This is a genomic window from Aromatoleum tolulyticum, assembly GCF_900156155.1.
Taxonomy (GTDB): Bacteria; Pseudomonadota; Gammaproteobacteria; order Burkholderiales; family Rhodocyclaceae; genus Aromatoleum; species Aromatoleum tolulyticum.
This window is the reverse complement of record NZ_FTMD01000002.1, coordinates 304257-523135: the sequence shown is the minus strand read 5'-3', so window position 1 is coordinate 523135 and position 218879 is coordinate 304257. Positions and strand designations below refer to the sequence as shown.

Below are 218879 nucleotides of genomic sequence, written 5' to 3'. Positions count from 1 at the left end.
GGCAATGACCGCCTCGACGGTGGCGCCGGTGCCGACACCTACGTGCTCGCCGCCGGCGGCGGCTCCGACTCCATCATGGACGGTGGCGCCTACTGGATGGAACAGAACCGCATCGTCACCGCCCCGACCGTCGACCCGGGCCAGGTGATGCTCGTGCGCGAGCCCGGCGGCTACGACCAGTACGGCCAGTGGACGGGCGAGCAGTACGTGCTGCGCCTGCTCGGCTCGCACGACGAGCTGCGCTTCAACCCGGGCACGATCCAGGAGATCCAGTTCGGCGACGGCACGGTGTGGGACCAGTTCGCCATCGACCAGGCGGCGATGCAGACGCAGCTGCAGCAAGGCAGCTCGGGCAACGACTGGCTGTGGGGCACGGACGGGCAGGACGTGCTGCTGGGTGGCGCGGGCGACGACCAGCTGCAGGGCAACGGCGGCAACGACGTGCTCGACGGCGGAGCGGGCAATGACCGCCTCGACGGCGGCGCCGGTGCCGACACCTACGTGCTCGCCGCCGGCGGCGGCTCCGACATCATCCTGGACGGGCCCGCTACTTGGTCGGTACAGAGCCGCATCATCACCGCGCCCACCATCGACCCGGGTCAGGTGACGTTGCTGTATCGACCCGGTACCTTCGACCCCTTCCTCAGCAGCCCGCAGTCCGAACAATATATTCTGCGTATTGTCGGAACGAACGACGAACTGCGCTTTGCGCCCGACACGATCCAGGAGATCCAGTTCGGTGACGGCACGGTGTGGAACGCACAAATGATCTCGATGATGGCCGTGACGGACGTCAATGATCCGCCCACCGGAGAGGTCACGATCAGCGGTGCGCCGGTGCAGGGTGAAACGCTCGTTGCATCCAATACCCTGACGGATGCGGACGGTATGAGCGAGATCCACTACCAGTGGCATGCCGACGGTGTCGCGATCGACGGTGCGGTCGAAAATACCTACACCCTGTCGCAGGTTGATGTGGGCAAGACCATCACCGTCACCGCCTCGTACATGGATAGTTTCGGAACGCAGGTGAGCGTGATCGGCTTCGCGATGTCGCCGGTCGCGAACCTCAACGATTTGCCGAGCGGTGAGGTTATTGTCATGGGCGAGGCGGTGCAGGGGCAGACCCTGACCGCATTCCACAACCTCGCGGACGCCGACGGCCTGGGCGCACTCGGCTACCAGTGGAGTGTGGACGGCGCGGCGATTGCAGGTGCCAACGAGAGCAGCTACACCCTCAAGCAGGGTGACGTGGGCAAGAACGTCGCGGTCACCGTGAGTTATGTGGATGGCTTCGGCGCTGCGGAAAGCATCGCGAGCGCGCCAACGGTTCCGGTTGCGAACATCAACGACCTGCCGACCGGAGAGGTCACGATCGATGGAATCGCCATGCAGGGCCAGACCCTGACGGCGACCAGCAACTTGGCCGATGAAGACGGAATCGGACTGCTTCGCTACCAGTGGAGCGTGGACGGTGCCGCAATCGCCGGCGCGACGGAAAGCAGTTACACGCTTGCCGCAAGTGACGTGGGCAGGAGCATTTCCGTCACGGCCAGCTATGTCGATAGTTTCGGTACGACGGAAAGCGTCAATAGTCTCGCCACGGCCCCCGTGCTGCCCATCCCGAATCTCACCCTGACCGGTTCCAGCGGCAACGACGCGATCTACGGCGATGGCGGCCACGACAGCCTCACCGGTCTTGGCGGGAGCGACACGCTGTACGGGCTCGACGGCAACGACATGCTGGATGGCGGAGTGGGAACGGACAATCTGCTGGGCGGGGAGGGCTCCGACCTGTATGTGATCAACCTCGCGTCGGATCATCCCGCAGCGGAAATCTCCGACACGGGCACGACGGGTACGGACGAAGTCCGCTTCACGTCGGCTTCCGCGAGCACATTGAAGCTCTATGCGTCGGACACCGGCATCGAGAAGGTCGTCGCAGGTACCGGCAGCGAGGCCACGGCAAACACCTCGGGCACGACGGCCCTGAATGTCGATGCATCGGCAGTCCTGAACGGCCTGACGCTGGTCGGCAATGCGGGCGCCAATACCCTGACCGGTACCGCCTACAACGACATGCTCGACGGGGGCGCCGGTGCGGACAGGTTGACCGGCGGATACGGCGATGACACTTACATCGTGGACACAATCAAGGATGCGGTTTCCGAGGGCAGCGTTTCGGGCGGATCGGACACGGTGGTGTCGAGCATCGGCTACACCCTGGGTACGAACGTCGAAGACCTCGTGCTGACGGGACAGGCCGGCTTGAGCGGAACGGGCAACTCGCTGGCGAACCGTCTGTCGGGCAGCGACGGTGCGGACACCCTGAAAGGGCTTGCCGGAAATGACGTGCTCCAGGGCGGCGCCGGGAATGACATGCTGGTCGGTGGCCTTGGGCTCGACGAGCTGACAGGTGGGGCGGGCGCGGATGTCTTCCGCTTCGAAAGCACCCTGGGCTCGACCAACATCGACACGCTGACGGACTTCGACGGCACGAGCGACGCGATCCAGCTGGAGAACCTGATCTTCAAGAAGCTTGCTGCGACCGGCAGCCTTGCGGCTGCGAACTTCGTCGCCAGCGCCGCGGGCGAGGCCGCCGATGCCAACGACTACGTGCTTTACAACGCGAGCACGGGCGGCCTGTACTACGATGCCGACGGCAACGGAGCAGGCGCAGCCGTTCAGGTCGCGACGCTGACCGGCGCCCCGACCCTTGACGCAGGGGACTTCATCGTCACGTGATGAGCGGGAAACGGCTCGCCGGCAGAAACCGGTCGGCGAGCCGCCATTCAGGCGTCTTACAAATCCACACAACGGCCAGTAACCTGCCGCCGCAGGGCGCGCGTTGATGAACTCATCGGCAGCGCTTTCATGTGGAGGTTACGATGGTCAAGTACTGGATCCCGGTTCTGATTGCCACGACGGTGATCAGCACCAATGCACTGGCTGGTCACGACTGGGACGACGACGAAAACTGCGACCGACGTCACCGCGTCGAGCGGATCGTCGAGCGGGATGTCTACGACGAGCCGCGAGTGGTCTACCGTGAGCGGCGGATCGTTTACCGCGAGCCGCGCGTGATCTATAGGGATCCTCCGCCCGTCTATCGCGAGCGCGTCGAGTATCGGGGCCGCACCGAGTATTACCCGCCCGAGCCTTACTATGAGGAGCGCTCCGATTCGTACCGCCGATACGACGACCAGCGGCGCGATCGCGTCGTGGGTCAGGCCGTCGGCGCCGTAGCCGGCGGGCTCATCGGCAACCAGATCGGCCGGGGCAGCGGCCGCGTCGCGGCGACCGCCGTGGGGGCCGTCGTCGGCGGCATCATCGGCGGGCAAGTCGCCGACTACGGCTACTGAACCCGGTCGGCCGGACCTTACCCACGTCCGGCCGGTTCCGTCCGCTCAGAGCACCTGCAACGCGGCGGCGATGGCCCTTCCTGCCTCCATCGTCGCGGGGCGCCACCATGTCCGGCGTCCGTAGGCCGTCCACGGGAACCGTCTCGATGGCCTTCAGGATGCCATGAGGGCTTATCTTTAACGCCATGACTACAACCATCCGGCCCGAAGCACCCTCCGACGAAGAGGCAATCGAGCAAGTCACTCGACGTGCTTTCCTCTCGCATCCATACAGCCATCAAACCGAGCAGTTCATCATCCGCGCCCTGCGGGCCGATCACGCGCTTTCAGTCTCGCTCGTCGCCGAAGAGGCCGGCCGCGTCGTGGGGCACATCGCGCTCTCGCCGGTAAGCATCAGTGATGGAGCTGTCGGCTGGTATGGACTCGGCCCGATTTCGGTCGAGCCGGAGTGGCAAGGCCGTGGTATCGGGCGGGCGCTGATGGAAAGAGGGCTTGCCGAGCTCAGCAGGATCGGCGCGAACGGCTGTGTGCTCGTCGGTGATCCGGCGTTCTATACCCGTTTCGGCTTTGCGAACAGTCCCGCGCTCGTGTTGGAGGGCGTCCCGCCCGAGTTCTTTCTTGCGCTATCGCTTGACACTGCTGCCGCTCACGGCAGCGTCCAATTCCATCCCGCATTTCAGGCAACGCGCTGACCTATAAGTCCGCCGGACTGTGCGAGGACGGCGCTGGGTCGCGCCACGCGACCGAGCCGGTTCGCGTGCAAGCCGGATCCGGTGGAACAGAGGCCGGAAGCGCAGGCCGCATGAGCGCGGCCGGCCCGGACTTTGGCGGATCAACCGTTCCTGATGTGCAAATTTATCGTGTGACAGTATTGACGAAGGTCCGGAGGAAATTGTATCGTTTGTAAAAGAAACTGTTTGATATCAACCAATGAGCCAAGGCTATCACTCTCCTGCGGAAAACTACGACCGGGGACTTCGACTTGTCGAAGCCGAGGCGCGTGTGGTCGCCATCGAAGGGCAGGTCGCCTGGCTTCAGCCCGAGCACCGTAGCGGATGCGGCGCGTGTGCGTCGGCCTCGCTGTGCGGGGCTGCGACGCTCGCGCGCGCGGCGGGGGGCGGCAGGGCGGGGCGCCTCGCGGCGCGCTGTGTTCCGGTCGCGGCCGACCGCCTTGCCGTCGGTGACAGGATCGTTGTCGGTCTGCGCGACGACGCGCTGGCGCGGGCAGCGCTGACGGCGTACGCGCTGCCGCTGGCGGTGATGCTCGGTGCCGCGCTCCTGGCGGAAATGGCGGGCGCCGGTGAGTCGATGACCGCCGTGGCGATGGCGGGCGGTCTGGCTGCGGGCCTCGCGCTTGCGCGGTGGGCCGGTGCGCGGGCGGCGGAGGGGCCGCGGGTGCTGCGCCACGCGAGCGCGCTTTCGGGCAGTACCGGCAACCAGGAGCGCGTGGCATGAACGAATATCTGCTGCTGCTCCTCTCGACCGCGCTCATCAACAACGTGGTCCTCGTGAAGTTTCTCGGCCTGTGTCCGACGATGGGTGTGTCGAAGAGCGTCGATGCCGCGCTGGGGATGGGGCTCGCGACCACCTTCGTGATCACGCTTGCCGCTGCGGCGAGCTGGATGCTCGAACACTGGCTGCTGGCGCCGTTCGACCTCGGCTTCCTGCGCATCCTGAGCTTCATCCTCGTCATCGCCGCCGCGGTGCAATTCACCGAGATGGCGATTCGCAAGACGAGCCCGGCGCTGTACGAGAGCCTCGGCATCTACCTGCCGCTGATCACGACGAACTGCGCGGTGCTGGGCGTGGCGCTGCTGAACGTGCAGCAGGGCTACGGCTTCGTGAAGAGCGTGCTGTTCGGCTTCGGCTCCGCGCTCGGTTTCACGATCGTCCTGCTCATCTTCGCGGGCCTGCGCGAACGCCTCGCGCTCGCCGGCGTGCCGGCCGCCTTCTCCGGGGCCCCCGCGGCCTTCATCACGATCAGTCTATTGAGCCTCGCCTTCATGGGCTTTTCCGGTCTCATCCCCGCCTGAGGAGATCACATCATGCTTGCCGCCATCCTCAGTCTCACGATCCTCGGCGCGGTGCTGGGAACGGTACTCGGATTCGCCAACCGCTTCTTCCAGGTGGAGGGCAATCCGCTCGTCGAGGAGATCGAGGCACTGATGCCCGGCTCGAACTGCGGCCAGTGCGGCTTTCCCGGCTGCGCCGGCGCCGCGGCGGCGATCGCGGCGGGCCAGGCGTCGCCGGCATGCTGCCCGCCCGGCGGGCGTTCGCTCGCGGTGACCATCGCGCAGCGCCTGGGCGTGAGCGTCGATCTGGGCGGGGCGGACGATCCGGGACCGCTGGTCGCCGAGATCGACGAATCGATCTGCATCGGCTGCACGCGCTGCATCCGCGCGTGTCCGACCGACGCGATTTTGGGCGGGCCCAAGCAGATCCACAACGTGATGCGCGATTCCTGCAGCGGCTGCGCGCAATGCATCGATCAATGCCCGACCGAGGCGATGGTGATGCAGCCGCTGCCGGTCACGCTGCAGCAGTGGTTCTGGCCGAAACCGGCGTTGCGGGGCTGAGGAGGAGCAGGACATGGGTATTCTCGATCGATTCCTGCGCACGGCGCGTTTCAGCGGCGGCGTGCATCCCGACGACCACAAGCGTCCCGCCGCGGACGCACCCTTGCGCGTGATGCCGCCGCCGGCCCGTCTTTACGTGCCACTGGTGCAGCACATCGGCAGCCCGGCGCGCGCCGTCGTCGCGGTGGGCGATCACGTCAGGAAGGGCCAGCGCATCGGCGAGCCGCAGGGCGCGGTGTCCGCGGCGATCCACGCGCCGACCTCCGGCCGCGTGATCGCGATCGGCGACATCGTCGCGCCGCATCCGTCCGGATTGCCGGTGCGGGGGATCACGATCGAGAGCGACGGGCGCGACGAATGGTGCGAGCTGGAAGCCTGCGACGATCCGTTCGCGCTCGATCCGGCGGAGATCGGCCGGCGCGTGGCGCGCGCGGGCGTTGTCGGACTCGGCGGCGCTGCGTTTCCGTCGGCGGTGAAGCTCTCGGGCGGACTCGGCGCGCGCGTCGAGCTGCTGATCATCAACGCGAGCGAGTGCGAGCCCTTCCTCTCCTGCGACGATCGCCTGATGCGCGACCGCGCGGCGGAGGCCGTCGACGGCATCGCGATCATGCTGCACGCGACCGGTGCGCGCGAGGCGCGGATCGGTATCGAAGACAACAAGCCGGAAGCGATCGCGGTGATGCGGGCGGCCGTTGCCGGGCACGCGCGCATCCGCGTCGAGGTGATCCCGACGCGCTATCCGATGGGTTCGGAGAAGCATCTCATCCTGGTCCTGACCGGGCGCGAGGTGCCGGCCGAAGGGCGTCCGTCCGATATCGGCGTCGTCGTGCATAACGTCGGTACCGCGGTGGCGGTGCGCAACGCAGTCCGGTTCGGGCGTCCGCTGGTGTCGCGCCTCGTCACCGTAAATGGCGCCTGCGTACGCGAACCGGGGAACGTCGAAGTGCCGATCGGCACGCTCGCCGGGGAGGTGCTCGCGTTCTGCGGCGGGCTGCGCGTCGATCATGGCGGCCCCGCGCGCCTGCTGCTGGGCGGGCCGATGACCGGGATGCAGGTACCCACGCTGGAAGTGCCGGTGATCAAGGGCACGGGCGGAATTCTGGTGCTCGATGCGGCGGAGGTGGGCGAGGGCGACGGCGGTCCGTGCATCCGCTGCGGTGATTGCATGCGGGCGTGCCCGGTCGGTCTCCTGCCGCTGGAGATCGCCGCACGGGTCCGTGTCGGCGAGGTCGATAAGGCCGCGGGCTTCGGCCTCGCGGACTGCATCGCCTGCGGATGCTGCGCCTACGTGTGTCCGTCGCGCATCCCGCTGGTGCAGTACTTCCACCATGCGAAGGGCGAACTCGCTGCGCGGACACGCGGCACGCAGCGCAATGAAACGATCCGCACCCTCACGCGGGCGAAAGCCGAGCGGCTCGAACGCGAGGAGCGCGACAAGGCCGAGGCGCTTGCCCGGCGCGCGGCCGCGTCCCTGGCAGCCGCAGCGGCTGCCAAGCAGTCGGCGCCGGTCACGGAGAAGGTTGCCGAGGACGCGAACGAGGAATCCGGAGTGTGCGCATGAGCGGTCGCGATCAATTCATGCCGGCGCCGGCTCCCCATGCCCATGCGGGAACGGACGTCGGGCGCACGATGCGTCGCGTGCAACTGGCGCTGCTGCCGGCGACCCTGTTCGGCTTCTGGCTCTTTGGTTGGCCAGCGGTACATCTGTTCGTGATCACGGTCGGGGCGTGCCTGCTCACGGAAGCGTTTTGCCAGCGTTTGCGCGGCTGCGAGAGCCGACTGTGGGACGGTTCGGCGCTGCTCACCGGCTGGCTGCTCGCACTCTCGCTGCCGCCGTGGGCGCCGGGCTGGATCGGTGCGCTCGGGGGTGTCATCGCAATTGCGATCGGCAAGCAGGTGTACGGCGGGCTTGGCCAGAACCTGTTCAATCCGGCGATGGTGGCGCGCGTTGCGCTGCTGGTGTCCTTCCCGGTGGCGATGACCCATTGGGTGGCGCCGCTGCCGCTCGGGTCGGCGGGTGCGCCTGGTTTCATGGAAGGCCTGCACATCACGCTGGGGACGCTGCCGGTGCCCGATGCGGTGACCTCGGCCTCGCTCCTCGGCCATGCCAAGACCGAGCTGTCGCGCGGCATCGACCTCGCGCAGGCGCTCGATGCGGCCGGCGGGGCGCTTGCGGCGTGGCATGGTGTCCGCGCGGGCAGCCTCGGCGAGACCGGTGCGTTGCTGCTGCTTCTGGGCGGACTCTACCTGCTGGCGCGCGGCGTGATCCGCTGGCACATCCCGGTCTGCGTATTGGCCGGCGTTGCGCTGCCCGCCGTGGTGGCGCACGCGATCGATCCCGGCCACTACCTTTCCGCGACGACGCATCTCGCCTCCGGCGCGGTCGTGCTGGGCGCGTTCTTCATCGCGACCGACTACGTCACCTCGCCGAACACGGCGTCCGGGCAACTGCTCTACGGCATCGGCATCGGCCTGTTGACCTGGATCATCCGCAGCTGGGGCGGCTATCCCGAAGGGATCGCCTTCGCGGTGCTGCTGTTCAATGCGCTGACGCCGGTCATCGACCGCTATTGCCGCCCGCGGATCCTGGGGCGGACGCGGCGCGGTGCGCCGATCCGGGCGACGCAAGGGAGTGCCGAATGAGTGTTCCAGAGACCCCGGGCGGCATCGCCGCGATCCGCGAGCGGCTCGGCTACCAGCCCGTCCTGCTTGCCGTGTCGGCCCTGCTGGCCGGCGCTGCGCTGACGTGGGCGCATGGTGCGACGAAGGCGCCCATTGCCGCCGCCGAAGCGACTGATCTGCGTAACACCCTCGCGCAGGTCATGCCCGAAGGTTTCGCCGACAACGACCTGTTGGCGGATGTGGTGGAGGTCGACGGCGCGCGCGGGGCGGTGCGGGTGCACGTCGCCCGTCGCGCGGGCGCTGCCGTGGGCGCCGTCTTCCGTATGGCGGAGCGTGGCTACGCCGGCGAGGTGGCGCTGCTGATGGCTGTCGATGCGGACGGCCGCGTTCTCGGCGTGCGCGTGCTGAAACACGCAGAGACACCCGGGCTGGGCGACAAGATCGACCGCGCGAAGTCGCCGTGGATCGACGGCTTCGCCGGCAAGTCGCTCGCCGAACCGGTGCCTGCGCAATGGGCCGTGAAGAAGGACGGCGGCGTGTTCGACGCCTTCGCGGGGGCGACGATCACGCCGCGTGCGGTGGTGAAGGCGGTCCGTTCCGGGCTGGAATTCTTCTCGGCGCAGCGCGCCGAAATCCTGGGAGGTCGCTCATGAGCCACGCACGCATCCTGCGCGAGGGGCTGTGGGGGAACAACGTCGTGTTCTCGCAGATGCTCGCGCTGTGCCCGACTATGGCGGTGACGACCTCCGGCACCAACGCGCTCGCGATGGGCCTGGCGACTACCGCGGTACTGGTCGTGTCGAACATGCTCGTATCGCTCATCCGCGACGTGGTCAGCACCCAGGTCCGCATCCCCGTCTTCGTCGTGCTGATCGCGACGCTGGTGACGATCGTCGATCTCGCGCTGAATGCGTGGGCGCACGAGCTGTACAAGGTGCTGGGGCTCTTCATCGCACTCATCGTGGTCAATTGCGCGATCCTCGGGCGCGCGGAAGCGTTCGCGAGCAAGAACGGCGTCGCGGCCTCCGCCGTCGACGGCTTGGCGACCGGACTCGGCTTCACGCTGGCGCTGACCGTGATCGGGCTGATCCGCGAGGTTTTCGGTGCGGGGACGCTGTTCGCGCAGGCGAGCCTGTTGCTCGGCCCGAGCTTCGCGTTCCTCGAAATGCGCGTGCCGGCCTACGAGGGCGCCTTGCTGATGATCCTGCCGCCCGGAGGTTTCGCCGTGCTCGGGCTGCTCCTCGCTGCGAAGCGCGTGTTCGAGGGCCGGCGGCGTGCGGACGCAGTGGCGTCCGTGCCCGCGGCGGCAAGCTGAAGGAGGTCGTCGATGCAGATCGTGGTGGCTTATTCGGAACCGGGGCAGCAGGTGTCGCTGAAGCTCGAACTGCCCGAAGGCAGCAACGTGAAGGCTGCCATCGAGCGTTCGGGCATTCTCGGACTTTTCCCGCACATCGACCTCGCAGTGCAGAAGGTCGGCGTCTACGCGCGTGTCGTCAAACTGGACGCCGCCCTCAAGGACGGCGACCGGGTCGAGATCTATCGTCCGATCACCTGCGATCCCAAGGCGGTGCCGGTGCGAAGGACGCGCAACAACTCGGAAACGTCCGACGCCGTGGCCTGAGCGGGCGTCGCCGGCGGTCGGCGGTGTCGGGCAATGTGCCGGATCGGCGCGGCGCGGACGGAGCCGTCCCTCAGCCGTCTTCGCCCGTCGCGAGCTTGTCCTGCGTGCGGTACTCGAAGTCGCTCGCGTCGTGCCGCTCGTGCAGCTGCTCGCCCGGCTCGCCCCAGGTGCGATTGACCTTGCGGCCGCGCTGCACGGCCGGCCGTTGGGCAATCTCCTGTGCCCAGCGCAGGACATGCATGTAGGTGCTTGCGTCGAGGAACTCCGCCGCCTCGTACACGTGATTCAGCACCAGCCCGCCGTACCACGGCCAGATCGCGATGTCGGCGATGGTGTAGTCGTCGCCGGCGATGTAGCGCCGCTCGGCCAGCTGGCGGTTCAGTACGTCGAGCTGGCGTTTCGCCTCCATCGCATAGCGGTTGATCGGGTACTCGTATTTCTCCGGCGCATAGGCATAGAAATGGCCGAAGCCGCCGCCGAGGAGGGGCGCGCTGCCCATCTGCCAGAACAGCCACGACAGGCACTCGGTGCGCGCAGCCAGGCCCTTGGGGAGGAAGGCGTCGAACTTCTCCGCGAGGTAAAGCAGGATCGAGCCGGACTCGAACACGCGGATCGGCGGGGTGACGCTGCGGTCGAGCAGGGCGGGGATCTTGGAGTTGGGATTCACCGCGACGAAGCCGCTGCCGAACTGCTCGCCCTCGGTGATGCGGATCAGGTGGGCGTCGTACTCGGCCCCGGCGATACCGCGCTCGAGCAGCTCCTCCAACATGATCGTGACCTTCACGCCGTTCGGCGTTGCCAGCGAGTAGAGCTGCAGCGGGTGCTTGCCGACAGGAAGCGCCTTTTCGTGCGTCGGGCCCGCGATCGGGCGGTTGATGTTGGCGAACTTGCCGCCGCTGGGTGCTTCCCATTTCCAGACTTTCGGCGGTGTGTAGGTGTTGTCGCTCATCGGAATGTCCTCAAACCTTCAGCTCGGATGCGGAAGTCCTGCAGCGCTTCGCATTTAGAATATCGAATCTTCATCGACACCGTGCTCCAATGAAAATTCCGTCGTCCGCATTTCTCGTGCTCATGCTGTGCTCGGCCCCCGCGCTGGCGCAGGAGACGTCCGCCGCGAAGCCCGCCTCGAGGCGCATGGCGCCCGTGCCGTTCAAGGGGGTGGATTACAGCGGCGTCTATGACTGCCGCGGCATGGACAGCCGCGAAGGGCCGTACAACGGCGTCGTGACGCTGGAACTGGTGCCGTCCCAGAGCCACGGCGAGTACGGGGCTTATCGCTTCAAGCTCGAGGTGTCCGGATACGGCGAGTACCCCGGCCAGGCTGCGACGAAGGGCCGGGAGATGGGCATCTACTTCGCGAACACCGACCCGGCGCCCAAGGATTACGGTACCGGGATCGCGTCGTTCGCGAAGGGCAAGAACGGCAAGTGGACCTTCACCAAGTACTACTACGAGCCCGAATTCAAGGGCGGAAACTTCGGAACGGAGACCTGCTTCCAGCGCTAGGCGTGGTCTGCGGTGGCGCGACGGGTTTCCGATCCTTCTCTTCGCCCCGTCACACCCCGCATCCCGCTTCGACCGGCGTCGATTGCCCGGACTTGCCCGTATCGACGCGGGCCTGCGCCGGCAGCGCGACGCCGTTCTTCACCGCGACCACTTCCGCCATGATCGACAGCGCGATTTCGGCCGGGGTCTTGCTGCCGATGTAGAGTCCCGCCGGGCCGTGCAGGGACGCCAGTTCCGCCTCGGTCAGGCCGAAATGGGTGCCCAGCCGCTCGCGCCGCAATGACGTATTCCGTCGCGAACCGATGGCAGCAACATAGAAGGCGTCGGACCGCAGCGCATCGATCAGCGCGAGGTCGTCGAGCTTCGGGTCGTGCGTCAGCGCCACCACTGCGGTGCGCGCGTCGGGCTTGAGGCGCAGGATCAGGTCATCCGGCATCTCGCGGCTGATCCCGACGCCCGGCAGGGACCAGGCCGCGTGGCGTTCGATGCGCGGGTCGCAGACGATCACCTCGAATCCCAGGCCGAGCGCAATCTGGCACAGGAAACGCGACAGGTCGCCGGCGCCGATGACGATGATGCGGAACTGCGGCCCGAGATAGGTCGTGAGACGCCGTTCGTCCAGATGCGGCACGCCATCGCGGCGCCCGTCGCGCAACTCGACCCCGCCGGTGGCGAGATCGAGGATGCGTTCGACGCTGCGGCGCTGCTCGCACGCTGCCAGCAGTTCGTCCAGCCGGCTGTGCGGCGACACCGGTTCCAGCACCAGTTCGATGGTGCCGCCGCACGGCAGGCCGAAGCGGTGCGCCTCGTCGGCGGTGATGCCGTAGCGCTGCACGGTCGGCGCGAGGGCAGGGCAGGCCGCGTGGATGCCGCCGGCCCGGATGCGCTCGATCAGGTCGTCCTCGATGCAGCCGCCCGACACCGAACCGACGGTTGCCCCGTCGGCTTTGATCGCCATCAGCGAGCCGGGCGGGCGCGGCGACGAACCCCAGGTGCGGGCGACGGTGACCAGCACGACCGGCAGGCCGTCCGCCTGCCACGCGCACGCGGTGCGCAGAACCAGGGTGTCGAGATCTTCCATCGTGTTCCTCCGATGATGTCCGCGTACCGTCCGGGCGCGTTCAGGCGAGCTGGAAGGGCAGTTCGCGAATCGGCTGTCCCGTCAGCCGCGCGATCGCATTGGCGAAGGCCGGCGCCAGGGGCGGCAGGCCCGGCTCCCCCATGCCCGTGGGCGGTTCGGCGCTGGGGACGATGTGCACGTCGAACTCGGGCGCTTCGGTGATGCGTGCGACCGTGTAGGCGTCGAAGTTGCGTTGCTCGACCTCACCGTCCTTGAATGTGATCGCCGCACCCGGCAGGCACATCGACAGCGCCATCATCGCAGCCCCCTGCACCTGCGCTTCCACGCCGCGCGGATTCACGGCGAGATTGCAGTGTACGCCGGCGGTCACGCGGTGGAGCACCGGCCGGCCCTGCTGCAGCGAGGCTTCGACCACGTAAGCGACCACCGAGCTGAAGGACTCATGCACCGCCACGCCCCAGGCACGGCCTGCGGGCAGGCGCCGTTTGCCGTAGCCGCTCTTGTCCACCGCCAGTTGCAACGCGGCACGGTGGCGCGGGTGCTGGTCGCCGAAGAGCGCCAGGCGATAGGCGACCGGATCCTGCTGCGTCGCACGCGCGATCTCGTCGAGCAGCGTCTCCATCACGAAGGCAGTGTGGGTGGAGCCGACGCTGCGCCACCACAGTACCGGGACGTTGAGTTTCGGATGGTGGACGGTGAGGCGCATCGGCAGCGGATAGGGTTCGCGCATGCCTTCCACCGCGCTGCGGTCGACGCCGTTCTTGATCATGCCGCCCTCGAACGGCGTGCCCGCGGCGATCGACTGGCCGACCAGGACATGATCCCAGGCGAGGACGCGGCCGCGCCCGTCGAAGCCGATGCGTGCGCGGTGCAGATGCATGGGACGGTAATAGCCGCCGCGGATGTCGTCCTCGCGGCTCCATACCATGCGCACCGGCGCATCGAATCCGGCGGCGCGGGCCGCCTTGGCGATTTCGCAGGCCTCGACCACGTAGTCGCTCGAGCCGACCGCGCGGCGGCCGAAACCGCCGCCGGCCATCTGCACATGCACCTTGACCTGCTCGGGCTTCAGCCCGAACACGCGCGCCGCGGCCTGTCCGTCGATGCCGGGAAACTGGGTGCCGACCCACAGCTCGGCCCCGTCCGCGCCGATCCGCACGGTGCAGTTGAGCGGCTCCATCGGCGCGTGCGCGAGGTAGGGAAAGACGAACTCCGCTTCAATCCTGTGCGGCGCGTTATCGAGCGGCGTCATGTCCGCATCGAAATGGCGCGGACCGGGTTGCGCGGCGAGCTCGCGGTATTGTGCCAATTGGCGCGCGCTGTCGACGCGTTCGACGCCGGCCGTATCCCACTCCAGCGCCAGCGCCTCGCGACCCTGCTTCGCCGGCCAGTAGCCGTCGGCCAGCACCGCGACACCTTCGCCCCCGCGTTCAAGCGGGACGCGCAGCACCGCCTTCACCCCTTTGACGCGGCGCGCAGCCTTGTCGTCCACGGTGCGCAGCCTTGCGCCGAACACCGGCGGGTGTGCGATCACCGCGGTGAGCTGGCCCGGCAGGTGCACGTCGATGCCGAAGTCCTGCCGGCCGCTGCTCTTCGCTCCGCCATCGAGGCGGGGCGTCGCCCGTCCGATGAGGCGGAAATTCTTCGGGTCCTTGAGCGCGACGCGTGCGGGAACGGGCTGCGCCATCGCGGCTTCGGCCAGCTCGCCGTAACCAAGGCTGCGCCCGCCCGGGCCGAGCACCTTGCCCGATTCGGTGCGCAGCGCCGCCACGTCGACGTTCCAGCGCGCCGCGGCGGCGGAAAGGAGCATCGCGCGGGCGCGGGCGCCGAGCTCGCGGTACTGGACGAAGCTGTTCTTCACCGAATTGGAGCCGCCGGTGATGTGCATGCCGTAGGCCGGATCGGCATAGGCGGGGGAACTGTCGCCAAAGCGCGTCCGCACCTTGCTCCAGTCCGCGTCCAGCTCCTCGGCCAGGATCATCGGCAGGGCCGTCTGCACGCCCTGGCCGAACTCGAGGCGGTTGATCGCCACGGTCACCACCCCGTCGGCATCGATGTGAAGGAAGGCGGACGGCTGCTGCGTGGGCTTGAGGGATTCGGTCTTCGCGGCAGTACCTTGTGCTGCGGCTATCAGCGGAAAGGCGCCCAGCGCCAGGCCCCCCAGTCCGGTCAGTTTCAGGAAACTGCGGCGGGACATTGCGGCGTGCGGAGCGGGATCGTCACGCTGCAGCAGGTCGCGCAGGGCGGGCGGCAGTGGGTCGGGAAAGGTATCGGGCAGCATGTCGGTCTCTGTCAGGCAATCGTGCGGGCCGCGTCGGCGATGGCGGCGCGGATGCGGGCGTAGGTACCGCAGCGGCAGAGGTTGCCCGCCATCGCTGCGTCGATTTCTTCGGGCGTGGGCTGCTTGCCCTGCGGCAGCGACTTCAGGAACGCGGTGGCGCTCATGATCTGTCCGCTCTGGCAGTAGCCGCACTGGGCCACGTCGTGCTTGACCCAGGCGTCGCGCACGGCGGCGCCGATGCGGTCGCCGCCGTCGGTGGCCGCTTCGATGGTGGTGACCTTCTTGCCAGCCGCGGCGGAGATCGGGGTGATGCACGATCGGACGGCCTGACCGTCGAGATGCACCGTACAGGCGCCGCACAGCGCGGCGCCGCAGCCGAACTTGGTGCCGGTGAGACCCAGGGTGTCCCGCAGTGCCCACAGCAAGGGCGTGTCGGGCGCGACGTCGAGCGTGTGCTCGTGGCCGTTGATATCGAGAGTGATCATGGCGGTTCGATCCTGCATCAGTCGGATGTTGGGCGCGGCGGCACGGGTATTTACGGAGGCCAAAGCGGGGACGGGCGCGAGTCGGAGCTTCTTTTCTTGCCTGCCGTGAAGCTTATGGCGTGTATTGTTCATCGAATAGCGAGCAACATCTTGAACCACTAGCAAGCGAAACTTGCTAATCTCCCGTCGCCCGTTTCTGCTAACACCTTGGAGAGGTCGGATGCCGATCAACGAGATGCGCGCCATCAGCACCTTCACGAAGGCAGTGGAGCTGGGCAGCCTGCGCAAGGCCGCCGCAGCGCTGGGCGTGAGTCCGCAGGCCGCCAGCCAGGCCGTGGCGCAGCTCGAACAGCACCTCGGCGTGCGTCTGCTGCACCGTACCACCCGGCACATTGCGCTGACCGAGGAGGGGCGACAATTTCTGGAATCGGCCCAGCCCGCGATGGCGATGCTCGAACGCGCGCTGCGGCGGGTAACGGTTGCCAAGGATGAAATCGCCGGGCCCCTGCGCATCATCGCACCGCGATCGAGTTTCGCGTCGCTTCTGTGGCCGGTGATCAACGCGTTTTGCCAGCAACATCCGGACGTGCAGCCCGACCTCCATCTGGACGACCAGATCGCGAACTGGGTGCAGGAGCGCGCGGACGTGGGATTCCGGATCGGCTCGCCGCCGGAGGAGGGCCTGATCGCGCGCAAGCTCTTCGTGGTGCCGCTGATTATCTGCGCCGCCCCGGCATATCTCGAGCGCTACGGGGTTCCGAAGAGCCTGGACGAACTCTCGGCCCATCGGTGCAGCGTGTTTCGCCATCCGGCGACCGGCCTGGTCTATCCGTGGTTCCTGAAGATCGGCAACGAAGTGGTCCAGCGCGATTTTCCGCCGGCCCTGTCGACCAACGATGCCGAAACGGAACTGCAGGCGGTGCTCGACGGAATGGTGATCGGCCAACTCGCGGGTTTTTCCGCCGTGCCGCATTTGCGTGCCGGCCGTCTTGTGCCGCTGCTCACGCAGTACATGACCGACCACATGAGCGTCCACCTCTTTTACGGAAGCCGGCGCGCGCAACCAGCGCGGGTGCGCAAGTTCATCGACTTCGCGGTGGAGCGCCTGACGGACAGTCCGGACCATGTCCTCGGTGACAGCGAAATCCGCGACATGGCAGGAACGACGATCGGCCTCTCTTCGTAGGCGCGAATCGCGACCGCCCGGTCCGTAGCGCTTCCGAAGTGCCGTGCCAGGCGGGGCTGAATCGACCGAAGAGGGCAGTGCGTAGTCAATCGGTCTATCCGTGCGTCCTTACGTGTGGAGATGGACGCATTCGACTTCGCCTCGCTACACTGAAGCGGCACTCGACGGGCGCCGGGTCGAGACAATTTCCAGTACCTCGGAATGAATGCGGCAGGCACCGCGTTTACCGACCTGCCGGCATGACATCGATGAGACGCCCGGATGATGCATTCACGACGCTGGAACAGGCAGTTGAACGTATCCGATCGATAGATGAGGAGTTGTCATGGCCAAGGTTCTCGTTCTGTACTATTCATCCTACGGGCATATCGAAAAGATGGCCGCCGCGGTTGCCGAAGGCGTGCGCGACGCGGGCGCCGAAGTGACTATCAAGCGGGTTCCGGAGCTGGTTCCGGAAGAGATCGCGCGCAAGTCGGGCATGAAAGTCGATCAGGCCGCGCCGATCGCCACCGTCGCCGAACTTCCGGACTACGACGCGATCATCTTCGGTACGCCGACGCGCTTCGGCAACATGGCCTCGCAGATGCGCAACTTCCTCGATCAGACCGGGGGCCTGTGGATGTCCGGGGCGCTGATCGGCAAGGTCGGCAGCGTATTCGCCAGCACCGCCACGCAGCACGGCGGGCAGGAAACCACCATCACCAGCTTCCACACCACGCTGCTGCACCAGGGCATGGTGATCGTCGGTTGCCCGTATTCGGAAACGCGGCAGATGACCATGGACGAGATTACCGGCGGTAGCCCCTACGGCGCGACGACGCTGGCCGCGGGCGACGGTTCGCGCCAGCCGAGCGAGAACGAACTGGCGATCGCCCGCTTCCAGGGCAAGCACGTCGCCCAGATCGCCGCCAAGCTGGCTGCACGCTGATCGCGTAACACAAGCTTGCGCTGCTCGTGCAGCCGGAACCCCTTGCCGGTTTCGGTCGCACGGCCCACACCCGCAGTGTGCGGGCGCTCTTCGGAAGGGAGCAACGCGGGCGGGTTCTGAAAGGTTTCATGACAATTCCGCTGCAATCTTCACGGGCCAAGGGTGTCGAATGAGCACTTGTCCAGCTGGAGAAGGAGAAGATCATGAAGAAGAATTCCGCCCGACTCGCTCCGATCGCGCTACTCGCGCTTGCTGTCGGCTTCCATACACCGGCCCTGCGCGCCGAATTGGTGGCCACCCCGGACGTCGCCAGCCACGAATCCGCAGATGCCGACCGCGCCAAGGTTCAACGCTTCCTCGAACAGGCGACCGTCAAGGAACGGCTCCAGACCATGGGCGTGGACGGGATCGTCGCCGCCGACCGCGTTGCGGCCCTGGACCAGCAGGAAATCCATGCCCTCGCGCAACGCATCGACTCGATGCCGGCAGGGGGCAACATCACGACGATGGAGTGGATCCTCATCGTCCTCGTCGCGATCCTCGTGGTGATTGCGCTCTGATGTGAAACTTCCCGCATCTTGCCTGAGCGTTGCCGCAGCCCTGCTGCTGGCCGCCTGTGCGAGCCTTCCGCCGGGAGACTGGGGCAACCCGCCGGGTGACCCGTTCCCGGCGTGGGCCGAAAGGACGGATGCCCCGTTCCACCCGCAGGAGGAGTACCTGTGCGGCCCTGCCGCGCTGGCTACGGCCTTGGGTAGTGCCGGCATCCGGCGGGCGCCCGAGGATCTCGTAAATGAGGTCTACATTCCCGCCCGCCAGGGAAGCCTGCAGCCCGAGATGCTGGCCGCGGCGCGCCGCTCCGGTGCCGTGGCCTATCCTCTCGCCGCGGAACCGCAGGCGCTCCTGAAGGAACTGGCCGCGGGCCATCCGGTGGTGGTGCTGCAGAACCTCCGCCTCGATTGGGCGCCTCAGTGGCACTACGCGGTGGTGGTGGGCTACGACCTGCGCAGCCGCGAGGTGGTGCTGCGCTCGGGACGCGAGAAGCGCCTCGTCATGGACATCGACGCCTTCGACCGCAGCTGGGCGAAATCCGGGCGGTGGGCGTTCGTCGCGCTGCCGCCCGACCGGCTTCCCGCCACGGCCGCCGAAGCCGATTATGTGAACGCGGCGGTGGCGCTGGAACGGGTCGCCCCGGCTGCCGCCGAGGAGGCATACCGCACGGCACTCGGGCGGTGGCCGAACAATCTCGTCGCCCGCATGGGCCTCGGCAACATCGCATACGGCCGCGGCGACACCGAGTCGGCCGAATCCGCCTTCCGGCGGGCGGCGGCCGATCACCCGGATTCCGGCGATGCCTGGAACAACCTCGCCCAGATCCTGCATGAGCGGGGCCAGGCGCAGGCAGCGCGGGACGCGGCGGAACGTGCCGTGGCAACCGGCGGACCCCGGCTTCCGACGTATCGGCGCACCCTCCAATCAATCGCCGGCGGTTGACGGTCTGGTGCCCCGCCGTCTATCCAAGGATGTGCCTTTGAAAACGCTCATACGTGTGTTCTCGATCATTCACGGGCTAATGGCGCTGCTGTTCGCGTGCGCCGCGCTCGTGCTCATTGTTATTGCTGCACACATCGGCGGTACGGCCGTCGCCACGGGGCTGGACAGAATCGCAGCGCAAGGGGTCATCGAAGCGGTCGGCTTGTTGGCTGCTGCGGTCGTGGCGCTGCAGATCGCGCAGACCATTTCCGAGGAGGAGGTCATCCGTGACGCCCATATCAGCGGACCGACACGCGTACGGCGGTTCCTGTCGCGATTCATGGTGGTCGTGGTCGTCGCACTCGCAATCGAAGGACTCGTTGCGACGTTCAAGGGCGCGAACGAGGACCCGGTGCATCTGCTCTATGCGGCCGGCATAATTTTCGCCGTCGCGCTTCTCCTTGCCGGCTGGGGAGTATTCGTCCACTTCAACTGCCGTGCCGAAGCGCTGGAGCCGGAGGCAATGGCGGCAGCCAAGCGCGAGGACCGGAAACTCGAATAATCTGCGTCCCGACATGAAACGCGACGAAGTTGCGGTAATAATCGCGTTGTCCGCCCGATCGCTTGCCCGGCGGAGCATCTCGCCAATCAGAGCCGGTGCCGGCAAGGGGACCCGCCCGCAGGCCCATGGCTATTCATGCCGGACCGACAAACTGCGCCAATCGCCATGACAGCCAACAAACTCTCCTGCGGTCTGCTGGTCATCAATGAGCGGGCCGAACTGCTTCTCGGTCACTCGACGGGGAGCGGCCACTGGGATCTCCCCAAGGGGCTCATCGATGAAGGCGAAGATCCCGCGACTTGCGCACTCAGAGAGGCGCGGGAGGAATTCGGCCTCGAATTCACGCCCGATCGCCTCGTCGATCTCGGCCGCTGCGCGTACTACCGGGGCAAGGACTTGCACCTCTTCGCAGTCGGCACCACCTCAACCGAGACCCGTCCCGAGCTTTGCCGATGCACCAGCTACTTCGCACACTACTCGACCGGCCGGCAAGTGCCCGAAGTCGACGGCTTCGCGTGGATTGGCGATGCGCAGTTGCCGTCGGTGCTGGCACACAGCATGCGGAGACTGCTTCTGGACAAGGGGCTGCTCGCTCATGCACGAACGCTGGCCACGAGCCATGAGGTAAGCTCGCCCACATGTTGAACCTGCGAACAATCCGGGCCATTTCGCTCGATCTGGATGACACCCTGTGGCCCATCTGGCCCACCATCGAGCGCGCGGAGACGGTGCTCCATGAATGGCTCGCGCTCAACGCACCGATGACGGCGGCGCGGTTCGCCACTCCGCAGGCGTTGCGCGAGATCCGCAACGCGATGGAGCTGCAGCGGCCGGACCTTGCGCATGACCTTGCCGCATTGCGCCGCGAGTCGATCCGCGTCGCACTGTGCAGCGCGGGAGACGATCCTGCACTGGCGGAGCCCGCCTTCGAGCTCTTCTTCGCCGAGCGCCACAACGTGACCCTCTTTCCCGACGCGCTGCCCGCCCTGGAATTCCTGGCTGCGCGCTATCCGCTGGTGAGCCTCACCAACGGAAACGCCGAGCTCGGGCGTATCGGACTGGAGCCGTTCTTCGTCGCCAGCGTCGCCGCGATCAAGGTCGGGTTGTCCAAGCCCGATCCCCGGATCTTCCATGCCGCCGCCCAGGCGGCGGGAGTGCAGCCGGAGGAGGTGCTGCACGTGGGCGACGACGCGCTGCTGGACGTCCTCGGTGCGCGCAATTCCGGGATGCAGGCGGCCTGGCTCAACCGGACACAGGCGCTGTGGCCGCACGAAGAGCGGCCGGACCTGGAATTGTCGAGCCTGGGCGAGTTGTGCAATGCGCTGACATAAGGCGTTCCCCCCGGCATTTCCTGGTCGCCCCGGCTACTCGGCCGCAGCACTCGCGGCGAGCGCCTCGCGGAGGTCCGCGATCAGGTCCTGCGGGTGCTCGATCCCCACGCTGAGGCGGATCAGCCCCTCGCCGATCCCGCTGCGCGCCCGCGCTTCGGGCGAGATGAAACTGTGCGTGGTGCTGGCAGGATGGCAGGCGAGGCTGTCGACATCGCCCAGCGACACGGCCTGCGTGAACAGCTTCAGATTGTCCAGCAGTGCCGCGGCCGCCCGTCGGCTGCCCCGCGCCAGGTCGAAGGAAACGATGCCGCCGTATCCGCCTTCCATCTGCCGCCGCGCCAGCGTGTGCTGGGGGTGGCTCGCAAGCCCGGGGTAGTGTGTCGCGGCGACCGCGGGGTGTGTCGACAGGAAGGCCGCGACTTCGGCCGCACCCTCGCAATGCGCCGCCATGCGAAGGGGCAGGGTCTTGACGCCGCGCAGGATCAGGAAGGCCTCGTGCGGGGCGAGATTGCCGCCGACGTGCCCCATCCCGGTCGCGCGTACCGGGGCGATCAGCCGCTCCGCGCCGGCCAGCACGCCGCCGGTGCTGTCGCCGTGCCCGCCGAGGTATTTCGTCATCGAATGCATCACCAGATCGATGCCGTGTTCGAGCGGCCGGGTCAGGCACGGCGAGCAGAAGGTGTTGTCGGCGACTGTCGTGATGCCGCGCGCCCGCGCAAGCGCGGCGACGGCCGCCAGGTCGTGCAGGTGCAGCGTGGGGTTGGTCAGCGTCTCGACCCAGATCAGGCGCGTGGCAGGGGAGAGGCTCGCTTCGAGTCCGCGCTCGGCCGCGTCGACGACGCGGATGCCGAAGCGATCGCCGAAGGCGTTGAACAGGCTTTCCGTTCCGCCGTAAAGCGGCCCGAGGAACACGATCTCGTCGCCGGGCGAGAGCCGCGACAGCACCACCGACGACACCGCCGCCGTGCCGCTGCTGAAGGCGACTGCCGCCTCGGCGCCTTCCAGATCGGCAATCTTGTCCTCGAGCGCCTTGACCGTGGGGTTGGCGAACCTGCTGTAGCGGTACCCGTCGGCCTCGCCGGCAAAGATCGCCGCGCCGTTCTCCAGCGTGCCGTACGCGAAGGCTGAGGTCTGGCTGATCGGCGTGGCAATCGCGCCGCTCGCCGGATCGGGCTCTTGCCCGGCATGCACTGCGCGGGTGCGTAGATGATTCATGGGTGGGGCACGTCCTATGGGAAAGAAGCGGTTCCGCATGAGCGGTCTGCTGTGCAGTCTATAGCCGGAACCAATCCAAAGGCGGTTGCAACGATTTTATCCACACACTCTGTGGGAAAACCTGTGCATAACCTGTGTGCAGTGATCGCAAGTCCGCGACGTAACGATGCCGCGTGTGTGTGCCCGCCGATTGAGCATGTTGCAAGATGTTTCATTCACATGAACGTCATCGGTCGAGGCCTTCGTGCACATTTATGATCAGGCGCGTGCCTGCTCGACTGTCCTGGAGGTGCCGCGGCCGGCGTGGCCAGTTCGTCCGGCAGTGCCCCGCCGGGCATGCAGTGCGCGGGGCTCGCCTTGTTCTGGCGGTCAATCCCGCATAATGTGTTTATACGGTTTTAACGGTTGCGAGTGAGGTGTCTGATGAAAGGTTCTTCCAGCGCACGCGGCCGCGCCCCCGCGGATCCGGTGGCCGCACCGCGCGCGCGGTCGGGTGGGAAGGGCATCGACGGGGCTCCGGCAGCCGCCGCGGCGAACCGGACGCCGACTGCAGCCGTCGCGGACGACGCTGCGGCAAAGGACGGGAAGGGCAGGAGGAACGGTCTCAGGAAACCGAAGCTCGTGCGCGACAGCTTCACGTTTCCGGCGGCGGATCACGCCCGGCTCGGCGAACTCAAGCAGCGCGCGCTGAAGTCCGGGCGCGAAATCAAGAAGAGCGAGCTGTTGCGGGCGGGGCTGGCGGCCCTGGTGGCGATGCCGGACGCGGCCTTCCTCGCGACGCTCGATGGCGTGGAGCGGATCAAGACGGGGCGCCCGGCCAAGTAGCGCGCGTGTCGCCGGCCTGTCCGGCTGGCGGCGACGCCGGGCAGGCGCTACGGTGCGAGCACCCGCACGACGATGTCTTCGCCCAAGCCGTTGCGGAACATCCGCTCGGTGACGAATGCCCGCTCTATCGGCGTGAGCGCCTTCGCCAGGGTTTGCCCGATGCTGAAATGCCCCGCGCGAACATGTCGTTCGATGTGGCGGGCGGTTTCGAGGATCTTCTTGTGGCGGTTGGAAGGGCGCGCGCCTGCGCCGTCGCCGTCGATGACCGTGAGCATTCTTCGTGTGTGGAACCGCGGCCGGCCGGCCGGGGAGGTCGGGCCGCGACGGCAAGCCGCCGGAGCCTTTGCAGACGCCTCGTCACACCCTCCTTTCCCGTCTGCGTCTGGTTGCAGAGATCAACCCTGTCCTGCGCCCGCTTCATCTTTCCGCACGTATCGTCCGGTTGATGACGGTTTATATCGTTAAAACAGTTTATACGCTTTTATCGGGAGATCAAGGGCGGCCGTTGCGGTACTGCGGCTCAAGCGTTTTCCGGCGATTGCCTGAGTTCGGCGGCAAAAAAAATCCCTGCGCACCACCATCGGGTGCGCAGGGATCGGTGTGAGTACGGTCAGCGATGACCCGGAAACGTGCGGGTGGCTACCGCCTCAGACGGTGGAGATGGATGGAGCGATGCTTCAGGCCGATTTCCGCGTCCGACGGGAGGTTTCCTCATGCGATTCGGTCAGGCTTTCGCTGGCCGCTTCGCCGGTGCCGGTGCCGGTGGCGCGCTTGGCGAGCTGGAGGGCGGACATCACGGCGGCAAGTGCGAGATCCGTGCCGGCGGGCGCCGAGCGGGCTGCGTTGTCGATGTTGGCCGTGAGCTCGCGGTTGAATTCGGCGATGCGCGGCTCCATGAGTTGCAGGATCGCCTGCTGTCCGTCGCTGACGATCTCGTAGGCGCCGCGGACGCACGCGGTCGCATTGTCGATCACCGACTGGCCCAGCGCCATGTCGTGCGTGAGGCGCTCGCCCGTCTTCTGCGGATCCAGCAACGAGGTGGCACGGCTGGCTCCGTCCTGCAGCAGGGTGCGCGACGTGCCGAGGTTCAGCGCCATCAGACGTGCGCTGGTGTCGAAGGCGATGTTGAACACGGCGGTCATCGTGTCGAGGCCGGCCTTGCCGGAATCGACGAATTTTTCTGCGGTGGCGATCATTGCTTACTCCAGTGGCTATCGGTGGGCAGCGGGGGGACTTCGGTGCGAGCCTGCGGTGCAGGCTCACGTCCGTCTACATAACAGGCAGATGTTATGGATTTGTTGTCGTTGGTCGGGCCGATACGTTTCCGGGGCCGTGATCAAGGCCCCCGGGTTCAAGGCAATAATCGCCTATCCTGCATGGAGAGGAATTGCCGTTTCGCTTTCTGGCGCGCAAGATCTCGATTGATTTGCGATTGCTGCCTGCCGAACGCGTCACGTTCGGCGATGCTGCCCTGCGCGGCTTCGATCGAGCGCCGGCAACGCCAGCGGTAACCGTGTCGGGTGAGATGGCGGTCCATCTCATCGCGGGGGTGGTGAACGCGGCAGCAGTGGCAGAACAGCATCTCCGGCATCGAATTCAGGCTTTTCATGCGTTCGAATGGGTATCCGCGATCATTGCGAGGCTCCGGTGCTGACGGCGTCCGGTTGCCACGGATAGAGCCAGTCGTCCACGAACATCTCGTCGATGATTCGTTGCAGATCGAAGAATCTCCACCTCATTGGCGCTCCCGGGTGTCTGCGATGACTGACTCTGCTCACCCTATCAAGGGAACATGGCAATCTCGTTTCAGCAGGACGACGCGTGCGCGATCAGGACGGGAAGGCAATGCCTGTCGCTTCCGGGGCTACGCCCTGCCCACGCTCCCATTCCAGCTTTTCTGACGGTTCGATCGTGGCGAATTCTGCGATTTCCGAGCTGAGCGAACTGGAAAACGTCATCGAGGCGGGGAGGGGGTACCTCGAGACGCGTGTCGTGGCCGAAATCGATGGTGGATCCGGCACCCGATTCCCGCTCTACGCGATCGCATTGGGTAATCCGGATCGTGCGGTGCCCGCAATCGGTTTCTTCGGCGGCGTGCACGGGCTGGAAAGGATCGGTGCCGACGTCGTGATCGCCTACCTGAGGCACCTCGTCATGCGCCTGCGGTGGGACTCCACCCTGCATCGGCAGCTGGAATCCGTTCGTCTGGTTTTCATGCCCCTCGTGAATCCCGGCGGCATGTGGCGCGGCACGCGTGCCAATCCGAACGGCGTCGATCTGATGCGCAACGCGCCGCTCGACGCGCACGAGCGTGTGCCGCCGCTGATCGGCGGACAGCGTCTCAGCTCCCGCTTGCCGTGGTATCGCGGTCATCGCAACGGCGCAATGGAAACCGAGAGTCGCGCGCTGTGCGAAGCCGTCGGCGAGGAACTGCTGACGCGGGACTTCAGCATCGCCCTCGACTGCCATTCGGGATTCGGGCTGGTCGACCGCGTCTGGTTTCCGTACGCCCACACGCGCATACCGTTGCGCCACCTCGCGGAAATTCACGCCTTGAAGGAGATCTTTCGCCAGACGCATACGCATCATCCGTACATCTTCGAACCGCAAAGCCGCCAATATCTGACGCATGGCGACCTGTGGGATTTCCTGCACCTGCGTGCCTGCGAGACGGCCGGGCGCGTCTTCCTGCCGCTGACGCTGGAGATGGGGGCCTGGTTGTGGATCAAGAAGAATCCGCGTCAGCTGTTCTCGCGACAGGGAATCTTCAATCCCCAGGTCGCACACCGGCAGCAGCGCGTGCTCCGCCACCACCTGTCGCTGCTGGATTTCCTGGCGCGGGCGACGTGCAGCTACCGGCTATGGCTGCCGGAGGGGGAGGCGCGTGCCAGACACCACGAGCTTGCCGTCTCTCACTGGTACCGATGAGCCGATGACGACCTGGATCTTGCTCCGCGGTCTCACGCGGGAAAGTCGTCACTGGGGCGACTTCGTGGACACGTTCCGCCGAACCATGCCGGATTCGCGTGTCGTGACGATCGATCTTCCCGGGAACGGCGCGCTGCATCACCTGACCAGCCCGACCGACGTGCGCGAGATCGCCGCCTACTGCCAAAAGGCGTTGTCACGGCTCGGCATCGCGCCCCCCTACAACCTGCTGGCGATGTCGCTCGGTGCGATGGTCGCAGTGGCGTGGGCGCACGCGTGCCCGGGCGAGATTGCCCGCTGTGTCCTGATCAACACCAGCTTGCGCCCGTTCAGCCCGTTCTATCGGCGTCTGCGCCCGCGCAGCTACCTGCCGTTGCTGAAGCTGGCGCTGTTCGGGGGGAGCAGGCGCGAATGGGAGGAAAGGATCCTCTCGCTGACGAGCCGGCTGCGCGTCGGTGCGGCAGACGTGCTGGACTCCTGGGTCACCTTCCGTGCGGAATATCCGGTCACGAGGAAGAATGCGTGGCGCCAGCTGTGCGCGGCCGCGCGATACCGTGCGGGGAAGGAAAATCCGGGGACGGCACTGCTGATTCTTGCCAGCCGCAATGACGGGCTGGTTCATGTGGATTGTTCCGTGGCCCTTGCGCGCGCATGGAACTGTCCAATCAGTATTCATCCACGGGCGGGCCACGACATTCCGCTGGATGACGGCCCGTGGGTTGCAGCCCAGGTGCAGCAATGGGCGGAAAGTCGGGACCTTGATCGGAGTCAGGGGGCCTGAAAGCCCCGGCGCGGCCGGTTTGGGGACCGCGCCAGGACGTTCATCGGCGTTCCGGAAGCCGGCGTGACCATCTTGCCGCGAGCCCCCCGGAACGCCTTCCCCGGATCACTTCACGTCGAAGCGGTCGAGGTTCATCACCTTGTTCCAGGCCGCAACGAAGTCGCGCACGAACTTCGCCTGCGCGTCGTCCTGCGCATACACCTCGGCCAATGCGCGCAGCTGCGAGTTGGAGCCGAAGATCAGGTCCACGCGCGTGCCGGTCCACCTGGCTTCGCCGGTCTTGCGGTCACGCCCTTCGAAGCGGTCCCCCGCATCCGTGACCGGGTTCCAGACCGTTCGCATGTCGAGGAGATTGACGAAGAAGTCGTTGGTCAGCGTCTGAGGCCGCTGCGTGAACACGCCGTGCGGCGAGTTCCCGACGTTGGCGCCCAATACACGCAGGCCACCGACCAGCACCGTCATTTCGGGCGCGCTCAGGGTCAGGAGCTGCGCCCTGTCCACCAGCATCTGCTCGGCTGGCACGGTGCACGCCTGCTTCTGGTAGTTGCGGAAACCGTCGGCCAGCGGTTCCAGCACGGCGAACGACTCCACGTCGGTCTGCGCCTGCAGGGCGTCCCCGCGGCCCGGGGTGAAGGGCACATCCACCGGGTGCCCGCCTGCCCTGGCGGCAGCTTCGACTGCCGCGCCGCCGCCGAGCACGATCAGGTCGGCCATCGAGACTTTCTTGCCGCCCGTCTGGGCGCCGTTGAACGCTTGCCGGATGCCCTCGAGCGTCGCCAGCACCTTGGCCAGTTGTTCCGGCTGGTTCGCTTCCCAGTCCTTTTGCGGCGCGAGGCGGATGCGCGCACCGTTGGCTCCGCCACGCTTGTCCGAGCCGCGGAAGGTGGAAGCCGAGGCCCAGGCGGTGGAAACCAGCGCGGCCACCGACAGGCCCGAACCCATGATCCTGGCCTTCAGGTCGGCGATGTCCCTGGCGTCGATCAGGGGGTGATCGACGGCGGGAATCGGATCCTGCCAGATCAGGTCTTCGGCCGGCACCTCGGGGCCGAGGTAGCGGACCTTGGGCCCCATGTCGCGATGGGTCAGCTTGAACCACGCGCGCGCAAAGGCATCGGCCAGGGCCTGCGGGTCCTTATGGAAGCGGCGTGAAATGGGTTCGTAGATCGGATCGAAACGCAGCGACAGATCGGCCGTGGTCATCATCGGCGGATGCTTCTTCGACGGGTCGTGCGCGTCCGGAATCATGTCTTCCGGCTTGACGTCCATTGCCACCCACTGGTGGGCGCCGGCCGGACTCTTGGTCAGCGCCCATTCGTAGCCGAAGAGCATGTCGAAGTAGCCGTTGTCCCACGTCGTGGGATTGGGCTTCCACGCGCCCTCGATGCCGCTGGTGGTGGTGTCGCCGCCCTTGCCGGATCCGAAGCGGTTGATCCAGCCCAGCCCTTGCGCCTCGATGGGGGCGCCTTCGGGTTCGGGCCCGACGAGTGCCGGGTCACCGGCGCCGTGGGTCTTGCCGAAGGTGTGACCGCCGGCAACGAGCGCCACGGTCTCTTCGTCGTTCATCGCCATGCGCGCGAAGGTCTCGCGCACGTCACGGCCCGAGGCCACCGGATCCGGGTTGCCGTTCGGGCCTTCGGGGTTCACGTAGATCAGGCCCATCTGCACGGCGGCCAGCGGATTGGCCAGTTCGCGGTCGCCGCTGTAGCGCTTGTCGCCGAGCCAGGTGTCTTCGTTGCCCCAGTAGATATCCTCTTCCGGCTGCCAGATGTCGGCGCGGCCGCCACCGAAGCCGAAGGTCTTGAAGCCCATCGATTCCAGCGCGCAGTTCCCCGCCAGGATCATCAGGTCGGCCCAGGAAATCCTGTTGCCGTACTTCTGCTTGATCGGCCAGAGCAGGCGGCGTGCCTTGTCCAGGTTGCCGTTGTCCGGCCAGCTGTTGACCGGCGCAAAACGCTGGTTCCCCGTGCCGCCGCCGCCACGGCCGTCGCCCGTGCGGTAGGTGCCGGCGCTGTGCCAGGCCATGCGGATGAACAGGCCGCCGTAGTGCCCCCAGTCGGCGGGCCACCAGTCCTGCGAATCCGTCATCAGCGCATACAGATCCTGCTTCAGCGCGGCCAGGTCGAGCTTCCGGAATTCCGCGGCATAGTCGAAGTCGGCGCCCATCGGGCTGGAGGCCGGAGCGTGCTGGTGCAGGATGTTCAGGTTCAACTGGTTCGGCCACCAGTCCCGATTCGACCGAACGCCGACCGTTGCGCGCGCACCATGCATGCCGGCAAACGGACACTTGTTCTCGTTGCTCATGTTGACCTCTCCTTGCAAGGGTGAATGCAGCAGAAGCGATACTCACCTTAGCCGCGTTGCATTGCTGTTTCTATCGATTTCTATGCATGGGTGCGATAGCCCGGGTTCATCTGCGATGGGTATGTGCCTTGCAGGCGTCACCTTGCGGCCCGGCCCGGTGCACGCCGCGTAAGTAAGTGTTGCAGATGTCCCGCAGCGAAGACGGTGACGGGAACGCCCACCCCGCCGATGCGTCGAAAATCTGGTCGATGACAGCATCAGGAAGGGACGCGATGGCACACTCAACGACACAGGACCGCGCCGCGGGCGCCATACTCGGCGCCTTCATCGGCGACGCGCTCGGGCTCGGCCCCCACTGGTACTACGACCTCGACGAACTGCGTCGCGACTACGGCGACTGGATCACCGACTATACGAGCCCGCGGCCCGGGCGCTACCACGAAGGGATGGCAGCGGGGCAACTGTCGCAAGCCGGCCTGATCATGAAGATGCTGCTGCAGTCCGTCGTCGAGCGTGGCGATTACGAAGAGGCGGATTTCTGCCGTCGTATGGACGAGGAGCTCTTTCCCCGGCTCGATGGCACGCCGATGTCCGGGCCCGGCGGCTACACCAGTCAGTCGATCCGTGAAGCATGGCGCCGGCGGGTAGGGCAGGGCCTGCCATGGTCGCTAACCGGCGGACACGCGGATACCACCGAAGCGATCGAGCGCTCGCTGGTGCTCGCCGTGCGCTACGCCGGGGAGCCGCATCGGCTGGCCGACGCGATCGCCCGCAACACGCTCCTCACCCAGACCGACGAACTGATCGTATCGCTGACCGTGGCGTATGGAGCCGTCCTCGGCCTGCTGGTACAGGGGGAGAAACTGGACGCCCACCTCTCAGGGAAGCTCATGCGCCTGGTCAAGTCCGGTGACCTGCCTTTCCATGCGGTCACGACCCGACAACTCGAGGCCCCGCGCCGCGGCGAAGCCGAACCCTCGCACACCGGACGCTTTGCGTCACCCGACGCGCTGCTCACCCCGTCATACATTGCCCGCGCCGCCGCCGATCCCGACATCCGCATCGAACCCGCGTGGAAGGTCTCGCTCGTCTACGGGATGCCCTGCGCGGCCTACCACGTGTTGCCGGCCGTCTACTATCTTGCGGCGCGCTTCCACGACGATTTCGAGTCGGCCGTGCTGCACGCCATTAACGGTGGTGGTCAGAACGAGGCCCGCGCGATGCTCGCCGGCGCACTGGTCGGCGCCCAGTGCGGACTGTCGGGCATCCCCGGCCGCTTCCTCGACGGTCTCGAGGATGCAGTCGAACTCCAGCAGCTCGCACGAAGCCTCGCTGCGCAGCTCGCATAGGGGAGCATCGGCTGCTGTAGATGGAATTGCCGGCTGGAATTTCTGGGCGTGCAAGGGCTTGCTTGCGCACACTGCCCCATTCTCGAATCCGCTTGGTGGGAGCAGGCGGGCTTTGCGCGAGATTGCGCCAAAGCCGGAAACGACAAGGGCCTGCACGAAGTGCAGGCCCTTGGCTTGTTTGGTTGCGGGGGCAGGATTTGAACCTGCGACCTTCGGGTTATGAGCCCGACGAGCTGCCAGACTGCTCCACCCCGCGTCGGAGAAACAGAACTATAGCGAACTTCTAGCAGGGGGGCAAGAACTATTTTCGAAAATCTTCTCGCCGACCCTCGCAGGTTGTCTTGCCACCGCATTTATCGGATAGTGCCGGGTTTTCGTGCGGACCACGAATCGTCTTCAATTTCAGTGGCTTCGCGTTCTTGAGAGAGGAGGTTTGATGCTGGCGCGGCTGTTGTTGCGTCTGGCTGGCTGGCGCCTGGTGATTGTGCCGCCGCCCGGCCCGAAAGGGGTCGTGATGGTGTATCCGCATACGTCGAACTGGGATTTCCCGCTCGGCGTGCTGGCACGATCGGCATCGGGGTTGAGGATTTCCTACGTGGCGAAGGATTCGCTCTTTCGTCCGCCGCTCGGGGGGCTGTTCCGCTGGCTGGGCGGCATTCCGGTGAATCGGCGCGTCAGCACGGGATTCGTCGGGCAGCTGGTGCGTCGCTTTGCGGAGTCGGAGCGCCTGCTGATCGCGATCGCGCCCGAGGGAACTCGCGGCCATGTGCCGCACCTCAGGTCCGGCTTCTATCACCTTGCAGTCCAGGCGGGGGTTCCGCTCGGACTCGCGTTTATCGACTACGGTCGCCGCGAGGTGGGCATCGGGGCGTGGGTGACGCTCAGCGGCGATGCAGAGTGCGACCTGGTGACGATCCGCGACTTCTATGCGGGCCGACGGGGCAGGCACCCCGACAAGGCGGGCGAGATCAGGTTCGGTGACGGGCGTGGTTGAGCCGCAACGCGAATGAAAAAGGGCGACCGGCTTGCGGCCGGTCGCCCTTTGCTCTCTCTGGTGGGCAGGGGGTTTTAGTTCAGCTGCTGGATGCCCGCGACCTGCCAGCCCTGGTTGCCGTCGACCGGCTTGGTCAGGTGCCAGAACTCGTCGAAGTCGACCGGAGCGGCGCCGGCTTCTTCGCGGATCAGGCCGCGGAAGCGGACTGCGACACGGTAGCGGCGGTTTTCCTCGACGCATTCGACGACTTCGGCGTTGAGCTCCATCACTTCGGTCTGCTGCGGGGCCGTACCGCGCTCGCGGATCTGCATCTGCAGTTCGCCGAAGACCTCGGGGGTCACGAACTCGCGCAGGTCATCGAGGTTGCCGGCGTCGTTGGCGGCCTGCAGGCGGATGAAATTCACCTTGGCCTGGCGGGCAAAGCCTTCTGCATCGAAACCTGCCGGCAGGGCGTTGTTCGCCGGAGCTGCGACCGGTGCGGCGCTACCATAGGCCGGTTGCGCTTGCGACTGCATCGGGATGCTGCCGCCACCGGCGCCCATGCCTGCGTACTGCATCGCGGGCTGCTGCGTGCGCTTGCGCATCACCAGGCGGAAGACGGCGATTGCGGCGAACACGAGCAGGCCGATCATGAGCATGTTGGCAAACTCTTCGCCCATGCCGAGGTGCGAGGCGAGGGCGGCCAGGCCCAGGCCGGCGGCCAGGCCGGCGACGGGGCCGAGCCACGAGTTCTTGCGCGGGGCCTGGGCGGGCGCGGCAGCGGCCGTCGGTGCGGTCGGGGTGTCTGCCGTGCGGGCGGTGGTCGTGGACGATTGCGCAGTGCTGCTCTGCGTGCCGAACGACTTTCCGCTGCCGAGGCGCTTGGCTTCGGCATCGGTCGCCGTCAGGCCGACGCTCACGACGAGCGCGCAGACCGTGAGCAGGAGTCGGGTGAGTTTCATAAGGGCAGGGTCTCCTTCGAGCGTTTGAGTTCCGTGTCCCGCGCACCCTTGCCGGGGGCACGCGATCCGGTGCACCGATCGGTGCACACGACGTTTGGAGGATACGGAGCCTTGGACTTCTGTGGAAGATGAATTTAAAGTATGTTAACTCAGGAAAAAGGGAAGTTAACATGCAGCCGCTCAACTACCGTCACCTATATTACTTCTGGGTCGTCGCGAAGGAGGGCGGTATCGCGCGGGCCGCGGAGCGGCTCGAGATGGCGGTGCAGACCGTCAGCACCCAGGTGCGCGAACTCGAACGCTCGCTGGGTTACTCGCTGTTCAAGTCGGTGGGGAGAGGGATCGAGCTCACCGATGCGGGTGCGACGGCGGTGCGCTACGCGGAGCAGATCTTCCAGCTCGGTGAGGCCTTGCCGGCGGCCGTGCAGGAGGCGGCGAATGCGCAGGGCGTGCGCCTCGCGGTCGGGATCTCCGATGCATTGCCGAAGCTGGCGGTGCGGCATCTGCTGCAACCCGCGGTGCAGACGCCGAACCTGCGCCTGCAATGCCAGGAGGGCGATTTCGACGACCTGCTCGCCGACCTAGCCCTGCATCGGCTGGACGTGGTGCTGGCCGACCGGCCCGCGCCGGCGAATCCGAACCTGCGGGTGTTCAGCCACCGGCTGGGGAAATCGCCAATCGCGTGGTACGTGCGGGCGGACATCGCCGCGAAGGTCGAGCTGGACTTCCCTGCCTGCCTCGCCGAACTTCCCTTGCTGTTGCCGACGACGGATTCGGCGGTGCGCAGCCGCCTCGACGACTGGCTCGCGCGTCATGGCATTCGTCCGCGCATCGTCGGCGAGTTCGAGGACAGCGCGCTACTGGCGACCTTCGGCGAAAGCGGGCTTGGTGCCTTTCCGGCCCCCGAGTTGTCGTCGGAGGAGTTCACCCGCACGCGCGGTCTGGCGCTGCTGGGGCGCTGCCCGGACGTGGTCGAGCACTTCTATGCGATCTCGGCGCAGCGCAAGGTCGATCATCCGGTGATCCGCAGCCTGCTTGCGGGGGCAGAGCACGCCAGCACGTGAGCGCGGTGGTCCGTCAGCTTGTCGTCCTTATCCGGATGGGCTAAAAGGGATCATCGGATGGGAGCGGCGGCGATGAACAGTTGGGCGCGTTACTGGATGGTGGTGCTGCAGAAGACGGTGCGCCTGTGGCTGGACGCCCAGGTGTTTGTGCACGCCGCGGCGCTCGCCTTCTTTACGGTGTTTTCGGTGGCGCCGGTCGTGATCGTCGCGGTGACGATCGTCGGTCTGGTGCTCGGCGAGTCCGCGGCACAGGGGCAGATGGCGCAGCAGCTGGAGGCGGCGATCGGCGCGCAGGCAGCACAGGCGGTGCAGACCGCGGTGAAGGCCAGTCGCATCGAGCAGAGCGGCATTCTGCCGACGCTGGCGGGCTTCGGCGCGATGCTGTTCGGCGCGACGACGGTGTTCGCGCAGATGCAGGCCGCGCTCAATGCGATCTGGTGCGTCGCGCCGCGGCCGACGCGCAGCAGCATCTTCATCTACCTGAAGGGTCGTCTGTTGTCGATGACGATCGTGCTGGCGATCGGCTTCGTGCTCCTGGTATCGCTGCTGTTGAGCGTGGCAGTGCAGGCGGTGGTCGCGTTCGCCAGCGACTGGGTGCCGATTCCGCCACCGCTCCTGCTGCTGCTGGACTGGGGGGTGTCGCTGTTCGTCGTGACGCTGTTGTTCGCGACGATCTTCCGCGTGTTGCCGGACGTCGTGCTGCGCTGGCGCGACGTGTGGCTCGGGGCGCTGGTCACCGCGCTGTTGTTCGCGGTGGGGCGCAGTCTGATCGCCCTCTACCTGTCGACGACCGCGACCGCGTCGACCTACGGAGCGGCGGGTTCGCTGGTCCTGTTGCTGATGTGGGTGAATTACTCGTCGCTGATCCTGCTGCTGGGCGCAGCTTTCACGCGCGCGAACGTGGAAGCGCGCGGGCGGGTCATCCGGCCGCGGGTCACCGCCGTGCGCGTGCATCGCGAGCTGATGAAGGACGATTGAAGCGGACCGGGCAAACTTTGCAGGGATCAATTCCCTTGCCGGCGGGCCGCGCTAATATCGCCAAATGGCCCCCGACCGCCCACCTGTTCCCTTTCTTCGTGAGTCTCTCCGCGACCGTCTCGTCAGCCTCATCGCGACGCTGGAGCGCGGCCTCGTCGAGCGTTCCCATGTCGTGCGCCTCGCGCTGCTCGCGGCGCTCGCGGGCGAACACACGCTATTGGTCGGTCCGCCGGGCACCGCGAAGAGCGAGCTCGCACGCCGGCTGCATCTCGCTTTTCGCGACGCGCGCTACTTCGAGCGGCTGCTGACGCGCTTTTCGGTACCGGAGGAGTTGTTCGGGCCGCTGTCGATCCAGGCGCTCGAGCAGGATCGCTATGAGCGCCACACCGCGGGCTTTCTGCCCGACGCGTCGATCGCTTTCATCGACGAGGTTTTCAAGGCGAACAGCGCGATCCTCAATGCGCTGTTGACCTTGCTCAACGAGCGCGAATTCGACAACGGCGCGGGGCGGCAGCGCTGCCCGCTGATCAGTGCGATCGGCGCGACGAACGAGGTGCCCGAGGACGAGGTCGCGGAGGCTTTCTTCGACCGCTTCCTGCTGCGGGTGACGGTGGTGCCGGTGAGTGCGGAGGGTTTCGCCGAGCTGCTGGGGGGCGATCCGTCGCGGGCCTGGCGGGCGCCGGACGAAAGAGACGCGCTCGACGCCGCGGACCTCGCCGCACTCGATGCCGCGGCGGGACGGGTGAGCTTGCCGGCCGCGGTGACTGCGATGTTCGCCGAGCTGCGCGCGCATCTTGCCGCGGCGGAGGTGTACGTGTCGGACCGCCGCTGGGTGAAGGCGGCGCGCCTGTTGCGCATCGCCGCCGCGAGCGAGGGACGGGGCGCCGTGTCGTTGTGGGATTTGCTGTTGCTGCCGTGGTGCACCGCGCCCGACGCGCCGCGCCAGGCCGCGCTCGGCGACTGGCTGTGCGTGCGCCTCGGGGTGCGCGAGGCGTTCGCGCCGCCGCGCGTCACGCGCATCGTCGAGGCCTTCGAGGCGCAACTGCAGGCCGAGCGCAACGCGAACGACCTCGACTACGACGAAAGCGGCCGGCTGCGCTTCTCCGCCGGCGATCTCGCCGACGAGATCGGCGATGCGAAGGGCGGGGCGCAGGCGCTGCGCCTGACGCACACGCGGCAGCGCCGCTACGGTCCGGCGCACATCGGCGCACGTACGCGGCAGATCGACGAGCTGGTCGCGCGTCTCGATGGATATGCCGCGGAGCTCGACGCGCGGCGCCGCGACCTGACCGAGTATTGTGTGCGCAGCCTGTGGCTGGATTTCGGGCTCGCGGGACGCGCGGACGAGAGTCTCGCGGGGACCGCGCGCGTGCTGGCGGATCTGCGCGAGCGGATTGTCGCGGCGCGCGCCGGGTTCGAGGGGCTGCCGCGCCTGCCGGCGGACGAGGGCGGCGAGGTGCCGGCACCCGTCGCCCACGAACCGCTTTCCGCCGCCTGAACCGCATGAGCACCGCTGCTGCGGGTCCTGCGTCGTTGCTTTTCGAGCAGCAGGAAGGCCGGCTGGCGGTGCTGGACGGACTCGTGCGTGGCCTGTGGCTGGGCGGGCTGACGAACGCGCAGGGCAGCGTGGAGCCGCGGCTTGCGGCCCTTGCGGCGTTGCGTGCGGCGCTCGTCGCCGGCACGCTGCCGCCGTTCGCGGCGTGGAGTTGGCCGCCGCCGTTCGTCGCGTGCGGATTGGCGCAGGCGATGCAAGGGCTCGACCTCGCGCGCTACTGCCGGGATGAGGGTGAGCTCGCGGACACGGTGCTGATGAGCATCCTCTTCCATATCGATTTCATCGTCGATTACGTCGACCGCGGCGCGGACGAGGTGCAGGCGGTCGGGATGGCCGTCGATGCGTTTGCGGCCGACTGGCAGGACCGCTGCGGCGACATGGACGAGCTGGCGGACGTTTTCGGCATGATCCCCGACGACGCCAAGAGCACGCGCTGGGATCGCATCCGCGGATTGCTGCGTAGCGAGGGCTGGCAGGAGGTCGTGCGCATCCGCCGGTTGCTCGAACGTTTGCCCGAACTGGCGGAGCTGATCCGCCGCCTCGGGCGCGCAGCGGAGACGGACGAGCCGGACGAAGCCGGGTGCGTCACGGTGCAGGTGATCGAGGAGGCGACGGCCCATCGCGCGGAACGCAATACCGTGCGCGTGCCCGACATGCCCGGCGAGACGCGCGGGATTCACCGCGCCGATCGCATCGCCCGCATGTTGCCGGCCGAGGCGATGCTGCTCGGCCACCCGCGCCTGCGGCTGGTGTGGCATGCCCGCCGCGCCGAACGGACGCTGCTGTGTTACGAGGACGACGATCGCATGCAGGAGATCCGTCGTCACGAGGAGACGGTGCAGCGTCCGACGCCGCGCCCGCAGCCGGCGAAGCGCTTCGAGATGGGACCGATGCTGGTATGCGTCGATACCTCGGGCTCGATGCGCGGTGGCGCCGAGGCGGTCGCGAAGGCGGCGGTGCTGGAGGCGGTGCGCACGGCCCACGCGCAGAAACGGGCGTGTCACGTATTCAGCTTCGGCGGTCCGGGCGAAATCGTCGACATGGCGCTGCCGGTCGATGCCGAGGGCATCGGGCGGCTCGCGCGCTTCCTCGGTCAGGCCTTTCGCGGCGGCACCGACGTGTGCGGGCCGATCGAGGCCGCGCTGGCGAAGCTGGAGGAAGCGCGCTGGCAGCGGGCCGATCTGGTGATCGTGTCCGATGGCGAATTCGGGGCGACGTCCGACGTTGCCGAGCGCTTGCGGACGATGCGCCGCGAGCGCGGGCTGCGCGTGCAGGGCGTGCTGGTGGGCGACCGCGAGACGATCGGTTTTCTCGAAGTGGCGGACGACATCTTCTGGGTGCGCGACTGGCGCCGTTACGGCGGCGTCGACACCGATTCGCCGCTCGAATCGAACAGCCTTACCGCCCGGTTCTTCCCCGGCGCGCTGCGCACGCAGGCGAACCGCGATTCCACGACCTCCGGGGCGACGGCCTCCGCCGCAGTGCGCGCGGGGCGGCGCCGGGGCGACCCACAGCCGGAGCATTCCGCATGAACTTTGCCGAGACCTACCTCGCACAACTCGAACGGTTTGCGGCACGTGGTTCCCTGCCGCGGGTGCGCGCGCTGCATTTGCCGCCGGCAGCGGACACTCCGTTGCCCGGCGACCGTGGCGAGTTCTGCGCGCTGGAGCTCGACGACGGTTCGCTGGGGCTCTCCTACGTGCTCCTCGACGACACGCTGGCGCGCATGCGCGAGGGGGAGGGCGGCTTTTCGCTCGTCGGTGCCGATGCGCTCGATCTCGCCCGCGCCTACGTGAGCGGCAGCGGCATCCTGCGCACGCTGGGCTTCGCGGCGGCGAACGCCCTGACGCGCTGCTTCTTCGACCGCGCGGGATATCGGCCGGACACCAGCGCCGATTCGATCGGCGGGCTCGATCCGCAGCCGGGCGAGCGCATCGGCATGATCGGCTTGTTCACGCCGCTCATCGGCCGCATCCTGAAATCCGGCGCGCAGCTCACGGTGGTGGAGCTGAAGGCGGATCTCGCGGGCGACAAGGACGGCTATCGCGTGACGCTCGATCCCGCCGAGCTGGCCGGGTGCGGCAAGGTGCTGTCGACCAGCACGCTGCTGCTCAACGACACCCTCGACCACATGCTGGGTTTCTGTCGCGATGCGCGCTGGTTCGCGATGATCGGGCCGAGCGCGGGCTGCCTGCCGGATGCGCTGTTCGCGCGCGGCGTGACCTTGGTGGGCGGGACCTGGGTGCATGATCGCGAGGGTTTCGTCGATGCGTTGCGCAGCGGGCGCGAGCGTGGTGACCATGCGCGCAAGTGCGCGATCGCCGCGGACGCCTATCCGGGCTTCGAGACCTTGCTCGCAAGGGTTTAACGGCCCTCGCTTTCGGTTGCCCGCGGGCCGGATTCGGACATCAGGTTCGCGATCAGGCCGCGCAGCCAGCGATTGCCCGGATCGTGGTGGAAGCGCGCGTGCCAGTGCTGCTTGATCGTGTATTCCGGTAGCGGGAAGGGGACGGGCAGGACGCTGAAGTCGCCGCGCCCGCGCAGCAGTTCGCCCAGCCGGCGCGGCACGGTCATCAGCAGGTCGGTGTGCTCGACGACGAAGGCCGCGCCGAGGAAGTTCGGGATGTCGAGCACGATGCGGCGCTTGATGCCCTGGCGGGCGATTTCCTGCTCGATCACGTGGTGGCCCGTGCCCGTGGTGCGGAATACCGCGTGATCTTCCGCCTCGAACTGTTCGCGCGTCAGGCCGCCGTGGATGCGGGGGTGGTCGGCGCTCGCGAGGCACACGTAGTGCTGGCGGAACAAGGCCTGCTGGTAGAAGCCGGCTTCCAGGATGGGGATGAAGCCGACGGCGAGGTCGGCTTCGCCCGATTCGAGCTTGCGGCCGGTGTCGTCGTCCAGCGGGGCGATCTGGATGCGGATGCCCGGCGCAGTCGCGCGCAGCTCGCCCCACAGGCGCGGCAGCAGCACCAGGTGCGTGATGTCCGTCATGCAGATGCGGAAGCTGCGCTCCGACGTGGCGGGGTCGAAGCTGCTGCGGTGGCCCAGGGCGGCGTCGAGCGCATCGAGTGCAGTGCGGATCGGCTGCACCAGCTCGTCGGCAAGCGGGGTCGGTTCCATGCCGCTGGAGGTGCGCACGAACAGGGGATCCGAGAAATGTTCGCGCAGCTTGCCCAGCGCGATGCTGACGGCGGGTTGCCCGAGTTCCAGCAGATCGGCGGCACGGCTCACGCTGCGGGTCTTATGGACGGCATCGAAGACTTGCAGCAGGCGTAGGTCGGGGGTGCTCATTGCGTGACGAGTATTCGAAATTCGAATTAACATTATTTCACGCATTGCATCGACGGAATATTTATACCTCGATAAATTGCGCTCCATCACAACGAATCGCTGCGCGTCTTGATCTGGCGCAAAGGTTTTTAACTTTACCGGCAGCGATATCCCGATGGAGGAGTCAGGAATGCAGGAACTTGGTCGTCTCGATGATCTGCCGCTCGCCTACCGCGAGTCGCTCGGCGCGCAAAACCTGGTGCCGCTGTGGCCCAGCCTGCGCGCGGTGTTGCCCCCCGGTACGCCGTCCCGCCGTACCAAGCCCGTGATGTGGTCCTACGAGGCGCTCCGCCCGCTGCTGATGCAGGCCGGCGAGCTGACCCCGATCGAGAAGGCGGAGCGCCGCGTGCTGGTGCTGGCGAACCCCGGTCACGGCCTCGAGAAGATGCAGGCGAGCTCGGCGATCTACCTCGGCATGCAGCTGCTGCTGCCGGGCGAATGGGCGCCGTCGCACAAGCATACCCCGAACGCGGTGCGCATGATCGTCGAAGGCGAGGGGGCCTACACGACCGTCGATGGCGAGAAGTGCCCGATGAGCCGCGGCGACCTGATCCTGACGCCGACCGGCCTGTGGCACGAGCACGGCCACGACGGCAAGGAGCCGGTGGTGTGGCTCGACGTGCTGGATCTGCCGCTGGTGTATTACACGGAGACGTCCTACGCCGTCGAAGGCAAGGAGCAGGAGGTGACCGGCACCCGTCTCGAGCGCAATTACGTCCGCGGCGGCGTCGTGCCTTCGCCGGTGTTCTCGCGCGGCAGCGCCCGCCGTTACCCGATGCTGCGTTACCCCTGGGCCGATGCGCGCGCCGCGCTGCTGAGTCTGGCCGAGACGCAGCCCGGCATCGAGGCGGTGCAGGTCGCCTATGTCAATCCCGAGAACGGTGGCGACTGCCAGAACATCCTCGGCTTCTCCGCGCTGATGCTGCGCCCGGGCGAGACGCTGAATCTGCCCGCGCGTTCGCCGGCGATGGTGTTCCACCTGATCGAGGGGGGCGCCGAGGTGGCGGTGGAGGAGAACCGGTTCGCGCTGTCGCCGGCCGATACCTGCTGCGCGCCCGGCTATACGCCCGTGACGCTGAAGAACCGCTCGGCGAGCGAGCCGGCCTTCATCTTCATCGCCGACGAGAGCCCGCTGCACAAGAAGCTGGGCGTCTACGAAGTCCGCGCCTGACACCCCGATTCCAACGATTCAGAGAGAAGACGACATGTCCGAAACCCAATACCTGTTCCCGCCGTCGCCGGTGTATTCGCTGCCGGTGCGCGGCATCGAGTCCCGCTACCCGGTCAAGCGCATCTTCTGCGTCGGCCGCAACTACCACGCCCACGCCGTGGAGATGGGGCGCCCGGTCGACAAGGCAACCGCCCAGCCTTTCTACTTCACGAAGGCGGCGTCGACCTTGGTCGAGTCCGGCGCGACCGTGCCGTACCCGACTGGCACCTCGAACTACCACTACGAGATGGAACTGGTCGTCGCGATCGGCGCGCCGGGCTTCCGCGTGACCGAATCGGATGCGCAAAGCCTGATCTACGGCTACGCCGCCGGCCTCGACATGACCCGCCGCGACCTGCAGCTGGTGGCCCGCGAGCAGGGCCGTCCCTGGGATCTGGGCAAGGACTTCGAACTGTCCGCCGTGTGCACCGAGATCGTGCCGATCGGCGACCTGGGCGTGCTGACCACGGGCGCGATCAACCTGCAGGTGAATGGCGAGACCCGCCAGACCGCCGACCTGTCGCAGCTGATCTGGAGCATCCCCGAACTGATCGCCGACCTGTCGAAGTTCTATCACCTCGAGCCGGGCGACCTGATCTTCACCGGCACGCCCGAGGGCGTGGGCGCCGTGAAGAGCGGCGATCGCATCACCGGCCACGTCGACAAGGTCGGCGACATCGAACTGACGATCGGCGCTGCCGAATAAGACCCGCGGACGGAGCGCATGGCCGCTCCGCCGAACCTGATCGAGATGGAGGAGACACACATGACCGAGCAGCTTCCCGTAATCGTCGCCGGCGGCGGCATCGGCGGCCTTGCAGCCGCACTCGCGCTGGTGCGCCAGGGTTTCCACGTGCTGGTGCTGGAGCAGGCCGACCAGATCGGCGAGATTGGCGCCGGCATCCAGCTGGGCCCCAATGCCTTCCACGCCTTCGACGCGCTGGGCGTCGGCGAGAAGGCGCGCGGCCGCGCCGTGTATACGGATGAGATGGTGATGCACGACGCGCTCGACGAGACCCTCGTCGGCCGCATCCCGACCGGCGAAGCGTTCCGCAAGCGTTTCGGCAACCCGTACGCGGTGATCCACCGTGTCGACGTGCACCTGTCGCTGCTCGAAGGCGCACAGGAGACCGGTCGCGTCGAATTCCGCACCTCGACCCGCGTCGAGCGCATCGAGCAGGATGCCGACGGCGTCACGGTGTACGACCAGCACGGCAACGCCTTCCGCGGCGTCGCCCTGATCGGCGCGGACGGCGTGAAGTCGGTCGTGCGCGCGCAGTTCGTCAATGACCCGGCCCGCGTGACCGGCCACGTCGTCTATCGCGCGGTGATCGACAAGAAGGACTTCCCCGAGAACCTGCAGTGGAACGCCGCGAGCATCTGGGTCGGCCCGAACTGCCACCTCGTGCATTACCCGCTGCGCGGCGGCGAGCAGTACAACGTCGTGGTGACTTTCCACAGCCGCGAGAAGGAAGAGTGGGGCGTCACCGAAGGCAGCCGCGAGGAAGTGCAGAGCTACTTCCAGGGCATCTGCCCGAAGGCACGCCAGCTGATCGACCTGCCGAAGAGCTGGAAGCGCTGGGCGACCGCCGACCGCGAGCCGATCGGCCAGTGGTCCTTCGGCCGCGTGACGCTGCTGGGCGACGCCGCGCATCCGACGACGCAGTACATGGCGCAGGGCGCGTGCATGGCGCTGGAAGACGCCGTGACCCTCGGCGAAGCGCTGCGCGTCAAGGGCAACGACTTCGAGAAGGCCTTCGACCTCTACCAGCGTTCGCGCATCGCCCGTACCGCGCGCATCGTGCTGTCCTCGCGCGAAATGGGCCGCATCTACCACGCCAAGGGCGTCGAGCGCCTGGTGCGCAACGACCTGTGGAAGGGCCGCACGCCGGAGCGCTTCTACGACGCGATGGAGTGGTTGTACGGCTGGAACGTCGACAACTGCCTCGCGAAGGACTGAGCGGGAAAATGCCCATGAAGCTGTACAACTTCTTCCGCAGCGGCACCTCGCACCGCCTGCGCATCGCGCTGAACCTGAAGGGGATCGACTACGAGTACGTGCCGGTCGATCTGCGCACCGAGGAGCACCTCGGTGCCGCCTTCAAGGCGGTGAATCCGCAGGCGCTGGTGCCGGCACTCGTGGAGGGCGACCTCACGCTGATCCAGTCGCCGGCGATCATCGAGTGGCTTGAAGAGCGCTACCCGACCCCGGCGCTGCTGCCCGCCAACGCCGAGGACAGGGCCCGCGTGCGCGCGCTGGCGGCGATCGTCGGCTGCGACATCCACCCGATCAACAACCGCCGCGTCCTCGAGTATCTGCGGAAGACGCTGGGTTGCGACGAGGCGGCGGTGCTGGCGTGGTGCGACACCTGGATCACGGCCGGTTTCGACGCGCTGGAGGCGCTGCTCGCGGCCGACACGTCGCGCGGGCCGTTCTGCTTCGGCAACGCACCGACGCTCGCCGACGTGTATCTGATTCCGCAGGTCGAGAGCGCCCGCCGCTTCAACGTCGATCTGACGCCGTATCCGAACATCGTCGCGATCGACCGCGCCTGTGGCGAACTCGACGCCTTCCGCCGTGCGGCACCCGCCGTGCAGCCGGATGCGCCGAAAGCGTAATCACAAGATTCATAAAGAGCCGGGGGCGAACGTCCCCGGCCCCCCGAAGAGAGAGATGAGGAGATCCATCATGGCATTCAGGAAAACCGTCGCCGCAATCGTCGTTGCCCTCGGCGCAGCCGCCCCGGCGTTCGCCGCCGAACCGCTGAAGATCGGCATGGTGCTGCCGATGTCCGGCCCCTTCGCCGCCTACGGCAAGCAGATCGAGAACGGTGCGCGCCTGTACCTGAAGCAGAACGGCGACACCTTCGCCGGCCGCAAGGTCGAGCTGATCATCAAGGACGACACCGGCATTGCGCCCGAGATCAGCAAGCGCGCCGCGCAGGAGCTGGTCGTCAAGGACAAGGTCGACATCCTCGCCGGCTTCGGCCTGACGCCGTCGGCGTTCGCCGCCGCACCGGTGTCGAAGGAGGCGAAGAAGCCCATGATCGTCATGAACGCCGCCGCCTCCGCGGTGACGACGAAGTCCGACTACATCCTGCGCGTCTCGCACACGCTGCCGCAGATCACCGCGCCGGTCGCCGACTGGGCCGCAAAGAACAAGATCCGCAAGGTGTATACGCTGGTCGCGGATTTCGGCCCCGGCCATGACGCAGAAGCACAGTTCAAGAAGACCTTTACCGCGGCCGGCGGCGAGATCGTCGGCGAAGTGCGCACGCCGGTGAAGAACCCCGACTTCGCGCCCTTCCTGCAGAAGATCAAGGACGTGAAGCCCGACGCCGTCTTCCTCTTCGTGCCGCCGGGCGAGCAGACCGTCGCCTTCATGAAGGGCTTCGCGGAGCGCGACCTCGCGAAGGCCGGCATCCGCGTGATCGCGACCGGCGACCTTACCGAGGAGGACATTCTCGACGCGGTCGGCGATAACGCGCTGGGCATCATCAACTCGCTGCAGTACTCCGAGGTGCATGATTCGCCGGAGAACAAGGCCTACGTCCAGGCGTACTACAAGGCCTACCCGAAGGACCGCCCGAACTACATGTCGGTGAGCGGCTACGACGGCATGCAGCTGATCGCCAAGACGCTGGAGAAGACCGGCGGCGACGCGACTGGCGACAAGTTCGTCGCGGCGGCCAAGGGCATGAGCTGGGTCAGCCCGCGGGGCAAGATCGCGATTGATCCTGCGACCCGCGACATCGTGCAGACGATCTACATCCGCAAGGTCGAGAAGGTTGCCGGCAAGCTGCAGAACGTCGAATTCGACAAGGTCGCGGACCTGCGCGATCCGGGCAAGCAGTAAGCCTGCAGCGGGGAAGGGCCGGCGGCCTTTCCCCGCGACTCCACGAAACCGCAACAGGAGAATCCCATGACCGTCATTTTCGACGGCATCGCCTCGGGGATGTTGCTGTTCCTGATCAGTGTCGGCCTCTCGGTCACGCTCGGTCTGATGAACTTCGTCAACCTCGCCCACGGTGCCTTCGCGATGCTCGGCGGCTACGTCTGCGTGACGCTGCTCAATCGCGCCGGCGTGCCCTTCCTCGCCACGCTGCCTATCGCGGCCCTCGCGACCGCGCTCGTCGGCGTCGTGCTCGAGCGCACGCTGTATCGCCGCCTTTACGCCGCTTCCCACCTCGACCAGGTGCTGTTCTCGATCGGCCTCGTCTTCATGTCGATCGCCGGCGCGCATTACTTCTTCGGCGCGCAGCAGCAGCCCATGGTGCTGCCCGAATTCCTCCAGGGGCAGATCAACCTCCCCGGGCTGGATATCGGCGTGTATCGCCTCTTCCTGATCGTGCTGAGCCTCGCGATCGCCTACGGCCTCAATCGCCTCGTCCGCGGCACCCGCTTCGGCGCGCAGCTGCGGGCGTCGGTGGACAATCCCCGCGCCGCGCGCGGCGTCGGTATCAACGTCGAGCGCATCTTCACGCTGACCTTCGCGCTCGGTACCGCGCTGGCGGGCCTGGGCGGAGCGCTCGGCGTCGAGATGCTGGGCCTCGATCCGAGCTTCCCGGTCAAGTACATCGTGTACTTCCTGATCGTCGTCGCCGTCGGTGGCAGCGGCAACATCATGGGCTCGCTCGTCGCGTCGCTGATCCTCGGCGTCGTGGATGTCGCCGGCAAGTACTACGTGCCGCAGATCGGCGCCTTCGTCATCTACGCGGTGATGGTCGTGATGCTGATCTTCCGTCCGCAAGGCCTCTTCGGCCGTCGCGCCGCCCGCTAAGGAGACTTCCATGCAAGCAGCTCTCACCCTGGACCTCGCGCCGATCGCGCGCGCGGACCGCTGGCGGCCGGCCGAACTCGCGTTCTGGCTGATCCCGGTTGCCGCCTATTTCATCTTCCCCGACAACCTCGTGCTGCTGACGCAGATCGCGATTACCGCGCTGTTCTGCCTGTCGCTCGACCTGATCCTCGGTTATGCGGGCATCGTGTCGCTCGGCCACGCCGCCTTCTTCGGCTTGGGCGCCTATGCGGCGGGGCTGCTCGCGGCGCACGGCTACGGCGATCCGCTGTTCGGACTCGTCGCTGCCGCGATCGTGACCGCAGTGCTGGGCTACGTCACGAGTTTCCTCGTGCTGCGCGGCGCCGACCTCACGCGGCTGATGGTGACGCTGGGCGTCGCGATGATGCTGTACGAGGTCGCGAACAAGCTCACAAGCATCACCGGCGGCGTCGACGGCCTGCAGGGCATGGAAGTCCTGCCGGTGCTCGGCCAGTTCGAGTTCGACCTCTACGGCAAGACCGCCTACTGGTACGCGATCGCGGTGCTCTTCGTGCTGTTCTGCGTCGCCCGCAAGCTCGTGCATAGCCCGTTCGGCCTGAGCCTGAAAGGCATCCGCCTCAACGTCGGCCGCATGCCGGCGATCGGCGCGCCGGTCAATGCGCGGCTGTCGGCGGTCTATACGATCGGTGCGGCCTACGCAGGCATCGCCGGCGCGCTCCTCGCGCAGACGACGCAGTTCGTCGCCCTCGACGTGCTCTCCTTCAACCGCTCGGCCGAGTTGCTGCTGATCCTCGTGCTCGGCGGCTCGGGCAGCCTCTACGGCGCGCTGCTGGGCACCATCGTGTTCATGTCCGCGCACCACCTGCTGTCCGACCTCAATCCCCAGTACTGGCAGTTCTGGCTCGGCGCGCTGCTCGTCGTCATCGTGCTCTTCGCCCGCGACGGCGTGATGGGGGGCCTGCGTCGCCTCGGCGCGGCCCTCGGGAGGAACAAGTGATGACCACCTACGCCCTGCAAACCCGTAATCTCGTCAAGAAGTTCGGCGGCTTCGTTGCGACCAACGACGTCAGCCTCAACGTCGAAGCCGGTGCGCGCCATGCGCTGATCGGCCCCAACGGCGCGGGCAAGACGACGCTGATCAACCTGCTCACCGGCTTCCTCGAACCCACGAGCGGCGAGGTGATCCTCAACGGTGACACCGTCACGCACCTCGCCCAGCACCAGCGCGTGAAACGCGGCCTCGCCCGCACCTTCCAGATCAACCGCCTGTTCGCGGAGCTGACGGTGCTCGAATCGGTGACGATGGCGGTCAACGAACGCATCGGCATCGGCGCGCGCTTCTGGCGCCCGGTCGGCGCCTACGCCGAAGCGGTCGACGAGGCGGCAAGCCTCCTTTCGACGCTGCGCCTGCTGGATCTCGCGCACGAAAAGACGCGCAACCTCGCCTACGGCAAGCAGCGCCTGATCGAGATCGCGCTCGCCTTGGCGATGAAGCCGCGCGTGCTCCTCCTCGACGAACCCGCGGCCGGCGTGCCGACCTCCGAGAGCCGCGAGCTCTTCGAAACGATCGCTGCGCTGCCGCGCGACGTCACGATCCTGCTCATCGAGCACGACATGGATCTCGTGTTCCGCTTCGCGGACTGCATCTCGGTGCTCGTGAGCGGCGCGCTGCTCACCGGCGGCACGCCCGACGAGATCGCCAACAATCCGAAGGTCAAGGAAGTCTATCTGGGGGAGGCGATCAGTGTCTGAGCTGCTGAAACTCGAAAACGTGCGTGCCGGCTACGGCGACGCCGTGGTGCTGGAGGACATCTCCTTCAGCCTGGGCGAAGGCGACAGCCTCGCGCTGCTGGGCCGCAACGGCATGGGCAAGACGACCCTGCTGTCCACCCTGATGGGCGCCGCGCGCCAGCATTCCGGTGCGCTGCGCTTTGCGGGCGAAGACCTCGCCATCGTCCCCGCGCACGCCCGCGCGCATCGCGGCCTCGGCTGGGTGCCGCAGGAACGCGACATCTTTCCGTCGCTCACGGTCGAGGAAAACCTCAGCGTCGTCGCGACCGCCGGCCACTGGAACCTGCAGCGCGTCTACGAGATGTTCCCGCGTCTCAAGGAGCGGCGCGCGAACATGGGCAACGAGCTCTCCGGCGGCGAGCAGCAGATGCTTGCGATGGGGCGGGCGCTGATGCTCAACCCGAAGCTGCTGCTCCTCGACGAGCCGCTCGAGGGCCTCGCACCGCTGATCGTGCAGGAACTGCTGTCGATCATCCGGCGGCTCACCGAGGAAGGCGGCATGGCCGTGATCCTCGTCGAGCAACACGCCCGCCAGATCCTGCCGCTGACCCGCCAGGCGCTGGTGCTCGAACGCGGTCGCGCCGTCTACCAGGGCGACAGCGCCACGCTGCGCAATGACCGCGAATTGCTCGACAGCTGGCTCGGCGTCGCCGCGCACTGACTATCAAGGCGGCAATCAAATACCCCGTTCGCCCTGAGCTTGTCGAAGGGCAGTGGCAGGGGCTTCGACAGGCTCAGCCCGAACGGTATTAATAGAAGGACGAATCCATGAAAGCGCTGGACATCATCCACGACGAACACCGCGCCCTCGGCGCGGTGCTGCAGGCCTTCGGCTTCGTGCTCGACGGCATCCGCGACGGCCATTTCGAACCCGACTTCGCGCTGCTGGCGGCGATGATCGAGTACATCACGGAGGTGCCCGACAAGCTGCACCACCCGAAGGAGGACGACTACCTGTTCGTGAAGATGCGCGAACGCATCCCCGCGGCGGCTGGACTGCTCGACCAGCTCGAAGCCGATCACGCCGAAGGCGCGCGCCGCACGGCCGCACTTCGCGGAGCGCTCGTCCATTACCAGGGGGTGGGCGCCGCAGCCTTTCCCGAATTCGAAGCGACTGCTCGCACCTACCTCGCCGCCTCGTGGCGCCACGTCAGTCGTGAGGAAACCGAGCTTCTCCCGATGGCTCGCACCGGGCTTGCGGCGGAAGACTGGGCCGACATCGATGCCGCCTTCGAGGCCAACAAGGACCCCTGGTCAGGGCCGACCGGTCAGTTCCGGGCCTTGTTCTCGCGCATCGTCAACCTGGTGCCGGCCCCCTATGGCGTCGGCGCGAGTCCGACCAAGGTGTGAAACACGCGGGGCCGGCTGTGTGCATGGCCCGGCCCCGCGTGATTCAGCCGTCTCGGTCCGGCGATTCGCTCCGAAAGCGCCCCTTTTCTTCGATGCGATCGAGGGCGAGGGCTTGGAGGTCCCTGCGCGTGACGCTCGGCATCACTGCGCTGCTCTCCCCGCGGGCGAGGTGGCGAAAAGAGGGCTGCCACGCCGACCCGTAGCGACTCGACCCTGGGCCGCAAGTCGCATCACATTTCCAACCCACGGACTCGCGGCGGGCATCCAATCCGCGCCGCTGCGTTTGCCCCGTGCACACGCTTGCAATAGAGTGAATGTTCATTCAGGTTGCAGCCTGAGCCGGTTCCGAGGAATCCGAGGCTCGGGAGGGGGCATCGCGTCCCTGTTTTGCCCATTTGGTCATACGAACCATCCATAAAAAGTTGAGGAGACAACCCCCGTGTCACGATTGTTCGCAAAAGCATCCCGCGTTTGCCTTGCCGTTGCCGCCGCCACCTCTTTGAGCTCGCTTGCCGCGTCGCCTGCGCAGGACGGGGCATCCCGCCCGAATATCCTGCTGGTCGTGGTGGACGATCTCGGCTTCAACGATCTCGGCGCCACGGGCGGCGAGATCGCCACTCCCAACCTCGACGCGCTTGCCCAGTCCAGCGTGCTGATGACCGACTTCCACGCGGCGCCGACCTGCTCGCTCACGCGCTCGATGCTGATGACCGGCGCGGACAATCACCAGGCAGGCCTCGGCACGATGGCCGAGCGCCCGAAGGCGCCGAACCAGCGCGACCAGCCCGGCTATCAGGGCCGCCTCGACGAGCGCCTCGTGACGATCGCCGAGCGGCTGCAGGGCCGTGGCTACGCCACCTTCATGGCTGGAAAATGGCATCTTGGCAGCCGTCCCGAGGACGACCCGTCGCGCAAGGGGTTCGAGGATTCGTTCACGATGCTGCAGGGCGGTGCCAGCCATTTCGCGGACCGGCTCGGAATCACGCCGGGAGCGCCGCAGTCGCAGTGGCGCGACAATGGCCGGGAGGTGACGCAACTGCCGGAGAATTTCTTTTCGTCGACAGCGATCACCGATCGTGCGCTTGCAGCGATCGACCGCCACCGCAGCGACGCCAGGCCGTTCTTCGGCTATGTCGCCTACACCGCGCCCCATTGGCCCCTCCAGGTGCCCGAAGAGTGGCTCGACCGCTACCGCGGCCGTTACGATGCCGGCTACGAAGCGCTTTGGCGCGAACGCCATGAGCGGATGAAGCGTCTTGGCTTCATCCCGGCAGACGCGACGCTCCCGCCGTTCCCGTCCTACCTCCGGAAGTGGGACGAGCTCACGCCTGAGCAGCGTCGCGTCGCGGCGCGCTCGATGGAGCTCTACGCGGCGATGGTCGAGCAGATGGATCAGCAGATCGGCCGACTGTTCGCGGGAATGAAGGCCGCCGGCAAGTACGACGACACGCTCATCGTGTTCCTGTCCGACAACGGTGCCGACTCCGAGAACGTCCGCGCGATCTGGGCCCGTGCGGGAGAGGACAAGGCCAGGGAATTCGAGGCGAAATTCGATTTCAGCCTGGAAAACATGGGTCGGCCTCGTTCGTTCGTGAGCGTTGCCGACGGCTGGGCGCCGGCGCGCACCCTGCCGGCTCGCCTCTACAAGGGGATGACAACCGAGGGTGGCGTTCGCGTGCCGGCGATCATCAAGTATCCCGGCCGCGACGGTCTGACCGGGCGTACCCGCGCCTTCGCGTCCGTACTTGATCTGCCGCCGACCTTCCTCGAACTCGCCGGTGAGGCCCAGCGCGAGCAGCCGCGTCCGGGGCGTGTCGTGCCCGAACAGCTGGGCCGCTCGATGGTCGGCCTCCTGACCAGGTCCACGCCGCGCGTCCACGGCGATGATTATGCGATGGGCTGGGAGCTGTGGCCGAACAAGGCGCTGCGCAAGGGCGACTGGAAGCTGGTTCGCCTGGGGCCCCCGCACAAGACGGCCGACTGGCAACTCTTCGACCTGTCGAAGGATCCGGCCGAAGCGAAAGACCTGGCAGCCGCAGAGCCCGAAAAACTGCGCGAGATGATCTCCGCGTATGACCAGTACGCGGCCCGTGTCGGCGTCATCGAACCGGAGTGGGAGACCCCTCCCGCGCCGCGCGCCGCTGGCGGCGCCAACTGAGTGTCGCGGGCGATGGCCGGAGCACCGAGCGGGGATATCCGCGGAATCAGGTCGATCTCCGGCCGCGCCCTGCGGTCCATGCTGGGGTGGGTACTCGGGGTCTTGGCCGTCGCGTTGTGGTCAGTAGCCGCGACCGCCTCTCTTGGCGTGACGCGCGAGGGGCTTTCCGGCTGGGTCGACGAGACAGGGTGCGCCGACTGCCACGCTGATGTCGTGCGGCAGTGGAGGGGGTCGCAGCATGCGCGGGCGTTGCAGCCCGCAGCCCCCGACACCGTGATCGGGGACTTCGCCGGCGGCGCAGTCCCCGAGGATCCGGAAATGCGCTTTGAGCGACGCGGCGACCGGTTCCGGGTCGTCGCACGCGACGCGGACGGACAAGCGCGGCGCCTGGACGTCACTCACACCTTTGGTGTCCATCCTCTGCAGCAATACCTCGTGGGCGGTCCGCGCGGCCGCCTGCAAGCGCTGACCGTGGCATGGGACACGGTGCGCAACCGCTGGTTTTCGCTGTACCCCGACTTGCCGCCGGCGCCGGGCGATGCCAGGCACTGGGCCGGTCCCGGCGCGAACTGGAACACGATGTGTGCCGCCTGCCATTCAAGCGGCGTGCGCAAACGCTATGACGCAACTGCCGACCGCTACGACACGCTGGTTGCGACCCTCGGCGTCGGCTGCCAGGGCTGCCACGGCCCCGCAAAGCGCCATCTCGATATCGTGCGTTCCGGGCGGGGAAACGTCACGGCAAAGAACAACGGTTTCGATGCCACGCTCGCCCGCACCGGCCCGGGTCAACTCGACGCCTGCGCGCAGTGTCATGCCTTCCGTACGGCATTGCTGGCTCAGCACGATCATGGCAAACGTTTTCTCGACCAGTACCTTCCGGTGCTGCTCACCGAATCGAACTACTTTGCCGATGGTAGTCAGCAAGGCGAAGTCTTCGTGTGGGGCTCCTGGCTGCAAAGCCGCATGCATCAGCAGGGGCTGGTGTGCGGCGACTGTCATGAACCGCACGCGGGTGCGTTGCGCGCCGGAGGCGACGCATTGTGCGTGAGTTGCCATTCGCCGACCGGGCCCGACTCCGCGCGGGTGCGTGCCGGCATCGATTTTTCCGGCCTCGTCCGCAAGGACTACGCGTCGGTCGCTCACCATCGCCATTCCGGCAAGGTGCCCAGCTGCGTCGACTGTCACGCCGGCCACCGCGAGTACATGGTGGTCGACGCTCGCCTCGACCACGCTTTCAGAATTCCGCGCCCGGATGTCGCGTTGCGCACCGGCTCGCCCGATCCCTGTACTGCGTGCCATCGCGATCGCGATGCAGCCTGGGCGGCGGCAGCGATCACGGGCTGGACCGGGGCCGCTCCCACGCGGGCGCCGCATTACGGTGAGGCATTCGCCGCCGCCCGCCGTCCGGCTGCAGGAGCCGTTGAGGGGCTTCTCGCCGTGGCCCGCGACGCGGCACAACCGGCCATCGTGCGAGCGACCGCGTTGCAGGCGCTTGCCACATTTCCGGGTGCGCGCGCCGCACGCACGTTGAAGGAGGGCGCGCGCGACGCGGACCCGCTCGTGCGCCTGGGCGCGTTGTACGGCGCGGCAGCGCTGCCGCAGGAGGCAGCCGCCGCGTTCGCAGGGTCGCTACTCGCCGATCCGGTCCGAGCGGTGCGCGTTGCCGCAGCCGGTGCGCTGCTCGGGTCCTCCGTGCGATCCGATCCGCAACTGGATTCGCGGCTGCAACGGGCGCTCGGCGAATATGAAGCAGCGCAACGCGAGAACGCCGACCGACCCGAAGGGCTGGTCAACCTTGCCCGTGTCGCGCTCCATCGCGGCAACCACGGCGAAGCCGAAGGCCTGCTGAGGCTTGCTGTGGCGCGGCATCCGCACTTCGTTCCGGCCCGTCGTGCGCTCGCCGAGCTGCTCGCCTCGAGCGCCGGGGAAGCGGTCGCCGAGCGGCTGCTGCGCGAAGGCCTGGAGCGCTTTCCCAACGAGCCCGCACTGTATGAAGCGCTCGGCCAGTCGCTCGTGCGTCAGCGGCGCTATAGCGACGCCGAGGCGGTTCTTGAGGTCGCGGCCGCACATGGCGAGGGCTCGCCGTCTGCGACGTTGCTGCACGCGATGCTCGTAGCCGAGCGTGCCGACATCGCGCGCGCCGTCGCGCTGCTCCGGCAGGCGACGCGCCGTCACGGAGAGCGCAGAGAACTCCTCGTTGCGCTCGCCGCCCTGCAGCGGCGTGCGGGCGCCCCCGAAGAGGCGCACGTGACCCTGCAGGGGCTCGCAGCAGTCAATCCCGACGATCCGGCGCTTTCTCCGCGGTGATAATCACTTGGCAACGAGCTGCTCCATGACTTCTCGCACTGCCATGCCGGCATCCTGAAGAAACCGGACATGCTGGGCGAACTGCCAACACTGCTCGATTCCGCGGCCCGCGCCTCAAGCGCACCGACCGGAATTCAGGCGATCCGCTCCCATAGCGCCTTTTCCTCCTCGAAGCGATCCAGTTCGAGCCCCTCGAAATCCGAGCGTGCGACGATCGCTTTCACCTCGCCGCTCTCCACGATGGGAAGGTGCCGGAAGCCCCCGTCGCTCATCAGGCGCAATGCGTCGATCGCATGGGCGTCGGGCGCTATCGTGACCGGCCCGGGCGTCATCACGGCGTCCAGCCGTGTTCGGGTAGCATCGCCGCCTTGCCCCAGCATGCGCACGGCGTCGCGTCCGGTAAAAATGCCGAGCAGGTGATGCGAGCGGTCGGCGACCAACACTGCTCCGACGTGTCGCTCGCACATGCGCTCGCAGGCCTGTGCCACCGAAGCATCGGGTGGCATCATCAACGGGTCCTGATTCTGGACGATGTCCGCAATGTAGCGATTGGTCATGGCGATTCCCTCACGGCTGGCCAGTGCAAGCTCCCTCTCATTCAATCTAGCAGGTGAAGCGGCGGTCGGCCTGCTGGGGTGGCCCGTGGCGGGCAAATGCTCCGGGCGGTTCATTCGAGCGATCGTCCGAGCCCCGGAAATGGCCCGTTTCCGATTTCATTCAGATTTTGTTCATCAATAGAGGCATAGCGTAAGGGCCTGGTGACCCATTCAGGAAATCGTCCCATGCGCCCGCACCTTCCCGCGACGGCCTTCGCCGCAGCACTCGCTCTTGCCTCGACGGCGGCGTCCGCCACGCCGGCCGCCGCATTCGTTCCCGCAAACCCCGCTCCCGTCACTGCCGAGGCTGCCCGCAACTGGCGCCCCGACGAGCGGGTGCGCAGTGGCATCGACGACATGCGCGCAGCGATCGTCGCGAGCACGTTACTGCGCACCCGTGCGACCGCGGACGCAGCGCCACTCGCCGAACTGGGCCGCACGTTGGAATCGCGCGTCGCCGCGATGATCGCGTGCTGCACGCACGACGGTGTCGCTTCCCGCCACCTGCACATGCTGCTCGTCGAAATGGCCGACGGCATCGCGCTGATGCAGGGGGCCGCCCACGCCGATGCACGCCGCATGGGACTGCTGAAGGTTGTCCAGGCGCTCAACCTGTACGGGACGATGTTCTACCACTCAGGCTGGCGCGCACTGGACGAAACGTTGGAGGTCTCGGTGCGGTGATGTTTTCATCGCGCCATTTCGCGGACGCCGTCAGGATCATGCCGGCGCTCGCAGTATCTGGGCGGTAGTACGCCGCGCAGCTCAATCTGGCAAGTTCGACGAGGAATAGGTTATGAAGACTGTATCGGCAAGAGGATTGTTCATCGCCTGCGCGATCGCCGCAGCGGCACTGGCCGGCGCACCGCAAGCGTTTGCAGCAGACGCCCACAACCATGGTGCGCAAACGCCGGCGCTCAAGCTCAATGCGGGCAGCAAATGGCAGACCGATGCGCCGTTGCGCGAGGGGATGCTGAAGATCCGCGCGAACGTCGAGCCCAAGCTCCCCGCGATTCACGGCGGCCGATTTACCACGGCGCAGTACGAGGCGATGGGCAAGGTGGTCGACGAGCAGCTCGCGTACATCGTCGGCAACTGCAAGCTCGCGCCCGAGGCCGACGCGGTGCTGCACAACGTGATCGCCGAGCTGTCCGGTGGTGCCGAAGTCGTCGCCGGCAAGCAGCCCGTCGATGACCGCAGCAAGGGCGTCGTGCATATCGTGAATGCCCTCAACAGCTACGGCCAGTACTTCGACCATCCGGGCTGGAAGCCCGTGAACGCCGGGCACTGAGCGCTGGAGCCGCCCGATTGCACCGGGCGGAATCCTGAACCTCCCTCCGTCGCGGCGATCGAAAACGATGGCCGCGACGTACTATTTGCTGCGCACAACAAGACCCATGGGGAGGAAACGGGATGCTGATCTTCAGGCAACTCTTCGACGCGTCGTCGTCCACCTACACCTACCTGCTGGGCGACAGCCTGAGCGGCGACGCAGTCCTCGTCGACCCGGTCTTCGAGCAGGTGCGACGCGACGCCGCACTGCTGCACGAGCTGCGCCTGCAATTGCGCTGGACGCTCGAGACGCATGTGCATGCGGATCACGTGACCGGCGCGTGGCTGCTGCGGGAACGGACCGGGAGCCGCATCGCACTGTCGCGCCATAGCGGCGCGAACGGCGCCGATCTGTTGCTCGATCACGGCGATCGCGTCGCGTTCGGCGGACGCTACCTGGAGGTGCGTGCGACGCCCGGACACACCAACGGGTGCCTGACGTTCGTGCTCGACGACCAGGCCATGGCCTTCACCGGCGACTGCGTGCTGATCCGCGGCTGCGGCCGCACCGATTTCCAGCAGGGCGATGCCCCGACGATGTACCGTTCGGTACACGAACAGATCTTCTCGCTTCCCGCCGACTGCCTGCTGTACCCCGCGCACGACTACCGCGGGCTCACCGTCACGAGCGTGGAAGAGGAGCGCGACTGGAACCCCCGTCTCGGCGGGGACAGCAACGTGGACGACTTCTCCGGCTACATGAAGAACCTCGGCCTGCCGCACCCGAAGAAGATCGACGTCGCCGTGCCGGCCAACCTGAACTGCGGACGTCCGGAGGCAGGGGTCGTCGACGCGGGCGACCCTGCGTGGGCGCCGCTCACCTTCACCTTCGGCGGTATCTGGGAAATCCAGGCGCATGCGCTGGAAGAGGCGGGGGAGCGGGTGCAGGTGATCGACGTCCGCCAGCCCGACGAGTTCGACGGGTCGCTGGGCCACATCCGCGGCGCGAAGCTCATTCCGCTCGATCAGCTAGCCGCACGCAGCGGCGAGATCGACGCGGGGCGGCCCGTGGTGGCCGTGTGCCGTTCGGGTGCGCGTTCGGCGCAGGCGGTCGTGATGCTGCAGCGGGCGGGATTCGGCGAGGTAGCGAACCTCGCCGGCGGGATGCTGCGCTGGCGGGCCGAGGGCTGCGCCGTCGAGGGTGGGGCAGCGTGACGCGATTGCCCGCGCCGCCCCGCTTCGCGGGCCTCAGCTTTTCTTCGTCTCGGTCTTGACGTTGGTGCCGTCGGCCGGGTTGAGGTAGATCTCGACGCGGTCGCCGACCGTGTTGGTCCCTTTCAGCTCGTAGCAGTCGTCCTTGGTGACCTTGGCCTTCTGGAACTTGAAGCCCGCGTCGACCAGTGTGCGCAGCGTGCTTGCCACGGGCTGGGTGTTCTGCGGAGCGGCCGTGCACTTCGGGCCGGCGAAGGCGCTGGTCCCGATCAGAAGGGCGGCTGCGGCGAGGGTAAAGTGGCGGATGTTCATGGCTGTCTCCTGTTTCTTTGCATGCCGGGGTGGCATGGGAGACATTCTGCGAGAGCGAAGGTGAACCGCTCCTGAAGTACTCCGTCCAACGCGTCACCGCGCTGCGACGTGTCCATAAATGCGACAAGAGACGCGGGCGTGTTACGGCGATTGTCGGGAAAATGTACGATCGCGTACCGTGCCTGAAGCCGGATGAATCATGTTGCATCGCAGCGTGCATTTGAGTGCAGTTAGTGCACAATGATGCATGTAGCGATTGGCGCGTTCATACGCACGCTTTTCCCGAGACAGGAAGTACGCACTTGAAACCGACCGACATCAGTAATCCAGACTACCTGCACAAGGTCGTCGACTGTCAGTGGGCCTGTCCGGCCCATACCCCGGTGCCCGAATACATCCGGCAGATCGCTGCGGGTGACTTCTCCACCGCCTACATGATCAACTGGAACTCGAACGTCTTTCCGGGGATTCTCGGACGGGTGTGCGACCGTCCGTGCGAACCGGCCTGCCGGCGCGGGCGTGTCGACGCGGAGCCGGTTGCAATCTGCCGCCTCAAGCGTGTCGCGGCCGACTTCAAGGATGACATCCGCGATCGCCTGCCGCGGCCGCCCGAGAAGAAGAACGGCAAGCGCATCGCCTGCATCGGCGGCGGGCCGGCTTCGCTGACGGTCGCCCGCGACCTGGCGGTGCAGGGCTATCAGGTCACGGTGTTCGACAGCGGATCGTCGCCCGGCGGCATGATGCGCAGCCAGATCCCGAAATTCCGCCTGCCCGACAGCGTCATCGACGAGGAATGCGGCTACGTCGAGCACCTCGGCGTCGAACTGCGCCAGAACCACTGGATCGGCAGCCTGCGCGAGGTGCTGGCGAGCGACTGGGACGCCGTCTTCGTCGGCACCGGCGCCCCCCGCGGACGCGACGCCGACCTGCCGGGGCGCAATCAGGCCGCGGCGCATATCCACGTCGGCATCGACTGGCTCGCGAACGTCGCCTTCGGCCACGTCACCGCGATCGGCAAGCGCGTGATCGTGCTCGGCGGCGGCAATACCGCGATGGACTGCTGTCGCTCGGCGCGCCGCCTCGGTGGCGAGGACGTGCGCGTGGTGGTGCGTAGCGGCTTCGAGGAGATGAAGGCTTCGCCGTGGGAGAAGGAGGATGCGCTGCACGAAGGCATCCCCATCCACAACTTCCTCGTGCAGAAGGCGTTCACGCACGACCACGGCCGCCTCACCGGCGTGCTGTTCGAGAAGGTGCGCGCCGAATACGACGACAAGGGCCGCCGTTCGCTCGTGCCGACCGGCGAGCCGGACGTGCATATGGAATGCGACGACGTCCTGATCGCCATCGGCCAGGAAAACGCCTTCCCGTGGATCGAACGCGACATCGGACTCGAGTTCGACCGCTGGGGCCTGCCGGTGCTGGATGCGCAGACGCTGCAATCGACGCTGCCGCGCGTGTTCTTCGGCGGCGACGCGGCGCTCGGGCCGAAGAACATCATCACCGCGGTCGCGCAGGGCCACGAGGCGGCGATCTCGATCGACCTGTTCTGCCGCGGACTGCCGCTGACGCAGCGCCCCGCGCCGACGATGAACCTCGTGAGCCAGAAGATGGGCATCCACGAGTGGAGCTACGACAACCAGGTGTCGGAAGAGGCGCGCCGCAAGGTGCCGGTGAAGTCGATCGAGGAGGCGTTGAAGGACATCAAGTCCGAGTTCGAACTCGGCTACGACTTCAAGCTCGCCTGCGCGGAGACGGCCCGCTGCCTCAACTGCGATGTCGCCACCGTGTTCAAGCCCAAGCTGTGCATCGAGTGCGACGCCTGCGTCGATATCTGTCCGACCGAATGCATCACCTTCACGCGCAACGGCGAGGAAGACGAGCTGCGCGGCCGCCTCAAGGCGCCGTCGCACAACACGGAGCAGGCGCTGTACGTCGCCGAGGGGCTCAAGACCGCGCGCGTGATGGTCAAGGACGAGAATGTCTGCCTGCACTGCGGCATGTGCGCCGAGCGCTGCCCGACCGGCGCATGGGACATGCAGAAATTCCAAGTGAACATCGCGCAAGCCGGCGCGGAGGCCTGAGATGAGTACCCCAGCGATCCAACACTGCAACGACTTCGTGATCAAGTTCGCGAACGTCAACGGCTCGGGCTCCGCCTCGGCCAACGAACTGTTCGCGCGCGCGATCATCCGCATGGGCGTGCCGGTCGCCCCGCGCAACATCTTCCCGTCCAACATCCAGGGCCTGCCCACCTGGTACGAGGTGCGCGTCTCCGAAGCCGGCTGGCTCGGCGCACGCGGCGGCTGCGACATGATGGTCGCGATGAACCCGCAGACCTGGGACCGCGACGTCGCCGCGATCGAACCGGGCGGCTATCTCTTCTACGACTCGACGAAACCGCTCCCGCCGTCGAAGTTCCGCGAGGACATCACCGTGCTGGGCATCCCGCTCACCGCGATGTGCAACGAGGAATACGAGGACGCGCGCCAGCGCCAGCTGTTCAAGAACATCATGTACGTGGGTGCGCTGATCGCGCTGCTCGACATGGAGTTCGCCGCGGCCGAGCAGCTCATCGTCGACCGCTACCGCGGCAAGGACCAGCTCATCAAGGCCAACGTCAATGCGCTGCGCCTGGGCTACGACTACGCGAAGCAGCACCTGCCGTGTCCGATCGGGCTCAGGGTGAAGCGCGCCGACGCCGTGGGCGAGCGGATCATGATCGACGGCAACAGCGCCTGCGGCCTCGGTGCCGTGTATGGCGGCGCCACCGTCGCGGGCTGGTATCCGATCACCCCCTCGACCTCGGTCATCGAAGCCTTCTCGAGCTACTGCCGCAAGTTCCGCACCGACCCGGACAACGGCCGCGCGCGCTATGCGATCGTGCAGGCCGAGGACGAGCTCGCGTCGATCGGCATGGTCATCGGCGCCGGCTGGAACGGCGCGCGCGCCTTCACCGCGACCTCGGGGCCGGGCATCTCGCTGATGCAGGAGTTCTTCGGCCTCGCGTATTTCGCCGAGATCCCCGCGGTGATCGTGGACGTGCAGCGCGGCAGCCCCTCGACCGGCATGCCCACGCGCACGCAGCAGTCGGACCTGCTCTCGTGCGCCTATGCCTCGCATGGCGACACGCGCCACGTGCTGCTGTTCCCGCAGGACGCGCACGAGTGCTTCAGCCTCACCGCGCAGGCCTTCGACCTCGCCGAGCGGCTGCAGACGCCGGTGTTCGTGCTCTCCGACCTCGACATCGGCATGAACGAGCAGCTGTGCGCGCCCTTCGAGTGGGACGACAGCCGGCGCTACGACCGCGGCAAGCTCATGACCTACGCCGAGCTCGAGGCCGGCAAGGACTTCGGCCGCTACCTCGATGTCGATGGCGACGGCATCCCGTACCGCACGATTCCGGGCACCCATCCGACCAAGGGTGCGTACTTCACGCGCGGCACGACGCGCAATCCGTATGCGAAGTACAGCGAGGTCGGCACCGACTACGTGTACAACATGGAGCGACTGCGCCGGAAGTTCAACACGGCCAAGGATCTCGTGCCCGCGCCGATCCTGACGAAGGCGGCGCAGCCCACGCACGTGGGCGTCATCTACTACGGCTCCACGGCGCACGCGATGGCCGAGGCCGGCGCGAAGCTCGCGGCTGACGGCATCCACGTCGATACGCTGCGCGTGCGCGGCTTCCCCTTCAGCGACGAGGTGATGCAGTTCATCGCCGAGCGCGACGCGGTGTTCGTCGTCGAACAGAACGAGAGCGCGCAGCTGCGCAGTCTGCTGATCAACGAAGGCGAAATCGATCCGAAGAAGCTCGTGCGCGTGCTGCACTACGACGGCTCGCCGATCACGGCGCGCTTCATCGCCGGCAAGATCGCCGACGCCCTGACCGACCGCAAGATCAGTCCCATCGGACAACCCCAGCGCAAGGTGGCCTCATGACCTATCTCGCCAAACCCAAACTCCACAGCGCCGATGCGCCGCGCAACGCGCTCGGCTACACCCGCCGCGACTACGAGGGCGCGATCTCGACGCTGTGTGCCGGCTGCGGCCACGACTCGATCAGCGCCTCCATCGTGCAGGCCTGCTTCGATCTCGACATCGAGCCGCACAAGGTCGCCAAGCTGTCGGGCATCGGCTGCTCGTCGAAGACGCCGGACTACTTCCTCGGCAACTCGCACGGCTTCAACTCGGTGCACGGGCGCATGCCTTCGGTGCTCACCGGTGCGGCGCTGGCGAACCGCAACCTGCTGTACCTGGGCGTATCGGGCGACGGCGACTCGGCCTCGATCGGCATCGGCCAGTTCGCGCACGCGATGCGCCGCGGCGTGAACATGACCTACATCGTCGAGAACAACGGCGTGTACGGCCTCACCAAGGGACAGTTCTCCGCGACCGCGGACAAGGGCTCGAAGAGCAAGAAGGGCGTCATCAACAGCGACAGCCCGATCGACCTCGCCTCGCTCGCGCTGCAACTCGGTGCCACCTATGTCGCGCGCAGCTTCTCCGGCGACAAGGAGCAGCTCGTGCCGCTCATCAAGGGTGCGTTGCGCCACGGCGGGCCGGCCTTCATCGATGTCATCAGCCCGTGCGTGACCTTCAACAACCACAACGGTTCGACGAAGAGCTACGACTACGTGCGCGAGCACAATGCGGCGGTGAACCGGCTCGACGTGATCCTGCCCAAGGCGCAGATCGAGGCCTCCTACCCGCCGGGCAGCCTGCGCCGCGTCGTGCAGCACGACGGCTCGATCCTGCACCTGCGCAAGGTGGGCGTCGACTACGACCCCTCGGACCGCATCGGCGCGATGAACCACCTGCAGGAGCGTCAGGCGCTCGGTGAGATCGTCACCGGGCTGCTGTACGTCGACAGCAGCGGGCAGGACATGCACACCCACCTCAACACCGTGGAGAAGCCGCTGAACCAGCTCGGCGATGCCTACCTGTGCCCGGGCAGCAAGGCACTCGAGGCGCTCAACGCGACGCTGCGCTGAAACGGCGGCAGCAAAAAGATCCCCGCCGGATGTGCATCCGGCGGGGTGAATTTCCACAAAGGAAGCGGAAAGGGGTAAGCGCTCAGTCGGCGACGACGGCGTGCTGCTGTTCGCCCAGGCCGGCAATCGCCGCGTCGATGCGGTCGCCGGCGCGCAGGTAGCGCGGCGGCTGCATGCCCATGCCGACGCCCGCGGGCGTGCCGGTGAAGATCAGGTCGCCGGGCTGCAGCGTCATCAGGCCGCTGACGTAACTGACGATCTGCGCGGGGCTGAAGATCATGTTGGCGCTGTGGCTGTCCTGCATGCGCTCGCCGTTCACCGCGAGCCGCATCGCCAGTTCGCCGGGGCTGGCGAGTTCGTCCGCGGTCGCGAGCCACGGGCCGATCGGCGCGAAAGTGTCGAAGCTCTTGCCCTTGGTCCATTGGCCGCCGCGTTCGAGCTGCCAGTAGCGCTCGGACAGGTCCAGGCCCGTCATGTAGCCGGCGACGTGGCTCAGGGCCTCGCCGACCGCGACGCGACGCGCCGTCGTGCCGATCGCGATCACGAGTTCGAGCTCCCAGTCGGTCTTCTCCGAGCCGGGCGGCAGGACGATCGCGTCGTTCGGACCGCAGATCGCCGTCTGCGCCTTCATGAACACGATCGGCTCTTCCGGGATCGGCAGGCTGGCTTCACGCGCATGGTCGGCGTAGTTCAGGCCGATGCACACGATCTTGCCGATGCCGGCGAGCGGCGCACCGAGGCGGGTGCCGGCAGGCACGACGGGGAGGCTGCGCGGATCCAGTCCGCGCAGCCGCGCGAGACTGGACGGGGCGAGGGCTGCGCCGTTGAGTTCGGGCAGCACGCCCGACAGGTCGCGGATCTTGCCCTCGGCGTCGATCAGTCCGGGGAGTTCCTTCCCCGGATCTCCGAAGCGAACGAATTTCACAGCCGTTCTCCTTGAAGGGCGAGGAGGCTGCGCACGCCCGCGCGGCGAGCCTCACTCATGGTTGATCCAGCGCGCCAAGGGCTCGGCGATGCCGATGCAGGGCTTCGCCCCGGGGCGCGCAAAGGTGCCTTGCACGGCCTTGCGCGGGTTCAGCGCGACCAGCGTCTCGGCCTGCTTGACCGCGGCTTCGACGCAGTCGACGACGGGTACCGGGATGCGGTCGCGCACGCGGCGTGCGAGACCCGCGAGCGGTGCCCCGGCGAGCACGACGACGTCGGCGCCATCCTCGCTCACGGCCTGCTGCGCGAGTTCGACGAGCAGCGCTTCCTTCTCGTCCTGCACGTCGGAGATCGAGCGGAAGTTGCCGCCCAGCGCGCGCACGCCCGCGCAGCGCTCGCGCAGGCCGTGCCACGCGATGCACTCGTGATACCAGGGTTCGAGCGACTGCGAGAAGGTCACGATTGCGAAGCGCTTGCCCAGCATGCACGCGGTGAGCATGCCGGCTTCGGCCAGGCCGATCACCGGGATCGGGAACAGTTCGCGCGCGCCGCCGAGGCCGGGGTCGCCGAAGGCGGCGATCACCGCCGCGTCGACGCCGGTGTGCATCTCGGCGAGCATTTCGAGCGCCACGGCGCCGCCGATCACCGCTTCGGCGCGGGTCGCGATGTAGGGTACGCCGCGCGGGGCGGTCGCGGTGACGAGTTCCGTGTGCGCGCCCGCCACGCCCATCGCCGCGTTGGCGATGCGGTCGGTGACGCTCTGCGAGGTGTTGGGATTCAGCAGCAGGATTTTCATCTTCGATCCATCCTTTTTCACTTTAGGCCACTTCGCGGAACAGGCGACCCCAGCCCTTGATCGCACGCGTGTCGATGCCGGCCATGCGCAACTGCTTCCAGACGACGGTCGACACCGTGTCGTACAGCGGGATGCCGGTCTCGGCTTCGAGTTCGTCGGCGAGCTGGGCGGCGCGCAGGTTGGTGCAGAAGGTCGTGATCGCTTCGGGGCGGGACTTCGCCACGTCGCGCACCATCGTGCGCAGCGTGTCCTCGGTGACTTCGGCAAAGTCGAAATTGACGCTGATGCCGAGGTGCTGCTCGGACGGCACTTCGATGCCGAGTGTCGCGTAGTTGGCGACGATGCGCGCCTGTACGTCGGGCACGTAGGGGGTGGCGAGGCCGAGCTTCTTGGTGCCGGTCTTGGCGAGGATCTCGTTCAGCGCGAGCACGGAGGTCGTCGCGGGGATGCCGGTGACTTCGGTGATGCGGCGGCACAGCTGCACGTCGCGCTCGAAACCGAGCCAGCCGGAGGAGGTGCCGCTCCAGCCGATCGAGTCGACGTGGGCATCCGCGAGCAGCTTCGCGGCTTCGAGGATCTTGGTGTCGTCGAACTGGCCGAGGGCCTGGTCCCTGAGCGAGATCTCGGTGACGGTGAAGCGGGAGAAGTGCGCGGACACGCCCGGCACTTCGGCGACGATGGCGCTGGTGAGCGGTTCGAGGGAGGTGTTGGAGGAGGGCGTCAGCACGCCCAGGCGGATGCGTTTGCTCATGGGAATCCTCGTTGGAATCCGATCGGGGGAGGGGGTCGGGGGTGGGGACCCGCGGCAGGCAATCACCGCGGGCCCCCGGGGGAGATCAGACCGGAATCTTCTTGTCGTAATCGATCAGCATCGTGGAGCAGATGAACAGGCCCGCGCCGGCGCCAGCGAACAGCATCAGCGCCATGTAGTACGAGCCGGTCGCCTGGACGATGAGGCCGACGAGGATGGGTACGCCGATGCCCGCGCAGTTGCCGCCGAGGTTCATCACGCCGCCGAGGAAGCCGACGCGGTTGCGGGTGCCGAGGATCGACGGGACGCACCAGAACAGGCCGCACCAGCGCAGGAAGAACAGCGTGACCGACAGCATCACGACGACGGTGACCGGATCGGTGATCTTCGCGACGCTGTAGATCGACACGGTGGCGATGATCGACGAGATGCCGAACAGCGTGCGCAGCACCTTGCCCTGCGAGGCGCCCGATTCCTTCCACTTGTCGGCGATCCAGCCGCCGATCAGCTCGCCGACGAAGCCGGCGAAGAACATGATGAACACCGCGCCGCCCATCTGCTTGATGTCGAAACCGTGCTGCTTCGACAGGTAGTTGGGCATCCAGGTCAGCAGGCCGTAGAACAGCGCGTTGAAGCACATCCAGCCGAAGAACATGCCCCACACCGAGCGGTAGCGGAAGAATTCCATGATCTTGCCGCTCGTCACCTTCGGCGACGCGGCCAGTTCCTTGGCATGCGCTTCCTCGATGAACTCGGCTTCGGCGTCATTGACCCCCGGATGTTCGCGCGGATGGTTGCGGATGTAGGACCAGGCCCAGAAACCCGCGAGCACGGTGCCGACACCGGCGATGACGAAGGCCGCGCGCCACGAGCCCATCACGGCGATCAGGCCCGAGATCAGGATCGCGCCGAGTGCCGCACCCAGCGGGGCGCCGCCGTCGAGCAGCGTCGCGCCGCGGCCGCGCTCGTTCTGCGTCATCCAGATCGCGTTGAGCTTGCCGCCCGCCGGGTAGATCGGCGCTTCGGCCGCGCCCAGTCCGAGACGCGTGATCAGCAGGCTGACCCAGCCGGTGCACATGCCCGCGATGGCCTGGAAGAAGCCCCAGCCGAGCGTGGCTCCGGCGATGACATGACGCGGGCCGTATTTGTCCGCGAGCATGCCGCCGGGGATCTGCATGAAGGCATAGGTCCAGAAGAAGGAACTCAGCAGCAGGCCCTGCGTTGCGGGGCCGATGTCGAATTCCTTGGCGATCATCGGCATCGCGACCGACAGCGAGGCCCGGTCGATGTAGTTGATCGAGATGAGGAACAGCATCATCAGGAAGATCCGCCAGCGGACCTTCGTCTGCGTTTCCGGTACCGCTGCCGCCCGGTCGAGGGCTATTTCGGCTTTCATGTGGTGTCTCCTTTCCACAGCTTGGATGAGTTTTGGCCACTTCGCCACGGCCTTGCGACCGTGGCGGCGCCTCCAAAAGGCTTGACGCTGCCTGTGCGGAGCGGGTGCCGGATCACGGCCTCGCGCCATTTCTACTTTTTCGGTTGCCGGGTCGTGCCCGAAGTGTCGACCGGATAGGTCGCCGCCCGGAGATGACTCGTCACCGCTGTGAGACGAACTATAGAAGTGATGCCGACACGTAGTCAAGAAATTGTCGACAAAAAAGTTTATAGTTCGCTAACAATGAAATTGCATCGAACGAGAGAGCAGCATGAGGACAAGACAGATACTTCAGGATGGCTCTGGCACACCGGAACGGCCGCAGGAGATCCGGGGCGCGAAGGTGGTGCGCCTCGGGCAGCAGAGCCGCGCAAAAGCGGCGGTGGGGGCCGACGCCGAGGCGATCTATCGCAGGATTCTTTCGGCGATCATCGAGCATCGCCTCGCACCGGGCCGCAAGCTCGTCGAGGAGCGGCTGGCGGCGGTGTTCGGCGCCAGCCGCGCGATGATCCGGCAGGTGCTCACGCGCCTGTCGCACGAGATGGTCGTGACGCTGGTGCCGAACCGCGGAGCGTTTGTCGCCGAGCCCACGGTGGAGGAGGCGCGCGAGGTGTTCGAGGCGCGGCGCCTGATCGAACCGGCGCTGGCGCGCAAGCTGGCGCTGTCGGCGACGCCGGCGCAGCTCGCGCGGCTGCGTGAGCTGGTGGCGGCGGAGGAGAAAGCGCGGGCGCAGCGCGACCGCCAGCAGGTGATCCGGCTGTCGGGGGAGTTCCACCTCGAGATCGCGGAGATGGCGGGCAACGCGATACTCGCGCGGCAGATGCGCGAACTCACGCTGCTGACCTGCCTGATCATCATCCTGTACGACTCGCCGGTGGGGCGGGCCTGCCCGGAAGACGAGCACCGGCGCCTGCTGGAGGCCTTTGCGCAGCGCGATCAGGACACCGCGGCGGCGTTGATGCTGCATCACCTCGATCACGTCGAGCAGTCGCTCGACATCAGCCTCGCGGCGCAGGACGACGACGATCTGGAGCGGATCTTCTCCTGAGCGGCGACGCGGTACGGGCGGGGTTCAGCCCGCCAGCGCGGCTTCCAGGTCGAGTTCCTCGGGGCGGCCGCGCGAGAGGTCGAGGCAGGCTTCGACGTGTTCCAGGTGTTCGGCCATCAGGCGGATCGCGGTGGTCTCGTCGCCATCGGCGAGGGCCTGCGTGATCTCGGCATGCTCCTGGTCGCGGCAGGCGGGCACCGTGGGGGCGTCGTAGAGGAAGATGATGAGACAGGTGAGGGACGCCAGCTCGTGCATCAGGCGCGCAGCGAGGGTGCTGCCGGAGAGCTCCGCGAGCAGCACGTGGTATTCGCCGGACAGGCGGATGATGGCGCGGCGGTCGCGCGCGGCGCGGGCGGCCTCCTCGGCTGCGACGTGGGCGCGCAGGCGGGCGATGATCGCCGGGTCCTTCTTCGCGACGATGCGGTGCACGACCAGCGCTTCGAGCGGCCGGCGGACTTCGAAGACCTCGCGCGCTTCCTCCACGGTGGGCTCGGCGACAAAGGCGCCGCGGTTCGGATGCAGCACGACCACGCGCTCCAGCGCCAGGCGTGCCAGTACCTGGCGCACGCGCGCGCGGCTCACGCCGAAGATCTTCGCCAGCTTGTCCTCGCCGAGCTTGGTGCCCGGCGGCAGGCGGTGCTCCATGATCGACGTGATGACCCGCTCGTAGATCTCCTGGTCCGACGCGCCGCCTTCGCCATCGTTCGCCGGGCGCTCGTCCTGCAAGGGGGCCGGCGCCGATGCGCCTGCGCCACTTCGTTTGACCGTCTTCTTCTGCATGCTGGAGTCCTGCGCCGGAGGGGCCCGCAAGGTCGGGCCGAGGCGGAAATTCTACGGTTCGTGCCGATGCGCTAGCAAGAAATGCCGCTGGCTGTCGGCATTCGGACAGCCTTTTTGCCGCAGTGCGGCGGGGCGCGAACGCAGGGGTCGAAATCCTCCGCACGTTTTGGGTTGAGTTTTTGGTAATAACGCCGCTATTGCATGTTGAAAAAAATATCGATAAATTGTCGACAAAAGATATATTGATATTCGACATGCGTGGCGACTCCATGTGCGGAGTCCGGGCGCGTCGAACAAGACCCCAATAAACATGGAGACAACAATGGACGGTTTCGACCTGGTGGTGCGCAACGCCCACGTCGTGACGGCAGCCGACGAGTTCGACTGCGACATCGGGATCCGCGACGGCGTGATCGCTGCGCTGGGCAGGGACCTGCCGGCGGGCCGCAAGGAGATCGACGCTGCCGGCCGTTACGTGATGCCGGGCGGCATCGACGGCCACTGCCACCTCGACCAGCCGATGAACGACGGCACGAAGATGGCCGACGACTTCTACAGCGGCACGCTGTCGGCCGCCTGCGGCGGCACGACGACGGTGCTGCCGTTCGCGTGCCAGTTCAAGGGCCAGTCGCTGCGCGCCGCGGTGGACGACTACCACGCGCGTGCGGGGGGCAAGGCGGTGATCGACTACGCCTTCCACCTCATCGTCAGCGACCCGACGCCGGACGTGCTCAAGCGCGAACTGCCCGAACTGATCGCCGAAGGCTACACGTCGTTCAAGATCTACATGACCTACGACGACCTCAAGCTCAACGACCGCCAGATCCTCGAGACGCTCGCGGTCGCGCGGCGTGAGGGGGCGATGGTGATGATCCACGCCGAGAACACCGACTGCATCGCGTGGCTCACCGAGCAGCTGCTCGCGGCGGGTCACACCGCGCCGCGCTTCCATGCGGCGTCCCGTCCGATGCTGGTCGAGCGCGAGGCGACGCATCGGGCGATCTCGCTCTCCGAACTCGTCGATGTGCCGGTGCTGATCGTGCATGTATCGGGCCGCGAGGCGGTCGAGCAGATCCGCTGGGCGCAGGGACGCGGCCTGCAGGTGTATGGCGAAACCTGCCCGCAATACCTGTTCCTGACCAGCGAGCATCTCGAAGGCGAGGACCTGCACGGCGCGAAGTGCGTGTGCAGCCCGCCGCCGCGCGACAAGGCGAACCAGAAGGTGGTGTGGGACGGCCTGGAGAACGGCGTGTTCCAGATCTTCTCGTCGGACCACGCGCCGTTCCGCTTCGACGACCCGCAGGGCAAGAAGGCGGCGGGCGAGAACGCCTCCTTCGACCAGATTCCGAACGGCATTCCGGGGTTGGAGACGCGCATGGCGCTGCTGTTCTCGGAGGGCGTGCTCACCGGCCGCATCGACCCGCAGAGCTTCGTCGCGCTGACCTCGACCAACGTCGCGCGCCTCTACGGCCTGTACCCGCGCAAGGGCAGCATCGCGGTGGGTTGCGATGCGGACATCGTGATCTGGGACACCGATGTCAACGTGACGATCCGCAACGAGATGCTGCACCACAACGTCGATTACACGCCGTACGAGGGCATGCATCTGAAGGCGTGGCCGGGGGTGACGATCTCGCGCGGCGAGGTCGTGTGGGCCGACGGCAGGGCGCAGGCGCAGAAGGGGCGCGGGCGCTTCCTGGAATGCACGAAGCCGCTGCCGGCGCGGCCGAAGAGCGAGCGCAAGCTGGTGCGGGAAGGCTAGGGTACAAAGTCGCGCCCGATTCACCGGTGCGCGATGCGCACGCTGTGATGCGTATCATGATGCGCGGCTAGCAAGCGAAGTCCGCCTCCGGTATCGTGGGGCGGACTTTTTTCTTCGGGGCCGGCCACTCGATGCCGATGCGCAAACTCTACCGGGGCGGCGATCCGCGTCGCGCCCAGAACATTGCCGAACTGCGCGCGATGGCCGCCGCGCGCATCCCGAACTTCTGCTTCGAGTACCTCGAAGGCGGCGCCGACGACGAGCTCACGCTGCGGCAGAACCGCGCGGGCTTCGACGCGATCAATTTCCAGCCGCGCACGCTGGTCGATGTGTCGGAGCGCGACCTTGGCTGCGAGCTGTTCGGCGAGCGCATCGCGATGCCTGCGATCATCGCGCCGACCGGCTTCAACGGCCTGCTCTCGCACGAGGGCGACCTGATGCTCGCCGAGGCGGCGCGAGATGCCGGCATTCCGATGTGCCAGAGCATGGTGTCGACGGTTTCGCTGGAGCGCATCGTCGAATGCGGCGTTCGCCACTGGATGCAGATCTACCCGTTCAAGGATCGCGAGAACCTCGCCGGCGTCGTCAAGCGCGCCGAAATTGCGGGCTCCGAGGCGATCGTGCTGACGACCGACGTCGCCGCCTTCGGCAACCGCGAATGGGACCGGCGCAACTACCGAGCGCCGATGAAGCTCAACCTCGACAACATGGTGGATGTCGCGACGCGCTGGCGCTGGCTGTTCGACGTGCTGATCCCGCACGGCATGCCGCGCTTCCGCAACCTGGGCGACTTCCTGCCACCGGGGCAGGACAGCGCGCGCAACGCGGCGACTTTCCTGTCGAGCCAGATGGACCCGTCGCTGAACTGGGACGACGTCGCGTGGCTGCGCGACCTGTGGCCGCGCAAGCTGATCGTGAAGGGCATCCTGCGGCCGGACGACGCCGAGCGCGCCAAGCAGTTGGGCGTGGACGGGCTGGTCATCACCAACCACGGCGGGCGGCAGCTCGATACCTGTGTGGCGCCGATCGACGTGCTGCCGGAGATCCGCGAGGCGGTCGGGCCGGACATGACGCTGATCATCGACAGCGGCCTGCGGCGCGGCAGCGACTTCGTGAAGGCGCGCGTATTGGGGGCGGATGCGGCGATGTCGGGCCGCGCGACGCTGTATGGCCTTGCGGCGGCGGGCAAGCCCGGCGTGGCGCGGGCGCTGGAGATCCTGCGCTCGGAGATCGACCGCACGCTGGCGCTCCTCGGTTGCCCGGTGCTGACACGTCTCGGGCCGGATTGCGTGCGCCTGCCGCTGCGCTGAGGGAAGGTATGCTGCGGCGCACGCCGCGCAGTGCAACTTATTGACGTCGCGGGCGTTCCGAACGCTTACACTCTCGCCCTTGGCGGATATTTCCGGCGTCTGCCGCGGGCCTTGCGCATCCCTTGCGGGCCGCGGCCGTTGCGCGATGCGCCTCTCGCCGATTCATTTTCCTGCAGCTTCTGAAAGGTATTCGATGCACCCGCTTCACGATATTGACGCACTCCTCCTGCTCGCCCTGGCGCTCGCTTCGAAGCGGCGCCCGGCCGAGCTTGCCGAAGTCATCGCGGCAGTCGATCTGCTGCAAGGCGCGATCCCGTCCGAGGCGAAGCTGGCCGAGTCGTTCCTGCGCCTGGCGACGAACGGGCTCGTCTGTGCGGAGGAGGGGCGCGTCTCGCTGAGCACGGCCTCGCAGGCGATCGTGACCGGCCTGCCGAAGAAGGCGGATACGGCCGAGCGGATCTTCGAAGTCCGGCAGCGACTCGCCGCCCACGTCGCACAGGACGTGCAGGAAGCGGCCATGCCCACGATCGAGCAACTGAGCGCCGCGATTCTTGCGCACCGCGCCTCGGGGCAAGGGACGGGCAAGAACCTGCTGATGCCCAAGCCTAAGACCCCCGAAACCGAGAGGAAGCGCGCGGGCCACTGGCGCAAGCCGCTCGGCGCGGCGCGTCGGCGCAAGGGCTGAGGCGCAAGGTGAGCATGAGCGAATCGATTCCGGTGCAGGTGGCCCCGGCCGCTGCGGATGCGACCGAGGCGGCGCCGGGTCCGACCCCGGCTGCGCTGGGGCCAACCCTCGCCGGGCAGTCGTTCCGCGAGCTGCCGCTGTCGCCCGCGCTGCTCGCTACGCTGGAGCAGCTCGAATACCGCACGATGACGCCGATCCAGGCGGCCAGCCTGCCGCTGGCGCTCGCCGGCCACGACTTGATCGCGCAGGCGAAGACCGGCAGCGGCAAGACCGCGGCCTTCGCGCTGACACTGCTCACCAACCTGAACCCGCGCCGCTTTGCGGTGCAGGCGATGGTGTTGTGTCCGACGCGCGAGCTGGCCGACCAGGTGACGCAGGAGATCCGCCGTCTCGCGCGCGCCGAAGACAACATCAAGATCCTGGCGCTGTGCGGGGGTACGACCATGCGCCCGCAGCGGGCGAGCCTGGAACACGGCGCGCACATCGTCGTCGGCACGCCGGGACGCATCATGGATCACCTCGATCGCGGCAGCCTGCGGCTGGATGCGCTCAACACGCTGGTGCTCGACGAAGCCGATCGCATGCTGGACATGGGCTTCTACGACGACATCGCGTTCGTCGCGAGCCAATGTCCGACGCGCCGCCAGACCCTGCTGTTCTCCGCCACCTATCCCGAGGGAATCGACCGGCTCGCGCAGCAGTTCCTGCGCAACCCGCAGCAGGTGAAGCTGACCGAACAGCACGAGGGTAGCAAGATCCGTCAGCGCTTCTACGAGATCAAGCACGAGGAGCGCCTGCAGGCCGTCGGTACGCTGCTCAAGCACTACCGCCCGGTCAGCACGCTGGCGTTCTGCAACACCCGGCAGCAGTGTCGCGATCTGGTGAAGGTGCTGCACGACCAGGGCTTCCATGCGCTGACGCTGCACGGCGAGCTCGAGCAGCGCGAACGCGACCAGGTGCTGATCCAGTTCGCCAACCGCAGCTGCTCGGTGCTGGTGGCCACCGACGTGGCGGCGCGCGGGCTCGACATCGCGCAACTCGAAGCGGTCATCAACGTCGACGTCACGCCCGATCCCGAAGTCCACATCCACCGCATCGGCCGCACTGGCCGTGCCGACGAGGATGGCTGGGCGCTGACGCTGTGCAGCCCGGCCGACAAGCGCCGCGTGGCCACCATCGCGCAGATGATGGGCAGCGAACCGGAGTGGCACGGCCTGGGTTCCCTGCAGGGCGGGGACGAATCGCCGCTGGTGCCGCCGATGGTGACCCTGCAGATTCTCGGCGGGCGCAAGGACAAGATCCGCCCCGGCGACGTGCTCGGCGCGCTCACCGGGGAGGCGGGCTTCACGCGCGAGCAGGTCGGCAAGATCACCGTGACCGACCAGACGACCTATGTCGCTGTCGTGCGCGAGATCGCACGCGAAGCCGTGCGCCGGCTGTCCGCGGGCAGGCTCAAGGGCAAGCCGGTGAAGGTGCGCGCGCTGGCCGACTGATCCCTGTCAGGCGGCGGCCGACCACAAGGGGTGACCGGTGGCGTCGAGGTGGCAGAGGTAGGCGCGCACGTCGAACTCCAGCTGGTGGTAGTCCGGCTCCATGTGGCAGCACAGCTGGTAGAAGGCCTTGTCGTGCTCGCGCTCGCGGATGTGCGCGAGCTCATGCACGACGATCATGCGCAGGAAGGCTTCCGGCATGTCGCGGAAGACGGTCGCGACACGGATCTCGCACTTCGCCTTGAGCTTACCCCCCTGCACGCGTGATACGCGGGTGTGCGTGCCGAGGGCATGCTGGATGACCTGCAGCTTGCTGTCGAAGGCGACCTTGCTCAACTGCCCGGCATTGCGCAGGTATCCGCCCTTGATGTCCTGCACGTAGTCGTACAGCGCCTTGTCGGTGCGCACGCCGTGGGCCTGCGGGTACTTGCGCAGCAGCAGTTCGGCGAGCCGGTCCTGCCCGATCAGGTCGCGGACCTGGGCGGCGAGGGCGGGCGGGTAGCCCGCGAGGTAGTCGGGAGCGGTTCGGGGGCGCATGGGCGGTCGAGTGTTGCGAAGGCCGCGATTGTAGCGGTGAGCGGTACAGGGCCGCAGGTTTCGTAGGGCGGGAGGAGCCGAAGGCGTATCCCGCCACGCGGCCGTCGGGCGGGAACTCCGGTCGGAATGGCGGGATACGCTGCGCTACTCCTGCCCTACGAGGTCGGTGGATTCGTACAACTCCAGCGGCAGGCCGTCCGGGTCGGCGAAGAAGGTGAAGCGCCGGGCGGTGAGCTCGTCCGTGCGGATCGGTTCGACGGCCACGTTGCGGGCTTCGAGTGCGCGCACGGCGGCGTCGAGGTCGGCGACCGCGAAGGCGAGGTGGCGCAGGCCGCAGGCTTCGGGGCGGGAGGGGCGCGCCGGCGGTTCGGGAAAGGAGAAGAGTTCGAGCTGCGTGCCGTCGGGCAGCGCGAGGTCGAGCTTGTACGAATCGCGCGCGGCGCGGTAGGTCTCGGCGACGACGCGCAGGCCGAGCACTTCGGTGTAGAAGTGTTTCGAGCGCGCGTAGTCGCTGCAGATGATCGCGACGTGGTGAACGCCGGCGAGGGCGACGGCGAGGTCGCTCATTTCCGCCGCTCCCGGCGTTCCCGGTCGTAACGGATCTTCATGCACAGGATGCTGAGCGCGAAGAACAGCGTGACGACGTTCGCGAGGGTCACCGGCCACGAACCGACCAGGACGCCGTAGGCCAGCCACAGCGCGACGCCGGTGGAAAACACGCTGTACATCCCCAGCGAGATCGCACGAGCGTCGCGCGTGCGCCAGATATGCAGCGCCTGGGGCACGAAGGAAGCGGTCGTGAGGATGGCGGCGAGGTAGCCGATGGCGTCGGTCGGGTTCATGGCGGGGTGTGGTTCGCTCGGGGGGCGGATTATCCGCTGTTGCGCAGGCCGGCGGCGATGCCGTTGATCGACAGGTGGATGCCGCGGCGGATGCGCTCGTCGTCGGCCCCGTCGCGGTGACGGCGCAGCAGCTCGACCTGCACGTGGTTGAGCGGGTCGAGGTAGGGGAAGCGGTTGCGGATCGAGCGCTTGAGCAGCGGGTTCGCGTCCAGCAGCTCGCGCTGGCCGGTGATCTTCAGCAGCGCGGCGACGGTCGCTTCGTGCTCGGCGCGGATGCGCGGGAAGATCGCGTCGCGCAATGCGGCGTCGCGCACGAGGCCGGCGTAACGGCTCGCGATCCCGATGTCGCTCTTCGCCAGCACCATGTCCATGTTGGAGAGCAGCGTCGCGAAGAAGGGCCAGTCGCGATGCATCGCCCGCAGGCGCTCGAGGCCGGCGGCGCCGTGGCGTTCCAGGTAGGCGTCGATGGCGGCGCCGAAGCCGAACCAGCCGGGCAGCATCAGGCGACATTGCGACCAGCTGAACACCCAGGGGATCGCGCGCAGGTCCTCGATCGCGAAGGTCTTCTTGCGGGCGGCCGGACGCGAGCCGATGTTGAGCTGGGCGATCTCGTCGACGATGGTCGATTCGCGGAAGTACTGCTCGAAGCCGTCGGTCTCGTAGACCAGCGCGCGATAGGCGCGGAAGGCGGCTTCGGAGAGTTCGTCCATCGCTTCGAGGAAGTCTGCGCGCGGCGCCGGCTCGTCACCCGACAGGAGCGTCGCTTCGAGCGTCGCCGCGACCAGCACTTCGAGGTTGCGTCGGCCGACTTCGGGGTTGCCATACTTGGCGCCGATGACTTCGCCCTGTTCGGTGAGGCGGATCTGCCCCTGCACCGCGCCGCCGGGCTGGGCGAGGATGGCCTGGTAGCTCGGCCCGCCGCCGCGGCCGACCGAGCCGCCGCGGCCGTGGAAGAGGCGCAGGCGGACATCGTGGCGGCGGAAGACTTCGACCAGCGCGATCTCGGCCTTGTAGAGTTCCCAGCCGGAGGTGAGGAAGCCGCCGTCCTTGTTCGAATCCGAGTAGCCGAGCATGACCTCCTGCGTGCGGTCGCGAGAGGGGAGGAGGCGCTTCCACGTCGGCAGCGAGAGCAGGCGGTCCATGACCGGGCCGCTCGCCTGCAGGTCGGCAATGGTCTCGAAGAGCGGGATCACGTTTACCGCGAGGGTGTTGCTGCGCGGATCGAGCAGGCCGGCCTCCTTCAACAGCACGGCGAGTTCGAGCATGTCGGACACGCCGTCGGTCTTCGAGATGATCGCGTTCGGCACCGCTGCGGGGCCGTAGCGGCGGTGCGCCTCGCGCGCCATGCGGAAGATCGCGAGTTCGGAGGTGGTCTCGTCCGAGTAGGTGTAGTGCGGCGAGTGCAGCGGCCGTGCGCTGGCAAGCTCGGCCACCAGCAGCGAGATGCGTTGTTCCTCGTTGAGTTTGCCGTAGCGGGTGCCGGGCTGGGCGACTTCCAGCAGTTCGGCAACGACGCGCTCGTGCACGTCGGAATTCTGGCGCAGGTCGATCGGCGCGAGGTGGAAGCCGAACACGGACACCGCGCGGCGGATGTGGCGCAGGCGGCCGCGGGCGAGATCGGCCGAGCCGTTGGCGATGAGCGAGCGGTGCACGATGCCGAGGTCGACGGTGAGCGCCTCGGGACTCGGGTAGGCGTCGACCTGTGCGGCGGGGGGCTGTCCGCCGAGCAGGGCGTGACGGGTGACGGCGAGGCGCGCGCGGATGCCGACGACGGCGCGGCGATAGGGCTCGTCGCTGCGATGCGGCGAGCGGTCGGGCGAGGCGTCGGCGAGCGCCGTCAGTTCGTCGGAAGCGGGGACGAGGAGCGACGCGAGCGAGAGCTGCGAGGCGAGGATCTCGAGTTCGTCGAGGTAGTAGTCGAGCACGCGCGCGCATTGCATCGCCAGCGCCTGTTCGAGCATCGCCGCGGTGACGAAGGGGTTGCCGTCGCGGTCGCCGCCGATCCAGCTGCCGACTTGCAGGAAGGCGGGCAACTCCTGCCCGGCGAGATGCTGGTCGCGCTCGGTCAGGTGATCTGCGAGCCGGTCCTCGATGTTCGCGTAGAGTCGCGGCACTTCGCGCAGGAAGGTGGTGTCGTGGTAGCCGAGCCCGTTGGTGACTTCGTCGATGACGGTGAGCTTGGCCGGGCGCAGCATGCGCGTCTGCCACAGCGTCAGCACGCCGCGGCGCAGCGCGTCGTCGCTCTCGCGGCGCTCTTCGGGCGTGAGCACCATGCGGTCGCGCTGGTCGAGCAGGCGCGCGATCGCGGTCTGGCAGTTGAGGATGCTCTTGCGCTGCACCTCGGTCGGGTGCGCGGTCAGCACGGGCACGACCTGTGCGGTGGCGAAGAAGCCGGCGAGGGCCGCTGCGTCGAGGCCGGCGTCGAAGGCGCGGTTCATCGCGTGTGCGAGGCTGCCTTCGCGCGGCGCCGAGCCGGCGATCAGGTGCGCGCGCGAGCGGCGGATGTGGTGCTGGTCCTCGGCGAGGTTCGCGAGGTGGGAGAAGTAGCTGAAGGCGCGCACGACGTGCAGGGTATCGTCGCGCGAAAGGCGGTCGAGCGCGAATTCGAGCTCCGCGCGGGCGCCGTGGTCGGCGTCGCGGCGGAAGCGGATCGAGTCGCGGCGGATGCGTTCGATGAGCTCATACACCGCCTCGCCCTCGCGGGCGCGCACGGTATCGCCGAGCAGCCGGCCGAGCAGCCGGATGTCGTCGCGCAGGGCCTGGTCCTTGTCCGGATGCAGGTCGGAGGGGAGAGCAGCGTTCACGGCGGAGCTCCGCAAGGCGAACGGCCCGCCGCTCGGCGGGGCCGTATGGAATAAAAAGGACCGGCATCACCGCCAGGGAGTGAGCGTTAATGCGATGCCGGTTGGAGAGCAATCGTTGTGTTTCTGCGCGACGTGCAACGCGAGGTTCAGCGCGCGCCGAACGCCTTCGAGCCGGCGAAGCGCGCGGCGGTGCCGAGTTCGCGTTCGATCGCGAGCAGGCGGTTGTACTTTTCGACGCGGTCGGAGCGGCTGGCCGAGCCGGTCTTGATCTGGCCGCAGGCGGTCGCCACCGCGAGGTCGGCGATCGTCGTGTCGCCGGTCTCGCCCGAGCGGTGCGAGACGATCGACGCGTAGCCCGCGCGGCGCGCCATCTCCATCGCGGCGAGCGTCTCGGTCAGGGTGCCGATCTGGTTGGGCTTGATCAGGATCGCGTTGGCGATGCCCTTCTCGATGCCGGCCGCGAGGATCTCGGTGTTGGTGACGAAGAGGTCGTCGCCGACGAGCTGCACACGGCGGCCGAGGCGATCGGTCAGCACGCCCCAGCCCGCCCAGTCGTCCTCGGCCATGCCGTCCTCGATGCTGACGATCGGGTAGTCGCCGACGAGGTCCGCGAGGTAGCCGCAGAACTCGGCGCGCGAGAAACGCTTGCCTTCGCCTTCGAGGTGATAGGACTCGTCGCGATGGAATTCGGAGGCGGCGCAGTCGAGTGCCAGCGCGATCTGCGATCCGGGCTTGTAGCCGGCGCGTTCGATCGCTTCGAGGATCAGGTCGAGCGCTTCGCGCGTGCCGCTGACATTGGGCGCGAAGCCGCCTTCGTCGCCGACCGAGGTCGGGAAGCCCTTCTTGTCGAGCAGCGTGCGCAGTGCATGGAACACGCCGACGCCGGCGCGCAGCGCGTCGCCGAAGCGCTCGAAGCCGTGCGGCACGATCATGCATTCCTGAATGTCGAGGCTGTTGTTCGCGTGCGCCCCGCCGTTCATCACGTTCATCAGCGGCATCGGCAGCGTGAAGCCGCGCGAGGCGTCGCCGAGATGGCGGTAGAGCGGGATGCCCTGCGCGTGCGCGGCGGCGTGGGCGGTGGCAAGGGACACCGCGAGCAGCGCGTTGGCGCCGAGCTTCGATTTGTCGGTGCTGCCGTCGAGCTCGCACAGCAGCGCGTCGATCGCGCCCTGGTCACGGGCGTCACGGCCCTTGAGCGCCGCGGCGATCAGGCCTTCGACGTTGGCGAGTGCCTTCGTCACGCCCTTGCCGCCGAAGCGGGCTGCGTCGCCGTCGCGCAGTTCAAGCGCTTCACGCGCGCCGGTCGAGGCGCCCGAGGGGACGGCGGCGGTTCCGGCATGGCCGGAGTCGAGGCGCACGGTCGCCTGCAGGGTGGGGTTGCCGCGGGAGTCGAGGATTTCGAGGGCTTCGATCGAGGTGATGTTCGTCATGGTTGTGTGTCTGATAAGGGAGCAGTTAATCGCACAGAAGGCTCGGTCGGCATGGACTGCTCCCTCCCCTTCAAGGGGAAGGAACCTTCTAATCGTGCCTTGCGAAGTCCGGTCGTCGCCATTCCTCCCCTTGAGGGGGAGGGAGAGGCTGTGCGAACGCGACGAAAGTTCCGTTACAGGATGAAGCGCGTGTTCACGAAGTTCGACTTGTTGCCGAGCACGATGCTGTCGAGGAGCTTCTTCGACGCCTCGGTCTGCTTGGCGGCGACCATCGTGCGGATCGAGAACGAGCGCAGCGCGTCATGCACCGACAGCGTGCCTTCGGCCGAATCCTTGCGGCCGGCGAAGGGGAACACGTCCGGGCTGCGCTGGCACTGCGCGTTGAGGTTCACGCGGCACACCTGATTGACGAGCGGATCGACGAGGTGTGCGATCTGGTCCGGGTCGGTGCCGAAGATCGACACCTGCTGGCCGTGGTCGGAGCTGATCACGTAGTCGAGCGCGGTCTCGATGTCTTCGAAAGGCGCGACCGGGATCACCGGGCCGAACTGCTCCTCGCGGTAGAGCTTCATGCCGTCCTTCACCGGGAACACCACCGCCGGGTAGAACAGTGTCTCGACCGAGGCGCCGCCGTTCTCGTTGAGCACCTTCGCGCCCTTGGCGACCGCGTCGTCGATGCACTCGTTCATGTACGACACCTTCGCCATCTCGGGCAGCGGCGTGATCGTCACGCCCTTTTCCCACGGCATGCCGATCTTCAGCTTGCCGATCTCCTCACTGAAGCGGCGCAGGAACTGGTCGGCGATCGCCTGGTGCACGAGGATCATCTTGATCGCCGTGCAGCGCTGGCCGTTGAACGAGAGCGAGCCGGCGATGCATTCCTTCACCGTGAGCTCGATGTCGGCATCCGGCAGGATGATTGCGGCGTTCTTCGCCTCCAGGCCCAGCACCGCGCGCAGGCGGTTGGTCTTCGGGTGTGCCTTCTTCAGCTGGTCGGCGACCTTGCTGGTGCCGATCAGCGCCAGCACGTTGACCTTGCCTGAGCTCATGATGTGCGGCACGACGACGCTGCCCTGGCCATACACGATGTTGATCGCGCCCGCCGGGAACGCGCTGCGGAAGGCTTCCAGCATCGGGTAGTACAGCAGCACGCCGAAGCGCGGCGGCTTGAACAGCACGACGTTGCCCATGATCAGCGCCGGGATCAGGGTCGTGAAGGTCTCGTTCATCGGGTAGTTGTATGGGCCCATGCACAGCACGATGCCTAGCGGCGAACGGCGGATCTGCGCGATCGTGCCGTCGACGATCTGGAAGCGCGAGTTCGCGTTGTCGAGGTTCTTCAGTTCGGCGATGGTCGCCTTGATGTAGTCGATCGTGCGGTCGAATTCCTTCTCCGAGTCGGCAAGGCTCTTGCCGATCTCCCACATGATCAGGTTCACGATCTCGCGCCGGCGCGTGACGATCTGGTTGGTGAAGTTCTCGACGCAGGCGATGCGGTCGGCGACCGACATCGTCGGCCATTGGCCGCGACCGTTGTCGTAGGCGGCGACCGCGGCGGCGATGGCGGCGTCCGCCTCGGCGGTGCCGGTGACCGGGAAGCTGCCGAGCTCGACGTGCGTCAGGCTGCCGTCGGCAGCGCGCAGCGCGACCGGGGAATGCACCGGGCGGGTCTCGCCCTTCCAGATCTGCATCTCGCCGTTGAGCAGGATGGCGCGCTGGTGCAGCGGCGCGAGGATGCGGCACTCGGCGGGAATGTCGGCTTCGGTTGGGAACAGGGAATGCAGGCGGGCTTGGATGGCGTTGGCGTTCATGTCTGTCTCGTTTTCGCTTGAATGCGTCTCTCGCAGGGAGGATGAGCCGAAGGCGTTATCCGCCGTTTGGGGTGTGAATTGGCGTATGCGGCGGTGTCAGGGAGCGCGTTCGGCGGAAGGCGCTTCGCTTTTCCGCCCTACGTCGCTGGCGTCTCCCCTGCCGGCCACGCGAGACGCAGCAGGTTGGTGCTGCCGGGGGTGCCGAAGGGCACGCCGGCGGTGACGATGACTGCCTGGCCCGGCGCGGTGAGTCCTTCGGCGCGGCAGTGTTCCAGGGCGACGTTGACGATCTCCTCGACCGCGCAGGCCGCGACCGAGCGGCGCGAGCGCACGCCCCACACGACGCACAGGCGGCGTGCGACCGATTGCGACGGCGTCAGGCCCAGGATCGGCGAGCGCGGGCGCTGGTGCGCGATGCGCAATGCCGTCGAACCGGACGCGGTGAAGGCGATCGTGGCCGACACCGGCAGGGTCGCCGCGACGGCGCGGATCGCAGTGCCGATGGCATCGGTCGTATTGCCCTTGGGATCGGTGGCGACCGCCTCCATCAGCTGGCGCTGCAGCGGATCGGCTTCGGTGCGGGCGATGATGCGGGTCATCATCGCGAGCGCGTCGACCGGATACTTCCCCGACGCCGTCTCGGCGGACAGCATCACCGCGTCGGCGCCGTCGAACACTGCGGTCGCGACGTCGGACGCTTCGGCGCGCGTCGGCGCGGGGGCGGAGATCATCGATTCGAGCATCTGCGTGGCGACGACGACCGGCTTGCCGGCGTGGCGGCACAAGCGCACGATGCGCTTTTGCAGCCCCGGCACGTCCTCGGGCGGCAGCTCCACGCCGAGGTCGCCGCGCGCAACCATGATGCCGTCGGCCTGGGCGATGATCTCTTCGAGCTCGACGAGCGCCGCAGGCTTCTCGATCTTCGCCATCAGCAAGGCCTTGTCGCCGATCAGCTCGCGCGCCTCGACGATGTCCTCGGCGCGCTGCACGAAGGACAGCGCGACCCAGTCGATGCCCAGTTCGAGGCCGAAGGCGAGGTCGCGGCGGTCCTTCGCGGTCAGTGCCGACAGCGGCAGCGCGACGTCGGGGACGTTCACGCCCTTGCGGTCCGACAAGCGTCCGTCGGTAAGGGCCTCCATTTCGAGCACGCCTTCGCTCTTGGCGACCACCTGCAGGCGCATCTTGCCGTCGTCGATCAGCAGTATGTGGCCCGGGCCGACTGCGGCGATGATCTCCGGGTGCGGGATGGCCACGCGGCTCGCGTTGCCCGGCGTCGGGTCAAGGTCGAAGCGGATGCGGTCGCCGCGGGCGAGTGTCACGCCGCCTTCGGCGAAGGTGCCGAGGCGCAGCTTGGGTCCCTGCAGGTCGATCAGCACGCCGATCGGGCGGCCGAGGCTTTCCTCGAGCGCGCGGATGCGGTCATATACGGCACGGTGGTCGTCGTGCGTGCCGTGGCTGAAGTTGAGGCGGAAAACATCGGCGCCGGATTCGGCGAGGGCTCGCAGCGTCTTCTCGTCGGCGCTCGCGGGGCCGACGGTTGCAATGATCTTGGTGTTCTTGCCTGGCATCTGGGGACTCACGCGGTTGCGGACAAAGCGGGGTTGAGGGGAGCGATTTCGGAATCGGAGGAAAACTCGACCCCGCAGGTGAAACTGGTCGTCGCACCCGCGGGCAGACGGAGGTCGCGGGCGCATTCGGGGCGATTGAAGGCGTTGGTCATCGCTTCCACCGGTTCGATCGCGATCGAACGGCGCGGTTCGCGTGCGAGCGTGTCGCCGGTGAAGAGGTGGGTGAGACCGCCGCGCTGCCAGATCGTGAGCGTTCGGCCGGTTGCCGGGTCGCGCAGGCGGCTGCGGATCAGGCCGTCGGCATCCGGCGCCGCGTTCGCATAGCAGGCGTCGAGCACTGCGTCGCCGATCGGGCGGGGGCGGCGGAAATCCGGCACCGGTGCGGCCTCTACGGGCACGAAGGCGTCGTCGCCCTCCAGGGGCAGGAGCTTCGCGTCGGTCAGCACGCAGCGGGTCGCCGGCACCGTCAGTTCAAGGCGCTCGATCGGCGCATCGCCGAGGCGGAAATAGGGGTGCCAGCCGGCTGCATAGGGTGCGGCATGCTCGCCGACGTTGGTTGCCGTCACGCCGAGCGCGAGGCCGCGCGCGGTAAAGCTCACGCGCACGTTGAGCTTCAGCGAGAACGGGTAACCGGGGAAGGCTGCGGGGCGGATCGTGCCGGTGAAGAGCACGCTGGCCCCGGCTGCGGCCTCCTGCACGTTCGCAATGGTCAGATCCAGCTCGCGCAGGAAGCCGTGGTAGATCAGCCGCTCGGCGGCGGGGACGCCGGGGAGCAGATCGTGATCGCGGCCGTCGAAGCGGTAGCGTCCACCGGCGATGCGGTTCGGGAAGGGCGCCATGATTCCGTTGCGCACGCCGTTCTGGCCGGCGAGTTCGTCCGCCGATTGGTAGCCGTCCGTCAGAGCCACGAGTTCGCCACCGTGGGGCACGTGCCAGTCGAGCAAGGTCGCGCCGCGGCAAGCGAAAACTGCATACGCGCCGCTGCGTTCGTCGCGCAATTCGACCGCCGCCATGCCCGCGAGCTGCACCTTCCTGACGCGGAAGGCGTGCGTGCCACGGTTCTCGACGCGCGCGGACAGCACCTCCATCACGCGGCTCCGGCCGGGCGCAGCGCCGCAGCGGCACGCGCGAGTTCGGTGATCGCCGCCCAGTCGCCGGCACGCACGCGGTCAGTCGGCGTGAGCCACGATCCGCCGACGCAGGCGACGTTGGGCAGCGCGAGGAAGTTGGGCGCGCTCGCAACGTCGATGCCGCCGGTGGGGCAGAAGCGCACCTGCGGGAAAGGGCCGCCCAGCGCCTTGAGCATGCCGATGCCGCCGGCCTGTGCCGCGGGGAAGAGCTTCATCGCGGTGTAGCCGGCCGCGAGCGCGTTGATCACGTCCGACGGCGTCATCACGCCGGGCAGCAGCGGGATCGCCGACTCGCGCCCGGCGCGCAGCAGCTCGGGCGAGGCGCCGGGACTCACGGCGAACACGGCGCCGGCTTCGGCCGCGGCGGCGAGATCGGCCGGCGTCACGACGGTGCCGACACCGACGATCGCGTCGGGGACTTCGGCGCGGATCGCGCGCACGCTCTCGAGTGCCGCGGCGGTGCGCAGCGTCACCTCCAGCACGCGGATGCCGCCGGCGACCAGCGCGCGGGCCAGCGGCACCGCATCGGCGACCTTGTCGAGGACGATCACCGGCATCACGGGGCTGGCGGCGAGCAGGGCATTGATTTCCATTGAAATGTTCTCCGAATTCTGGGGTCAGGCGACCGGCAGCGGGCCGGGCAGGGTCGAGCCGAAGGTGCTGGCACCCTGTTCGGCGCCGCTCGCGTTCGCTCGAGCATTGAAGAAGAGCTCGCGACCGACGCCGTGCTGGTTGGCGTCGAGGTTCGCAGTGGCCGTCTCGCGGGCGGCCCACTCGGTCGCATCGACCAGCGCTTCCAGCGTGCCGGCCTCGGTGTCGAGACGGATCACGTCGCCATCGCGCACCTTGGCGAGCGGGCCGCCGGCCAGGCACTCGGGCGTCACGTGGATCGCCGCGGGTACCTTGCCGGAGGCGCCGGACATGCGCCCGTCGGTGACGAGCGCGACGTGGTAACCCTGGTCCTGCAGCACCCCCAGGGCGGGCGTGAGCTTGTGCAATTCGGGCATGCCGTTCGCGCGCGGGCCCTGGAAGCGCACCACCGCGACGAAGTCGCGCGTCAGCTCGCCCCGCTTGAAGGCGGCCATCATGTCGTCCTGGCCGTTGAACACGATTGCAGGCGCTTCGACGAAGCGGTGTTCCGGCTTGACGGCGGAGATCTTGATCACGGCGCGGCCCAGGTTGCCTTTGAGGAGCTTCAGGCCGCCGTCGGCGCTGAACGGTTCGGCGGCCGGACGCAGCACCGCTGAATCGAGGCTCTTCTCTACGGATGCACGCCACGCGACGCGTTCACCGTCGAGCCAGGGCTCCTGCGTGTAGCGCGCAAGCCCTTCTCCCATCACGGTCGTCACGTCGCCGTGCAGCAGGCCGGCGCCGAGCAGTTCGCGGATCAGGAAGCCCATGCCGCCGGCGGCGTGGAAGTGGTTCACGTCGGCGCTGCCGTTCGGGTAGATGCGCGTCAGCAGCGGCACCGCGGCGGAAAGATCGTCGAAGTCGTTCCAGTCGATGTAGATGCCGGCCGCCGCCGCGATCGCCACGAGGTGGATCGTGTGGTTGGTCGAGCCGCCGGTCGCGAGCAGGCCGACGATCGCGTTGGCGATCGTGCGCTCGTCCACCACCTTCGCAATCGGGATGTATTCATTGCCGAGGCGCGTGATCGCCGCGAGTCGCTGGGCGGCCGCACGCGTCAGGCCGTCGCGCAGCTCGGTGCCCGGATTCACGAAGGCCGCGCCGGGCAGGTGCAGGCCCATCACCTCCATCAGCATCTGGTTGCTGTTCGCGGTGCCGTAGAAGGTGCAGGTGCCGGGGCCGTGATAGGCCGCCATCTCGGATTCCAGCAGCTCCTCGCGCGTCGCAAGACCCTGCGCGAAGTTCTGGCGCACGCGCGCCTTTTGGTCGTTGCCGATGCCGGTGGTCATCGGGCCGGCCGGAACGAAGATGGTCGGCAGGTGGCCGAACTGCAGCGCGCCGATCAGCAGGCCCGGGACGATCTTGTCGCACACGCCCAGGCACAGCGTGCCGTCGAAGACGTTGTGCGACAGCGCCACCGCCGTCGACATCGCGATCACGTCGCGCGAGAAGAGGGACAGCTCCATGCCGGCTTCACCCTGCGTGACGCCATCGCACATCGCCGGCACGCCGCCGGCGAATTGCGCGACCGCGCCCGCGCCGCGTGCGGCGTCCTTGATCAGCGCCGGCATGCGCTCGAAGGGCTGGTGGGCCGAGAGCATGTCGTTGTAGGCGGAGACGATCCCGAGGTTCGGCAGGCGTGCCTGACGCAGCACGAGCTTGTCGTTCGGCTCGAACGCCGCGTAGGCATGCGCCTGGTTGGCGCAGGACACGTGCTTGCGTGCCGTCCCGGCTGCGCGGGTCGCGGCATCCACGCGCAACAGGTAGGCAGCGCGCGAGGCGGCACTGCGGGCGCGGATGCGGTCGGTGACGCGGGCGAGGATGGGGTTGAGCGACATGTAGACTCCTTTGTGTCGTGGCGCCGCCTTTGTTTCCCTGAGTGAGGGTCTGGGCGACTTGCTTTGACACAAGTGTAGATTTGCTACATGTAGAAATGCAAGCCCCTTTTTGCAGAAAAAGCACTTTCATGTAGACGCGGTGATCGATCCGGTAAGCAAGTGAAAGCGCTTTGAAGTCATAGAATACGGGTGCATGCCTTGGTGTATGCGGAACTCGGCCCGGATCCGGGGTGATTCCTGGGGGGTGAAGATTCTGTTGACTTGCTACATTTTTCCGCCTTTAATTGTACGTAGATTTACTACCGTCGCCTTTCGGCAGGTCTGAAGCGGTGGCGTCCCGACAAGAACACATGGACGAGGCAAAAAAATTGATCCCTCTTGAAGCGTTCGACCTGATCCTGTTTGGTGGCAGCGGCGATCTCGCGATGCGCAAGCTGCTCCCCGCGCTGTACTACCGTCATCGCGACAGCGTCACCGGCGGCGACACCACGCGCTGGCGCATCGTCGGCCTCGGGCGCGAGGACCTCTCGCGCGAGGCCTATGTCGCGAAGGTCGAGGCCGCGGCGCGCAAGTTCGTCGCCGCGCGCGATTTCGACGATGCGGCCTGGGCGGCCTTTGCGGCGACGCTCGATTACGTGCGCGTCGATGCCCGCGAGGCGGGCGACTTCGTGCGCCTGGGGGCCGCGCTCGGCGACGCCCCCGCGCGCGTGCGCGTGTTCTATCTGGCGACCGCGCCCAGCCTCTTCGCATCGATCTGCGAAAACCTCGGCGCTGCCGGCCTCGTCACGCCCGACAGCCGCGTCGTGCTGGAAAAGCCGCTCGGCCGCGACCTCGCCTCGGCGCGCCAGATCAACGAGCACGTCGGCGCGATCTTCAAGGAAGAACAGATCTACCGCATCGACCACTACCTCGGTAAGGAGACGGTGCAGAACCTGATCGCGCTGCGCTTCGGCAACACGCTGTTCGAGCCGCTGTGGAGCCGTGCTTGCGTGCGCGACGTGCAGATCACGCTGGCCGAGACCGTCGGTGTCGAAGGGCGTGGCGAGTTCTACGACAACACCGGCGCGCTGCGCGACATGGTGCAGAACCATCTGCTGCAGCTGCTGTGCATCGTCGCGATGGAGCCGCCCGCGAGCATCGACCCCGACGCGATGCGCGACGAGAAGCTCAAGGTGCTGCGCTCGCTGCGCCCGATGACGCCCGAGGACGTTGCCACCCGCACCGTGCGCGGCCAGTACCGCGCGGGCGCGGTCGACGGCCGCCCGGTGCCGGCCTACCTCGAGGAGCCGGGCATCCCGCCGGGGAGCCGCACCGAGACCTTCGTCGCGCTGAAAGCCGAGCTCAACAACTGGCGCTGGGCCGGCGTGCCGTTCTATCTGCGCACCGGCAAGCGCATGCAGGAGCGCCTCGCCGAGATCGTCGTGAACTTCCGCGACGTACCCCACGCGTTGTTCCCGTCGCTGTCCGGCGAACGCGCGCCGAACCGGCTCGTGATCCGCCTGCAGCCCGACGAGGGCCTCGAACTGCATCTGATGGCGAAGGTGCCGGGCGACGAGATGCGCCTGCGTCCGGTCGCGCTGAACCTCGACTTTGCCGACACCTACCACGGCCGCCAGTGGGACGCCTACGAACGCCTGCTGATGGACGTCATCCGCGGCAAGCTGACGCTCTTCATGCGCCGCGACGAGCTCGATGCCGCGTGGCGCTGGGTCGAACCCATCCTCGAAGGCTGGGAGCAGGACTCCACGCCGCCGCGGCCCTACACCGCGGGCACCTGGGGCCCGGCCGCGTCCAGTGCGCTGGTCGGGCGCGACGGTCTCGCGTGGTTGCAGGACTCCTGACGATGGAACTCGCAATGGAAAACACGATGGAGCGGGATCACGCACTCGATCTCCCGCGCCACGTCGCGCAGGATCTGTTTCCCGATGCGGCTACGATGTCCGCGGCGCTGGCCGACCGTGTCGCCGCGATGCTGCGCCACGCGATCGGCCAGCGCGGTCGTGCGAGCCTCGTCGTCTCCGGCGGCCGCAGCCCGGTACCGTTCCTGCGCGCCCTCGGTCAGCGCAAGCTCGACTGGGCGCGCGTCACCGTCACGCTCGCCGACGAGCGCTGGGTGCCGGCGGACCACCCCGACAGCAACGCCGGCCTCGTGATCGCGAACCTGCTGCAGGGGCCGGCGGCGGAAGCGCGCTTCGTGCCGCTGTATGGCGGCGAGAACTCGCCCGGGGACGGGCTCGCCGCATGCGCGGCACGGCTCGGCGAGATGCAGCGCCCCTTCGACGTCGTCGTGCTGGGCATGGGGGACGACGGGCATTTCGCGTCGATCTTCCCCGGCATCCCGCGGCTGGGCGAACTGCTGTCGGAATCCGGCCCCGCTCTCGCGGCGACCGTCCCGCCCGCCGCGCCGCACGCGCGCATCACGCTGGGACTCTCCGCGCTGCTCGATGCGCGCCGTATCCTGCTGCCGATCGCCGGCGCGGCGAAGCGCAGCGTGATCGAGGCCGCGGCCGGTGGACACGAAAGTTTTCCGATCGCCACACTTCTGCGACAACGACGCGCGCCGATGCATGTATTCTTCTGCCCCTCCACGTGACATGCGGATGGGCTAGGCTTCCGAACCGAGGCAGCGGCGCACGAAACCGCGCAACACTGGAACCAGGCTACTGAAATGGAAAACCAACCGATCATCAATTCGCAAGGCGATGGGCCGGACGAGACCGGCGCCCGGCGGGGGAGTCCGTTGCTCGCCCGCATCGAGGCGTCTTTCGACGAGCTGCGCAAGTCCGAACGCGCCGTTGCGCAGTTCGTGCTCGCCCATCCGAACGAGGTGCTCAACATCTCGATCGCCGAACTCGCCTACCGCGTGGGCGTAAGCCAGCCCACCGTGGCGCGCTTCGTCAATGCGCTCGGCTTCACCGGCTTCAAGGAATTCAAGCTGCGCCTGGCGCAAAGCCTCGCGAGCGGCGTGCCCTACGTGCATCGCGACGTCGGCCCTGACGACTCGCTCGACGAAGTCGCGCCCAAAGTCTTCAACCGCACGATCGGCGCGCTGATGAGCGTGCGCAACCAGCTCGACGCCACGCGCCTCGAACGCGCGGTCGAACTCATCACGCGCGCCGCGCGCATGGAGTTCTACGGCATCGGCAATTCCGGTATCGTCGCCACCGATGCGCAGCACAAGTTCTTCCGCTTCGGCATACCGTCCGTGGCCTACAGCGATCCGCATACCCAGGGCATGGCCGCGACGCTGCTGGAGGAGGGCGACGTGGTCGTCGCGATCTCCGCGAGCGGGCGCACCCCCGAGCTCATCCGCGCCTGCGAACTGGCGCGCGAAGCGGGTGCCGAGGTGATCGCGATCACCGCCAGCGGCTCGCCGCTCGCCCGCACGGCGACGGTGCTGCTCGCCGCCGATGTGCCCGAAGACCCCGATGTCTACGCTCCGATGACCTCGCGCATCGCGCATCTGGCGCTCATCGACGTGCTGTCGGTGAGCGTCGCGCTCGCGAGCGGCCCCGAACTCATCAAGCGCCTCGAGCGCACCAAGCAGACTCTGCGCGACAAGCGCATTCGCGGATTCGAAGCCTGAAGATGAAACAACCCCCACGCTCACTTCATTTGTTGCCCCCCGGGGGGGCGGAGGCCTCCTTTGGGGCGGCCCGGCGGGAGACCATGACCTCACTGACGAATTCCAACGCCTGGCGTGCGCTTGCGGCGCATCGTGACGAACTCGGCGAGCAGCACCTGCGCAATCTATTCGCTGCGGACGAAGGCCGCTTCGAGCGCTTCTCGCTGCGCGCTGCAGATCTGTTCCTCGACTACTCGAAGAACCGCGTCGTGCCGCGCACGCTGGAACTGCTCACTGCGCTCGCACGCGACCGCGGCCTCGAAGCGGCGCGCGCGGCAATGTTCTCCGGCAAGCGCATCAACACCACCGAAGACCGTGCCGTCCTGCACGTCGCGCTGCGCAACCGCAGCGATGCGCCGGTCGAACTCGACGGTCGCGACGTGATGCCCGCCGTGCGCGAAGTCCTCGCGCGCATGGGCGACTTCGCCGAGGGCGTGCGCGAAGGCCGCTGGCGCGGGTTCACGCGCGAAACGATCACCGACATCGTCAACATCGGCATCGGCGGCTCCGACCTCGGCCCGGCGATGGCCTGCCAGGCGCTTGCCGCCTGCGGCCATGAACGCCTGACGATGCACTTCGTGTCGAACATCGACGGCGACCACCTCGCCGGCGTGCTCGCCAAGGTGAAGCCGTCGCGCACGCTCTTCGTCATCGCCTCCAAGACCTTCACGACCGTCGAGACGATGACCAACGCCGCCAGCGCGCGCGCGTGGTTCCTCGCCAACGGCGGCAGCGAGGCCGACATCGCGAAGCACTTCGTCGCCGTGTCGACCAACGCCGAGCGCGTCGCCGCCTTCGGCATCGACACCGCCAACATGTTCGGCTTCTGGGACTGGGTCGGCGGGCGCTACTCGATGTGGTCGGCGGTCGGGCTGCCGATCGCGCTCTACGTCGGCCGCGACAACTTCGAGGCGATGCTCGATGGCGCGCACGCGATGGACCGCCACTTCGCCGAGGCCCCGCTCGAAGCGAACATGCCGGTCATCATGGGGCTGCTGGGGGTGTGGTACCGCGGCTTCTTCGGCGCATCGAGCCTCTCGATCGCGCCCTATGCACAGGCGCTCGCGCGGGTGCCGGCCTACCTGCAGCAGCTCGAAATGGAGAGCAACGGCAAGTCGGTCACACGCGACGGCAAGCCGGTCGAAACCGCGACCTGCCCGGTGATCTGGGGCGAGCCCGGCACCAACGGCCAGCACGCCTTCTTCCAGCTGCTGCACCAGGGCACGGACCTGATCCCGGTCGACTTCATCGCGCCGCTTGCGGCGAGCCACGATCTGGCCGAGCACCACCGCCTGCTGCTGGCGAACTGCATCGCGCAGAGCAAGGCCCTGATGGTCGGCAAGACGGCCGACGAGGTGCGCGCGGAGCTCGCTGCCGGTGGCCTGTCGGGCGAGGCGCTGGAGGCGCTGGTGCCGCATCGTGTTTTCCCCGGCAACCGCCCGAGCAACACGCTGCTGCTGCCCGACCTCTCGCCGCGCTCGCTCGGCGCGCTGATCGCCCTCTACGAGCACAAGGTGTTCGTGCAGAGCGTCATCTGGGGCATCAACGCCTTCGACCAGTGGGGCGTGGAACTGGGCAAGCAGATCGCGACCCGCATCGCCGGCGAGCTTGCCGGTGGAACTCGCGGCGAGCATGACGCATCGACGGCAGGGCTGATCGGCGCCGTGCGCGCGGCGCGCTGAGCTCCAGCGCTTTCGCTTGGCGGGCCCCAACGGCGTGACGCCGTGACGATCCCGTCAGGCGGGGTCGGCGTGAAACTGCGCCGCCGCGTCGACCAGCGCCTGGTGCATCGACGCCACGAAGGGATTGTGCCCGGCGTCCGCAACGATCCGTAGCCGGCTGCCCGGCACGGCGCGATGCAGGCGCCTGGCATTGTCGGCCCGGCAGACGAGATCCTTCTCCCCGTGAAGGATCGTGACCGGCACGGAACCGAGCGTCGCGGCCAGCTCGAGGAGGCGCGTCTCGCCGAGGAAACAGTGATGACGCAGGTAATGCGCCTGCACCCGATACTTCGCGAGCAGCGCGTCGCGCGTTCCGGCGTCGGCGAACTCCGGCAGCGGGGCAGGGGAGCCGCCGTCCAGCGTCGCTTCCCACTGCACCCAGTGGCGCACCGCTTCGGCTGCGACCATCGCATCGTCTCCCAACACGGCAGAGAACAGGCAATCCGCGAGCGTCCGCTGCCGATCGCCGGGCGCCGCCCGGTCGAATTCCTGCCATGTCTGAGGGAACAGTCCGCCGGCGCCGCCAAAAAACCACTCCAGGTCTGCCGGTCCCGTCAGGAAGATGCCGCGCAGGATCGCGCCGAGACAGGCTTCCCGATGCGCCGCCGCATACGCGACGGCGAGCGCAGCGCCCCACGAGCCACCCGTGACCAGCCAGCGCTCCACCCCCAGGTGCCGACGCAGCCGCTCGATGTCGGCGACGAGATCGGCCGTGGTGTTGTGCGCGCATTCCCCGCGGGGCGTGCTGCGTTCACAGCCGCGCTGGTCGAAGAGCACGATGTGAAAGCGCGCAGGGTCGAACAGCTGCCGCATGCGCGGAGAGCACCCGCTCCCCGGTCCGCCGTGCAGCACGACCAAGGGAAGGCCATACGGATTCCCGCACTGCTCGAAGTAGATTGAATGCCCTTCACCCACCGGGAGCCACCCGCGCTGCCACGGCTCGATGGCCGGGTAGGGCGGCGATGGTGCGGGGTCGAGGGGCGTATCGGCGGCTTGCATGCACTCGATCCTAACGCAATCCCCGAGGCGGGCAGACGGCGTGCCGCGCATCTCATGAAAATCGCTAGGTGAACTTCCCCACTTTTGTGATGTGCGTTCTGTGACGACGGTGCATCCTGTGCTCCGGCTCGGCAATAAGGCCGCGGTCGCTTCACCACGACAGACGACACAGGAGACACATCATGAAATGGGAAACCCCCTCGGCTTGCGATTTCCGCTTCGGCTTTGAAATCACGATGTACATCGCGACGCGTTGAGCGTCCCCGGCACGGCCTGCGGATGCGGGTTCGTGCCTTCGCATGAGGAGGTGAGGGCGTGAAGATCAGGGTGCTCGGTTCGGCGGCCGGTGGCGGATTCCCGCAGTGGAACTGCAACTGCCGCAACTGCGAGGGCCTGCGGCGCGGAACGGTGCGCGCCCACGCACGCACGCAGTCGTCCATCGCGGTGAGCGGCGACGACGAGAACTGGGTGCTGTTCAACGCCTCGCCCGACGTGCTGCAGCAGATCCGTGCTTTTCCCGGGCTGCAGCCGGCTCGCGCGTTGCGCGACACCGCGATCCGCGCGATCGTGCTGATCGACGCACAGATCGACCACACGACGGGCTTGCTGATGCTGCGCGAGCACCGCGCTGCGCATCAGCTGTGGTGCACCGCTGCGGTGAGGGAAGATCTCTCGGCCGGCAATCCGCTTTTCAATGTCCTGTCGCATTACTGTGGCCTCGACTGGCGGGAGGTGCCGCTTTTCGGCGCCTTCGCGATGCATGGCGCGCCCGGCCTCGGATTCGAGGCACTGCCGCTCACGAGCAACGCGCCGCCGTATTCGCCGCACCGCGACCGCCCGCGGCCCGGCGACAACATCGGCGTGACGCTCGTCGATGCCAAGAGCGGGCGGCGGGTGTTCTACGCGCCCGGCCTCGGCGAGATGGAGCCCCACGTGTGGGCATCGATGCAGATGGCCGACTGCGTGCTCGTCGATGGCACCTTGTGGACCGACGACGAGATGATCCGTCTCGGTGCGTCGCAGAAGACCTCGCGCGCGATGGGCCACCTGCCGCAGTCCGGTCCCGGCGGGATGATCGAATGGCTCGACCGCCTGCCCGCGAGCACCCGTAAGGTGCTGATCCACATCAACAACACGAACCCCATCCTCGACGAGGACAGCGCCGAACGCGCGGAGCTTGCGGCGCACGGCATCGAGGTGGCCTATGACGGCATGGAGCTGTCGTTCTGAGGGGCGGTCCCCGCCGAACGTTGCACTGGAAGGAGAGAGCAAGATGGATTTCGACGTCGCGATCGAGGATGCCGCCGCAAGAGCCCTGCAAGCCTGTGCGGGCGATGCGCCGCCGCTGAGCCGCGAGGAATTCGAGGCCCGCCTGCGCGGCAAGAGCACGAGCTACCACATCCATCACCCCTTCCACGTGATGATGGCGGAGGGGCGGCTTACCCGCGCCCAGCTGCAGGGCTGGGTCGCCAACCGCTTCTACTACCAGATCGCGATTCCGGTGAAGGACGCCGCGATCATGTCGCACTGCCCGGATCGCGAGATCCGTCGCGAGTGGATCCAGCGCATCCTCGATCACGACGGCTACGAGATTGGCGGCGTGAAGGACCCGGGAGGCATCGAGGCGTGGATCCGTCTCGGTGAGGCAGTCGGCCTCACGCGCGACGACGTCACTTCGCTGCGCTTTGTGGTGCCTGCGGCGCGCTTCGCGGTCGACGCCTACGTCAATTTCGCGCGCCAGCGGCCGTGGCAGGAGGCGATCGCGTCCAGCCTGACCGAGCTCTTCGCGCCGCACATCCACCAGCAGCGCATCGACACCTGGCCGCAGCAGTATCCGTGGGTCGATGCCGCGGGGCTGCAGTATTTCCGCAACCGCCTCACCCAGGCGCGACGCGACGTCGCCCACGGCCTGCGCTTCACGCTCGACTACTTCAGCCGCAGCCGCGCGCTGCAGGAGCGGGCGCTGGAGATCCTGCAGTTCAAGCTCGACGTGCTGTGGGCGCTGGCCGACGCGATCATGTTGAGCCAGTGCGAGATTGAAATCCGCGGGGAGAAAGCAGGAGCGCGGGCATGAGCGCGGCGACCGCAACGGACGCCTGCCCGCGCGTGTCGCGCCGCTTCCGCCTGCAGTGGGAGGAGGCGCAGAATGCCTGGGTGCTGCTCTACCCGGAAGGGATGGTGAAGCTCAACCAGAGCGCGGGCGAGATCATGCGCCGCTGCGACGGCAGCCGCACGGTGTCGCAAATCGTCGCGGATCTGGAGCAGGCCTTCGGGGCGAGCGGGCTCGCGGACGACGTCGCGAAGTTCCTCGAACTCGCGCGCGCCCAGCAATGGATCGAGACGTAGCAGAGGGAATCGAGATGTCCGCAGCGAACCTTGCACCGCAACCCGGCCCGCCGCTGTGGCTGCTCGCCGAACTCACCTACCGCTGTCCGCTGCACTGCGCCTTCTGCTACAACCCGGTCGATTTCGCGACCAGCGGGCCCGAACTCTCGACCGACGACTGGCTGCGGGTGCTGCGCGAGGCGCGCGCCGCGGGCAGCGTGCAGTGCGGTTTCTCGGGCGGTGAGCCGCTGGTGCGCGACGACCTCGAGATCCTCGTCGCCGAAGCGCACCGGCTGGGCTTCTATACAAACCTGCTGACCTCGGGTGTCGGCCTCACGGCCGAGCGCGCCGCGGCGCTGAAGGCCGCGGGCCTCGACCACATCCAGCTGTCGTTCCAGGACTCGACGCGCGAGCTCAACGATTTCCTGTCGCACACCCGCACCTTCGACCTCAAGCAGCGCGTCGCCGCGCTGATCAAGGACAACGGCTGGCCGATGGTGATGAACTGCGTGATCCATCGCCTGAACATCGACTACATCGACCGCATCATCGAGATGGCGGTCGAACTCGGCGCGGAATACCTCGAGCTCGCCAACAGCCAGTACTACTCGTGGGCGCTGCTGAATCGCGACCAGCTCCTGCCCACGCGCGACCAACTAGAGCGTGCTGAGCGCATCACCAACGAATACCGGGAAAAGTACGGCGACCGCATCCGCATCTTCTTCGTCGTACCCGACTATCACGAGAAGCGCCCCAAGAAGTGCATGAACGGCTGGGGCAACGTCTTCCTCACCGTGACGCCGGACGGCACCGCGCTGCCGTGTCACACCGCGAAGATGCTCCCCGGCCTCGCATTTCCGAACGTGCGCGAGATGGGGGTGCGGGATATCTGGTACGAGTCCGAAGGCTTCAACCGCTACCGCGGCGACAGCTGGATGAAGGATCCGTGCCGCACTTGTCCGGACAAGGAAAAGGATCTCGGTGGCTGCCGCTGCCAGGCCTACATGCTGGCGGGCGATCCGGCCGCAGCCGACCCCGTGTGCGACAAGTCGCCCGCGCACGGGTTGGTCGTCGAGGCCGTGGCCCGCGCCGAGGCGGGCGCCGGCCGGAGCGCACCGCTGGTGTTCCGCGATCCGGCCGCGTCACGCCGGATCGCCGCCGAAGGGGGGTGAAGGGATCAGCGGCGGTCGCGGTAACGCCAGTATCCGTCGCGGTCGTTCCAGTAGCGGTATCCGCCGTCGTGGCGTTCGCCCCAGTGGCGGTGGTGGCCGTAGCCGTAGCCGTCGTGGCCCACGGGCAGCACGATACAGCCGCCGAGCAGGCCGGCAACGAGGACGGTGATGATGAATGTGGTGAATGAGCGAGCCATGATTGACCTCCTTGTGAGTGGTCAACGCACTGGTGGCGGGCACCGTGCACCGCTGAGCCGGACTGCTTTGTAAGACTGTGTACGGCGAGCCGCCACCCCGGCGGGCGGCTCCCGGTCATGCCGCCCTCAAGCGGCGGTGCGGCCGAGGCAATCGCCACGGGCGGTGCGCAGCGGCTCCAGGTAATCGAGTTCAGGGCCGACGGGGACGATGCCCGAGGGGTTCAGCGCGGCGATGGAGTAGTAGCCCGCCTTGATGTGCTCGGGACGGACGCTCGCGGCGAAGGCGGGGATCGCCAGCAGGCGCACGAGGTAGGCGCGCACCGCCGGGTAGGCCGAGAGCGGCCGCAGATTGCACTTGAACAGGCCGTAGTAGGCGAGATCGAAGCGCACCAGCGTGACGAAGGCGCGGATGTCGGTTTCGGTCAGCCTGTCGCCCACCAGCCAGTCCGCCCGCGCGAGCCGGCTTTCCATCCAGCCCAGCGTCGCGAACACGTCCGCAACCGCTTCGTCGTAGGCTCTCTGCGTGCCCGCGAAACCCGCCCGATACACGCCATTGTTGAATTGCGTGTACAGGCGCTCGTTGACCGCATCGATCTCCGCATCCAGCCCGGCCGGGCGAAGGTCGATGTTTCCGGTCGCAAGGGCGCCGAAGTCCTTGTCGAAGATGCGGACGATGTCCGACGACTCGTTATTCACGATCGATCGCGTTTTCCTGTCCCACAGCACCGGCACCGTCGCGCGGCCGGTGTGCGTCGGGTCGGCCAGCGTGTAGATCTCGTGCATGTAGGTCGCGCCATTGACGCGGTCGAAGTCACTGCCGTCGCGCCCCGTGAAGGCCCAGCCCTGATCGCCCAGGCGCGGATCGACCGCGCACACGTCGATCGCGTTCTCGAGGCCCTTCAGGTGCAGCGCGATCAGCGTCCGCGAAGCCCACGGGCAGATGTAGGCGACGTAGAGCTGATAGCGGCCCGCTTCGGCGGAGAAGCTCTTCGCGCTGTCCGGGCCGATCCGGTCACGGAAGCCCGAGTGCTGGCGGATGAAGCGCCCGTCGGCGTCGCTCTGCTGCACGGGGTGCCATTTTTCCGCCCATTTGCCGTTCACAAGCATGTTCCTGTCCTCTCTCTGTTGTGGGCTTTGCCCTATCGAAGAAAAGGTATTGGAAGCACTGCGGAAGATAAACAGCCACGAAAGTGCATGACTGTTGCCCGAACGGGAACAAAGCGGTGGCCATCCTGACCGCCGCGGGCGCTGCTCCGGCTTCTATGTGCAGGGAAATTGTTGCGAATTTCAGAACAGAAATTCGCAATTAGAACTGTTTAACTCAATCGTCCGGCCGCGTACAGTCCGTCCCATGGTCAGCACGCGGAACGAAGACATGCGGCCAGCCACAACTCAATCAATGGAGAAAGATCATGAGCAACGGTATCGTCAATCGCCTTCTCGCCACCAAGTCCGGCTGGGGTCCCCTCGCGCTGCGCATTCCGGTTGGCATCATCTTCGCGGCGCACGGCGCACAGAAGCTTTTCGGCTGGTTCGGCGGCTACGGCCTGCAGGGCACGGGGCAGTGGATGGATTCGATCGGCCTGGCGCCGGGGCAGCTGATGGCCCTGCTGGCAGGCGGCGCGGAATTCTTCGGCGGCCTCGCCCTGATCGTCGGTCTGCTGGTGCGTCCCGCGTCGGCCGTGCTGGCTTTCGCGATGCTGGTCGCGATCTTCAGCGTGCATGCGGCCAACGGCCTGTTCATGAAGAACAACGGCTACGAATTCGGTCTCGCGCTGCTCGCCGTCTCGATCTCGCTCGCGTTCAGCGGTGCCGGCCGGGCATCCCTCGACGCGGTGCTGGCGCCGTCGGACGAAAAGCGCTGATCGCATCGCGCCGACCGCCCCGGGAACCTTCATGACCGACGATACCGTCCTCGTCCGGCAACCGGCCGCCGCAAGGCGGCTGGTGCTGCTCTTCCACGGCGTCGGCGCGACGCCGCAGAACCTCCTGCCGCTCGCCGACGCTATCGCGCAGGCAGACCCTACCGCTTGGGTCGTCAGCGTGCGATCGCCCGATCCCTGTGATTTCGGTATCGGCTGGCAGTGGTTCCCCGTGCGCGGCGTCACCGAGGAAAACCGCCTCGAACGCGTCGCCGCGGCGATGCCGCAATTCGTCGATACCGTGCGGGACTGGCAGCGGCAGTCCGGCGTCGGCCCGGAAGCGACGACGCTGGTCGGCTTCTCGCAGGGCGCGATCATGGCCCTCGAATCCACACAACTCGCCGACCGGTTGGCCGCCCAGGTGATCGCCATCGCGGGACGCTTCGCGCAGCCGCCCAGGATCCGACCGTCCGCGACCGCGGTGCATCTCATCCACGGCAAGGACGACTCGGTGATCGATCCGCGCTACAGCATCGCCGCGGCGGACCGCCTCGCGTCGATGGGCGCCGACGTCGTGCTGAATCTGCTGGCGGACGTGGGGCACACGATCGACGAGGGTGTCGTCGATCTGGTGTGTGCGCAACTGCGCAAGGGGTGACGGGCAGGGGGGCGCGAATCGCGCTCCCCCGTCTTCCCGGCTAAGATAACGTTCGCATATATCGATGATGTGCGGTTGGGGCTGGCGGCGCTCCCGATCGGGTCGTCGACCGAACGATTCATCGCAGGGAGACGCGAATCGATGCAGCACGACGCACTGGCGAGCTTGATCGGTCACTGGAAGGCCGATCCGCACAGCACCTACAACACCTGGTTTCTGTGGGACGAACGGCTGAAGAACTTTCGCTCCATTCGCCGGGGGATCGGTCAGGTGGTTCGCGAGATCGAGGCCGACGAATTCGGCAATGTCTACCGCGGCTCTTCACTCCAGACGGTTGTCGGTTCGGTGGCCGAGCAGCGGCAGATCTTCAAGGGCGCCGATCACGCCTTCCTTTGGAAGCCCAAGCTGCGCATTCCCGATATCTACGAGAACACCGAAAACCAGCGCGCCTTCGCCCGGCTGCTTCACACCTGCGACTGCTGCGACAGCGCCGACGCCATCGTCGAAGCCATACGCCGCATCGATGCGCTTCGCATCAAAGGCCTGGGGCCGGCGGTTGCGAACCTCCTGTATTTCATCCACCCCACGCTGGTGGTTCCGTTCAATACCGCGATCGTCAAGGGATTCAACGCGCTTACCGGCGGCAAGGTAAAGCTCGGCCGCTGGGACCACTACCTGTCGATGCGCGATGGCCTGATACGTCTCAATGAGCGCCATCGCAGCCAGTTGTCCAACGATCTGGGCGCCATTGCCGGCCTCATGTTCGACGTCGGAACGGGCCGTTACGGAGTGCCTCCCGCGTCGTCGGACGCCACCGCCTTGCAGGCGTGGGAGGCCGATCTGCAACGTGTCCGCGAGGAATCAGCGGTCGCGCAACGGCAGTGGCTGCTGGAGCGCGAAGGCGATGCGAGCCATACCGAGATCCAGGCGTGCTTGAGGGACCTGGGGCTCGCGCTCGGCTACGACGTGTGGATTGCAGCGAACGACCGCGGGCGCGCCTTTGGCGAGGGACGGCTCGGCGATGGCTGCCTTGCCGCACTGCCCGACGGGGTGGCAGGCGGCCTCGATTCCGTTCGCCTGATCGATGTCCTGTGGATATCGAAAGAGGTGCGGACGGTTGCCGCAGCGTTCGAAGTGGAGCACTCCACTTCGATCTATTCGGGCATTGTGCGCATGCTCGATCTGGCGCTCGGAACCGAACTCGCGGTGCGCGCCCCGTTGTTTCTGGTCGCACCGGATAACCGGCGGCAGGAAGTACGGCAGCAACTGCAGAGACCCGCGTTTTCGCGCGTGGCCGAACTGGGAATCCGGTATCTCCCCTACAGCGAATTGCAGGAGCACCGGGGCGCGATCGCGCGCTTCGGGTCGGGCATCAAGCCGCTCATGGAGATTTCACTGCTCTTGTGAATCCACGCAGGTTGGAAAGAAGACCGCAACCGACAGCGTTCAAGGGGCTCCCAGGTTCGACAAGTCGGCGCCGGTGCTGCATTTGAGGTTCACCATGCGCGCCAATGCTTCGCGCTCCCTCGTCAACGGGGGAATCAGGGCTGGATCGAACTGCGTGCCGGCACAGGCGACAATTTGGTTCATGGCGGCCTCGAACGACATTCCCGTGCGATAAGGACGATCGGAGGTCATCGCGTCAAGCGTGTCGATGATGCTGAAGATCCGGGCGCCGAGTGGAATGTCCTCACCGCGCAGGCCGTGCGGATAGCCGCGGCCGTCAAAGCGCTCCTCATGGCAGAGCACGATCTGCGCTGCCTCCTCCATCGAGGCCAGGCGGCTGATGATCCGGAATCCGTCCTCCGGGTGTCGTTGCATGATTTGCCACTCCGCCGGATCGAGCTCCCCCTGTTTGAGCAGGATGCCGTCGGGAACGCCGATCTTCCCGAGGTCGTGCAGCAGTGCTCCCCAGTAGATCTGGCGCAGTCGCTGCTCGTCGTCGGTGAAGTGACGCGCCAGCACGAGCGTATGGCAGGCCACCCGGCGCGAGTGCAGGCCCGTCTCGTGTTCCCGCAGATCGAGCGTATCCACGAGGGCCTCGGCAAATCCGGACAGGACTCCTTCGCAACAGGGGTCGTCGCCAACTATTGACTGCAGGAAGCAGCGTTCGCAAAGCTGGCTGCCATCGCCCCGCTCGGGATCAGCCAGCAAGATCTCGACGCCGCAGTGCGAGCAACGACAAGGCGTGGGCGGATAGCCGCCAGCAGGTACCGGCATGTCGATACTCCTCTTTCTCTCGTGAATCGCGCCGCGTCGTCACGCGCAGCCGATGCGCACCCATCTTGCCCGCGCGCTTCCGCCGCCGTGGCGGGTGGGGCCGTCATGTCGCGAGTCCATGATCGATCTCGCGCTCAACGCCGCACGTTGTCGAAAACAGCTTCGATCGGCCGTGCGGCGCCGGGAAGCTGCGCCTGGACGGTGATCCGGTACGGGCCTTCGGCCGATAACACGAAATAGGCGCCGTAACTCACGGTGCCGTCGATCTGCATGGCCTCGAGTTTTCGGCTGCTTCCCGCCATGCCCAGTTCAGCCACGTTCGCGTGGACTTCGGCCGAGCTGATTCGCGTGCCGTTGGCGTCGAAGAGCGCAACGACGAGATGATAGGCATCCTTGGCGCCTTTCACGCCGCCGTGCATGGATCGCTCCTCATGCGACAGCGGATGCTTGGCGGCGATCTGCGCCGGCATCAGGCCGTAGTAGATGTCGACGCCCGACACCGTCATCCGCTGGCCTGCGCCGGCGGCGAACACGGAAGCCATGGCTCCGGACAGGAGCAGGGCCCCGAGAAACTGGCGGAGTGACCGTGTGTGTGTGCGTTTCATGGCTGTTCCCCTTCGTCGGCGGTCGGGCGCGCGACCCAGAATGTCAGCAGGTTCATCCAGCGTCCGCGGACCTCTATGGATTGAAAACCGCTGCGCCGCAGGAAGGCCGGGATCTCGCCGCGCAGGTTGGCTGCCGTCATCGGCATGGCGAGCAGCGGCCAGGTCAGTAACCACCACAGCGGGTTCGCCGGCCGGTCGAGGTCGGCGATGACAAGGCGTCCGGCGGGCTTGAGCACGCGGCGCACGCTCGTCAGCCCGGCCGGCCCAAGTCAGCCCCCACAGCCATAGCGTCGCGGCCGCGAGCAGCACCGCTGTCGTCGGGCATGCCCATAGCCAAATGTCCAGACGAGGTTTCATGACGCACTCCAGGGAGCGCAACGCTCTCGCACTACCCGCCTTGCGGCGCTTGAGCTGGGCCGAACTGACAATCTGCGACAGCGAGGACAAAGCCGTCGCCGTGCCAGAAATGATCGGATTCAGGTGTTCAGCATAGACGAACGGCACTGACCGGGCGTTTGCCGGTTGATTACATTTCTGTCAGCGTTCGGTCATCTTGCCGGGACAATGTTCGGCTTCCAGCTCCGCCCGCCGCGGCATGTCCGCACCGCGGCGCGAGCACGTGATCGCCGCGGCGCGGGCCGCGAAGTCGAGCAGGCGGGCGAGGGTGTGGACGTCCATCGCCGCGAGCGCAGCGGGATCGAGCCGTCCCGTTTCCGCGAGGTGCGACAGCATCGCCGCCTGGAAGGTGTCGCCGGCACCCACCGTGTCGACGGTGGCCACGCGCGGGGCGGGCACGTCGGCCCGTCCCTGCGCATTCCACGCGCTCGCCCCGTCGGCGCCGCGCGTCACGACGACCAGCCTCGCCCCCGTCGCGAGCCAGCGCGCTGCGAGTGCCGCGTCGTCCGTTTCGCCGTACAACAGGCGCACGTCCTCGTCGCTGATCTTCACCAGATGCGCGAGGCCCGCGAGCGTGTCGGCGCGCTCGCGCCAGCGTTCCAGCGAAGGCTCCACGTTGAGCCGCACGTTGGGGTCGTAGGCGATCAGGCGCCGGTCGCGTTCGCGGCGCACCAGCGTTTCAAGTGCGGTCGCGACCGGCTCGACGACCGTCGCGTACGAGCCGAGGTGGATCGCCCGCACCTCGTCCCCCAGCTCCGGCAGCTGCGCCGCCGACAGCAGGCGGTCCGCCGCGCCGTTGCCGTAGAAGGCGTAGCGCGGCACGCCGGCCGCGTCGAGCTCGATCATCCCGAGCGTCGTCGGCGCGTCGAAGCGCGGGCAGGGCGTCGTATCCACCCCCTCGCGGGCGAGCACCCGCGCGAGACGATCACCGAGCATGTCCTTCGCCAGGCCGCTCAGGAAGGCCACCGGCTGGCCAAGCCGCGCGAGCCCGATAGCGACGTTGAAGGGCGAGCCACCGGGGCGCGCGTCGAGATGCAGGGCGTTGTCGGTTTCGGCGCCGATGAAGACATCGAACAGGGCTTCGCCGCAGACTAGAAACATGATGGGGAACCGTTTGGTTGGGGTTGGGGGGCCGGCAGGGGCACGCGTAGCGATGACTCGGACGTAGGGCGGGAGTAGCGCAGCGTATCCCGCCACACGGCGTTCGGGCGGCCTCCGGCGCTAAGGTTGGCGGGATGCGCTGCGCTGCGCTCCTCCCGCCCTACGTGTGCGCGACTGACGCCCGAAACTGTCAGCGCGGCGACGACCAGCCCTTGTAGCTGCCGACGTTGTCGCGCGTGACCAGCGTCGACGGGATCAGCACCATCGGGTTGGCGGGCTTCTTGCCGTTGAGGATGTCGTTGCCGATCACGACGGCCTGCTGCGCCATCAGCCACGGATCCTGGCTCGCCGAGGCTTCGACCTGGGTTTCGCTCTTGAGCGCGTTCTCGATGTCCGGCGCGCCGTCGACCGACGAGATCACGAGGCCCTTGCGCTTGAGCTGACGGGCGGCGAGATCGGTGCCGATGGCTTGCGGATCGTTGATCGTGAACACCGCGTCGAGCTTCTGGAAGCGCGTCAGGTGGCCGAGCATCACGTTCATGCCTCCTTCGCGCGAACCCTTGCCGTCCTGGTCGTCGGAGAGCACCTTGATGCCGGGCGCGGCGGCGAACACTTCCTTGCAGCCCTTCACGCGGTCGACCACCGCCGAGACCTGCGGCCCGTTCTGGATGATCACGTTGCCCTTGCCGGAGAGGCGCTTGACGATGTGCTCGCACGCGATGCGGCCCGCCTGCACGTTGTCGGTCTGCACCGTCGCATCCGCGCCGGCCGCAGCGACGTCGACCGCGACGACCGCGATACCGGCCTTCTGCGCCTTCTTCACCGCGGGTTCGATCGCCTTCGCGTCGGCGGCGTTGAGCAGGATCAGGTCCACACCGGCGGAGATGAAATTGTCGATCTGCGTGAACTGCTTGTTCAGGTCGTAATCGGCCGACGCGGTGATTACCTTGGCGTTCGGGTACATCTCCTTCACCTTCGCCTCCGCGCCCTTGGCGATCGTGACGAAGAAGGGGTTGCCCAGCGAGCCTACCGTGACCCCGACCGACTTGATTTCGCGCGCCTGGGCGAAGCCGGTGACGCAGGCCAGCGCGATGCCGGCGACGAGTGCGTTGCGAACGAACATGGATGTCTCCTGAACCGGTCTTATTTTGAGCCGCGACCCGGGACCGGATTCCGGGGCCGCGGCGAGATGGAAAACGGGAAAGGCGGGGACGGCGTGGATCAGGTCCGAGCGCCGCTCTGGCGGTAACGGTCCAGCGCCACGGCGCCGATGATCACGAGGCCCTTGATGATGTATTGCCAGATGTCCGAGACCCCGAGCAGCACGAGGCCGTTGGTCAGCACTGCGATGATCAGCGCGCCGATCAGCGTGCCGAGGATGGAGCCGACGCCGCCGACGAAGCTCGTGCCGCCCAAAATCACCGCGGCGATCGCGTCCAGTTCGTAGGACTGGCCGAGCTGCAGGCCGTTGGCGGCGAGCAGGCGGGCGGAGGTCATTACCGCGCCGAGGCCGGCGAGCAGCCCCGACATCGCATACACGAAGAGCAGCACCTTCCACACCTTGATGCCCGACAGGCGCGCCGCCTCCGGGTTGCTGCCGACCGAGTAGATGTGCAGGCCCAGCACGGTGCGGCGCAGGATGAACCACGAGGCAGCGATCACCGCGCCCGCGATCCACACCAGCCAGGGCACGCCCAGCAGGTTGTCGTTGCCGATGAAGGCGAAGGGCAGGTCGGGGTTGAACACCGTCTGGTCGTCGCCGAGCAGGCGCGCCATGCCGCGCACCGCGGTCAGGGCGCCGAGCGTGACGATGAAGGGCGGCAGCTTCGCGAACGCGACGAGGCTGCCGTTCACCAGCCCGAATGCGAGGCCCACCGCGAGGCCGGCGACGATGCCGAGGATGCCGCCGCCGGGCAGCGTCGAGCTCATCACCGACACGACCGCCGCCGCGGCGAGGATGGCGCCCACCGACAGGTCGATGCCGGCGGTCAGGATCACGAAGGTCATGCCGGCTGCGAGCACGATGTTGATCGAGGCCTGCTGCGCGACGATCGACAGGTTCTGCGCCGTGAAGAAGCCTTCCGCGAGGATCCCGAATCCCGCGGCCAGCAGGATCAGCACCGGCAGCATGCCGACGGTGCGCATCAGCGACTGGAAGCGCTCGCGCGGCGTGGGTTGAACGGCGGCGCGCGGCGAAGCGGCGAGGGTGCTGGGGGCGGGGGGGGCGGCAGTGGCGGGGGCGTTGCTCATTGTCTTCTCCATGGTGTGTCTCTCCTGCTCTTGTGTGGAGGCGCGCCGTTCAGGCGGCCCGCGGCAGGGTCTGGGGATTGGCGCCGGTGGCCAGTTCGATGATGGCTTCCTGCGTGATCGGGGCTCCGGAGTAGCCGCCAAGCTCGCCGACCAGCTCGCCTTCGCGCATCACCAGCACGCGGTCGGCGGTGCCGACGACCTCGGGCAGCTCGCTCGAGATCACGATCACGCCGACGCCGCGGTTCGCGAGGTCGTTGATGATCCGGTAGATCTCCGCCTTCGCCCCGATATCGACGCCGCGCGTCGGCTCGTCGAGGATCAGCACGCGCGGCTTGATCTCCAGCAGGCGCGACAGCAGCACCTTCTGCTGGTTTCCGCCCGAGAGCGCACCGACATTCACACGCGAGTTCGGCACGCGGATCGCCAGATCGCGGATCGCCGCGGCGGCCCGGTCACGCGCCTTCGCGAGGTTCAGCACGCCGCCGGTGCGGGCGTCGTCCGAGCAGGCGCACACGTTGATGTTGTCGCGCACGCTCATGTCGAGGAACAGGCCGCGGCCCTTGCGGTCCTCGGTCAGATACACGACGCCCGCGCGGATCGCGTCGAGCGGCGTCTTCAGCCGCACCGGCGCGCCATCGACGACCAGCTCGCCGCCTGCGCGCTCGTCGGCGCCGAAGATCAGGCGCGCGAGTTCCGTGCGGCCCGCGCCCACGAGGCCCGCGATGCCCAGCACCTCGCCCGCGTGCAGGTCGAAGCTGCAGCCGCGCACGCGCCTGCCGTCGTTCATGTCGCGCACCGCCATCACCACCGCGCCCGGCTCGTAGGGCTTGTGGTCCTTCTTGTAGAAACCGGAGAGGTCGCGGCCCACCATCATCTGCACCAGCGCCTCGGCCGACAGCGCGTCGCGGTCCAGCGTGCCGACGTAGCTGCCGTCGCGCAGCACCGACACGCGGTCGGATAGCTCGTAGATCTCGGCCATGCGGTGACTCACATAGACGATCGCGAGGCCGTCGGCGCGCAGCTGGCGGATCAGCTCGAAGAGACGGTCCGTCTCGCGCGACGACAACGGCGTCGTCGGCTCGTCCATCACCAGGATGCGCGCGTCGGCGTGGATCGCGCGGGCGATCTCGACCAGCTGGCGCTCGGCGATCGACAGGTCGCTCACCAGCGTGCGTGGCCCGAAGGAGGCGCCGAGCCGTTCGAGGATGCCGGCGCAGCCCGCTTCCATGCCGTGGCGGTCGATGCGGCCGCCGCTGCGCAGCTCGCGTCCGAGGTAGATGTTCTCGGCCACCGTCAGGCTCGCGCACAGCGTGAGCTCCTGGTAGATCACCGCGACGCCCAGCGCCTTTGAAGACAGCGGCCCGTCGATGACGACCGGCTGGCCGTCGATGCGGATCTCGCCGCCTTCGTCGGCGGTGTAGGCGCCCGAAAGAATCTTCATCAGCGTCGACTTGCCCGCGCCGTTCTCGCCCATCAGCGAATGCACCTCGCCGGGATAGAGCGTCAGCGACACGTCGCGCAGCGCCCGCACGCCGGGGAAGGTCTTCGAGATGCCGCGCATCTCGAGCACGGGGCGGCGAGTGTGGTCAGTAGCGAGGTCAGTCGGCATCGCGCATTTCCTCCATGGAACGCGTCACGCTGCCGAGGATCTCGGCGCGCGGGGAGAAGCTGAAGAACATCGGCAGGCTCGCCGCGCCCACTGCGCCGGCGTCCGAGCCGAAGGAACCGCGCACCAGCTCGGGCGCTCCGCGCGCCTCGGGCGCGTTGTCGGCCAGCGCCTGCGCGAGGCGGCGCTGCAGCAGGTCGATGAGCCCGCCATCGACATCGGCGTCGAACACCACCACCGGCACGTCCAGCATGCACAGCGCCGAACGCACGGCCGGCGCAAGCGCATCGATGCAGTCTTCGACCCACTCCTCGACGGCCGGATGATGGGCGCGGATGTGGCGCTCGAGGTCCGCATGACTCGTCACGATCGCGCCGGCATGCCGCAGGTGGCGGCCCAGCGCGTTGAGCGAGGCGCGCGACAGCAGCATGTCCCACTTGTGCGCGGGCGCTTGCGCCGACGCGAGGCGGCTGGGCGGCACCGGCATCACCGCGATGTCGCCGGCGTTGCCGGTGACGCCGCGCAGGCAGTCGCCGTTCAGCGCGACGCCGCAGCCGATCACCGGCCCCATGAACAGATACAGGAAGTCGTCGAACTCGCGCCCGCAGCCGTAGAACAGCTCCGCGATCGCCGCCGCGTTGCCGTCGTTCTCGCTGAACACCGGCAGGCCGCTCGCTTCGCCGAGCTCGAAGGCGAAATCGACCTCGTCCCACGCGCGAAAGTCCTCGTTCGGCAGGTTCAGCTCGCGCAGCCACGCGCCGAGGTTGAAGGGTTGGGCGACGCCGATTCCGGTCAGGCGCTCGCGCTCCTCGGCGCTCAGCACGTCGAGCACCGCCTCGATGTCGGCGAGCACGAGCTGCAGCGTCTCGTCGGGGGAGGGCAGGATGCGGTCATGCACGCGGCGGGCGAGGATCTGGCCGCCGAAATCCAGCAAGGCGGTCTCGATCGTGTCGCGGTCGAGCCGCACGCCGATGCCGAAGGCGCCCTTCGGGTTCAGGTCGATCAGCGTCGCCGGCTGGCCGCGCTGGCCCTCGGTGCGACGGCCCGTATAGACGATCAGCTCGCTCGCCTCGAGCGACTGGATGATGCTGCCGATCGCCGTGCTGGTCAGGTGGGTGCGGCGCGCGAGGTCGGCCTTCGAGGCCTCCCCGGAACGGCGCAGCACCTGCAGCAGCAGGCGTTCGTTGTAGCGCCGCAGCCGCACGGAGTTGCGGCCGCGCCCGATCTGGGCTGTTGCCATGCTCGTCTCCTTCGACCCCGCTCATGGGCGGTGTTTGTTTATTAATAAATCAACTTGGTTTATTAAATGTCGTGGGGCGCCGGCTGTCAAGGAGAAATTGTTGCCCGAGCGAGGGGAGCAGGCTGGGGCGGGAACGCCACCGCGGCGAACCGATCGGCCCCCCGGCGAACTCCGTCGCAGGCAGCCACGAACGACGCGAATTTCTGTGCTATGCCAAATCAACGGCGGTTGCGCGGCGCGCAGGCCGCCGCCCGTCGCGAGGAGAGCACGCATGTCGCATCCATTCGACCCTGGCTATGTCGCCGAACCGTTCCTGACGCTCTGTTCCGAATACCCCGGGGCAGATGTCTATCCGCCCGACCAGTTCCGTACCGAGTGGGGGCCGATCTTCCATCGCGGGCGACTCGACGGTTCGGCACGCATCCTCGTCATCGGGCAGGACCCCGCCCAGCATGAGAGCGTCATCCGCCGCTGCCTCGTTGGCGAGGCCGGGCGGCGCGCACAGGGCCTGCTGCGCAAGCTCGGCGTGACGCGAAGCTACGTAGTCATCAACACCTACCTCTACAGCGTCTATGGCAGCGTGAAGGCGCGTACGCGCAAGGATCCGCGGCTGGTCGATTACCGCGACCGCTGGATCCACGCCCTGCTGGCTGGCGGCCGCATCGAGGTCGTGCTGGCGTTCGGTCGCGTAGCCGACGAGGCGTGGCGTTTCTGGAAGGCGACCCCGGCGGGCGAGTCGATCGACGTCGGCTATGCGGCACTGACCCACCCCACCCAGCCGGAAAGCGCCTCGAACGGCGACAAGGTCAAGCTCGCGGAAGCGACCACGGCGTTGCTGCGCAACTGGAACAAGGCCTTGCAGGCGGTCGCGCCGCGCGTGCAGCACCCGGACGTGCCGACTCCGTTCATTGCGTACGGTGACGCCTGGGCGGACGACGACCGCATCGGCATCCCCGAATTCGATTTCCCTGCCGGACTGCCGGCGTGGATGCGCGAACAGGACGGCTGGGCGCGGCGCGTCGGCCCCGACGATCTCGCCAAGCGGCGCAACATCACGATCAGGATCCCCAAGGGAGTCCTCACATGACCGGCATCCCGCGCCGCTGGTATCCGCTCGCCGGCACCGAGCCGCCCCCCGCCGCCCGCGCACCGGTGCCGGTCGCAAGGGAAGCGGGGCGGATCGACCTGCCGACCGGCCCGAAAGTCGCGCTCGCCGGTCGGGTCGTCACGATGGACGACGCGTTTGCGGTCAGGACGAATGCGGTCGTCTACATCGATCGCGGCGTCATCGTCGCCGTGCAGGATCATACCCAGCCGGCACCGGACGGTTTCGAGGGGGTCATTCCAGTAGCCACGCGCGGCACGCTCTATCCGGGTCTGATCGAGCTGCACAACCACCTCGCCTACAACGCGCTGCCGCTGTGGGCGCCGGTGCCCAGGCGCTTCCAGCATCGTGGCCAGTGGCCCGATCACTCCGACTATCGCCGGCTGATCAGCGGACCGATGACCGTCGTCGGCAGCTACCGCGATGCCGAAGGCAAGGCCGCGCTGCTCGCGCCGCTCGTCCGCTACGTCGAGTGCAAATGCCTGCTCGGTGGCGTCACCACCAGCCAGGGGATCATGCTCAACAGCAACGCCGGCATAAGGCGCTACTACCGCGGCATGCTGCGCAACGTCGAAGATACTGACGACCCCGAGCTGCCCGAAGCGCAGGCGCGCATCCCCGACATCGATGCCCGCGACGCGGCCTGGTTCCTGGCGCGGCTCGACAAGGAAGACAGCTGCTTCCTCCTGCATGTCAGCGAAGGCGTGACCGCGCCGGACACCCCGGACTCGATCGCGCGTCGCCATTTCCTCGCGCTGCAGGTTGCGCCCGACCGTTGGGCCATCAACGACCGCCTCGCCGCCATCCACGCCGCCGGCCTGCAGGCGGAAGACTTCGAGGTGCTGGGGCGCCACGGCGGTGCGATGGTGTGGTCGCCTTTCAGCAACCTCCTGCTGTACGGCGCGACCGCCGACGTGAAGGCGGCCCGGCAGGCCGGTGTGCGCATCGGCCTCGGCAGCGACTGGTCCCCCTCGGGCAGCAAGAACCTGCTGGGCGAACTGAAAGTCGCGTGGCTCTATTCCGCACATATGCTCGACGGACTCTTCAGCGCACGCGACCTCGTCGCGATGGCGACGCGCGAAGCCGCCGCGATCCTGAAGTGGGACAAGGCGCTCGGCACGCTGGAGCCCGGCAAGCGCGCCGACCTCCTCGTCATCGACGGCACGGCCGGCGACCCCTACGAAGCGCTCGTGAAGGCGAAGGAGACATCGATCCGGCTCGTCATGATCAACGGCCTCGCGTGCTACGGCACGCCCGCAATGATGAGCGCACTCGGTGCCGAGGGCGAAACGCTGCGCGTCGGCGGCCGGCTCCGCTGCCTGAACCTGGCGCAGCACACAGCCGATCCCGACGTCGCCGCCGTATCCCTGAAACAGGCCCGCCGCACCCTGCGAGCCGCCTTCCGCAATCTGCCCGCCCTCGCGCGCGAAGTCGAAGCGCCGCGGCCGAGGAACGCCCTGCGAAGCGCACCCGAACCCGTTGTCTGGTCGCTCGCCCTCGACGAGATCGAGGCCACGGGCACCGACCTGCGCCCACGCCTGCCTTTCAGCGGCCCCGACGATTTCACCGGCCCCGACCGCATGTCCCCGCGCGCCGCGGCGCCCCTGTCGACGATCCTCCAGTCCATCGCCCTCGATCCCCTCACCGTTGCGGACGATCCGAAATTCCTCGCGGACATCGCAAATCAGCCGAACGTGCCGGAGGCAGTCCGTACGGGGCTGGCGGCTCTCTATTGATGGGGGAGGCGAGCCGAGATCTGTTGCCCAGCGTACAGACTCATTCCATCACCGCGAATATGCTCGCGGTCGTAGTGACAGACAACCGTTCAATGGAGCTATCCATGGCGAAATGCGACGCGTGCGGCAATGACTACGACAAGTCTTTTCAGGTGGTGGCGCAGGGGAAGACCCATACCTTCGACAGCTTTGAATGCGCGATTCATACCCTCGCACCGAAATGCGCGCATTGTGGCGTGCGCATCATTGGGCACGGCCTGGAGAAGGGCGACCGGATGTTCTGCTGCGATCACTGCGCCGAAGGCGCTGGTGTGACCGAACTACGCGACCGCGCCTGATCATCACGCAAGTGAGGCGCTTTCATCGAAAGACTAGATGCCAGGAGAATGAATATGCACCAGTTACGAGACCTCATGAGTCGCGACGTCAAGGTCATCAATCCCGACATGACCATCAGGCAGGCCGCAGCAACGATGCGCGATGAGGGCTTCGGCATGATGCCGGTTGGGGAGAACGATCGCATGATTGGCACGATCTCGGATCGGGACATCGCGATACGCGCCGTCGCCGAGGGTAAGGACTCCAGCACCAAGGTTCGCGATGTAATGTCCGACGGTGTTGCGTGGGCCTTCGAGGACGAGTCGGTCGACGAGGCCGTCAAGATCATGAGCGAGCGCCAAGTCAGGCGCCTGCCGGTCGTTGACCGGGAAAAGCGATTGGTGGGAATCGTTTCGCTGGGCGACTTTGCTGTCCAACGTACCGAAATCCAGCCCGCTGCCGAAGCGCTTGCCGAAATTTCCAAACCATAACGCGACCAGGCCATAGCACGACGCGGAACGGAAACAGGGGGCAGGGACGGAAACTGGGGCCACTCATCGTGGCGGACGATCGGGATTTCCTCGCGGACTGGCGGATCTCTATTGATGGGGAGGCGAGCCGAATACACACTTAGTCCCGATGAGACCTGACTGCAATTCAGCCATGGAACGCATGAATCCCTATCCCCTCCGGCTGCTCCCCGGCAGCGACCTGCGCAAGGCACTGGAGTCGGCCGTCAGCGAGCAACCCGGCGGCCCGGCCTTCGTCCTCTCCGGCATCGGCAGCCTGATCGACGCAAAACTCCGCTTCGCCGGCCACGACACCGCTACGACCATCCCCGGCCCGTCCGAAATCCTCACGCTTGCCGGCAGCCTCGCGGAAAACGGCGCGCATCTGCACATGTCCATCTCGACGCCCGACGGGCGGGTCGTCGGCGGTCACGTCGTCTATGGGAATACGGTGCGAACGACTGCCGAAATCTTGCTGGCCCCACTGCCGGGATGGGTGCTCCGGCGCGAACCGGACGCTTCGACGGGGTATGACGAACTGGTGGTTCGCCGGCGCGTCGCGGAGTGACGCGTGGTGGAGCTGTCAATCGGTCGACTGCGAGGTGACCATGGCTCTGCCCGTCTTCCGTGATCCTTGCGTCGAGGACTGAAGGCAGCCGCGACCAGTCCTTGCTCGTTTGCTCAAGCCGTTCACCGGGCGGCGGCTCCGACGATCTTGCTGCCGCTCGTGAAAGCGCAGCCTCCGTCGAGTCATCGGCCTTTGCCGACGGCCAGCCTGCGTCGATTGATCGGCGGCAGTGTTGTGGAAAGCCGCCGCACGGCGCTCAACGCAGTCGAACGGCGGGTGTCTGGTTCATCGAACGGGTCTTGCCGACCCACAACGGCCAGATGACGCTCGCAAGCTCCATGGCAGCTTCCAGATCCTGAACCAGCCTGTCGAGTTTTGCGGCCGACAGTTTCCGGTTCGGTCAGAGCGGACGACCGGAATTGTCTATTGACATTAGACTGATTCAGTCAAATATATAATCCATTATTCATTGCGACGTGGTGACACATTCTCAAGCACTTCAACCCCAAGCATATGCTTCATTGGAATCAGGGCGTCAGGCAGAGAGCACTCAAGGACCAGCACAGCACGAACCTTGGTGTCACGTTGCTCAGTTACAATCATTGCGTTGAGCACAGCATCATATTTCACGCATTGAAATAAACCCCGTACGATATCCACCTCATTCGAGCGAGTGGATTTCACTTCCACCGCCACCCATTCATCGCCGCTATCAAAAAATACATCAAGCCGGTCACCGGACGGAAGGCCTTTCTCGACCAAACCTGGACCAGTCTTCTTCCCGAGAGCGAACAATTCTGGACGACATCGCACATATTCCTTTAGCGCCTTATGGTCGTTGCTTTCACCGCCACCCTGAAATTCGGATGCCTTTTTGACCACATCTGAGAAATCGTGGTCCGCTATATCCAATCCAAGTGACTTCAGGACTGTCCGCCATTTCGGATAAGCAAAAATCTGGTGCATAACAGCATTGATCATTTCGTTCTTCTTTCGCTTGCTCAAACTCTTCCAATCAGATTTTTTCATGAACCAGCCAAACCCGTCGCCCGGCAGCTCCTCTGACCGATTGATCACCAGACACTGAATCGGCGGGATTTTTTCGCTCCACTTCTGGCCCAAATCGATCAGTGACTTGCCAACGCTTCCAAGTACAAAATTCAGGTTGCGGGGATTCTGCATTCCCAGTTCATCGGCTAACTGTTTGTAAAATATTGGTTTACCCGAGAATGCCTGACGCACCAGAACCGGCAGAGCTTCACGTGCACGCTGTTGATAAAGTTTCTCACCGTGAATGTCTGCAGAAATCGCAGCCGTTTCGTTTTTCATACCAAGTCCTTGGTCTTTCGAAAACTTGCATTATGGGATCGGAATTTTCCAAGCGTACCTCGGGCGACTGTATTGCCCCGCCTGTGTCACTACAAAGTGTCGCCAGCGGCCGACGAAACGAGGGCCTGCCGGTAGAGTCGAGTGCCGGTTCCGGATTAGTTACCTGCTGTTCATGCCTCCTGAGTTTCCGGGGGGCGACCGTCCTTTCTTGGCCGTATGTACGAGTTCGTCTGCCTTCCCTGAAGCCGCCGGCTGGGTCGCGGCCAACAATCAGACTCCGATCAACAGCCGAGGAGTCTGGCATGGAATCCAACGAACATCGAGAGCCTTGGACAAGGGAAAGCTGGTGGGACAGAAGGCGCCGCTTAATCCCAAGGACATCTGGGCGATCCGCATCTATCTTCAGAACATCCATCATGTTCGCGACTTGGCGATGTTCAACCTCGCCATCGACAGCAAGCTGCGCGGGTGCGATCTCGTCAGTCTCCGGATTCGCGATGTGACCCACGGTAACCAAGTGCTGTCGCGCGCAATGGTCATCCGGCGGAAGACGCAGCTGCCGGTTCAGTTCGAACTGACCGAGCCCACGCGAACGACGGTGGCGGCATGGATCGAGAAGGCGAAGCTGAAGCGGAAGACTTTCTTTTTCCAACCCAGTTGCACGACGCGCCGCACCTCTCCACCCGCCAGTACGCGAGGATCGTTGAACAATGGGTGACGGCGGCCGGTCTGGATCCTTCCGCCTACGGCACGCATTCGATGCGCCGAACGAAGGTGACGCTGATCTACAAGCGGACGAAGAATCTGAGGGCCGTCCAACTCCTGCGTGGCCATTCCAAGCTTGAGTCCACAGTCCGGTACCTTGGCATCGAGGTCGACGACGAGATCTGACCGTGGCTTGGCCGCCCGCCGAAAGCCTTCGACAAGACCGGCGGCCCCTTACGGACGCGATGCTGGAAGGGTAGTATTGGCCAGGAACGGCCGATCATTCCCGCTCTCAAGCTGACATCCGAGGGCCCGCGTTACTCCGGAAGCTGACCGACGACCTACGGAAGACCTTGGGCCCAAGCAACCGTCCACTTACCCATGCTGATAACATCGACCACTAGTCAGAAGAGTCCATCAAACGACCTCCAAGTAGCGGACGTTCGACAACGCTGTCTGGTGCTCACTGCTTAACATCAGCCACTCTTAGGACAAAAGGTTGCACCATTCTTCAGCGCGACATCTCCGATGAAGACTCCGTCCGCGAAAAATTTAATGTCGATAAATAGACTTACAACGGAAGATGCGCTCTGTTTCTCCCGGCGCCATTTGACCGCATACTACGATACTGATTTCTTTCCCAAACCTTTTGAGTTCGGAGCCCTCTGGTACAAATGGGAAGACGTAGTCCGGGTCCTGAGCAGTCCGGGTTGGCAGCCTTTCGGCAATCCGATAGCTATCCCCTGGAGGAAACCAAGAGGGGGCTATCGGATAGTTCATCAATTAGACCCTGTTGACTCAATTGTCTACGCTGCTGCGGTTCACTCGGTTTCCGACAGTATTGAGGCGTCGCGCCAATCTCGATACAAAAAAGTCGCCTGCTCTTATCGAATAAAAACAGATCCTTATAGCTTTTTTGTTGCAGGATCTGGTTTTTCAGACTACAGAGCGCGATGCGAGGAACTGGCTGCCCAGTACAGATATGTCCTCGCAACAGATATTTCTGATTTTTACAATCGAATTTATCTCCATAGACTGGAGAACGCCGTTTCTATTGCAGCAGGAGATGGTCAGGGGAAAGCTCTTGAGAATTTTTTGCTTTCTATAAATAACAATACATCTCAAGGGATTCCTGTTGGACCTGCAGCGAGCATCGTGCTTAGTGAAGCTGTCCTCGTTGATGTGGACCAATACATCATAGACAGGGGAATGCGGCACGTTAGATACGTCGACGATATTAGGGTTTTCTCTGATTCCAAGCATGCACTTGATGTCCTGCTTCAGGAATTTACTCATTATCTACATCAGAATCATAGGCTTGGCTTGGTTGGAGAGAAAACCAGAATTGTAGAATCGCAATTATTTTTACAGGAAGAGCTTCAAAATCAGTACCAAATCGAAAAGTTAGAAATTCTTAGCGAAATCGAGGTCGGAAATCCGTACGGTTGCGAATCAAAAATCGCACCTATGGAATTAGATGAGGAGGCGGGCGCGACGCTACTGAAGTCTCTAGAGCGAATTGAGAGGCACGAGTACCTTGACCTTGCAGTCGCTCGAGCGATTATGCGACGCGCAAAAGCAAACAAAGTCAAAGAGTTAGCTATTCACCTTATTCGAAAATCGAATTTCTACAGGCCAGTAATAAACGACTTGGTTTTGTATCTTGATGCTGTAACAGGTCCAGATAATATTCATGATATTTGCGCTGCGATACAAGAAATGTTGTTCGACCAGTCATTCGATGATAAGGCGACAGCAGAATGGTTTTCATGGTACGTATCCAAGCATCGAGGACTTGTTTCAGATGATGAGGCTAGGCAGGTCCTTAGTTATTCTGATGGATTAAGATATCGTGCGGCGGCTGCGGTTACTCTCGGGAATGTATCTTGGGTTAGGACACATAAGGACAAGGTATTAAACCTTGGTCCATGGGATCGACGCGCAGTAATTTTCGCTGCGCAAATCCTGGCTAGAGACGAGAGGGATAAGTGGCTTAAGTCATTGTCGAGAAACGGATCTTTGTCGCTGCTCGATAAGTGGATGATCGAATGGGTGATCGCCGGTGCTCCGGAGGTTCCACCTTTGGCGGCTCCACCTGTGGCGTCTCCGGTAATTGGAAATGAGTTTTTGGTTGATTTCGACGACGATATCCCGTTCTAGGACTGTGCGATCTAAAGCGGAGTGAGGCTGCTGGGTGATGGACTTACGTAGAGTTTTGAGCGCTCGATTGCTCATGGCGCATTAGCTGTCTTGATTTTTCGGCGGTCGAATCTACTTTGCCGACCGAATATCCGTTCTGCCCTAAGAGATTTCATTCGGCCTCCGCACGGGCGACCGCTCCGCTCAGAAATCTGTCAGCCGAAGACCTAAATGTCGAATATCTCTTGTGGGTCGAAACGGTGAGTTCAAGGAAAGCACGACCTGCCGTTCAGCCCGCATGAGCGCTGAACGGCAGGTCGAGGCACCATTGCCGTCCCTCATCTGGGGCAAGCTGGCCGTCAGCAAAGGCCGATGACTCGACGGACGCTGCGCATTCACGAGCGGCAGCAACACGGTCGGACCCGCCGGCCGGATGACCGGCTTGAGCAAACGAGCAAGGACTGGTCGTGGCCGTTATGGACAGCTGTGCATAACGGCCAGAACCGGTCTTGCAGCACCGTTCCGAAGAAGACATTTGAAGTGCCCGCTTCACTCAGACAATCGACGGACGGGCTGCGATACTTCAGTGAAACGCAGGTTGCGGACAGCCGTCGAAGTACGTTTAGCGCTGTCAAGCGACGGCGCTCTGCTCATTGTCTGCACTGGTATCGATCCACGCCGTAACGGTGAAGGACGGGCCCGCACTTACCCAATGCTTGTAGTCGCGTGAGGCGCCGACCGGCCGCGTTGTCGGCCTCGACCCACGCTATCCACTACGGCTTTAACCCGCAGGTGTAACACACGAGCGCCTGCGCAGGCGGAGGGTGATTCATTATTTCGCTAGCAAACGACGGCGTAAGGTCTACGTTAGAGGAGGCGAAGGTCAGTGGGCACCGAACCCAGGGCGACGCCAAACCCCGCACAGAGGAGAAAGAAAATGGCCACCTTTGTTACGCTCGTAAATTTCACTGACCAAGGCATCCGGGCAGTCAAGCAATCTCCTGATCGCTTTGAGGCTTTTAAGGGCTTGATGGAGAAGATGGGAGGCAGCGTCAAAGCAGCATGGTGGACAGTCGGAAGCTACGACATGGTGGTGGTCTGCGAGGGCAGCGAGGAGATGGCCACGGCAGCGCTTCTTACAGTGGGCTCGCTCGGAAACGTTCGCACGCAGACGCTTCGCGCATTTGACGAGACGGAGATTCGCAACATCATCGGCCAGATGCCGTAACCCCCAATTTCGCTGGGGGAAGCCGCTAGCGAGCCGAGACGACGAATGTCTCTTGAGGGTCGGGTCCGGCTGTAGCCCGATTTGACAAGCGGTCAATGAGCTCCCTCAGCGCCTGAACGGCAGGTGACCGTCGGCGGATTCCGAAAAATAGCGGGTCTGTTTGATAGCCTCGGACCATGACATGATTCGCTTGCAGATCCCGCTGGATCTAGCGTATCACACGACGTGATTCAGCCGTTCTTCCATGACACTCGACGGAGATCCCTTGAATACTTGCGTACCAAATGCGAGCCGAAAGTCGCAAATCGATGAAGTTCTTCTAAAGCTTCCTGGCGTCAGAGCGAAGAAAATCAGTGGACTTGACGCCTACTTTGTCGACGACAAGATGTTCGCCTGCATAAGCGGCAACGGCGTCGGACTACGCGTGCCTGCCGGCACTGCGATCGAGTTGCAGTTCTCAAGGGGCGACGTCGTCCCATTTCAACCCGGAGGCATGGCAAGTTCGAGGGAATGGATTCAAATCGACCGGGCCGACGCGGCAGACTACGGGCAGGATATTGAACTGTTCCGCGCCTCACTTGAGTTCGTGAAGGGCGCGCGGACGCGGTAACTTCCCGGCCCCGCAGGGGGAGTAGCAGCGTTCGACAGCTGCCGCTGAACTCCGCTGGACTCGACCCCCGGAACGCGCGCACCGTCTCACACGGTAGCCGGGCATGCGTCCAGAAATGGGGTGATGTTTTGCATCGCAGCGCGAGCCGCCTCGATGCCTTCGAGCCGGGCAATGACCCAGCTGGCCAGGTACTTGGCGGCCGGCCGTACGGTTCTTCAGGGCTTCCCTAAGGGCTATTTCTTCTTCGGAACGAGATCCACGACCCAGATCTCGGCGGCTTCGGTGGTGCTCGGATTCCGGAACCAGTGTGTCGTGTCGGCGTTTTCGTACCACGTGTCGCCGACGGCAAGCGTGCGCTTGGTTTCGCCCCGATATTCGATGAGGGTCCCCTTCGTGACGCGGACGATGCCCGGACGGCCCGCGTGCGGGTGGTTATGGATGGCGCCTCCCGGCTCGAGCCCGACGACGCGCGCGCGCAAATCGTAGTCGCCGACCGCGCCGGCCAGGTTGTGAGGGGCCAGATCGACCAGCCCGACGGCATCGGCCGCACCGGTCAGGCCGATGGGTTTCTCGGGTGGGGTATCGGCGGCACGGGCCGCTGCCGGTATCAACAAGGCACAAGTCAGCAACGGTGCAACAAACCGCCGGGAAATAGGGAACCTCATGGATGCCTCCGCTTTGTGGGTGTTTGTTCGTCGCGGCGTTACGGGCTGTGGGGTCTGTCCACGATAGACGCGATATGCATCGGCGCCAATTTTTATTGGTATGTCGCTAACCGTTGATCGCAGGAGACATCGATCCGGTGGGTGAGGTGATCAGCGCCACCACCTGTCGCAGCCGGTCGAGCTGTTTTCCTGGCACGCATCAGCCGCCGGATATCCGACCGAGCGCACTCATTTGGCGCCTGATGCCTCGTCGCATCCCGATACTGGTGCAGAGAGCAGCAACCCGAAAGTGCTGAGGTAACGCATGGCGCTGTTTTAATTGGGTTTTCTGGTCCGTGCTACAAAGGTCTGGAACTTGCATGATTTCTGCCGAGCGTCGATTGCCGCAAGGGCCGTTATCAGGTGCTCAAGGAACAACACCTTGCGGTCAGCGCTCGTTCGCGACGTCATTCGGCCTGGGCCGACACCCTGTTCATCGGGTTCGTGTTCCGGACCGGCTCGCAGGAAGGCCCGTTCGTCTTCATCCTTCGATCGAGAGGAGACATGCCATGCCCTACCGCCCCATTCACCAAGTCATTGGTCAACGCCCATTCCCCACGGTCTCACCAGGCAGCACGATTCGAAATTCGTCGATCATCATGCGGGAGATGAAATCCTCGGCAGTTCTGGTGGTGGGAAAGGGAAAGTTGCTCGGCATCCTGACCGAGCGGGACATCGTGTTCCGGGTCGTCGCCATGGGTCTCGATCCGGCGGCGACGTCGGTCGAGACCATCATGACGACGCAGGTGCAGACGATCCACGAGGACAAGCCTTTCGGCCACGCCTTGCATCTGATGTATGAAGGCGGGTTCCGCCACATGCCGGTCGTGGACGACAAGGGGACGCCGGTCGGGTTGCTCGCCGCCCATGACGCGCTCGACATGGATGGTCTGCAGCTGGAGCACGATCTGGTTCGTCGCGAGGAGATCGCGGTCATTCTCTGAAGCTTGGCATGCAGGGGCGCGGATCAAGTACGAGACGCGGCGGACCGATCGGGACAGGCATCCACAGTCAGCAGCTGCGCAAGATCCGGCGTCTGCGCTTCCATTGCTTTCAATTACGCGTGGCCGAAGGTCCTGCCCGCTTTCGTCATCGGGATTGCGCGGAGCGCGCGGCTTCGCCGCGTGGCGCCGATGACGAAAGGGGCGGGTTGGATAGCGTTGAACCTGGTCTTCAGCGAGACAACTCGCCGACGACCGCGCGGCCGACCGGAATACGACGCTCGGCGAAGTAGTCCTGCGTCAGCTTTGCGACGATCGGCGACAGAAGCAGCAGGGAGATCAGGTTCGGGATCGCCATGAAGGCATTCAGCGTGTCGGCGACCAGCCACACGAAGTCGAGCTGCGTCACGGCGCCGACCAGCACGAAGATCGTCCACAGCACGCGGTAGGGCTTTTCGACCGACGTGCCGACCAGGTACTCCCAGCACTTCTCGCCGTAATACGCCCAACCGAGGATGGTGGTGAAGGCGAAGATCGCCAGCGCGATGGCCAGGAACTGGCTGCCAAAGCCCGGGAACGCGGTGACGAAGGCGCTCGAACTCAGCGCCGCGCCCTTGAGGCCGCTGCTCCAGACGCCGGTCACGATCAGCACCAGGCCGGTCATGGTGCACACGATGATGGTATCGATGAAGGTGCCCATCATGCCCACCAGGCCGGACTCGACCGGATTCTTGGTCTGGCCGGCCGCCTGCGCGATGCCCGCGGTGCCGAGGCCGGCTTCGTTCGAGAAGATGCCGCGCGCCACGCCGTAACGCATCGCCATCATCACCGCAGCACCGGCGAAGCCGCCCGTTGCCGCCGCGGGGCTGAAGGCGCTCGAAAGGATCAGCGAAAAGGCCGCGGGAATCTGGTCGGCATAGATGCCGAGCACCGTCAGCGACGCGACGACATAACCGATGCACATGAACGGCACGAGTTTTTCCGCCACCGCGCCGATGCGCTTGACCCCACCGAGCAGAACGCCGCCGGTGATTACCGCCATCACGACACCGGACACCCACGGATCGATGCCGAAACCGGCTTCCAGGGCGCCGGCGATGCTGTTCGACTGGACCATGTTGCCGATGCCGAAGCCGGCGAGGCCGCCGAACAGCGCGAACGCCGCGCCGAGCCAGCGCCAGCGGCGGCCGAGCCCGTTCTTGATCGCGTACATCGGTCCGCCGATCTGCTCGCCGTGGTCGTCGGTTTCGCGGTAATGCACCGCAAGCAGCACTTCGGCATATTTGGTGGCCATGCCGACGAGCGCGGTCATCCACATCCAGAACATGGCGCCCGGCCCACCGACGGCAATGGCGGTGGCGACGCCGGCGATATTGCCGGTCCCGACCGTTGCCGCCAGCGCGGTCATCAGCGCGGCGTAGGGCGTGATTTCGCCGGGCGCGCCGGGCGCCGCCTTGCGTCCGCGCCAGACCATGACGAAGCCGGCGATGATCTTGGTCACCGGCATGAACTTGAGGCGCAACTGCAGGAACAGGCCGGTACCGAGGATCGCGATCAGCATCGGCGGGCCCCACACGAGGTCGTTGATCGCCGTGACGAACTGCGTAAGTGTTTCCATGGGTTGTCTCCGTTGTATGTGTTTAGAGGAACTGCGTGGATCAGGCGTAGCGGGCGACGCCGAGGTCGTCGATGTTGATTTCCGGGCTGCGGCCGCCGACCAGGTCGGCCATGACGCGGCCGGTGCCGGCGGCCATGGTCCAGCCGAGCGTTCCGTGGCCGGTACTGAGGTACAGGTTGGGGCAGGGCGTCTTGCCGATGATCGGCGTGCCGTCGGGCGTCATCGGCCGCAGCCCGGTCCAGAATTCGGCCTGGGCGATATCGCCGCCTTTGGGGAAGAGGTCGCCCACCACGAACTCCAGCGTGCGGCGACGGGGCGCGTCCAGCTGCAGGTCGAAGCCCGACAGTTGCGCCGTTCCGCCGACCCGGATGCGATCGCCCAGGCGCGTCACGGCGACCTTGTGGGTCTCGTCCATGATGGTGGATTCGGGCGCCATCGCGGCATCGCCGATCGGCACCGTGATCGAGTAGCCCTTGACCGGGTAGACCGGGATGTCGATGCCGATCGGCTTGAGCAACTGCGGCGAATAGCTGCCCAGCGCGAGGATGTACTTGTCCGCGGTGAGCAGGCCGGCATCGGTGCGCACGCCGGTGATGCGATCACCCGCGCGCTCGATGCCGCGAATATTCACGCCGAAGCGAAATTTCGCGCCGAGGGATTCGGCCATCGTGGCGAGGTTCCGGGTGAACTTGAAGCAGTCGCCGGTTTCGTCGCCCGGCAGGCGCAGCGCGCCGACGAACTTGTCCTTGACCAGCGCCAGCGCCGGCTCGTACTCGAGATAAGCGTTCCCTTCCAGCACCTGGAACGGCACGCCGTACTGCTTGAGGATCTCGACGTCCTTGCCGACCCCGTCGAGCTGCTTCTGCGTGCGGAACAGCTGCAGCGTGCCGTGGCTGCGCTCGTCGTAGCGTATTCCGGTGTCGGCGCGCAGTTCCTTGAGGCAATCGCGGCTGTACTCGGCGAGCCGTACCATGCGGCTCTTGTTCACGCGGTAGCGCGCCTCCGTGCAGTTGCGCAGCATCGACATGCCCCAGCGCCACATCGCGGGATCGAGCATCGGCTTGATGACCAGCGGGCTGTGATGCATCAGCATCCACTTGATCGCCTTCAGCGGCACGCCGGGGCCTGCCCACGGTGCCGAATAGCCGGGGGAGACTTCGCCGGCATTGGCGTAGCTGGTCTCCAGCGCCGGCCCCGGCTGCCGATCGACCACGCTGACCTCATGCCCGGCTCGGGCGAGGTAGTAGGCGATGGTGGTCCCGATGACACCACTGCCGAGTACGAGGACATGCATGCCACTTCTCCTTGATTTTTGTCCGTGGTCCTGCGCCGCGGAGGCGACGTGACCAGACTGGATTCAAGGCGGGTATAGCAACGCCTGTGCCACTACAGAAAGTACCAATAAAACAGATAGTTATTCTAATAAATGCAGCCCGTTCGGTTTTGTGTGTACGTGAATCAATACATGAAAGGTCGGCCGGTGCGCCGTAATTGATGGAATTGCATTTACGATCAATGGCTTGCACTTAATGTATTATTATCAATACACTGGAACGATATCGATACGGGAGGCCGCATGCGCATTGCCATCGACTTTGACGACCGTGTTGGCATTGCCCACGAAATCCTGGCCGAGCTCGCGCGGCGCTCGCTCAATGTCACGGCCGTCGAGGTCGATCCGCCGTACATCCACATCGAGGCACCGGCGCTGGAGCAAGCCGGACTCATCAAGTTGCGCAGCCAGTTGCTGCAGATTGCCGGCGTCCGCACCGTGGATGTCGTCGCCATGCTCCCCGGCGCGCAACGGCGTCTTTATCTGGAGGCCCTGCTGGCCTCGCAGGCCGACCCGGTATTTGCCGTCGATGCCAGCGGTCGCGTGATCATCGCCAACGGCGCCGCCGTCACGGCAAGCGGAATGTCGGAAGCCGATCTGCGGGCAAGCTCGATGCAGCAACTGATCGGCGATCCGGGACTGCTGGACGCGATGGTCGATGGGGGTTACCACCTGCCGGTACGCGAGATCGAGATCAACGGCGAACCCTATATGCTGGAGACCTTGCCCCTGCACGAAACGAGCGGACGCGTAGCGGGGGCCGTGATGACCCTGCACGCCCCCACGCGCATGGGCGAACGTCTGAGCGCGCTGCAGAATTACGACGCGGGTGGTTTCGAAGCCATCCTCGGCAATTCACCGGAAATCGATCTGCTCAAGCAGCGCGCGGCGCGCATGGCGCTCGTCGATGCGCCGCTGCTGATTACCGGCGAAACCGGCACGGGCAAGGAGCTTCTCGCGCACGCCTGCCATGCCGGCAGCACGCGCAGCGCCGAGCCCTTCTTTGCGCTGAACTGCGCCGCACTGCCCGAGAACCTTGCCGAGAGCGAGCTGTTCGGCTATTCGCCGGGCGCCTTCACCGGTGCGCTGCGCGGCGGCAAACCCGGCCTGCTCGAACTGGCGGACGGGGGCACGGTGTTTCTCGACGAGATCGGCGAGATGTCGCCCTACCTGCAGGCCAAGCTGCTGCGCTTTCTCAATGACGGCAGCTTCCGGCGGGTGGGCGGCGACCGTGAAGTCAAAGTGAATGTGCGCATCATCAGCGCCACCCACCGCGCGCTCGAAGACATGGTGGCCGGCGGTCATTTTCGCCAGGATCTGCTGTTTCGCCTGAATGTGCTGACGCTGCATATGCCGCCGCTGCGCGAGCGACCCGGCGACATCCTCCCGCTGGCCCAGTTCTTCCTCGCACGCGCCTGCGCGCAGGCGGCGCGTCCCCTGATGCGCCTGTCGTCGGCCGCGTGCGCCGCCTTGCTCGCGAGTCCCTGGCCCGGCAACGTAAGACAGCTTCAGAACGTGATCTTCCGCGCCGTGACGATGTCGGAACGGCTCGTGATCGGCGCAGACGAACTGGAACTTGCGCAAGCGGCAAACCCCGCCGGGCGAGACATGACGGGGGAAGTCACGACGCTTGAACAGGCTGTCGCCGACTTCGAGAAGAACCTGTTGCAGCGCCTGTATGGCGATTTTCCGTCCACCCGGCGACTGGCCAAGCGGCTCGGCGCCTCGCACTCGGCGATTGCCACCCGCCTGCGCCGCTACGGCATCTGCTGATGCGGCTGATGCAGACGGGCGAGAGCCGGACAATTCCGATTCGGAATCCGCACCCTTTCCGCGGCCGTGCCGTTATCGCTGCAATGCCCGGGTATCCGTCGTCTCCGCGTCGGCAGTCAGCATCTGCGCAATGTCCGGATCGCGGCTGAACGCTTCCGAAAAGTAATTCACGAAACTGTTCACCTTGAGCGACGGCCGCCGTGCCGGCTGGAAGACGACGTTCAGCGGCAGCGAAGGCGCGCGGTAGCGGGTGAGGATGGGTTTGACGCGCCCGGCGCGCAGGTCGTCGCCGAACACCCAGATCGGCGAGTAGCTGATGCCGAGCCCTTCGCAGACGGCCTGGCGGATGGCTTCGGAGCTGTTGGACTGGAAGTTGCCGTCGACGCGGACGACGTGGGATAGGCCGGCGGCGTCGCGGTAGGACCAGTCGTTGATGGTCGTGAGGCCGGTGTAGATGATGCAGTTGTGGCGGGGCAGGTCGTCGAGGTGTTGCGGTTCGCCGTGCCGCTCCAGGTAGGCGGGCGAGGCGAGTGTCGCGCGGTGGGCGGAGCCGATGCGACGGGCGACGAGGCGGCTGTCCTTGAGTTCGCCGACGCGGAAGGCGACGTCGATGCCGGCGGCGACCAGATCGACGAAGCCGTCGTCGAGCTGCAAATGGACCTTGATCTTCGGATGGCGCGCATAGAAGGCCGCCAGGCGGGGCACGATGTGCAGGCGCCCGAAGGCGACCGGGGCGGCGACGCGCAGGACGCCGGAGATCTCGTGCTCCGCGCGGTGCACCTCGAGCTGCGCTTCCTCCAGCGTGTCGAGCACCTGCCGGCAGCGCTCGTAGTAGAGCTGGCCTGCCTCGGTAAGCGAGTGGCTGCGCGAGGAACGCACGAGGAGGGGCGCGCCGATGAGCTTTTCGAGGGCCTGCACCTGCTTGCTGACGGCCGACTGCGTGGTGTGCGCTTCGCGCGCGACGGCCGAGAAATTGCCGGTTTCGACGACGCGGACGAAGGTTTCCATCAGGCGCATGCGATCCATCGTGGTCCCCGTTATATTCCTGTGTGGAATAGATGCTATCACCGATGCGGGCTACTCCATCGGGGCAGGCATGGACATAATCGCCCCAAGTCGATCAGGTGACTGATCCCATTCCCGATTGCGATTCACGAAGGAAGCCCGACCCATGAACACTACCCGCAAGCTCTTCCAGCCCACCCGCATCGGCGACATCGAGGTCGCCAACCGCGTCGTGATGGCGCCGCTGACGCGCAGCCGCGCCGATGAGGCGGCCGGCGACATTCCCGGCAGCACGATGAACGTCGAGTACTACCGCCAGCGCAGCAATGCGGGCCTCATCATCAGCGAAGGCACCCAGGTGTCGCCGCTGGGCAAGGGCTACATGGCGACGCCGGGCATCTATTCGGATGCCCAGGTCGAGGGCTGGAAGGCGATCACGCAGGCGGTGCATGCGGCCGGCTCGAAGATCGTCGCGCAGATCTGGCATGTCGGTCGCATCACGCACCCGGACCTCACGGGCGGCGCCCAGCCGGTTGCCCCGTCGGCGGTGAAGCCCAAGGTCGTGGCCTATACGCACAACGGCAAGGTCGAGGTGCCGGAGCCGCGTGCATTGAGCGTCGAGGAGATCGCCGAGGTCGTACAGGAGTTCCGGCGTGCCGCCGCGAACGCGATCCGTGCGGGCTTCGACGGGGTAGAGATCCACGGCGCCAACGGCTATCTGGTCGACCAGTTCCTGCGCGATGGCGCGAACCGGCGCACCGACCAGTACGGCGGTTCGGTGGAGAACCGCGTCCGCTTCGCGCTCGAAGTGATCGACGGGGTGATCGCAGAGATCGGCGCGGGCCGCGTCGGTATCCGCCTGTCGCCGGTCACCCCCGCGAACGACCTGTCGGACAGCAACCCGCAGGCGGTTTTCGGCCATCTCGTCGAGGAGCTGAACAAGCGCGGCATCGCGTTCATCCATTTCGTGGAAGGCGCCACCGGCGGTCCGCGCGACGTACCCGGCTTCGACTTCGCCTGGGCGCGCCGGACGTTCAAGGGCACCTACATCGCCAACAACGGCTACGACGGTGCGATGGCGGTCGAGGCCGTGGAATCGGGCCGGGCCGATGCGGTGGCGTTCGGCCGGCTGTTCATCGCGAATCCGGACCTGGTGCCGCGCCTGAAGCGCAATGCGCCGCTCAACGCGCCGAACCCCAAGACCTTCTACGCGCCCGGACCGGAAGGCTATATCGACTACCCGGCGCTGGAGGCGGCTGCGGCGTAGCATCAGTCGCAGCACGAATCCGGCAAGGTTGCCGACGCATGGCGGGAAGACGCAGCACTTCCCGCCATGAACCGTTCGATTGCAGCCGGATTCCCCCGCATTCATGCCGCTGCCGGGGAAACTCGGCGCCCCTGCGGGCCGCACGGTGGTAATCTGCCCGTAGCCTCTGCGGGAATAGCACAACGCGGCACGCACGGCTCGGGTCGTTCGCACCTTCCCCATGCGCGCGAGTGTGAGGACTATCCATTGTCACGGCCGGATTCCGCCCGGTCGCGCATCCCATCACGGTGCGCTGCGAATGATCGAAACCCTTCTCCTGACGACTGTGCGCATCGTCACCTTCGATCGCCAGCGGCAATTGACCAATGCCAGCGGCTTCTTCTTCGGGCAGGATCAGCGCCTCTTCCTCGTCACGAGCCGGCATGTGCTGTTCGACAAGCCCACCGAGCACTTCCCGGACCGGATCGAACTTGAACTGCACAACAACCCGGACAACCTCGCGGAATCGACGGGTTTTTCGATACCCCTTTATCGCGATGGCCAGAGCCTGTGGCGCCAGGGCTTCGATGCGGCCGGCGGCATCGACGTGGCGGTCCTCGAGATCGATCGCGCGGCGCTCCCCGCGCGGACCGTTTATCGTGCCTTCACGCCGGCGCATCTGCCGGGTCGGCTCGATCACATTGAAATCGGCACCTCGCTGCTGGTCGTAGGCTTTCCGCTCGGCTTCCACGACACCTTGCACCACATGCCGGTGGTGCGTCATGCGGTTATCGCGTCGTCGTTCGGATTGCGTTTCCAGGGGGAGGGCTATTTCCTCACCGACGCGCGCACCCACCGCGGCACCAGCGGCGCGCCCGTGGTCATGCGAGCGGCCAATCCGCCGCCCAGCTATGGCGACCTGCCGTGGATGCTGCTCGGCGTGCATTCGGCGCGGCTCGATGTCGGCACGCGCGATCTCCAGCTGGACGAGGCGCTGGGGCTGAACTGCGCCTGGTACCCGGATATTCTGCTAACGTTGGTCGAGTCCTGACTGGTTGCAGGCCCAGGCGGATTGTCCCGCCGGTTCTTGTCGCGCCACGTCACAGGGCAATCACTGAGGGAGGACTGCGATGGCACAGGGAACGGCGGAAAGTTCCGTGGTGCTGCGACGCCTGCTTGCCCTTGCGCGTGATTTTTTGCAGGCTTCCGACCTGGGGGGGATCCTCGCACTGGCGGGGCGGGCCATCCCGGACCTTCTCCATTCGGACGGGAGCCTTTTGGTCGTGCATGACGGCGAGCGTGAGTTCGTCTCGGAGTTCGGCCGTCACCATCGGCCCATGCCGACGCCGGAAGCGTCGGCGTTGCTGCACCATGCACGACGCGCCATGGCCGACCGGACCCCGATCCTGCTGCCCGCGATTGCACCGGATTCGGGCATGCGTGAGGACGAACTCACGGCGCTGGGCATTGCGAGCCTGATTGCATATCCGTTTCCGCCGGTCCGGCCGGTGGGGGCACTGGTGTCGGTGTGGTATCGGCAGGGGTACCGGAAGGAGCTCGCGCGATTGATTCCGACCCTGCGGCTGCTCGGCGAGATCACTGGCGCAGCACTCGGCAATGTCAGCTTCCGGAAGTCGCTCGAAGACCGGATCGTCACAAAGGCGAGCGAGATTGAAGAGGCCGCCCGACTTCACGCGGTCGAGTTGCTCAGGCGGGACTCCGTGGAAGAGGAAATCCACAGGATCTCGGTCACCGACATGATGACCGGCCTCCTGAACCGGCGGGGTTTCTTCCTGCACGCCGAGCGCAGTTTCAAGCTTGCCCGCCGCCTGCAGGTGCCAAGTGTCCTCGTTTTCATCGATATCGACGGCTTGAAGGCGATCAATGACGCATATGGGCACGATGTCGGCGACGACCTCATCGTCGATATGGCGCACATCCTGCAGCAGTGTTTTCGCGACGCCGACGTGATTGCCCGTATCGGTGGCGACGAGTTTGCCGTGTTCACGATCGACACGTCGCAGCCGGACGTGCTCCTGGCCCGGATGCAGCAAAGCCTCGCAGAGTATGCGCTGCGACCGGACTGTCCCTACCGGATCTCGTTCAGCACCGGAATCGTGCAGTGTGATCCGGGGTCGGAACAGAGCCTCTCCGACTACCTTCTTCAGGCAGATCAATTGATGTATGACCAGAAGCGGAAGCGCCTTTCCGACAGCTGAAGTTTCCGCGGCTCCTCGCAAGCGTTACAAAGTAACGGTGGACTCGTGGTCGTGAGAGGCCATACTCGGTTTACTCCCGACTCCGCCGCGGGCATTTGCCGATGAGCGGCACACCCCATGCGACAGGATCAATGGCAAGCCATATGTCAGGGGTTCCTGTTGCATGAAGATTTGCGAAAGGAATCATGATGACAACCAAACCCCACACCAGCATTGAGCGATCCTTCACGAACACCGTAGATGCCTTCATGGCATTGTCCGGCGTCTATCTGGATTGCACCGAGCGTCTGACTCAAAGCACCCTTGCCGTTTCTCGCGAAGCGTTGAAGGAGTGTGTTGCGGCGACGAAAGCCGCAGCGACCGGAAAGCCAGCCGCCGACCCGGCAGCCTTGCCAATGGCGTTAGGGCAGTCGCTGTTCGAGAAGACGCTCGCCTACGCCAAGGATAGCTACGAGGCGGTATCGACCGCACAGGTCGAGTCTGCGCGTGTGCTCGGAAGCCAGCTTGCCGTCCCCGCGGTGGCGTTCCCGATGTCGGAGGACTGGAAGGGGGCGTTCAACCTCTTCGAGCGCACCTTGCGGGACCTTTCCGCAACCGCAGCGGGATCGTTCGCCGAAACCGGTGACTCCTGGGCAGCGTCCGTTGCGAAGAGCCGTCAACAGAACAAGGCTGCGTAAGCCAGACCTCGCACGCGCACGATCCGAACGCGGGTCGTGCCGCCTTCGAGGTCGCGAACCGGCCCCGACATGCTGCTCTATACCTCCCCTCATGCGGACGCGCACGTCGTCGTGCGTGGTCCGCCGCGGTGAGGCTCGTGACTGCATGCAGCGCCAGCGTCTGCAGCCAGTCGGCGAGAGGCGCTCGATCTTCTTTTTCCCAGGTTGCCCTATGCCGCCGATCACTCGGAGAGAGTGATCGGCGTTCGCACGTTCACGGTCGGGCAGTGAGATCTCGAGGCGGCCGCATCTGGTCTTGAAATTCGCAAATAGCGAATCGGTTGCGTATAGACGAATTTATGTCTAGGATTCATATCGTGCATCCATACCAACAGAGACCCCCAAGACCATGACCACCAAGAAATTCGCCTCGCAGGCCGACCTCGAAGAAAAGAAGATCAGCTGGGACAAGCTTTCCGAAAACGCCTACGCCTATACGGCCGAAGGCGACCCGAACACCGGCGTGATCATCGGCGACGACGGCGTGATGATCATCGACGCCACCGCCACGCCCGTCGCGGCACAGGGCGTGATCGCCAAGGTGCGCGAGATCACCGACAAGCCGATCAAATACGTGGTGCTGACGCACTACCACGCGGTGCGTGTGCTGGGCGCCTCGGGTTACAAGGGCGAAGGGCTCGAGCAGATCATCGCCAGCCGCGACACCTGGGACCTCATCGTCGAGCGCGGCCAGCAGGACATGGATTCCGAGATCGGCCGCTTCCCGCGCCTGTTTCAAGCGGTGGAGAGCGTGCCGGGCCTGACCTGGCCGACGATCACCTTCGAAGGCGAGATGACGCTGTGGATGGGCAAGCTCGAAGTGAAGATCAAGCAGATCGGCCGCGGCCACACCAAGGGTGACACCATCGTCTACCTGCCGTCGCAGAACATCTGCTTCTCGGGCGACCTCGTCGAGGCGGACGCGGCCTGCTACACCGGCGACGCCTACCTTGCCGACTGGCCGCAGACCCTCGACAACCTCGCCGCGATGCAATTCGACAAGCTGGTCCCGGGCCGTGGCCCGGCGCTGATCGGCCGCGAGGCGGTCGACTCGGGCCTCGCCTATACCCGCGACTTCGTGTCGACGCTGTACCGCAGCGCGCAGGAGGCGGTGGGGCTGGGCATGGACCTGAAGGCGACGATGGCGCACACGCGCAAGAACATGGACCCGAAGTTCGGGCAGGTCTTCATCTACGAGCACTGCCTGCCCTTCGACGTGACGCGCGCGCACGACGAGGCGAGCGGCATCCGCGACCCGCGCATCTGGACCGCCGAGCGCGACCGGCAGATGTGGCACTCGCTGCAGGAGTGATCCTGCCGGAGCCGTCGCCGGGATGGGTTAAGCAGACGTCGCAGAAACCGTCCCCCTCCTGACCGGGAGTCTCGGCTTCGCCTCGCCGCTCCGCAGGCGGCGAGCAGTGCTCGCCGAAACCCCTGTTCCGCCCCCTTGAAGGGGGAGGGACACGGTGCCCGAGCGCACGGTTCCGAATCATTTTTTCAGGGGCTGAACAATCAGCCGAACAGCGTCGCCCCCGCGTGGGTGGCGAACTCCGGGATCATGCACGCCAAGAGGCAGGCCCGGAGACGTGAAACAAACGGAGGAGACACCCGTGCTGAGCACGTTCCAATACCCGAAGTTCGATTACGTCCGCCCGCCGGAGATCGCCGAAGGGCGTGACGGGCACTGTCCCGTGGTGATTGTCGGTGCCGGCCCGGTCGGCCTGAGTGCCGCGATCGACCTCGCGCAGCAGGGGCTGCGCGTGCTGCTCCTCGACAACGACGACACCGTGTCCATAGGCTCGCGCGGCGTGTGCTACGCCAAGCGCACCCTCGAAGTGCTCGACCGCCTGGGCTGCGCGGAAGAAATGGTGCAGAAGGGCGTGTCGTGGAACGTCGGCCGCACCTTCTTCCGCGAGGAGGAAGTGTTCAACTTCAACCTGTGCCCGGAGCCGGACCATCACCGCCCGGGCATGATCAACCTGCAGCAGTATTACCTCGAAGACGACCTGATCAAGCGTGCGCGTCTGCTGCCGAACCTCGAGATCCGCTTCAGGAACAACGTGATCGGAGTGACCCCTGACGCGGAGCAGGCGACCTTGCGTGTCGAGACGCCGGACGGCGCCTACACGCTGTCCGCCGACTGGCTGATCGTCGCCGACGGTGCGCGCAGTCCGATCCGCACGATGCTGGGCCTCGACATCGACGGCAAGATCTTCATGGACCGCTTCCTGATCGCCGATGTCGTGATGAAGGCGGACTTCCCGACCGAGCGCTGGTTCTGGTTCGACCCGCCTTTCCATCGCAACCAGTCGGTGTTGCTGCATCGCCAGGCCGACAACGTCTTCCGCATCGACTTCCAGCTCGGCTGGAACGCCGATCCGGAGGAAGAGAAGAAGCCCGAGAACGTGATCCCGCGCATCAAGGCGATGCTTGGCGATGATCGGGAATTCGAGCTCGAGTGGGTCAGCGTCTACACTTTCCAGTGTCGCCGCATGAACCGTTTCAATCACGGCCGCGTGCTCTTTGTCGGCGATGCGGCGCATCAGGTCTCGCCCTTCGGCGCGCGGGGCGCCAACTCCGGCATCCAGGACACCGACAACCTGGTGTGGAAGCTGAAGCTGGTGATGGACGGCAAGGCGCCGGCGACGCTGCTCGACACCTACTCGGACGAGCGCTGCTACGCCGCCGACGAGAACATCATGAACTCGACGCGCTCCACCGACTTCATCACGCCGAAAAGTGCCGTCAGCAAGACCTTCCGCAACGCGGTGCTGGGCCTCGCCGAGCAGTTCCCGTTCGCCCGCGCATTGGTCAATTCCGGCCGCCTGTCGGTGCCGAGCTTCCTTGCCGATTCGCGCCTGAACACAGCCGATTCGGACGTGTTCGCCGGCAACATGATTCCCGGTGCGCCGATGGACGACGCGCCGATCGCGACGGCCGACGGCACGCAATGGCTGCTCGGCGCGGTCGGCAACCGCTTCCAGTTGCTGCACTACGTCCCGGACGCGGGCGCGCTGGATGCGGCGAGCGCGCAGGCGCTGCGCGGCCTGATCGACGCGCCGATTGCGGTCGAGGCGATCGTCGTCGCCGAACGCGGCACCGCGCCCGCCGGCCTGACGACCCTGATCGACGCGAAGGGCCGGGTGCGCGAGCGCTACGACCTGCGCGAAGGCACGAGTTACCTCGTCCGCCCCGACCAGCACGTCGCCGCGCGCTGGCGCGCGCTCGACCTCGCCCAGGTGCGTGCCGCCGTGGCGCGCGCCACCTGCAACGCCTGATGGAGACCGCCATGGCCCTCAACACGCAACCGAACCTGCACGAACCCGGCAAGCGCCACTTCCGCGCGTTTTCGCCCGGCGACGACTTCTACGAAGCGCTGATCGAGACGCACCGCGAGCTGACGGACGAGCAGAGCGCGATGGTCAATGCCCGCCTGATCCTGCTGCTCGCGAACCACATCGGCGACATCTCGGTGCTGCGCGAAGCGATGCAGATCGCGCGCGAAGGCGCCTGATAACGAATACGGAGACAAAAGTGAAACAACCCCCACGCTCACTTCATTCGCTGCCCCCCGAGGGGGCGCAGGCCTCCCTTGGGGCGGCCCGGCAGGAGGCCTGACATGCTGATCCAGAAAATCCACCACGTAGCCTACCGCTGCCACGACGCACTCGAAACCGCGCGCTGGTACGAGAAGCACCTCGGCATGAAGCTGATCCTGTCGATCGCCGAGGACGCCGTGCCCTCCACCGGCGAAGCCGACCCCTACATGCACATCTTCCTCGACGCGGGCATGGGCAACGTGCTCGCCTTCTTCGAGCTGCCGACCCGCCCGAAGATGGGCCGCGATGAAAACACCCCGGTGTGGACGCAGCACCTCGCGCTGCAGGTCGAGTCTGTTGACGTGCTGATGGCGGCCAAGGCGCGCCTCGAATCCGAGGGTATCGACGTGATCGGGCCGACCGACCACGCGCTGTTCCAGTCGATCTACTTCTTCGATCCGAACGGCCATCGCCTGGAGCTCGCCGCCAACACCGCGTCGCCGAAGATGCTCGAGGCGCTCGATGACGTAAAGTGGGTGATGCTCGAAGAGTGGGCGCAGACCAAGAAGGCGCCGAAGCACGCGGCATGGATGCACGACGGCAGCTACAAGGAGATGTTCAAGTGAAACTCGCGACCCTCAAGCAAGGCGGCCGCGACGGCACGCTCGTCGTCGTCAGCCGCGACCTGACCCGCTGCCGCGCCGTGCCGGCGATCGCCCGCACGCTGCAGGCCGCGCTCGACAACTGGTCCGACTGCGAGACGCAGCTGCACCAGGTGTACGAGGCGCTCAACAGCGGCGCCGTCGATTCGCAGCCCTTTGATGAATCCGCCTGCCACTCGCCGCTGCCGCGCGCCTACCAGTGGGCGGACGGTTCGGCCTACCTCAATCACGTCGAGCTCGTGCGCAAGGCGCGCAATTCCGAAGTGCCCGAGAGCTTCTACACCGACCCGCTGATGTACCAGGGCGGGTCGGACAGCTTCATCGGCCCGCGCGACAAGGTCGTCGCCGACGAGAGCTGGGGCATCGACTTCGAGGCCGAGGTCACCGTCGTGACCGGCGACGTGCCGATGGGGGCGACGCCCGAACAGGCCGCGAAGGCGATCCGCCTCGTGATGCTGGTGAACGACGTCAGCCTGCGCGGCCTGATCCCGAACGAACTGGCGAAGGGCTTCGGCTTCTTCCAGTCCAAGCCCGCGTCGGCGTTCTCGCCGGTCGCCGTGACGCCCGACGAGTTGGGCGACGCGTGGCGCGACGCCAAGGTGCACCTGCCGCTCGTCGTGCACCTCAACGACCGGCTCTTCGGCAAGCCGAACGCGGGCGTCGACGCGACTTTCAACTTCGGCCAGCTCGTCGCGCACGTCGCGAAGACGCGCGAGCTCGAAGCGGGGTCGATCATCGGTTCCGGCACGGTGTCGAACAAGGCCGGCGACCTGTGGGGCTCGTCGATCGAGCACGGCGGCGTCGGCTACTGCTGCCTCGCCGAGGTGCGTACCTGGGAGACCATCGAGCAGGGCAAGCCCGCAACGCCCTTCATGCGCGACGGCGACACCGTGCGCATCGAGATGTTCGACGCCGATGGCCGCAGCATCTTCGGCCGCATCGAGAATACCGTCGCGGCGCTCGCCGGCTGAACGGCGCAGGGGCAACATGCTCGCGGGAGCGGCTCAAGCCGCGCCCACATATACACCCCCCGGTAGGTCGTGCGACGACCGCTGCTCGCCGCGCTACGCGTGATGCCCAAGGGATAGAATGGGACAACCTGAACAGGGCCGGGCCAATCCCTCCGCCCGGGGCCCCGGCCGAGACGACATGGAGTTCCCTATGACCGACAACATCCCTGTTTCGCTCTGGACGCCCTCCGCCGATCGCATCGCCGCCGCGAACGTCACGGCCTTCCGCCTCGCGGCCGAGAGGCGCTGGGGCGTGTCGTTGCCCGATTACGATGCCCTCTACGACTGGTCGATCGCCGCGCCCGAACAGTTCTGGGTCAGCGTCTGGGAGGGCGGCGAAACCGGTGGAGGCGTGATCGGTCAGCGCGGCGAGCGCGTACTGGTCGACGGCGAGCGCATGCCCGGCGCGAAGTGGTTCCCCGACGCGCGCCTCAATTTCGCACAGAACCTGCTCCGCTCGCGCGATGCGAAGGATGCGCTCGTCTTCTGGGGCGAGGACCGCGTGCAGAACCGCATGACCCACGGCGAGCTGTATCGCGCCGTCGCGCACTTCGTCGCCGCGCTGCGCGAGATGGGCGTGCAGAAGGGCGACCGCGTTGCGGCCTACATGCCGAACATGCCCGAGACGGTGATCGCGATGCTCGCCGCGGCGAGCATCGGCGCGGTGTTCACGTCCGCGTCGCCGGACTTCGGCGTGCAGGGCGTGGTCGACCGCTTCGGCCAGACGGCGCCCAAGGTGCTGGTTGCCTGCGACGGCTATTTCTACGGCGGCAAGACCATCGACGTGCTCGGCAAGCTGGGCGACATCGTGCGCCAGTTGCCATCGGTGAAGCATGTGGTCGTCGTGCCCTATGTCCACGCCGAGCACGATCTGAAGGATATTCCGCACGCGCACATGTGGGCGGAGTTCATCGCGCCGTTCCATTTTGTCGACGACATCGCCTTCGAGCAGCTTCCCTTCGATCATCCGCTTTACATCATGTACTCGTCGGGCACGACGGGCGTGCCGAAGTGCATCGTGCATTGCGCGGGCGGGACACTGCTGCAGCACCTGAAGGAGCATCGCCTGCACGCCGACGTGAAGCCGGGCGACCGCCTGTTCTACTTCACCACATGCGGCTGGATGATGTGGAACTGGCTCGTGTCGGGTCTGGCCGCGGGCGCGACGCTGCTGCTTTATGACGGCTCGCCGTTCGCGTCCGACAACCAGATCCTCTTCGACTACGCCGACGCCGAGCACATGACGCATTTCGGCACCTCGGCGAAGTTCATCGACGCTGCCGCGAAGTTCGGCCTGAAACCGCGCGAGACGCACAGCCTCGCGACGGTGCGCGCGATGATGAGCACCGGCAGTCCGTTGGTGCCCGAAGGCTTCGACTACGTCTATCGCGACATCAAGGCCGACCTGCAGCTGTCGTCGATCTCGGGTGGCACCGACATCATCTCGTGCTTCGTGCTCGGCTCGCCGGTGCTGCCGGTGTGGCGCGGCGAGATCCAGTGCCGCGGGCTTGGCATGGCGGTGGACGTGTGGGACGACGCGGGGCGGCCATTGCGCGGGGAGAAAGGGGAACTCGTGTGCACGAAGCCTTTTCCGGTGATGCCGATCGGCTTCTGGGGCGACGCGGACGGGGCCAAGTACCACGCCGCCTACTTCGACCGTTTTCCGAACGTCTGGTGTCACGGCGACTTCTGCGAGATCACCGAACACGGCGGGCTGGTCATTCACGGCCGTTCGGACGCGACGCTGAACCCCGGCGGGGTGCGCATCGGCACCGCCGAGATCTACCGTCAGGTCGAGCGCCTTGAAGAGGTCGTCGAGTCGCTCGTGATCGGCCAGGACTGGCCGCCGCAGAACCCGAACGACGTGCGCGTGGTGCTGTTCGTGAAGCTGCGCGAGGGTTTGACCCTCGACGACACGCTCGTCGCGCGCATCAAACAGACGATCCGCGACAACACCACGCCGCGCCACGTGCCGGCAAAGGTGCTGCAGGTTGCGGACATTCCGCGCACCAAGAGCGGCAAGATCGTCGAACTCGCAGTGCGCAACGTCGTGCATGGCCGGCCGGTGAAGAACCTGGAGGCGCTGGCGAATCCGGAGGCGCTGGCCTTCTTCCGCGACCGGAGCGAGTTGGCAGAGTAGGCGGTTGGTGGCGGGATTTCATCCCGCCCATGCGGTCTCGTCTAGCTGCCGTGGCGAAGGGCGTCCGCAACGGCCGCGCGTTCGAGCGCACGTGCCGCACCGAGCAGCCCCGGGTAGGGCGAATGGATCACGTAGGTCGGGATCTGCGCGAGATAGTCGCTGAAGCGCCCCTTCTGTTCGAAGCGCTGGCGGAAGCGCGAGCGCGCGAAGTAAGCCCCGAGCTTCGGCACGATGCCGCCGCCGATGTAGATTCCGCCGCGTGCGCCGAGCGTCAGCGCGAGGTCCGCGGCGACGGTGCCGAGCAGCGCGCAGAACGTGTCGACCGTGCTCGCACACAGCGGTGAGCCGCCGTCGAGCGCACGCTGGCTGATCTCGGCTGCGCCGAGCGTTGGCACGGCCTGTCCTGCGACGGCGGCCTCGGCTTCGTACAGCGCGACGAGGCCCGGTCCGGAGAGCACGCGTTCGGCGGAAACGTGCGGATGCCGCTCTGCGAGCCAGGCAATGATCGCGGCCTCGTGCGCGTCGGAAGCCGCGAGCGTCACGTGGCCGCCTTCGCCTTCGAGCGGCACGTAATCCCGGCCGCAGGGCACGAGCCCCGACACGCCGAGTCCCGTGCCGGCGCCGAGCAGCCCGATGGCGCGTCCGGCGAGCGGCGCGCCATCGCCGATCTGTTCGAGTTCGCCCGCGGGCAGCGCCGGCAGCGAGAGCGCCAGCGCCGTGAAGTCGTTGATGACCTGCAGGTGGGCAAGATCGAGCCGGGCCTGCAGCTCGCGGATCGAGAACGCCCAGTGGTGGTTCGTCATCTTCACGAAATCGCCGTCGATCGGGTTCGCGATGCCGAAGGCGCACCAGCGCGGGCGCGGCAGTCCGGTGCTCGCGAGGTAGTGTTCGATCGCCTCGGCCGGGCCGGGGAAATCCGCGCACGGCAGCGTGCGCATCGCCTCGATCTCCAGTCCCGGCGCGCGGATCAGCGCGAAACGCGCGTTGGTGCCGCCAATGTCGCCGACCAGGCGGGGATAAGTGTCGTGGGGGGCGGAAAGCATCGGGTGTTCCTTGATTCGATTCGTTGCAGGTATGGCAGGCGTGAGCCCGTGGCTCAGATCTCCTCGTGCCAGCACAGGCCGTCGCGCGACGGCAGCGCGCTCGACGCGGACGGCCCCCAGGTGCCGGCGGTGTAAGGCTTGGGCCGCTCGCCGGACTGCTCCCAGCCTTCAATAATCGGCTCGACCCAGCGCCAGGCGGCTTCCTGTTCGTCGCGGCGCACGAAGAGCGTCAGGTTGCCGCGCATCACGTCCATGAGCAGGCGTTCGTACGCTTCGAGGCGGCGGCTGCGGAAGGCTTCGGCGAAGTCGAGGTTCAGGCGCACGGGGTGCAGCTGCATGACGTCGCCGGGCTGCTTGGCGAGCAGGTGCAGATCCACGGTTTCCTCCGGCTGCATGCGGATCACCATGCGGTTGGCGTGGATCGGCGAGGACGGCACGCCGAAGATCGAGTGCGGCACCGAGCGGAAGTTGATGACGATCTCGGCGACCTTCTCCTGCATGCGCTTGCCGGTGCGCAGGAAGAAGGGCACGCCGGCCCAGCGCCAGGTGTTGATCTTGGCTTTCAGCGCGACGAAGGTTTCGGTGTGGCTGTCGCGCGCGATCCCGGGCTCTTCGAGATAGCCGGGCACCGGCTGTCCGCTGCTCGCTCCGGCGCGGTACTGGCCGCGCACGCTGCGGGTCGCGACGTCGGCGGTGGTGAAAGGGCGCAGCGCGCGCAGGATCTTGAGCTTCTCGTCGCGCACGGCGTCGGGGTTGATCGAGGCGGGCGGTTCCATCGCGACGATGCACAGCAACTGCAGCAGGTGGTTCTGCACCATGTCGCGCATCGCGCCGACACGGTCGTAGAAGTCGCCACGCGACTCGACCCCGACCTGCTCGGCGACGGTGATCTGAACGTCGCGCACCCATTCACGCCGCCACAGCGGTTCGAACAGCGCGTTGCCGAAGCGCAGCGCCAGCAGGTTCTGCACCGGCTCCTTACCGAGGTAGTGGTCGATGCGGTAGATCTGCTCCTCGCCGAAATGTCGGCCGACTTCGTCGTTGATCTGGCGCGACGAGGCGAGATCGTGTCCGAGCGGCTTTTCCAGCACGACGCGGCTGTCGGGTGCGACGAGCCTGGCGGTTTCGAGGTGGCGGCAGATCGCCGAGAACAGGCTCGGCGCGGTCGACAGGTAGAAGACGCGTTGTCCTTCGGGACGCTGGCCGAGGCGCTCGGCGAGCGTCCCGAAGCTGTCGGCCTGCAGCGCATCGACCTGTGCATAGGCAAGGCGGTCGGCGAAGGTCTGCCAGTCGTCGGCGCGGAAGTCGCGGCCGAGGAAGCGCTGCGCCTGTTCGCGCGAGAACGCGCGATAGCCGTCGTCGTCGAGGCTGTCGCGCGCGACACCGATGATGCGGGCCTCGGGCGTGAGCAGGGCGTCGCAGTGCAGGTGGTACAGCGCCGGCAACAGCTTGCGCATCGCCAGGTCGCCGGTGCCGCCGAAGATGACCAGATCGAGGGGGCGGGGTGTAGCCATGAAGACCTCTTCGCAATGTGCGCTGGAAAGGCGCTTGATGGTTCATATTGTAGTCAAACTACAAAAAACGCAAGTACGAGTTAGGTCCATGTAACGGGTTTTTTGCCCGTGTGCGAAATGTTGCGAATGCGCCGCGACTGGTTTGTAATGAGCGCAGATAGATAATTTAATTGGGATTTAATTGATGCTGCACTGCCGCATCCGAGCGGGTTTTGAAAATGTAACTGTTATCCAGCTACAAAAATGTTTGCGTTCCATGAAGTAGTGCAACTACACTTCGATTCAGCTTCAGCCGACATCCGCTGCCGGTGCCGAGCGCACTTGCGGCGGGCGGATCAAATAAATCGCGCCTCTGGAAGGCGGGAATAGGAAGGAGACAACACATGAAGATTCGTACCAGGATCGTCCACAGCTGCCTGATCGTTGCCTTCGGGGTGGGCATGACCGCCGCGACGGGCGCCCAGGCCGCCGAACTCGAAGTGCTGCACTGGTGGACGGCGGGAGGCGAGGCCAAGTCGGCGGCCGAGCTGAAGAAGATGCTCGAATCGAAAGGCCACAAGTGGAAGGACTTCGCGGTCGCCGGCGGCGGCGGCGAAAACGCGATGACGGTGTTGAAGTCGCGTGTCGTGTCGGGCAACCCGCCGGCGGCCGCCCAGATCAAGGGACCAAGCATCGGGGAGTGGGGCGCGGAGGGGGTGCTGAGCAATCTCGACGAGGTCGCGAAGGCAGGCGGCTGGGACGGATTGCTCCCGCCGGTCGTCTCCAAGGTGATGAAGCACGGCGGGCACTACGTCGCGGTGCCGGTGAACGTGCATCGCGTGAACTGGATGTGGGCGAATCCGGAAGTCTTCAAGAAAGCGGGCGTCGAGATCCCCAGGACCTGGGACGAATTCCCCGCCGCGACCGAGAAGATCCAGAAGGCGGGCTTCGTGCCAGTCGCGCACGGCGGCCAGCCGTGGCAGGACTTCACGGTGTTCGAGTCGATTGCCTTGGGTGTCGGCGGCGCCGACTTCTACCGCAAGGCGCTCGTGGAGCTGGATCAGCCGACGTTGAAGGGCCCGACGATGGAGAAGGTGTTCACGACCTTCGCGACCGTGCGCAAGTACGTCGACAAGGATTCGGCCAACCGCGTCTGGAACCAGGCCACCGGCATGATCATCAACGGCAAGGCGGCGATGCAGTTCATGGGGGACTGGGCGAAGGGCGAGTTCACCAGCGCCGGCAAGGTGCCGGGCAAGGACTACGTGTGCGTCGCCGCACCGGGTACTGCCGAGGCCTTCACCTTCAACATCGACAGCCTCGTCATGTTCGAGCAGTCCTCGGGCGACGTGCGCAAGGGCCAGCAGGACCTCGCCAATGCGGTCATGAGCCCCGCCTTCCAGGAGGTGTTCAACCTCAACAAGGGCTCGATCCCGGCGCGCATGAACATGAACCTCGACAAGTTCGACGACTGCGCGAAGCTGTCGGCGCGCGACTTCGAGGCGGCCTCCAAGCGTGGCTCGCTGGTGCCGAGCATCGCCCACCAGATGGCCGTGTCGGCCGCGACGGCGGGCGCGATGCAGGACGTCGTCACGCAGTTCTTCAACACCCCGGCGATGAAGCCGAAGGAAGCCGCCGACAAGCTCGCCCGCGCGGCGCTGACGAAGTAAGCATCCTCACCGGATACTGAAACTGCCGGCGGCGCCCGCGAGGATGCCGCCGGGGCTTCGCCGCCAAAGGGAGTCTCTGAGGCGGCGGGACCGAGGAGAAGGGAATGGATCTGACTGCTCAAAGAATGACTGCGGCGCCCGAGTCCGGCGCGGGCACGGAGGCGAAACCGCGCCTCGGCGACCGCATCGACGCATGGCTGCCGAAAATCGTGCTGGCGCCGACTTTCGTCTGCGCGCTGGTCTTCATCTACGGCTACATCCTGTGGACGGCGGTGCTCTCTCTGACGCCGTCGCGGATGCTGCCGAAATACGAGTTCGCGGGACTCGCGCAATTCGAGGCGCTGTTCGCGAACGAACGCTGGTGGCTGGCGCTGAAGAACCTGGCGCTGTTCGGCGGCACCTTCGTGCTGGTGTGCCTCGCCGTCGGGCTGCTGCTGGCGATCCTGCTCGACCAGAAGATCCGCGGCGAAGGCCTCATCCGCTCGATCTACCTGTATCCGATGGCGCTGTCCTTCATCGTCACCGGCACCGCGTGGAAATGGATCCTCAACCCCGAGTTGGGGATCGAGCGCCTGCTGCACGACGGGGGTTTCGAGAATGCGCGATTCGACTGGCTGATCGATCCCGAGATGGCGATCTACACCGTCGTCGTCGCCGCGGTGTGGCAGTCGTCGGGCTTCGTGATGGCGCTCTTCCTCGCGGGGCTGCGCGGCATCGACGACTCGATCATCAAGGCGGCGCAGGTCGATGGCGCCTCGATGCCGACGATCTACCGCCGCATCATCATCCCGAGCCTGCGGCCGGTGTTCTTCTCGAGCTTCATGATCCTGACGCACATCGCGGTGAAGAGCTTCGACCTCGTGATGGCGCTGACGAACGGCGGCCCGGGCTTCTCGTCCGACGTGCCGGCGACCTTCATGTACTCCTTCGCCTTCACCCGCAACCAGATCGGCCTCGGCGCCGCCAGCGCGATGATGATGCTGATGATCGTGGTCGCGGTGATCGTGCCCTTCATGTACTCGGAACTCCGGAGGCCGCGCCATGGCTGAGATGACTTCGACCCGCAATACGGGCCAACTCGTCGGTCGCACGATCGTCTACGGCCTGCTGGTGCTGGTCTGCTTCTACTACCTGATGCCGCTCTTCGTGATGGTCACGACCTCGCTGAAGAGCCTCGACGAGATCCGCGCCGGCAACCTGCTGTCGCTGCCGCAGGACCCGAACCTCGACGCCTGGGGCAAGGCCTGGTCCTCCGCGTGCACCGGCGTGCAGTGCGAGGGCCTCGCCGGCTTCTTCTGGAACTCGGTGTCCTTCGTCGTGCCGGCGGTGCTGATGTCGACCCTGATCGGCGCGGTGAACGGCTACGTGCTGACGATGTGGCGCTTCCGCGGCAGCGATCTCTTGTTCGGCCTGCTGATGATCGGCTGCTTCATCCCGTTCCAGGTCGTGTTGCTGCCGATGGCGCGCACCCTCGGGGCGATGGGCATCGCCAACTCGACCACCGGCCTCGTGTTCGTGCATGTGGTGTACGGCCTCGCCTTCACGACGCTGTTCTTCCGCAACTACTACGTCACGATCCCCGACGAGCTGGTGAAGGCGGCGAAGATCGACGGCGCGGGCTTCTGGCTGATCTTCCGCCGCATCATCCTGCCGCTGTCCGCGCCGATCATCGTCGTCAGCATCATCTGGCAATTCACCCAGGTGTGGAACGACTTCCTGTTCGGGGTGGTGTTCTCGTCGGGCGATCGCCAGCCGATCACCGTCGCGCTGAACAACCTCGTGAATACCTCGACCGGGGTCAAGGAATACAACGTCGACATGGCCGCCGCGATCATCGCCGCGCTGCCGACCCTCTTCGTGTACGTCGTCGCCGGCAAGTACTTCGTGCGCGGTCTCACGGCCGGTGCGGTGAAGGGCTGAAGGCCCTGGAAATCAACATAAAGGAGCGAGACAAAATGGGCGCTTTATCCATCCGCGACGTGCGCAAGTCCTACCAGGGCACCGAAATCCTCAAGGGCATCAACCTCGAGATCGAGAAGGGCGAGTTCCTGATCCTCGTGGGCCCCTCCGGCTGCGGCAAATCGACGCTGCTGTCGATGATCGCCGGCCTCGACACCGTGAGCTCGGGCGAGATCCGCATCGGCGACCGCGTCGTCAACAACCTGAGCCCCAAGGACCGGGACATCGCGATGGTGTTCCAGTCCTACGCGCTGTACCCGAGCATGACGGTGCGCGAGAACATCTCCTTCGGGCTGGAGATCCGCAAGGTCGGCAAGGCCGAGCAGCAGAAGATCGTCGAACGCGTCGCGCAGACGCTGCAGATCGGGCACCTGCTGGACCGCAAGCCTTCGCAGCTCTCCGGCGGGCAGCGTCAGCGCGTCGCAATGGGGCGCGCGATCGCCCGCGATCCGTCGCTGTTCCTGTTCGACGAGCCGCTGTCGAACCTCGATGCGAAGCTGCGTGTCGAGATGCGCGTCGAGATCAAGCAGCTGCACCAGCGCATGGGCACCACGATCGTCTATGTCACCCACGACCAGATCGAGGCGATGACGCTCGGCGACAAGATCGCCGTGATGAAGGCGGGCGAAGTGCAGCAGTTCGGCACGCCGCAGCAGATCTACGACAACCCGGCGAACCTCTTCGTCGCGGGCTTCATGGGCTCGCCGTCGATGAACTTCATCCCGGCGCGCGTCGAGCCGATGGGCGGCGGCCACGGCGTGCGGCTGGAGAGCGGGGCGAACAGCTACGTCTTCCCGGCGGTGTCGGCGAACGGCAAGCTGAAAGCGTGGGAAGGCAAGGAGGTCGTGTTCGGCATCCGCCCGGAGCAGATCACGCACAAGGTTGAATCGAGCCTGGGCGCCGAGTACATCCAGACCGCGTCGATGCCGATCAGCCTGACCGAACCGACCGGGCCGGACACGCTGGTGCTGGTGCCGGTGAACGGCCGCGAGGTGACCTGCCGGGTGCATCCCGCGCATGCGCGTGCGCCGGGCGAGAAGATGGATTTGATGTTCGACCTGTCGAAGGCGGTGTTCTTCGATCCCGCGTCGGAGCTGCGGATCGCGTGACATGGCACGGATCGTGGGGCGGATGAGCCGGGGGCCGAATCTGCCAACCGAGCCGCCACACGTTGGTGCCTCGTCGGGCACCGCGTGGCGGGATGCGCTTTGCTTTCCCGCCCTACGATTCGGCTTTCCAGCGAGCCCGTACTTGATCCACGTAGCCGTAGCCGATCAGTGCGACTTCGATCGGAGAGGACATCACGGAATGTCTCCTTCAGGGCAGGCGAGGGCGGGAAGGCGTGTCGCGGGCTCGAAGATAGGCGATATGACGTTGCCGCGATGCGTCAAAATACGAACTCTTGCGATTTGCGGCGGAACGTGCGGGGCGCCGGCCTTCGGTTCGACGGAATCGCCGAAAGTTTCCCGGGCCCGGACGGCGGCATGCCGCGTCGCGACTGGATCGGGGTAATGGAGTCGACATGACGATCGAAGAAGAAAAAGACCTGAATCGCGAATCCGCGCCGGAGTTCGGCGACGGCCCGCGCCTGCTCGCGGACATCGGCGCGACCAATGCCCGTTTTGCGCTCGAGCGCGCGCCCGGCCGCGTCGAGGCGATCGAGGTCCTGCACTGCGGCGACTATGCCGGCATCGTCGACGTCATCCAGGCCTACCTGCGGCAACAGGGCGGCCCGGCTCCGCGCCACGCGGCGATCGCGATCGCGAATCCGATCGATGGCGATCACGTGAAGATGACGAACCGCGATTGGCAGTTCTCCATCGAGGAGACGCGTCGTGCGCTCGGCTTCGACACCTTGCTGGTCGTGAACGACTTCACCGCGCTCGCGATGGCGCTGTCGCGGCTGTCGACGGGCGAGCGCGTGCAGGTGGGTGGAGGCGAGCCTGCCCCCGACGGCGTGATCGGCCTGATCGGCCCGGGTACCGGCCTCGGCGTGTCCGGCCTGATTCCTGCCGAGGACCGCTGGATCACCCTCGGCAGCGAAGGCGGCCACACCACGTTCGCGCCGGCGGACGAGCGCGAACTCTTCATCCTGCAGTACGCATGGCGCGAAATGCCGCACGTGTCGTCGGAACGGTTCGTGTCCGGCCCCGGCCTGGAGCTGATCCACCGTGCGCTCGCCGAGCGCAATGGCGTGGCGGGCGTGCAGCCTCTGAACGCGGCCGACATCGTCACGCGCGCTGTCGCGGGCGGCGATCCGCTGTGCGCCGAAGTCATCGATTGCTTCTGCGCGATGCTGGGCACGGTCGCGTCGGACCTCGCGCTGACGCTCGGGTCGGTCGGCGGTATCTACATCGGCGGTGGTGTCGTGCCGCGGCTGGGGGCGCTCTTCCAGCGCTCGTCCTTCCGGCAGCGTTTCGAAGCCAAGGGGCGCTTTGCGGACTACCTCGCGCGCATCCCGACCTACCTGATCACCGCGCCGTATCCTGCTCTGCAGGGCGTCTCGGCGATCCTCGGCCACCACCTGCAGGCCGGGACCGGCGGCAGCCCGCTGATCGAAAAGGTGCGTGCGGCGCTGCCGAACCTGAGCAAGGCGGAGCAGCGCGTCGCGCGCCTGCTGCTGGAGCAGCCGCGCAGCTTCGTGAACGATCCGGTCGCGGACATCGCGCATCACGCCGACGTGAGCCAGCCGACCGTGATCCGCTTCTGCCGCACGATGGGCTTCACCGGGCTGTCGGACTTCCGCCTGAAGCTGGCATCGGGCCTTACCGGCACGGTGCCGGTGCGCCACAGCCAGGTGAAGGCCGGCGATGCGGCGCCGGACCTGTCGGCGAAGGTGCTGGACAACACGGTGTCGGCGATCCTGAGCCTGCGCGACGGGCTGGACCCCGCGGCCGTGGAGCTGGCGATCGGACTGCTGCAGAAGGCCTCGCGCATCGAGTTCTATGGCGCGGGCAACTCCAGCATCGTCGCGCTCGACGGCCAGTACAAGTTCTTCCGCTTCCGCATCCCCGCCGTCGCCTACGCCGATCCGCGCCTCGAGGCGATGGCGGCGGAACTGCTGGGGCCCGGCGACGTCGTGGTTGCGATCTCGAGTTCCGGGCGGTTGCCCGAACTGCTGCATGCGGTGGATCTCGCCCTTGCGGCCGGCGCCGCAGTGATCTCGATCACCGCCAGCCACTCGCCGCTCGCGAAGAAGGCCACCGTGAATCTCGCCGTCGATCACTCCGAAGACATCTCGACACACGTCTCGATGATCTCGCGCATCCTGCATCTGCTGATGCTTGACGTACTCGCGGTCGGCGTCGCGGTGCGTGGCGGCGTGCGGCGGGCGGGTCTGCCCGGATCGCGGCGCTCGTCCGATGCGGGCGACGTGGGCGCATTGGTATCGCACGCGAGCTGACCGTCAAGGCGGCAAGGGATGCGACCGATCGCCCTGATCCGGAGGGTGTCTGCCTGCCGGGCCGATACCCGCTACGGTGGAGGCAAACCCCCGCCGTTCAGTGCTTGACGAGGGGGCAGCCGCCCTCGGCGAGCGGCTTGAAGGCCTGTTCGGCAGGGATGGTCCGCAGGATGCGCAGGTAGTCCCACGGGATGGTGATCTCCGCGGGCTTTTTCACTTCCATCAGGTAGGTGTCGTGCACCATGCGGCCGTCCTCGCGCAGGCGGGCGTTGCGCACGATCGGGTCGCGGATCGGCAGTTCGCGCATCTTCGCGACCACGGTCGTACCCTTGTCGCTGCCGCTCGCCGCGACGGCCTTGAAATAATGCGTCAGCGCCGAATAGACGCCGGCCTGCATGTCGTTGGGCATCGCCCCGGTGCGCGCGCGAAAACGTTCCGACCAGGCGCGCGCCTCCGGGTCCCGGTTCCAGTAGAAGGCGTGCGCGAGCTTGAGGCCCTGGGCCAGTTGCGGCTTCATCAGATGCACGTCGTTGAGCGTCGTCGCGACCGCCGCGAGCACCGTCTGGCCCTTGCTCACGCTCAGCACGTCGTAGCTCTGGCGCACGGCGCGGATCATGTCGTCGCCGGCGTTGACCAGCGCGATCGCGTCGGCGCCGGACTGCGCAGCCTGCCGGAGCTGGGCGAAGAGCTGCTCCTGGCCGAGCGTGTGGCGCGCGGCGCCGATCACGTTGCCGCCGCTGGCAGCGATGACCTTCGTCAGGTCGGCCTGCACGTTCTGGCCGAAGGCATTATCGACGGTGACGAAGTACCACGAGCGCGCACCCCGTTGCGTGAGCTCACGTCCGATCGCGGTCGTGAACGCGTAGCCGTCGTACATCCAGTGGATGCCGGTGGGGGCGCAGGCGGAGCCGGTGAGGTCCGAGGTCATCACGCCGTTGTAGAAGACCACCGCCCCGCGCGAGCGGTTGAGCTCCTGCACGGCCAGCGCCGCCGGCGAGGCGACGACGTCGGCGATGACGTCCACGCCTTCCTCGTCGAGCCAGCGGCGTGCCGTTTCGACGGCCCGGACGACATCGTTGCCATGATCCGCGATGACGAGCCTGATCGGACGGCCGGCGACCTCGCCTCCGGCGTCCTCGACCGCCATCCGTGCGGCGGCCGCGGATCCGTGTCCCGAAATGTTGGCGTAGACCGAGCTCATGTCGGCGAGGAGCCCGACCCGCACTTCGCCGTCGGATATCGTGGCTGCGGCCGGGCCCGCGCTGCCGCATGCAATCGCGCCGAATGCCGCGGCCACGAACATGCGCATCCGGCGCCGAGGGCGCGGGCGCCCCTGAAGGCGAAAATTGCCGTCGCGCGTATTGTCCATCGGGGTATCCAGAGCGGAAAATGTCCGCGATCATAGAAGGGGTTTTCCGCAGGCACAACCGTCGGCCTGCCCGAAACATAAGGGGATGTTCAGGTTGAAGGAGCAATCGAAGGGGGCGCAGCGCCTGCCCTTCATCATTTACGTCGTTGCGGTGCTGGCGGGCGTGATGCTGATGATCGGTTTCGCGCGATTCAATACGCTGCACGAGGTGTTCCTGGGCGCCAACTTCAACGCCGTGCATGGCGCACGCACACTGCTGAAGGCGCGCTACTTTCTCGGCCACGCGCAGGAGCGCGTCGAACGCGCCGGCGATGACCTCCAGAAGCGCAGCCAGCATCTCGCCCGCGCCGAGGAGGCGCTCGCGCTGGCGGCGAGCTACGGGGCCGAAGGACAGGACGCCGACCCCGCGCTGCGCCGTTCTCTGTTGAGTCGCATCGACCCGATCCGCGAGTCGGTTTCACGCGTGGCGCTGCTGGACGGCGATGCCGCGGACCAACAGCTCGCCGAAGTTGCGGCCGAGGTGCGCCGGCTTGCGAGCGATTTCGAGGCGGCCGAACTCGACCGCTGGGGAGTGCTGTCTTCGCTGAACGCGCAACTCGCCGATCGCATGGACGGCATGCGCCTGCTCATCGCCGCGATCGTCGCGGGTTTCGCGCTCCTGATGTGGATGCTTGGCTGGGCGCTGTTGCAGGCGCGCAGGGCCGAGATCGGTCTGCGGCGCGCCAAGGATGAGCTCGAGGCGATCCAGCAGACCACCCTGGATGCGGCCGCCGTCGGTATCGCGTACGTGGATGCGAGCAATCCCGCGGACCGTCGCATCACGCGGTCCAACCGCCAGATGGCCACGATCTTCGGCTATCCCGAAGGCGGCATGATCGGCCTCAGGACGGTGGAACTGTTTCCCGATGAGTGGACCCACGACCAGGTGGCGAGCCGGGTGCTGCCCGGCCTCGCGACGGGCGATGTACTGCGCATGGAAACGCAGATGCGTCGTCGCGGTGGCGAGGTGTTCTGGTGCGCGCTGTCGGGCAAGGCGATCGATCCCGGCGATCTCGGACGCGGCCTGGTGTGGACCTTCGACGACGTCACCGAGCGCAAGACCGCGGAGACGGAGGTGCGCGATGCGCGCGAGCGTGCCGAGGCGTGCAGCCGCGCAAAGAGCGAGTTCCTCGCCAACATGAGCCACGAGATCCGCACGCCCTTCACGGGCATTCTGGGCGTGCTCGATCTGCTGCGCCAGACGACGCTGACAGAAAAGCAGGACAGGTACGTCCGCCTCGCGCACGACAGCGCGCGGCAGTTGCTGGGCATCGTCAACGACATCATCGACATTTCCCGCGTCGAGGCCGGCAAGCTCGTGATCCGGCCGGAGAGCTTCGACCCGCGTTCGCTGTTCGACGATGCCGCCCTGATCCATGAGGCTGCCGTCGCGCGCAAGAACCTGCGCTTCAAGACTTCGTGGAGCGGAGATATTCCGCCGCTGCTGCAAGGCGACCCGGTGCGTTTGCGCCAGGTGACCGACAACCTGCTCAGCAATGCGGTGAAGTTCACCGCCAGCGGCGGGATAACGTTGAGCGTCGGCTGGCAGCCGACCGACGCGACCACGGGGCGTCTGCGGGTGGAGGTGCGCGACACCGGGATCGGGATCGCACGGCAATTCCAGGAAAAAATTTTCGAGAAGTTTGCGCAGGCCGATTCGTCGACGACACGCATGTTCGGCGGCAGCGGACTGGGACTCGCGATCTGCCGCCAGCTCGTCGGCCTGATGGGCGGCGAGCTGGGCCTCAAGAGCCGCGAAGGCAGGGGCAGCACCTTCTGGTTCGAGCTGCCTCTCGCGCTGGGCGACCCGCTTCCGGCGCCGGTGCCGCACGCCGTCGCGGGGCGTCTTGCGGGCGTTCGCGTCGTGCTCGCGGACGACGTGGAGGTGAGCCAGGAAGTGCTCGGCGAGTACCTGCGTGCAGGCGGATGCGTCGTGCGGTCGGCGCGCAACGGCGACGAGGCCGTCGCGCTGGTGCGCGACTGGAAGCCCGATCTGGTGTTGATGGACTGCCAGATGCCATGCACGGACGGGTATGAGGCAGCGCGCCGCATCCGTCTGCTCGAGGATTCCGCGCGGCACACGCCGATCATTGCGCTGACCGCGTTCGCAATGAGCGGGGATCGCGAGAAGTGCCTCGAGTCGGGGATGGACGACTACCTGTCCAAGCCGGTCGAGCGCGACGTCCTGCTCGGCACGCTCTTGAAGTGGCTGCGGCGCGACGCGGCGGAGCGCTCGGGGCGGGCGGAGTTCGTCGGGCGAGTGCTGCTTGTGGACGACGATCCGGGCATCCGCGAAGCGAGCAGCGGGCTGCTCCAAGCGCTGGGCTGCGAGGTGAAGGTCGCCGCTTCGGGGCGCGAGGCCCTCGAAGTCGCACTCGGCGAACCGAACCTCGATCTCGTGCTGATGGACTGCCGCATGCCCGGCATGGACGGCTGGGAAACGAGTCGTGCGTGGCGCGAGCGCGAGCGCGAACTCGGCCAGACGCCCACAGCGATCGTTGCACTCACTGCCGGCGAACGCGACGAGAGCCTCGAGCGTTGCCGCGAGGCGGGAATGGACGACTTCCTCGGCAAGCCGTTCTCGCCTGCCGAATTGAGCGGTCTGCTGAGGCGCTGGCTCGCCACTGTCTGAACGGCGTCCGGATCGCAGCTCGCAAACCGCAGACGCTGCGAGCTCCTCCCGCCAAGGTGGTTCGGCACGAAGGCCCTTGCAGGTGGAGGACCGCTGATCGACCTCGGCGTGCATCGGCTCGATCGGGCGTTGTGGTTGATGGGTTGAACCTGCACCTGCATCAGCCGGCCGGCGAGGCGCCCTCGGCGACAGCGGCTTCATGATCGGGCCGCCGCTTATCGGCGGCCTTGCGCATGCTGGTTTACTGACGGCGGCGCTGTCGGTGGTCGTGGCCGGCGCCGCGTTGCCGGTATTTGGCGCCCGCCGGATTTCCTGAAAGGAATGATCGACGCGCTGGACGGACGGGAGTCCGTCCGGCATGCGTTCCCAACGTGTTTCGCTGCGAGGCCTGCTTGGTTGGGCGAAAGCGCTTTCGGGAGAAATAATCCACGAATGAATGTGTAGTTGGAACAAATACACTAACCGTGTACGTCAATGTTGACTCCTGATATGGCTTTCTGGAAGAGCGTTAAGTATCAATAAAATCGGACTTTATTGGTCGTTCAAGGATGTTTCGGCCCCCCTCGATGCGTGCTTGACTTGTCAAAAAGATACAAAGTATTTGCGTTCGAAAAGTAGCAATACTACACTTCGCGTCAACACGGATCTGGCGAAGCCGGTCCGCGTGCGGAGAGTAAGTCGACAAACGTTTTCCGTCCGGTGCACGCGCCCGCAGAGGTGTGGTGACGGGCGGCATGGCACGAAGAAATCGAGGAAGAGGAGACAACCAGGATGATCACGAAGAAATCCGCCATCGCTCTCGGCATCGCGCTGGCTTTCTGCGGAAGCGCCGGCGCGGCCGACAAGACAAAGCAGACGCGCGTCGAGGAACTCGAGGCGCGCATCGCAAAGCTCGAGGAGATGCTGCGTCAGGTGACCACGGCCGCCCAGCAGGCGACCACTGCGGCCCAGCAAGCTACGACCGCCGCGCAGCAGGCGAGCAGCAGCGCCCAGCAGGCCGGCGAAGTTGCCCGCAAGGCCGACACCACCGCGTCGGCGGCGAAGGCGGCCAGCGATGCGCAGGCGCCGCTGACCAAGGCGGCGGCCGAAACCGCGTCGTCCTTCGAGTTCCACGGATATGCCCGCGCGGGCACCGTGTCGAACAGCGACATGTTCACTGTGAAGGGGGTAGGCCCCTACATCACGCCGGCAGGCAATCTGGGTGGTGCGGTGGGCCGCCTGGGCCTGGAGACCGATACCTATGCCGAAGCGAAGTTGCTGAAGAACTTCCGCTCGGATGACGGCAGTTGGGCGACCTTCGGCTTCATGCTTGCCGACGGCGTCAATAGCAATAACGACTGGACCGGTGGCGAGAACGGCATCAACGTTCGCTGGGCGTATGCCGAAATGGGCAACCTTCCGACCTTCAAGGGCACGGCGCTGGAGAACGCGACGATCTGGGCGGGCAAACGCTTCGACAAGAAGAACTTCGACATCCATTTCTTTGACAGCGATTTTGTCTTCCTGTCGGGCACCGGTGCGGGGGTCTACGACGCCCAGGTGACGCCGGACTGGAAAACCAACGTGTCGGTGTACGGTCGCGACTTCCTCAATGAGGACGACGAAGGCATCAAGAGCTACGTCTTCACGATGAACAACTATGTCGGCAACTGGCAGTTCATGCTCAACGGCATGCATGCGAAGAACAACGACGTGAACGGCAGCGACCGCGCGACCAGCGGCTTGCACGGCCTGTTTGCCTATCATGCGCCGAGCTTCTACGGGGTCGCCGATGGCTTCTCGAAGACCGGCGTGCTGGCTGGTCGGGGCTTGGGGGCCGAGGTCAAGCGGCTCGGCGCGGTCGGTAATCTGCTGGAAGACGCTCAGGCGTTTCGCGTGATGAGCTTCGGCGTGACCGATCTCGCGCCGAAATGGAAAGTCTCGCCCGCGCTGATGGCCGAAGTCAGCAAGGATCGCTTCAACAAGGGCGACGAGTACAAGTGGGCGTCCGCCAACCTGCGCTTCACCAACGCCATCAACAAGAACTTCGCGATGCAGTACGAAGGCAGCTTCCAGTACATGGATCTGGACAGCACCTTCACCCAGGCGAAGGGCAACTTCTACAAGCTGACCGTCTCACCAACCTTCAAGCTCGACACCGGCGCCGGCTTCTTTGCGCGGCCCGAGCTGCGCCTCTTCGCCACGTGGATGGGTTGGGACAAGGATCTGAACGGTTTTACCTACGACGGCAGCGCGAACGAGGGTTTCGGCAGCACGAAATTCACCGGCGACAGCAAGTGGCTGGTGGGCGCGCAGATGGAAGTGTGGTTCTGAGCCTGAAGGCCTGAACAGGGTGAAACCATGGAGCCCCGCCGCAGCGCGCGGTTCTCATGGGCAGCCTTCCCCGGTTGTGCCCGGGAGGGGCTAGCCGAGCGCCTTCGCGCGCGGGCGTCGGGTAGGGGCGGGCGGCGGGCCGTCCGTCTCGCCCGCGCCGACGCACGGCTGCCCGAGGCGGTGCAGGTCGGCGAGCGGCTTGCCGGCAAGCACGTCGAGCACCAGATCGGCGAGGGCGCGGCCGGTCGACTCGCCGGTCGGCTGCAGCACGGCGGTCACAGTGCAGGTGAGCGGAATCTCGGACGGGATGCCGTCGTACACGATCAGCGACATCCCGCTGCCGGGCTTCCAGCCCTTGTCCCCGAGGGCGCGCAATGCGCCCACGCCCGCGACGTTGTTGTCGACCAGCAGCGCGGTGGGGGGCTTCTTCATCGCCAGCAGCCTGCCGACGGCCTGGTATCCGCCGATGCGGTTGAGCGGGGCCTCGATGACCAGTTCGGGATCGGGTTCGAGGCCGGCTTCGCGCAAGGCCGTGATGAAGCCCTTGTAGCGCTGCGCTGCGAAGGTCAACTCCAGCGGCGCATGGATCAGGGCGATGCGGCGGTGGCCCAGGTCGAGCAGGCGCCGGGCGGCCATGCGGCCGCCGGCTTCGTTGTCGAAATCGAACCACGCATAGGGCAGCGCCGTTTCCGTGCGGCCATAGGCGACGAACGGAAAGTTGCGTTCCTGCAGGAAGCGGATGCGCGGGTCGTCCAGGCGCGTGCGCGCGACGATCAGTGCGTCGACGCGCCGGCCATCGATGAGGCGACGGTAGGTGTCGAGCTCGACGTCGGGGCGCGACGAATGGATCAGCAGGTCGATGCGGTGCTCCGCGAGCCGCTCGGTGAGGCCGGATACGACCTCGCCGAAGCGCATGTCGCCGATGTCGCTCGCGCCGAACGGATACACGATGCCGATCGCGTCGGCGCGGCCGGTGGCGAGCTGCCGCGCCTGGGGATTGGGCTGGTAGCCGAGCTGGCTTGCGGCCTCGATGACGCGCTGGCGCGTGGTCTCGCTGACGTCCGAATAGCCGTTGAGCGCACGGCTCACGGTCGTTTGCGACAGTCCGAGCGACTCGGACAGCATTTTCAGATTGACCTTCATCGGTGTTCCTTCGGCCCGTATCGGGCATTCATGGGCCGTTTGCGGACGGCCCGCGCTATGACCCAAGTCTAGCGAGTTTTCGGGAGCGGGTTCCTCACACAAAAAACAGTTTACATCCAAAGCGCTTCGGATTACGATCCAAACCGCTTTGGAAGATTTTATAGCTTCATCAGACATATTCATCAAGAGCGGGTTTTCGATGTCCCCGGCGCGTATGTCGTGCGGGGCGCTGAGCGAGGAGCAGGGGCTTGGAAACGAAGTGGTGGCACGACGCCGTGGTGTATCAGATCTATCCGCGCAGCTTCTGCGATGCGAACGGCGACGGCATCGGCGATCTCGCCGGGATCATCGCCAGGCTGGACTACCTGCGCACGCTGGGCGTGAATGTGATCTGGCTGTCGCCGGTATACCGCTCGCCGATGGACGACAACGGCTACGACATCTCGGACTACTGCGACATCGCGCCGGAGTTCGGCACGCTTGAAGAGATGGATGCGCTGATCGCCGAGGCCGCCAGGCGCGAGATCCGCATCGTGATGGACCTCGTCGTCAATCACACCTCGGACGAGCACCCGTGGTTCGTCGAGGCGCGGAAGTCGAGGGACAACCCGTACCGCGATTACTACATCTGGCGCGCGCCGCAGGCCGACGGCTCGGTGCCGGACGTGCAGCGTTCCTACTTTGGCGGTAGCGCCTGGGAGTTCGACGCGGCGACCGGCGAGTACTACTTCCACCTGTTCTCGAAGCGCCAGCCGGATCTGAACTGGGCGAACCCCAAGGTCCAGCGCGAAGTGCATCGCATGATGAACTGGTGGCTCGACCGCGGCATCGGCGGCTTCCGCATGGACGTGATCGACCTGATCGGCAAGGACGTCGACGCCGGCGTCACGACCAATGGCCCGCGCCTGCATGCGCTGCTGCGCGAGATGAATGCGGCGACTTTCGGCGAGCGCGACGTGCTGACCGTGGGCGAGGCGTGGAGCGCGACGCCGGAGATCGCGAAGCTCTATTCCGATCCGTTGCGCCGCGAGCTGTCGATGGTGTTCCAGTTCGAACACATCACGATCACCTGGGATCCTGAGCACGGCAAATGGGCGCCGCGCGCGTTCGACCTGCGCGAGTTCAAGCAGGTGATCACGAAATGGCAGACGGCGCTTGCCGACACCGGTTGGAATTCGCTCTTCTGGAACAACCACGACTTGCCGCGTGCGGTGTCGAAGTACGGCGATCCGGGCCGCTACCGCGTCGAGTCCGCGAAGATGCTCGCGACCGCGCTGCATTTCCTGAAGGGCACGCCCTACGTCTATCAGGGCGAGGAGATCGGCATGACCAACGTGCGCTTCGACTCGATCGCCGACTACCAGGACATCGAGTCGCTGAACCTCTACCGCGAGCGCACCGCGGCGGGCGTGCCGCACGCGGCGATGATGGAAGGCATCTACGCCAACGGCCGCGACAACGCCCGCACGCCGATGCAGTGGGATGACACGGTCAATGCCGGCTTCACGGCCAGCACGCCCTGGCTGAAGGTGAATCCCAACTACCGCGAGATCAACGCGGCGGCGGCGCTCGACGACCCGAACTCGATCTTCCATCACTACCGCCGCCTGATCGCGCTGCGCAAGCAGCGCGCGGCGATGGTGCACGGCGATTACCGGCCGCTGTTCGAGGCGCACCCGCAGGTCTTCGCCTACGAACGCAATCTCGGCGACGAGCGCATCGTCGTCATCAGCAACTTCTTCGCGGAGCCGGTCGAGCTGGAACTGCCGGCCGGGCTGCGCGGCGTGCGGGGCGAATGCCTCGTGAGCAACTACGACAGCCGCGGCGAGCTGGGCGACACGCTCGCGCTACGCCCCTACGAATCCTTCGCCCTCGCGCTCGGCGCGCGGGCAGCCTGACGAGAGGAATCCCCCAATGAGTGAACAGCACAACAAGGTCGTGAAGACGCAGTGGTGGAAGGAGGCGGTCGCCTACCAGATCTACCCGCGCAGCTTCATGGACTCCAATGGCGATGGCATCGGCGACCTGAACGGCATCACCGCGCGCCTCGACTACCTGAAGGCGCTCGGCATCGACGTGATCTGGATTTGCCCGATGTACAAGTCGCCCAACGACGACAACGGCTACGACATCGCCGATTACCACGCGATCATGGAGGAGTTCGGCACGATGGCCGACTTCGATCGCCTGCTCGACGCGGTGCATAGCCGCGGCATGCGCCTGATCCTCGACCTGGTGGTGAACCACACCAGCGACGAGCACGCGTGGTTCATCGAGTCGCGCTCGTCGAAGGACAACCCGAAGCGCGACTGGTACGTGTGGCGCGACGGCAAGGATGGCAAGGGGGGTGAAAAAGGCAATGAGCCGAACAACTGGGAAAGCATCTTCAAGGGTTCGGCGTGGAAGTACGACGAGACGACGGGCCAGTACTTCCTGCACCTCTTCTCGACGCGCCAGCCCGACCTGAACTGGGAAAACCCGGAAGTGCGCACGGCGATCAACGACATGGTGCGCTGGTGGCTGGACAAGGGCATCGACGGCTACCGTCTCGACGCCGTGAGCCACATGAAGAAGGTGGCCGGGCTGCCCGACATGCCGAACCCGCAAGGGCTCGACTACGTGTCCTGCCTGGATATGCACATGAATGTCGACGGCGTGCTCGACTACATGGACAACCTGTGCCAGAACAGTTTTGCGGACTACGACATCATGACGGTGGGCGAGGCCAACGGCGTTTCCGCCGAGCAGGCGCGCGACTGGGTGGGGACGGACCGCAATCGCCTCAACATGATCTTCCAGTTCGAGCACCTCCACCTGTGGGCGCAGGACCCGAAGGCGGCGCTGGACGTCGTCGGGTTGAAGAAGATTTTCTCGCGCTGGCAGGGCACGTTGCACGGCGTGGGCTGGAACGCGCTGTTCCTCGAGAACCACGACATCCCGCGCATCGTGTCGAAGTGGGGCGATGTCGAGCACTACTGGCGCGAGAGCGCGACCGCGCTCGCGACGATGTATTTCCTGATGGAAGGCACGCCCTTCATCTATCAGGGGCAGGAGATCGGGATGACCAACACCCGCTTCGACGGCATCGACGACTTCAACGACGTCTTCGCGAAGAACGAGTTCGCGCTGCAGCGCGCGCAGGGTGTGCCGGCCTCCGACATCATCGCCGGGCTGGCGGTGACCTCGCGCGACAACTCGCGCACGCCGATGCAGTGGGACGCCTCGCCCAACGCCGGTTTCACGAGCGGCACGCCCTGGCTGAAGGTGAATCCGAACTACCCCGCGATCAACGTCGCGCAGCAGGAAGCCGACCCCGACTCGATCCTGAATTACCACCGCCGCCTGATTGCGCTGCGCAAGGCCGAACGGGCGCTGGTGCACGGCCGCTACGCGCTGCTGCTGGACAACGATCCGCAGATCTACGCCTACACGCGCACGCTGGGCAGCGCACAGATCGTCGTCATCACGAACCTGTCGGGCAAGGACGCGCGCTGCGGGCATGACGGTTTCGCGCTGCGTCATGAAGACCTGCTGCTCGCGAATTACCCGGTCGCGGCGCACGAAGACACCCGCCGGCTGACGCTGCGCCCGTTTGAAGCCCGCGTGTACCGCGTGAGCTGACCCGGCACCGAACACACACTACCGAAACTGAAGATTACGGAGGAGACACCATCATGAAGAAACTGCTACCGGCTGCCCTGGGCGCCCTGTTGTTCGCGGCATTGCCCGCCGCGCACGCCGACACGCTCAAGATGGCGTGCAACATCTCGGGTGCGATGAAGCCGTTCTGCGAGCACGTCAAGCAGCGCTTCGAGAAGGAAACGCCGCACAAGCTCGAATTCGTCGAGATGCCGGCGGCTTCCGACGAAAAGCTCGCGCTGTTCCAGCAGATCTTCGCCGCGAAGGACGGCAACGCGGTCGACGTGCTGTCGATCGACGTGATCTGGGTCGGCCTGCTGGACAAGCACATGCTCGACCTGACCGACAAGGTGAAGGACCTGGAGCCGGCCTTCTTCCCCAACAACTGGAAGAACAACATCGTCAACGGCCGGATCAAGGCCGTGCCGGGGCAGGTCGATGCCGGGATGATGTACTACCGCAAGGACCTGCTGGAAAAGTACAAGGAGCAACCGCCCAAGACCTGGGAGGACCTGACCCGCATCGCAACGAAAATCCAGAAGGCCGAGCGCGACGCCGGGCAGAAGAATTTCTGGGGCTTCGTCTTCCAGGGCAAGGCCTACGAGGGCCTCTCCTGCGACGTGATGGAGTGGGTTGCGTCCTACAACGGCGGCACTTTCGTCGACCCTGCGGGCAACGTGACGATCAATAATCCCAAGGCGGCGAAGGCGCTCAACACCGCGGCGAGCTGGGTCGGCACGATCGCGCCGAAGGGCGTGATGGGCTATCAGGAGGAGGAGTCGCGCGCGGTGTTCCAGAACGGCGACGCGCTCTTCATGCGCAACTGGCCCTACGCCTACCTGCTGACGCAGGACGCCACCAGCCCGGTCAGGGGCAAGGTCGGCGTGCTGCCGATTCCGAAGGGCGGTGAGGACGGTCTGCATGCGGCGACGCTCGGCGGCTGGCAGTGGGGCGTGAGCACCTACTCGAAGAATCCCGATGCGGCCGTGAAGCTGGTGCGCATCCTGTCCGAGTCGGACACGCAGAAACGCGCCTTCATGCTGCTGGGCATTCCGCCCGCGCGCGTCGATACCTACCAGGATGCGGAAGTGCAGGCCAAGGCGCCGTACCTCGCGGAGTTCAAGGACGTGTTCGCGAACGCCGTGCCGCGTCCCTCGACCCCGACGCGCTCGCAGTTCCCGAAAGTGTCGAAGGCGATGTTCAACGCCGGCTATGACGTGCTGAGCGGCCGCGCGACCGGCGAACAGGCGGTGGCGGACCTCGAGGACAAGTTGAAGCGCATCAAGGGCCGCGAGTGGAAGTGATTGCGATGCCGGCGTGACAGCTTCGGCGCATCGTTCCTCCCCCTTGAAGGGGAGGGGGCTACCGTGCAGCACTCAGCCGGACTTCACGCGATTGCTGGCCGGGTTAATACGAGGTATCAACGATGACTCACAATTCCGAAAGCCTGCTGCCATCGGCCGCGGTCGCACCGCCCCCGACGGCGAGCGCGCCGGGCCGCAAGCGCAGCCTGCAACAGCGCCGCGCCCGCGCGGCATGGGTGCTGGTCGCGCCGGCGCTGATACTGCTGTTCGCGGTGGCGGGCTGGCCGCTGTTGCGCACGCTGTTCTACAGCTTTACCGACGCCGCGATGGATACCCCCGAGGAGTACAACTTCGTCGGGTTGGCCAACTATCTCGACTTCGCCGACGGCGAGCGCTTCGGCGTGCTCGCTGACCCATTGTGGTGGCAGGCGGTTGGCAACACGCTGTGGTTCACGGCGTGCTCGGTGTCGCTGGAACTGTTCTTCGGCATGCTGCTCGCGTTGCTGATGAACGAGAAGTTTCGCGGCCAGGGCCTCGTGCGTGCGGCGATCCTGGTGCCGTGGGCGATCCCGACGATCGTCACGGCGAAGATGTGGGGCTGGATGTTCCACGACCAGTACGGCGTGATCAACGACCTGCTGCTGCGCGTCGGCCTGATCGAGACGCCGCTCGCGTGGATCGCCGAACCGACGCTGTCGATGTGGGCGGTGGTGATCGCCGACGTGTGGAAGACGGTGCCCTTCATGGCGCTGATGCTGCTCGCCGCGCTGCAGATGATCCCCTCCGACCTCTACGAGGCCGCACGCGTCGATGGCGCCACCGCGTGGCAGCGTTTCCGCCGCATCACGTTGCCGCTGATCATGCCGGCGATGATCGTCGCGCTGATCTTCCGCGTGATGGACGCGCTGCGCGTGTTCGACCTGATCTACGTGCTGACTTCGAACAGCGAGGCGACGATCTCGATCTCCGGCTACGCCCGCGAGCAGATGGTGTCCTTCCAGGAGATGGGCGTCGGCTCGGCCGCATCGGTGCTGGTGTTCATGATGGTCGCAGGCATCGCCGCGTGCTTCCTGTGGATCAACCGCTTCAGCCACGAAGGCAAGGAGGCACGGGAATGAAGCTCACACGCCAACAACGAGAGCTGGGCACGAAATTCTGGATCTACCTGGCGGCCCTGGTCGTCAGCGTGATCTGCGTGTTCCCGTTCTACAACGCAATCCTGACCTCGCTGCGCACGGGGCAGGATCTCTTCCTGACGAGCTACCTGCCGACCACCTTCCACTGGGAGAACTACGTCAGCGCGCTGGGCGAGAACGGCGTTGGACGCAGCCTGCTGAACTCCTTCCTCGTCGCGACGATCGCCGTCGGTATCTGCCTGCTGGTGTCGATCACCGCGGCCTTCGCGCTGGCGCGGGTGCGCTTCCGCGGCCGCAAATACATCCTCTTCACGATCCTGTGCGTGTCGATGTTCCCGCAGGTCGCGGTGCTGTCGGGGATGTTCGAGCTGGTGCGCTTCCTCGGCCTGTACGACTCGATCGGCTCGCTGATCCTGTCCTACACCACCTTCTCGCTGCCCTTCACGGTGTGGGTGCTGACGACCTTCATGCGCTCGCTGCCGGTTGAGCTGGAAGAGGCCGCGATCGTCGATGGCGCAAGCCTGTGGGTGATCATCACCAAGATCTTCGCACCGATCATGGGGCCGTCGCTGGTCACCACCGGGCTGCTCGCCTTCATCGGCGCATGGAACGAGTTCATGTTCGCGCTGACCTTCATCATCTCCAACGAGAACCGCACCGTGCCGGTCGCCATCGGCATGTTGCAGGGCACCTCGCAGTACGAATTGCCGTGGGGGCACATCATGGCCGCGTCGGTGGTCGTGACGATCCCGATCATCGTGCTGGTGCTGATCTTCCAGAAGCGCATCGTCAGCGGGCTGACCGCCGGCGCCGTCAAAGGCTAATCACGAACAGAACCCGGCGCGCCCGCGGCGGTCCGCCCCCCGACAAGGAATCACGATCATGGCTCAACTGACTCTCGAGAAACTCAACAAGCGCTACGGCGACGCCGCGCAGGTCATCAAGGCGATCGACCTGCAGGTCAACAGCGGCGAATTCGTCGTCATCGTCGGCCCGTCCGGCTGCGGCAAGTCGACGCTGCTGCGCATGATCGCCGGCCTGGAGGACATCTCCGGCGGCAACATGTACATCGACGGCACCCGCGTGAATGACGACACGCCGTCCGAGCGCGGCATCGGCATGGTGTTCCAGTCGTATGCGCTGTACCCCCATATGAGCGTGTACGAAAACATGGCCTTCGGCCTGCAGCTCGCGAAGCTGCCGAAGGACGAGATCGCGCGCCGCGTGGAGCAGAGCGCCCGCATCCTGCAGCTCGAACCGCTGCTGCAGCGGCGTCCGAAGGATCTTTCCGGCGGCCAGCGCCAGCGCGTCGCGATCGGTCGCGCCATTGCGCGCGAGCCCAAGCTCTTCCTCTTCGACGAGCCGCTATCGAACCTCGACGCGGCGCTGCGCGTGCAGATGCGCATGGAGATCGCCGCGCTGCACCGCCGCCTTAAATCCACGATCATCTACGTCACGCATGATCAGGTCGAGGCGATGACGCTCGCGCAGCGCATCGTCGTCCTGAACCGCGGCAACGTCGAGCAGGTCGGCACGCCGCTGGAACTCTACGACCATCCCGCGAACGAGTTCGTCGCTCAATTCATCGGCTCGCCGAAGATGAACCTGCTCCCCGGCACCTTGGTGAGCTCGGGCGATACCGAAAGCGTCGTCAGGCTGTGGCACGGCAAGCAACTGACGGTGCCGATCGCCACGCCCGCGAGCGCCGAAGGGACCAAGGTCAAGCTGGGCATTCGCCCCGAGCACATCGAGTGGGGCACCGTCGCGGACGCGCCTTACCTCGCCGACGTGCTGTTCGTCGAGCACATGGGCAACGAGACCTACCACTACCTCGATAGCGGCAAGCTCGGCGAACCGTGGGTCGTACGCAATTCGCGCCGCTCGGACATCGCGGCCGGCGAGACGGTCGGCTACTCGCTTCCACCCGAGCACTGCCACCTCTTCGACGAGTCGGGCAAGGCCTTCGCTCGTCGCGCCGTCGGCAACGGCGCGAGCTGCCTGCCGGGCATGGACGCGCCCCCGATCACGTTCGCGGAGCCGGCGCGCACGAACGTGATGCACTGAAAGACCGTAGGGCGGAAGAGCGAAGCGCATATCGCCATATGCCCGGTGTTTGACGCCCATGCGGCGGACAACGCCGCTGCGCGGCTCATCCGCCCTACGCAACCCGTCGTGACCGTTCCCCGCGACAAGGAAAATAAGTGACAGAAGACGGACTCCAGACCTCGGGCGCACTGTTCGAGGCCGTGCAGCTCGCGCGCGTGTTCGAGGATTCGAAGACTTTCCCCGACAGTGTCCCGCTTGCGCCGCCGGAGCGGATCGCGGACGAGTTCAACGCGCTCGTCGGCGATTTCGTGCGCAGGCGTTTCGCGCTGCCGGGCCAGGGCGCGGGCACGTCCGGATCCGTGCGGCCGGCGCCAAGCCTCGCCGCCCACATCGACCAGCTGTGGCCCGCGCTCACGCGCGACGCCGATCGCGCCGACGTTCCGCTCGGCTCGCTGATCCCGCTGCCCCATCCCTATGTCGTGCCCGGCGGGCGCTTCCGCGAGATCTACTACTGGGACAGCTACTTCACGATGCTGGGCCTGCTCGCGTCGAAGCGCTTCGACCTCGTCGAGAACATGATCCGCAACTTCGCGTGGCTCATCGACACGCACGGCCACATCCCCAACGGCAACCGCAGCTATTTTCTCAGCCGCTCGCAGCCGCCGATGTTCGCCTTCATGCTGCGCCTGCTCGAGTGCGAACGGGGCTTTGACGCGGTGCGACCGTATCTGCCGCAAGTGGAGCGCGAATATGGCTATTGGATGTCGCGCACGCCGGCACCGCACAACGGTCGTGCGATGGCCGACCGGCGCACGGTGCGCCTCGCCGACGGCGCGCTGCTCAACCGCTACTGGGACGAGCGCAACACGCCGCGCGAAGAGTCCTTCGCCGAGGACGTCGAACTCCATGCCCACGCGGCCCCGCAGCAGCAGGACGAGCTTTACCGCAACCTGCGCGCCGGTGCGGAGTCGGGCTGGGACTTCAGCAGCCGCTGGTGCAATGAGGGCGGACAGCTGGAGAGCATCCGCACGACCGAATTGATCCCGGTCGACCTCAACTGCCTGCTGTTCCGCATCGAGCGGATGCTTGGCGACTGGCTCGCGCAACTGGGCGAACCCCGTGCCGTCGATTACCGGCTCGCGGCCGAGCGCCGGCGCGTGGCAATCATCAAGCACTGCTGGAACGAAGAGCTGGGCTGGTTCTTCGACGGGGCCTGGCGCGACGGAAAGCAGAGCGGATGCTGGTCACTGGCGGGCGGTTTCCCGCTGTACTGCGGTCTCGTCGACGAGGCGCAGGCCGAACGCGTCGCGCGCAACATCGCCCAGCGTTTCCTGCGACCCGGCGGGGTCGTGACGACCCTGACCGATTCGCATGAACAGTGGGATTCGCCGAACGGCTGGGCGCCGCTGCAGTGGGTGGTGGTGCAGGGGCTGCTCGACTACGGATATGACCAACTTGCGCGCGAGATCGCGACCCGTTTCGTCGAGCTGGCCGACCGGGTGTGGCGCCGCACCGGCAAGCTGATGGAAAAGTATGACGTGTGCGACATGGGGCTCGACGCCGGTGGCGGCGAGTATCCGGTGCAGGACGGCTTCGGCTGGACCAACGGGGTCGTGCGCGCCTTCATCGAACGCTTCGAGCTCGACGCGTATCGGGGCTCCTGAATCCTCGATCGCCTCGCTTCCCCCGTTTTCCCGTCACGAGGACAACATGCTGAAGTTCCCTGCCGGCCCCCTGTGGGCGCTGGTGACCGGCTTTGCCGCGCTGGGCGGCGTCGGCAGCGTCCTGATGACGCGCCAGCCGGAGTTCTACCAGCGCTGGAGCCTCGACAACGCCGAATGGGGCTGGGCGCTGTTCGCCACCGGTCTCGGCGGCGTGCTGGCGTATCCGCTCAACCGCTGGCTGCTGGCGCGCTGGGGCGGTCGCGGGATGTTGCACCGCTTCGGCACGGCCGGTGGCATCGTGCTGGCGGCCATCCCCTGGCTGCCCGGTGTCCCTGGCCTGTATGCGGGGCTCTTCGCGCAGGGCGTGATCTACAACGGCGTCGGCGTCGCGATCAACCAGCAGGCTTCGCAGTGGGAACTGCAGCGCGGTACGCGCATGATGGGACGCCTGCACGCCACCTTCTTCCTCGGCAGCGTGCTGTCGGCCTTCATCAGCAGCCTGCTCGCGGCGCTCGACGTCGGCCTGCCGCTGCACATGGCCGCGGTCGGCCTCGTCGCCGCGCTGATCCATCGCGCCGCTGCGGCGACGCTCGAGGCCGAGGCCGCCCGATCGACCACGCCCGTCGCCATGCATCACGCCCCCGAATCCTGGCTCGGCCTGGGCCTGCTGTTCTGCTGGTGCACCGTGCTCGAAAGCGGCGTCATGGGCTGGGCGTCGGTGTATCTCAACCAGAGCCTGCAGGCGAGCGAGAGCCTGTCCGGCATCGGCCTCGCGCTGTTTTTCGGGGCGATGGCGGTGGGGCGGCTCTTCTCGGACGGTCTCGTCACGCGTCACGGTGCGCTGCGCATCGTCCGCACGGGCGCGATCGCCTGTGCGATCTCTCTCGCGCTCGCGGCCTGGCAGCAGCAGCTGCCGGTCGCCTTGCTCGCCTTCGCCGTCACCGGTCTGGGCCTCGCTGCCGCTGCGCCGGTCATCTTCTCGGTCGCCGGGCGGATGGGCGGGGAGGCGCTTGCCCTGATCGCCGGTCTCGGGGCGCTCGGCGGACTGCTCGGACCCGTGATCCTCGGCTGCATCGCCAGCTATGTGTCGCTCGACTGGGTGCTCGCCACGCTCGCCGCGGTCGCCGTCGCGATCGCCCGGCAGGCGGCCACTCTCGATGCGGGCGGCGAGGACAGGCTGAGGGGGCGGTCGGCAGTAAGCCTTCCCTGAACGCGCCGCCGCGCACGGTCCGGCCGGGTGCTATGGTGAAGGTGACGGTCGCCTGTACGGGTATCGGTTCGGCACGACGCCACGGCGCGGCCCATCACTGGGGAGGCGCGACACCATGAATCTGATTGCTGTCAGGATCGAAAAGCCCGAGCCGATCAACTTCATCCTCGGCCAGACGCACTTCATCAAGTCGGTCGAGGACATCCACGAAGCGCTGGTGAATGCGGTGCCCGGCATCCGCTTCGGGCTGGCGTTCTGCGAAGCATCCGGCGACCGCCTGATCCGCTGGTCGGGCACGGACCACGCGATGGTCCTGATGGCACAGACGAACGCGCAGGCGATTGCTGCGGGTCACAGCTTCATCGTCTTCCTCGGCGAAGGCTTTTATCCGGTCAACGTCCTCAACGCGATCAAGCAGGTACCCGAGGTATGCCGCATCTTCTGTGCGACGTCGAATCCGGTAGATGTCCTGCTGGCGGAGACGGGGCAGGGGCGGGGCATCATCGGCGTCGTCGACGGCGCGCCGCCGCTCGGGATCGAGGATGAGCAGCAGATCGACGCACGCAAGAAGCTGCTGCGGCAGATCGGCTACAAGCTCTGAGTGCGGAACGGGGCTGAGCCGACGCCGCGCGGTCGCCGGCGGCGGGGTATCGCTTGGGCAACTGCACGTCGTTCTGCGGTGGAACCAACCTTGTGGTGCATGAAGTGTCTAAATTCGGCGCTGGCGCGTGGATGAGCGGCCAGCGGTTGATCAGGGGCGTGCCATGACGATGGACGAGCAATTGTCGGGCAGGGAGAGGATGGCGGCGACGCATCCCCATTCGGATGGGCCGGAGCTTGGCTATGCCCTGACCGCGCTGCGCGTGACCCACGCGGCCGTGCGCGCTGCGACGGACGAGCCTGGACTGTTGCGCAACGTCTGCCAGGCGGTCGTCGACACGGCGGCTTTCCGGTTCGCAGCGGTCAGTTTCGCCGATGTGGAATGCCTTACGCTGCAGCGCGTTGCATGCTCCGAACCGACGTTGGACGACTTCGGTGAGGAGTTCCCGGCGTTCGACGATTCGCCGTGGGGACTCGCCGCGCGCGAAGCCTTGCTGGCCGGGCGGCCATTCCTCGCCCCTGCCGGACATGCGTCGATTCTTGCGGTGTTGCCGCTGCGCGACGGAACGCAACTGCTCGGCGCGCTGCAGATCGCAGGCATGCGTGCGGACGGCTTCGCCGCCGGCTCCGTTGATCTCCTCCAGGAGGCGGTCAATGCACTTGCTTATGGCATGATCGTGCTGCGCAAGGCCGAGCGCCACGCCGTGGTCGAGGAGGCTCTGCGCCGGGTGAACCGCGCACGCAAGACCCTTAGCGAGGCGAACCGCGCGCTGGTGCGTGCCACCGAGGAGCAGGGCCTGCTGCAGGACATCTGCCGGATCATCGTCGAGGAAGGCGGATATCGCTTCGCATGGGTAGGCTATGCCCAGCACGACGAAGCGAAGAGCGTGGCGATCATGGCCTTTCACGGTATCGACCGCGAGTTCCTCGACTGGCAGCGCCTTACATGGGGCGAGGGCGAACGGGGACATGGTGCCACCGGCGTGGCGATCCGCACCGGGCAGCCCAGCATCGGCCGCAGCATCCGGAAGGACGAAGCCCTCGCCCCGTGGCGTGACGAAGACCTGCGGCGGGGCATCGCTGCGGTCAGCGCGTTTCCGTTGCGGCAGGGCGACGAGATCCTGGGCAACCTGACGATCGCCGCCACCGAGGAGGATGCCTTCGACGAAGCGGAAGCCAGTCTGCTCGGCGAACTGGCGGACGATCTCTCCTTCGGCATCGCGACGCTGCGCCTGCGCGAACGGAGCCGGGAAGCGCAGGAGACGATCAAGCGCATGGCCGAGGAAGATGCGCTCACGGGCCTCCCGAACCGCTGGCGACTGCGCATGCGCCTGGTTGCCGAGATCGACGCCGCCAAGGTGCACAGCGGTCCTCTGGCGTTGCTGGTGCTCGGCGTGAATCACTTCCAGGAGGTGAATGAAACGCTCGGCTACCAGCAGGGCGACGTGATGCTGTGCGAGGTCGCCACCCGCATCCGGCGTGTCATGCAGGAAGCCTCAGGCATCGCCCGCGTCGGCGAATCGGAGTTCGCGATCCTGCTGCCGCACGCGGACGCCGCGGCTGCGTCGCGCGCGGCGCAGCGCCTGCTGACCGAACTGCTCGAGCCCGTCACGATCGGCGAGATCATGCTCGACGCCGGCGGCAGCATCGGCATCGCCGTGTTCCCCGGTCATGGCACGGAGGCCGACGCGCTGATCCGCCGTGCCAACGTCGCGATGCACCAAGCGCGCCAGCAGGGACACGGGCATGCGCTCTATACCGGCGGGCGCGATCGCGAGTGCGCGGGCCGGCTCGCGCTCATCGGCGATCTGCACCGTGCGATCGACGCCGGCCAGATGCGTCTCTACTGCCAGCCCAAGGCGCGGCTTTCCAGCGGCGAGTTGTGCGGCGTCGAAGCCCTGGTGCGCTGGGAGCATCCGCTGCGCGGCACCCTGTGGCCCAACGAGTTCATCGGCCTCGCCGAGCACAGCGGGCTCATCAGCCCGCTCACCGACTGGGTCATGCAGGCTGCCTTCCGCCAAAGCTATGTCTGGCGGCAGGACGGGCTCAGCGTGCCTGTGGCCGTGAACCTCTCCGCGCGCGACCTGCGCGATCCCAAGCTGATCGAGCGCGTGCGCAATCATTTCGCGACCTGGGGCGCCGACCCGGAGGACATCCAGTTCGAACTCACCGAAAGCGCGCTGATGCAGGATCCACAGGGCAGCCGGGACTGCCTGCAGCGGCTGAAGGACCTCGGCAGTGCCCTGTTCATCGACGATTTCGGCACCGGCTATTCCTCGCTTGCGTACCTGCAGAAGCTGCCCGTCGACGCGATCAAGATCGACAAATCCTTCGTGCAGGACATGCTCGCGAACAGCGATTCGGACGTCATCGTCCGCTCGACCATAGACCTCGCACATGATCTCGACCTCGAGGTCGTCGCGGAGGGCGTCGAGGACCGGGCCGGGTGGGAACACCTGTCGGCGCAAGGGTGCGACGTCGCGCAGGGCTACGTCATCAGCGAACCGATCCGCGCCGAGGCGTTCGCGGCGTGGCGCTCGGTGCGCGTCCAGTCAGTGCAGCAGCACTAAGGCAGCGGCCCGCGCGCGGGCGGAAAGGCGCCGGCCGGAAAGCAAAAAGCCCGGTCGTGCGATCCGGGCCCGTGCGAAGTGCGTTTGGTGCCGACAATCTGACTCGAACAGATGACCTACCGCTTACAAGGCGGGAAAATAGGCGTTTTGACTACCATAGACAGATATCTACAAAATCGCATGAAAGCCGCGCCATTAGTGGATTTGCGTGGAATTTGTGCGTAATCGCTCATAGACAAAAGTAGGCGCGCATCGCTAGAATTTGGCTACACCGTGGCTACACGGATGACCTACCGACCGCGACCCGAGGGCGAGGCGGATGGCTACACGGTGTAGCCAAAGGAGCCAACATCATGCAGCGAGAACGCCTTACCCCGGATCGCATCCGCCGCTTCACGTGCCCCGAGGGAATCAAGCAAGCATTCTTGTGGGATACCGTAGCGCCGCGCCTTGCGGTGCGCGCAACGGCCGGCGCGAAGGCGTTCATCTTCGAGGCCAAGTTGAACCGCCAAACCGTGCGCGTGACGGTCGGTGACGTTCGCGCGTGGAATATCGAGGACGCCCGCACGGAGGCCAACCGCCTGCTAACTCTGGTCGACAAGGGGATAGACCCGCGACAAGACAAAGCGGAGCGCCTCGCCGCTGTGGAGGCCAAGCGGGAGGAGGCCAAGCGGGACGAGGTAACCGTGGGGGAGGCTTGGCGCGCGTATCTCAAGGCCCGCGCCGGCAAGTGGGGCGAGCGCCATCTACTAAATCACCAGAACATGGCGAAGGAGGGCGGCGCACCGCGGACCCGAGGCCGCAGGCACGGGGAGTCCGATAAGACGCAACCGGGGCCCCTGTATCCGCTGCTCGCGATGCGCCTGTCGGAACTAGACGGGGAGGCCGTCAAGGCATGGCTCGAACCGTTGGCGGCCCGCACGCCCACCCAAGCCGCGCAGACTTACCGAGCCCTGCGTGCGTTCATGAGCTGGTGTGGCGATCGGCCCGAGTACCGGGACGTAACGCACGCTGACGCCTGCAATCGGCGCATGGCGCGCGATACGCTGCCCAAGGCCCGTGCTAAGGACGACTGCTTGCAGCGCGAACAGCTCGCGCTGTGGTTCGAGCACGTCGGCAAGATTGGAAACCCGGTCATTGCAGCATACCTACAAGCCCTCTTGCTCACCGGCGCTCGCCGCGAGGAGCTCGCCGGCCTGCGCTGGGATGACTTGGACTTTCAGTGGCGAAGCCTGACCATCCGCGACAAGGTAGAAGGCGAGCGCACCATTCCGCTGACCCCCTTTGTCGCCTCCCTCCTGGCACCGCTACCGCGCCGCAACGGATGGGTATTCAGCAGCCCCAAGGCGGAATCCGGGAGGCTGCAGGAGCCGCGCATTCAGCATGTGAAGGCCCTCGCCGCCGGAGGCCTGCCCGCGCTGTCTCTGCATGGATTGCGGCGCTCGTTTGGCACGCTGGCGGAATGGGTGGAAGTGCCGGCCGGGATCGTCGCGCAGATCATGGGGCACAAGCCCAGCGCCATCGCGGAGAAGCACTACCGGCGGCGCCCGCTCGATCTGCTTCGGATGTGGCACACCAAGGTCGAAGGGTGGATCTTGGAGCAGGCCGGCATTGAGCAACCGAGCGCGGAGCAGGCGCCGGGGCTTCGCGTGGTGGGGGCGTCAGCGTGAGCGCAATTCTCTATCCTTCGGAGCGCGACCGGATCTGTGGCGCGATGAGAAACATTTGGGTTACGGACGACGGTGAACTCCTGCTAGACGCGGGAGCTGCCAGATACGCGGCGCTCGTTGAGTCTGAATTGATCGCGCCGGCGCGAGAGCTTATCAGCGGGCAGGGCGATGGCGAGCGAACCGCCGCAGTTCTTAAATTCGTGGAGTGCGCCGAAGAGGTGCTCTACGCGGTTCGCTACGACCGGACCTTGACGGGGTATCACGTAGACGATCTGTGCGCGGCATGGGGGCGCATGCTGGAGCAGTTCGCGGGAATGGGCGGTGCGGTAGCCACGGGGCAAAAGAAGGGGGGCTCCTCTCGCAAGGGCAAGCTATCGCCGCTGAATCATGCAATAGAGCGAATCTGCGAGAAACTCGGGACGCGGGATTATGCGCAAGTGCTCGATGAGATCCGCTTAGACACAACCGAGGGGTCGGACCTCCTGGATGACCTCCGCGCCGCTCGCGAGAACCCGGTGAGGGTTCGTTTCCAGGAGATCGAGGGCGATTGCGTGCGGTACCTGGATACCGTAACGCAAACCGAACAGAGCAGAAGCCTGAAAACGCTCAAGAATCAACTCGCGCCCAAAAAGTAGTCCCGGAATGCTCCCAATGTCGGGATAGCGGATTGAAAAACTGGCGCCACCTGATAGACGAACGGTGGCAGCCATGCAACAGCAACTCATTACGACCGTCACGCTTGCCAAGGCGGTCGACGTCAAGCCCGCCTCGATCCGCACCGCCTTGTGGCGCCACGGGCATTACTGCGGATTGCGCCCCATACGCCTTGAAAACGGCCGCTTGCGCTGGCCCGCGGATGCTGTCGAGCGCCTGACCGCGGGGGCGTCGCAATGAAGCGCCGCCACGTAAGCGCCGCCGCCGTTGCGGCCGGCCAACGTCTGCAGCGTGCGGGGCTCTTGGCTGCACCGCTGCCCACTCCGACTCGCACCGAGCGCCGCGCCGCTGAACGGGCCGCCCGCAAGGGCCGCTCGCTATATCACCCGCTCACCTGGCGCGGCGAAGGGGGTGAGCGATGAGCCCCGCAAATGAAAGCGCCCTCGGCCTGGCGGGGCAAGAGGGCGCGGAAAATAGCTGTACGGGCATACAGACTGTGCAAAGTGTAGTGCCGCCCCCGCCGCAGGTCAATCGGTCCCCCTTGGTGGTGAGCCTGTTCCCAACGATCACCGCCGATCCCGTCGAGTGCGAGGTTTCAGACTTGGCCGCGCTCGCGCAAATGATCTCCCAGAGTCCCCCGCGGCAATCCAAGAGCGAGCTCCCCCTCCTGAAACTCGCCCGCTTCGGAACGCAGCGAACCGCCAGAGGTAGCTTGCGCCATGACGCCAACGTCATCGAGGTGACGGGCATCGAGGTCGACTATGACGGCGGCCAAGTGCAGCCCGAAGCGGTCGCGCAGCTCCTTTCCGTCTGCGGTGTTGAGGCGTTAATTTACAGCACTGCGAGCAGTACGCCGGGGTATCCCCGCTGGCGCGCGCTCTTCCGTCTGTCGCGCCCGCGCCGCCCCGAAGAGCGCGCGACCTACGTCGGGAAACTTAATACGATCCTCGGGGGCATCTCGGCGCCCGAGTCCTTTACGCTTTCGCAGGCGTATTACTTCGGTCCCGTGGCTGGCGGCCCCGCTCCTCGCATCATCCCCACGACCGGGGCGCCGGTCGACATCGCGCTGGCGGAACTTCCTCCGATGATGCCGCAGAGCACTCCCCGTGCGCGGCCCGCGACCCCGCTCGACTGGGAAAACAAGGCGCCCGAGCAGCAGGCCGCAACGATCGCGGACCTTCGCGATGCGCTCCGGTATCTGGACCCGGACGACCGCGCATCGTGGGTCAAGACGGGTCAGGCGCTTTGCTGTCTCGGCGACATTGGGTGCGAACTCTGGGAGGAGTGGTCCGCGACGTCGACGCGCTTCCCCGGCGGGGACGGTCTCGAGCAATGGGGCACATTCAGCGGCGAGCGTACCGACTACCGCGCGATCTTCACCGCCGCCGAGGCGCGCGGGTGGGCGAATCCCCGGCGCCGGGCGAACCCGTTCACCGGCAACGTGGCCCCGCAGACCACAGACCGCTATCAGCTAATCCCAGCGGATCAGTATGCCATGCGGCCGGCGCTGCCGTGGTGCGTCAAAGGCATCCTGCCCGCTGTCGGGCTCGGGGCATTGTTTGGTCCAAGCGGAAGCGGCAAAACCTTCCTCGGCTACGATCTCAGCGAGGCCCTGGAGCGCGGCGACGATTGGTTCGGACACAAGGTCGCGGCCCCCACCCCGGTAACTTACGTCGTGCAAGAGGGCGCCGCGGGGATGCCGAAGCGGGTGCGCGCCAACCATGCGCGCAACGGGACCGGCGCAACGGCCCCGGCGATCGTCGACGCGCCTTTCTCGCTGCTTGACGTGCGCGACTGGCCCGACCTTGCAAGCGCCATCCGCAACGCCGGTCGGGCCGGCGGCGTCGTGTTCATCGACACTTTGAACGCTGCCGCGCCGGGCGCCGACGAGAACAGCGCCGAGGCGATGGGGCGAATCCTGGCCGCCGTGCGCGCGCTGCAGGCCGAAGTCGGCGGGCTCGTGATGTTGATCCACCATCCCGGCAAGGACGTGTCCAAGGGGATGCGCGGGCACTCCAGCCTGTTCGCCGCGCTCGACGTGGTCATTGAGGTTACACGCGAAGGCGATCAGCGCACGTGGCGCGTCGCCAAGTCCAAGGACGGGCAGGACGGCACCGCGCACCCCTTCCGGCTCGTGACAGTGAATCTCGGAACCGACGCGGACGGCGACCCGGTCACGTCCTGCATCGTCGAGTCGGACGACCGTCCAATGCTGCCCCGCCCCTCGGCGAAGCTCACGCGCGCCCAGCGCATCGCCATGCAGGCGCTACGGGAGGCCGCCAAGACTCCCGAGCAGCTCGCCGGCTCGACGTGCATGACCGCTACCGAGGATCAATGGCGGCAACGCGCCTATCAACTTGGCATTTCATCGGCCGATTCCACGGACGCCAAGCGCAAAGCCTTTATTCGAGCACGGGACGAAATTATCGACCGTGGGCTCGTAATTAACGAAAACGGAAATTACCGGGTCGCGTTTATCGCAAATATCGCCCACCCGGACAGCCGGACAGACACGGACAAAACCGGACATTTGTCCGGCCACGGCCCCCCGTAGACCGGACAGACACGGACACACCCCTATAGGGGGTGTCCGGGTGTCCGGCCGGGGCGTGGTGTCCCGGTGCGGCATTCATAAATTAGCGCAACTGGAGAAATTACCGTGATTACCGACGCATTTATCAGCGAACTCAACCTCGCAAATTACCTCGCCTCCCGTCAGTCCGGGCAGCCGCCGACTTACCTCGCCCGGCCGACGCTCAGTGGCGAGTTGATGACGTTCTACTGCCCCGCGTGCAGGCGACCCCATTGGCACGGGCGCATGACCGGAATCTCGCACTATGTCGCCCACTGCGCAGATAGCCGAGCGCACCCCGCCGGTTACTACGTTGGCCTGGTGCCCGAAGACTCTGCCGCGCCCGCACGGCCCGCACGCGTTACGCCGGTGGGAAGCGTCTATCCGAAATACCCGGCGATGACGGTATGACTACGGGGTAGGGGCGAGGTAAAAAGCCACGGCACGACCGACCTGGCAACCGACGCCCAAATCAAATTTTCATGAACAAACGATTTTCAAAGCACTTTGAGGCCCGACCATGACGATTGCACCGAAACCCCCGCGAGCCCCGGCCGATCTGTCGCCGGCCGCGCGCAAATTGTGGGCGAAGCTCCACGACGATTATGTGATTGACGACGCCGCACGGCTGGCGACCCTCCACGAAGGACTGCGCGCCTACGACCGAGCCGCCGAAGCCGCCGCGATCGTCACCGCTCAGGGAATCACGGTGCTCGACCGCTATGGCGTCCCCAAGGTAAACCCCGCCGTCGACGTCGAGCACCGAAGCAGAACTCTGTTCCTCGCGGCAATGAAGCAGCTCCAGTTCAAGGTCGACGACGCCCCGCCGCCCAAGATCGGCCGTCCGCCGAGGGGGCGGTAATGACCACGCGACGCAGAGACCGCAGCAATTACGGGACTGTCCCCGAGCGCGTCGCCCGGCTGCTGCTCGAGGAGCCTCCCGCCGATGATGCCGAGGCACTGTGGATGCTCATCCAGCACGGGAGCCGCCTGCGCGCACTGTGGGCGGCATACGGGGCGATCCTGCTGCCGATATGGGCGAGGCGTCATCCCGGCACCCGACCGCGCGCCTGGTGGCGTGTGGAGGCTCCGGAGGCCCGCCGCAGGACGGACGAGCGCCTTCCACAGTGGCCCGGCCCACGGGGCACCCACGGCGCCGGCGAATACGAGTCGGAGGCCGCCTACCTGGACCGGCTCGGACTTCTGCAACGGGGCGAGCGCGCCAGGATTCCCGTCGAGGGATGGGCGCCGGAGGTAGTTGCGCGATGACCGCCGCACTGCCAGAGCTCGCCGCGGATCGCGTGCCGGTCCTCGAGGATGCCTACCTGGACGCCCTCGGCGCCTATGCAGACTTGCTCGAGGACCCGCGCGCCGCGTGCCTCTTGTGGATTCCCCGCCAGATCGCCGAGGCGCGCTTATGCCGAATCGAGCAAGCCCACGACGAGGCGATCGTTACCGCAACCAAGCGCCTCGGCGAGCGCGGCACATTGCGCCGGATCCGCGCCGACCTGCTCGCCGAGAACGCCACCTCCACAACCCGCAAGAGGAGAAAAGCACCATGACCACCCAAGCCAAAGAGCTCGCCAGCATCGCCCGCGTTGCGCAGGAGGCCGCCGCCCTGATCGCCGCGGCCGTTGCGGCCGAACTCCCGCCCGAACACCGCCGGACCCTTGACGCCGCTATCACCGCAGGCGCCCGGCCCTTCCTGGTCACGCGCATCGACCCCCGCGCCCCGCGCCTGGAATTGTGGCTGCGCGAGCACGAGGGCGCCGAGCATATCGTCGCCACCATTGACCCCGCCGGCCGCGCTACGGGATCTCTTCGTCATTGACGTTATTGACGCAACCGTCAATAAGGCTTTGATTTGACAATATAAAATGCATGCCGTACGGTCGCGGACATGGCTCCCTCTAGGCACTACGGGACGTAGTGGGAGTGCCCGCCGACACACGGGACGTGTGCAGCGGGGTAAGAGCCAAACGCCTCCCCACGAGGCACACCCAAAAAATGCAATTGGAGTAACTGACAAATGAAAACGAAACTAATCTATGGCGCGCTTGCCGCGGTGGGCGCCCTGGTAATAATGGCCCTCGGCGCGGACCCGGCCGCCGCTGGCGTCCTGGCAATGGCCCTCGGCACGATGGAAGTGAAAGACCTCGAGGCCTTGCAAGAATCGCTGAAGAAAGGTTTGAAGGACCTGAGTGACCGGACGGGCCGCCAGCTTGACGACACCACGGCTGAACTGAAATCGCGCCTCCTCGACGTCGAGCAGGCGCTCGCGCATCGCGGCGGTAGCGGATACAGCGGCCCCCTCGGCGGCAGCCACAAGGCGGTTTCCGACGCGGTGCTCTCGGCGCCGGGCTTCGCCATGGTCGCGAGCCGCGAAGTCCCGGAGCTACGCGTGCGCCTGGACGCGAAGTCCCTGCATATCGGGATGAAAGCGGCCGTCGTTTCGCAAGACGCGCTCGTGCAGTCCGGACGAACCGAGATCATCGGCGCCGCTCAGCGCCGCCGCACACTACGCGACCTGCTCAACGTGCGCTTCACCGACGCCGGCTCGATGGAATTCCCCAAAGCGAGCCTGACGAACAACGCCGGCCCGCAGTACAGCTCGCCGAACCGTGAGAACGTCGCCAAGAACGAGTCGAGCCTATCCTTTACGCTCGGCAAAGCGGACGCCGTGACTGTTGCCCACTGGATCCCCGCCTCGCGTCAAGTGCTGGCCGATGCCGGCATGCTGCGCGCCTTCATCGACGGCCAACTGCTCTACGGGCTCTCGATCGAGGAGGAGGACCAAATTATGCTCGGCGACGGGAGCGGCGGCAGCATGGACGGGCTTGTGAATCAGGCCACGGCCTACAACCGCACCACGAGCGGAGATAATGGCGTGGATGTCTTACGCCGTAGCGTAACCCAGGTGCAGCTCGCCGACGGCAACCCGACCGGCATCCTTCTGAACCCGGCCGACGCCGAGGACCTCGCGCTGCTCAAGGACTCCCAGGGCCGCTACCTCGAGTGGAATGAAAAGCTCGTCCCGATCGTGGTCTCAAACGCCATTACGGCCGGGACGTTCCTCACAGGGGACTTCGCTCAGGCGTGTGATTATTGGGTCCGAGAAGATGCGCTCGTGCGGATCTCCGAGAGCCACAGCGACTTCTTCACCAAGAATATGATCGCGATCCTGGCCGAGCTACGCGCGATGCTGACCGTGTACCGGCCGGCTTTGCTCGTGAAAGGCGCGCTGTAAGGTTACTCCCCCGGCCCGGCGGGCGCCGCGAGGCGATACCGGGATGCGGAGGCCGGCATCCGCACAGGAGCAAACCGGCCGCCCCCTGGCGACGTCCCGCGCGCAGGGCACGCGCCCCGGTCCGGCATCCCACGGACGCGGGGCGCAACCTTTTGTGGACGGCTCTGGGTACTTCGAGATAGTCGAAAGTCAACGCACTGAATCTAGAGATTCACGACCACCACAACCACAGCGGCAATTGCAAATAGGATCTCAAAGATTAGGTAGAGCGACTGGCGAAAGACCGCGCAGACTAACTTTCGTTGAAGGTACGAGGGATCGGCGGTGGCTTTTTTCTGCGCGCGCTGCACGATCCAGCGGAATGGCAGGGGAATGACATCGGAATACGCACCTAGCGGGCGGGTAATGTCGAGTGATGTATTTACTTCAAGGCCGGCATCTTCAGCCATTGCTTGAATCTTCGCCTCTGTCTCAGCGTGCTTGGCAACGACCTCCCTCGCACTCGCCTCGGCCTCGGACTGAACAGAAAGGCCTAGGACGACATAAGCCGCGGCGGCACGCTGCAGTAACCCGAAGGCTAAGGCCCCAATCAAGAAAAGCAACACCGAGCGTAAGCCGGGCGTGCCAATCAGCTCTTGGCTGTCCTTAAGATTGGAAATTACAGCAACAATGGCACCGGCAACCCCAACGGTAGCCCAAGTTGCATAGCGATCGGTTGGCTCAGAGCTTGCAAGGAACGCCCGAATCATCCGAATTCGTAGCTGCTCCTCTGAGTTCCTTACAGTAATGTTCGCCCAGTTCTCGAGAGAACTGCGCAGATTGCCTCTAGCGTCACTCGACACGACATAGCTCCATGACTCGGCCGGCTTTAGGGCAGTGGTGGAGAAGGGTGGTCCACATCCGGCCACGTGATCAGCAGTTCTCGGCTACACCGTGGCTACACGGAGCCAGGAAAGCAAAAAGCCCGATCATTCTGACCGGGCTAAATACTTGATTCTATTGGTGCCGACAATCTGACTCGAACAGATGACCTACCGCTTACAAGGCGGTTGCTCTACCAACTGAGCTATGCCGGCGCGGGCCGGATTATAGCTTAACGATGGCGTCCTGAAAGCGCTGATAGATGGCTTCGACTTCCGCGCGGCAGTCGAGCAGGGCCTGTACTGCAGGGGCATAAAGCTGGGTGCCCGACATGCGCTCGATTTCCTGGAAGGCGTTGTCGAGCGTCCAGGCGGGCTTGTAGCTGCGCGCGCAGGCCAGCGCGTCGAAGACGTCGGCGGTGGCGACGATGCGGGCTTCCAGCGGGATGGCGTCGCCGGCGAGGCCGTGCGGATAGCCGCTGCCGTCCATGCGCTCGTGGTGCGCGATGACGATGTTGCGCAGCATGTCGATGTTCGACAGGGACGCGAGGCCGAAGTCGTTGATCAGGCGCTCGGCCATCTGCAGGCCGACGATGACGTGCTGGCGCATCTCCTCGCGTTCGGCGTCGTCGAGCTTGCCGGGCTTCAACAGGATGCGGTCGGGCACGCCGACCTTGCCGATGTCGTGCAGGGCGGAAAACAGGAAGATGTTCTCCGCGTAGTCGTCCGTCTTGCCGTGCGAAAGACCGATCTCGCGCGCGATGAGGCGGGCATAGCGCGCCATGCGGTCGAGGTGGGCGCCGGTTTCGAGGTCGCGCACGTGGGCGAACTGGCTCGCCAGCCGCAATCCGCCCACGAGCATCTGCACGGTGGCGAGTTCCTGCGTCACGATCATGCCGATGAGATGGCCGTAGAGCAGCAGGTCGGCGACAACGGGATCGGTGAACACGTCGCGTTCCCGCGCATCGAAGAACAGGAAGCCGAGCAGCTGGTCGCTGCGGCGGATCGGCAGTGTGAGGCTGGACAGGAAGCCCTCATGATGCAGCCAGCGCGAGTGCGTGGACTCGCTGACCGGCAGCCTGCTGAGGTCGTTCAGGACGCGTGCCTGTCCGCTGTCGGCGATCGCCAGAAGCGAGGGAACGCTGTCGATCGGGCACTCGTAGCCGTGCAGCGGGGAGATCCCCGGATCATTGCTGGCGACGAAGGTCTTGAGTCGGCGCATTTCGGGGTCGTACAGCGCCACGGCGATACGCGCGATGGTCGGATAGCGCGCGTGGATGCGCTGGTGCAGTTCGTGCACCTTGTCGCTGACCGACGCGACATGCAGGTTGCTGGCCTGCCTTGCGGCCGATGCGGCGAATTCCTGCCAGCTGTCGGTGACGCTCATGATGTTGGTTCGCGCGGGAACGGGAATCAATTATCAATTACGGCCCGAGGCGCCGCCAGTACTTTCGACACGGATCCAACGGGATGCCGCGTTGCGGCCGATGCGTGTCAGTAGCGGGCGCCGGTCGTGCGCAGACGTTCGATGTCCGGGATATGGATCGTGCGCCCCTCGACGACGATCAGGCCGGCCTCGGCCAGTTCGTGCAGGATTCGCGAGAAGTGTTCCTGCGTGAGGTTGAGCCGCGAGGCGATCGTGCCCTTGCTCGTGGGCAGGCGGATCGACACCCGTCCGCATAGCCCCGGTTCGCCGCTGCTTTCTTCCTCGCGCAGCAGGTAGCCGACGATGCGCTCGCGGCCCGAGAGCAGCGAGTAGGTCTCGACGTCGGCGATGAGGTGGTGCAGGCGCTGCGACAGGCCGGCGATGATGCGGCGGCAGAACGTGGGGTCGCGGTCCATCTCCTCGAACACCACGCTTTTGGCGATGTGCAGCAGCCGGCTGTCAGTGAGGGCCTGCGCCATCACGAAGTAGGGCTTTTCCATGAACATCACCGCCTCGCCGAAACTCTGGCCCGGGCGCATGATTTCGATGACCTTCTCCTGGCCTTCGGCGGAGGTGAAGGCGAGCTTGATCTGGCCGCACAGCACGAGGTGGAAGCCGTGGCAGGGGTCGCCGCGGTGGAACAGCACGGCGCCGCGCTCGACATTCTGTTCGCGCACGCCGCGGGCGAAACGGGCCAGTTCGGGCGGTTCGAATCCTTCGAGGAGCGGAACGTGCGCCAGCAGGCGGCACAGGTGTTCCGTGTCGGGCCTTGCGGCAGCGTGCGCTTCGCGTACGGTTGCGGTCACGGGCATCGCATCACCGAGTCAGTTGCGCATAGAACATCGGCAGGCGCGCGGGAAGTTCCTCCGGTTTGCGGATCACCGCGAAACCGGCCGGGCCGAAGAGATGGGGCAGGTAGCCGGCGCCCTCGCGGTCGATCGTCACGCAGAACGGCACGAGGCCCTGCTTGCGTGCCTCGGCGATCGCGACGCGTGTGTCCTCGATGCCGTAGCGGCCTTCGTAGAGATCGAGGTCGTTGGGCTTGCCGTCCGAGAGGATCAGGAGGATGCGGCGCGCGGCCGGCTCGTCGGCGAGGAGGGCGCTCGCGCGGCGGATTGCAGCGCCCAGGCGCGTGTAGTAGCCCGGCTTGATCGCGGTGATGCGGCCGCGGATGCGGTCGTCGAAGCGGTCGCCGAAGTCCTTCAGGCGATGGAAGCGCACCTGGCTGCGCTTCACCGACGAGAAGCCGGCGATCGCGAAGCGGTCCCCCGTCGCGCCCAACGCCTCGCCGAACAGCAGCAGCGCGTCGCGGATCACGTCGATGACGCGCGCCTCGCTCGACACCCAGCTGTCCGTGGACAGCGAGAGGTCGGCGAGCACCATGCAGGCGAGGTCGCGTTCGCGCTTCTCCAGCGACAGCCAGAGCTGGTCCGAGGGGTGGCGACCGACGGCGCGGTCGGTCTGCGCGCGCACGATGGCGTCGACGTCGAGTTCGGAGCCGTCCACCTGCGCCTTGATCCAGCGCCGGCCGGGCTGCAGCGCCGCGAACTGCTGGTGCAGGCGCTTCGCCGTGCGGCGCAGATGCTCGGGCAGGGGGCAGGGCTGGGCGTCGCGCGCGGCGAGTTCGACGAGGCGCACGTGGCCCTCGAGCAGCACGCCCTTGCGGTAGTCCCATTCCGGCAGCGGCAGGCCGTCGCCGAGCACGACGTCGTCCTCGGCAGCGGAGGGCAGGTCGAGGTCGAAGCGCACCTTGGAGGCGACGCGCTCCTTGTCCTGCGTGAGCGAAAGTTGATCCAGGTCGCGCGCCGCATCGGCGGCGTTCGGGTCGGGGTCGTCGTCGGCCGGACGATTGATGCGCAGGAACTCCGCGATCGCGAGCAGGCTTTCGGCGCGGAACATCAGCAGCAGGCCGTTCTTCTCCTTCGGCATGTCGACCTGCTCGGCGCGATGCGCGCGCCGCTCGGACTCCTCGAAGGCGGGCGGGCCGCCGTCGGCGGTCTGCTCCGGATCGGCGCTGCCGCGGCGGGCCGCTCCGCCGGCCGGGGCGAGCGAGCCGGTGAGCCACAGCAGCACGGGGTGCGCGGGCGGCGTGCCCTGCGGCACCGCCGGCAGCGCGAACACCGTTCCCGGCGCTTCGAGCGCGCGGCGGATCGCGCGTTCGCGCTCGGCCTCCTGCGGCGGAAGCTTGTCGGGGCTCGGGCGCTTGGGCAGATAGGCTTCGACGAGCCGCCGATAGCGCGGCTCAAGTCCCGGCCAGGCATGCAGTGCGGCGCAGGTCGCAAACTGGTTGCGGCGGAAGTCCCGGTCGGCTTCGTCTTCGCCTTCAGCCTCGAGGCCCTCATGCGCGGCGGCGAGCGCCGCGAGCCACAGGTAGAGATCGCGGTTCAGCGACTTCTCGGGGAAGGCGTCGATCTCCGGCGGCAGCCGCAGCGTCGACGGATCCATGCGCGCGCGTGCGGCCCGGTCGCCGGCGCCGGCGATGCGGGCGAGCAGGCCGCGCCGCGCACCGTGCTCATCGTTCGTCGCCGCAGCCACGCGCAGCCCCGGATCGCCTCCCAGCGCACGGAAGAACACGCCCGCCGTGCGTTCGATGTCCTTGAGCCGCACGACCGCGTCGGGGTGGTTGCCGACCGCGGCGCGGGTGATCAGACGGTGCCAGATCTTGCCTACGGCTTCTTCCATGTCATTTCCTGGCTAGCGTTCCTTGCCGGAGCGGAATCCGGCCTCGTTCTGGCGTGCGGCCTCGTTGCTCACCCACTGCAGCAGCGGACCCTGCGGGTTGGCGCGCTGGCTCTGTTCGCAGGCCTCGACGCACTGCGCGCATTGCGTGCAGGTGAACATCAGTCGCTTGATGTTGCGCGGCGTGAGCCGCATCGGGCACACGGCGTCGCACGCCGACTGGCGGTCCGGCAGGCAGTTCGCGCAGTCGGCGGCGCGCTTGCGCTGGAAGCCGACGACCATCGCGTTGCGGTTGCTCATCCACGCCAGGCTCTGGAACAGGCCGACGGCGCAGGCGTAGCGGCAGAAGAGATGGCGCGCGAAAAGGAATTCAACCGACAGCGCGCACGTCGCCGCGGTGAGGAAGATCGTCTGGTTGCGCGTGAGCGTGCCGCCGACGAGATTGCCGTACACCTCCGCGGGCGGCAGCAGATAGGTGAGAAACACCACTGCCCACAGGAAGGCGAAGAACGCCGCTGCCGGCACGACGATCAGCCACCAGCGCGCGTCCGCGCGCCACGGCGTGCCGTCCGCCTTCCACGGCGGCAGCGGTTCCCGGATCCACACGCTGGGCTTGCCCGAGGCCTTCTGCATCAGCTTGTTGATCGTTTCGACGACCGAGAAGTGCGGGCACAGCCAGCCGCAGTACAGGCGCCCCCACTTCCAAGACACCCACAGGAAGGCCGCCGCGCCGACGAGGATGGGGACGAACAGCCGCAACATCACGTTCGCGCCCGCTTCGAGCGCGCCGATGCGTCCGGCGACGAAATCGTCCATCCCCAGCCGCCATTCCATGCCGAGCAGCCATGCGTGGCCCGCGTCGAGGTCGTAGCGGAGGATGTCGAACACCGGCGCGAGGATGAACAGCGTGAAGAAGGCAAGCTGGAAGGCGATACGCTTCTTTTGCGTACGGTTGTGGCCCATCGGCTTCGCGGTCGCGATGGGAATCACGCGCCGGGCGGGTTTCGCCTCGAGGTCGGGATTCGCGGACAGCGGAGACGGGAACGGGGCGTTCATGGACTTACTCGTAGAGATCCGGGCCGATGAAGGGGTACTGCCAGCTGCGGCCGAGAATCGCGTGATTCAGTCCGACGACGCCGAAGATCACCAGCGTGGCGTGAAAGGAAACGAAGTAGAGGATCCCGAGTACCCACGACCATGGATCGTCCAATCCCCCGAGCAGGAAGATCCCGATGCTGACCCCGACCAGCATCGCGCCGCCGTAAATGCTCGCGACCACGGTCTGGCGCAGATGGTTGCGCACGACCAGCGGCGCGCTGTCGCGGTGACGGCGCCACAGTACCAGCAACGCGAGGAAGGCCAGCCCGGGCGCGATCAGCAGGTTCGCAAGGAAAAGCGCCTCGGCGAGGATCGCAAGGCGGGGGCCGGGCATCGGCTCCTTGAGGAGATCGGGTTCCTGGGCGGACATGGATATAGGCCGATTGACCCGGGGACGGTGTCAGCGCCCGAAGGTGGCCGACACCACCTCCATCAGCGCATCGGCGATTTCGGGGTCGTCCGTCAGGCTCTCGACGATCGCTGCGCGGCACGCCGTCACCGGGTCCATGCCGTCGCGTACCAGCAGCGCCGCGTACACCAACAGGCGCGTGCTCGCGGCTTCCTCGAGATCCTGGTCCTTCAGCGTGCGCAGCGCATGCGCGATCGACACCAGGCGCTTCGCCAGATCCGGTGCGCAGCGCGACTCGCCGATCAGGATCGCCTCCTCGCGCTCGGTGGCGGGGAAGTCGAAGCGCAGGCTCACGAAGCGCTGCCGCGTCGACGGCTTCATGCCCTTCAGCAGGTTCTGGTAGCCGGGGTTGTACGACACCACCAGCATGAAGGACGGCGGTGCGGCGAGCAGCTCGCCGGTACGGTCGATCGGCAGGATGCGGCGGTCGTCGGCGAGCGGGTGCAGCACGACCGTGGTGTCCTTGCGCGCCTCGACGACCTCGTCGAGGTAGCAGATGCCGCCCTCGCGCACCGCACGGGTCAAGGGGCCATCGCACCACACCGTCTGGCCGTCGCCGATCAGGTGGCGGCCGACGAGATCTGCGGCGGTCAGGTCGTCGTGGCAGGCCACGGTATACAGCGGCAGACCGAGGCGCGCCGCCATGTGCGCGACGAAGCGCGTCTTGCCGCATCCTGTCGGGCCCTTGATGAGCAGCGGCAGGCGGTTCTTCCACGCATGCTCGAAGACGTCGATTTCGTCGCCTGCGGGCTGGTAGAAGGGAACGTCGAGGTGGGGCGTGTCGAGCATCATGCGGCGAGTCCTTTCCAGTAGGCAATGCCGATCAGGGCGCAGACGAGCGTCATCCACCCGAGCGCGAGCATCGGCCACATCAGCGGGGCGCGGCGAAGCGCCATGTAGTCGAGGATGATCAGGGCGCCCTTGCCGAACGCGATCGAAAACAGCAGGCCGACGATCGCGGGGCCGGTCGCGCCGCTCTCGCCGACGCTCCAGGTCACGATGGTCGCCGCGATCAGCACGACCCAGATCACCGTGGCGCGCAGCGGCGTGCCGTGATCGGAGTGGGGCAGGGCGCGGGCGGAGGATCCTTGGGTTTGCATGGTTTTCACACCCCTCAACGCATTACATAGACCAGCGGGAACAGGATCAGCCACACCAGATCAACCATGTGCCAGTACGCCGCACCGGTCTCGATCCCGTTCATGTTGCCCGGGCTGTAGCGCCCCTTGCGCGCCCCGTTCCACAGCGCGGCGAGGATCACGAGTCCCAGGATCACGTGCATGAAGTGGAAGAAGGTCAGCACCAGATAGAACATGTGGAAGGTGCTCGAAGACAGGCTCACCCCCGCCGCGAACTTTGCCGTGTATTCGAACAGCTTCACGACGATGAAGCCCGCGCCGCACGCGAAGCCGCCGGCGATCCAGGTCGCTGCGCGACGCCCCTGGCCGGCTTCGGCCGCCTGCACCGCACGCACCACGAAGTAGCTCGAGGTCAGCAGCAGGATGGTGTTGAGCGCCCCGGCATTGCGGTCCAGCGCCAGCTGCTGCTCGTTGAACAGTTCGACGTTGTTCGCACGCGCGAAAGCGTAGGCGATGAAGAAGGCGCCGAAGGCGAGCAGTTCGGCGAGGATGAAGAACCAGATCGCCAGGTCGCCGGGCAGGCGCCGGGCGGGGCTGTCGGAAGCGACGGCCGGCAGGGCAGGCGGGCTCACGAGTGTTTGGGCGCATGTATTCATGTGTCCCAGTCTACGAAGGGGAGGAGCGCCGGACCTTGATTCTGGTTAACTCACGGATTTGGTGAAACAAATAGACGGGGAATATGCCCCAGTGCCCCGCAGATAAAAAAAGGGGCGGCCGAAGCCGCCCCGCAACCGCTTCACGTGCCCCGCGGAGGGCCGGAAGCGGGAGATCCATCATGCGTGGATCAGGGGTTTGCTGTCACCCTTGACGAAGAAGCTCGCCAGGTAGGTCACGAGGCCCGCGGCGAACACCACGCCGGCCCACAGGCGCATCCAGTAGAACAGCGAGATCTGGTCCTGCACCGCCATGAAGGGCATCGGGGTGTCGGACACGCGCTGCAGCCACACTTGCAGGATGCCGGCCGCGGTGAGGAACAGGGTGATGAAGACCATGGAGATCGTCATCAGCCAGAACGCCCACATCTCGCACACCTGAGCACGCTCGCCGTTCGCCGCACGACCGCGCAGCAGCGGCATCGCGTAGCTGATGATCGTCAGCACCACCAGCACGTAGGCGCCGTAGAAGGCCATGTGGCCGTGCGCCGCGGTGATCTGCGAACCGTGCGTGTAGTAGTTCACCGGAGCCAGGGTGTGCAGGAAGCCCCACACGCCGGCGCCGAGGAAGGCCATCACGCCGGTGCCCAGTGCCCACAGCACGGCAGCCTTGTTCGGATGCTCGCGGCGGCGGCGGTTCACCATGTTGAAGGCGAACACGGTCATTGCGAAGAACGGGATCGGCTCCAGTGCCGAGAAGATCGAACCGAGCCACTGCCAGTACGACGGCGTGCCGATCCAGAAGTAGTGGTGGCCGGTACCGATCAGGCCGGTGACGAGCGCCAGGGTGATGATGACGTACAGCCACTTCTCGATCACTTCGCGGTCGACGCCGGTCACCTTGATCAGCACGAAGGCAAGGATGGCGGCCATGATCAGTTCCCACACGCCTTCCACCCAGAGGTGCACAACCCACCACCAGTAGAACTTGTCCTTGACCAGGTTGCCCGGGTTGTAGAACGAGAACAGGAAGAAGATCGCCAGACCCCACAGGCCCATCAGCAGCACGATGCTGATGACGGTCTTGCGGCCCTTCAGCATGGTCATCGTGATGTTGAACAGGAAGGCCAGCGCCACGATCACGATGCCGATCTTGGTGATCAGCGGCTGTTCCAGGAACTCCCGTCCCATCGTCGCGAGGATGTTGTTGCCCGTCATCTCGGCGAGCGTCGAGTACGGCACCAGCAGGTAGCCGAGGATCGTCGCCGCGCCCGCGATCAGGAAGATCCAGAACATCAGCAGCGCGAGTTTCGGGCTATACAGCTCCGTTTCCGCCTCCTCGGGAATGAGGAAGTAGGTAGCGCCCATGAAGCCGAACAGCAGCCACACGATGAGCAGGTTGGTGTGCACCATCCGCGCTACGTTGAACGGGATTTCCGGGAAGAGGAAATCGCCGACGACGTACTGCAGACCCATGGCGAGACCGAAGATGATCTGTCCCACGAAGAGACCGATTGCCGCTATGAAGTACGGCATCGCGACCGATTGCGATGAATATTTCATGGTTATGAATTCCCTTGAAGTTGTCGATCCGATGCGCTTAGCCTTCGATGTTGGGAGGCCATTTCTGGGTATTGATTTCCGAGGTGTACTTCAGGAAGGCGACGATGTCGTCGAGCTCCTGCTCGGTGAAATTGAAATTCGGCATCTGGCGGCGTCCCGGCGTGCCGGTCGGCTGCGACTTGATCCACGCCTTGATGAACTCGGCGCCGCGACGCGGATAGACGTTGCCCAGCTCCGGAGCGAAGTAAGCGCCTTCGCCCAGCAGCGTGTGGCAACCGATGCAGTTGCGTGTTTCCCAGATGTGCTTGCCACGCAGGACCGACTCCGTCAGGTTCGCACGGTTGTCGGATTTCGGCAGTCCGCCCATGGTGTCGAACGTCAATGCCACCAGTAGCAGAAAAAAGAACACCGCCCCACCGTAGAAGATGTTGCGGGCCATCGCCTTGGTGAATGTACCGCTCATGGTTTGTCCCTCATTGTTTTGTCATGCATCCGAGTGATTGAGAAATAACCCGAAGGTTGCACGCATTCTCGGCAGCGAGGCCCCGTCGCTCCATGATTTGAATCAATTTCGGGAATTCAGCGCATTGATCGTCTCGAAGATGGAAAACGGGGCCGGGCTCGCGGGAGGATTGCCTCCACCCGCGAGCCCGGCCCCGTCGGACCGGCGCAAACCGGAAAACGATCAGTACGTGTAACCGACCATCATGCCGCCGCCCCAGTCCGGGCTGTTGTCGGAAAATCCTTTCACGCCATACACCTGCAGCTTCCACTGGGCACTCAGCTTCTGGCTCAGGAACAGCGAGGCCTCGCGGATCGGGTCGCTCGACGATCGCAGCCGCGCGCGCCAGTCATAGGCCGCGCCGACGGTGGTCGCCGGGGCAAGCTTGAAGCCGAATCCGAGGGATGCATAGAAGGGATTGCGCAGGTCCGAATCACCCATGTCCTTCCAGCCGGCGGTGCCGAACGCCGTCACGGCACCGAAGGACCTGGCAGCGTCGAACTGCAGCGCGTAATCGGTCTTGTTGTTGCCCAGGCACTTGCTTTCCGCGGTCGGCAACTTCACCTTCGCCACCGCGTCGAGCAGCAGGCCGTTCGCACTGCCGTCGAGCAGGTTGTAGCCCGCGCTTGCCGTGATGTCACCGAGCCCGGTCTTGGTGCCCGAGCAGTCGATGCCCTGGATCGGATCGCCGTCCGGGCTGACCACCGCGTTCGTCACGCGCAGGTACGGAATGGTCATCTTGTAGGTCATGCGGCCGGTCTCGTACTTTGCCGCGATCGGCACGTACCACATTTCGCTGGTCGTGTTCGTGCCGTAGTCGCCGGTCGAATAATCCAGCCCGGTCGTCAGGCTCAATTCGTTGGTACCGGCGTCCGTGCCGGCGGCCAGTGCGCTGCCGGACAGCAGCAGGGCCAGCAGGATGCGCTTGTGTTTCATTCGGCTCTCCTCAACATTGGGGTGTCTTGTCCCGGTGGTGCTTCAGTCGTGTTCGGGGCGTTCGATGCGTTCCGGCCGTTCCAGCTTCTCCGGCCGCTCCACGCGCTCGATGCGTTCCGGCCGGTCGATACGTTCGGTGCGTTCGATGCGCTCGATCCGGCCGCTGCCGTCGAAGCGCTCGATGCGCTGGCGGGTCTCGACGCGGTCGCCCGAAGTGCGTGTCTCGATGCGTTCGCGCAACAGCAGGTCGCCGCTCGGGCTCACCTCCGTGCGTTCGATCCGCTCGCGTTCGACCTCGCCGGAGGGGGACAGCTCGCGCTCGATGCGTTCGCGTCCCGATGCGCTTTCGGTCTCGATGCGTATCCGCTTGTCGTCGATCTCCGTCCGCGTCTTGCCCGAGCCGTGGTCCTTGCCGTTCTCGCCGGTGCCGGATTTCCTTCCGGACCGGGAGCTCTCGCGGGCCTCGCCGGCCCCGAAGCCGTCGCGCACGACCTCGATGCGGGTGGCCTTGACCTTGCGTTCGCCGGTGAACGTGCCTTGCACCCGGACACGCGTGTCCTTGTCGAGCGTGCCTGCCGCGCTGTCCGCGAATTTGGTGCCTTCCGCCAGTTCCACTTCGAAACCGCTGATATCCATCCGGTTGTCGGCGCGCTCGAGCACCAGGCCTTCGACGATAGCGTCGCGCACGCGCCCGGCGAAGGGAATCGTCGGATTCGCGCTCGTCTGCGTCACCGCCAGCGCACGTCCCGTCCATGTGCCGCGTACCAGCGACTCCGCATTGCCCCGGGCGTCGCCGCTCAGCGCCAGTCCGTGCAGCGTGCCGTCGCCGCCGCGCGTTCCGACCGCGCTCGCCTCGCGCAACTGCGGTGCCCGCTCGACGCGGGTTGCGAGCACCTCGCCGGACGCATTGCGGAATCCGCTCACCCGCACCATCTCGCCGGCGCGCAGGCCTGCGTCGACCTTCGCTCCTGACGCCAGCTGCACCGCCTGACCCATCACGCGCAGCGGCGCGGAGCCCTTGCGTGCTGCGGTCACGGGACCCTCGTAGGCGTGGACGATCGCGATGCTGCGTGCTTCCAGTCCCCGCGGCGAAGTGCCGGCCTCCACCGCGACGACCTGTCCCACGGCAAGGCGCGACACGGTGCCGCCGATACCGTTTTCGGACACCGGAACGGCCTCGTCGTAATGCACCTCCACCCCGTTCACGCAAATCGATGCGAAGCCGGTGATCGTGCCGACGATGCCCGTGCCGCCGGTTCCGCCTTCGCGGGCGGGGGCTCCGGTGCCGCCGATCCCGCCCTGCGCGAGCGGCGCGCCCGTGCCTCCGATTCCCGACGCCACCGGCGCTCCGGTGCCGCCGATGCCCGATGCGGCAGGTGCGCCGGTACCGCCGATGCCGGACGCCGGCGACCCCGTGCCGCCGATTCCGCCTTCGCGCCGGGGGGCGCCGGTACCACCGATGCCGCCCGGGTCTACGCACACCGGCGCGGCAACCGCCGGGACAACGCCGCACAGCGCGAACGCGAGGCCCGCGACAAGCCGGCGCAGTGGGTGGAAGCGATCACTCATGACGGGGATTTCGGCGAGGCGTCGCCGGACGCGCTCGTGCCCGAAGTCGACTCGCTGTAGAAGTAGAGGCCGATCGTGACGCGCTGTCGCGCATCGGGGGCTTGAGCGTCCTGCGCTTCGAGATCCGAGGCCAGCGTGTTGAAGGCGATCAGCGCCTGCATGCCTTCGTTTGCGACGGCGTCGCGCAGGCGCGCGATGCTGGCCGGCGACAAGGCGTCGTAATGCACGCTGCGCTCGAAATACGGTGGCCCTTCGGTCGTCAGGTTGTGCACCGCCGCGCAGGCATGGTCATGCACGTTGTGGCCGAAATAGGCCGCCTTCTCGTCGAAGCCTTTCTGTGGAATGAAGGCCGCAGTCTCCAGATGCACGCGGTCGTGTTCATCCACGCGCGCGATCCCGAGCCGCAGCCATTCGTCGAGCACTACGCGCGCCCGGATGTCCTTGCTGACGCGGGCGACCAGTGCATCGAAGGAGCGTTCTCCGCCCGTGCTGGCGAGCCGTGCCAAGGGCGTGGGCTCGCCCGGGTGCGTGCAGAACGGCGCGGTGGTCTGCCAGGTGCTCACGAGGTGGGCTCCCAGGGATATGGCTGCGGGCAGATCATCCGCCACATCCGGCGGCTGGTTGCGCAGACGTTTGACGTCCTTGCGATGCACGCCGGTCAGGAGGCTGATCCTGCTGTCGGTCGGCGCATTGGCGTCGAGGCGGAACTCCTGCTCCGCGACCTCCACGAAGACGCCCTTGAGCATGTCCGAGACATAAGTATAGGTCACCCCCTTGCGCAGCATCAGCCGCACGAGCGGCCGCATGACGCGCCGGAGCGCGCGCAGCAGCGAAGTCGGCGGAGTGGGGGAATGCATGGGGTGCTTCTTCCGGGGTCAGTTGCTCACATCTTAACTGTGCGTGGGAAAAAATTCCATGCAATCCGCCGGGGCCTCCTCAGTCGCGCTCGCGACGTTCGACCCGCTCCACCCGTTCGGGTTTCTCGGGGCGATCCACGCGTTCGAGCCGCTCCATCCGCTCGAGCTTCTCGGGACGCTCGGCGCGGGCGACGCGCTCGGCGTTGTCGGGCCGTTCGACCGCGGCCCGACGCGAGTCGCTGCGCGCGAGTTCGCCGCCGGCAGTGGTACGGGTCGAACTGCGCTCGCTCAGCACCGTGCCGTCGGTTGCCGTGCGAACCTCGGTCGTCGTCTGGCTGGCCAGCCCGCCCTCGGCGTTGAAGGTCATTTCCTTGGTGCGGACGCGTGCAGGCGCGGCGCCGGTGGCGCTCAGGGTACGCGTGCGGGTCACCGTCGTCGTGCCATCCGCGTTGATGACGGTCTCCACGCTCTGCACCGGCATGGCGCCCTGCGAGCGCGAAACGCCGGCGGCAGCGGTACCGTCCGTCGTCACGGTCGCGTCGGAGGGAGCGGGTTCGGCTGCGGTCGTTGCGGTGGTCGTTGCCTCCTGAGCAGGTGCCAGACTCGAATGCAGTCCGAAGGCGAGGGCGGCCGCGGCATAAAACGAAACGGAAATCCCGGGGTGAAGTTTCATCTGATTCTCCTCAAGTATTGCGAGTGGGAAAAAATCCCACATAGGCCGACTTTAGGCGTCGGCACGCTTGAAGGTCAAGCGCGTGAGGGCGTGCAGATGTTTCGGGATGTGTGTCGCACGGATCCGGAGGGCGAAAAAAAGCCCGGCCGGGTAAGCGGCCGGGCTTGCGATGCCTCTGTCTGCGCGCGGATCAGGCGGTCGCGAGCGGAATCTTGCCGATCTTCACCTGCCACTCCTTCGGGCCGGTGTTGTGCACGCTGGTGCCGTTCGAATCGACCGCGACCGTCACCGGCATGTCCTGCACGTCGAACTCGTAGATCGCTTCCATGCCCAGGTCGGCAAAACCGACCACCTTCGCGCTCTTGATCGCCTTGGCGACGAGGTAAGCGGCGCCGCCGACTGCCATCAGGTAGGCCGACTTGTTGTCGCGGATCGCGTCGATCGCCGTGGGGCCGCGCTCGGCCTTGCCGACCATGGAGATCAGCCCGGTCTGCTCGAGCATCATGCGCGTGAACTTGTCCATCCGCGTCGCAGTGGTCGGGCCGGCGGGGCCGACGACTTCATCGCGCACCGGATCGACCGGGCCGACGTAGTAGATCACGCGGTTGGTGAAGTCGACCGGCAGCTTCTCGCCCTTCGCGAGCATGTCCTGGATGCGCTTGTGCGCGGCGTCGCGGCCCGTCAGCATCTTGCCGTTGAGCAGCAGCACCTGGCCCGGCTTCCACGACGCGACTTCTTCCTTCGTCAGCGTATCGAGGTTCACGCGTGTGGCGACCTTGGTGTCGGCCTGCCAGGTCACGTCCGGCCAGTCTTCGAGCTTCGGCGCTTCGAGCTTCGCCGGGCCGGAGCCGTCCAGTTCGAAGTGCACGTGGCGGGTCGCCGCACAGTTCGGGATCATCGCCACCGGCAGGCTCGCCGCGTGCGTCGGGTAGTCGAGGATCTTGACGTCCAGCACGGTCGTCAGGCCGCCCAGGCCCTGCGCGCCGATGCCCAGCGCGTTGACCTTTTCGAACAGCTCGAGGCGCAGTTCCTCGGCGCGCGTCAGCGTCGCGCCGGAAGCGGCCTTGTCCTTCAGTTCATGGATGTCGACCGGCGCCATCAGCGATTCCTTCGCCAGCAGCATCGCCTTTTCCGGCGTGCCGCCGATGCCGATGCCGAGGATGCCCGGCGGACACCAGCCGGCGCCCATCGTCGGGACGGTCTTCAGCACCCAGTCGACGATCGAATCGGACGGGTTCAGCGCATAGAACTTGGTCTTGTTCTCCGAGCCGCCGCCCTTGGCCGCACAGATCACCTCGACGTGATCGCCCGGGACGATCTCGTAATGCACCACCGCGGGGGTGTTGTCCTTGCTGTTCTGGCGCTTGCCGGCCGGATCGAGCAGCACCGAGGCGCGCAGCTTGTTGTCGACGTTGGTGTAGGCGCGGCGCACACCCTCGTTGACCATTTCCTGGACGCTCATCTTCGCGTCCCACTTCACGTTCATGCCCACCTTGAGGAAGACCACGGCAATGCCGGTATCCTGGCAGATCGGGCGATGGCCTTCGGCGCACATGCGCGAATTGGTCAGGATCTGCGCGATCGCGTCCTTTGCGGCGGGGCTCTCCTCACGCTTCCAGGCCTCGCCGAGGGCCTTGATGTAGTCGAGCGGGTGGTAGTAGCTGATGTACTGGAAGGCATCCGCGACGGACTGGATCAGGTCTTCTTCGCGAATCACGGTCATGGCGCATCTCCTAACGTAAGGCCGGGTCACTTGGTAGGGGCGCAATTCTAGCAGTCCGCGGCCGGCGACGTCCCACCGGAATGGGCAATGTTCCACGGCATGGGGGTGTAAGTCCTGTGTAAGATACACAGCCTTAAATGCCGACCAGATCGCGAAGGCAGCATCTTCAGCGAACGACACATAAGACCGGATCAACCGGTCGGCCCTGCAGGGCGCTTCAATGACTTTGAATAGTTGAGGAGAGGTCAGTATGTCGAACGAACAGCAGCCCCGTCTGTATTACCCGTCGGAAGAGATGGTCAAGAATGCCGCGGTCTCGGGTATGGATGCCTACCGCGCACTGTGCAAGGAAGCCGAGGACGACTACGAGGGCTACTGGGCGCGTCAGGCCCGCGAACTGGTCGAGTGGAAGAAGCCTTTCACCCAGGTCCTGGACGAGAGCAACGCCCCCTTCTTCAAATGGTTTGCCGACGGTCAGCTGAACGTTTCCTACAACTGCCTCGATCGCAACGTCAATAACGGCCTGGGCGAAAAGGTCGCGCTGATCTTCGAAGCCGATGGCGGCGATGTGACCCGCGTCACCTATAAGGATCTGCTGGCGCGCGTGTGCAAGTTCGCCAACGCGCTGCGCGACATGGGCGTCAAGAAGGGCGATCGCGTCGTCATCTACCTGCCGATGTCGATCGAAGGCGTCGTCGCGATGCAGGCCTGCGCCCGTATCGGCGCGACCCACTCCATCGTCTTCGGTGGCTTCTCGGCGCAGGCGCTGCGCGACCGCATCAACGATGCCGGCGCTGTTGCACTGATCACGTCCGACGGCCAGTTCCGCGGCGGCAAGGCGCTCCCGCTGAAGCCGATCGCCGACGAAGCCCTCGGAATGGGCGGCTGCGAAAGCATCAAGAACGTCATCGTCGTCCAGCGCACCGGCGGTGCCTGCACGATGGTCGAGGGCCGCGACAAGTGGTTCCACGACGTCTGCGCCAGCCAGGCCGATACCTGCGAACCGGAATGGGTCGACGCCGAGCACCCGCTGTTCCTGCTCTACACGTCGGGTTCGACGGGCAAGCCGAAGGGCGTCCAGCATTCGACCGGCGGCTACCTGCTGCATGCGATCCTGACCATGAAGTGGACGTTCGACATCAAGCCGAACGATGTCTTCTGGTGCACGGCGGACATCGGCTGGGTCACCGGCCACACCTACATCACCTATGGCCCGCTCGCCTGCGGCGCGACCGAGATCGTGTTCGAGGGCGTGCCGACCTACCCGGACGCCGGCCGCTTCTGGAAGATGATCCAGGACCACAAGGTCAACATCTTCTACACCGCGCCGACCGCGATCCGTTCGCTGATCAAGGCCGCAGATAACACCCCGACCGTTCATCCGAAGAATTACAACCTGTCGAGCCTGCGCATCCTCGGCTCGGTCGGCGAGCCGATCAACCCGGCCGCGTGGGAGTGGTACTACGAGAACGTCGGTGGCAGCCGCTGCCCGATCGTCGACACCTTCTGGCAGACCGAGACCGGTGGCCACATGATCACCCCGCTGCCGGGCGCGACGCCGCTGGTTCCGGGCTCGTGCACGCTGCCCTTCCCCGGCATCATTGCGGCCGTGGTCGATGAGACCGGTACCGAAGTGCCGAACGGCCAGGGCGGCATCCTCGTCGTCAAGCGTCCGTGGCCGGCGATGATCCGCACGATCTGGGGCGACCCGGAGCGCTTCAAGAAGTCCTACTACCCGGACGACTTCAAGGGCAAGCTGTATCTCGCCGGCGACGGCGCGATCCGCGACAAGGACACCGGCTACTTCACCATCACCGGTCGTATCGACGACGTGCTGAACGTCTCGGGCCACCGCATGGGCACGATGGAAATCGAATCGGCGCTGGTGGCGCACGAGAAGGTCGCCGAGGCCGCGGTCGTGGGCCGTCCGGACGACCTGACCGGCGAGGCCATCGTCGCCTTCGTGGTGCTCAAGGGCGCGCGTCCGACCGGCGAAGAGGCCAAGGCGATGATCAAGGACCTGCAGAACTGGGTCGGTCACGAGATCGGGCCCATCGCCAAGCCCAAGGACATCCGCTTCGGCGAGAACCTGCCGAAGACCCGTTCGGGCAAGATCATGCGCCGGCTGCTGCGTCAGCTGGCGAAGGGGGAGGAGATCACCCAGGATACGTCGACCCTCGAGAATCCGGCGATCCTGGACCAGCTCAAGCAATCCGCGGGCTGACCCGGCATGAAGGGAGACCGGTCCGCAAGAGGCCGGCCCCGCATAAGAATAATTGAGGCAAGCCGGCGCGAGCCGGCAGTGGGAGGAGGAGAAGGCGCGCGCAAGCGCGCCTTTTTTTTCCCGGCGGGGGACTCGTTCCGGAGACCCCCGCCAGGCACCGGTATACTTCGGGTAGCCGTCGTCATCATGAGGGAGACATGATGCGCAGAGGTCTGGCTGGTCAGAGGCTCGTTGCGACGTTCCTGGGAGGGGCGTTGCTGTTCAATTATCCCGTGCTGTCCCTGCTCGACGGTTCCGAACCCTTCTTCGGCATGCCGATGCTGTGGGCGTGCCTGTTCGTCATATGGGCGCTGCTGATTGCGGTGGTCGCCTGGATCGCCGAACGTGGCGCGCGTTGAGGAGGCGGGGATGCTGTCGGGCACCGTCGTAGTCGCCGCATCGTTCGCGTACCTGCTGGTGCTGTTCGCGGTTGCCTGGTACGGCGACCGACGGGCGGAGCAGGGGCGCTCGATCATCGCGAATCCGTGGACCTATGCGATGTCGCTCGCGGTGTACTGCACGGCATGGACCTATTTCGGCAGCGTAGGGCGCGCGGCATCCGGCGGGGTGTGGTTCCTGCCGATCTATCTCGGGCCGACGCTCGCGATGAGTCTGTCGTGGGTGGTGCTGCTGAAGATGATCCGTATCTCGCGCACGTACCGGATCACATCGATCGCCGACTTCATTGCCAGCCGCTACGGCAAGAGCCACCTGCTGGGCGGCCTGGTGACCATCATCGCGGTGGTCGGCATGGTGCCCTACATCGCCCTGCAGCTGAAGGCGATCTCCAGCGGCTATTCGGTGCTCACCGGCAGCGACGACAGCGGCGTCTTTCCTTTCGCGACGGCGAGCTGGTTCAACGACGGCACGCTATACGTCGCGCTGACGCTTGCGCTGTTCACGGTGCTCTTCGGGGCGCGCCACCTCGACGCGGCCGAGCGCCACGAAGGCATGGTGGCCGCGATCGCGTTCGAATCGGTCGTCAAGCTGCTGGCTTTCCTGGTCATCGGCGGATTCGTCACCTGGGGGGTGTATGAGGGATTCGATGACATCTTCGCGCGCGCCTTCGCGGATCCGGAACTCGCGGCGCTGCTAAGCCTGAAGACCGCGAGCACGGCGGGCTACGGCGGCTGGTTCGCGATGACGCTGCTCGCGCTGCTGTCGGTCATCTTCCTGCCGCGTCAGTTCCAGGTGACGGTCGTCGAAAACGTGAACGAGCAGCATCTGCGCCGCGCGACCTGGCTGTTCCCGGGCTATCTGCTGCTGATCAACATCTTCGTGCTGCCGATCGCGCTCGGGGGGCTGCTGTATTTCGGCCGGGGCACGGTCGACCCGGATACCTTTGTGCTTTCGCTACCGCTGGCGCACGGCGAGCGGGGACTCGCGCTGCTGGCGTTCATCGGCGGCCTTTCCGCAGCGACGGGGATGGTCATCGTCGAGACGATCGCGGTGTCGACGATGGTGTGCAACGATCTCGTCATGCCGCTGCTGCTGAGCACCGAGCGCTTCAAGCGTAGCGACCACCCGGACCTCACCGGGCTTCTGCTCGGCATTCGCCGCGGAGCGATCGTCGTCGTGCTCCTGCTGGGCTATCTGTATTTCCGCCTTGCCGGCGAGGCCTACGCGCTGGTGAGCATCGGGCTGATCAGCTTCGCCGCGGTCGCGCAGTTCGCCCCGGCGATGCTGGGCGGCATGTACTGGCGCGGAGGCACCCGGGAAGGCGCGTTTGCGGGCCTGCTGGCGGGTTTCGTCGTATGGGCCTATACGCTGATGCTGCCGTCCGTGGCGAAGTCCGGCTGGCTCGACCGGACCTTTCTCGATCAAGGGCTCTTCGGCCAAGAGTTCCTGCGTCCGGAGCAACTCTTCGGCCTGGCAGGGCTGGACAGCATCAGCCATGCGCTGTTCTGGAGCCTGACCGCGAATATCGCGTGCTACGTGCTGGTGTCGCTCGCGCGCGTCCCGACGGGGCAGGAGGCCACGCAGGCGACGCTCTTCGTCGACGTCTTCAGCCGCGGCCAGGATGCCCCGGCGACCTTCTGGCGCGGCAGCGCGCAGGTGCAGGATCTGCAGCCGCTCGTGGCACGCTTTCTGGGCGCCGAACGCGCACGGCGGATGTTCGAAACCTATGCACGCGAGCGCGGAGTCCGCAGCATTGCGGAGCTCAAGCCCGACGCCGGTCTGGTGCAGTTCGCCGAAACCCAGCTCGCCGGCGCGATCGGCAGCGCATCGGCGCGCGTGATGGTGTCGTCGGTGGTGCAGGAAGAGCCGCTCGGGCTGGACGAGGTGATGGACATCCTCGACGAGGCCTCGCAGGTGCGTGCGTATTCGCATGAACTGGAGGAAAAATCGCAGGCGCTGGAGGCGGCGACGGGCGAGCTGCGGGCCGCCAACGAGCGGCTGAAGGAGCTCGACCGCCTCAAGGACGATTTCATGTCCTCGGTGACGCACGAACTGCGCACGCCGCTGACCTCGATCCGCGCGTTTTCCGAGATGCTGCTGGACGACCCGAAGATCGACCTCAAGGATCGCACGCGCTTCCTCGGAATCATCGTCTCGGAGACGGAGCGCCTCACGCGTCTCGTGAACCAGGTGCTGGACATGGCCAAGATCGAGTCGGGCCATGCCGAATGGCACAACTCCGACATCGACATGCGCGATCTGGTGGGGCATGCGGTGGAAACCACCGAACAGATCTTCCGCGACCGCGGCGCAGTGCTCGAGCTCGACCTTCCCGACCATGCACTGCACCTGCGGGCTGACCGCGACCGCCTGCTGCAAGTGTTGCTGAACCTGATCTCGAATGCGGCGAAATTCGTGCCGAACGACACGGGAGTGGCGCGTGTCCGCCTGACGTGCGAAGCCGGACAGCTTCGCGTCGATGTCACCGACAACGGTCCGGGGATTGCGCCCGAGCAGCTTGGCGTGATCTTCGAGAAGTTCCGCCAGGGCGGCGACGAGCGCGCGCGCCCGCAGGGGACCGGGCTTGGATTGCCGATCAGCCGGCAGATCGTTGAGCACTTCGGCGGCAGGCTGTGGGTGCAGTCGAAGCCGGGCGAAGGCGCGACGTTCAGCTTCGTCCTGCCGCTGTCGCCCGAGGCCGGCGACGGCCCGGACCACGCAATGACTTAGAATATAAAGAAGGAAAGGGGAGAGCATGGCCAAAAAAATACTGATTGCCGACGACGAACAGAACATTGTCATTTCGCTCGAGTTCCTCATGAAGCGCGAGGGCTATGAAGTGAGCGTCGCCAACGACGGCGACGAGGCGGCGCGGCGCATCCGCGCCGAAAAACCCGACCTCGTGCTGCTCGATGTGATGATGCCGAAGAAGAGCGGCTTCGAGGTGTGCCAGGAGGTGAAGTCCAATCCCGAGCTGCAGTCGGTGCGCATCCTGATGCTTACGGCCAAGGGGCGCGACACCGAGGTTGCGAAGGGGCTCGCCCTCGGGGCCGACGCCTACATGACCAAGCCGTTCTCGACCAAGGAGCTCGTGGAGCGCGTACGCAGCATGCTCGCGGAGCGCTGACGGATGACCGCTCGTGCGCGTTTCATCCTCGCGGTCTGCATCCTTGCGTTGCTTATGACCGGCCCCTTCGTCGTGACGACGGGGCTGGTGTGGCTGGAGGCGGGCGAGGCTGACCGGGCGCGGCTCATCGACGTGGTCGTGCCGCACCTGCCGCTGGGGGCGCTGATGACCATCGTTGGCTTCGCGCTCGGCATGGCGGTCGTGCGCAACCTGTTCCGGCACTATGTGCAGGGCCTGCTGCGCATGGATGAACACCTCAAACTGATGCTCGGCGCCAACCGCGAATTCCGCGTCAAGCCCAAGGGGCCGCCCGAGGTGCAGGCGCTGGCGCATGCGGTCAACGCCCTGGCGCAGCAGCGCGACGAGCTGCTGGAGGACGTCGAGGCGCAGATCGCACAGGCGAAGCAGTCCGTGGAGGAGGAAAAAAACCGCCTTGCCGCGCTGATGTCGGAACTCACGCAGAGCGTCGTCGTGTGCAACCTCGACGGCCGCATCCTGCTCTACAACCACCGCGCGCGACAGCAGTTCCGCGCCTTGTCGGATGCCCCGGCGGTTGCCGGCGGCGGCGAGCTGATCGGGCTCGGACGCTCGATCTATGCGGTCTTCGAGCGCAACCTCGTCAATCACGCGCTGGAAAGCATCCAGCACCGGCTGCGGCGCAGCGCCGCACAGCCGGTCGCCAATTTCGTGACGACGACGCGCGCCGGCCAGCTCCTGCGCGCGCAGATGGCGCCGGTGCTGTCGGTGGAGCAAGGAGAGGGCGGCGAGCGGGCCATCACCGGCTTCATCCTGATGCTCGACAACATCACGCGCACCTTCGAGACCGAATCGAAGCGCGACCAGATGCTGCACACGCTCACCGAAGGCAACCGCGCTGCGCTCGCCAATGTGCGCGCTGCGGCCGACATGCTCGAATACCCGGACCTGCAGGACGAGCTGCGCGAGCGCTTCCGCGCCGTGATCCGCGACGAGGTGCGGGGGATGAGCACGCGCCTCGACGAGACCGCCAACGAATTCGCCGACTCCCTCAAGGCGCGCTGGCCGCTCGAGGAGATGCTCGGCGCCGACCTGATCGCCGCGGCGCAGCGGCGCATCGAGAATGTCGTCAGGTTGCCGACCAAGCTGGAGGAGGTCGATGAGACGCTGTGGGTCAAGGTCGACAGCTTCTCGCTGCTGCAGGCCCTGACGTACCTGGCGAACCGCCTCTCGGACGAGTTCGAGGTGCGCGAGGTGCGTTTCCGCCTGAGCGGTGCGGGCCGGCTGGTCCACCTCGATCTGATCTGGTCGGGCCAGGCGATGAGCACCGAGACGGTGATGAGCTGGGAGCTCGAGCCGATGCGCTTCGCCGACGAGAACAGCCCGCTGACGGTGCGCGACGTGATCGAGCGTCACGACGGCGAGATGTGGCTGGAACGCGAGAAGGTCCGCCACCGCGCGTTTTTCCGCATCCTGCTGCCGGCCGCCATGCCGCAGGAACAGCTCGACGAGGCGACGATCCTGAAAGGCGAAAGCCGGCCGGAATACTACGACTTCGACCTCTTCAACTGGTCGGACAAGTCGCGCGCGCTGGACGACCGCCTGCTCAGCGAGCTGACCTACACCGTCTTCGACACCGAGACGACCGGGCTCAACCCCTCGCAGGGCGACGAGATCATCCAGATCGGCGCGACCCGCATCGTCAATGGCAAGCTGCTGCGTCAGGAGTCGTTCGAGCAGCTCGTCGATCCCGGTCGCTACCTGTCGCCCGAATCGGTGCGGATCCACGGCATCACGCCGGATAGGCTCAAGAACCAGCCGGCCATCGAGGCGGTGCTGCCGGCCTTCCATGCGTTCGCCGAGGATACCGTGCTGATCGCGCACAACGCGGCGTTCGACATGCGCTTCCTGCAGTTGAAGGAGGAGGCGACCGGCATCCGTTTCGATCAGCCCGTGCTCGACACGCTGCTGCTGTCCGCCGTCATTCATCCGAACCAGGATTCGCACCGCCTCGAGGCGATCGCCGAACGGCTCAACCTGTCGATCCTCGGACGCCATACGGCGCTGGGCGATGCGATCGTCACCGCCGAGGTCTTCCTCAAGATGATTCCGCTGCTGGCCGCAAAGGGCATCCGCACGCTGCGCCAGGCGCGCGAGGCGGCCGAGAAGTCGTATTACGCGAGGGTCAAGTATTGAACGCTGATCCCTCGCGGCGCGCACCGGCGTCTCCTGCGCGCTGCTTGACCGGACGACCGTCCGCATGACCGGACCGTCTCCCTTCGCGCGCCGCCTGCGCCGGTACTACCTTTGGTACACGCTCAGCTTCATCAGCTTCGTCGGGTTTCTGGCGATCGGCGAAAAGATGGGCATGTCGCAGAGCGTGATCGGCCACGTCTTCCTGTTCGCGACCATCGCCATTTACGCGGGCATCGGCGTCATGAGCCGTACCGCCGACGTGACCGAATACTACGTTGCCGGACGCCGCGTGCCTGCCATGTTCAACGGCATGGCGACGGCGGCGGACTGGATGAGCGCCGCCTCGTATATCGGCCTCGCCGGCACGCTGTATTTCACCGGTTTCGAGGGGCTCGCCTTCGTCACCGGCTGGACGGGCGGCTTCGTGCTCGTCGCGCTGCTGCTCGCTCCCTACCTGCGCAAGTTCGGCCAATACACGATTCCGGACTTCCTCGGTGCGCGCTACCAGGGCAACGCGGCGCGCGTCGTGGGCCTGATCGCCGCGGTCATCGCCAGCTTTGTCTATCTGGTCGCGCAGATCTACGGGGTGGGGCTGATCACCAGCCGCTTCATCAGCATCGAGTTCGAGATCGGGCTCTTCGTCGGCCTGGCGGGCATTCTCGTGTGTTCCTTTCTCGGCGGCATGCGCGCGGTCACGTGGACGCAAGTCGCGCAGTACGTGATCCTGATCGTCGCGTACCTCGTGCCGGTCACGATCCTTTCATACAAGGTCACCGGCGTGCCCGTCGCGCCGGTGATGTACGGCACGGTGCTCGGCAAACTCTCCGAGAAGGAGAACGAGCTGCTTACCGACGACGCAGAGGTGGCCGTGCGCAAGCAGTTCGCCCGGCGCGCGGAAGACTACGTCGCCAAGATTGCACATCTGCCCGATTCGCTCGACGCGGAGCGGCGCGAGCTCATCGAGCGCCTCAACCAGCTGCGCTTGAACGACGCCCCCGCGCGCGACATCGCGCATACCGAGCGGGCCCTGCGCGATCTGCCGCGCACGCCGGGTCAGGCGCGTCAGCAATGGGAGCGCGCGCGCGTCGAGGCGATCGAGCGGTCGCGTCCGCCGCCGCGGCACGCCCAGGCTCACCCCGGCGACACGCCCGAACAGCGTGAGGTCGCGCGCAACAACTTCCTTGCGCTGGTGTTCGTGCTGATGGTCGGAACCGCCGCGCTGCCGCACGTGCTGATGCGCTACTACACGACCCCCGGGGTGGTGGAGGCGCGCAAGTCGGTGTTCTGGGGCCTGTTCTTCATCTTCCTTCTGTACGTCACGGCGCCCGCTTATGCGGTGTTCGCGAAGTGGGAGGTGTACAACAACCTCATCGGCACCAGCATCGCCATGCTGCCGAACTGGCTCGTCTCATGGGGCAAGGTGGGCATGGTCAATATCGAGGACATCAACGGCGACGGCATCCTGCAGCTCGCCGAACTGAGCCTCAACACCGACGTGATCCTGCTCGCGACGCCCGAGATCGCCGGGCTGCCCTACGTGATCTCGGGGCTCGTCGCTGCGGGCGGCCTGGCCGCTGCGCTGTCGACCGCCGACGGCCTCCTGCTCACCATATCCAACGCGCTGTCGCACGATCTCTACTACAAGGTCATCAACCCGAGCGCCAGCACCCAGCGCCGCCTGGTCATCTCCAAGTCTCAGCTGCTGGTCGTCGCCGTCGTCGCCGCGTGGGTCGCCTCGATGCGCCCGGACAACATCCTGTTCATGGTCGGCCTCGCGTTCTCCATCGCCGCAGCGGCCTTTTTCCCCGCGCTGGTGCTGGGCATCTTCTGGAAGCGCGCGAACCGGCCCGGTGCCGTCGCCGGCATGCTTGCAGGCCCCGCCGTCACGCTCTACTACTTCGTCAGCACCCACGCCTTCTTCGGTGGATCGATGGACAACGCCTGGTTCGACATCAGCCCGATCTCGAGCGGCGTGTTCGGCGTGCCGCTGGGTTTCCTCACCATCGTCGTCGTCAGCCTGCTCACCCCGCCGCCGCCGCCGGAAGTGCGGGCGCTGGTCGATTACGTGCGCTACCCGCGGCTGCCGGCCGATGATCCGGGCATCTTCACCGAATCGAAGTAGGCGGGTGGACGCTGCGAACAGGCGGGCGTGCCGGAATTCTCCGCGGAACGCCAAAATGGGGTTCCGTATCGCGGGCGTTCTGCTACAATGCGCGCCTTCCACGGAGAGATGGATGAGTGGTTTAAGTCGCACGCCTGGAAAGCGTGTTTGGGATAACATCCCAACGCGGGTTCGAATCCCGCTCTCTCCGCCAGATATCATGTAAAAACGCGCCTTTCGGCGCGTTTTTATTTGCCTGCCGCAAAGGTCGATCAGCCCGGCCTGCGGAAGTCATCCTCGAGCCACGCCTGTGCGCTGGCCGTGGTCAGTTTGAATCCCGCATCCACGCGCAGCCGGGCCAGTTCTTCGCCTGCAGCATCGTAGGCACCCAGCAGGGCATGGGGATCGTATTCGTCGGCAACGATATCGAGTGTGACGCTGACCGGGCCGGACTCCGTGTTCACGGTGAGCTTCTTGTGAAGCGCCGCATGCAGCTGTTGCTCATGGCGGCGCAGGACTTCCGAGGCGGTCTTGACCAGGGTGTTGAATGCCGAGGAGTCAAGGGGCTTCGGGTTCTTCTTGTCGCGCCCCATCGTCCAGGGGCCGACCAGGGCAGGTTCGGGCTCGCCATCCTTGATCATTTCGACCGCCCATCCCTCGTCGTCCATGTTCTTGATGACGCGGGCGGTCCAGCCGTCGTCCTGCCACAGGCGCGGCTCTTTCACGCGGACGACTCCGTCGTCCATTTCGGCTTCGTTCATTGCATCTGATGTCATGCCCAGATTCTACTCGAACGACGGTTGTGCCCCGAGATGAGGGTGCAAGGGTGTAATCTGGTCGGCTTTGCCCAATTCCACGCAGTTCATCAGGACCAAAGCATGAAAACGCCAAGCAGAATCGAGCCGCTGGTGACCGACGGCCTCGTCGACCGCGTCACGCGCCAGTTGATGAGCGGCAAGGAGGCGATGGTGTTCGTCGTCGAGTGCGGCGACGAAGTGCGCTGCGCCAAGGTCTACAAGGAGGCCAACAAGCGTGCCTTCCGTCAGGCGGTCGACTACACCGAAGGCCGCAAGGTCAAGAACAGCCGGCAGGCGCGCGCGATGGCAAAGGGTTCGCGTTATGGGCGGCAGGAGCAGGAGGCCGCCTGGCAAAGCGCCGAGGTCGATGCGCTATATCGCCTGGCTGCGGCCGGCGTGCGCGTGCCGACACCGTACAATTTCCACGAAGGCGTGCTGCTGATGGAACTGGTGGCCGACGAGAACGGCGAACCGGCGCCGCGGCTCAACGACATCGTGATGAGCGAAGAGGATGCGCGGCGATACCACGCATTTCTGGTGCGTCAGGTGGTGCGCATGCTGTGTGCGGGCATCGTGCACGGCGACTTGTCCGAATACAACATCCTGGTCGATGCCGATGGGCCGGTGATCATCGACCTGCCGCAGGCGATCGACGCGGCGGCCAACAACAACGCGAGCCGCATGCTGGAGCGGGACGTCGACAATCTTGCCGCCTACTTCGGCCAGTTCGCGCCGGAGCTTATGGCGACCGATTACGGCAGGGAAATCTGGTCGCTCTACGAGGCCGGCAGGCTGCACCCGGACATCGAGTTGACCGGACACTTCAAGCGCGACGAAAAACTCGCCGACCTGGACGAAGTCATGCAGGTCATCGAGGCGGCGCGTACCGAAGAAGCTGCGCGGCGGGCGCGCATGGACGAGTCCATGTAAGCCGAACAGGTGACGCGGCAGACGTTGCCGCCGGAGTCAGTTGCGCGGGTTCTCGCGTCCCTCGTCCCGAATTTCGCGCAGGACTTCGCCTTCGATCACCGTACCGTCCGCGGCCGGGCCTCGCGGGGCGCGCCCTCTGGCCTGCGCCTGCGCTTGGGCTTCTTGCATCACCTTGCGCAGATTGCGGGTTTTCCACCAAACATAGCCCCAGATCAGACCTCCGACTGCCACCACCACCGCAAAGAACAGGACGGAGAAGGTCAGCGCCAGGCCGAACACGAGCACCGCAGCGGCGATCGCGGCGATCTTCTGCAGCGGGCCGACTGGCTTGGGTGGGTTCTGCTTCAGGTTGTTGAACAGGGCGTCGAGTCTGGGATCGCGTTGCATGCGGGTTCCTGTTTCTTTTGGGCTGGCTTAGCGGATGGACGGGAGATGGCGAGGAGAGTTCCGGTGAGACGGACCCGATTCTCGCATTGGCGCACCGTGGAACAATGACCGCCGCATCGCGGTCAGGCCCGGCTTGCCGCTTCGATCTCCTCGGAAAGCTGCAGCCAGCTGTCTTCGTGGGCGTTCAGGGTTTCCTCGATCTGCTGCAACTCCTTGCCCAATTCGGCGAGTAGCTGCACCGACGGCGAGCCGGTCAGACGGGCTTCGGCAGCGTGCTTGCGCGCCTGTACTTCCAGGATCGTCTGCTCCAGCTTGCCCAGGTCGCGCTTGAGGCTCTTGAGCTTCTCCGGGCTGACCCGGAGGGCGGCAACAGGCGCTGGCTCGTGCTTCGGGCTCTTGAGCGAGGCCTTGAGTTCTTCGCGGGCGCGGCGCGCTTCGTCGAGCAGGTATTGCTGGTAATCGTCCAGATCGCCGTCGAAGGGCTCGACGCCGCCGCGTGCCACCAGCCAGAACTCGTCGCACACCGAGCGCAGCAGGGCGCGGTCGTGGGAGACCAGCATCACCGTGCCCTCGAATTCGTTCAGGGCCATCGCCAGCGCTTCGCGGGTCGCGAGGTCGAGGTGGTTGGTCGGTTCGTCCAGCAACAGCAGGTTGGGGCGCTGCCACACGAGCATGCACAGCACGAGGCGGGCCTTTTCGCCGCCGCTCATGGTGCCCACCGGCTGCTGCACCATGTCGCCACTGAAGTTGAAGGTGCCGAGGAAGGTGCGCAGATCCTGCTCGCGACCGCTCTGCCCGGCGGGCAGGCCTTCGCGGGCCATGCGCACCATGTGTTGGAGCGGGTTGTCCTGAGGGCGCAGCACGTCCAGTTCCTGCTGCGCGAAATAGCCGATGCGCAGGCCCTTGCCCTCGGTGACGACACCGCTGGTGGGGGTGAGGTCGCGGGCGATGGTCTTCACCAGCGTGGACTTGCCGCGGCCGTTGGCGCCGAGGATGCCGATGCGTTCGCCGGCCATCACCGACTTGTTTACGCCGCGCACGATCACCGTCGGCGGCGTGCCGGCGGGGGCATCGGCGGGCGGCGGATAGCCGAAGCAGGCGTTTTCCATCGCCAGCATCGGGTTGGGGAGGTTGAGCGGTTCCTTGAACTCGAAGGTGAAGTCGGCGCTGGCGAGCACCGGCGCGAGCTTGTCCATGCGGTCCAGCGCCTTGACGCGGCTCTGGGCCTGCTTGGCCTTGCTGGCCTTGGCCTTGAAGCGGGCGATGAACTTCTGCAGGTGGGCGATCTTGTCCTGCTGCTTGGCGTAGGCGTTTTGCTGCAGTTCGAGCTGCAGGGCGCGGGTGTCCTCGAAGGTCGAGTAGTTGCCGCCGTAGCGGGTCAGCTTGTGGTTGTCGATGTGCACCGTGACGTCGGTGATGGCGTCGAGGAATTCGCGGTCGTGGCTGATGACCACCAGCGTGCCGGTGTAGCGCTTGAGCCAGGCTTCGAGCCAGACGAGGGCGTCGAGGTCGAGGTGGTTGGTCGGTTCGTCGAGCAGCAGCAAGTCGGATGGGCACATAAGCGCGCGGGCGAGTTGCAGGCGCATGCGCCAGCCACCGGAGAAGCTGTTCACCGGATTGCACAGTTCGGTGGTCTTGAAGCCGAGCCCGAGGATCAGCGCCTGGGAGCGCGCCTGCGCGTCGTGGGCGCCGGCGTCGTGCAGCGCCATGTAGGCGTAGGCCATGCGTTCGCCGTCGTCGCTGGCTTCGGCCGCGGCGACTTCCTGCTGCGCGGCGAGCAGGGCGGTGTCGCCCTCGATCACGAAGTCGGTGGCCGACTGGCTGGTTTCCGGCATGTCCTGCGCCACCTGCGCCATGCGCCAGGCCGCCGGGATGTTGAAGTCGCCTGCATCTTCATGCAGCGTGCCGTTGAGCAGGCCGAACAGCGAGGACTTGCCGGCGCCGTTGCGCCCGACCAGGCCGACCTTTTCGCCGGGGTTGAGGATGACGGAGGTGCTGTCGAGCAGCACCTTCGCGCCACGACGCAGGGTGACGTCCTTGAGGGTGATCATGAGATAAGGCTCTGGTATCTGGGGATTGCAGTTGCGGGCGGATAGGGGAACGAACGCGCACGGGACCGCACTGCGGAGCTCGACCGAATCGGGAAGGACGCAAGGATACGTGCTTTGGGGGTGTGATGGTGCTGCAGGCGCCGGCGCCGCCTGCTTTCGATGCGAGCGAGTGACATTTATGGGGCGGCCGCCGCACGGCTCGCGCCGGGGGCAAGAGGCCGTCGCCAACATCCTGGCCGCCTGGCAGGGGTGAAGGCGCAGGCCGAGTCACAAGTGATCTACAGGATTGGGTCGGGGCACTTCAGCTGGAAGCGCCCCGATTCGCTTGCAGCCATCAAACGCGAGTCCCGAAGAGCTCACCCACGAATTTCACAAACGCGCTGATCTTTGCCGGTTGGTGGCGGTTGGGCGGGTAGAGGATGGATACTGGAGGGCCCGGTGCAGTCCATTCCGCCAATATCGGCACCAATGTCCCTTTCTCGATGTGCGGCTGAAGCGAGAGGGACAAGAGCTGGATGACGCCCGCGCCGGATAGTGCTGCGTCGATCAACGATTCAGCGTGATTGATCCAGATGCGCGCGTCGGGCGTGTGCTCGGTTGCGGTACCGTCTCGCTCGAAGAACCACGGGACCGGCTGGCCCGTCGTCGGCTGCAGAAAACCGAGCTGCGGATACCGCGCCAAGTCCGCGGGGGAAGCCGGCGTGCCGTGCCTGGCCAGGAAATCCGGCGATGCGCAGCAGACATGGCGCGTGCGGTGAATGGTTCTTGCCACGCGCCCGGAGTCTTTCAGGTTGCCGATGCGGATCGAGATGTCCACCCCTCTCTCTTCAGGTGCAACGATCTGGTCGCCGAGCGTCATCTTCACCGTAACCTCGGGGTAAAGCGCCGCAAATCGGGGCAAAGCCGGAGCGATATAGATGCGCCCGATGGCCGTCGGCACGTCGACCCGGAGAACACCTTTGGGAACCAGCGTTGCGCCGCGCAGGCTCTCCTCCATCTCGCCCAATCCGTCAAGCAGTTCGCGGGCCCGCTCGTAGCACGCCTTGCCCTCGTCGGTCAGGGAGAGCTTGCGAGTGGTTCGATTGAGCAGGCGAACCCCCAGGTGACGTTCCAGATTCGTCAGATGGTTGGTCACAGAGGAATTCGACATCTCGAGCTGCCGCGCCGTGCACGTGAAGCTGCCCGCTTCGACGATACGGCAGAACACTCGCAAAGCTTCGAAGCGGTCGATGCTCATTATTTCGATTTACCGAAGAATGTTTTTAACCATTCTACGTTTGTGGATTTTGCTTTAGAAGCCACAATACGACCCGAAATCGGCCGAACGTCTTGGAACCTTTTCTTCACAGGAGCAAATCATGGCCAGCATACAGAACGGACAGACCGCAGGTCTCCTTATCGGGCGGATCCTCCTGGGTCTGATCTTCGTCATTTCCGGTGTCGGCAAGATCGGGAAGTTTGCCGGCGTCGCCGGGTACATGAGTTCGAAGGGCATCCCCATGAGCGAAGTGCTCCTGGTCGGCACGATCGCCCTTGAAGTGCTTGGCGGACTGGCCATCATCACCGGATGGAAAGCGCGATGGGCGGCGGCTGCCATCGTCCTTTTCCTGGTTCCGGCGACGTTGGTGTTCCACCAATTCTGGGCAGCCGATCAGGCCAGCTATCAGAACCAGCTCAATCACTTCCTGAAGAATCTCGCGATCATGGGCGGCATGATCTACATCGTTCTTGCGGGCCCGGGGAAGCTCAGCCTGGACCGTGGTGCCGAAAACGAGGCGATGTCTTCCGCCCGCTAGAAAAATCCGCTTGACCGCAAGTCACGACGAGCGGCTCCCCGCATCAGGGGCGCTGCACGGGTGAAATCCTTGCAACGCCGCCACCCACAGCGTGGCGGCGTTGCAGTAGCGCCTGCTGCTTTGCAATACCGGGTAAATTAGCGCCCTTGGCTCATTTTCGGCCGACTCCCGGCCGACCCGCACGGAATTGCGAAGCACCCATGTTTGAACAAGCTTTCAAGAACATCGACGACGCCCTCTGGAAAGAGAGCGGTTGCACCACAGAACTCGACTACACCGAACAAACTTCCTGGCTGCTGTTCCTCAAGTATCTCGACGGGCTGGAGCGGGACAAGGCCGCCGAAGCCATGCTCGAAGGCAAGGCCTACCGCTACATCCTCGACACCCCCTACCGCTGGGAAGCCTGGGCCGCGCCCAAGGACGAGCACGGCAAGCTCGACCACAACAAGGCGCTCACCGGCGACGACCTCGTCGACTTCGTCGATCGCAAACTCTTCCCCTACCTGCACGGTTTCAAGCAGCGCGCCAGCGGGCCGAACACCATCGAATACAAGATCGGCGAGATCTTCGGCGAGATCAAGAACAAGATCCGCAGCGGCTACACCCTGCGCGACATCATCGACCACATCGACGAACTGCGCTTCCGCTCGCAGAGCGAGAAGCACGAGCTGTCGATGCTGTACGAGGAGAAGATCAAGCGCATGGGCAACGCCGGGCGCAACGGCGGCGAGTACTACACCCCGCGCCCGCTGATCCGCGCCATGGTGCAGGTGGTGCAGCCCAGGATCGGGGAACGCATCTACGACGGCGCCTGTGGTTCGGCCGGCTTCCTGTGCGAAGCCTACGATTACCTCGCGGCGAGCAGGAAGCTCGGCACCGCCGACCTCAAGACCCTGCAGGAGCGCACGTTCTACGGCAAGGAGAAGAAGAGCCTCGCCTACGTGATCGCGATCATGAACCTGATCCTGCACGGCATCGAGACGCCCAACATCATCCACACCAACACGCTCGCCGAAAACCTCGCCGACATCCAGGACAAGGACCGCATGGACGTGGTCCTCGCCAATCCGCCTTTCGGCGGCAAGGAGCGCGCCGAGGTCCAGCAGAACTTCCCCATCCGCACCGGCGAAACCGCCTTCCTGTTCCTGCAGCACTTCATCAAGATGCTCAAGGCCGGCGGCCGCGCCGGCGTCGTCATCAAGAACACCTTCCTGTCGAATTCCGACAACGCCTCGGTGTCCCTGCGCAAGCTGCTGCTGGAGTCCTGCAACCTGCACACCATCCTCGACTGCCCCGGCGGCACCTTCCAGGGCGCGGGCGTCAAGACCGTGGTGCTGTTCTTCGAGAAAGGCGCGCCGACGCGCAAGACCTGGTACTACCAGCTCGACCCCGGACGCAGCATGGGCAAGACCAATCCGCTCAATGACGCGGATCTGTCCGAGTTCGTCGAACTGCAGAAGACCTTTGCGGATTCGCCGAAGAGCTGGAGCGTGGAGGCCGCGCAGATCGATAGGGCGAGCTATGACCTGTCGGTGAAGAATCCCGATGGGGGCGAGGTCGTGACGCATCGCAGCCCGCAGGAGATCCTGGATGAGATCGTGGGGCTGGATGCCGAGAGCGCGGCGGTGTTGGCGAAGATCAGGGCGATGCTATGACGGCGGGCTGGGAAACGAAGACGCTCGATCAGATTTCCCTGAATCTAGACAGTAAACGCGTACCAATCACAAAGGCAGACCGTGTTGGCGGGATGTATCCATATTACGGAGCGTCCGGAATTGTGGACTACGTCGCTGACTACATATTTGATTGTGATGCGCTGCTTGTTTCGGAGGATGGCGCAAATCTGCTTGCTCGTTCAACCCCAATTGCTTTTTCGGTGTCAGGCAAATACTGGGTTAACAACCACGCCCACATTCTTAAGTTCGGCAGTTTGACAACTCAGAGATTCGTTGAGCTGTACTTGGAAAGCATTCCGCTGAATGACTACGTCACGGGTGCTGCGCAACCAAAGCTGAACCAGAAGGCTCTAAACTCGATACCGATTCCGTATCCGCCTTTGGGAGAGCAGGATCGCATCGTCGCCATCCTCGACGAAGCCTTTGACGGCATCGCCACCGCCCGCTCCAACGCCGAGCAGAACCTCCGGAACGTCCGCGCGCTATTCGAAAGCCACCTGCAGGCCGTGTTCAGTCAGCGGGGGGAGGGGTGGATGGAGACGATACTGGAGCACGTTCTTGTAGAGCAGCCGCGCAACGGCTGGTCCCCTCCGGCGGCAAACCACTCGGATGCTGGCGTTCCAGTATTGACGTTGTCTGCAGTGACCGGGTTTCAGTTTCGCGCCAATAAGATCAAGTTCACATCAGCCAAGACGGATTCCCGTCGGCACTATTGGGTCGAGAATGGCGACCTTCTGATTACTCGAAGCAATACGCCGGAACTGGTTGGACACGTTGCTATTGCCTCGGGCCTTACTGAGCCAACAATCTATCCCGACCTCATCATGCGCATGATCCCGGCGCCCGATCTCATGCTTGCGGAGTTTCTTTATTATCAATTGCGCTCACCGTCGTTGCGACTTGAGATCACCGGCAGGGCGCAAGGTGCCAATCCGACAATGAAGAAGATCAGTAAGCGAGCTGTTCAGACCTTGCCTATTGCTGTTCCTCCGATTTCTACGCAGAGGAAAATAGTTCATCAACTCCACTCCCTTACCGAGGAAACGAGACGCCTCGAATCCCTCTACCAGCGCAAGCTCGCCGCCCTGGACGAACTGAAGAAATCCCTGCTTCATCAAGCCTTCTCCGGTCGGTTATGATGTTCGCTTGACCGGGAGCGAATCATGAGCGACGCGCAAACCGAACTGGTGATTTTTCAGGCTGCAGGGCAGCCGGTCGAGGTCAGGCTTGATACCGTCAGTGAAACCGTCTGGCTGTCGCAACGACAGATGGCGGAACTGTTTGCTACGACGCCCGAGAACGTGCTGATGCACCTCAAGAACGTCTTTCGTGACGAGGAACTGGCCGAGGCGGCAACGACTAAGGATTTCTTAGCAGTTCAAACCGAAGGCAAGCGGCAGGTTCGGCGAAACATCCGTCACTACAACCTCGATGCCATCATCTCGGTCGGCTACCGCGTCAGCTCGAAACGTGCGGTGTTGTTCCGCCAGTGGGCCACCCGCACCCTGCGCGAGCACCTGACCCAAGGTTACTCCCTCAATCGCCAGCGCCTCGAAGCCAACGCCCGCGAACTCGAAGCCGCCCTGCAGCTGGTGAAGAAGGCCGCGCAAAGCCCGGACTTGCTGGCCGACACCGGACGTGGTCTGGTGGATATCGTCACCCGCTATGCACAGACCTTCCTGCTGCTGCAACGCTACGACGAGGGGTTGCTGACCGAGCCGCCGGAGCAGCGCGGCGGTGTGCTGCCGACGCTCGCGGAAGCCCACGCGGCGCTGGCTCGGCTCAAGGCCGACCTGATGGCGCGCGGCGAGGCCACGGATCTTTTCGCCCGCGAGCGGGGCGATGCCTTCGACGCCTTGCTCGGCAATCTGGACCAGACGGTGTTCGGCGAGCCGGCCTATCCGAGCGTGGAGGCGAAGGCGGCGCACCTGCTGTACTTTGTCATCAAGAACCACCCGTTCTCCGACGGCAACAAGCGCAGCGGCGCCTTCCTGTTCGTCGATTTCCTCAACCGCAACGGCCGCCTGCTCGACGCGGCGGGCCAGCCGGTGATCAACGACATCGGGCTGGCGGCGCTGGCCCTGCTGGTGGCGGAATCCGACCCGAGCCACAAGGAAACCATGATCCGGCTTGTCATGAACATGCTGGCTCCCGGGACAGTGACATGAACGAAGCCGAAACCCGCGCCGAACATATCGACCCCGCGCTCGCCGCGGCGGGCTGGGGCGTGGTCGACGGCAGCCGCATCCGGCGCGAATACCCGATCACGCTGGGTCGGCTGGAAGGCGCGGGCAAGCGCGGCAAGGCGCTGACGGCGGACTACGTGCTGGAGTATCGCAACACCAAGCTGGCAGTGGTGGAGGCCAAGGCCTGGGACAAGCCGCTGACCGAAGGCGTCGGTCAGGCCAAGGACTATGCCGGCATGCTCGCGCTCCGCTTCACCTACGCGACGAACGGGCAGGGCATCTACGGCATCGACATGCACACCGGGGAGGAGGGCGAACATCCGGCCTTCCCGACACCGCAAGCCCTGTGGCAGGCCACCTTCGCGACGGAGAACGCGTGGCGCGACCGCTTCGCCGCCGTGCCTTTCGAGGACAGGGGCGGTCATTTTCAGGGCCGCTATTACCAGGACCTCGCCATCGAGCGTGCCTTGGCCGCACTGACCGAGGGGCGCGACCGCATCCTGCTGACGCTGGCGACCGGCACGGGCAAGACTTTCATCGCTTTCCAGATCGCGTGGAAGCTGTTCAAGAGCCGCTGGAACCTGAACGACTGGAAGAGCGAGGGCGAACCCACGCGGCGCCCGCGCATCCTGTTCCTGGCCGACCGCAACATTCTCGCCGATCAGGCCTACAACGCCTTCTCGGCCTTCCCCGAGGATGCGCTGGTGCGCATCGCGCCGGACGACATCCGTAAGAAGGGCAAGGTGCCGAAGAACGGCAGCATCTTCTTCACGATCTTCCAGACCTTCATGAGCGGCCCGCCATTGAACGCCAATGAGGATGGCCACCCGACGCCTTACTTCGGCGAGTATCCGCCGGATTTCTTCGATTTCATCATCATCGACGAGTGCCACCGCGGCGGCGCGAACGACGAGAGCAACTGGCGCGGCATCCTCGAATACTTCGCCCCCGCCGTGCAGCTGGGCCTGACCGCGACACCGAAGCGCCAGGACAACGCGGACACCTACGCTTACTTTGGCGAGCCGGTGTTCATCTACTCGCTCAAGGACGGCATCAACGACGGCTTCCTGACACCTTTCCGCGTGAAGCAGATCGCCACCACGCTGGATGACTACGTCTACACGTCCGACGACACGCTGGTGGAAGGCGAGATCGAGGCCGGCAAACGGTACGAGGAAGCGGACTTCAACCGCATCATCGAGATCAGGGAGCGCGAGAAGAAGCGGGTGGATATCTTCATGGCCGATATCGACCAGAAGGAAAAGACCATCGTGTTCTGCGCCACGCAGGTGCACGCGCTGGCGGTGCGCGACCTGATCAACCAGGCCAAGACCAGCAAGGACCCGAACTACTGCCAGCGCGTCACCGCCGAGGACGGCGGGCTGGGCGAGCAGTGGCTGCGCGACTTTCAGGACAACGAAAAGAGCATCCCGACCGTCCTGACGACCTCGCAGAAGCTGTCGACCGGGGTGGATGCGCGCAATGTGCGCAACATCGTGCTGATGCGGCCGGTGAATTCGATGATCGAATTCAAGCAGATCATCGGGCGCGGCACACGGCTCTACGACGGCAAGGACTACTTCACGATCTACGATTTCGTGAAGGCGCATCATCATTTCAGTGACCCGGAGTGGGACGGCGAGCCGGTTGCGCCGGAGCCGCGCGAGCCTCGTGCGACGCCGGAACCGAAAGTGCCGCCGGAAGTGCGCGAACCTGCGAGCACATACGCGCCGCGACAGAAGGTGAAGGTGAAACTCGCCGACGGCAAGGAGCGCCAGATCCAGCACATGAGCGCCACCAGCTTCTGGCACCCCGACGGCACGCCGATGTCGGCGGTGCAGTTCATGGAGGCGCTGTTCGGCAAGCTGCCGGAGTTCTTCCGGGACGAGGACGAACTGCGCGCCCTGTGGAGCGAGCCGGGTACGCGCCGGAAACTGCTGGAAGGCCTCGCGGAAAAAGGCTTCGGCCGGGATCAGCTGGCGGAGATGCAGTCGATCATCGACGCGGAGAACAGCGATCTCTTCGATGTGCTGGCCCACATCGCCTACGCCGAAGTCCCGCTCACCCGCGAGGAGCGCGCCGAACGCGCGCGGGCGGTCATGGGTGTCGAGTTCGACAGCAAGCAACAGGTGTTTCTGAGTTTCGTGCTTTCACACTACGTCAGCGTCGGCGTGGAGGAACTCGACGAAGACAAGCTCGGCCCCTTGCTCAAGCTCAGGTACAACAACGCGATCGCCGACGCGTTCGCGGATCTGGGTTCGCCGGATGTGGTTCGCAAGGCGTTCGTCGGGTTTCAGCGCTACCTGTATCAGGGGTAGCGATTCACTCCGGGAAGAGGTTCGTGAAGCGCCGGACCAGGGCGTTCGCCTGCAGGTTCAACGCAGGGCTCCCCAGAATCGCTATCCCGCTTCTGGCACTACCTCTTCGAATTGAGCAGAATTAGCGGTTAGCGCTGGCGCCCCGTGCGCGTCCGTATCGGGCCATTGCACCTTCCGGCGGAGGTGTCCTGGACCTGCAGGGTTCTTCCATCGCGTACGGGCACGGGAGCGGAGACAGCGCCGATCGCGCAATGCGGAGATAGGGAAGGGGACAGGATTGCATCGGCAACTGAGCGGCACATTCAACTTTCGCAGCCTGGCAGGTTTGCCGACGAATGACGGACGCCGTATCGCGGGACATGTGGTGCTGCGCTCGGACCAGCTGGATCGTCTGCAGCCAGCCGACTGGGAGGTGCTTGCTTCGCTTGGCGTGAAGACGGTGTGCGACCTGCGTACGGCCGCGGAGCGCAATCGGTTTCCGAACAGTCTGCCGGAGCACGGCATGAGGCAGATTCCGATCGAGCTCGTCGGCGATGTGCGCTCCAACCCCGAACTGATCGAGCCGCTGCGCACGCGTCACGGTGCCGAAGGCGCGGTGGCGATGATGAGGCAGATGTACCGCCAGTTTCCCGAGGCGCTCGCGCCACACTTGGCGACGCTGTTCCGGCTTTTTCGCGAGGACGAAGTGCCGGTGCTGGTGCACTGCGTCGTCGGGAAAGATCGCACCGGCTTCACCGTCGCGGTGATCCTGCATGCGCTGGGCGTCGCGGACGAGGTCGTGATGGCGGATTATCTTCTGTCGGCCCGCGTTCGCGAGACCGCGAGCGAGGAGCGGCGCGCCGCGACGGCACGGATCATCCAGCGCATCACCGAGCGGCACGTCACCGAAGAGATGGTCGACGCGATCCTGGATGCGAGGCCGGAGTATCTGAATGCGGCGCTCGATGCGGTGACCGAGCGCTATGGTTCGATGCAGGACTACCTGAGGGTGCGTGCCGGCCTGGACGAACGGGTGCTCGGCGAGTTGCGCGACCGCTGGCTGGAACCGCGCTGAAGCCGGCTGCATCGTGGCAGCTGCGGCGCGAGGCGGGGTTAGGTGCCTTTCGCCGTCCCGCCCTCCGGCTTCCTGAGGACATAGAACACGTAGCCGTAGTTGTCCTCGGCGGAATCGAAGATCCGGATCCCCTCGAGCGTCTGCGCGGCGAAAGCCCGCACCGCCTTCTCCGGGTGCTGCAGCAGGGAATGCGCGAGCGGTTCGAGCTTGTCGTAATAGCCGTCGACCCAGGCGGACTTCGAGAGCAGGTGCGTGGCGATCACTTCGTAGCCGGCGGTGCGGGCGATCGACAGGTTCTCGTCCACCGTGCGCATGTCGGGATACCCGCTGCGGAAGTACGCGCGCACGTGTTCGGGCACTTCGTCGCGCAGCCATGACAGCTCGCTGACGACCGCATAGCCGCCGGGGCGGATGGCCAGGAGCCAGGTGGCCAGCGCATTGGGGAAGCCGATGTGGTACGCGGCACATTCGGACCACAGCAGATCGACGTCGCGAAAGTTCGCGGGGATGTCGGCCATGTCCATGCAATGCGTATGCACCAGATGCGCGATGCCGAACTGCGCGGAGTAGCGGTTCAGGCTGTCGAGATGCTTCGCGGCGGTGTCGATCGCATGCACCGCCGTCTGCAGGCGGCCGGCGAGTGCGAGCGTCTGGCGGCCGATGCCGCTGCCGGCATCGACGACGAGGGGAAAGCTGTCGCGGGGGATCATGGCCAACACGTGCAGCGTGTCGGCGTCGCTTCCGGGGCCGAGTTTTTCCATGTTCCGTTCGTGCGTGGGTCGAGTCGAGAGGGGTGCTGCGGCAGGCCTATTCCAGCAGATAGTAGGCCGCCGTTGCGCCGCGGTTGGCCTTGGCCTTGTCGAGTTCGCTGCGGGCCAGCACGCGCAGGTGGACTTCGTCCGGGCCGTCGAAGAAGCGCATGGCACGGCCCCAGGTCCAGAACAGCGACAGTGGCGTATCCGGCGTGAGGCCCATCGCGCCGAACACCTGCATGGCGCGATCGAGAATGCGGGTCTGCAGCTGCGCGGCGACGAACTTGATGGCCGAGACGTCGACGCGCGCGGCCTGGTTGCCGCGCCGGTCCATCAGCCACGCCGCGCGCAGTACGAGCAGGCGTGCCTGGTCGATTTCGACGCGCGAGTGGGCGATCCATTCCTGGATGTTGGCGAAGTCGCTCAGATACTTTCCGAAGGTGCGCCGCTCGAGGGCGCGTTCGCACATCATCTCGAGCGCGAGTTCGCACTGGCCGATGGTGCGCATGCAGTGATGCACGCGCCCCGGCCCGAGGCGCGCCTGCGCGAGGGCGAAGCCGTTGCCTTCTTCGCCGAGGAGGTTTTCCGCCGGCACGCGGACCTCGCGGAAGACGATCTCGCAGTGCCCTTCGGGCGACAGGTGGTGCATCACCGGGATGTTGCGCACGATCTCGACGCCCGGCGTGTCCATCGGCACGATCACCATCGAATGCCGGCAATGCGTCTGCGTCTGCGTGTCCGTGCCGTCGCTCGTCTGGCCCATCACGATCGCGAAAGTGCAGTGGGGATGGGCTGCGCCGGTGACGAACCACTTGCGGCCGTTGATGACGTAATCGTCGCCGTCACGGCGGATCGTGGTGCGGATGTTGGTGGCGTCCGACGATGCGACGTCCGGCTCGGTCATCGCGAAGCACGAGCGGTTGCGGCCGTCGAGCAGCGGCCGCAGCCAGCGTTCGTATTGCGCGTCGGTGGCGTGCAGGTGCAGCAGTTCCATGTTGCCGGTGTCGGGCGCGCTGCAGTTGAACACCTCGGCGGACCACGGAATGCGGCCCATCGCTTCGGCCAGCGGGGCGTATTCGACGTTGTCGAGCCGCGTGCCGGGCTCATGTTCGCGCAGGCCGGGTAGGAACAGATTCCACAAGCCCTCCTCGCGCGCTATCGCCTTGAGCGGTTCGACGATCGCGAGCGGATATTCGCCGCGCGTGGCGCACTGGTGCCACTTCAGGTTGGCGGGCAGGACGCGCCGGGCCATGAAATGGCGCAGCACCTCGAGCACCATTTCGGTCTTCTCGGAATAGTCGAAATCCATCGGGTTCCGTTCCTCGTGTATGGCCGGGTCGTCGTTCGCGTTCGTGATCCCGCCCGCGCGGGTATGTCGCGATTATAGACGACCGACTGGGCGGTCGTGTATCTTGCATGCAAACAAATCGGCGTGGCGGGCACCTGCCTTTCCCCGGGATCGGGGGCCATGCATCACAGAGGATGGGCAAGTGAAAGCGATGGTTGAAGCGGGTGCAGGCGGGTGGCATGGCGGTGGAGCGTCCTGAGTCGTGGCGCCCGCGGGCGGCGGCGGGAACGGAAGGCGAGGGCCGCGCGGCTCCGGCTGACGATCCGCAGTCGTTGTCCTGTCCGCTGATCCCCAGCCGGATGAAGTACACCTGCTCGGGGCGCTGCAAGTGGTGCAAGCCGGCGGTCGGGCCGGAATCGTCGGCAGCAGCGGCCGAGGTCGATGACGGCGAGGGGCAGGGGTGACCGATGCGACTGAGTGTGAATCGATATATTGACACCCGACCGGTCGGTCGGGTACGCTGGGTCATGTCAGCGCGCGCGTATTCGAATGGCGGTTTCGCCGCCCACGCCGGGCCGGAGCTGCGTCATCAATTCACAGAGGTCGCCAGAAATGCATTTTGAGCAATCGAAGAAATCAATTGAGTGGATGGAGCGGGTCCGGACTTTCATGGACGAGCACATCTATCCGGCCATTCCGCTGTATCACCAGCAGGCAGCAAGCATCGACCGCTGGAAGGAGACGCCGCCGATCTTCGAGGAACTCAAGTCCAAGGCGCGCGCGGAAGGCTTGTGGAACATCTTCATGCCGCCGTCCGATCACGACGACGAGTTCTTCACGAGCATCGGCCTGACCAACGTCGAGTACGCCCCGATCGCGGAGCTGATGGGACGCGTGTCCTTCGGTTCCGAGGTGTTCAACTGCATGGCGCCGGACACCGGCAACTTCGAGGTGCTGCACCGCTACGGCACCAAGGACCAGAAGAAGCGCTTCATGGTGCCGCTGATGAACGGCGAGACGCGTTCCGCCTTCCTGATGACCGAGCCGAAGGTGGCATCGTCCGACGCGCGCAACATCCGCACCGAGATCCGCCGCGAAGGCGACGAGTATGTGATCAACGGCCACAAGTGGTGGTCGTCGGGCGCGGGTCATCCGCACTGTGCGTTCTTCATCGTGATGGGCAAGACCGATCCGAACGCGGAGACCTATCGCCAGCAGTCGATGATCCTGGTGCCGAGCGATGCGCCGGGGGTTGCCGTGGTGCGCCACCTCAACGTGTTCGGCTTCGACCACGCGCCGCACGGGCACTTCGAGGTGATCCTCGACAACGTCCGCGTGCCGGTGGAGAACCTGATCCTCGGCGAGGGCCGCGGCTTCGAGATCGCTCAGGGTCGTCTGGGGCCGGGCCGCATCCATCACTGCATGCGCAACATCGCCTCCGCCGAGGTCGCGCTGGAGAAGATGTGCATTCGCCTGATGTCGCGCGAGGCCTTCGGCAAGAAGATCAACGAGCACTCGGTGTGGGAGGAGCGCATCGCCCACGCGCGCATCGACATCGAGATGGTACGGCTGCTGTGCATGAAGGCGGCCTACATGATGGACACCGTCGGCAACAAGGCCGCGCGCGGCGAGATCGCGATGATCAAGGTGGTGGCGCCGCAGGTGGCCCAGCGCATCATCGACCTGGCGATCCAGGCGCACGGCGGCGGCGGCGTATCGCAGGATTTCGGGCTCGCCGAGCTGTACGCAAATACCCGGATCGTGCGATTGACCGATGGTCCGGATGAAGTGCATTGTCGGACGGTTGCGAAGCTCGAGTGCCGCAAGTACGAGGGGCGGGACTACGCGAGCATCAAGGCCTACTCGAAGTGACGGCGACGTAACGCGCAGGTGGCGGCGCGGGTGCGACCGTCACCGGCACGGATAACGATACGGTTGGAGGGACAGAGAGTGACAGCGTCGGTGAAAAGCGGTACGTGGGAGGATGTCGAGCTCAAGACGACCTGCTACGGTTGCCCGGCAGGCACTTGCGGCATGCTCGCACGTCGGGTCAATGGCATCGTCGTCGCCGTGCGCGGCGACCCGGAGGATCCCTTCAGTCAGGGCAAGCTGTGCGCGAAGGGCCAGGCGCAGCTGATGATGGCCTACAGCAAGCGGCGCGTGACCAAGCCGCTCAAGCGCACGAACCCCGAGAAGGGGATCGGGGTGGATCCGGGCTGGGTCGAGA

At 66.0% G+C, this 218879-nt stretch carries 198 protein-coding genes, 4 tRNA genes and 1 pseudogene (1 of these 203 only partly in view); 130 read left to right on the top strand and 73 right to left on the bottom strand.

The annotated features are described in order from the left end of the window. The 11 genes from BW991_RS24330 to BW991_RS04975 form a co-directional block, all read left to right on the top strand. Positions 1 to 2745 (top strand): calcium-binding protein (locus BW991_RS24330; RefSeq protein WP_483188940.1); only part of this gene is annotated, 2745 nt, incomplete at its 5' end. Positions 2746 to 2888: 143 nt separating this feature from the next. After that, complete coding sequence (locus tag BW991_RS05020; RefSeq protein ID WP_076600965.1) at positions 2889 to 3362, top strand: glycine zipper 2TM domain-containing protein; 474 nt, start codon at positions 2889 to 2891, stop codon at positions 3360 to 3362. Between the two features lie 185 nt (positions 3363 to 3547). Then, positions 3548 to 4054, top strand: coding sequence for a GNAT family N-acetyltransferase (locus tag BW991_RS05015; RefSeq protein ID WP_076600964.1), 507 nt, complete (start codon positions 3548 to 3550; stop codon positions 4052 to 4054). Between the two features lie 238 nt (positions 4055 to 4292). After that, positions 4293 to 4817, top strand: a complete 525-nt coding sequence (locus tag BW991_RS05010; protein ID WP_076600963.1) for a SoxR reducing system RseC family protein — start codon at positions 4293 to 4295, stop codon at positions 4815 to 4817. Next, the gene (rsxA, locus tag BW991_RS05005; protein ID WP_076600962.1) at positions 4814 to 5395 is read left to right on the top strand and encodes an electron transport complex subunit RsxA; all 582 of its coding nucleotides are present in this window, start codon (positions 4814 to 4816) and stop codon (positions 5393 to 5395) included. Before BW991_RS05010 ends, rsxA begins: the two co-directional genes overlap by 4 nt. Positions 5396 to 5407: 12 nt before the next feature. Beyond that, positions 5408 to 5938 carry an RnfABCDGE type electron transport complex subunit B gene (locus BW991_RS05000; protein WP_076600961.1) on the top strand — a complete coding sequence of 177 codons (531 nt, stop codon included), beginning with the start codon at positions 5408 to 5410 and terminating at the stop codon, positions 5936 to 5938. A 13-nt stretch (positions 5939 to 5951) separates the two neighbouring features. Beyond that, positions 5952 to 7499, top strand: coding sequence for an electron transport complex subunit RsxC (gene rsxC, locus BW991_RS04995; protein ID WP_084204961.1), 1548 nt, complete (start codon positions 5952 to 5954; stop codon positions 7497 to 7499). Continuing rightward, complete coding sequence (locus BW991_RS04990) at positions 7496 to 8581, top strand: RnfABCDGE type electron transport complex subunit D (protein ID WP_076600960.1); 1086 nt, start codon at positions 7496 to 7498, stop codon at positions 8579 to 8581. Before rsxC ends, BW991_RS04990 begins: the two co-directional genes overlap by 4 nt. Continuing rightward, positions 8578 to 9213: an electron transport complex subunit RsxG gene (rsxG, locus tag BW991_RS04985; RefSeq protein WP_076600959.1), complete on the top strand. Its 636-nt coding sequence runs from the start codon at positions 8578 to 8580 to the stop codon at positions 9211 to 9213. The genes BW991_RS04990 and rsxG overlap by 4 nt, the downstream gene beginning before the upstream one ends. Then, positions 9210 to 9875, top strand: coding sequence for an electron transport complex subunit E (locus BW991_RS04980; protein WP_076600958.1), 666 nt, complete (start codon positions 9210 to 9212; stop codon positions 9873 to 9875). The genes rsxG and BW991_RS04980 overlap by 4 nt, the downstream gene beginning before the upstream one ends. A 12-nt stretch (positions 9876 to 9887) precedes the next feature. Continuing rightward, positions 9888 to 10181, top strand: a complete 294-nt coding sequence (locus BW991_RS04975) for an RnfH family protein (RefSeq protein WP_076600957.1) — start codon at positions 9888 to 9890, stop codon at positions 10179 to 10181. A gap of 70 nt (positions 10182 to 10251) precedes the next feature. Here BW991_RS04975 and yghU read toward each other — a convergent pair whose 3' ends face one another. Further along, complete coding sequence (gene yghU, locus BW991_RS04970) at positions 10252 to 11130, bottom strand: glutathione-dependent disulfide-bond oxidoreductase (protein ID WP_076600956.1); 879 nt, start codon at positions 11128 to 11130, stop codon at positions 10252 to 10254. Between the two features lie 89 nt (positions 11131 to 11219). Between yghU and BW991_RS04965 the strand changes: the two genes are divergently transcribed. Continuing rightward, complete coding sequence (locus BW991_RS04965; protein WP_076600955.1) at positions 11220 to 11687, top strand: hypothetical protein; 468 nt, start codon at positions 11220 to 11222, stop codon at positions 11685 to 11687. A 49-nt stretch (positions 11688 to 11736) separates the two neighbouring features. Here BW991_RS04965 and BW991_RS04960 read toward each other — a convergent pair whose 3' ends face one another. The 3 genes from BW991_RS04960 to BW991_RS04950 are packed head-to-tail and all read right to left on the bottom strand — an operon-like array spanning position 11737 to position 15534. After that, positions 11737 to 12768, bottom strand: coding sequence for an XdhC family protein (locus BW991_RS04960; RefSeq protein ID WP_076600954.1), 1032 nt, complete (start codon positions 12766 to 12768; stop codon positions 11737 to 11739). 40 nt (positions 12769 to 12808) lie between these two features. Then, a complete protein-coding gene (locus tag BW991_RS04955) occupies positions 12809 to 15049 on the bottom strand; it encodes a xanthine dehydrogenase family protein molybdopterin-binding subunit (protein ID WP_076600953.1) in 2241 nt (746 codons plus the stop codon). Positions 15050 to 15060: 11 nt separating this feature from the next. Then, positions 15061 to 15534, bottom strand: coding sequence for a (2Fe-2S)-binding protein (locus BW991_RS04950; protein ID WP_076600952.1), 474 nt, complete (start codon positions 15532 to 15534; stop codon positions 15061 to 15063). 220 nt (positions 15535 to 15754) lie between these two features. Between BW991_RS04950 and BW991_RS04945 the strand changes: the two genes are divergently transcribed. The 7 genes from BW991_RS04945 (at position 15755) to BW991_RS04915 (ending at position 21011) form a co-directional block, all read left to right on the top strand. Beyond that, a complete protein-coding gene (locus BW991_RS04945) occupies positions 15755 to 16720 on the top strand; it encodes a LysR family transcriptional regulator (RefSeq protein ID WP_076600951.1) in 966 nt (321 codons plus the stop codon). A gap of 325 nt (positions 16721 to 17045) precedes the next feature. Continuing rightward, a complete protein-coding gene (wrbA, locus tag BW991_RS04940) occupies positions 17046 to 17648 on the top strand; it encodes an NAD(P)H:quinone oxidoreductase (protein ID WP_076600950.1) in 603 nt (200 codons plus the stop codon). 203 nt (positions 17649 to 17851) lie between these two features. After that, a complete protein-coding gene (locus BW991_RS04935) occupies positions 17852 to 18208 on the top strand; it encodes a PA2779 family protein (RefSeq protein ID WP_076600949.1) in 357 nt (118 codons plus the stop codon). 1 nt (position 18209) lies between these two features. After that, positions 18210 to 19139 (top strand): PA2778 family cysteine peptidase, encoded by a 930-nt coding sequence (locus BW991_RS04930; RefSeq protein WP_076600948.1) that lies wholly within the window; start codon positions 18210 to 18212, stop codon positions 19137 to 19139. A gap of 37 nt (positions 19140 to 19176) precedes the next feature. Next, positions 19177 to 19680 (top strand): hypothetical protein, encoded by a 504-nt coding sequence (locus tag BW991_RS04925; protein ID WP_076600947.1) that lies wholly within the window; start codon positions 19177 to 19179, stop codon positions 19678 to 19680. A gap of 165 nt (positions 19681 to 19845) precedes the next feature. Beyond that, the gene (locus BW991_RS04920; protein ID WP_076601017.1) at positions 19846 to 20325 is read left to right on the top strand and encodes an NUDIX hydrolase; all 480 of its coding nucleotides are present in this window, start codon (positions 19846 to 19848) and stop codon (positions 20323 to 20325) included. Then, the gene (locus BW991_RS04915) at positions 20319 to 21011 is read left to right on the top strand and encodes an HAD family hydrolase (protein ID WP_076600946.1); all 693 of its coding nucleotides are present in this window, start codon (positions 20319 to 20321) and stop codon (positions 21009 to 21011) included. Before BW991_RS04920 ends, BW991_RS04915 begins: the two co-directional genes overlap by 7 nt. A 33-nt stretch (positions 21012 to 21044) precedes the next feature. Here BW991_RS04915 and BW991_RS04910 read toward each other — a convergent pair whose 3' ends face one another. Continuing rightward, positions 21045 to 22226, bottom strand: a complete 1182-nt coding sequence (locus BW991_RS04910) for a trans-sulfuration enzyme family protein (protein WP_076600945.1) — start codon at positions 22224 to 22226, stop codon at positions 21045 to 21047. A 423-nt stretch (positions 22227 to 22649) separates the two neighbouring features. On the opposite strand from BW991_RS04910, the gene BW991_RS04905 reads away from it, so the two are divergent. Beyond that, positions 22650 to 23051, top strand: a complete 402-nt coding sequence (locus BW991_RS04905; protein ID WP_212566858.1) for a hypothetical protein — start codon at positions 22650 to 22652, stop codon at positions 23049 to 23051. A 47-nt stretch (positions 23052 to 23098) separates the two neighbouring features. Here BW991_RS04905 and BW991_RS04900 read toward each other — a convergent pair whose 3' ends face one another. The 3 genes from BW991_RS04900 to BW991_RS04890 all read right to left on the bottom strand — a co-directional run bounded on the left by BW991_RS04900 (position 23099) and on the right by BW991_RS04890 (position 24660). Then, positions 23099 to 23326 (bottom strand): hypothetical protein, encoded by a 228-nt coding sequence (locus tag BW991_RS04900; protein ID WP_050415078.1) that lies wholly within the window; start codon positions 23324 to 23326, stop codon positions 23099 to 23101. Positions 23327 to 23728: 402 nt separating this feature from the next. Next, complete coding sequence (locus BW991_RS04895) at positions 23729 to 24247, bottom strand: phasin family protein (protein WP_076600944.1); 519 nt, start codon at positions 24245 to 24247, stop codon at positions 23729 to 23731. Positions 24248 to 24402: 155 nt separating this feature from the next. Continuing rightward, on the bottom strand, positions 24403 to 24660 hold the full coding sequence (locus BW991_RS04890; RefSeq protein WP_076600943.1) for a hypothetical protein: 258 nt from the start codon (positions 24658 to 24660) through the stop codon (positions 24403 to 24405). Between the two features lie 212 nt (positions 24661 to 24872). On the opposite strand from BW991_RS04890, the gene BW991_RS04885 reads away from it, so the two are divergent. Together BW991_RS04885 and BW991_RS04880 are read left to right on the top strand one after the other, a co-directional pair. Beyond that, complete coding sequence (locus BW991_RS04885) at positions 24873 to 25979, top strand: M14 family metallopeptidase (RefSeq protein ID WP_244551614.1); 1107 nt, start codon at positions 24873 to 24875, stop codon at positions 25977 to 25979. Between the two features lie 4 nt (positions 25980 to 25983). Next, positions 25984 to 26760 carry an alpha/beta fold hydrolase gene (locus BW991_RS04880; RefSeq protein WP_076600941.1) on the top strand — a complete coding sequence of 259 codons (777 nt, stop codon included), beginning with the start codon at positions 25984 to 25986 and terminating at the stop codon, positions 26758 to 26760. A 105-nt stretch (positions 26761 to 26865) separates the two neighbouring features. On the opposite strand, the gene katG is transcribed toward BW991_RS04880, so the two are convergent. Continuing rightward, complete coding sequence (katG, locus tag BW991_RS04875; protein ID WP_076600940.1) at positions 26866 to 29061, bottom strand: catalase/peroxidase HPI; 2196 nt, start codon at positions 29059 to 29061, stop codon at positions 26866 to 26868. Between the two features lie 272 nt (positions 29062 to 29333). Here katG and BW991_RS04870 point away from each other — a divergent pair, with 272 nt between their 5' ends. Further along, positions 29334 to 30410 (top strand): ADP-ribosylglycohydrolase family protein, encoded by a 1077-nt coding sequence (locus BW991_RS04870; protein ID WP_076600939.1) that lies wholly within the window; start codon positions 29334 to 29336, stop codon positions 30408 to 30410. A gap of 179 nt (positions 30411 to 30589) precedes the next feature. On the opposite strand, the gene BW991_RS04865 is transcribed toward BW991_RS04870, so the two are convergent. Then, positions 30590 to 30666 (bottom strand) — tRNA-Met (locus tag BW991_RS04865). Positions 30667 to 30846: 180 nt separating this feature from the next. Here BW991_RS04865 and BW991_RS04860 point away from each other — a divergent pair. Then, entirely contained in the window at positions 30847 to 31404 is a 558-nt protein-coding gene (locus BW991_RS04860; protein ID WP_076600938.1) for a 1-acyl-sn-glycerol-3-phosphate acyltransferase, read from the top strand. Positions 31405 to 31478: 74 nt separating this feature from the next. On the opposite strand, the gene BW991_RS04855 is transcribed toward BW991_RS04860, so the two are convergent. Then, entirely contained in the window at positions 31479 to 32345 is an 867-nt protein-coding gene (locus BW991_RS04855; protein WP_076600937.1) for a Tim44 domain-containing protein, read from the bottom strand. Between the two features lie 170 nt (positions 32346 to 32515). Here BW991_RS04855 and nhaR point away from each other — a divergent pair, with 170 nt between their 5' ends. The 5 genes from nhaR to BW991_RS04830 all read left to right on the top strand — a co-directional run bounded on the left by nhaR (position 32516) and on the right by BW991_RS04830 (position 38310). Continuing rightward, complete coding sequence (gene nhaR / locus BW991_RS04850; RefSeq protein ID WP_076600936.1) at positions 32516 to 33409, top strand: transcriptional activator NhaR; 894 nt, start codon at positions 32516 to 32518, stop codon at positions 33407 to 33409. 72 nt (positions 33410 to 33481) lie between these two features. Continuing rightward, positions 33482 to 34387 carry a YihY/virulence factor BrkB family protein gene (locus BW991_RS04845; protein ID WP_076601015.1) on the top strand — a complete coding sequence of 302 codons (906 nt, stop codon included), beginning with the start codon at positions 33482 to 33484 and terminating at the stop codon, positions 34385 to 34387. Positions 34388 to 34451: 64 nt separating this feature from the next. Beyond that, entirely contained in the window at positions 34452 to 35885 is a 1434-nt protein-coding gene (locus BW991_RS04840; RefSeq protein ID WP_076600935.1) for an AAA family ATPase, read from the top strand. Positions 35886 to 35890: 5 nt separating this feature from the next. Further along, entirely contained in the window at positions 35891 to 37474 is a 1584-nt protein-coding gene (locus BW991_RS04835) for a VWA domain-containing protein (RefSeq protein WP_076600934.1), read from the top strand. Continuing rightward, on the top strand, positions 37471 to 38310 hold the full coding sequence (locus BW991_RS04830) for a Rossmann-like domain-containing protein (RefSeq protein ID WP_076600933.1): 840 nt from the start codon (positions 37471 to 37473) through the stop codon (positions 38308 to 38310). The genes BW991_RS04835 and BW991_RS04830 overlap by 4 nt, the downstream gene beginning before the upstream one ends. On the opposite strand, the gene BW991_RS04825 is transcribed toward BW991_RS04830, so the two are convergent. Next, entirely contained in the window at positions 38307 to 39233 is a 927-nt protein-coding gene (locus tag BW991_RS04825; protein WP_076600932.1) for a LysR family transcriptional regulator, read from the bottom strand. The genes BW991_RS04830 and BW991_RS04825 overlap by 4 nt on opposite strands. 169 nt (positions 39234 to 39402) lie before the next feature. On the opposite strand from BW991_RS04825, the gene BW991_RS04820 reads away from it, so the two are divergent. The 12 genes from BW991_RS04820 to BW991_RS04765 all read left to right on the top strand — a co-directional run bounded on the left by BW991_RS04820 (position 39403) and on the right by BW991_RS04765 (position 52871). After that, positions 39403 to 40443 carry a cupin domain-containing protein gene (locus tag BW991_RS04820; protein WP_076600931.1) on the top strand — a complete coding sequence of 347 codons (1041 nt, stop codon included), beginning with the start codon at positions 39403 to 39405 and terminating at the stop codon, positions 40441 to 40443. Between the two features lie 34 nt (positions 40444 to 40477). Then, positions 40478 to 41188, top strand: coding sequence for a fumarylacetoacetate hydrolase family protein (locus tag BW991_RS04815; protein WP_076600930.1), 711 nt, complete (start codon positions 40478 to 40480; stop codon positions 41186 to 41188). Positions 41189 to 41206: 18 nt separating this feature from the next. Beyond that, a complete protein-coding gene (locus BW991_RS04810) occupies positions 41207 to 42442 on the top strand; it encodes a 3-hydroxybenzoate 6-monooxygenase (RefSeq protein ID WP_244551613.1) in 1236 nt (411 codons plus the stop codon). 14 nt (positions 42443 to 42456) lie between these two features. Then, the gene (maiA, locus tag BW991_RS04805) at positions 42457 to 43101 is read left to right on the top strand and encodes a maleylacetoacetate isomerase (RefSeq protein WP_076600929.1); all 645 of its coding nucleotides are present in this window, start codon (positions 42457 to 42459) and stop codon (positions 43099 to 43101) included. A 70-nt stretch (positions 43102 to 43171) separates the two neighbouring features. Further along, a complete protein-coding gene (locus BW991_RS04800; protein WP_076600928.1) occupies positions 43172 to 44338 on the top strand; it encodes an ABC transporter substrate-binding protein in 1167 nt (388 codons plus the stop codon). Positions 44339 to 44404: 66 nt separating this feature from the next. Then, on the top strand, positions 44405 to 45262 hold the full coding sequence (locus BW991_RS04795; RefSeq protein ID WP_076600927.1) for a branched-chain amino acid ABC transporter permease: 858 nt from the start codon (positions 44405 to 44407) through the stop codon (positions 45260 to 45262). 10 nt (positions 45263 to 45272) lie between these two features. Then, a complete protein-coding gene (locus tag BW991_RS04790; RefSeq protein WP_076600926.1) occupies positions 45273 to 46259 on the top strand; it encodes a branched-chain amino acid ABC transporter permease in 987 nt (328 codons plus the stop codon). Beyond that, positions 46259 to 47014, top strand: a complete 756-nt coding sequence (locus BW991_RS04785) for an ABC transporter ATP-binding protein (protein ID WP_076600925.1) — start codon at positions 46259 to 46261, stop codon at positions 47012 to 47014. The genes BW991_RS04790 and BW991_RS04785 overlap by 1 nt, the downstream gene beginning before the upstream one ends. Further along, positions 47007 to 47714 carry an ABC transporter ATP-binding protein gene (locus tag BW991_RS04780; protein ID WP_076600924.1) on the top strand — a complete coding sequence of 236 codons (708 nt, stop codon included), beginning with the start codon at positions 47007 to 47009 and terminating at the stop codon, positions 47712 to 47714. The genes BW991_RS04785 and BW991_RS04780 overlap by 8 nt, the downstream gene beginning before the upstream one ends. 107 nt (positions 47715 to 47821) lie before the next feature. After that, complete coding sequence (locus BW991_RS04775) at positions 47822 to 48403, top strand: hemerythrin domain-containing protein (RefSeq protein ID WP_076600923.1); 582 nt, start codon at positions 47822 to 47824, stop codon at positions 48401 to 48403. A 499-nt stretch (positions 48404 to 48902) separates the two neighbouring features. Beyond that, positions 48903 to 50561: an arylsulfatase gene (locus tag BW991_RS04770; RefSeq protein ID WP_170879047.1), complete on the top strand. Its 1659-nt coding sequence runs from the start codon at positions 48903 to 48905 to the stop codon at positions 50559 to 50561. 102 nt (positions 50562 to 50663) lie between these two features. Further along, positions 50664 to 52871, top strand: a complete 2208-nt coding sequence (locus tag BW991_RS04765; protein WP_170879046.1) for a cytochrome c3 family protein — start codon at positions 50664 to 50666, stop codon at positions 52869 to 52871. 134 nt (positions 52872 to 53005) lie between these two features. On the opposite strand, the gene BW991_RS04760 is transcribed toward BW991_RS04765, so the two are convergent. After that, complete coding sequence (locus tag BW991_RS04760) at positions 53006 to 53428, bottom strand: CBS domain-containing protein (RefSeq protein ID WP_076600920.1); 423 nt, start codon at positions 53426 to 53428, stop codon at positions 53006 to 53008. A gap of 225 nt (positions 53429 to 53653) precedes the next feature. Here BW991_RS04760 and BW991_RS04755 point away from each other — a divergent pair, with 225 nt between their 5' ends. From BW991_RS04755 to BW991_RS04745, 3 genes are all read left to right on the top strand, one after another. Then, positions 53654 to 54151 (top strand): hypothetical protein, encoded by a 498-nt coding sequence (locus BW991_RS04755; RefSeq protein ID WP_076600919.1) that lies wholly within the window; start codon positions 53654 to 53656, stop codon positions 54149 to 54151. 112 nt (positions 54152 to 54263) lie between these two features. Continuing rightward, a complete protein-coding gene (locus BW991_RS04750; protein WP_076600918.1) occupies positions 54264 to 54758 on the top strand; it encodes a hypothetical protein in 495 nt (164 codons plus the stop codon). Positions 54759 to 54880: 122 nt separating this feature from the next. After that, the gene (locus tag BW991_RS04745; protein ID WP_076600917.1) at positions 54881 to 55954 is read left to right on the top strand and encodes an MBL fold metallo-hydrolase; all 1074 of its coding nucleotides are present in this window, start codon (positions 54881 to 54883) and stop codon (positions 55952 to 55954) included. Between the two features lie 33 nt (positions 55955 to 55987). On the opposite strand, the gene BW991_RS04740 is transcribed toward BW991_RS04745, so the two are convergent. After that, on the bottom strand, positions 55988 to 56263 hold the full coding sequence (locus tag BW991_RS04740) for a PepSY domain-containing protein (protein WP_076600916.1): 276 nt from the start codon (positions 56261 to 56263) through the stop codon (positions 55988 to 55990). Positions 56264 to 56565: 302 nt separating this feature from the next. On the opposite strand from BW991_RS04740, the gene BW991_RS04735 reads away from it, so the two are divergent. Genes BW991_RS04735 through BW991_RS04725 form a run of 3 tightly spaced genes read left to right on the top strand, consistent with a single transcriptional unit; the run spans position 56566 to position 61254 of the window. Then, a complete protein-coding gene (locus BW991_RS04735) occupies positions 56566 to 58344 on the top strand; it encodes an FAD-dependent oxidoreductase (protein WP_076600915.1) in 1779 nt (592 codons plus the stop codon). A 1-nt stretch (position 58345) separates the two neighbouring features. Beyond that, the gene (locus BW991_RS04730) at positions 58346 to 60202 is read left to right on the top strand and encodes a 2-oxoacid:acceptor oxidoreductase subunit alpha (RefSeq protein WP_076600914.1); all 1857 of its coding nucleotides are present in this window, start codon (positions 58346 to 58348) and stop codon (positions 60200 to 60202) included. Further along, positions 60199 to 61254 (top strand): 2-oxoacid:ferredoxin oxidoreductase subunit beta, encoded by a 1056-nt coding sequence (locus BW991_RS04725; protein WP_076600913.1) that lies wholly within the window; start codon positions 60199 to 60201, stop codon positions 61252 to 61254. Before BW991_RS04730 ends, BW991_RS04725 begins: the two co-directional genes overlap by 4 nt. Positions 61255 to 61336: 82 nt before the next feature. Here the strand turns inward: BW991_RS04725 and BW991_RS04720 are convergent, their stop codons facing one another. The 4 genes from BW991_RS04720 to BW991_RS04705 form a co-directional block, all read right to left on the bottom strand. Further along, positions 61337 to 62179: a fumarylacetoacetate hydrolase family protein gene (locus tag BW991_RS04720; RefSeq protein WP_076600912.1), complete on the bottom strand. Its 843-nt coding sequence runs from the start codon at positions 62177 to 62179 to the stop codon at positions 61337 to 61339. 51 nt (positions 62180 to 62230) lie between these two features. After that, positions 62231 to 62974: an aspartate/glutamate racemase family protein gene (locus BW991_RS04715; RefSeq protein WP_076601013.1), complete on the bottom strand. Its 744-nt coding sequence runs from the start codon at positions 62972 to 62974 to the stop codon at positions 62231 to 62233. 22 nt (positions 62975 to 62996) lie between these two features. Next, positions 62997 to 63725 carry a maleate cis-trans isomerase family protein gene (locus BW991_RS04710; RefSeq protein ID WP_076600911.1) on the bottom strand — a complete coding sequence of 243 codons (729 nt, stop codon included), beginning with the start codon at positions 63723 to 63725 and terminating at the stop codon, positions 62997 to 62999. Between the two features lie 85 nt (positions 63726 to 63810). Then, a complete protein-coding gene (locus tag BW991_RS04705) occupies positions 63811 to 65121 on the bottom strand; it encodes an MFS transporter (RefSeq protein ID WP_076600910.1) in 1311 nt (436 codons plus the stop codon). 310 nt (positions 65122 to 65431) lie between these two features. Between BW991_RS04705 and BW991_RS04700 the strand changes: the two genes are divergently transcribed. Beyond that, positions 65432 to 66208 (top strand): GntR family transcriptional regulator, encoded by a 777-nt coding sequence (locus tag BW991_RS04700; RefSeq protein WP_084204959.1) that lies wholly within the window; start codon positions 65432 to 65434, stop codon positions 66206 to 66208. Positions 66209 to 66232: 24 nt separating this feature from the next. Here BW991_RS04700 and BW991_RS04695 read toward each other — a convergent pair whose 3' ends face one another. Then, positions 66233 to 66988 carry a GntR family transcriptional regulator gene (locus tag BW991_RS04695; protein ID WP_076600908.1) on the bottom strand — a complete coding sequence of 252 codons (756 nt, stop codon included), beginning with the start codon at positions 66986 to 66988 and terminating at the stop codon, positions 66233 to 66235. 322 nt (positions 66989 to 67310) lie between these two features. On the opposite strand from BW991_RS04695, the gene hydA reads away from it, so the two are divergent. The 4 genes from hydA to dbpA all read left to right on the top strand — a co-directional run bounded on the left by hydA (position 67311) and on the right by dbpA (position 72238). Further along, the gene (hydA, locus tag BW991_RS04690) at positions 67311 to 68750 is read left to right on the top strand and encodes a dihydropyrimidinase (protein ID WP_076600907.1); all 1440 of its coding nucleotides are present in this window, start codon (positions 67311 to 67313) and stop codon (positions 68748 to 68750) included. 131 nt (positions 68751 to 68881) lie between these two features. Then, positions 68882 to 70060 carry an alpha-hydroxy acid oxidase gene (locus tag BW991_RS04685; RefSeq protein WP_170879045.1) on the top strand — a complete coding sequence of 393 codons (1179 nt, stop codon included), beginning with the start codon at positions 68882 to 68884 and terminating at the stop codon, positions 70058 to 70060. A gap of 193 nt (positions 70061 to 70253) precedes the next feature. Next, complete coding sequence (locus tag BW991_RS04680; RefSeq protein ID WP_076600906.1) at positions 70254 to 70745, top strand: hypothetical protein; 492 nt, start codon at positions 70254 to 70256, stop codon at positions 70743 to 70745. A gap of 14 nt (positions 70746 to 70759) precedes the next feature. Beyond that, on the top strand, positions 70760 to 72238 hold the full coding sequence (dbpA, locus tag BW991_RS04675; RefSeq protein WP_244551612.1) for an ATP-dependent RNA helicase DbpA: 1479 nt from the start codon (positions 70760 to 70762) through the stop codon (positions 72236 to 72238). Between the two features lie 6 nt (positions 72239 to 72244). On the opposite strand, the gene BW991_RS04670 is transcribed toward dbpA, so the two are convergent. The 10 genes from BW991_RS04670 to edd form a co-directional block, all read right to left on the bottom strand. After that, entirely contained in the window at positions 72245 to 72772 is a 528-nt protein-coding gene (locus BW991_RS04670) for a M48 metallopeptidase family protein (protein WP_076600905.1), read from the bottom strand. A 144-nt stretch (positions 72773 to 72916) separates the two neighbouring features. Further along, positions 72917 to 73339, bottom strand: coding sequence for an SMU1112c/YaeR family gloxylase I-like metalloprotein (gene gloA2, locus BW991_RS04665; RefSeq protein ID WP_076600904.1), 423 nt, complete (start codon positions 73337 to 73339; stop codon positions 72917 to 72919). Beyond that, the gene (locus tag BW991_RS04660) at positions 73336 to 73614 is read right to left on the bottom strand and encodes a SemiSWEET transporter (protein ID WP_076600903.1); all 279 of its coding nucleotides are present in this window, start codon (positions 73612 to 73614) and stop codon (positions 73336 to 73338) included. The genes gloA2 and BW991_RS04660 overlap by 4 nt, the downstream gene beginning before the upstream one ends. A gap of 29 nt (positions 73615 to 73643) precedes the next feature. Beyond that, a complete protein-coding gene (ppc, locus tag BW991_RS04655; protein ID WP_076601010.1) occupies positions 73644 to 76394 on the bottom strand; it encodes a phosphoenolpyruvate carboxylase in 2751 nt (916 codons plus the stop codon). 170 nt (positions 76395 to 76564) lie between these two features. After that, positions 76565 to 77848: a phosphopyruvate hydratase gene (gene eno, locus BW991_RS04650; RefSeq protein ID WP_076600902.1), complete on the bottom strand. Its 1284-nt coding sequence runs from the start codon at positions 77846 to 77848 to the stop codon at positions 76565 to 76567. Between the two features lie 173 nt (positions 77849 to 78021). Further along, a complete protein-coding gene (locus tag BW991_RS04645; RefSeq protein WP_076600901.1) occupies positions 78022 to 79659 on the bottom strand; it encodes an NADP-dependent glyceraldehyde-3-phosphate dehydrogenase in 1638 nt (545 codons plus the stop codon). A 137-nt stretch (positions 79660 to 79796) separates the two neighbouring features. Continuing rightward, the gene (gene pyk / locus BW991_RS04640; protein ID WP_076600900.1) at positions 79797 to 81227 is read right to left on the bottom strand and encodes a pyruvate kinase; all 1431 of its coding nucleotides are present in this window, start codon (positions 81225 to 81227) and stop codon (positions 79797 to 79799) included. A gap of 8 nt (positions 81228 to 81235) precedes the next feature. Next, positions 81236 to 82315: an aldose 1-epimerase gene (locus BW991_RS04635; protein ID WP_076600899.1), complete on the bottom strand. Its 1080-nt coding sequence runs from the start codon at positions 82313 to 82315 to the stop codon at positions 81236 to 81238. After that, a complete protein-coding gene (gene eda, locus BW991_RS04630; RefSeq protein WP_076600898.1) occupies positions 82315 to 82950 on the bottom strand; it encodes a bifunctional 4-hydroxy-2-oxoglutarate aldolase/2-dehydro-3-deoxy-phosphogluconate aldolase in 636 nt (211 codons plus the stop codon). The genes BW991_RS04635 and eda overlap by 1 nt, the downstream gene beginning before the upstream one ends. 24 nt (positions 82951 to 82974) lie before the next feature. Then, positions 82975 to 84822, bottom strand: a complete 1848-nt coding sequence (gene edd / locus BW991_RS04625) for a phosphogluconate dehydratase (protein WP_076600897.1) — start codon at positions 84820 to 84822, stop codon at positions 82975 to 82977. A gap of 368 nt (positions 84823 to 85190) precedes the next feature. On the opposite strand from edd, the gene zwf (BW991_RS04620) reads away from it, so the two are divergent. From zwf (BW991_RS04620) to pgi, 4 genes are all read left to right on the top strand, one after another. Then, positions 85191 to 86663, top strand: a complete 1473-nt coding sequence (gene zwf / locus BW991_RS04620) for a glucose-6-phosphate dehydrogenase (RefSeq protein ID WP_076601009.1) — start codon at positions 85191 to 85193, stop codon at positions 86661 to 86663. Positions 86664 to 86665: 2 nt separating this feature from the next. Continuing rightward, the gene (gene pgl / locus BW991_RS04615; RefSeq protein WP_244551611.1) at positions 86666 to 87415 is read left to right on the top strand and encodes a 6-phosphogluconolactonase; all 750 of its coding nucleotides are present in this window, start codon (positions 86666 to 86668) and stop codon (positions 87413 to 87415) included. A gap of 75 nt (positions 87416 to 87490) precedes the next feature. Next, on the top strand, positions 87491 to 88408 hold the full coding sequence (gene hexR, locus BW991_RS04610; protein WP_084204958.1) for a transcriptional regulator HexR: 918 nt from the start codon (positions 87491 to 87493) through the stop codon (positions 88406 to 88408). Between the two features lie 83 nt (positions 88409 to 88491). Continuing rightward, positions 88492 to 90129 (top strand): glucose-6-phosphate isomerase, encoded by a 1638-nt coding sequence (pgi, locus tag BW991_RS04605; RefSeq protein WP_076600896.1) that lies wholly within the window; start codon positions 88492 to 88494, stop codon positions 90127 to 90129. 54 nt (positions 90130 to 90183) lie between these two features. Here pgi and pip read toward each other — a convergent pair whose 3' ends face one another. After that, complete coding sequence (pip, locus tag BW991_RS04600; protein WP_076600895.1) at positions 90184 to 91167, bottom strand: prolyl aminopeptidase; 984 nt, start codon at positions 91165 to 91167, stop codon at positions 90184 to 90186. A 182-nt stretch (positions 91168 to 91349) separates the two neighbouring features. Here pip and pqqA point away from each other — a divergent pair, with 182 nt between their 5' ends. From pqqA to pqqE, 5 genes are read left to right on the top strand one after another with little or no spacing between them, the layout of a single operon-like run. Beyond that, the gene (gene pqqA / locus BW991_RS24450; protein ID WP_076601006.1) at positions 91350 to 91424 is read left to right on the top strand and encodes a pyrroloquinoline quinone precursor peptide PqqA; all 75 of its coding nucleotides are present in this window, start codon (positions 91350 to 91352) and stop codon (positions 91422 to 91424) included. Between the two features lie 58 nt (positions 91425 to 91482). Further along, positions 91483 to 92397 (top strand): pyrroloquinoline quinone biosynthesis protein PqqB, encoded by a 915-nt coding sequence (pqqB, locus tag BW991_RS04590; RefSeq protein WP_076600894.1) that lies wholly within the window; start codon positions 91483 to 91485, stop codon positions 92395 to 92397. 43 nt (positions 92398 to 92440) lie between these two features. Continuing rightward, positions 92441 to 93241 (top strand): pyrroloquinoline-quinone synthase PqqC, encoded by an 801-nt coding sequence (gene pqqC, locus BW991_RS04585; protein WP_170879044.1) that lies wholly within the window; start codon positions 92441 to 92443, stop codon positions 93239 to 93241. Continuing rightward, the gene (gene pqqD, locus BW991_RS04580; protein WP_076600893.1) at positions 93238 to 93513 is read left to right on the top strand and encodes a pyrroloquinoline quinone biosynthesis peptide chaperone PqqD; all 276 of its coding nucleotides are present in this window, start codon (positions 93238 to 93240) and stop codon (positions 93511 to 93513) included. Before pqqC ends, pqqD begins: the two co-directional genes overlap by 4 nt. 14 nt (positions 93514 to 93527) lie before the next feature. After that, positions 93528 to 94664: a pyrroloquinoline quinone biosynthesis protein PqqE gene (pqqE, locus tag BW991_RS04575; protein ID WP_076600892.1), complete on the top strand. Its 1137-nt coding sequence runs from the start codon at positions 93528 to 93530 to the stop codon at positions 94662 to 94664. Between the two features lie 5 nt (positions 94665 to 94669). On the opposite strand, the gene BW991_RS04570 is transcribed toward pqqE, so the two are convergent. Beyond that, positions 94670 to 94861: a hypothetical protein gene (locus BW991_RS04570; protein ID WP_076600891.1), complete on the bottom strand. Its 192-nt coding sequence runs from the start codon at positions 94859 to 94861 to the stop codon at positions 94670 to 94672. A 126-nt stretch (positions 94862 to 94987) separates the two neighbouring features. After that, positions 94988 to 95968, bottom strand: a complete 981-nt coding sequence (locus BW991_RS04565) for a glutathione S-transferase family protein (RefSeq protein WP_076600890.1) — start codon at positions 95966 to 95968, stop codon at positions 94988 to 94990. Between the two features lie 305 nt (positions 95969 to 96273). Between BW991_RS04565 and BW991_RS04560 the strand changes: the two genes are divergently transcribed. From BW991_RS04560 to BW991_RS04550, 3 genes are all read left to right on the top strand, one after another. Further along, on the top strand, positions 96274 to 96726 hold the full coding sequence (locus tag BW991_RS04560) for a DoxX family protein (RefSeq protein WP_076600889.1): 453 nt from the start codon (positions 96274 to 96276) through the stop codon (positions 96724 to 96726). Between the two features lie 31 nt (positions 96727 to 96757). Continuing rightward, positions 96758 to 97381, top strand: a complete 624-nt coding sequence (ypfH, locus tag BW991_RS04555) for an esterase (RefSeq protein WP_076600888.1) — start codon at positions 96758 to 96760, stop codon at positions 97379 to 97381. 141 nt (positions 97382 to 97522) lie between these two features. Next, complete coding sequence (locus BW991_RS04550; RefSeq protein ID WP_076600887.1) at positions 97523 to 98788, top strand: type II restriction endonuclease; 1266 nt, start codon at positions 97523 to 97525, stop codon at positions 98786 to 98788. A gap of 39 nt (positions 98789 to 98827) precedes the next feature. Here BW991_RS04550 and BW991_RS04545 read toward each other — a convergent pair whose 3' ends face one another. From BW991_RS04545 to BW991_RS04510, 8 genes are all read right to left on the bottom strand, one after another. After that, positions 98828 to 99601: an HD-GYP domain-containing protein gene (locus BW991_RS04545; protein ID WP_076600886.1), complete on the bottom strand. Its 774-nt coding sequence runs from the start codon at positions 99599 to 99601 to the stop codon at positions 98828 to 98830. Positions 99602 to 99735: 134 nt separating this feature from the next. Next, positions 99736 to 100206 carry a hypothetical protein gene (locus tag BW991_RS04540; protein ID WP_244551610.1) on the bottom strand — a complete coding sequence of 157 codons (471 nt, stop codon included), beginning with the start codon at positions 100204 to 100206 and terminating at the stop codon, positions 99736 to 99738. After that, positions 100203 to 100442: a hypothetical protein gene (locus tag BW991_RS04535; protein ID WP_212566856.1), complete on the bottom strand. Its 240-nt coding sequence runs from the start codon at positions 100440 to 100442 to the stop codon at positions 100203 to 100205. Before BW991_RS04535 ends, BW991_RS04540 begins: the two co-directional genes overlap by 4 nt. A gap of 301 nt (positions 100443 to 100743) precedes the next feature. Continuing rightward, the gene (locus tag BW991_RS04530; RefSeq protein WP_076600884.1) at positions 100744 to 101703 is read right to left on the bottom strand and encodes a carbohydrate kinase family protein; all 960 of its coding nucleotides are present in this window, start codon (positions 101701 to 101703) and stop codon (positions 100744 to 100746) included. A 190-nt stretch (positions 101704 to 101893) separates the two neighbouring features. Continuing rightward, a complete protein-coding gene (locus BW991_RS04525; RefSeq protein WP_076600883.1) occupies positions 101894 to 102826 on the bottom strand; it encodes an ABC transporter substrate-binding protein in 933 nt (310 codons plus the stop codon). A gap of 98 nt (positions 102827 to 102924) precedes the next feature. After that, on the bottom strand, positions 102925 to 103953 hold the full coding sequence (locus tag BW991_RS04520; protein WP_244551609.1) for an ABC transporter permease subunit: 1029 nt from the start codon (positions 103951 to 103953) through the stop codon (positions 102925 to 102927). 49 nt (positions 103954 to 104002) lie between these two features. Then, positions 104003 to 105562, bottom strand: coding sequence for a sugar ABC transporter ATP-binding protein (locus BW991_RS04515; protein WP_076600881.1), 1560 nt, complete (start codon positions 105560 to 105562; stop codon positions 104003 to 104005). Next, a complete protein-coding gene (locus tag BW991_RS04510) occupies positions 105552 to 106799 on the bottom strand; it encodes an ROK family transcriptional regulator (RefSeq protein ID WP_076600880.1) in 1248 nt (415 codons plus the stop codon). Before BW991_RS04510 ends, BW991_RS04515 begins: the two co-directional genes overlap by 11 nt. A 271-nt stretch (positions 106800 to 107070) precedes the next feature. Here BW991_RS04510 and BW991_RS04505 point away from each other — a divergent pair, with 271 nt between their 5' ends. From BW991_RS04505 to BW991_RS04485, 5 genes are all read left to right on the top strand, one after another. Continuing rightward, positions 107071 to 107886: a uracil-DNA glycosylase family protein gene (locus BW991_RS04505; protein ID WP_076600879.1), complete on the top strand. Its 816-nt coding sequence runs from the start codon at positions 107071 to 107073 to the stop codon at positions 107884 to 107886. Then, entirely contained in the window at positions 107883 to 109640 is a 1758-nt protein-coding gene (locus BW991_RS04500) for an amidohydrolase family protein (protein ID WP_084204957.1), read from the top strand. Before BW991_RS04505 ends, BW991_RS04500 begins: the two co-directional genes overlap by 4 nt. A gap of 104 nt (positions 109641 to 109744) precedes the next feature. Continuing rightward, the gene (locus tag BW991_RS04495; RefSeq protein ID WP_050415131.1) at positions 109745 to 109978 is read left to right on the top strand and encodes a hypothetical protein; all 234 of its coding nucleotides are present in this window, start codon (positions 109745 to 109747) and stop codon (positions 109976 to 109978) included. 75 nt (positions 109979 to 110053) lie between these two features. Next, the gene (locus BW991_RS04490) at positions 110054 to 110449 is read left to right on the top strand and encodes a CBS domain-containing protein (RefSeq protein ID WP_212566855.1); all 396 of its coding nucleotides are present in this window, start codon (positions 110054 to 110056) and stop codon (positions 110447 to 110449) included. A 181-nt stretch (positions 110450 to 110630) separates the two neighbouring features. Beyond that, positions 110631 to 111035 carry a PPC domain-containing DNA-binding protein gene (locus BW991_RS04485; RefSeq protein ID WP_076601003.1) on the top strand — a complete coding sequence of 135 codons (405 nt, stop codon included), beginning with the start codon at positions 110631 to 110633 and terminating at the stop codon, positions 111033 to 111035. Between the two features lie 462 nt (positions 111036 to 111497). Here the strand turns inward: BW991_RS04485 and BW991_RS04480 are convergent, their stop codons facing one another. After that, on the bottom strand, positions 111498 to 112364 hold the full coding sequence (locus BW991_RS04480) for a hypothetical protein (RefSeq protein ID WP_076600877.1): 867 nt from the start codon (positions 112362 to 112364) through the stop codon (positions 111498 to 111500). Positions 112365 to 112692: 328 nt separating this feature from the next. Between BW991_RS04480 and BW991_RS24125 the strand changes: the two genes are divergently transcribed. From BW991_RS24125 to BW991_RS04460, 5 genes are all read left to right on the top strand, one after another. Further along, positions 112693 to 113082 (top strand): site-specific integrase, encoded by a 390-nt coding sequence (locus BW991_RS24125; RefSeq protein ID WP_244551608.1) that lies wholly within the window; start codon positions 112693 to 112695, stop codon positions 113080 to 113082. Continuing rightward, the gene (locus BW991_RS24120; protein ID WP_244551607.1) at positions 112971 to 113255 is read left to right on the top strand and encodes a tyrosine-type recombinase/integrase; all 285 of its coding nucleotides are present in this window, start codon (positions 112971 to 112973) and stop codon (positions 113253 to 113255) included. The genes BW991_RS24125 and BW991_RS24120 overlap by 112 nt, the downstream gene beginning before the upstream one ends. A gap of 342 nt (positions 113256 to 113597) precedes the next feature. Beyond that, positions 113598 to 115229, top strand: coding sequence for an RNA-directed DNA polymerase (locus tag BW991_RS04470; RefSeq protein WP_084204956.1), 1632 nt, complete (start codon positions 113598 to 113600; stop codon positions 115227 to 115229). 916 nt (positions 115230 to 116145) lie between these two features. Next, positions 116146 to 116436 (top strand): GYD domain-containing protein, encoded by a 291-nt coding sequence (locus tag BW991_RS04465; protein ID WP_076600875.1) that lies wholly within the window; start codon positions 116146 to 116148, stop codon positions 116434 to 116436. A 244-nt stretch (positions 116437 to 116680) separates the two neighbouring features. Further along, the gene (locus tag BW991_RS04460) at positions 116681 to 117046 is read left to right on the top strand and encodes a hypothetical protein (protein ID WP_076600874.1); all 366 of its coding nucleotides are present in this window, start codon (positions 116681 to 116683) and stop codon (positions 117044 to 117046) included. Between the two features lie 233 nt (positions 117047 to 117279). On the opposite strand, the gene BW991_RS04455 is transcribed toward BW991_RS04460, so the two are convergent. Beyond that, positions 117280 to 117711: a cupin domain-containing protein gene (locus BW991_RS04455; RefSeq protein WP_084204955.1), complete on the bottom strand. Its 432-nt coding sequence runs from the start codon at positions 117709 to 117711 to the stop codon at positions 117280 to 117282. 548 nt (positions 117712 to 118259) lie between these two features. On the opposite strand from BW991_RS04455, the gene BW991_RS04450 reads away from it, so the two are divergent. Next, a complete protein-coding gene (locus BW991_RS04450; RefSeq protein WP_076600873.1) occupies positions 118260 to 118694 on the top strand; it encodes a CBS domain-containing protein in 435 nt (144 codons plus the stop codon). Positions 118695 to 118923: 229 nt separating this feature from the next. Here the strand turns inward: BW991_RS04450 and BW991_RS04445 are convergent, their stop codons facing one another. Continuing rightward, positions 118924 to 120309 (bottom strand): alanine/glycine:cation symporter family protein, encoded by a 1386-nt coding sequence (locus BW991_RS04445; RefSeq protein ID WP_076600872.1) that lies wholly within the window; start codon positions 120307 to 120309, stop codon positions 118924 to 118926. 40 nt (positions 120310 to 120349) lie between these two features. Then, on the bottom strand, positions 120350 to 121603 hold the full coding sequence (locus BW991_RS04440) for a D-amino acid dehydrogenase (protein ID WP_076600871.1): 1254 nt from the start codon (positions 121601 to 121603) through the stop codon (positions 120350 to 120352). 282 nt (positions 121604 to 121885) lie between these two features. On the opposite strand from BW991_RS04440, the gene BW991_RS04435 reads away from it, so the two are divergent. Next, positions 121886 to 123415: a sigma-54-dependent transcriptional regulator gene (locus BW991_RS04435; protein ID WP_076600870.1), complete on the top strand. Its 1530-nt coding sequence runs from the start codon at positions 121886 to 121888 to the stop codon at positions 123413 to 123415. Positions 123416 to 123487: 72 nt separating this feature from the next. Here BW991_RS04435 and BW991_RS04430 read toward each other — a convergent pair whose 3' ends face one another. Then, entirely contained in the window at positions 123488 to 124441 is a 954-nt protein-coding gene (locus tag BW991_RS04430) for a LysR family transcriptional regulator (RefSeq protein ID WP_076600869.1), read from the bottom strand. Positions 124442 to 124586: 145 nt separating this feature from the next. On the opposite strand from BW991_RS04430, the gene BW991_RS04425 reads away from it, so the two are divergent. The 10 genes from BW991_RS04425 to BW991_RS04380 all read left to right on the top strand — a co-directional run bounded on the left by BW991_RS04425 (position 124587) and on the right by BW991_RS04380 (position 135952). Beyond that, on the top strand, positions 124587 to 125687 hold the full coding sequence (locus BW991_RS04425; protein ID WP_076600868.1) for an alkene reductase: 1101 nt from the start codon (positions 124587 to 124589) through the stop codon (positions 125685 to 125687). A gap of 298 nt (positions 125688 to 125985) precedes the next feature. Further along, positions 125986 to 126717, top strand: a complete 732-nt coding sequence (locus BW991_RS04420; RefSeq protein WP_076600867.1) for a S1 family peptidase — start codon at positions 125986 to 125988, stop codon at positions 126715 to 126717. A 79-nt stretch (positions 126718 to 126796) separates the two neighbouring features. Beyond that, a complete protein-coding gene (locus tag BW991_RS04415) occupies positions 126797 to 127885 on the top strand; it encodes a GGDEF domain-containing protein (RefSeq protein ID WP_076600866.1) in 1089 nt (362 codons plus the stop codon). A gap of 185 nt (positions 127886 to 128070) precedes the next feature. Continuing rightward, on the top strand, positions 128071 to 128562 hold the full coding sequence (locus BW991_RS04410) for a phasin family protein (RefSeq protein ID WP_076600865.1): 492 nt from the start codon (positions 128071 to 128073) through the stop codon (positions 128560 to 128562). 388 nt (positions 128563 to 128950) lie between these two features. Beyond that, a complete protein-coding gene (locus BW991_RS04405; RefSeq protein WP_076600864.1) occupies positions 128951 to 129913 on the top strand; it encodes an MBL fold metallo-hydrolase in 963 nt (320 codons plus the stop codon). Positions 129914 to 130211: 298 nt separating this feature from the next. Then, on the top strand, positions 130212 to 131879 hold the full coding sequence (locus tag BW991_RS04400; RefSeq protein ID WP_076600863.1) for an FAD-dependent oxidoreductase: 1668 nt from the start codon (positions 130212 to 130214) through the stop codon (positions 131877 to 131879). Between the two features lie 11 nt (positions 131880 to 131890). Next, positions 131891 to 132115 (top strand): DUF2783 domain-containing protein, encoded by a 225-nt coding sequence (locus tag BW991_RS04395; RefSeq protein WP_076600862.1) that lies wholly within the window; start codon positions 131891 to 131893, stop codon positions 132113 to 132115. A 105-nt stretch (positions 132116 to 132220) separates the two neighbouring features. Beyond that, positions 132221 to 132766, top strand: a complete 546-nt coding sequence (locus tag BW991_RS04390) for a VOC family protein (protein WP_076600861.1) — start codon at positions 132221 to 132223, stop codon at positions 132764 to 132766. Next, positions 132763 to 133773 carry a fumarylacetoacetate hydrolase family protein gene (locus BW991_RS04385; RefSeq protein WP_076600860.1) on the top strand — a complete coding sequence of 337 codons (1011 nt, stop codon included), beginning with the start codon at positions 132763 to 132765 and terminating at the stop codon, positions 133771 to 133773. The genes BW991_RS04390 and BW991_RS04385 overlap by 4 nt, the downstream gene beginning before the upstream one ends. 190 nt (positions 133774 to 133963) lie before the next feature. After that, the gene (locus tag BW991_RS04380; RefSeq protein WP_076600859.1) at positions 133964 to 135952 is read left to right on the top strand and encodes an acetoacetate--CoA ligase; all 1989 of its coding nucleotides are present in this window, start codon (positions 133964 to 133966) and stop codon (positions 135950 to 135952) included. 41 nt (positions 135953 to 135993) lie between these two features. Here BW991_RS04380 and BW991_RS04375 read toward each other — a convergent pair whose 3' ends face one another. After that, positions 135994 to 136995, bottom strand: a complete 1002-nt coding sequence (locus BW991_RS04375; RefSeq protein WP_076600858.1) for a glucokinase — start codon at positions 136993 to 136995, stop codon at positions 135994 to 135996. Positions 136996 to 137048: 53 nt separating this feature from the next. Further along, positions 137049 to 138509, bottom strand: a complete 1461-nt coding sequence (zwf, locus tag BW991_RS04370) for a glucose-6-phosphate dehydrogenase (RefSeq protein ID WP_076600857.1) — start codon at positions 138507 to 138509, stop codon at positions 137049 to 137051. Positions 138510 to 138892: 383 nt separating this feature from the next. Between zwf (BW991_RS04370) and BW991_RS04365 the strand changes: the two genes are divergently transcribed. The 5 genes from BW991_RS04365 (at position 138893) to BW991_RS04345 (ending at position 145520) form a co-directional block, all read left to right on the top strand. Continuing rightward, the gene (locus BW991_RS04365) at positions 138893 to 140158 is read left to right on the top strand and encodes an ABC transporter substrate-binding protein (protein WP_088179570.1); all 1266 of its coding nucleotides are present in this window, start codon (positions 138893 to 138895) and stop codon (positions 140156 to 140158) included. Positions 140159 to 140262: 104 nt separating this feature from the next. Beyond that, entirely contained in the window at positions 140263 to 141207 is a 945-nt protein-coding gene (locus BW991_RS04360; RefSeq protein ID WP_076600856.1) for a carbohydrate ABC transporter permease, read from the top strand. Next, entirely contained in the window at positions 141200 to 142078 is an 879-nt protein-coding gene (locus BW991_RS04355) for a carbohydrate ABC transporter permease (protein ID WP_170879043.1), read from the top strand. Before BW991_RS04360 ends, BW991_RS04355 begins: the two co-directional genes overlap by 8 nt. A 35-nt stretch (positions 142079 to 142113) precedes the next feature. Further along, the gene (locus BW991_RS04350; RefSeq protein WP_076600854.1) at positions 142114 to 143226 is read left to right on the top strand and encodes an ABC transporter ATP-binding protein; all 1113 of its coding nucleotides are present in this window, start codon (positions 142114 to 142116) and stop codon (positions 143224 to 143226) included. 413 nt (positions 143227 to 143639) lie between these two features. Continuing rightward, positions 143640 to 145520, top strand: a complete 1881-nt coding sequence (locus BW991_RS04345; RefSeq protein ID WP_076600853.1) for a glucokinase — start codon at positions 143640 to 143642, stop codon at positions 145518 to 145520. A gap of 97 nt (positions 145521 to 145617) precedes the next feature. Here the strand turns inward: BW991_RS04345 and BW991_RS04340 are convergent, their stop codons facing one another. Then, positions 145618 to 146889, bottom strand: coding sequence for an ABC transporter substrate-binding protein (locus BW991_RS04340; RefSeq protein WP_084204954.1), 1272 nt, complete (start codon positions 146887 to 146889; stop codon positions 145618 to 145620). Positions 146890 to 146974: 85 nt separating this feature from the next. On the opposite strand from BW991_RS04340, the gene BW991_RS04335 reads away from it, so the two are divergent. The 3 genes and pseudogenes from BW991_RS04335 to BW991_RS04330 all read left to right on the top strand — a co-directional run bounded on the left by BW991_RS04335 (position 146975) and on the right by BW991_RS04330 (position 151873). Next, positions 146975 to 149560, top strand: coding sequence for a response regulator (locus BW991_RS04335; protein ID WP_244551606.1), 2586 nt, complete (start codon positions 146975 to 146977; stop codon positions 149558 to 149560). A gap of 57 nt (positions 149561 to 149617) precedes the next feature. Beyond that, positions 149618 to 149707: pseudogene (locus BW991_RS24445) on the top strand (Gfo/Idh/MocA family protein); the annotation flags it as partial. 624 nt (positions 149708 to 150331) lie between these two features. Continuing rightward, on the top strand, positions 150332 to 151873 hold the full coding sequence (locus tag BW991_RS04330; RefSeq protein ID WP_076600852.1) for a carbohydrate porin: 1542 nt from the start codon (positions 150332 to 150334) through the stop codon (positions 151871 to 151873). 90 nt (positions 151874 to 151963) lie between these two features. Here BW991_RS04330 and BW991_RS04325 read toward each other — a convergent pair whose 3' ends face one another. Continuing rightward, positions 151964 to 153016: a substrate-binding domain-containing protein gene (locus tag BW991_RS04325; protein WP_076600851.1), complete on the bottom strand. Its 1053-nt coding sequence runs from the start codon at positions 153014 to 153016 to the stop codon at positions 151964 to 151966. 248 nt (positions 153017 to 153264) lie between these two features. On the opposite strand from BW991_RS04325, the gene BW991_RS04320 reads away from it, so the two are divergent. The 10 genes from BW991_RS04320 (at position 153265) to BW991_RS04275 (ending at position 167185) form a co-directional block, all read left to right on the top strand. Further along, entirely contained in the window at positions 153265 to 154914 is a 1650-nt protein-coding gene (locus BW991_RS04320) for a glycoside hydrolase family 13 protein (protein ID WP_076600850.1), read from the top strand. A 16-nt stretch (positions 154915 to 154930) separates the two neighbouring features. Beyond that, positions 154931 to 156637: a glycoside hydrolase family 13 protein gene (locus BW991_RS04315; RefSeq protein WP_076600849.1), complete on the top strand. Its 1707-nt coding sequence runs from the start codon at positions 154931 to 154933 to the stop codon at positions 156635 to 156637. Between the two features lie 53 nt (positions 156638 to 156690). After that, on the top strand, positions 156691 to 157959 hold the full coding sequence (locus BW991_RS04310; RefSeq protein WP_076600848.1) for an ABC transporter substrate-binding protein: 1269 nt from the start codon (positions 156691 to 156693) through the stop codon (positions 157957 to 157959). A 122-nt stretch (positions 157960 to 158081) separates the two neighbouring features. Next, a complete protein-coding gene (locus BW991_RS04305) occupies positions 158082 to 159077 on the top strand; it encodes a carbohydrate ABC transporter permease (RefSeq protein WP_076600847.1) in 996 nt (331 codons plus the stop codon). Continuing rightward, entirely contained in the window at positions 159074 to 159919 is an 846-nt protein-coding gene (locus BW991_RS04300; protein WP_076600846.1) for a carbohydrate ABC transporter permease, read from the top strand. Before BW991_RS04305 ends, BW991_RS04300 begins: the two co-directional genes overlap by 4 nt. A gap of 58 nt (positions 159920 to 159977) precedes the next feature. Then, complete coding sequence (locus BW991_RS04295; RefSeq protein ID WP_076600845.1) at positions 159978 to 161159, top strand: ABC transporter ATP-binding protein; 1182 nt, start codon at positions 159978 to 159980, stop codon at positions 161157 to 161159. A 137-nt stretch (positions 161160 to 161296) separates the two neighbouring features. After that, positions 161297 to 162805, top strand: a complete 1509-nt coding sequence (treF, locus tag BW991_RS04290) for an alpha,alpha-trehalase TreF (protein WP_076600844.1) — start codon at positions 161297 to 161299, stop codon at positions 162803 to 162805. A gap of 46 nt (positions 162806 to 162851) precedes the next feature. Then, on the top strand, positions 162852 to 164015 hold the full coding sequence (locus BW991_RS04285) for an MFS transporter (protein WP_076600843.1): 1164 nt from the start codon (positions 162852 to 162854) through the stop codon (positions 164013 to 164015). 115 nt (positions 164016 to 164130) lie between these two features. Then, positions 164131 to 164616: an adenosine-specific kinase gene (locus BW991_RS04280; protein WP_076600842.1), complete on the top strand. Its 486-nt coding sequence runs from the start codon at positions 164131 to 164133 to the stop codon at positions 164614 to 164616. Between the two features lie 163 nt (positions 164617 to 164779). Then, on the top strand, positions 164780 to 167185 hold the full coding sequence (locus tag BW991_RS04275; protein WP_342067042.1) for a bifunctional diguanylate cyclase/phosphodiesterase: 2406 nt from the start codon (positions 164780 to 164782) through the stop codon (positions 167183 to 167185). A gap of 85 nt (positions 167186 to 167270) precedes the next feature. On the opposite strand, the gene BW991_RS23830 is transcribed toward BW991_RS04275, so the two are convergent. Continuing rightward, positions 167271 to 167357, bottom strand: a tRNA-OTHER gene (locus BW991_RS23830). 181 nt (positions 167358 to 167538) lie between these two features. Here BW991_RS23830 and BW991_RS04270 point away from each other — a divergent pair. The 9 genes from BW991_RS04270 to BW991_RS04230 all read left to right on the top strand — a co-directional run bounded on the left by BW991_RS04270 (position 167539) and on the right by BW991_RS04230 (position 175328). Next, a complete protein-coding gene (locus BW991_RS04270) occupies positions 167539 to 168855 on the top strand; it encodes an integrase family protein (protein WP_076600840.1) in 1317 nt (438 codons plus the stop codon). Then, positions 168852 to 169490 carry a hypothetical protein gene (locus tag BW991_RS04265; protein WP_139335895.1) on the top strand — a complete coding sequence of 213 codons (639 nt, stop codon included), beginning with the start codon at positions 168852 to 168854 and terminating at the stop codon, positions 169488 to 169490. Before BW991_RS04270 ends, BW991_RS04265 begins: the two co-directional genes overlap by 4 nt. Positions 169491 to 169563: 73 nt before the next feature. Next, positions 169564 to 169749, top strand: a complete 186-nt coding sequence (locus BW991_RS04260; RefSeq protein WP_076600838.1) for a DNA-binding protein — start codon at positions 169564 to 169566, stop codon at positions 169747 to 169749. Between the two features lie 178 nt (positions 169750 to 169927). After that, entirely contained in the window at positions 169928 to 172063 is a 2136-nt protein-coding gene (locus BW991_RS04255; protein ID WP_076600837.1) for an AAA family ATPase, read from the top strand. Between the two features lie 105 nt (positions 172064 to 172168). Beyond that, positions 172169 to 172492 (top strand): hypothetical protein, encoded by a 324-nt coding sequence (locus BW991_RS23625; protein ID WP_139335894.1) that lies wholly within the window; start codon positions 172169 to 172171, stop codon positions 172490 to 172492. Between the two features lie 109 nt (positions 172493 to 172601). After that, on the top strand, positions 172602 to 172943 hold the full coding sequence (locus BW991_RS04250) for a hypothetical protein (protein WP_076600836.1): 342 nt from the start codon (positions 172602 to 172604) through the stop codon (positions 172941 to 172943). A gap of 403 nt (positions 172944 to 173346) precedes the next feature. Beyond that, entirely contained in the window at positions 173347 to 173643 is a 297-nt protein-coding gene (locus BW991_RS04240; protein WP_076600834.1) for a hypothetical protein, read from the top strand. After that, positions 173640 to 173912 (top strand): hypothetical protein, encoded by a 273-nt coding sequence (locus BW991_RS04235; RefSeq protein WP_076600833.1) that lies wholly within the window; start codon positions 173640 to 173642, stop codon positions 173910 to 173912. The genes BW991_RS04240 and BW991_RS04235 overlap by 4 nt, the downstream gene beginning before the upstream one ends. A 198-nt stretch (positions 173913 to 174110) precedes the next feature. Continuing rightward, positions 174111 to 175328: a phage major capsid protein gene (locus BW991_RS04230; protein WP_076600832.1), complete on the top strand. Its 1218-nt coding sequence runs from the start codon at positions 174111 to 174113 to the stop codon at positions 175326 to 175328. Positions 175329 to 175531: 203 nt separating this feature from the next. Here BW991_RS04230 and BW991_RS04225 read toward each other — a convergent pair whose 3' ends face one another. The 17 genes from BW991_RS04225 to BW991_RS04145 all read right to left on the bottom strand — a co-directional run bounded on the left by BW991_RS04225 (position 175532) and on the right by BW991_RS04145 (position 191355). Further along, positions 175532 to 176077 (bottom strand): hypothetical protein, encoded by a 546-nt coding sequence (locus BW991_RS04225; RefSeq protein WP_076600831.1) that lies wholly within the window; start codon positions 176075 to 176077, stop codon positions 175532 to 175534. 251 nt (positions 176078 to 176328) lie between these two features. Next, positions 176329 to 176404: transfer RNA gene (locus tag BW991_RS04220), tRNA-Thr, on the bottom strand. A gap of 10 nt (positions 176405 to 176414) precedes the next feature. Then, positions 176415 to 177575 carry an HD-GYP domain-containing protein gene (locus BW991_RS04215; protein ID WP_076600830.1) on the bottom strand — a complete coding sequence of 387 codons (1161 nt, stop codon included), beginning with the start codon at positions 177573 to 177575 and terminating at the stop codon, positions 176415 to 176417. 107 nt (positions 177576 to 177682) lie between these two features. Then, the gene (locus tag BW991_RS04210) at positions 177683 to 178420 is read right to left on the bottom strand and encodes a Crp/Fnr family transcriptional regulator (protein ID WP_425290204.1); all 738 of its coding nucleotides are present in this window, start codon (positions 178418 to 178420) and stop codon (positions 177683 to 177685) included. 10 nt (positions 178421 to 178430) lie between these two features. Further along, positions 178431 to 180296 carry a nitric oxide reductase activation protein NorD gene (locus BW991_RS04205; RefSeq protein WP_076600828.1) on the bottom strand — a complete coding sequence of 622 codons (1866 nt, stop codon included), beginning with the start codon at positions 180294 to 180296 and terminating at the stop codon, positions 178431 to 178433. A gap of 12 nt (positions 180297 to 180308) precedes the next feature. Next, positions 180309 to 181349, bottom strand: a complete 1041-nt coding sequence (locus tag BW991_RS04200) for a 4Fe-4S binding protein (RefSeq protein ID WP_076600827.1) — start codon at positions 181347 to 181349, stop codon at positions 180309 to 180311. A 4-nt stretch (positions 181350 to 181353) separates the two neighbouring features. After that, a complete protein-coding gene (locus BW991_RS04195) occupies positions 181354 to 181761 on the bottom strand; it encodes a magnetosome magnetite crystal formation protein family (protein WP_076600826.1) in 408 nt (135 codons plus the stop codon). A 30-nt stretch (positions 181762 to 181791) separates the two neighbouring features. Further along, positions 181792 to 182592: a CbbQ/NirQ/NorQ/GpvN family protein gene (locus BW991_RS04190; RefSeq protein ID WP_076600825.1), complete on the bottom strand. Its 801-nt coding sequence runs from the start codon at positions 182590 to 182592 to the stop codon at positions 181792 to 181794. Beyond that, the gene (locus tag BW991_RS04185; RefSeq protein ID WP_076600824.1) at positions 182589 to 182900 is read right to left on the bottom strand and encodes a cytochrome C oxidase subunit IV family protein; all 312 of its coding nucleotides are present in this window, start codon (positions 182898 to 182900) and stop codon (positions 182589 to 182591) included. The genes BW991_RS04190 and BW991_RS04185 overlap by 4 nt, the downstream gene beginning before the upstream one ends. A gap of 14 nt (positions 182901 to 182914) precedes the next feature. Next, complete coding sequence (locus BW991_RS04180) at positions 182915 to 183511, bottom strand: cytochrome c oxidase subunit 3 family protein (RefSeq protein WP_425290203.1); 597 nt, start codon at positions 183509 to 183511, stop codon at positions 182915 to 182917. Positions 183512 to 183712: 201 nt separating this feature from the next. After that, entirely contained in the window at positions 183713 to 185095 is a 1383-nt protein-coding gene (locus BW991_RS04175) for a cbb3-type cytochrome c oxidase subunit I (RefSeq protein ID WP_076600822.1), read from the bottom strand. A 37-nt stretch (positions 185096 to 185132) separates the two neighbouring features. Next, the gene (locus BW991_RS04170) at positions 185133 to 185558 is read right to left on the bottom strand and encodes a c-type cytochrome (RefSeq protein ID WP_076600821.1); all 426 of its coding nucleotides are present in this window, start codon (positions 185556 to 185558) and stop codon (positions 185133 to 185135) included. 222 nt (positions 185559 to 185780) lie between these two features. Next, positions 185781 to 186533: a hypothetical protein gene (locus tag BW991_RS04165; RefSeq protein ID WP_076600820.1), complete on the bottom strand. Its 753-nt coding sequence runs from the start codon at positions 186531 to 186533 to the stop codon at positions 185781 to 185783. A gap of 42 nt (positions 186534 to 186575) precedes the next feature. Continuing rightward, positions 186576 to 188102, bottom strand: a complete 1527-nt coding sequence (locus tag BW991_RS24325; protein ID WP_076600819.1) for a DUF5666 domain-containing protein — start codon at positions 188100 to 188102, stop codon at positions 186576 to 186578. Next, a complete protein-coding gene (locus tag BW991_RS04155) occupies positions 188099 to 188959 on the bottom strand; it encodes a DUF6502 family protein (RefSeq protein ID WP_076600818.1) in 861 nt (286 codons plus the stop codon). Before BW991_RS04155 ends, BW991_RS24325 begins: the two co-directional genes overlap by 4 nt. Positions 188960 to 189038: 79 nt before the next feature. Beyond that, complete coding sequence (locus BW991_RS04150; RefSeq protein WP_076600817.1) at positions 189039 to 189632, bottom strand: hypothetical protein; 594 nt, start codon at positions 189630 to 189632, stop codon at positions 189039 to 189041. 190 nt (positions 189633 to 189822) lie between these two features. After that, a complete protein-coding gene (locus tag BW991_RS04145) occupies positions 189823 to 191355 on the bottom strand; it encodes a fumarate hydratase (RefSeq protein ID WP_076600816.1) in 1533 nt (510 codons plus the stop codon). A 250-nt stretch (positions 191356 to 191605) separates the two neighbouring features. On the opposite strand from BW991_RS04145, the gene acs reads away from it, so the two are divergent. The 7 genes from acs to BW991_RS04110 all read left to right on the top strand — a co-directional run bounded on the left by acs (position 191606) and on the right by BW991_RS04110 (position 201631). Further along, positions 191606 to 193579: an acetate--CoA ligase gene (gene acs, locus BW991_RS04140; RefSeq protein ID WP_076600815.1), complete on the top strand. Its 1974-nt coding sequence runs from the start codon at positions 191606 to 191608 to the stop codon at positions 193577 to 193579. A gap of 200 nt (positions 193580 to 193779) precedes the next feature. Next, on the top strand, positions 193780 to 193977 hold the full coding sequence (locus BW991_RS04135; protein ID WP_170879050.1) for a hypothetical protein: 198 nt from the start codon (positions 193780 to 193782) through the stop codon (positions 193975 to 193977). A gap of 10 nt (positions 193978 to 193987) precedes the next feature. Then, the gene (locus tag BW991_RS04130) at positions 193988 to 196747 is read left to right on the top strand and encodes a sensor histidine kinase (RefSeq protein WP_076600813.1); all 2760 of its coding nucleotides are present in this window, start codon (positions 193988 to 193990) and stop codon (positions 196745 to 196747) included. 25 nt (positions 196748 to 196772) lie between these two features. Continuing rightward, complete coding sequence (locus tag BW991_RS04125; RefSeq protein ID WP_018990971.1) at positions 196773 to 197144, top strand: response regulator transcription factor; 372 nt, start codon at positions 196773 to 196775, stop codon at positions 197142 to 197144. 3 nt (positions 197145 to 197147) lie between these two features. Then, positions 197148 to 199316, top strand: a complete 2169-nt coding sequence (locus BW991_RS04120; RefSeq protein ID WP_076600812.1) for a 3'-5' exonuclease — start codon at positions 197148 to 197150, stop codon at positions 199314 to 199316. Positions 199317 to 199380: 64 nt separating this feature from the next. Continuing rightward, positions 199381 to 201438 carry a sodium:solute symporter family protein gene (locus BW991_RS04115; protein ID WP_076600811.1) on the top strand — a complete coding sequence of 686 codons (2058 nt, stop codon included), beginning with the start codon at positions 199381 to 199383 and terminating at the stop codon, positions 201436 to 201438. A 102-nt stretch (positions 201439 to 201540) separates the two neighbouring features. Further along, positions 201541 to 201631: transfer RNA gene (locus BW991_RS04110), tRNA-Ser, on the top strand. A 58-nt stretch (positions 201632 to 201689) separates the two neighbouring features. Here BW991_RS04110 and BW991_RS04105 read toward each other — a convergent pair. Beyond that, positions 201690 to 202178, bottom strand: coding sequence for a hypothetical protein (locus BW991_RS04105; RefSeq protein ID WP_425290202.1), 489 nt, complete (start codon positions 202176 to 202178; stop codon positions 201690 to 201692). A gap of 117 nt (positions 202179 to 202295) precedes the next feature. Here BW991_RS04105 and BW991_RS04100 point away from each other — a divergent pair, with 117 nt between their 5' ends. Then, positions 202296 to 203144: a PA4780 family RIO1-like protein kinase gene (locus tag BW991_RS04100; RefSeq protein ID WP_076600809.1), complete on the top strand. Its 849-nt coding sequence runs from the start codon at positions 202296 to 202298 to the stop codon at positions 203142 to 203144. Positions 203145 to 203180: 36 nt separating this feature from the next. Here the strand turns inward: BW991_RS04100 and BW991_RS04095 are convergent, their stop codons facing one another. From BW991_RS04095 to BW991_RS04085, 3 genes are all read right to left on the bottom strand, one after another. After that, positions 203181 to 203531 carry a CPBP family glutamic-type intramembrane protease gene (locus BW991_RS04095; RefSeq protein WP_076600808.1) on the bottom strand — a complete coding sequence of 117 codons (351 nt, stop codon included), beginning with the start codon at positions 203529 to 203531 and terminating at the stop codon, positions 203181 to 203183. A 122-nt stretch (positions 203532 to 203653) separates the two neighbouring features. Beyond that, positions 203654 to 205582 carry an ABC-F family ATP-binding cassette domain-containing protein gene (locus BW991_RS04090; protein ID WP_076600807.1) on the bottom strand — a complete coding sequence of 643 codons (1929 nt, stop codon included), beginning with the start codon at positions 205580 to 205582 and terminating at the stop codon, positions 203654 to 203656. Between the two features lie 334 nt (positions 205583 to 205916). Continuing rightward, positions 205917 to 206819: a LysR family transcriptional regulator gene (locus tag BW991_RS04085; RefSeq protein WP_084204953.1), complete on the bottom strand. Its 903-nt coding sequence runs from the start codon at positions 206817 to 206819 to the stop codon at positions 205917 to 205919. 121 nt (positions 206820 to 206940) lie between these two features. Here BW991_RS04085 and BW991_RS04080 point away from each other — a divergent pair, with 121 nt between their 5' ends. From BW991_RS04080 to BW991_RS04055, 6 genes are all read left to right on the top strand, one after another. Beyond that, a complete protein-coding gene (locus BW991_RS04080; RefSeq protein WP_076600806.1) occupies positions 206941 to 207378 on the top strand; it encodes a DoxX family protein in 438 nt (145 codons plus the stop codon). Between the two features lie 200 nt (positions 207379 to 207578). Then, entirely contained in the window at positions 207579 to 209033 is a 1455-nt protein-coding gene (locus tag BW991_RS04075; protein ID WP_076600805.1) for a class I SAM-dependent DNA methyltransferase, read from the top strand. Next, the gene (locus BW991_RS04070; protein ID WP_076600804.1) at positions 209030 to 210193 is read left to right on the top strand and encodes a restriction endonuclease subunit S; all 1164 of its coding nucleotides are present in this window, start codon (positions 209030 to 209032) and stop codon (positions 210191 to 210193) included. Before BW991_RS04075 ends, BW991_RS04070 begins: the two co-directional genes overlap by 4 nt. Positions 210194 to 210217: 24 nt before the next feature. Then, entirely contained in the window at positions 210218 to 211222 is a 1005-nt protein-coding gene (locus BW991_RS04065) for a virulence RhuM family protein/type II toxin-antitoxin system death-on-curing family toxin (RefSeq protein ID WP_212566854.1), read from the top strand. After that, on the top strand, positions 211219 to 213558 hold the full coding sequence (gene hsdR, locus BW991_RS04060; protein ID WP_076600802.1) for an EcoAI/FtnUII family type I restriction enzme subunit R: 2340 nt from the start codon (positions 211219 to 211221) through the stop codon (positions 213556 to 213558). Before BW991_RS04065 ends, hsdR begins: the two co-directional genes overlap by 4 nt. A 277-nt stretch (positions 213559 to 213835) precedes the next feature. Further along, positions 213836 to 214612 (top strand): tyrosine-protein phosphatase, encoded by a 777-nt coding sequence (locus BW991_RS04055; RefSeq protein WP_076600801.1) that lies wholly within the window; start codon positions 213836 to 213838, stop codon positions 214610 to 214612. Positions 214613 to 214650: 38 nt separating this feature from the next. On the opposite strand, the gene BW991_RS04050 is transcribed toward BW991_RS04055, so the two are convergent. Beyond that, positions 214651 to 215373: a class I SAM-dependent methyltransferase gene (locus tag BW991_RS04050; protein ID WP_076600800.1), complete on the bottom strand. Its 723-nt coding sequence runs from the start codon at positions 215371 to 215373 to the stop codon at positions 214651 to 214653. 46 nt (positions 215374 to 215419) lie between these two features. Continuing rightward, the gene (locus tag BW991_RS04045) at positions 215420 to 216673 is read right to left on the bottom strand and encodes an acyl-CoA dehydrogenase family protein (protein WP_076600799.1); all 1254 of its coding nucleotides are present in this window, start codon (positions 216671 to 216673) and stop codon (positions 215420 to 215422) included. 194 nt (positions 216674 to 216867) lie between these two features. On the opposite strand from BW991_RS04045, the gene BW991_RS04040 reads away from it, so the two are divergent. From BW991_RS04040 to BW991_RS04030, 3 genes are all read left to right on the top strand, one after another. Beyond that, the gene (locus BW991_RS04040; RefSeq protein ID WP_076600798.1) at positions 216868 to 217116 is read left to right on the top strand and encodes a hypothetical protein; all 249 of its coding nucleotides are present in this window, start codon (positions 216868 to 216870) and stop codon (positions 217114 to 217116) included. 148 nt (positions 217117 to 217264) lie between these two features. Next, positions 217265 to 218524: an acyl-CoA dehydrogenase family protein gene (locus tag BW991_RS04035; protein WP_076600797.1), complete on the top strand. Its 1260-nt coding sequence runs from the start codon at positions 217265 to 217267 to the stop codon at positions 218522 to 218524. Positions 218525 to 218602: 78 nt separating this feature from the next. Then, positions 218603 to 218879: the beginning of a molybdopterin-dependent oxidoreductase gene (locus BW991_RS04030; protein ID WP_139335893.1), read on the top strand. 2333 nt of this gene lie beyond the right edge of the window; 277 of the gene's 2610 nt are visible here — the first part of the coding sequence; the start codon lies at positions 218603 to 218605; its stop codon lies beyond the right edge, outside the window.

Bases quoted from the DNA above. Each gene is read 5' to 3' on its own strand.
- BW991_RS05020 (WP_076600965.1), top strand. From the start codon at position 2,889: ATGGTCAAGTACTGGATCCCGGTTCTGATTGCCACGACGGTGATCAGC.
- BW991_RS05015 (WP_076600964.1), top strand. From the start codon at position 3,548: ATGACTACAACCATCCGGCCCGAAGCACCCTCCGACGAAGAGGCAATC.
- BW991_RS05010 (WP_076600963.1), top strand. From the start codon at position 4,293: ATGAGCCAAGGCTATCACTCTCCTGCGGAAAACTACGACCGGGGACTT.
- rsxA (WP_076600962.1), top strand. From the start codon at position 4,814: ATGAACGAATATCTGCTGCTGCTCCTCTCGACCGCGCTCATCAACAAC.
- BW991_RS05000 (WP_076600961.1), top strand. From the start codon at position 5,408: ATGCTTGCCGCCATCCTCAGTCTCACGATCCTCGGCGCGGTGCTGGGA.
- rsxC (WP_084204961.1), top strand. From the start codon at position 5,952: ATGGGTATTCTCGATCGATTCCTGCGCACGGCGCGTTTCAGCGGCGGC.
- BW991_RS04990 (WP_076600960.1), top strand. From the start codon at position 7,496: ATGAGCGGTCGCGATCAATTCATGCCGGCGCCGGCTCCCCATGCCCAT.
- rsxG (WP_076600959.1), top strand. From the start codon at position 8,578: ATGAGTGTTCCAGAGACCCCGGGCGGCATCGCCGCGATCCGCGAGCGG.
- BW991_RS04980 (WP_076600958.1), top strand. From the start codon at position 9,210: ATGAGCCACGCACGCATCCTGCGCGAGGGGCTGTGGGGGAACAACGTC.
- BW991_RS04975 (WP_076600957.1), top strand. From the start codon at position 9,888: ATGCAGATCGTGGTGGCTTATTCGGAACCGGGGCAGCAGGTGTCGCTG.
- yghU (WP_076600956.1), bottom strand. From the start codon at position 11,130: ATGAGCGACAACACCTACACACCGCCGAAAGTCTGGAAATGGGAAGCA.
- BW991_RS04965 (WP_076600955.1), top strand. From the start codon at position 11,220: ATGAAAATTCCGTCGTCCGCATTTCTCGTGCTCATGCTGTGCTCGGCC.
- BW991_RS04960 (WP_076600954.1), bottom strand. From the start codon at position 12,768: ATGGAAGATCTCGACACCCTGGTTCTGCGCACCGCGTGCGCGTGGCAG.
- BW991_RS04955 (WP_076600953.1), bottom strand. From the start codon at position 15,049: ATGCTGCCCGATACCTTTCCCGACCCACTGCCGCCCGCCCTGCGCGAC.
- BW991_RS04950 (WP_076600952.1), bottom strand. From the start codon at position 15,534: ATGATCACTCTCGATATCAACGGCCACGAGCACACGCTCGACGTCGCG.
- BW991_RS04945 (WP_076600951.1), top strand. From the start codon at position 15,755: ATGCCGATCAACGAGATGCGCGCCATCAGCACCTTCACGAAGGCAGTG.
- wrbA (WP_076600950.1), top strand. From the start codon at position 17,046: ATGGCCAAGGTTCTCGTTCTGTACTATTCATCCTACGGGCATATCGAA.
- BW991_RS04935 (WP_076600949.1), top strand. From the start codon at position 17,852: ATGAAGAAGAATTCCGCCCGACTCGCTCCGATCGCGCTACTCGCGCTT.
- BW991_RS04920 (WP_076601017.1), top strand. From the start codon at position 19,846: ATGACAGCCAACAAACTCTCCTGCGGTCTGCTGGTCATCAATGAGCGG.
- BW991_RS04915 (WP_076600946.1), top strand. From the start codon at position 20,319: ATGTTGAACCTGCGAACAATCCGGGCCATTTCGCTCGATCTGGATGAC.
- BW991_RS04910 (WP_076600945.1), bottom strand. From the start codon at position 22,226: ATGAATCATCTACGCACCCGCGCAGTGCATGCCGGGCAAGAGCCCGAT.
- BW991_RS04905 (WP_212566858.1), top strand. From the start codon at position 22,650: ATGAAAGGTTCTTCCAGCGCACGCGGCCGCGCCCCCGCGGATCCGGTG.
- BW991_RS04900 (WP_050415078.1), bottom strand. From the start codon at position 23,326: ATGCTCACGGTCATCGACGGCGACGGCGCAGGCGCGCGCCCTTCCAAC.
- BW991_RS04895 (WP_076600944.1), bottom strand. From the start codon at position 24,247: ATGATCGCCACCGCAGAAAAATTCGTCGATTCCGGCAAGGCCGGCCTC.
- BW991_RS04890 (WP_076600943.1), bottom strand. From the start codon at position 24,660: ATGAAAAGCCTGAATTCGATGCCGGAGATGCTGTTCTGCCACTGCTGC.
- BW991_RS04880 (WP_076600941.1), top strand. From the start codon at position 25,984: ATGACGACCTGGATCTTGCTCCGCGGTCTCACGCGGGAAAGTCGTCAC.
- katG (WP_076600940.1), bottom strand. From the start codon at position 29,061: ATGAGCAACGAGAACAAGTGTCCGTTTGCCGGCATGCATGGTGCGCGC.
- BW991_RS04870 (WP_076600939.1), top strand. From the start codon at position 29,334: ATGGCACACTCAACGACACAGGACCGCGCCGCGGGCGCCATACTCGGC.
- BW991_RS04860 (WP_076600938.1), top strand. From the start codon at position 30,847: ATGCTGGCGCGGCTGTTGTTGCGTCTGGCTGGCTGGCGCCTGGTGATT.
- BW991_RS04855 (WP_076600937.1), bottom strand. From the start codon at position 32,345: ATGAAACTCACCCGACTCCTGCTCACGGTCTGCGCGCTCGTCGTGAGC.
- nhaR (WP_076600936.1), top strand. From the start codon at position 32,516: ATGCAGCCGCTCAACTACCGTCACCTATATTACTTCTGGGTCGTCGCG.
- BW991_RS04845 (WP_076601015.1), top strand. From the start codon at position 33,482: ATGAACAGTTGGGCGCGTTACTGGATGGTGGTGCTGCAGAAGACGGTG.
- BW991_RS04840 (WP_076600935.1), top strand. From the start codon at position 34,452: ATGGCCCCCGACCGCCCACCTGTTCCCTTTCTTCGTGAGTCTCTCCGC.
- BW991_RS04835 (WP_076600934.1), top strand. From the start codon at position 35,891: ATGAGCACCGCTGCTGCGGGTCCTGCGTCGTTGCTTTTCGAGCAGCAG.
- BW991_RS04830 (WP_076600933.1), top strand. From the start codon at position 37,471: ATGAACTTTGCCGAGACCTACCTCGCACAACTCGAACGGTTTGCGGCA.
- BW991_RS04825 (WP_076600932.1), bottom strand. From the start codon at position 39,233: ATGAGCACCCCCGACCTACGCCTGCTGCAAGTCTTCGATGCCGTCCAT.
- BW991_RS04820 (WP_076600931.1), top strand. From the start codon at position 39,403: ATGCAGGAACTTGGTCGTCTCGATGATCTGCCGCTCGCCTACCGCGAG.
- BW991_RS04815 (WP_076600930.1), top strand. From the start codon at position 40,478: ATGTCCGAAACCCAATACCTGTTCCCGCCGTCGCCGGTGTATTCGCTG.
- BW991_RS04810 (WP_244551613.1), top strand. From the start codon at position 41,207: ATGGCCGCTCCGCCGAACCTGATCGAGATGGAGGAGACACACATGACC.
- maiA (WP_076600929.1), top strand. From the start codon at position 42,457: ATGAAGCTGTACAACTTCTTCCGCAGCGGCACCTCGCACCGCCTGCGC.
- BW991_RS04800 (WP_076600928.1), top strand. From the start codon at position 43,172: ATGGCATTCAGGAAAACCGTCGCCGCAATCGTCGTTGCCCTCGGCGCA.
- BW991_RS04795 (WP_076600927.1), top strand. From the start codon at position 44,405: ATGACCGTCATTTTCGACGGCATCGCCTCGGGGATGTTGCTGTTCCTG.
- BW991_RS04790 (WP_076600926.1), top strand. From the start codon at position 45,273: ATGCAAGCAGCTCTCACCCTGGACCTCGCGCCGATCGCGCGCGCGGAC.
- BW991_RS04785 (WP_076600925.1), top strand. From the start codon at position 46,259: ATGACCACCTACGCCCTGCAAACCCGTAATCTCGTCAAGAAGTTCGGC.
- BW991_RS04775 (WP_076600923.1), top strand. From the start codon at position 47,822: ATGAAAGCGCTGGACATCATCCACGACGAACACCGCGCCCTCGGCGCG.
- BW991_RS04760 (WP_076600920.1), bottom strand. From the start codon at position 53,428: ATGACCAATCGCTACATTGCGGACATCGTCCAGAATCAGGACCCGTTG.
- BW991_RS04755 (WP_076600919.1), top strand. From the start codon at position 53,654: ATGCGCCCGCACCTTCCCGCGACGGCCTTCGCCGCAGCACTCGCTCTT.
- BW991_RS04750 (WP_076600918.1), top strand. From the start codon at position 54,264: ATGAAGACTGTATCGGCAAGAGGATTGTTCATCGCCTGCGCGATCGCC.
- BW991_RS04745 (WP_076600917.1), top strand. From the start codon at position 54,881: ATGCTGATCTTCAGGCAACTCTTCGACGCGTCGTCGTCCACCTACACC.
- BW991_RS04740 (WP_076600916.1), bottom strand. From the start codon at position 56,263: ATGAACATCCGCCACTTTACCCTCGCCGCAGCCGCCCTTCTGATCGGG.
- BW991_RS04730 (WP_076600914.1), top strand. From the start codon at position 58,346: ATGAGTACCCCAGCGATCCAACACTGCAACGACTTCGTGATCAAGTTC.
- BW991_RS04725 (WP_076600913.1), top strand. From the start codon at position 60,199: ATGACCTATCTCGCCAAACCCAAACTCCACAGCGCCGATGCGCCGCGC.
- BW991_RS04715 (WP_076601013.1), bottom strand. From the start codon at position 62,974: ATGAAAATCCTGCTGCTGAATCCCAACACCTCGCAGAGCGTCACCGAC.
- BW991_RS04710 (WP_076600911.1), bottom strand. From the start codon at position 63,725: ATGAGCAAACGCATCCGCCTGGGCGTGCTGACGCCCTCCTCCAACACC.
- BW991_RS04705 (WP_076600910.1), bottom strand. From the start codon at position 65,121: ATGAAAGCCGAAATAGCCCTCGACCGGGCGGCAGCGGTACCGGAAACG.
- BW991_RS04700 (WP_084204959.1), top strand. From the start codon at position 65,432: ATGAGGACAAGACAGATACTTCAGGATGGCTCTGGCACACCGGAACGG.
- BW991_RS04695 (WP_076600908.1), bottom strand. From the start codon at position 66,988: ATGCAGAAGAAGACGGTCAAACGAAGTGGCGCAGGCGCATCGGCGCCG.
- hydA (WP_076600907.1), top strand. From the start codon at position 67,311: ATGGACGGTTTCGACCTGGTGGTGCGCAACGCCCACGTCGTGACGGCA.
- BW991_RS04685 (WP_170879045.1), top strand. From the start codon at position 68,882: ATGCCGATGCGCAAACTCTACCGGGGCGGCGATCCGCGTCGCGCCCAG.
- BW991_RS04680 (WP_076600906.1), top strand. From the start codon at position 70,254: ATGCACCCGCTTCACGATATTGACGCACTCCTCCTGCTCGCCCTGGCG.
- dbpA (WP_244551612.1), top strand. From the start codon at position 70,760: ATGAGCGAATCGATTCCGGTGCAGGTGGCCCCGGCCGCTGCGGATGCG.
- BW991_RS04670 (WP_076600905.1), bottom strand. From the start codon at position 72,772: ATGCGCCCCCGAACCGCTCCCGACTACCTCGCGGGCTACCCGCCCGCC.
- gloA2 (WP_076600904.1), bottom strand. From the start codon at position 73,339: ATGAGCGACCTCGCCGTCGCCCTCGCCGGCGTTCACCACGTCGCGATC.
- BW991_RS04660 (WP_076600903.1), bottom strand. From the start codon at position 73,614: ATGAACCCGACCGACGCCATCGGCTACCTCGCCGCCATCCTCACGACC.
- eno (WP_076600902.1), bottom strand. From the start codon at position 77,848: ATGACGAACATCACCTCGATCGAAGCCCTCGAAATCCTCGACTCCCGC.
- BW991_RS04645 (WP_076600901.1), bottom strand. From the start codon at position 79,659: ATGAACGCCAACGCCATCCAAGCCCGCCTGCATTCCCTGTTCCCAACC.
- pyk (WP_076600900.1), bottom strand. From the start codon at position 81,227: ATGCCAGGCAAGAACACCAAGATCATTGCAACCGTCGGCCCCGCGAGC.
- BW991_RS04635 (WP_076600899.1), bottom strand. From the start codon at position 82,315: ATGGAGGTGCTGTCCGCGCGCGTCGAGAACCGTGGCACGCACGCCTTC.
- eda (WP_076600898.1), bottom strand. From the start codon at position 82,950: ATGGAAATCAATGCCCTGCTCGCCGCCAGCCCCGTGATGCCGGTGATC.
- edd (WP_076600897.1), bottom strand. From the start codon at position 84,822: ATGTCGCTCAACCCCATCCTCGCCCGCGTCACCGACCGCATCCGCGCC.
- pgl (WP_244551611.1), top strand. From the start codon at position 86,666: ATGGAACTCGCAATGGAAAACACGATGGAGCGGGATCACGCACTCGAT.
- hexR (WP_084204958.1), top strand. From the start codon at position 87,491: ATGGAAAACCAACCGATCATCAATTCGCAAGGCGATGGGCCGGACGAG.
- pgi (WP_076600896.1), top strand. From the start codon at position 88,492: ATGACCTCACTGACGAATTCCAACGCCTGGCGTGCGCTTGCGGCGCAT.
- pip (WP_076600895.1), bottom strand. From the start codon at position 91,167: ATGCAAGCCGCCGATACGCCCCTCGACCCCGCACCATCGCCGCCCTAC.
- pqqC (WP_170879044.1), top strand. From the start codon at position 92,441: ATGGATTTCGACGTCGCGATCGAGGATGCCGCCGCAAGAGCCCTGCAA.
- pqqD (WP_076600893.1), top strand. From the start codon at position 93,238: ATGAGCGCGGCGACCGCAACGGACGCCTGCCCGCGCGTGTCGCGCCGC.
- pqqE (WP_076600892.1), top strand. From the start codon at position 93,528: ATGTCCGCAGCGAACCTTGCACCGCAACCCGGCCCGCCGCTGTGGCTG.
- BW991_RS04570 (WP_076600891.1), bottom strand. From the start codon at position 94,861: ATGGCTCGCTCATTCACCACATTCATCATCACCGTCCTCGTTGCCGGC.
- BW991_RS04565 (WP_076600890.1), bottom strand. From the start codon at position 95,968: ATGCTTGTGAACGGCAAATGGGCGGAAAAATGGCACCCCGTGCAGCAG.
- BW991_RS04560 (WP_076600889.1), top strand. From the start codon at position 96,274: ATGAGCAACGGTATCGTCAATCGCCTTCTCGCCACCAAGTCCGGCTGG.
- ypfH (WP_076600888.1), top strand. From the start codon at position 96,758: ATGACCGACGATACCGTCCTCGTCCGGCAACCGGCCGCCGCAAGGCGG.
- BW991_RS04550 (WP_076600887.1), top strand. From the start codon at position 97,523: ATGCAGCACGACGCACTGGCGAGCTTGATCGGTCACTGGAAGGCCGAT.
- BW991_RS04545 (WP_076600886.1), bottom strand. From the start codon at position 99,601: ATGCCGGTACCTGCTGGCGGCTATCCGCCCACGCCTTGTCGTTGCTCG.
- BW991_RS04540 (WP_244551610.1), bottom strand. From the start codon at position 100,206: ATGAAACGCACACACACACGGTCACTCCGCCAGTTTCTCGGGGCCCTG.
- BW991_RS04530 (WP_076600884.1), bottom strand. From the start codon at position 101,703: ATGTTTCTAGTCTGCGGCGAAGCCCTGTTCGATGTCTTCATCGGCGCC.
- BW991_RS04525 (WP_076600883.1), bottom strand. From the start codon at position 102,826: ATGTTCGTTCGCAACGCACTCGTCGCCGGCATCGCGCTGGCCTGCGTC.
- BW991_RS04520 (WP_244551609.1), bottom strand. From the start codon at position 103,953: ATGAGCAACGCCCCCGCCACTGCCGCCCCCCCCGCCCCCAGCACCCTC.
- BW991_RS04515 (WP_076600881.1), bottom strand. From the start codon at position 105,562: ATGCCGACTGACCTCGCTACTGACCACACTCGCCGCCCCGTGCTCGAG.
- BW991_RS04510 (WP_076600880.1), bottom strand. From the start codon at position 106,799: ATGGCAACAGCCCAGATCGGGCGCGGCCGCAACTCCGTGCGGCTGCGG.
- BW991_RS04505 (WP_076600879.1), top strand. From the start codon at position 107,071: ATGTCGCATCCATTCGACCCTGGCTATGTCGCCGAACCGTTCCTGACG.
- BW991_RS04500 (WP_084204957.1), top strand. From the start codon at position 107,883: ATGACCGGCATCCCGCGCCGCTGGTATCCGCTCGCCGGCACCGAGCCG.
- BW991_RS04495 (WP_050415131.1), top strand. From the start codon at position 109,745: ATGGCGAAATGCGACGCGTGCGGCAATGACTACGACAAGTCTTTTCAG.
- BW991_RS04490 (WP_212566855.1), top strand. From the start codon at position 110,054: ATGAGTCGCGACGTCAAGGTCATCAATCCCGACATGACCATCAGGCAG.
- BW991_RS04485 (WP_076601003.1), top strand. From the start codon at position 110,631: ATGAATCCCTATCCCCTCCGGCTGCTCCCCGGCAGCGACCTGCGCAAG.
- BW991_RS04480 (WP_076600877.1), bottom strand. From the start codon at position 112,364: ATGAAAAACGAAACGGCTGCGATTTCTGCAGACATTCACGGTGAGAAA.
- BW991_RS24120 (WP_244551607.1), top strand. From the start codon at position 112,971: ATGGATCGAGAAGGCGAAGCTGAAGCGGAAGACTTTCTTTTTCCAACC.
- BW991_RS04470 (WP_084204956.1), top strand. From the start codon at position 113,598: ATGAAGACTCCGTCCGCGAAAAATTTAATGTCGATAAATAGACTTACA.
- BW991_RS04465 (WP_076600875.1), top strand. From the start codon at position 116,146: ATGGCCACCTTTGTTACGCTCGTAAATTTCACTGACCAAGGCATCCGG.
- BW991_RS04460 (WP_076600874.1), top strand. From the start codon at position 116,681: ATGACACTCGACGGAGATCCCTTGAATACTTGCGTACCAAATGCGAGC.
- BW991_RS04455 (WP_084204955.1), bottom strand. From the start codon at position 117,711: ATGAGGTTCCCTATTTCCCGGCGGTTTGTTGCACCGTTGCTGACTTGT.
- BW991_RS04450 (WP_076600873.1), top strand. From the start codon at position 118,260: ATGCCCTACCGCCCCATTCACCAAGTCATTGGTCAACGCCCATTCCCC.
- BW991_RS04445 (WP_076600872.1), bottom strand. From the start codon at position 120,309: ATGGAAACACTTACGCAGTTCGTCACGGCGATCAACGACCTCGTGTGG.
- BW991_RS04440 (WP_076600871.1), bottom strand. From the start codon at position 121,603: ATGCATGTCCTCGTACTCGGCAGTGGTGTCATCGGGACCACCATCGCC.
- BW991_RS04435 (WP_076600870.1), top strand. From the start codon at position 121,886: ATGCGCATTGCCATCGACTTTGACGACCGTGTTGGCATTGCCCACGAA.
- BW991_RS04430 (WP_076600869.1), bottom strand. From the start codon at position 124,441: ATGGATCGCATGCGCCTGATGGAAACCTTCGTCCGCGTCGTCGAAACC.
- BW991_RS04425 (WP_076600868.1), top strand. From the start codon at position 124,587: ATGAACACTACCCGCAAGCTCTTCCAGCCCACCCGCATCGGCGACATC.
- BW991_RS04420 (WP_076600867.1), top strand. From the start codon at position 125,986: ATGATCGAAACCCTTCTCCTGACGACTGTGCGCATCGTCACCTTCGAT.
- BW991_RS04415 (WP_076600866.1), top strand. From the start codon at position 126,797: ATGGCACAGGGAACGGCGGAAAGTTCCGTGGTGCTGCGACGCCTGCTT.
- BW991_RS04410 (WP_076600865.1), top strand. From the start codon at position 128,071: ATGATGACAACCAAACCCCACACCAGCATTGAGCGATCCTTCACGAAC.
- BW991_RS04405 (WP_076600864.1), top strand. From the start codon at position 128,951: ATGACCACCAAGAAATTCGCCTCGCAGGCCGACCTCGAAGAAAAGAAG.
- BW991_RS04395 (WP_076600862.1), top strand. From the start codon at position 131,891: ATGGCCCTCAACACGCAACCGAACCTGCACGAACCCGGCAAGCGCCAC.
- BW991_RS04390 (WP_076600861.1), top strand. From the start codon at position 132,221: ATGCTGATCCAGAAAATCCACCACGTAGCCTACCGCTGCCACGACGCA.
- BW991_RS04380 (WP_076600859.1), top strand. From the start codon at position 133,964: ATGACCGACAACATCCCTGTTTCGCTCTGGACGCCCTCCGCCGATCGC.
- BW991_RS04375 (WP_076600858.1), bottom strand. From the start codon at position 136,995: ATGCTTTCCGCCCCCCACGACACTTATCCCCGCCTGGTCGGCGACATT.
- zwf (WP_076600857.1), bottom strand. From the start codon at position 138,509: ATGGCTACACCCCGCCCCCTCGATCTGGTCATCTTCGGCGGCACCGGC.
- BW991_RS04365 (WP_088179570.1), top strand. From the start codon at position 138,893: ATGAAGATTCGTACCAGGATCGTCCACAGCTGCCTGATCGTTGCCTTC.
- BW991_RS04360 (WP_076600856.1), top strand. From the start codon at position 140,263: ATGGATCTGACTGCTCAAAGAATGACTGCGGCGCCCGAGTCCGGCGCG.
- BW991_RS04355 (WP_170879043.1), top strand. From the start codon at position 141,200: ATGGCTGAGATGACTTCGACCCGCAATACGGGCCAACTCGTCGGTCGC.
- BW991_RS04350 (WP_076600854.1), top strand. From the start codon at position 142,114: ATGGGCGCTTTATCCATCCGCGACGTGCGCAAGTCCTACCAGGGCACC.
- BW991_RS04345 (WP_076600853.1), top strand. From the start codon at position 143,640: ATGACGATCGAAGAAGAAAAAGACCTGAATCGCGAATCCGCGCCGGAG.
- BW991_RS04340 (WP_084204954.1), bottom strand. From the start codon at position 146,889: ATGGACAATACGCGCGACGGCAATTTTCGCCTTCAGGGGCGCCCGCGC.
- BW991_RS04335 (WP_244551606.1), top strand. From the start codon at position 146,975: ATGTTCAGGTTGAAGGAGCAATCGAAGGGGGCGCAGCGCCTGCCCTTC.
- BW991_RS04330 (WP_076600852.1), top strand. From the start codon at position 150,332: ATGATCACGAAGAAATCCGCCATCGCTCTCGGCATCGCGCTGGCTTTC.
- BW991_RS04325 (WP_076600851.1), bottom strand. From the start codon at position 153,016: ATGAAGGTCAATCTGAAAATGCTGTCCGAGTCGCTCGGACTGTCGCAA.
- BW991_RS04315 (WP_076600849.1), top strand. From the start codon at position 154,931: ATGAGTGAACAGCACAACAAGGTCGTGAAGACGCAGTGGTGGAAGGAG.
- BW991_RS04310 (WP_076600848.1), top strand. From the start codon at position 156,691: ATGAAGAAACTGCTACCGGCTGCCCTGGGCGCCCTGTTGTTCGCGGCA.
- BW991_RS04305 (WP_076600847.1), top strand. From the start codon at position 158,082: ATGACTCACAATTCCGAAAGCCTGCTGCCATCGGCCGCGGTCGCACCG.
- BW991_RS04300 (WP_076600846.1), top strand. From the start codon at position 159,074: ATGAAGCTCACACGCCAACAACGAGAGCTGGGCACGAAATTCTGGATC.
- BW991_RS04295 (WP_076600845.1), top strand. From the start codon at position 159,978: ATGGCTCAACTGACTCTCGAGAAACTCAACAAGCGCTACGGCGACGCC.
- BW991_RS04285 (WP_076600843.1), top strand. From the start codon at position 162,852: ATGCTGAAGTTCCCTGCCGGCCCCCTGTGGGCGCTGGTGACCGGCTTT.
- BW991_RS04280 (WP_076600842.1), top strand. From the start codon at position 164,131: ATGAATCTGATTGCTGTCAGGATCGAAAAGCCCGAGCCGATCAACTTC.
- BW991_RS04275 (WP_342067042.1), top strand. From the start codon at position 164,780: ATGACGATGGACGAGCAATTGTCGGGCAGGGAGAGGATGGCGGCGACG.
- BW991_RS04270 (WP_076600840.1), top strand. From the start codon at position 167,539: ATGCAGCGAGAACGCCTTACCCCGGATCGCATCCGCCGCTTCACGTGC.
- BW991_RS04260 (WP_076600838.1), top strand. From the start codon at position 169,564: ATGCAACAGCAACTCATTACGACCGTCACGCTTGCCAAGGCGGTCGAC.
- BW991_RS04255 (WP_076600837.1), top strand. From the start codon at position 169,928: ATGAGCCCCGCAAATGAAAGCGCCCTCGGCCTGGCGGGGCAAGAGGGC.
- BW991_RS04250 (WP_076600836.1), top strand. From the start codon at position 172,602: ATGACGATTGCACCGAAACCCCCGCGAGCCCCGGCCGATCTGTCGCCG.
- BW991_RS04240 (WP_076600834.1), top strand. From the start codon at position 173,347: ATGACCGCCGCACTGCCAGAGCTCGCCGCGGATCGCGTGCCGGTCCTC.
- BW991_RS04235 (WP_076600833.1), top strand. From the start codon at position 173,640: ATGACCACCCAAGCCAAAGAGCTCGCCAGCATCGCCCGCGTTGCGCAG.
- BW991_RS04230 (WP_076600832.1), top strand. From the start codon at position 174,111: ATGAAAACGAAACTAATCTATGGCGCGCTTGCCGCGGTGGGCGCCCTG.
- BW991_RS04225 (WP_076600831.1), bottom strand. From the start codon at position 176,077: ATGATTCGGGCGTTCCTTGCAAGCTCTGAGCCAACCGATCGCTATGCA.
- BW991_RS04215 (WP_076600830.1), bottom strand. From the start codon at position 177,575: ATGAGCGTCACCGACAGCTGGCAGGAATTCGCCGCATCGGCCGCAAGG.
- BW991_RS04205 (WP_076600828.1), bottom strand. From the start codon at position 180,296: ATGGAAGAAGCCGTAGGCAAGATCTGGCACCGTCTGATCACCCGCGCC.
- BW991_RS04200 (WP_076600827.1), bottom strand. From the start codon at position 181,349: ATGAACGCCCCGTTCCCGTCTCCGCTGTCCGCGAATCCCGACCTCGAG.
- BW991_RS04195 (WP_076600826.1), bottom strand. From the start codon at position 181,761: ATGTCCGCCCAGGAACCCGATCTCCTCAAGGAGCCGATGCCCGGCCCC.
- BW991_RS04190 (WP_076600825.1), bottom strand. From the start codon at position 182,592: ATGATGCTCGACACGCCCCACCTCGACGTTCCCTTCTACCAGCCCGCA.
- BW991_RS04185 (WP_076600824.1), bottom strand. From the start codon at position 182,900: ATGCAAACCCAAGGATCCTCCGCCCGCGCCCTGCCCCACTCCGATCAC.
- BW991_RS04175 (WP_076600822.1), bottom strand. From the start codon at position 185,095: ATGAAATATTCATCGCAATCGGTCGCGATGCCGTACTTCATAGCGGCA.
- BW991_RS04170 (WP_076600821.1), bottom strand. From the start codon at position 185,558: ATGAGCGGTACATTCACCAAGGCGATGGCCCGCAACATCTTCTACGGT.
- BW991_RS04165 (WP_076600820.1), bottom strand. From the start codon at position 186,533: ATGAAACACAAGCGCATCCTGCTGGCCCTGCTGCTGTCCGGCAGCGCA.
- BW991_RS24325 (WP_076600819.1), bottom strand. From the start codon at position 188,102: ATGAGTGATCGCTTCCACCCACTGCGCCGGCTTGTCGCGGGCCTCGCG.
- BW991_RS04155 (WP_076600818.1), bottom strand. From the start codon at position 188,959: ATGCATTCCCCCACTCCGCCGACTTCGCTGCTGCGCGCGCTCCGGCGC.
- BW991_RS04150 (WP_076600817.1), bottom strand. From the start codon at position 189,632: ATGAAACTTCACCCCGGGATTTCCGTTTCGTTTTATGCCGCGGCCGCC.
- BW991_RS04145 (WP_076600816.1), bottom strand. From the start codon at position 191,355: ATGACCGTGATTCGCGAAGAAGACCTGATCCAGTCCGTCGCGGATGCC.
- acs (WP_076600815.1), top strand. From the start codon at position 191,606: ATGTCGAACGAACAGCAGCCCCGTCTGTATTACCCGTCGGAAGAGATG.
- BW991_RS04135 (WP_170879050.1), top strand. From the start codon at position 193,780: ATGCGCAGAGGTCTGGCTGGTCAGAGGCTCGTTGCGACGTTCCTGGGA.
- BW991_RS04130 (WP_076600813.1), top strand. From the start codon at position 193,988: ATGCTGTCGGGCACCGTCGTAGTCGCCGCATCGTTCGCGTACCTGCTG.
- BW991_RS04125 (WP_018990971.1), top strand. From the start codon at position 196,773: ATGGCCAAAAAAATACTGATTGCCGACGACGAACAGAACATTGTCATT.
- BW991_RS04120 (WP_076600812.1), top strand. From the start codon at position 197,148: ATGACCGCTCGTGCGCGTTTCATCCTCGCGGTCTGCATCCTTGCGTTG.
- BW991_RS04115 (WP_076600811.1), top strand. From the start codon at position 199,381: ATGACCGGACCGTCTCCCTTCGCGCGCCGCCTGCGCCGGTACTACCTT.
- BW991_RS04105 (WP_425290202.1), bottom strand. From the start codon at position 202,178: ATGAACGAAGCCGAAATGGACGACGGAGTCGTCCGCGTGAAAGAGCCG.
- BW991_RS04100 (WP_076600809.1), top strand. From the start codon at position 202,296: ATGAAAACGCCAAGCAGAATCGAGCCGCTGGTGACCGACGGCCTCGTC.
- BW991_RS04095 (WP_076600808.1), bottom strand. From the start codon at position 203,531: ATGCAACGCGATCCCAGACTCGACGCCCTGTTCAACAACCTGAAGCAG.
- BW991_RS04090 (WP_076600807.1), bottom strand. From the start codon at position 205,582: ATGATCACCCTCAAGGACGTCACCCTGCGTCGTGGCGCGAAGGTGCTG.
- BW991_RS04085 (WP_084204953.1), bottom strand. From the start codon at position 206,819: ATGAGCATCGACCGCTTCGAAGCTTTGCGAGTGTTCTGCCGTATCGTC.
- BW991_RS04080 (WP_076600806.1), top strand. From the start codon at position 206,941: ATGGCCAGCATACAGAACGGACAGACCGCAGGTCTCCTTATCGGGCGG.
- BW991_RS04075 (WP_076600805.1), top strand. From the start codon at position 207,579: ATGTTTGAACAAGCTTTCAAGAACATCGACGACGCCCTCTGGAAAGAG.
- BW991_RS04070 (WP_076600804.1), top strand. From the start codon at position 209,030: ATGACGGCGGGCTGGGAAACGAAGACGCTCGATCAGATTTCCCTGAAT.
- BW991_RS04065 (WP_212566854.1), top strand. From the start codon at position 210,218: ATGAGCGACGCGCAAACCGAACTGGTGATTTTTCAGGCTGCAGGGCAG.
- hsdR (WP_076600802.1), top strand. From the start codon at position 211,219: ATGAACGAAGCCGAAACCCGCGCCGAACATATCGACCCCGCGCTCGCC.
- BW991_RS04050 (WP_076600800.1), bottom strand. From the start codon at position 215,373: ATGGAAAAACTCGGCCCCGGAAGCGACGCCGACACGCTGCACGTGTTG.
- BW991_RS04045 (WP_076600799.1), bottom strand. From the start codon at position 216,673: ATGGATTTCGACTATTCCGAGAAGACCGAAATGGTGCTCGAGGTGCTG.
- BW991_RS04035 (WP_076600797.1), top strand. From the start codon at position 217,265: ATGCATTTTGAGCAATCGAAGAAATCAATTGAGTGGATGGAGCGGGTC.